The organism is Chitinophaga polysaccharea (genome assembly GCF_902150045.1).
GTDB lineage: Bacteria > Bacteroidota > Bacteroidia > Chitinophagales > Chitinophagaceae > Chitinophaga > Chitinophaga polysaccharea_A.
The window spans coordinates 57,672-288,357 of record NZ_CABFVU010000005.1; the positions used below are offsets into that span (position 1 = coordinate 57,672).

The 230,686-nt window shown below is 47.6% G+C and carries 190 protein-coding genes, 1 tRNA gene and 1 riboswitch (2 of these 192 only partly in view); of the genes, 126 read left to right on the forward strand and 65 right to left on the reverse strand.

Annotated features, from left to right (window positions below; translation table 11 throughout):
- The 4 genes in view from FN124_RS28290 to FN124_RS28305 are tightly spaced (at most 17 nt apart) and all read left to right on the forward strand, a layout consistent with a single transcriptional unit that may run on beyond the window.
- Nucleotides 1–1,653 carry the 3' portion of a SusC/RagA family TonB-linked outer membrane protein gene (locus FN124_RS28290; protein ID WP_142688164.1) on the forward strand. It extends 1,683 nt beyond the left edge of the window, so only the last 1,653 of its 3,336 coding nucleotides appear in the window; its start codon lies off the left edge, out of view; the stop codon is at nucleotides 1,651–1,653.
- An 11-nt stretch (nucleotides 1,654–1,664) separates the two neighbouring features.
- Nucleotides 1,665–3,053 carry a RagB/SusD family nutrient uptake outer membrane protein gene (locus FN124_RS28295; RefSeq protein WP_142688165.1) on the forward strand — a complete coding sequence of 463 codons (1,389 nt, stop codon included), beginning with the start codon at nucleotides 1,665–1,667 and terminating at the stop codon, nucleotides 3,051–3,053.
- Between the two features lie 17 nt (nucleotides 3,054–3,070).
- Entirely contained in the window at nucleotides 3,071–5,224 is a 2,154-nt protein-coding gene (locus FN124_RS28300; protein WP_185937431.1) for a T9SS type A sorting domain-containing protein, read from the forward strand.
- A 3-nt stretch (nucleotides 5,225–5,227) separates the two neighbouring features.
- Nucleotides 5,228–8,761 carry a DOMON domain-containing protein gene (locus FN124_RS28305; RefSeq protein ID WP_142688166.1) on the forward strand — a complete coding sequence of 1,178 codons (3,534 nt, stop codon included), beginning with the start codon at nucleotides 5,228–5,230 and terminating at the stop codon, nucleotides 8,759–8,761.
- A gap of 4 nt (nucleotides 8,762–8,765) precedes the next feature.
- On the opposite strand, the gene FN124_RS28310 is transcribed toward FN124_RS28305, so the two are convergent.
- Entirely contained in the window at nucleotides 8,766–9,617 is an 852-nt protein-coding gene (locus FN124_RS28310) for a hypothetical protein (protein ID WP_142688167.1), read from the reverse strand.
- Nucleotides 9,618–9,758: 141 nt separating this feature from the next.
- On the opposite strand from FN124_RS28310, the gene FN124_RS28315 reads away from it, so the two are divergent.
- The 7 genes from FN124_RS28315 to FN124_RS28345 all read left to right on the forward strand — a co-directional run bounded on the left by FN124_RS28315 (nucleotide 9,759) and on the right by FN124_RS28345 (nucleotide 14,611).
- A complete protein-coding gene (locus FN124_RS28315; RefSeq protein ID WP_142688168.1) occupies nucleotides 9,759–10,118 on the forward strand; it encodes a hypothetical protein in 360 nt (119 codons plus the stop codon).
- A gap of 255 nt (nucleotides 10,119–10,373) precedes the next feature.
- A complete protein-coding gene (locus tag FN124_RS28320) occupies nucleotides 10,374–10,562 on the forward strand; it encodes a hypothetical protein (protein WP_142688169.1) in 189 nt (62 codons plus the stop codon).
- Between the two features lie 10 nt (nucleotides 10,563–10,572).
- Nucleotides 10,573–11,580: a bestrophin family protein gene (locus FN124_RS28325; RefSeq protein ID WP_142688170.1), complete on the forward strand. Its 1,008-nt coding sequence runs from the start codon at nucleotides 10,573–10,575 to the stop codon at nucleotides 11,578–11,580.
- A 92-nt stretch (nucleotides 11,581–11,672) separates the two neighbouring features.
- Nucleotides 11,673–12,131 (forward strand): carboxymuconolactone decarboxylase family protein, encoded by a 459-nt coding sequence (locus tag FN124_RS28330; RefSeq protein ID WP_142688171.1) that lies wholly within the window; start codon nucleotides 11,673–11,675, stop codon nucleotides 12,129–12,131.
- A gap of 33 nt (nucleotides 12,132–12,164) precedes the next feature.
- Entirely contained in the window at nucleotides 12,165–12,506 is a 342-nt protein-coding gene (locus tag FN124_RS28335; protein ID WP_142688172.1) for a YciI family protein, read from the forward strand.
- Between the two features lie 57 nt (nucleotides 12,507–12,563).
- Entirely contained in the window at nucleotides 12,564–13,814 is a 1,251-nt protein-coding gene (locus tag FN124_RS28340) for an RNA polymerase sigma factor (protein WP_142688173.1), read from the forward strand.
- 17 nt (nucleotides 13,815–13,831) lie between these two features.
- The gene (locus tag FN124_RS28345; RefSeq protein WP_142688174.1) at nucleotides 13,832–14,611 is read left to right on the forward strand and encodes a succinate dehydrogenase cytochrome b subunit; all 780 of its coding nucleotides are present in this window, start codon (nucleotides 13,832–13,834) and stop codon (nucleotides 14,609–14,611) included.
- A gap of 69 nt (nucleotides 14,612–14,680) precedes the next feature.
- Here FN124_RS28345 and FN124_RS28350 read toward each other — a convergent pair whose 3' ends face one another.
- From FN124_RS28350 to FN124_RS31585, 3 genes are all read right to left on the reverse strand, one after another.
- On the reverse strand, nucleotides 14,681–15,037 hold the full coding sequence (locus FN124_RS28350; RefSeq protein WP_142688175.1) for a YciI family protein: 357 nt from the start codon (nucleotides 15,035–15,037) through the stop codon (nucleotides 14,681–14,683).
- Between the two features lie 61 nt (nucleotides 15,038–15,098).
- Nucleotides 15,099–15,854, reverse strand: a complete 756-nt coding sequence (locus FN124_RS28355; protein WP_142688176.1) for an SDR family oxidoreductase — start codon at nucleotides 15,852–15,854, stop codon at nucleotides 15,099–15,101.
- Between the two features lie 272 nt (nucleotides 15,855–16,126).
- The gene (locus FN124_RS31585) at nucleotides 16,127–19,333 is read right to left on the reverse strand and encodes a sigma-54-dependent Fis family transcriptional regulator (protein ID WP_260607605.1); all 3,207 of its coding nucleotides are present in this window, start codon (nucleotides 19,331–19,333) and stop codon (nucleotides 16,127–16,129) included.
- A 617-nt stretch (nucleotides 19,334–19,950) separates the two neighbouring features.
- Here FN124_RS31585 and FN124_RS28365 point away from each other — a divergent pair.
- Genes FN124_RS28365 through FN124_RS31590 form a run of 3 tightly spaced genes read left to right on the forward strand, consistent with a single transcriptional unit; the run spans nucleotide 19,951 to nucleotide 21,107 of the window.
- Entirely contained in the window at nucleotides 19,951–20,361 is a 411-nt protein-coding gene (locus FN124_RS28365) for an SMI1/KNR4 family protein (protein ID WP_142688177.1), read from the forward strand.
- A 33-nt stretch (nucleotides 20,362–20,394) separates the two neighbouring features.
- Entirely contained in the window at nucleotides 20,395–20,961 is a 567-nt protein-coding gene (locus tag FN124_RS28370) for an EcsC family protein (RefSeq protein WP_260607606.1), read from the forward strand.
- A 20-nt stretch (nucleotides 20,962–20,981) separates the two neighbouring features.
- A complete protein-coding gene (locus FN124_RS31590; protein ID WP_260607622.1) occupies nucleotides 20,982–21,107 on the forward strand; it encodes an EcsC family protein in 126 nt (41 codons plus the stop codon).
- An 8-nt stretch (nucleotides 21,108–21,115) separates the two neighbouring features.
- Here the strand turns inward: FN124_RS31590 and FN124_RS28375 are convergent, their stop codons facing one another.
- Nucleotides 21,116–21,925 carry a class I SAM-dependent methyltransferase gene (locus tag FN124_RS28375; protein ID WP_142688178.1) on the reverse strand — a complete coding sequence of 270 codons (810 nt, stop codon included), beginning with the start codon at nucleotides 21,923–21,925 and terminating at the stop codon, nucleotides 21,116–21,118.
- Nucleotides 21,926–22,505: 580 nt separating this feature from the next.
- On the opposite strand from FN124_RS28375, the gene FN124_RS28385 reads away from it, so the two are divergent.
- Nucleotides 22,506–23,054: a hypothetical protein gene (locus FN124_RS28385; protein ID WP_142688179.1), complete on the forward strand. Its 549-nt coding sequence runs from the start codon at nucleotides 22,506–22,508 to the stop codon at nucleotides 23,052–23,054.
- Nucleotides 23,055–23,127: 73 nt separating this feature from the next.
- Here FN124_RS28385 and FN124_RS28390 read toward each other — a convergent pair whose 3' ends face one another.
- Nucleotides 23,128–24,129: an aldo/keto reductase gene (locus FN124_RS28390; protein WP_142688180.1), complete on the reverse strand. Its 1,002-nt coding sequence runs from the start codon at nucleotides 24,127–24,129 to the stop codon at nucleotides 23,128–23,130.
- Between the two features lie 113 nt (nucleotides 24,130–24,242).
- On the opposite strand from FN124_RS28390, the gene FN124_RS28395 reads away from it, so the two are divergent.
- From FN124_RS28395 to FN124_RS28440, 11 genes are all read left to right on the forward strand, one after another.
- Nucleotides 24,243–24,587: a winged helix-turn-helix transcriptional regulator gene (locus FN124_RS28395; protein ID WP_142688181.1), complete on the forward strand. Its 345-nt coding sequence runs from the start codon at nucleotides 24,243–24,245 to the stop codon at nucleotides 24,585–24,587.
- A gap of 18 nt (nucleotides 24,588–24,605) precedes the next feature.
- On the forward strand, nucleotides 24,606–25,235 hold the full coding sequence (locus FN124_RS28400; RefSeq protein ID WP_142688182.1) for a hypothetical protein: 630 nt from the start codon (nucleotides 24,606–24,608) through the stop codon (nucleotides 25,233–25,235).
- Nucleotides 25,236–25,421: 186 nt separating this feature from the next.
- Nucleotides 25,422–27,770 carry a TonB-dependent receptor gene (locus FN124_RS28405; protein WP_142688183.1) on the forward strand — a complete coding sequence of 783 codons (2,349 nt, stop codon included), beginning with the start codon at nucleotides 25,422–25,424 and terminating at the stop codon, nucleotides 27,768–27,770.
- Nucleotides 27,771–29,050: 1,280 nt separating this feature from the next.
- The gene (locus tag FN124_RS28410; RefSeq protein WP_142688184.1) at nucleotides 29,051–32,212 is read left to right on the forward strand and encodes a TonB-dependent receptor; all 3,162 of its coding nucleotides are present in this window, start codon (nucleotides 29,051–29,053) and stop codon (nucleotides 32,210–32,212) included.
- A gap of 317 nt (nucleotides 32,213–32,529) precedes the next feature.
- Complete coding sequence (locus tag FN124_RS28415; RefSeq protein ID WP_142688185.1) at nucleotides 32,530–33,657, forward strand: thiol-activated cytolysin family protein; 1,128 nt, start codon at nucleotides 32,530–32,532, stop codon at nucleotides 33,655–33,657.
- A 5-nt stretch (nucleotides 33,658–33,662) separates the two neighbouring features.
- Nucleotides 33,663–35,282 carry a thiol-activated cytolysin family protein gene (locus tag FN124_RS28420; protein WP_142688186.1) on the forward strand — a complete coding sequence of 540 codons (1,620 nt, stop codon included), beginning with the start codon at nucleotides 33,663–33,665 and terminating at the stop codon, nucleotides 35,280–35,282.
- A gap of 10 nt (nucleotides 35,283–35,292) precedes the next feature.
- A complete protein-coding gene (locus FN124_RS28425; protein WP_142688187.1) occupies nucleotides 35,293–36,873 on the forward strand; it encodes a S41 family peptidase in 1,581 nt (526 codons plus the stop codon).
- A gap of 195 nt (nucleotides 36,874–37,068) precedes the next feature.
- Complete coding sequence (locus tag FN124_RS28430; RefSeq protein ID WP_142688188.1) at nucleotides 37,069–37,917, forward strand: isocitrate lyase/PEP mutase family protein; 849 nt, start codon at nucleotides 37,069–37,071, stop codon at nucleotides 37,915–37,917.
- Nucleotides 37,918–38,023: 106 nt separating this feature from the next.
- Nucleotides 38,024–39,109, forward strand: coding sequence for an NADH:flavin oxidoreductase (locus FN124_RS28435; protein WP_142688189.1), 1,086 nt, complete (start codon nucleotides 38,024–38,026; stop codon nucleotides 39,107–39,109).
- A 135-nt stretch (nucleotides 39,110–39,244) separates the two neighbouring features.
- The gene (locus FN124_RS31275) at nucleotides 39,245–39,385 is read left to right on the forward strand and encodes a hypothetical protein (protein WP_221887947.1); all 141 of its coding nucleotides are present in this window, start codon (nucleotides 39,245–39,247) and stop codon (nucleotides 39,383–39,385) included.
- A 116-nt stretch (nucleotides 39,386–39,501) separates the two neighbouring features.
- Nucleotides 39,502–42,300 carry a M16 family metallopeptidase gene (locus FN124_RS28440; RefSeq protein WP_142688190.1) on the forward strand — a complete coding sequence of 933 codons (2,799 nt, stop codon included), beginning with the start codon at nucleotides 39,502–39,504 and terminating at the stop codon, nucleotides 42,298–42,300.
- Between the two features lie 42 nt (nucleotides 42,301–42,342).
- Here FN124_RS28440 and FN124_RS28445 read toward each other — a convergent pair whose 3' ends face one another.
- The 3 genes from FN124_RS28445 to FN124_RS28455 all read right to left on the reverse strand — a co-directional run bounded on the left by FN124_RS28445 (nucleotide 42,343) and on the right by FN124_RS28455 (nucleotide 48,348).
- Complete coding sequence (locus FN124_RS28445) at nucleotides 42,343–43,143, reverse strand: nuclear transport factor 2 family protein (RefSeq protein ID WP_185937432.1); 801 nt, start codon at nucleotides 43,141–43,143, stop codon at nucleotides 42,343–42,345.
- Between the two features lie 124 nt (nucleotides 43,144–43,267).
- Nucleotides 43,268–47,047: a glycosyltransferase gene (locus FN124_RS28450; RefSeq protein ID WP_260607607.1), complete on the reverse strand. Its 3,780-nt coding sequence runs from the start codon at nucleotides 47,045–47,047 to the stop codon at nucleotides 43,268–43,270.
- Nucleotides 47,044–48,348 carry a glycoside hydrolase family 2 TIM barrel-domain containing protein gene (locus FN124_RS28455; RefSeq protein WP_142688192.1) on the reverse strand — a complete coding sequence of 435 codons (1,305 nt, stop codon included), beginning with the start codon at nucleotides 48,346–48,348 and terminating at the stop codon, nucleotides 47,044–47,046. Before FN124_RS28455 ends, FN124_RS28450 begins: the two co-directional genes overlap by 4 nt.
- Nucleotides 48,349–48,599: 251 nt before the next feature.
- Between FN124_RS28455 and FN124_RS28460 the strand changes: the two genes are divergently transcribed.
- Entirely contained in the window at nucleotides 48,600–49,193 is a 594-nt protein-coding gene (locus FN124_RS28460; RefSeq protein WP_142688193.1) for a hypothetical protein, read from the forward strand.
- 3 nt (nucleotides 49,194–49,196) lie between these two features.
- On the opposite strand, the gene FN124_RS28465 is transcribed toward FN124_RS28460, so the two are convergent.
- A complete protein-coding gene (locus tag FN124_RS28465; RefSeq protein WP_142688194.1) occupies nucleotides 49,197–49,799 on the reverse strand; it encodes a DNA-3-methyladenine glycosylase in 603 nt (200 codons plus the stop codon).
- A 64-nt stretch (nucleotides 49,800–49,863) separates the two neighbouring features.
- Here FN124_RS28465 and FN124_RS28470 point away from each other — a divergent pair, with 64 nt between their 5' ends.
- From FN124_RS28470 to FN124_RS28510, 10 genes are all read left to right on the forward strand, one after another.
- Nucleotides 49,864–50,664, forward strand: a complete 801-nt coding sequence (locus FN124_RS28470) for a Gfo/Idh/MocA family protein (protein ID WP_221887948.1) — start codon at nucleotides 49,864–49,866, stop codon at nucleotides 50,662–50,664.
- Nucleotides 50,665–50,984: 320 nt separating this feature from the next.
- Nucleotides 50,985–51,542: an RNA polymerase sigma-70 factor gene (locus FN124_RS28475; protein WP_142688195.1), complete on the forward strand. Its 558-nt coding sequence runs from the start codon at nucleotides 50,985–50,987 to the stop codon at nucleotides 51,540–51,542.
- A gap of 81 nt (nucleotides 51,543–51,623) precedes the next feature.
- Nucleotides 51,624–52,757 (forward strand): FecR family protein, encoded by a 1,134-nt coding sequence (locus FN124_RS28480; RefSeq protein ID WP_185937433.1) that lies wholly within the window; start codon nucleotides 51,624–51,626, stop codon nucleotides 52,755–52,757.
- A 237-nt stretch (nucleotides 52,758–52,994) separates the two neighbouring features.
- Nucleotides 52,995–56,426, forward strand: coding sequence for a TonB-dependent receptor (locus FN124_RS28485; protein ID WP_185937434.1), 3,432 nt, complete (start codon nucleotides 52,995–52,997; stop codon nucleotides 56,424–56,426).
- A gap of 17 nt (nucleotides 56,427–56,443) precedes the next feature.
- Nucleotides 56,444–58,222 (forward strand): RagB/SusD family nutrient uptake outer membrane protein, encoded by a 1,779-nt coding sequence (locus FN124_RS28490; RefSeq protein ID WP_142688198.1) that lies wholly within the window; start codon nucleotides 56,444–56,446, stop codon nucleotides 58,220–58,222.
- A 20-nt stretch (nucleotides 58,223–58,242) separates the two neighbouring features.
- Nucleotides 58,243–59,700, forward strand: coding sequence for an arylsulfatase (locus FN124_RS28495; protein WP_142688199.1), 1,458 nt, complete (start codon nucleotides 58,243–58,245; stop codon nucleotides 59,698–59,700).
- Nucleotides 59,701–59,768: 68 nt separating this feature from the next.
- Nucleotides 59,769–60,374 carry a class I SAM-dependent methyltransferase gene (locus FN124_RS28500; protein ID WP_142688200.1) on the forward strand — a complete coding sequence of 202 codons (606 nt, stop codon included), beginning with the start codon at nucleotides 59,769–59,771 and terminating at the stop codon, nucleotides 60,372–60,374.
- A gap of 130 nt (nucleotides 60,375–60,504) precedes the next feature.
- On the forward strand, nucleotides 60,505–60,774 hold the full coding sequence (locus tag FN124_RS31060) for a hypothetical protein (protein WP_185937435.1): 270 nt from the start codon (nucleotides 60,505–60,507) through the stop codon (nucleotides 60,772–60,774).
- A gap of 31 nt (nucleotides 60,775–60,805) precedes the next feature.
- Nucleotides 60,806–60,982, forward strand: coding sequence for a hypothetical protein (locus tag FN124_RS31065; protein ID WP_185937436.1), 177 nt, complete (start codon nucleotides 60,806–60,808; stop codon nucleotides 60,980–60,982).
- A 140-nt stretch (nucleotides 60,983–61,122) separates the two neighbouring features.
- Nucleotides 61,123–61,881, forward strand: coding sequence for a MerR family transcriptional regulator (locus FN124_RS28510; protein WP_142688483.1), 759 nt, complete (start codon nucleotides 61,123–61,125; stop codon nucleotides 61,879–61,881).
- A gap of 59 nt (nucleotides 61,882–61,940) precedes the next feature.
- On the opposite strand, the gene FN124_RS28515 is transcribed toward FN124_RS28510, so the two are convergent.
- Nucleotides 61,941–63,506: a discoidin domain-containing protein gene (locus FN124_RS28515; RefSeq protein WP_142688201.1), complete on the reverse strand. Its 1,566-nt coding sequence runs from the start codon at nucleotides 63,504–63,506 to the stop codon at nucleotides 61,941–61,943.
- Between the two features lie 165 nt (nucleotides 63,507–63,671).
- Here FN124_RS28515 and FN124_RS28520 point away from each other — a divergent pair, with 165 nt between their 5' ends.
- The 3 genes from FN124_RS28520 to FN124_RS31860 all read left to right on the forward strand — a co-directional run bounded on the left by FN124_RS28520 (nucleotide 63,672) and on the right by FN124_RS31860 (nucleotide 65,364).
- Complete coding sequence (locus tag FN124_RS28520) at nucleotides 63,672–64,409, forward strand: DUF2167 domain-containing protein (RefSeq protein ID WP_260607623.1); 738 nt, start codon at nucleotides 63,672–63,674, stop codon at nucleotides 64,407–64,409.
- Nucleotides 64,410–64,590: 181 nt separating this feature from the next.
- The gene (locus FN124_RS28525; RefSeq protein ID WP_142688203.1) at nucleotides 64,591–65,103 is read left to right on the forward strand and encodes a YybH family protein; all 513 of its coding nucleotides are present in this window, start codon (nucleotides 64,591–64,593) and stop codon (nucleotides 65,101–65,103) included.
- A gap of 117 nt (nucleotides 65,104–65,220) precedes the next feature.
- Nucleotides 65,221–65,364, forward strand: a complete 144-nt coding sequence (locus FN124_RS31860) for a DUF4287 domain-containing protein (RefSeq protein WP_376765857.1) — start codon at nucleotides 65,221–65,223, stop codon at nucleotides 65,362–65,364.
- On the opposite strand, the gene FN124_RS28535 is transcribed toward FN124_RS31860, so the two are convergent.
- Nucleotides 65,361–65,804 carry a DoxX family protein gene (locus tag FN124_RS28535; protein ID WP_142688204.1) on the reverse strand — a complete coding sequence of 148 codons (444 nt, stop codon included), beginning with the start codon at nucleotides 65,802–65,804 and terminating at the stop codon, nucleotides 65,361–65,363. The genes FN124_RS31860 and FN124_RS28535 overlap by 4 nt on opposite strands.
- A gap of 142 nt (nucleotides 65,805–65,946) precedes the next feature.
- Between FN124_RS28535 and FN124_RS28540 the strand changes: the two genes are divergently transcribed.
- The 10 genes from FN124_RS28540 to FN124_RS28585 all read left to right on the forward strand — a co-directional run bounded on the left by FN124_RS28540 (nucleotide 65,947) and on the right by FN124_RS28585 (nucleotide 74,725).
- The gene (locus FN124_RS28540; RefSeq protein WP_142688205.1) at nucleotides 65,947–66,453 is read left to right on the forward strand and encodes an SGNH/GDSL hydrolase family protein; all 507 of its coding nucleotides are present in this window, start codon (nucleotides 65,947–65,949) and stop codon (nucleotides 66,451–66,453) included.
- A gap of 137 nt (nucleotides 66,454–66,590) precedes the next feature.
- Nucleotides 66,591–67,166: a TerD family protein gene (locus FN124_RS28545; protein WP_142688206.1), complete on the forward strand. Its 576-nt coding sequence runs from the start codon at nucleotides 66,591–66,593 to the stop codon at nucleotides 67,164–67,166.
- Between the two features lie 21 nt (nucleotides 67,167–67,187).
- Nucleotides 67,188–67,874, forward strand: a complete 687-nt coding sequence (locus FN124_RS28550; RefSeq protein ID WP_142688207.1) for a TerD family protein — start codon at nucleotides 67,188–67,190, stop codon at nucleotides 67,872–67,874.
- Nucleotides 67,875–67,984: 110 nt separating this feature from the next.
- Complete coding sequence (locus FN124_RS28555) at nucleotides 67,985–68,623, forward strand: vWA domain-containing protein (protein WP_142688208.1); 639 nt, start codon at nucleotides 67,985–67,987, stop codon at nucleotides 68,621–68,623.
- A gap of 17 nt (nucleotides 68,624–68,640) precedes the next feature.
- Nucleotides 68,641–69,276, forward strand: coding sequence for a vWA domain-containing protein (locus FN124_RS28560; RefSeq protein ID WP_142688209.1), 636 nt, complete (start codon nucleotides 68,641–68,643; stop codon nucleotides 69,274–69,276).
- 11 nt (nucleotides 69,277–69,287) lie between these two features.
- A complete protein-coding gene (locus tag FN124_RS28565) occupies nucleotides 69,288–69,917 on the forward strand; it encodes an AIM24 family protein (RefSeq protein ID WP_142688210.1) in 630 nt (209 codons plus the stop codon).
- A complete protein-coding gene (locus FN124_RS28570; protein ID WP_142688211.1) occupies nucleotides 69,917–70,972 on the forward strand; it encodes a TerY-C metal binding domain-containing protein in 1,056 nt (351 codons plus the stop codon). Before FN124_RS28565 ends, FN124_RS28570 begins: the two co-directional genes overlap by 1 nt.
- Before the next feature lie 16 nt (nucleotides 70,973–70,988).
- Nucleotides 70,989–72,392 carry a PP2C family serine/threonine-protein phosphatase gene (locus tag FN124_RS28575; RefSeq protein ID WP_221887950.1) on the forward strand — a complete coding sequence of 468 codons (1,404 nt, stop codon included), beginning with the start codon at nucleotides 70,989–70,991 and terminating at the stop codon, nucleotides 72,390–72,392.
- Nucleotides 72,393–72,405: 13 nt separating this feature from the next.
- Nucleotides 72,406–73,914: a helix-hairpin-helix domain-containing protein gene (locus FN124_RS28580; RefSeq protein ID WP_142688213.1), complete on the forward strand. Its 1,509-nt coding sequence runs from the start codon at nucleotides 72,406–72,408 to the stop codon at nucleotides 73,912–73,914.
- 25 nt (nucleotides 73,915–73,939) lie between these two features.
- Complete coding sequence (locus FN124_RS28585; RefSeq protein WP_142688214.1) at nucleotides 73,940–74,725, forward strand: MeeY/MeeF family manganese export membrane protein; 786 nt, start codon at nucleotides 73,940–73,942, stop codon at nucleotides 74,723–74,725.
- A gap of 80 nt (nucleotides 74,726–74,805) precedes the next feature.
- Here FN124_RS28585 and FN124_RS28590 read toward each other — a convergent pair whose 3' ends face one another.
- Genes FN124_RS28590 through FN124_RS28615 form a run of 6 tightly spaced genes read right to left on the reverse strand, consistent with a single transcriptional unit; the run spans nucleotide 74,806 to nucleotide 79,671 of the window.
- On the reverse strand, nucleotides 74,806–75,768 hold the full coding sequence (locus FN124_RS28590) for a hypothetical protein (RefSeq protein ID WP_142688215.1): 963 nt from the start codon (nucleotides 75,766–75,768) through the stop codon (nucleotides 74,806–74,808).
- A gap of 13 nt (nucleotides 75,769–75,781) precedes the next feature.
- Nucleotides 75,782–76,882, reverse strand: coding sequence for a toxic anion resistance protein (locus tag FN124_RS28595; RefSeq protein WP_142688216.1), 1,101 nt, complete (start codon nucleotides 76,880–76,882; stop codon nucleotides 75,782–75,784).
- 55 nt (nucleotides 76,883–76,937) lie between these two features.
- Nucleotides 76,938–77,552 carry a TerD family protein gene (locus FN124_RS28600; protein ID WP_142688217.1) on the reverse strand — a complete coding sequence of 205 codons (615 nt, stop codon included), beginning with the start codon at nucleotides 77,550–77,552 and terminating at the stop codon, nucleotides 76,938–76,940.
- A 34-nt stretch (nucleotides 77,553–77,586) separates the two neighbouring features.
- Nucleotides 77,587–78,141 carry a TerD family protein gene (locus tag FN124_RS28605; protein ID WP_142688218.1) on the reverse strand — a complete coding sequence of 185 codons (555 nt, stop codon included), beginning with the start codon at nucleotides 78,139–78,141 and terminating at the stop codon, nucleotides 77,587–77,589.
- The gene (locus FN124_RS28610; protein WP_142688219.1) at nucleotides 78,131–78,973 is read right to left on the reverse strand and encodes a phosphoribosyltransferase family protein; all 843 of its coding nucleotides are present in this window, start codon (nucleotides 78,971–78,973) and stop codon (nucleotides 78,131–78,133) included. The genes FN124_RS28605 and FN124_RS28610 overlap by 11 nt, the downstream gene beginning before the upstream one ends.
- Nucleotides 78,973–79,671: an HAD family hydrolase gene (locus tag FN124_RS28615; protein WP_142688220.1), complete on the reverse strand. Its 699-nt coding sequence runs from the start codon at nucleotides 79,669–79,671 to the stop codon at nucleotides 78,973–78,975. Before FN124_RS28615 ends, FN124_RS28610 begins: the two co-directional genes overlap by 1 nt.
- A gap of 604 nt (nucleotides 79,672–80,275) precedes the next feature.
- On the opposite strand from FN124_RS28615, the gene FN124_RS28620 reads away from it, so the two are divergent.
- Both FN124_RS28620 and FN124_RS28625 read left to right on the forward strand, forming a co-directional pair.
- A complete protein-coding gene (locus tag FN124_RS28620; RefSeq protein WP_185937437.1) occupies nucleotides 80,276–81,109 on the forward strand; it encodes an ester cyclase in 834 nt (277 codons plus the stop codon).
- Nucleotides 81,110–81,421: 312 nt separating this feature from the next.
- Nucleotides 81,422–82,822: a hypothetical protein gene (locus FN124_RS28625; RefSeq protein WP_185937438.1), complete on the forward strand. Its 1,401-nt coding sequence runs from the start codon at nucleotides 81,422–81,424 to the stop codon at nucleotides 82,820–82,822.
- Nucleotides 82,823–82,888: 66 nt separating this feature from the next.
- On the opposite strand, the gene FN124_RS28630 is transcribed toward FN124_RS28625, so the two are convergent.
- Nucleotides 82,889–83,542 (reverse strand): Crp/Fnr family transcriptional regulator, encoded by a 654-nt coding sequence (locus tag FN124_RS28630; protein ID WP_142688222.1) that lies wholly within the window; start codon nucleotides 83,540–83,542, stop codon nucleotides 82,889–82,891.
- Nucleotides 83,543–83,624: 82 nt separating this feature from the next.
- Between FN124_RS28630 and FN124_RS28635 the strand changes: the two genes are divergently transcribed.
- From FN124_RS28635 to FN124_RS28650, 4 genes are all read left to right on the forward strand, one after another.
- Nucleotides 83,625–84,320 (forward strand): HAD family hydrolase, encoded by a 696-nt coding sequence (locus tag FN124_RS28635; RefSeq protein ID WP_142688223.1) that lies wholly within the window; start codon nucleotides 83,625–83,627, stop codon nucleotides 84,318–84,320.
- Nucleotides 84,317–84,949 carry a chloramphenicol acetyltransferase gene (locus tag FN124_RS28640; RefSeq protein ID WP_142688224.1) on the forward strand — a complete coding sequence of 211 codons (633 nt, stop codon included), beginning with the start codon at nucleotides 84,317–84,319 and terminating at the stop codon, nucleotides 84,947–84,949. The genes FN124_RS28635 and FN124_RS28640 overlap by 4 nt, the downstream gene beginning before the upstream one ends.
- A gap of 304 nt (nucleotides 84,950–85,253) precedes the next feature.
- A complete protein-coding gene (locus FN124_RS28645) occupies nucleotides 85,254–85,808 on the forward strand; it encodes a lipocalin family protein (protein WP_142688225.1) in 555 nt (184 codons plus the stop codon).
- Nucleotides 85,809–86,015: 207 nt separating this feature from the next.
- Nucleotides 86,016–86,468 carry a hypothetical protein gene (locus FN124_RS28650; protein ID WP_142688226.1) on the forward strand — a complete coding sequence of 151 codons (453 nt, stop codon included), beginning with the start codon at nucleotides 86,016–86,018 and terminating at the stop codon, nucleotides 86,466–86,468.
- A gap of 73 nt (nucleotides 86,469–86,541) precedes the next feature.
- On the opposite strand, the gene FN124_RS31070 is transcribed toward FN124_RS28650, so the two are convergent.
- Both FN124_RS31070 and FN124_RS28655 read right to left on the reverse strand, forming a co-directional pair.
- On the reverse strand, nucleotides 86,542–86,682 hold the full coding sequence (locus FN124_RS31070) for a hypothetical protein (protein ID WP_185937439.1): 141 nt from the start codon (nucleotides 86,680–86,682) through the stop codon (nucleotides 86,542–86,544).
- A gap of 12 nt (nucleotides 86,683–86,694) precedes the next feature.
- Nucleotides 86,695–89,820 (reverse strand): lantibiotic dehydratase, encoded by a 3,126-nt coding sequence (locus FN124_RS28655; RefSeq protein ID WP_142688227.1) that lies wholly within the window; start codon nucleotides 89,818–89,820, stop codon nucleotides 86,695–86,697.
- Nucleotides 89,821–90,069: 249 nt separating this feature from the next.
- Here FN124_RS28655 and FN124_RS31075 point away from each other — a divergent pair, with 249 nt between their 5' ends.
- The 5 genes from FN124_RS31075 (at nucleotide 90,070) to FN124_RS28675 (ending at nucleotide 92,678) form a co-directional block, all read left to right on the forward strand.
- Nucleotides 90,070–90,228, forward strand: a complete 159-nt coding sequence (locus FN124_RS31075; protein ID WP_185937440.1) for a hypothetical protein — start codon at nucleotides 90,070–90,072, stop codon at nucleotides 90,226–90,228.
- Nucleotides 90,229–90,239: 11 nt separating this feature from the next.
- Nucleotides 90,240–90,422, forward strand: coding sequence for a hypothetical protein (locus FN124_RS28660; protein WP_142688228.1), 183 nt, complete (start codon nucleotides 90,240–90,242; stop codon nucleotides 90,420–90,422).
- Between the two features lie 32 nt (nucleotides 90,423–90,454).
- A complete protein-coding gene (locus FN124_RS28665; RefSeq protein ID WP_142688229.1) occupies nucleotides 90,455–90,643 on the forward strand; it encodes a hypothetical protein in 189 nt (62 codons plus the stop codon).
- Nucleotides 90,644–90,741: 98 nt separating this feature from the next.
- Entirely contained in the window at nucleotides 90,742–91,956 is a 1,215-nt protein-coding gene (locus FN124_RS28670; RefSeq protein ID WP_142688230.1) for a lanthionine synthetase C family protein, read from the forward strand.
- A gap of 110 nt (nucleotides 91,957–92,066) precedes the next feature.
- Nucleotides 92,067–92,678, forward strand: a complete 612-nt coding sequence (locus tag FN124_RS28675) for a response regulator (RefSeq protein ID WP_142688231.1) — start codon at nucleotides 92,067–92,069, stop codon at nucleotides 92,676–92,678.
- A 137-nt stretch (nucleotides 92,679–92,815) separates the two neighbouring features.
- A riboswitch (TPP riboswitch) is annotated at nucleotides 92,816–92,912 on the forward strand.
- Nucleotides 92,913–92,936: 24 nt separating this feature from the next.
- Here FN124_RS28675 and FN124_RS28680 read toward each other — a convergent pair.
- Nucleotides 92,937–93,779 carry a universal stress protein gene (locus tag FN124_RS28680; RefSeq protein ID WP_142688232.1) on the reverse strand — a complete coding sequence of 281 codons (843 nt, stop codon included), beginning with the start codon at nucleotides 93,777–93,779 and terminating at the stop codon, nucleotides 92,937–92,939.
- A gap of 134 nt (nucleotides 93,780–93,913) precedes the next feature.
- Here FN124_RS28680 and FN124_RS28685 point away from each other — a divergent pair, with 134 nt between their 5' ends.
- Nucleotides 93,914–96,436, forward strand: coding sequence for an ABC transporter permease (locus FN124_RS28685; RefSeq protein WP_260607608.1), 2,523 nt, complete (start codon nucleotides 93,914–93,916; stop codon nucleotides 96,434–96,436).
- 154 nt (nucleotides 96,437–96,590) lie between these two features.
- Here FN124_RS28685 and FN124_RS28690 read toward each other — a convergent pair whose 3' ends face one another.
- Nucleotides 96,591–97,001: a hypothetical protein gene (locus FN124_RS28690; RefSeq protein ID WP_142688233.1), complete on the reverse strand. Its 411-nt coding sequence runs from the start codon at nucleotides 96,999–97,001 to the stop codon at nucleotides 96,591–96,593.
- Between the two features lie 8 nt (nucleotides 97,002–97,009).
- Nucleotides 97,010–98,359, reverse strand: coding sequence for a hypothetical protein (locus FN124_RS28695; RefSeq protein ID WP_142688234.1), 1,350 nt, complete (start codon nucleotides 98,357–98,359; stop codon nucleotides 97,010–97,012).
- Nucleotides 98,360–98,498: 139 nt separating this feature from the next.
- Between FN124_RS28695 and FN124_RS28700 the strand changes: the two genes are divergently transcribed.
- The 3 genes from FN124_RS28700 (at nucleotide 98,499) to FN124_RS28715 (ending at nucleotide 101,243) form a co-directional block, all read left to right on the forward strand.
- Entirely contained in the window at nucleotides 98,499–99,062 is a 564-nt protein-coding gene (locus FN124_RS28700; protein ID WP_142688235.1) for a Crp/Fnr family transcriptional regulator, read from the forward strand.
- A 442-nt stretch (nucleotides 99,063–99,504) separates the two neighbouring features.
- Nucleotides 99,505–100,380, forward strand: coding sequence for an oxidoreductase (locus tag FN124_RS28710; RefSeq protein WP_142688237.1), 876 nt, complete (start codon nucleotides 99,505–99,507; stop codon nucleotides 100,378–100,380).
- A gap of 77 nt (nucleotides 100,381–100,457) precedes the next feature.
- Nucleotides 100,458–101,243 (forward strand): helix-turn-helix domain-containing protein, encoded by a 786-nt coding sequence (locus FN124_RS28715; protein WP_260607609.1) that lies wholly within the window; start codon nucleotides 100,458–100,460, stop codon nucleotides 101,241–101,243.
- Between the two features lie 49 nt (nucleotides 101,244–101,292).
- On the opposite strand, the gene FN124_RS28720 is transcribed toward FN124_RS28715, so the two are convergent.
- Together FN124_RS28720 and FN124_RS28725 are read right to left on the reverse strand one after the other, a co-directional pair.
- The gene (locus FN124_RS28720; RefSeq protein ID WP_142688239.1) at nucleotides 101,293–102,078 is read right to left on the reverse strand and encodes an SDR family NAD(P)-dependent oxidoreductase; all 786 of its coding nucleotides are present in this window, start codon (nucleotides 102,076–102,078) and stop codon (nucleotides 101,293–101,295) included.
- Nucleotides 102,079–102,146: 68 nt separating this feature from the next.
- Nucleotides 102,147–103,049: a helix-turn-helix domain-containing protein gene (locus FN124_RS28725; protein WP_142688240.1), complete on the reverse strand. Its 903-nt coding sequence runs from the start codon at nucleotides 103,047–103,049 to the stop codon at nucleotides 102,147–102,149.
- 164 nt (nucleotides 103,050–103,213) lie between these two features.
- On the opposite strand from FN124_RS28725, the gene FN124_RS28730 reads away from it, so the two are divergent.
- The 17 genes from FN124_RS28730 (at nucleotide 103,214) to FN124_RS28810 (ending at nucleotide 133,044) form a co-directional block, all read left to right on the forward strand.
- Nucleotides 103,214–103,819 (forward strand): sterol desaturase family protein, encoded by a 606-nt coding sequence (locus FN124_RS28730; RefSeq protein WP_142688241.1) that lies wholly within the window; start codon nucleotides 103,214–103,216, stop codon nucleotides 103,817–103,819.
- A gap of 58 nt (nucleotides 103,820–103,877) precedes the next feature.
- On the forward strand, nucleotides 103,878–105,044 hold the full coding sequence (locus tag FN124_RS28735; RefSeq protein ID WP_142688242.1) for a DUF5005 domain-containing protein: 1,167 nt from the start codon (nucleotides 103,878–103,880) through the stop codon (nucleotides 105,042–105,044).
- 97 nt (nucleotides 105,045–105,141) lie between these two features.
- Nucleotides 105,142–108,372, forward strand: coding sequence for a S41 family peptidase (locus FN124_RS28740; protein WP_142688243.1), 3,231 nt, complete (start codon nucleotides 105,142–105,144; stop codon nucleotides 108,370–108,372).
- A gap of 245 nt (nucleotides 108,373–108,617) precedes the next feature.
- Nucleotides 108,618–109,169, forward strand: a complete 552-nt coding sequence (locus FN124_RS28745; RefSeq protein ID WP_185937441.1) for a sigma-70 family RNA polymerase sigma factor — start codon at nucleotides 108,618–108,620, stop codon at nucleotides 109,167–109,169.
- Between the two features lie 74 nt (nucleotides 109,170–109,243).
- Nucleotides 109,244–110,383: a FecR family protein gene (locus FN124_RS28750; protein ID WP_142688245.1), complete on the forward strand. Its 1,140-nt coding sequence runs from the start codon at nucleotides 109,244–109,246 to the stop codon at nucleotides 110,381–110,383.
- Nucleotides 110,384–110,661: 278 nt separating this feature from the next.
- On the forward strand, nucleotides 110,662–114,210 hold the full coding sequence (locus FN124_RS28755) for a TonB-dependent receptor (protein ID WP_260607610.1): 3,549 nt from the start codon (nucleotides 110,662–110,664) through the stop codon (nucleotides 114,208–114,210).
- An 18-nt stretch (nucleotides 114,211–114,228) separates the two neighbouring features.
- Nucleotides 114,229–115,650 carry a RagB/SusD family nutrient uptake outer membrane protein gene (locus FN124_RS28760; protein ID WP_142688246.1) on the forward strand — a complete coding sequence of 474 codons (1,422 nt, stop codon included), beginning with the start codon at nucleotides 114,229–114,231 and terminating at the stop codon, nucleotides 115,648–115,650.
- A gap of 19 nt (nucleotides 115,651–115,669) precedes the next feature.
- Nucleotides 115,670–116,752: a TlpA disulfide reductase family protein gene (locus FN124_RS28765; protein ID WP_142688247.1), complete on the forward strand. Its 1,083-nt coding sequence runs from the start codon at nucleotides 115,670–115,672 to the stop codon at nucleotides 116,750–116,752.
- A gap of 11 nt (nucleotides 116,753–116,763) precedes the next feature.
- Nucleotides 116,764–117,888, forward strand: coding sequence for a TlpA disulfide reductase family protein (locus tag FN124_RS28770; protein WP_142688248.1), 1,125 nt, complete (start codon nucleotides 116,764–116,766; stop codon nucleotides 117,886–117,888).
- Between the two features lie 25 nt (nucleotides 117,889–117,913).
- Nucleotides 117,914–119,122 (forward strand): TlpA disulfide reductase family protein, encoded by a 1,209-nt coding sequence (locus tag FN124_RS28775; protein ID WP_185937442.1) that lies wholly within the window; start codon nucleotides 117,914–117,916, stop codon nucleotides 119,120–119,122.
- A gap of 793 nt (nucleotides 119,123–119,915) precedes the next feature.
- Nucleotides 119,916–120,599 (forward strand): response regulator transcription factor, encoded by a 684-nt coding sequence (locus FN124_RS28780; RefSeq protein WP_142688250.1) that lies wholly within the window; start codon nucleotides 119,916–119,918, stop codon nucleotides 120,597–120,599.
- Nucleotides 120,596–121,906 carry a sensor histidine kinase gene (locus tag FN124_RS28785; protein WP_142688251.1) on the forward strand — a complete coding sequence of 437 codons (1,311 nt, stop codon included), beginning with the start codon at nucleotides 120,596–120,598 and terminating at the stop codon, nucleotides 121,904–121,906. The genes FN124_RS28780 and FN124_RS28785 overlap by 4 nt, the downstream gene beginning before the upstream one ends.
- Before the next feature lie 121 nt (nucleotides 121,907–122,027).
- Nucleotides 122,028–123,410: a TolC family protein gene (locus tag FN124_RS28790; RefSeq protein WP_142688252.1), complete on the forward strand. Its 1,383-nt coding sequence runs from the start codon at nucleotides 122,028–122,030 to the stop codon at nucleotides 123,408–123,410.
- A 53-nt stretch (nucleotides 123,411–123,463) separates the two neighbouring features.
- A complete protein-coding gene (locus tag FN124_RS28795; RefSeq protein WP_142688253.1) occupies nucleotides 123,464–126,736 on the forward strand; it encodes an efflux RND transporter permease subunit in 3,273 nt (1,090 codons plus the stop codon).
- Nucleotides 126,737–126,766: 30 nt separating this feature from the next.
- Nucleotides 126,767–127,888 carry an efflux RND transporter periplasmic adaptor subunit gene (locus tag FN124_RS28800; RefSeq protein ID WP_142688254.1) on the forward strand — a complete coding sequence of 374 codons (1,122 nt, stop codon included), beginning with the start codon at nucleotides 126,767–126,769 and terminating at the stop codon, nucleotides 127,886–127,888.
- Nucleotides 127,889–128,077: 189 nt separating this feature from the next.
- Nucleotides 128,078–130,504 (forward strand): TonB-dependent receptor, encoded by a 2,427-nt coding sequence (locus FN124_RS28805; protein WP_142688255.1) that lies wholly within the window; start codon nucleotides 128,078–128,080, stop codon nucleotides 130,502–130,504.
- Between the two features lie 197 nt (nucleotides 130,505–130,701).
- A complete protein-coding gene (locus tag FN124_RS28810) occupies nucleotides 130,702–133,044 on the forward strand; it encodes a TonB-dependent receptor (protein WP_142688256.1) in 2,343 nt (780 codons plus the stop codon).
- A 101-nt stretch (nucleotides 133,045–133,145) separates the two neighbouring features.
- Here FN124_RS28810 and FN124_RS28815 read toward each other — a convergent pair whose 3' ends face one another.
- Nucleotides 133,146–134,087 (reverse strand): alpha/beta fold hydrolase, encoded by a 942-nt coding sequence (locus tag FN124_RS28815; protein ID WP_142688257.1) that lies wholly within the window; start codon nucleotides 134,085–134,087, stop codon nucleotides 133,146–133,148.
- A gap of 239 nt (nucleotides 134,088–134,326) precedes the next feature.
- Between FN124_RS28815 and FN124_RS28820 the strand changes: the two genes are divergently transcribed.
- Nucleotides 134,327–134,620 (forward strand): helix-turn-helix transcriptional regulator, encoded by a 294-nt coding sequence (locus FN124_RS28820; RefSeq protein ID WP_142688258.1) that lies wholly within the window; start codon nucleotides 134,327–134,329, stop codon nucleotides 134,618–134,620.
- Nucleotides 134,621–134,626: 6 nt separating this feature from the next.
- Here the strand turns inward: FN124_RS28820 and FN124_RS28825 are convergent, their stop codons facing one another.
- Together FN124_RS28825 and FN124_RS28830 are read right to left on the reverse strand one after the other, a co-directional pair.
- Nucleotides 134,627–135,466, reverse strand: coding sequence for a sugar phosphate isomerase/epimerase family protein (locus FN124_RS28825; protein ID WP_142688259.1), 840 nt, complete (start codon nucleotides 135,464–135,466; stop codon nucleotides 134,627–134,629).
- Nucleotides 135,467–135,550: 84 nt separating this feature from the next.
- Nucleotides 135,551–136,003 (reverse strand): hypothetical protein, encoded by a 453-nt coding sequence (locus FN124_RS28830; RefSeq protein ID WP_142688260.1) that lies wholly within the window; start codon nucleotides 136,001–136,003, stop codon nucleotides 135,551–135,553.
- A gap of 99 nt (nucleotides 136,004–136,102) precedes the next feature.
- On the opposite strand from FN124_RS28830, the gene FN124_RS28835 reads away from it, so the two are divergent.
- The 3 genes from FN124_RS28835 (at nucleotide 136,103) to FN124_RS28845 (ending at nucleotide 139,260) form a co-directional block, all read left to right on the forward strand.
- A complete protein-coding gene (locus tag FN124_RS28835) occupies nucleotides 136,103–136,834 on the forward strand; it encodes a DUF481 domain-containing protein (protein ID WP_142688261.1) in 732 nt (243 codons plus the stop codon).
- A 47-nt stretch (nucleotides 136,835–136,881) separates the two neighbouring features.
- The gene (locus FN124_RS28840) at nucleotides 136,882–138,000 is read left to right on the forward strand and encodes a helix-turn-helix domain-containing protein (protein WP_142688262.1); all 1,119 of its coding nucleotides are present in this window, start codon (nucleotides 136,882–136,884) and stop codon (nucleotides 137,998–138,000) included.
- A 90-nt stretch (nucleotides 138,001–138,090) separates the two neighbouring features.
- Nucleotides 138,091–139,260, forward strand: coding sequence for a serine hydrolase domain-containing protein (locus FN124_RS28845; RefSeq protein ID WP_142688263.1), 1,170 nt, complete (start codon nucleotides 138,091–138,093; stop codon nucleotides 139,258–139,260).
- 16 nt (nucleotides 139,261–139,276) lie between these two features.
- On the opposite strand, the gene msrB is transcribed toward FN124_RS28845, so the two are convergent.
- The 3 genes from msrB to FN124_RS28860 all read right to left on the reverse strand — a co-directional run bounded on the left by msrB (nucleotide 139,277) and on the right by FN124_RS28860 (nucleotide 141,078).
- On the reverse strand, nucleotides 139,277–139,795 hold the full coding sequence (gene msrB, locus FN124_RS28850; protein ID WP_142688264.1) for a peptide-methionine (R)-S-oxide reductase MsrB: 519 nt from the start codon (nucleotides 139,793–139,795) through the stop codon (nucleotides 139,277–139,279).
- A 101-nt stretch (nucleotides 139,796–139,896) separates the two neighbouring features.
- Nucleotides 139,897–140,442 (reverse strand): carboxymuconolactone decarboxylase family protein, encoded by a 546-nt coding sequence (locus FN124_RS28855; RefSeq protein WP_142688265.1) that lies wholly within the window; start codon nucleotides 140,440–140,442, stop codon nucleotides 139,897–139,899.
- A gap of 78 nt (nucleotides 140,443–140,520) precedes the next feature.
- Complete coding sequence (locus FN124_RS28860) at nucleotides 140,521–141,078, reverse strand: TetR/AcrR family transcriptional regulator (protein ID WP_142688266.1); 558 nt, start codon at nucleotides 141,076–141,078, stop codon at nucleotides 140,521–140,523.
- 131 nt (nucleotides 141,079–141,209) lie between these two features.
- Between FN124_RS28860 and FN124_RS28865 the strand changes: the two genes are divergently transcribed.
- From FN124_RS28865 to FN124_RS28875, 3 genes are all read left to right on the forward strand, one after another.
- Nucleotides 141,210–142,340, forward strand: a complete 1,131-nt coding sequence (locus FN124_RS28865) for a lactonase family protein (protein ID WP_221887951.1) — start codon at nucleotides 141,210–141,212, stop codon at nucleotides 142,338–142,340.
- A gap of 177 nt (nucleotides 142,341–142,517) precedes the next feature.
- Nucleotides 142,518–143,585: a glycosyltransferase gene (locus FN124_RS28870; protein WP_142688267.1), complete on the forward strand. Its 1,068-nt coding sequence runs from the start codon at nucleotides 142,518–142,520 to the stop codon at nucleotides 143,583–143,585.
- Between the two features lie 13 nt (nucleotides 143,586–143,598).
- The gene (locus FN124_RS28875; RefSeq protein WP_142688268.1) at nucleotides 143,599–144,696 is read left to right on the forward strand and encodes a glycosyltransferase family 4 protein; all 1,098 of its coding nucleotides are present in this window, start codon (nucleotides 143,599–143,601) and stop codon (nucleotides 144,694–144,696) included.
- Here FN124_RS28875 and FN124_RS28880 read toward each other — a convergent pair.
- From FN124_RS28880 to FN124_RS28890, 3 genes are all read right to left on the reverse strand, one after another.
- The gene (locus tag FN124_RS28880) at nucleotides 144,662–145,723 is read right to left on the reverse strand and encodes a glycosyltransferase family 2 protein (protein WP_142688269.1); all 1,062 of its coding nucleotides are present in this window, start codon (nucleotides 145,721–145,723) and stop codon (nucleotides 144,662–144,664) included. The genes FN124_RS28875 and FN124_RS28880 overlap by 35 nt on opposite strands.
- Before the next feature lie 81 nt (nucleotides 145,724–145,804).
- A complete protein-coding gene (locus tag FN124_RS28885) occupies nucleotides 145,805–147,466 on the reverse strand; it encodes a lectin (RefSeq protein ID WP_142688270.1) in 1,662 nt (553 codons plus the stop codon).
- A 207-nt stretch (nucleotides 147,467–147,673) separates the two neighbouring features.
- Nucleotides 147,674–148,318 carry an HAD family hydrolase gene (locus FN124_RS28890; RefSeq protein WP_142688271.1) on the reverse strand — a complete coding sequence of 215 codons (645 nt, stop codon included), beginning with the start codon at nucleotides 148,316–148,318 and terminating at the stop codon, nucleotides 147,674–147,676.
- Between the two features lie 80 nt (nucleotides 148,319–148,398).
- Between FN124_RS28890 and FN124_RS28895 the strand changes: the two genes are divergently transcribed.
- From FN124_RS28895 to FN124_RS28905, 3 genes are all read left to right on the forward strand, one after another.
- On the forward strand, nucleotides 148,399–149,454 hold the full coding sequence (locus tag FN124_RS28895; protein ID WP_142688272.1) for a serine hydrolase domain-containing protein: 1,056 nt from the start codon (nucleotides 148,399–148,401) through the stop codon (nucleotides 149,452–149,454).
- Nucleotides 149,455–149,794: 340 nt separating this feature from the next.
- Nucleotides 149,795–152,140, forward strand: a complete 2,346-nt coding sequence (locus tag FN124_RS28900) for a glycoside hydrolase family 95 protein (RefSeq protein ID WP_142688273.1) — start codon at nucleotides 149,795–149,797, stop codon at nucleotides 152,138–152,140.
- Entirely contained in the window at nucleotides 152,137–153,294 is a 1,158-nt protein-coding gene (locus tag FN124_RS28905) for an SGNH/GDSL hydrolase family protein (protein WP_142688274.1), read from the forward strand. The genes FN124_RS28900 and FN124_RS28905 overlap by 4 nt, the downstream gene beginning before the upstream one ends.
- Before the next feature lie 2 nt (nucleotides 153,295–153,296).
- On the opposite strand, the gene FN124_RS28910 is transcribed toward FN124_RS28905, so the two are convergent.
- Nucleotides 153,297–154,175: an AraC family transcriptional regulator gene (locus FN124_RS28910; protein WP_142688275.1), complete on the reverse strand. Its 879-nt coding sequence runs from the start codon at nucleotides 154,173–154,175 to the stop codon at nucleotides 153,297–153,299.
- A gap of 124 nt (nucleotides 154,176–154,299) precedes the next feature.
- On the opposite strand from FN124_RS28910, the gene FN124_RS28915 reads away from it, so the two are divergent.
- The 5 genes from FN124_RS28915 to FN124_RS28935 are packed head-to-tail and all read left to right on the forward strand — an operon-like array spanning nucleotide 154,300 to nucleotide 159,661.
- Nucleotides 154,300–155,067 carry an SDR family NAD(P)-dependent oxidoreductase gene (locus FN124_RS28915; protein ID WP_260607611.1) on the forward strand — a complete coding sequence of 256 codons (768 nt, stop codon included), beginning with the start codon at nucleotides 154,300–154,302 and terminating at the stop codon, nucleotides 155,065–155,067.
- Between the two features lie 14 nt (nucleotides 155,068–155,081).
- Nucleotides 155,082–156,422 (forward strand): alpha-L-fucosidase, encoded by a 1,341-nt coding sequence (locus FN124_RS28920; protein WP_142688277.1) that lies wholly within the window; start codon nucleotides 155,082–155,084, stop codon nucleotides 156,420–156,422.
- A gap of 1 nt (nucleotide 156,423) precedes the next feature.
- Nucleotides 156,424–157,665, forward strand: coding sequence for an enolase C-terminal domain-like protein (locus FN124_RS28925; RefSeq protein WP_142688278.1), 1,242 nt, complete (start codon nucleotides 156,424–156,426; stop codon nucleotides 157,663–157,665).
- On the forward strand, nucleotides 157,662–159,284 hold the full coding sequence (locus FN124_RS28930; RefSeq protein ID WP_142688279.1) for a sodium:solute symporter: 1,623 nt from the start codon (nucleotides 157,662–157,664) through the stop codon (nucleotides 159,282–159,284). Before FN124_RS28925 ends, FN124_RS28930 begins: the two co-directional genes overlap by 4 nt.
- A 29-nt stretch (nucleotides 159,285–159,313) precedes the next feature.
- Nucleotides 159,314–159,661: a HopJ type III effector protein gene (locus FN124_RS28935; RefSeq protein ID WP_142688280.1), complete on the forward strand. Its 348-nt coding sequence runs from the start codon at nucleotides 159,314–159,316 to the stop codon at nucleotides 159,659–159,661.
- A 57-nt stretch (nucleotides 159,662–159,718) separates the two neighbouring features.
- On the opposite strand, the gene FN124_RS28940 is transcribed toward FN124_RS28935, so the two are convergent.
- From FN124_RS28940 to FN124_RS28960, 5 genes are all read right to left on the reverse strand, one after another.
- A complete protein-coding gene (locus FN124_RS28940) occupies nucleotides 159,719–160,396 on the reverse strand; it encodes a DUF2625 domain-containing protein (RefSeq protein ID WP_142688281.1) in 678 nt (225 codons plus the stop codon).
- A 75-nt stretch (nucleotides 160,397–160,471) separates the two neighbouring features.
- The gene (locus tag FN124_RS28945; protein WP_142688282.1) at nucleotides 160,472–161,545 is read right to left on the reverse strand and encodes a hypothetical protein; all 1,074 of its coding nucleotides are present in this window, start codon (nucleotides 161,543–161,545) and stop codon (nucleotides 160,472–160,474) included.
- 221 nt (nucleotides 161,546–161,766) lie between these two features.
- The gene (locus FN124_RS28950; RefSeq protein WP_142688283.1) at nucleotides 161,767–163,476 is read right to left on the reverse strand and encodes a GMC oxidoreductase; all 1,710 of its coding nucleotides are present in this window, start codon (nucleotides 163,474–163,476) and stop codon (nucleotides 161,767–161,769) included.
- 12 nt (nucleotides 163,477–163,488) lie between these two features.
- Nucleotides 163,489–164,040, reverse strand: coding sequence for a gluconate 2-dehydrogenase subunit 3 family protein (locus FN124_RS28955; protein WP_142688284.1), 552 nt, complete (start codon nucleotides 164,038–164,040; stop codon nucleotides 163,489–163,491).
- Between the two features lie 215 nt (nucleotides 164,041–164,255).
- Nucleotides 164,256–164,777 carry a DinB family protein gene (locus FN124_RS28960; RefSeq protein WP_142688285.1) on the reverse strand — a complete coding sequence of 174 codons (522 nt, stop codon included), beginning with the start codon at nucleotides 164,775–164,777 and terminating at the stop codon, nucleotides 164,256–164,258.
- A gap of 248 nt (nucleotides 164,778–165,025) precedes the next feature.
- Between FN124_RS28960 and FN124_RS28965 the strand changes: the two genes are divergently transcribed.
- From FN124_RS28965 to FN124_RS28975, 3 genes are all read left to right on the forward strand, one after another.
- Nucleotides 165,026–166,351, forward strand: a complete 1,326-nt coding sequence (locus FN124_RS28965; protein ID WP_142688286.1) for a sugar MFS transporter — start codon at nucleotides 165,026–165,028, stop codon at nucleotides 166,349–166,351.
- A gap of 66 nt (nucleotides 166,352–166,417) precedes the next feature.
- Nucleotides 166,418–167,605 carry a M20 metallopeptidase family protein gene (locus tag FN124_RS28970; protein ID WP_142688287.1) on the forward strand — a complete coding sequence of 396 codons (1,188 nt, stop codon included), beginning with the start codon at nucleotides 166,418–166,420 and terminating at the stop codon, nucleotides 167,603–167,605.
- 245 nt (nucleotides 167,606–167,850) lie between these two features.
- Nucleotides 167,851–168,951: a glycosyltransferase family 2 protein gene (locus FN124_RS28975; RefSeq protein ID WP_142688288.1), complete on the forward strand. Its 1,101-nt coding sequence runs from the start codon at nucleotides 167,851–167,853 to the stop codon at nucleotides 168,949–168,951.
- 43 nt (nucleotides 168,952–168,994) lie between these two features.
- On the opposite strand, the gene FN124_RS28980 is transcribed toward FN124_RS28975, so the two are convergent.
- Together FN124_RS28980 and FN124_RS28985 are read right to left on the reverse strand one after the other, a co-directional pair.
- Complete coding sequence (locus FN124_RS28980; RefSeq protein ID WP_142688289.1) at nucleotides 168,995–169,384, reverse strand: RidA family protein; 390 nt, start codon at nucleotides 169,382–169,384, stop codon at nucleotides 168,995–168,997.
- 99 nt (nucleotides 169,385–169,483) lie between these two features.
- Nucleotides 169,484–170,059 carry a Crp/Fnr family transcriptional regulator gene (locus FN124_RS28985; protein ID WP_142688290.1) on the reverse strand — a complete coding sequence of 192 codons (576 nt, stop codon included), beginning with the start codon at nucleotides 170,057–170,059 and terminating at the stop codon, nucleotides 169,484–169,486.
- A gap of 187 nt (nucleotides 170,060–170,246) precedes the next feature.
- Between FN124_RS28985 and FN124_RS28990 the strand changes: the two genes are divergently transcribed.
- The 3 genes from FN124_RS28990 (at nucleotide 170,247) to FN124_RS29000 (ending at nucleotide 173,314) form a co-directional block, all read left to right on the forward strand.
- The gene (locus tag FN124_RS28990; protein WP_142688291.1) at nucleotides 170,247–171,002 is read left to right on the forward strand and encodes a type 1 glutamine amidotransferase domain-containing protein; all 756 of its coding nucleotides are present in this window, start codon (nucleotides 170,247–170,249) and stop codon (nucleotides 171,000–171,002) included.
- A 61-nt stretch (nucleotides 171,003–171,063) separates the two neighbouring features.
- Complete coding sequence (locus FN124_RS28995) at nucleotides 171,064–172,071, forward strand: LLM class flavin-dependent oxidoreductase (protein ID WP_142688292.1); 1,008 nt, start codon at nucleotides 171,064–171,066, stop codon at nucleotides 172,069–172,071.
- A gap of 172 nt (nucleotides 172,072–172,243) precedes the next feature.
- Nucleotides 172,244–173,314: a 3-oxoacyl-ACP synthase III family protein gene (locus tag FN124_RS29000; protein ID WP_142688293.1), complete on the forward strand. Its 1,071-nt coding sequence runs from the start codon at nucleotides 172,244–172,246 to the stop codon at nucleotides 173,312–173,314.
- A 39-nt stretch (nucleotides 173,315–173,353) separates the two neighbouring features.
- Here FN124_RS29000 and FN124_RS29005 read toward each other — a convergent pair whose 3' ends face one another.
- Complete coding sequence (locus tag FN124_RS29005; protein WP_221887952.1) at nucleotides 173,354–175,339, reverse strand: lectin-like domain-containing protein; 1,986 nt, start codon at nucleotides 175,337–175,339, stop codon at nucleotides 173,354–173,356.
- Between the two features lie 72 nt (nucleotides 175,340–175,411).
- Between FN124_RS29005 and rluF the strand changes: the two genes are divergently transcribed.
- Nucleotides 175,412–176,161 (forward strand): 23S rRNA pseudouridine(2604) synthase RluF, encoded by a 750-nt coding sequence (rluF, locus tag FN124_RS29010; RefSeq protein ID WP_142688295.1) that lies wholly within the window; start codon nucleotides 175,412–175,414, stop codon nucleotides 176,159–176,161.
- 57 nt (nucleotides 176,162–176,218) lie between these two features.
- Here the strand turns inward: rluF and FN124_RS29015 are convergent, their stop codons facing one another.
- Complete coding sequence (locus FN124_RS29015) at nucleotides 176,219–176,701, reverse strand: hypothetical protein (RefSeq protein ID WP_142688296.1); 483 nt, start codon at nucleotides 176,699–176,701, stop codon at nucleotides 176,219–176,221.
- Between the two features lie 88 nt (nucleotides 176,702–176,789).
- Between FN124_RS29015 and FN124_RS29020 the strand changes: the two genes are divergently transcribed.
- A tRNA-Lys gene (locus FN124_RS29020) sits at nucleotides 176,790–176,862 on the forward strand.
- Between the two features lie 256 nt (nucleotides 176,863–177,118).
- Here the strand turns inward: FN124_RS29020 and FN124_RS29025 are convergent.
- From FN124_RS29025 to FN124_RS29035, 3 genes are all read right to left on the reverse strand, one after another.
- On the reverse strand, nucleotides 177,119–178,207 hold the full coding sequence (locus tag FN124_RS29025; RefSeq protein WP_221887953.1) for an MFS transporter: 1,089 nt from the start codon (nucleotides 178,205–178,207) through the stop codon (nucleotides 177,119–177,121).
- 9 nt (nucleotides 178,208–178,216) lie between these two features.
- The gene (locus FN124_RS29030; RefSeq protein ID WP_142688297.1) at nucleotides 178,217–178,723 is read right to left on the reverse strand and encodes an N-acetyltransferase; all 507 of its coding nucleotides are present in this window, start codon (nucleotides 178,721–178,723) and stop codon (nucleotides 178,217–178,219) included.
- 86 nt (nucleotides 178,724–178,809) lie between these two features.
- Nucleotides 178,810–180,216 carry an aminotransferase-like domain-containing protein gene (locus FN124_RS29035; RefSeq protein WP_142688298.1) on the reverse strand — a complete coding sequence of 469 codons (1,407 nt, stop codon included), beginning with the start codon at nucleotides 180,214–180,216 and terminating at the stop codon, nucleotides 178,810–178,812.
- A 79-nt stretch (nucleotides 180,217–180,295) separates the two neighbouring features.
- Between FN124_RS29035 and dxs the strand changes: the two genes are divergently transcribed.
- Entirely contained in the window at nucleotides 180,296–182,230 is a 1,935-nt protein-coding gene (dxs, locus tag FN124_RS29040) for a 1-deoxy-D-xylulose-5-phosphate synthase (RefSeq protein ID WP_142688299.1), read from the forward strand.
- Nucleotides 182,231–182,448: 218 nt separating this feature from the next.
- Here the strand turns inward: dxs and FN124_RS29045 are convergent, their stop codons facing one another.
- Together FN124_RS29045 and FN124_RS29050 are read right to left on the reverse strand one after the other, a co-directional pair.
- A complete protein-coding gene (locus tag FN124_RS29045) occupies nucleotides 182,449–183,186 on the reverse strand; it encodes an SDR family oxidoreductase (protein ID WP_142688300.1) in 738 nt (245 codons plus the stop codon).
- 65 nt (nucleotides 183,187–183,251) lie between these two features.
- The gene (locus tag FN124_RS29050) at nucleotides 183,252–184,124 is read right to left on the reverse strand and encodes an AraC family transcriptional regulator (RefSeq protein ID WP_142688301.1); all 873 of its coding nucleotides are present in this window, start codon (nucleotides 184,122–184,124) and stop codon (nucleotides 183,252–183,254) included.
- Between the two features lie 372 nt (nucleotides 184,125–184,496).
- On the opposite strand from FN124_RS29050, the gene rsgA reads away from it, so the two are divergent.
- Complete coding sequence (rsgA, locus tag FN124_RS29055) at nucleotides 184,497–185,537, forward strand: ribosome small subunit-dependent GTPase A (protein ID WP_142688302.1); 1,041 nt, start codon at nucleotides 184,497–184,499, stop codon at nucleotides 185,535–185,537.
- A gap of 235 nt (nucleotides 185,538–185,772) precedes the next feature.
- On the opposite strand, the gene FN124_RS29060 is transcribed toward rsgA, so the two are convergent.
- The 3 genes from FN124_RS29060 to FN124_RS29070 form a co-directional block, all read right to left on the reverse strand.
- Entirely contained in the window at nucleotides 185,773–186,342 is a 570-nt protein-coding gene (locus tag FN124_RS29060; protein WP_142688303.1) for a DapH/DapD/GlmU-related protein, read from the reverse strand.
- Nucleotides 186,343–186,424: 82 nt separating this feature from the next.
- Entirely contained in the window at nucleotides 186,425–186,802 is a 378-nt protein-coding gene (locus FN124_RS29065; RefSeq protein ID WP_260607612.1) for a putative quinol monooxygenase, read from the reverse strand.
- 92 nt (nucleotides 186,803–186,894) lie between these two features.
- Nucleotides 186,895–187,566 (reverse strand): carboxymuconolactone decarboxylase family protein, encoded by a 672-nt coding sequence (locus FN124_RS29070; RefSeq protein ID WP_221887954.1) that lies wholly within the window; start codon nucleotides 187,564–187,566, stop codon nucleotides 186,895–186,897.
- Between the two features lie 242 nt (nucleotides 187,567–187,808).
- On the opposite strand from FN124_RS29070, the gene FN124_RS29075 reads away from it, so the two are divergent.
- Nucleotides 187,809–188,705, forward strand: coding sequence for a helix-turn-helix domain-containing protein (locus tag FN124_RS29075; RefSeq protein ID WP_142688306.1), 897 nt, complete (start codon nucleotides 187,809–187,811; stop codon nucleotides 188,703–188,705).
- Nucleotides 188,706–188,754: 49 nt separating this feature from the next.
- Here the strand turns inward: FN124_RS29075 and FN124_RS29080 are convergent, their stop codons facing one another.
- Nucleotides 188,755–189,783, reverse strand: a complete 1,029-nt coding sequence (locus tag FN124_RS29080) for a glycosyltransferase family 2 protein (protein ID WP_142688307.1) — start codon at nucleotides 189,781–189,783, stop codon at nucleotides 188,755–188,757.
- Between the two features lie 243 nt (nucleotides 189,784–190,026).
- On the opposite strand from FN124_RS29080, the gene FN124_RS31865 reads away from it, so the two are divergent.
- Nucleotides 190,027–190,311, forward strand: a complete 285-nt coding sequence (locus FN124_RS31865; RefSeq protein WP_221887967.1) for a PDDEXK nuclease domain-containing protein — start codon at nucleotides 190,027–190,029, stop codon at nucleotides 190,309–190,311.
- Here FN124_RS31865 and FN124_RS29090 read toward each other — a convergent pair.
- Both FN124_RS29090 and FN124_RS29095 read right to left on the reverse strand, forming a co-directional pair.
- Nucleotides 190,261–190,833: an RNA polymerase sigma factor gene (locus tag FN124_RS29090; RefSeq protein WP_185937444.1), complete on the reverse strand. Its 573-nt coding sequence runs from the start codon at nucleotides 190,831–190,833 to the stop codon at nucleotides 190,261–190,263. The genes FN124_RS31865 and FN124_RS29090 overlap by 51 nt on opposite strands.
- Before the next feature lie 138 nt (nucleotides 190,834–190,971).
- Nucleotides 190,972–193,827, reverse strand: coding sequence for a ligand-binding sensor domain-containing protein (locus FN124_RS29095; protein WP_185937445.1), 2,856 nt, complete (start codon nucleotides 193,825–193,827; stop codon nucleotides 190,972–190,974).
- Between the two features lie 226 nt (nucleotides 193,828–194,053).
- Here FN124_RS29095 and FN124_RS29100 point away from each other — a divergent pair, with 226 nt between their 5' ends.
- The 8 genes from FN124_RS29100 (at nucleotide 194,054) to FN124_RS29135 (ending at nucleotide 205,623) form a co-directional block, all read left to right on the forward strand.
- Nucleotides 194,054–197,131, forward strand: coding sequence for a SusC/RagA family TonB-linked outer membrane protein (locus tag FN124_RS29100; protein WP_142688310.1), 3,078 nt, complete (start codon nucleotides 194,054–194,056; stop codon nucleotides 197,129–197,131).
- 72 nt (nucleotides 197,132–197,203) lie between these two features.
- Complete coding sequence (locus tag FN124_RS29105) at nucleotides 197,204–198,739, forward strand: RagB/SusD family nutrient uptake outer membrane protein (RefSeq protein WP_142688311.1); 1,536 nt, start codon at nucleotides 197,204–197,206, stop codon at nucleotides 198,737–198,739.
- Nucleotides 198,740–199,582 (forward strand): glycoside hydrolase family 16 protein, encoded by an 843-nt coding sequence (locus FN124_RS29110; RefSeq protein WP_221887955.1) that lies wholly within the window; start codon nucleotides 198,740–198,742, stop codon nucleotides 199,580–199,582.
- Nucleotides 199,583–199,638: 56 nt separating this feature from the next.
- Nucleotides 199,639–200,736: a Gfo/Idh/MocA family protein gene (locus FN124_RS29115; RefSeq protein ID WP_142688312.1), complete on the forward strand. Its 1,098-nt coding sequence runs from the start codon at nucleotides 199,639–199,641 to the stop codon at nucleotides 200,734–200,736.
- 7 nt (nucleotides 200,737–200,743) lie between these two features.
- Nucleotides 200,744–201,502: a glucosamine-6-phosphate deaminase gene (locus FN124_RS29120; protein WP_142688313.1), complete on the forward strand. Its 759-nt coding sequence runs from the start codon at nucleotides 200,744–200,746 to the stop codon at nucleotides 201,500–201,502.
- A 38-nt stretch (nucleotides 201,503–201,540) separates the two neighbouring features.
- Nucleotides 201,541–203,241 carry a GMC oxidoreductase gene (locus FN124_RS29125; RefSeq protein WP_142688314.1) on the forward strand — a complete coding sequence of 567 codons (1,701 nt, stop codon included), beginning with the start codon at nucleotides 201,541–201,543 and terminating at the stop codon, nucleotides 203,239–203,241.
- The gene (locus FN124_RS29130; protein ID WP_142688315.1) at nucleotides 203,242–203,775 is read left to right on the forward strand and encodes a gluconate 2-dehydrogenase subunit 3 family protein; all 534 of its coding nucleotides are present in this window, start codon (nucleotides 203,242–203,244) and stop codon (nucleotides 203,773–203,775) included.
- Nucleotides 203,776–203,820: 45 nt separating this feature from the next.
- The gene (locus FN124_RS29135; protein WP_221887956.1) at nucleotides 203,821–205,623 is read left to right on the forward strand and encodes a DUF4091 domain-containing protein; all 1,803 of its coding nucleotides are present in this window, start codon (nucleotides 203,821–203,823) and stop codon (nucleotides 205,621–205,623) included.
- Nucleotides 205,624–205,742: 119 nt separating this feature from the next.
- Here FN124_RS29135 and arr read toward each other — a convergent pair whose 3' ends face one another.
- The 3 genes from arr to FN124_RS29150 form a co-directional block, all read right to left on the reverse strand.
- On the reverse strand, nucleotides 205,743–206,168 hold the full coding sequence (arr, locus tag FN124_RS29140) for an NAD(+)--rifampin ADP-ribosyltransferase (protein ID WP_142688316.1): 426 nt from the start codon (nucleotides 206,166–206,168) through the stop codon (nucleotides 205,743–205,745).
- Between the two features lie 4 nt (nucleotides 206,169–206,172).
- On the reverse strand, nucleotides 206,173–206,634 hold the full coding sequence (locus FN124_RS29145) for a MarR family winged helix-turn-helix transcriptional regulator (protein WP_142688317.1): 462 nt from the start codon (nucleotides 206,632–206,634) through the stop codon (nucleotides 206,173–206,175).
- Nucleotides 206,635–206,793: 159 nt separating this feature from the next.
- Nucleotides 206,794–207,864 carry an alpha/beta hydrolase gene (locus tag FN124_RS29150; RefSeq protein WP_142688318.1) on the reverse strand — a complete coding sequence of 357 codons (1,071 nt, stop codon included), beginning with the start codon at nucleotides 207,862–207,864 and terminating at the stop codon, nucleotides 206,794–206,796.
- Nucleotides 207,865–208,012: 148 nt separating this feature from the next.
- Here FN124_RS29150 and FN124_RS29155 point away from each other — a divergent pair, with 148 nt between their 5' ends.
- The 4 genes from FN124_RS29155 (at nucleotide 208,013) to FN124_RS29170 (ending at nucleotide 211,615) form a co-directional block, all read left to right on the forward strand.
- Nucleotides 208,013–208,903, forward strand: a complete 891-nt coding sequence (locus FN124_RS29155) for an aminoglycoside 6-adenylyltransferase (RefSeq protein WP_142688319.1) — start codon at nucleotides 208,013–208,015, stop codon at nucleotides 208,901–208,903.
- Nucleotides 208,904–208,986: 83 nt separating this feature from the next.
- On the forward strand, nucleotides 208,987–209,925 hold the full coding sequence (locus FN124_RS29160) for a GlxA family transcriptional regulator (RefSeq protein ID WP_142688320.1): 939 nt from the start codon (nucleotides 208,987–208,989) through the stop codon (nucleotides 209,923–209,925).
- Nucleotides 209,926–209,991: 66 nt separating this feature from the next.
- Nucleotides 209,992–210,762 (forward strand): DJ-1/PfpI family protein, encoded by a 771-nt coding sequence (locus FN124_RS29165; RefSeq protein ID WP_142688321.1) that lies wholly within the window; start codon nucleotides 209,992–209,994, stop codon nucleotides 210,760–210,762.
- Between the two features lie 130 nt (nucleotides 210,763–210,892).
- Nucleotides 210,893–211,615: an SDR family NAD(P)-dependent oxidoreductase gene (locus tag FN124_RS29170; protein WP_142688322.1), complete on the forward strand. Its 723-nt coding sequence runs from the start codon at nucleotides 210,893–210,895 to the stop codon at nucleotides 211,613–211,615.
- Between the two features lie 128 nt (nucleotides 211,616–211,743).
- Here FN124_RS29170 and FN124_RS29175 read toward each other — a convergent pair whose 3' ends face one another.
- Nucleotides 211,744–213,366, reverse strand: a complete 1,623-nt coding sequence (locus tag FN124_RS29175) for an NADP-dependent glyceraldehyde-3-phosphate dehydrogenase (protein ID WP_142688323.1) — start codon at nucleotides 213,364–213,366, stop codon at nucleotides 211,744–211,746.
- A gap of 192 nt (nucleotides 213,367–213,558) precedes the next feature.
- On the opposite strand from FN124_RS29175, the gene FN124_RS29180 reads away from it, so the two are divergent.
- Nucleotides 213,559–214,395: a DUF8758 domain-containing protein gene (locus tag FN124_RS29180; RefSeq protein WP_142688324.1), complete on the forward strand. Its 837-nt coding sequence runs from the start codon at nucleotides 213,559–213,561 to the stop codon at nucleotides 214,393–214,395.
- Here FN124_RS29180 and FN124_RS29185 read toward each other — a convergent pair.
- From FN124_RS29185 to FN124_RS29195, 3 genes are all read right to left on the reverse strand, one after another.
- Nucleotides 214,392–214,862: a hypothetical protein gene (locus tag FN124_RS29185; protein WP_142688325.1), complete on the reverse strand. Its 471-nt coding sequence runs from the start codon at nucleotides 214,860–214,862 to the stop codon at nucleotides 214,392–214,394. The two genes, FN124_RS29180 and FN124_RS29185, sit on opposite strands and share 4 nt — an antisense overlap.
- Nucleotides 214,863–214,935: 73 nt before the next feature.
- Nucleotides 214,936–215,850 (reverse strand): helix-turn-helix domain-containing protein, encoded by a 915-nt coding sequence (locus FN124_RS29190; RefSeq protein ID WP_142688326.1) that lies wholly within the window; start codon nucleotides 215,848–215,850, stop codon nucleotides 214,936–214,938.
- Between the two features lie 28 nt (nucleotides 215,851–215,878).
- Entirely contained in the window at nucleotides 215,879–216,766 is an 888-nt protein-coding gene (locus tag FN124_RS29195) for an NmrA family NAD(P)-binding protein (protein ID WP_142688327.1), read from the reverse strand.
- Nucleotides 216,767–216,945: 179 nt separating this feature from the next.
- Between FN124_RS29195 and FN124_RS29200 the strand changes: the two genes are divergently transcribed.
- Nucleotides 216,946–217,350, forward strand: coding sequence for a SpoIIAA family protein (locus tag FN124_RS29200; RefSeq protein ID WP_142688328.1), 405 nt, complete (start codon nucleotides 216,946–216,948; stop codon nucleotides 217,348–217,350).
- Nucleotides 217,351–217,419: 69 nt separating this feature from the next.
- On the opposite strand, the gene FN124_RS29205 is transcribed toward FN124_RS29200, so the two are convergent.
- On the reverse strand, nucleotides 217,420–220,314 hold the full coding sequence (locus FN124_RS29205) for a polysaccharide lyase family 8 super-sandwich domain-containing protein (protein WP_142688329.1): 2,895 nt from the start codon (nucleotides 220,312–220,314) through the stop codon (nucleotides 217,420–217,422).
- Nucleotides 220,315–220,392: 78 nt separating this feature from the next.
- Complete coding sequence (locus FN124_RS29210) at nucleotides 220,393–224,364, reverse strand: two-component regulator propeller domain-containing protein (RefSeq protein WP_142688330.1); 3,972 nt, start codon at nucleotides 224,362–224,364, stop codon at nucleotides 220,393–220,395.
- A gap of 270 nt (nucleotides 224,365–224,634) precedes the next feature.
- Between FN124_RS29210 and FN124_RS29215 the strand changes: the two genes are divergently transcribed.
- The 3 genes in view from FN124_RS29215 to FN124_RS29225 are tightly spaced (at most 17 nt apart) and all read left to right on the forward strand, a layout consistent with a single transcriptional unit that may run on beyond the window.
- Entirely contained in the window at nucleotides 224,635–227,766 is a 3,132-nt protein-coding gene (locus tag FN124_RS29215) for a SusC/RagA family TonB-linked outer membrane protein (RefSeq protein WP_185937446.1), read from the forward strand.
- A 10-nt stretch (nucleotides 227,767–227,776) separates the two neighbouring features.
- Nucleotides 227,777–229,810: a RagB/SusD family nutrient uptake outer membrane protein gene (locus FN124_RS29220; protein ID WP_185937447.1), complete on the forward strand. Its 2,034-nt coding sequence runs from the start codon at nucleotides 227,777–227,779 to the stop codon at nucleotides 229,808–229,810.
- A 17-nt stretch (nucleotides 229,811–229,827) separates the two neighbouring features.
- Nucleotides 229,828–230,686: the 5' portion of a DUF5017 domain-containing protein gene (locus tag FN124_RS29225; protein ID WP_142688332.1), read on the forward strand. The gene runs 53 nt beyond the window's last position; 859 of the gene's 912 nt are visible here — the first part of the coding sequence; the start codon lies at nucleotides 229,828–229,830; its stop codon lies off the right edge, out of view.

Sequence of the window (230,686 nt, forward strand, 5' to 3'; positions counted from 1 at the left end):
AACCAGCAGGTAACAGACGACCGATACCAGTCGAAACTGGTGAACAACGGCTCTGCGGCCAGCGGTTTTGTATCAGTGTTCACACAATTCTTATGGGTGAATGAAAATACCTTATCCTATACACCCATGCTGAAAGGCCGGCACAAGTTAACCGCTTTGCTCGGGCAGAGCGCACAGGAAGCGAATGTAAGAAGGATCAGCGTTTCGGGTAACACCAATTCAACCGATATCATACAGTCGGTAACCGGTTTTACCTCGCTCTCGGCGCCGCTGGACTACCGCTCGCAATGGGGGCTGGTATCTTATTTCGGCCGGGTGAGCTATAACTACGACGACCGTTACCTGCTGGAAGGCGTAGTACGCACAGATGGTTCTTCCCGTTTCGGTAAAAACAGGCGCTATGGTTTCTTTCCTTCCGTGGCTGCAGGCTGGCGGGTTACCAACGAAGCTTTTATGAAACAACAGCGTTTTATTAATGAGCTGAAACTTCGTGTAAGCATCGGCGTTACAGGTAACAATGAAGGGCTGGGGAGCGACTTCCCCGCACTCGCTACCTATTCTACCGGTTACAACTATGGCGCCGAAGCCGGCATTGCTGCCACCTCTTTATCCAATGTGGATTTAAGCTGGGAAGCGACCACCGCTACCAACCTCGGGCTGGACCTGAGTTTCTGGAATAACAGGATCAGCGTTACGGTAGATGCCTACCGTAAACTGACCAACCGTTTGATCTTTAAACTGGATCTTCCCTATACCTCCGGCTTTGCACGTACCAATGGCGCCAACATCGGGCAGATGGTAAATAAAGGACTGGAGATAGGAATCAACACCGATAATATCCGCGGTAAGTTCACCTGGAACACCAACTTCAATCTGTATTTCAACAGGAATAAAATTACCAGCCTGCCTGAAACCGTGGCCGGCGACCCTTCCAGCTCCGACTTCACAGAAAGCCTGCCAGGATCATTCGGCACCACATTGCCTACCAGTATTTTTCGTGTAGGCGAATCCGTTGGCTCTTTCTTTGGCTACCGTAGCAAAGGAGTAGATCCGAAAACCGGGAACATGGTGTATGATGATATTAATAACGATGGCAGGATAACGGCAGCCGACCGCGTGATCCTGGGCAATGCGTTGCCGGATTACACCGGTGGCATCACCAATACCTTTGGCTATAAGGGAATAGACCTGAGCTTTTTCCTGTACTGGTCGTATGGCAACGAGGTATATAACCAAACACGCAGCATGCTGGAGCGTATGAGCGGCTATAATAACGGCGACGCACGTACGCTGAACCGATGGACCCCGCAAAATCCCAACACGGATGTACCCAAGGCCGTATTCAATGATCCTGTTACGCCCAACAGTTTGACCAATGGAGAGGTATCGCACCGTTTCGTGGAAGACGGCTCCTTTATCAGGTTGAAGAATATTACGCTGGGATACACTTTTAAGCCCGACCTGCTGAAGAAGGTAAGGATCAGCAGCGCCAGGGTATACGCCAGCGCGCAGAACCTTTTCATTATCACCGGCTATTCCGGCCTGGACCCTGAATCGCAGAACCAGTCGGTGAAGAACTCACAGCTGGGGATCGATTGGGCGGTACAGCCGCAGGCGCGTACCTTCCTGCTTGGATTAAATGTGAACTTTTAAAAGCAGCCACTATGAAAAAATTACGACTCATATATCTTCTCATTGTATTGGCTTCCTGTACAAAAGTGCTGGACCAGGTACCTGAGTACACTATTGCAGATGAAAATTTCTGGCAAACCGCCAACGATGCGGAAAGCGCTGCAGTAGGCATTTACCCCGCCATACAAAGTATGGCCATGCAGTTCCCCGTAGCTTTCGACGCTGCGTCTGATGCTACTACGGCCTTACTGATCAATTACAGTCCTTTTACTAATCACGGTATCCCGGTAGATAACCCTCTTGTGGCCAGCTACTGGCAGAATAATTACACGGGTATTGGTCGCGCTAACGATTTGCTGAAACATGTGCCCGGTATGAAAGACAGCCTGTTTGTAGCCGGAAGGAAACAGCAGCTGCTGGGAGAAGCCTACTTCCTGCGGGCATATTTTTATTTTAACCTGGTAAAGGCATACGGTCCTGTACCGCTGGTGCTGGAACCTTATACTTCTTTCAATGCTGATTTTACGGTGCCGCGCTCATCGGTTGACAGTGTTTTCGGGCAGATCATTTCGGATCTGAAACAGGCCGAAGCCATGTTGCCGGCTACCTTCGCGGCTGCTTCATCCACCCGTGGAAGGGCCAGCCAGGGTGGGGCCAAAGCGTTACTGGCAAAGGCTTACCTGAGTATAAAGAATTATGACTCTGCAGCCGCCAAAGCCCTTGAGGTAATGAACAGCCCCGTATACACACTGGTAAGCGGTAGCACCGCCTACAGTAATATGTTTTCTCCCAGTGGTAAAAACGGCACCGAAGCGATATTTGAAATACAGTTCATCAGCTCCTCTTCGCAGGCCAATGGACTGTTTAGTTTATACGTGCCCGTGAATGGTATTCCCGCAGGTATACAACCGGGTAGTTACCAGATAACGCCCACCGCAAAGATCATTAACGCCTATGAAACCGGCGATATCCGGAAGAATGCCGCCCTGGGGCTCACCACTTCTGATCCTGCGCTGCCCTATGTAAATAAATATACCCGCTTAACCAGCGGCACAGAGCCTGATATTATTGCGTTGCGGCTGGCAGATATTATCCTCGTAAGAGCAGAAGCGCTGAACAACCTGGGGAAAACAGCCGGGGCTATTGAAGCGTTGAACATCATACGCCGCAGGGCTTTCGCGGAGCCATTGACCACACCGGGCATGCACGATTTTCCTTATGGCGGTGAAACAGATCTTGCCCTGGCAATAGAAAATGAACGCTTCAAGGAACTGGCTTTTGAAGGGCACCGCTTTTATGACCTGGTGCGCACCGGCAGGGCAGAAGCCGTATTAGGCATTACGGCCAACCAAACGTTGTGGCCCGTTCCTTTGAGGGAAATAGGCCGTAACCCTCGACTGGTACAGAATAACGGATACTAACATCTAAATTGATAAAGATGAAACATATTATCTCCACGTTATGGCTGTTGTTAACAGCCGGTTTCAGCTATGCACAGTATACCACTACCTGGGTGGGTAATACTTTTTCTGATGTTACCCACTATGTAGGCAATTGCGCCCGCTCTATGTGGGTATCGCCGGAGGAAGTAGTATATACAGCGTCGTTATGGGATGAAAAAGGCCGCAATATAGGTATCTATCAGAACGGAGCTACCATTGGAGGCATGGGCGGTACCAAAGAATCGCAGGGCAGCGCTATAGGCGGCAATGCCACCTATATATTCACCGCACAGCAGGCCCCTAACAGTGGTAAAATAGGCCGTTACAACCGCAGCACCAAACTGCGCGACCTGTTGTTTACCGCCAGTACAGGCACGGGCGATGCCATTACAGGCATTGCTGTTTCGGCGGGCCGCGTGTTTGTAAGCGACTCCAGCGGCAACCGGGTGGCAGTATTCACCACCGGCGGCGTTCTGATAAGGCAATGGGCGGTTACCTCGCCCGGCCCCATTGCCATCGATAGCTCCGGCGCGGTATGGGTAGTGCAGCTGGGCAGTGGCAACATCCGCCGGTTCGACTCCACCGGCGTAGCCGGCATCGTGTTGAATGTGGGCACAACATCCCGCCTTTCTGCGTTGTATGCCGACAGCGCCCGGGGACAACTACTGGTGGGCGACCAGGGACCGGATATGAATATCAAAATTTATACAAACCTAACGGGAACGCCTGTACTGAGCAGCACCTTCGGCGCGTCAGGCGGTTATCTCAATGAAACCGGCGGTATCCGCGGCGCCACGGGCGACAAGCGTTTCACAAGGGTGGTAGGTATTGGACGCGACGCTTCCGGAAAACTATATGTACTGAATAATCCATGGGGAGGTACCTGGGACCTGGGCCGCAACGGCGCTACCGATATTCATTGCTACAGCACCGGCGGCGCCCTGATGTGGACCCTGCAGGCGCTTAACTTTGAAGGCTGCGCCGCCGCAGATGCCGGCACAGATGGCGAATTACTTTACAGCGGCAATATCATTTACTCCTATACCGGTACCGATGGAGGCGCTTATGTGGCCAACACCGTTGACCCATACCGTTACCCCTGGGATGCGCGCATCCAGATGAGCGACCGCGCGCGGGGCCAACATTTCGGGCACCTCGCCAATGTAGGAGGGCACCGTATCCTGGTAGCCAATAACCAGAACGCAGATGTTTTCTATACCTACTATTTCAATCCTGCTACAGACGGATATATTGCTATTCCCGGCGATACGATCACGAAAGTAAGGAACGGGTTTTGCCTGGATTCCCTGGGAGATATCTGGATCTCACAGGATAAAACAAATGCCATCCAGCATTACCCGCTTACAGGATTTGCGGCAAACGGAAAACCCATCTGGGGACCAGTGATCTCAACACCTACGCCTGCTTCCATTGCGCGGCTGAACCAGCTGCAATACATCCCTGCCAGTGATGTAATGGTACTGGCCGGCGGCAGCACCGACTGGACGCTGATCGGTAACCGCATAGAAGTATATCATGGCTGGCTGGCCGGAAATCGTACCCCCGATACCGTTATTACGCTCAGCAGGGCCCAGGCAAAGTCGATGTCGGCTGCGGGCAATTATCTTTTTGTGGGTTATTATGCTATTCCTGATATCGATGTATTTGACCTTAGCACCGGCGCACTGGTACTTACCATGAACAGCAGCAATCCTAATGTATACGTGGGCAATGACGTGGACTCGCAGTATGGGATCAAAGCCTATCACCGGTCCACCGGCGAATACATGATCACCAAAGACGATTACAACGCCAACAAGATAGTATTGTACCTGTGGACACCGCCAGCCGCAGCAGCAGATTCAGGCGGCTTTGCGGCCGGAAAACTGTTGGCCGCTACGTCCGGGTTAAGCGTATATCCGAACCCGGTAGTGAGCACTTTGAACATCAACATCAAACTGGCAAAGCCCACAGCATGTATGATCACCATTTATGACCTCTCCGGGAAAGTAGTGAAAACGACCGCAGCAAAAAGCAACGGGCCATGGAACATAGATGTGAGCAGCCTGCCGCAAAGCGCCTATATACTGGCGATCACAGATGCGGGTAATGGCCGGATGATAGGCCAGCGTAAGTTTATAAAACAATAACAGATGAAATATTTATGGATTACAGCGCTGATGATGATCAGTGCAGGGAGTGGTATGGCCCAGATGAAAGCACCGGAAGACTGGGTGAACTATGAAACGGTAATGGGCGTACGAAATAACCAGCGGCATTATGATTATGATGTGGTATTGGCAGGTGCATCCAATCCTGCCAACGTGCTGTGGCCCGGTGAGCAGCCTTCCTACACCATACAGGTGGTGAACCGGCTGGATAAACCAATGGTTGCCGAAGGAAAAATAGAACTGATCAGCCATGGTACCAAAGGCCGCCCGGGCGATATATGGCTGCCGGAAATGGTAAAGTTTGCCACTATCAGCACTACCCCCGTGAAAGTGAATATCTCTCCAAAAGGATATATCAATATCGATCATCTTCCCATTATACCACCCCGCTTTGGCGGTTATGCGCTGGTGATGGACCTCGGTAAATACGGCCGTCGTTTTATTACCAGCCTGGTGCGCACCTTCGCTGCCAATCCGCAACGTATCCAGTATCCCAAACAATCGCTGGATGATATGGGCGCTGATTTCCTGCAAAGAGTGGGTGTGCAGGCCATCCGTATGGGAGTGGATTATACGCCTGCTAACGCGGAAGACTATACGGCAAAAATGAAAGAGATAGACCGTAAGTTAAAAGCATATAAAGAGAAGAATATTACCGTATTGCTGATGTTTGGCGCAGGCACCGCCCCTCAGCCTTTTGGAAGGCCACGTTCTTTTCTCGACTCCGCTGGCGTGATGAAGAAAACCAAGCAGGACATGGTATGGATGCCTTCGTCTGATAATGATTTCAGGGAATTTGTGCATCACCTCTGTGTGCAGTATGGCTGGCCCAAAGGACCGGTTACGGCTGTTTCCCTGTGGAATGAGCCCTGGGAAGGATTGTCTATTTCCGGGTGGCAATCGGATATCCTGCGTTACCGCGAAATATATACTGTAATGGCGGATGCCGTGCTGGACGCCCGTAAAAAAGGGGCCGATGTGCTGGTAGGCGGGGGCGATTCCAATTCCAATGCCTGGGATAAACTTTTTGCAGATGGAAAAATGACGTTCCTGCCCATCTTCGATTTCTGTTCCATTCACTACCAGGGGATGGAGTCGCCCGCTCTTTATCCCGAATGGGTGAACCGCAAATCGCCTCATGGCCGGGTAAAGATCTGGGATACAGAAAGCTGGGTAGGCAATACTGACGATCGTATAGGCCTTACCGTAGCCACTAACCGCTCCGCAGGATACGACCGTTCCATGGGCATTTACGCGGGATACATGTATACCGGCGGCAGGGGAAGCGAACATTTTACCCGTAAAATACATACGCCTTCCGGCGTGAAAGAGATTACACGTATTCCTGATACCTGGTCGCAGGCCGCTGCCCTGGGCGCAGTGCAGCACCTGATAGGGGAGCGGGATTTTAAAAAGCTACTGTTTACCAAAGGCTTGCCCTGGGTAATGGTGTTCGACGGCCTGCAAAAGAATGCGGATGATGGCACCGTAGTGATATGTGGCGACATAGGCGAGGCATTCGGCCAGGAACAGGTGCTGTTCAGGGAAGTGCGCGGACTTGCACAAACGGCTGCGGCTGAAAAGCTACGTGCCGCCGGCCAGCCAACGCCTTATGAGCCATTGTCGGGCGGGAAGATGATCCTGCCAGCCAATTTCCGGTTGTTTGATTTTTATGGCAATCCTGTTTTACCGGTGGCGGGTAAGCTGGAAATACCGCTGAACAGCCAGGGATATTATCTTCGCACCAATGGCACCAAAGGTTCCTTTGCCGCTATGCTTGCTGAGCTGAAAACGGCGCGCATAGAAGGATATGAGCCGGTGGAGATCATCCCGGAAGATATGACCGCCCGTATTGAGCAACAACCGGTGATGTGGCTGCAACTGACCAATATCCTGAACCGCCCGGTACAGGGCCGTTTACAGGTAAGCCTGGGCAACCTGCGTGTTGAAGCGCCGGCTACCGTGAAACTGGCGCCGCATGAAACCATTACTATTCCTGTAAAGATAAAAAGCGGGGCTGCTTCGGTAAATAATACCTACCCCTTGTCCGTTCACTTTGATGCAGGAGCTGATGGTACCGCAGTGCATTATGAAGATATGCACGTAAACCTTATCTCACGGTTAAGTATACACGTAGATGGGCAGCTGGACGACTGGAAAACGGCATTGCCCCAAACAGTGAGCAGCCAGGGCAATGCAGCCGTTACTTTAACGGAAGCTGCCTGGTACCCTTTCGCAAATTTCGATACCCGGGCCAATGGTTATGCCAACGGCTATTTTGCTTACGATGACCACTATTTTTATTTTGCCGCTAAAGCGGCCGACAGTACGCCGCATCCGGGCACTTACCGTTTTGAGCATCGCCCGGACGACGAGTTCTTTTATCCCGATACCGCTTATGCTATGGACATGCAGGAGGCGCTGATCAGCAAAGAAGGCAGCGCGCCGGCAGAAGGGGCTTCCGCATTGCAGCTGCCCAACGGAGATGGCCGCATCATGCATTACCTGGAAAGCAGCGATAATACCAATTCTTTTGGTGTGGATCTTCAGCTGGATGCGCCCACGCAGGTGGCATTATACCTGCCGGCGCTACGGGTGCCTAACCTGGTGCTGGAAGTGTATAGTAACAACCGCCGCCTGTTGCAACGTAACATTACCAACCTCTGGAGCGGCGCCTGGGAGGTATTGCAGCTGCAGGGCAAAGTAAGGATTGTACTGCACAGCAACGGCTGGTGGTATACCCCCAAACTGGCTGCACTGATGTTTGATGCGCCGACTGCCACCAGGGATATTTTTGTGAAAGAAGACCTTGACACCCGGGGCAACTGGAAAGGTATATATGGCAGGGCAGGGCATTATATAGTGGGTGCTCCGCCGCAATTACCGGATGGAGTAACGTTATCACTGGTAGATAGACCGGTTAAATTTCCGCTGATATGGCCCTCCGGCGTACGGCATTATACTTACCGTAAAAATCCTGTAACGCCTGATAATTCCGGCCTGGGATACGCTTATGATAATGTGTTGCTGGCCTTTAATGTGTTGCCCGAAGGAAAGGATGGTATGCTGGCATACCCGCCCGGCACCATGCCGCGTTATACCGGGTACAAATGTACCGATTATGAATATGCGCTTAACCAGGTAGCGCCGGAATATGGCGGCGGAACTGAGATCTGGCGGTTGCTGTCCCCGGGCCTGAACCGGAAACACTTTTTCCCGAGGCAGCCTGAGTCGGACGGCGAGGGACCGGTGAAAAATGGCCGCCTTGCAGTGCGGAGAGAAGGCAATACCCTGATCACGGAATGTGCTATTCCCTGGTCTGAGCTGCCGGATGTAAAAGCCGCCATTGACAAGGGACAGCCGGTGAAGTTATCGTTCCGGGTGAATGATAACGGTGCGCCGGGTAGCTGCATGGAACTGGCGAAGGAGCGTAGCGTTTCAAAACGGAATGCAAGAGCCTTTCATCCCGATTGGAAAGCGCATTGGGCCAATGAAGTGAAATTTGGTGTGGAGTAAGGAATTATTTTCTGTCCATTATTTGTTGCAATGCAGGTTTCAGCGCCAGGGCGTGCCCATGCCCGAAGGTAACCATTACGCGGTTGTATTTATCCAGTGCATGGTCTATTTTGTCGAGCAGTATACTGTCCCTCACCATTTTCGAGGTACGGCCTATGGCGCAGAACCTGCAGTCGCCCCCGTTGATGTAATCAAATTTTTCTATCTCCGGTGTGAGTTTAGCCTCAAACGGCACTCCGGTGTATTGCTGGTATAACTGTTTAAAACCCCCGAATGATTTTTGCTGGGCGGTTACCGGGAAGCCTTCTTTTACAAACCAGTCCTCAATGGCTTTATTGTAAACTGTTTCAAAAGGCTCATTGCCGTAGGCGCCATACAGGTAAGGGATTACCAGGCGTTCCATTATATAGTAAAGCAACAGCTGGTCCTGCGGGTATCTTTTCAGGGTGATGGAAAATTCAACACTATCCTCTGTATCACCGTTCATCATCCGGATGCCTGCTTTATCGCTCAGGTATTTCAGGCAGCCCGGTTCCCCTCTCCGCGAAGCCGCGTCATTCAATGATGAAAAGTGTGTGCTGTCCGGCATCTGTCCTCCTTCATTAAAGGTGATCCCGGGTTTCAGGTCATTAAAGTATTGTTCTATCGCCTTAAATTGCGGATGGGTAGAATCCCTGTTGTGGTCACAGCCAATAAATACCAGCCGTTTATCTTTATTAGCCAGGTCAATAATGTAAGGCGGCTTGATAGTATCCATCATTTTACCTACTGTAACATAATCTATCGTGTGGAGCTTTTCTTTAGCGGGAGTATGGCAGGCAATAATGCCCGCTGCCAGTACCAGGTATTTTTTCATTAAACTTTAAGTGTTAAATTATCATGAATAACTGTCTGTTATTTATCTTTTAAAGATAAAATATCCGGACATATATCATGAATAAAATTGTTACCTTCCTCTTATGTTATTTTTAAACAGAAACAATTAAACGTAACCAATATGAGCTACGATATACAATTATACAGCACCGAAACCAAAGCGAAGGAACAACAGTCCGGCGACAAGAATTTCTTCGACAATAAAGATAACCTTGTGCCCTTCAGTAAGGAACAGGTTCAACAGCTAAAAGAGAGGTTAATAAATTATGATTATATATTGGAGAGAGAAGATAAGAACGGGCTAACGTTCAGGCATGCGGAATATGGCATCAGTGCATTGCTCACCGGCAGGGGATTATATTTCACCGCAGGCTGGGGCGAAGAGAATATTTTTGAAGCAGGGATGGCCGCCTCTGAATTTACAGATAGCGGGGAATTTGAAAAATATGATCCGCAGAATGGCGGCTGGGAAGAGTTTTGAGGATAGCATTATCATAAATTAATAACGTACACGCCGTGCCGCAGGTTCTGCAACACAGCGTGTACTTTTAGTAACCCCGCCCACATAAACCTCACTAAATACCGCGTAAAATCCGTTTACTGGCGATATATCGTGATACGATATACCGGCGCTTTTTATTAAATGATTGATTTGAAATGTGTTAACCTGGTGGCACAAGGGTTGTAAATCCCATGGTGCAATAATAGTGTTGCGTTATCACAAAAAACAAACAACATGAAAGCTCTTCCTCAGATCCTGCAGCGGTTCTTTTCTCGCGACGATGTAAAGGCGCCGGTTATCACGGTGCAAACAGCCCTGGAACCCACTCATGAAAAGGATACCTACCAGGGGGGCGAGTTCCTGGATGATCTTATCAGGGAAGATGACCCGGAAGAAGGAGAAGTAAATCCACAGGTTTCTTAATGAAAGGTACATGCATATAGGTAAATCATATAAGCTGGTTGATTTTCTCTTCTGGACAAGGAGAAGGATTTATACACTGATCATACTGGACACCATACCGGTGGTACTTTACCAGCTCGTGGGAATAAAGTGGCTGGTGGTTCCCTGGGTAGTGGTGGCGCTGTTGGGCACGGCTACCGCCTTTATAGTAGGGTTTAAAAACACACAAACGTATAACCGTACCGGTAATGGCCATGATGTATGGACCAACATCCGTAACCTCAGTATCAGCTGGGGAATGTTGTGCCGTGATTACTTTAAGGACGGGGAATTTGTCCGCCTGCTGGTGTATCGCCATTTGGCGTGGCTTACGGTATTGCGTTACCAGATGCGCGAAGGCCGCGTATGGGAAGTGGCGGATGCCCGTTACAATGCGGAGTACCAGCGTTATTACACCATCCCGGAGCGGAAGCATGCTTCCAAAGACGAGATCCTGAAATATATAACGGCAGAAGAGTGGTCTTACATTGCAGGAACACGCAGCCAGGGAATCCAGTTACTGGCCCTGCAAAGCCAGGCGCTTAAAGCAGTATATGAAAAGCAGGAGATAGTAGTGGCTCAATATGCGGAGCTGCAACGTACTATTAATGGCTTCATTACGCAGCAGGGACTATGTGAATCGCTCAAAGATACGCCCTACCCGCGGCAGTACTCGATCGTCAATACCATTTTTGTGAGTATGTTCTGTTTCCTGCTGCCATATGGTTTGCTGCAGGAGTTTGACCAACTGAATGCCGCGGTAACAGGGCTGATGAAAGGACATATGATCTGGCTGCTGATCCCTTTTTGCGTGATCGTATCCTGGATGTATACCTCCCTGGAGCAGGTAGGGGAAAGCACGGAATACCCGTTTGAAGGGAGCGCCAATGATGTGCCTATATCGCAGATCTGCAGGGCCATTGAAATAGATCTCCGGGAGATGCTGGGCGAAACTGAGCTGCCGGTTCCTGTAGCTCCGCAGAATGATATCCTTGTTTAATATTCATCTCTGAAAAAAGATCCTGGAATTTGTCTAATCCGGGAAAGTCAGTTGTTATTAAGGTAATAAACCAATAAATCAAATAAAGTAAAATGGAACAAAGAATTAACTTTCAGGAAAAAGGACCGGGAGCGGTGAAAACACTTTTTCATACCGGTGCGTATCTGAAAAAATCCTCTATAGAGGAGAAATTACAGGAACTGGTTTCCTTCCGGGTATCGCAGATCAATGGCTGCGCTTATTGTCTTGACATGCATGGAAAAGACGCCCGCGCCCATGGTGAAACAGAGCAGCGTTTATATGCTTTAAGCGCATGGAGGGAAACGCCGTTTTTTACCACCAGGGAAAGAGCCGCGCTGGCGTGGGCGGAGGCGGTAACCAGCTGCCATGTACCGGATGAAGTGTATACCAGGGTAAAAGAGCAATTCACTGATGAGGAACTGGTAGACCTGACGCTGGCTGTTACCACCATCAATACCTGGAACCGTTTTAACATTGCTTTCACCACGCCTGCCTTTGTTGGTACTTACCAGGTAGGACAGTTCGGGTGAAGCATCGCCAAGGCACATTAAAACCCATGATATATGAATGATTTCTTATTGGTATTCCGCAGAGACTACAAAACAAAGGAAGTGCAGCCATCACCGGAAGAACTGCAGGCGCATCTGAGCAGGTGGAGGGAATGGTTTGATGATCTGAAGGCGCGCGACGTGCTTGCAAGGCCGCTCCAGCCGTGGGAAGGAGCAGGAAAGGTAGTGAAGCACGACAAGAGCGTAACGGATGGCCCTTATGCGGAGATCAAGGAATCTATCGGAGGGTTTATTGTGATCAGGGCAGAGAGCTATGACGAAGCGGTGAAAATAGCCGGTGAAGCGCCCATCCTGGAACTTGGAGGAACGGTAGAGATACGTATGGCAGTAGGATAACACAGCAACAAATAAGAATGCCTTTCTTACTTTTGTAACAGCATTATTATTTGTAGCATGGATGGGAAAGAATTATTACCGCACTTATTCAGAACGGAGTATCAGAAAATGGTGTCGGTGTTAGGCTCCCTTTTTGGCATCGAGCATATAGAACAGGCGGAAGATATTGTAAGCGATACTTTCCTGGCTGCCACTGAATCGTGGAGCGCGAAAGGATTGCCCGAAAATCCAACCGCCTGGCTATATGCGGTGGCCAAGAATAAAACGAAGAACTGGTTGAAGAGAAACACCTTCTTTCAGCAGAAATTATTGTCGGACCTCCGGTATAATCTCCCGGAGGGAGAAGAAATAGAAATAGAAATAGATCTTTCCGCCCGCAATATTACAGACAGCCAGCTGGCCATGATCTTTGCGGTATGTCATCCGGTCATTCCTGCTGAATCGCAGGTGGCCCTTGCACTGAACCTGCTCTGCGGGTTTGGTACACAGGAAATAGCGGATGCCTATCTCACTACAAAAACAGTTATTTATAAACGGCTCAGCAGGGCAAAAGAGAAACTGAAAGAAGCAGGTATAAAAATCCGGCAGCTCACATTTACAGAGATAAACGACCGGCTGGAGACCGTACTGAAAACTTTATATCTTCTTTTTTCCGAAGGCTATTACTCCACTTCCCATAATACTGTATTGCGTAAAGACTTGTGCGTGGAAGCTATGCGGCTCAACTACCTGCTGATAGAGCAGCCGCAAACCAACCAGCCGGCTGTGAACGCATTACTGGCCCTGATGTGTTTTCATGCTTCCCGTTTTGATGCGCGGGTAAATGACACAGGGGAAATGATCCTTTACCAGGAACAGGACGAAACACGCTGGAACCGGGAGCTGATCGAAAGGGGAGAATATTATCTGAACCAGGCCGGCAACAGTTCCGCGTTAACGAGGTATCACCTGGAAGCGGCTATCGCCTGGTGGCATACGCACAAGGAAGATTCCAGCGAAAAGTGGAATAATATCCTGGACCTGTATAACCAGCTACTGATATTGGAGTATTCACCCATTGCCGCATTGAACCGGACCTATGCCATTGCCAAAGCAAGAAGCAAACAGGAGGCTATCACCGCGGCGGAAAGACTGCAACTGACAGATAACTATTTTTATTACGCATTGTTAGGTAATCTTTATACAGATATTGACGACAAGAAGGCGGTGCAGCACTATGAAACCGCATTGAAGATGGCTACTACTCCCGCAGACATCGCCCTGATAGAAAAAAACATCGGGCAAATAAAACACAGGCTGAATAATTAATCAAAAGAATTACTATCATGCTTAACTTCAAACAATTTTTCCGCTCCTCAGTGGGCAGAAAACTCATCATGTCTATGACTGGTCTGTTCCTCTGCCTGTTCCTTATTGTACACCTGGGCGGCAACCTCACGTTGTTTGCCGGGGATGAGGGTTACACATTTAATATTTATGCGCACTTTATGACGCATTTCCCACCGGTGGAAATAGCCGCCTATACGCTGTACATTTCTATACTTGTACACGCGTTTTACGCATTAACATTAACATTGAAAAACCGGAAAGCACGACCGGTGAAATATGCGGTGGCGCCCAGAACGCCGGTGCGTTGGGCATCCCTGAACATGGGCCTGCTGGGCAGTATTATTTTCCTGTTCCTTGTGATCCATATGAGTAATTTCTGGGGAAGATATAAATTTACAGAAGGCACTTACCGCGAGTACCGGAAAGAGCTGCTAACCGGTAAACTAACGTCTTCTGTATATGTGCCGGCTTCACCTGATTTTGAGTACGCGGTAACAACAGAAGGCAATACCGAAATAGTAAGGGTAAAAGACCTGTATGTGATAGTGACGCACAGCTTTAGCCTGCTCTGGTATGTACTGCTTTACCTGGTGGCTATGGTGGCAGTTTCCTATCACCTGTACCACGGCTTTCAAAGCGCCTTCCGGACCGCAGGACTGGTACATCAAAGATATACGCCCGTCATACGATCTACCGGTATATGGCTTTTTGCGGTGATTATCCCGCTGGCCTTTGCATCGATGCCGGTTGTATTCTATATCAAAAGTCTTTTGTAATTAATTACCGGAGATATTAAAGCCCTTGCGATATCGCAAGGGCTTTAACGTGCAGTTTCATTTCTGTATTTAGGCTACAGGTACGGCCATACGTACTTCAACTATGGCGCCATACCGGATAATAGGGCAGCCTTTTGCCACCTCTACAGCATCATCATAATCTTTTGCGCGGATCAGGAACAGGCCGCCTATAGATGCTTTGCCTTCCGCATAGGGGCCATTGTGTACCTGCTCCTTCGTTTTTTCAAACCTGATCACCCTGCCATCGGCATCCCAGCGTTTGGGAGGCGCCACCAGCCTGTTTTCGGCAGCAATTCCCGCTACCCATTCCTGGTAAGGTTTAAGCGCCTCTTTCATTTGTTCGGGCGTAGGCACCGGGTTATCACTGGTAAGATCCCTGTGGATCACTAAAAGGAATTCTTGCATATTGTTTTTATTTTTTGAAAGATGATCATATTGCTGCCGGGACGCTCCCTGGCTTGCCGCCTTATGCTTTTACAGACTGAGCGGCAAACCATGTTTTGAAATTGATGGAACCTAAACGTGCATTGGCGCCGGGTACCAGCGACTGTTCATTAAGCATCGCGCCGAAGTACCTGGCTTCGGGATCAGTAATTACGGTGCGTGGATCGTTGGTTGCTTTTAAATAATCTGTTACAAGGGCGGAGAGGGGGAACTTTTCAGGGCCGGCAATTTCAACTATTCCATTCACCGGCGTTCCAAGTGCAACGTCTGCAACAGCTGCCGCCACATCGTCCGATGCGATAGGCTGTATTGGCGCGGGTGATAAATGAATGGCTTCCTGCTGCGCTGCCGATTTTACAATACCGCCCAGGAACTCAAAGAACTGCGTGGAATGAACAATAGAATAAGGGATGCCTGATTTCCTGATCAGCTCTTCCTGTGCTGCTTTGGCGCGGAAATAACCGCTTTCCTGCAGGCGGTCGGTTCCTACTACTGATAAGGCAACATGGTGTTTAACACCGGCGTTGGCAGCTGCTGTAAGCAGGTTGTGGCCGGAAGTCCGGAAAAATTCCATCACGGCTTTGTCTTCAAAAGAAGGGGAATTGGCTACGTCTATCACAATGTGGGCGCCTGTTAAAACTTCGGCCAATCCTTCACCGGTGATAGTGTTTACACCGGATGCAGGGGAAGCGGCAATCACTTCATGGCCCAGGAGGCGTAGCTTTTCTACTGTTTTGGACCCGATAAGGCCGGTCCCGCCGATAACTACAATTTTCATGGTCTTGCATGTTATAGTGCCTGCGTGCAGGCGGTGGTTAAATAAGTTTTTAATCGCTTTACTGGTCTTCTTCTTTGCAGGTTAACAGGCAAGTGAAGTGCCATCCGTGTAATTGTATGCTAATCACTTTGTTAAGATGAATTCATGTTTTTTTATTTCACGTAATACAGCGGATTGGCCCGGGTTTCACGAAATACCGTGTATTATTGGCGGATGCATAAAAAAGGCCGGAACAGCGAAATGTGCTCCGGCCTTTTTTTATTTATCCCTGCTTAACTGATAAAGTAATCTGCTTTTGAGATCTTCAGTTTTTTCATTTTGGAATGTAAGGTGGTGCCGGGGATCTCAAGTATTTCGGCGGCGCCTCCCACGCCGGAGATTTTCCCGCTGCACCGTTTCAGTACTTCTATAATATGGGTTCGTTCTATCTGTTCCAGTGTTCTTGCTGAAACGGGTGGGGCCTGTCCGTCCTGCCCGTTGTGCCCCCGCTGGGGCAGATGTATTTCTTTGAGTGTATCGTCTTCACTGAGCAGTATACCTCTTTCGATCTGGTGTTCCAGTTCACGCACATTACCGGGCCAGTCGTAGCTTTTTAACTGTTTTAGTACTTTGGCCGATATACCTGTTACTTTTTTCCCGATGTTCTTACTGAACTTGGCAATAAATGCATTGGCGAGCGGTTCAATATCTTCCAGCCTGTCGCGGAGCGGAGGCAGGTGAATAGGGAATACATTTAAGCGGTAGTAAAGATCGGATCTGAAGCGCCCTGCCTGTACCTCTGCTTCCAGGTTACGGTTGGTGGCTGCAATAATGCGCACATCTATCTTGATTGTATTTTTTCCGCCCACTCTTTCCAGCTCGCGTTCCTGGAGCACGCGTAATAATTTTACCTGTAGCTCCGGTGGCATCTCGCCAATTTCATCCAGGAAAAGGGTACTGTTATTGGCCAGTTCAAATTTGCCTATGCGCCTGTCAATAGCACCGGTGAACGCGCCTTTTTCATGCCCGAACAATTCGCTTTCGATGAGATGCGGAGGCAGGGCGGCGCAGTTTACTTTTACCATTAACTTGCTTTTACGGGGAGAGGCGTTGTGTATGGCGCGTGCAATCAGTTCCTTACCTGTGCCGGTTTCGCCAAGCAGGAGCACAGTGGAGGAAGATGCTGCCACCTGGGTTATCAGCCGGTATACTTTCTGCATTTCAGTACCATTGCCTACTATCTCGGAAAAATTATAGATGGTTTTGATCTGCTCTCTCAGGTAGTCGTTTTCATTTTCCAGTTTTTGTTTGTAAGCCAGTATTTTTTCACTTGCGCGGATGTTGGAGATAGCAATGGAGATCTGTGCGCAGATACCTTTCAGGATGGTAAGGTTTACTTCATCCATCAGCAGCCAGAGTGTGCCGAGGTTGGTATTGCCCGCGCGCAATGGCGCTCCGAAAGCGCTTTTCAGCCCTGTGTTTTTCCAGAATACCACTACGGGGTTATTATTACCGTTTGCTATTTCTTCTTCCACATTAAAAATAACAGGTCCGTCGTTTTTAAGTACCCGGGCGTTTAATACATCATGTATGTCTATATTCCGCGAGGCCACTTCCCTGAACCCGGTGTTCCCGTTTTCAAACATGCTTTCATCTACCATGTAGGGACTGAGAGTAACACCGTCGTCTTCTATCACCCGGATGATGGCAAGTTTAATGTTCAATACGTTCTTCAGCACATTTGATATAGCGTGTTGCAGGTCTTCTTTTGAGCGCAGTGCGGCAATGTCGCGGCTGAATTCCAGGAGAAAGGTTTGTTCCCTTTCGCGGCGCAGTATTTCCTCGTTAGCAATGATGTTATACATGGCGATAGAGATCTGGGCGCATATGCCCTGTAACAGCGGCATATTTATTTCTTCGAGGCCAAGCCACAAAATGCCGAGGGTTACATCTCCGGTACGGAGGGGAGTGCCGATAACGGTTTTAAATCCTGTTTTTTTCCAGAGCGCGAGGTAAGGCGCCGTTTGGTTGCCGCGGCTGATCTCAGTATTCACGCTGAAGAACAGGGGAATGCTGCTGTTCAGTACCCTGTTCTGAAGCCCGTCGTTGACAGGCAACTTTGCGGTAAGCATCTCCTGTACCAGTTCATCTTCCACCGTTACCATACTTTCATCATAAATATAAGTAGTAGAGGTAAGCTGGTCTTCATTGATCCTGCGGATCACATAACCCTTCAGTGTATCCAGTTTTTTAAGGCTTTTGCGTACGGCTCCGGCCAGGTCGTTCTTGCTTCTTACCGCAGCTATATCATTGCTGAAATCCAGCAGGAATGATTTTTCATTTTCCCTTTTCAGGATCTCCTCATTGGCGGAAATATTGCTCACGGCGGCAAACAGCTGGCTGGAAATACGGTTCACGATATTAACGGCTTCCGTGTTAAAGGTACCTGCCTGGTTGGCGAACAGCATCAGGCTGTATTGTGAAGGACCGTTGGTGCCCAGGATCTTTACTATCATCTCACGGGCGCCGGCTTCATAATGCAGCCTGAACCAAAGCGGGGTATTTCCCGGTTCAAATGATTGCATGTCAAAAACCAGGGGCTTGTAGTACAGGGAGGCTACGTCGTAGATCCCGTCTTCGGCGGGGGAGCTCAGGCGGAGGGCGTTACCGGTATCTGTAAGTTCTCTCAGCTTCAATTCTGTATCGATCAGGCAGGCTTTATAATATTCTTCCTTTTCATTCATGATGGTGATCATACTGCCGGAAAAAGGAACGATGTCCCTGAGCCCTGAACTGATCACTTTGAGGAGCTGCTGCCGGTCTCTCGCCTTCACCATTTCGTTACTCAGCGCCAGCAGCACTTCGTTGATGGATTCGGCATGGCTCATCGCTTCGTTATTCCTGATATTTGCCACGGCGCTGGAGATCTGCGGAGCGATGCTGGCAATGATATTTATAAATTCTGCGGTGAACCCGGCAGGATCTTTTGTGTAGATGTGCAGGAAGCCGATCACCTGGTCATTGTCTTTCAGCGGCGTCATTAAAAGTACCCTGATACCCGCTTCATAATTCACTTTCAGGAATACCGGGCTTCCGGGAGCATCTACAATGTCTTCCATTTTATAAAGGGTAGGTTCCCCGTTTGTCAGCACTTTCTGGATAAAGGGCTCATACAGGGGGAACCGGGCTTCCACCAGCGTGGGGTATAGCTCGTGGCCCTGGATGGGAGATGATTCGGGGTCCAGCAGGAAGGGGGTGTAGGTGCCTGCTTCATGGTCTATAAGCGTAACGATGGTATGGGAAAACGGGAACATTTCCCTGATCTTGGAGGAAAAGATAGTGATCAGGTCGTTTTTTTTCCGGGCCTTGGTAATTTCGTTTCCCAGTTCCAGGAGTATACGGCGTTCTGCTTCCAGTAAGCTGATACGGTTATTCATTTCTCCGGCGCTGGTATCAGCGGGAATGGTAGCCGCGGCAGTTGTATTATTTGTTTTTTTCATACTGAGATGTGAGTATGTTGTATATAATATAACAATCGATAACCGGTATTTGGACAAATTGTTGCCAAATATTTTTACTGTCGGCCAGGAAACCGTCGTGGAATGGGTACGTTTTGATAATCAGTTAAATTGTGTGAGAAATAAAAGCCGCTGGAAAGCGGCTTTATGATTTTATCTTCTCTCATCACCTCATTCGTTTTACTGGGGCAGCCAGTAATTAAATCCTTTCCTTTCACTACCTCTTGCCCCGCTTTGGGGGGCCGGCCCGCCGCTCCGGACCACATCGTAAATGGTAGTCGTTTATTAGAAGGAGTGGTAAAACTACCGGTTACCTTAAAGGCACACAGTTCTTCCGGGGATCGGGCTACTTCCAGGCGGAAATTGCTGGAATAGAAGCCTTGCTTCGGTTCCTCCTTTCATAACGATTGGGCTGATGTGTGCTGTTTATTTTGTCATTGTCACTTTTAATAGCCGCCAGTTACAGGTCTATCTGAAATTAAATTAAGCAGGTGTCCCTGATTTACTAAGCTTCAGGCAAAATCCGGTGAGCAAAAGTCAAAATAACATTAGTGAAAATATCCGGGTTGAGGGAATGAGGTTCACATTATATTAGCAGTATGGAAAACAGCATTATTGAAATATGCAGGCAATGGAAGCATGAAAAGATCCGGTTGAACCCCGGTGCCTCTCCTGATTTGATTTCAGCCGTGGAAGCCAGTATAGGCTTTGGATTTCCCGCAGGATTCAGAAAATTATATATGGAGATAAATGGTTTTGCTGATTGCGACTGGAGAGAAAATATGTTTTCAATCTGGCCGCTTGAAAGAATACTTGAAGAGTATATCAGTTCTGATGATAGCAGCTTTATCGGGTTTTCTGATTTTTTAATCCATAGCCATACCATTGGATTTGTTAAGAGCCAGCCCGGTGTTTTTAAAAAATATGGTGGTGGAGAATATTTTTTTATTGCGGTATCTTTCCTGGACGCTGTTAAGCTGATAAATGCCAATTCCGATCTGATCTATTGATAGAAGCCCCTTAATTTTGTGTAATTTCCCGTCATGTTATATGAACAGCGAATGAAGGTGGAACTGGAGCTGTGGCAGCATAAACTGCTTGCCCGGCCATCGGTATTCGACCGGGTGTCGAAATCAGTGCAATCACGTATCAACCGCATTATTCCGCAGAAGGTGCATGACGTGGTTACGGTTACCATCAAGCAAATGGTAAGGGGGGTGTTGTTTGGCGCTGCTTATACAGTACCAGAGCAGCCTGTTTTTGCGTCTTTGTATGATATGGAAGAAGCGGTGCTTCGCCGCGTAGATGTGTACCGGAAAACCGCAGCTGCCGAGGGTGGTATCACCGGTGCAGGCGGCATCCTGTTGGGCCTGGCGGATTTCCCGATATTGCTGGCGATGAAACTGAAACTGCTTTTTGATATCGCCGCCTTTTATGGCTTTGATGTAAATGATTACAGGGAACGCTTATATATTCTTCATATCTTCCAGCTGGCCTTCAGCAGCCAGGAACACCGCCGGAATGTATTTGAGCAGATTGTTGACTGGAAAGAAAAAGCAGCCAGCTGCCGGAAGATATCCACCGCTTCGACTGGCAGCAATTCCAGATAGAGTACCGCGATCATATAGACCTGGCGAAAATGGGGCAGTTGCTGCCAGTAGTAGGAGCGGTAGTGGGAGTGGTAGTGAATTACCGTTTGGTAACGAAGTTGGGGAACACGGCGATGAATGCGTATAGGATGAGGATATTGGAGTGAAAATATATCTACCTCCTTCCAATCCCCGCCAGCGCCCTCAGCTCAAACTCAAACGCCCCCGCGCCAAATTCCTTAGTAAGCCGCTGCTCCAGCTCTTTTGCTACCTTATCAAATGCCCACGGCGCCTTTTCTTTTACCTGCCTGCCTAGCGGATGTTGCAGGAAGTAACTGTTTACAATATGTTTGGGCGAATCAGCACGCCCGTTAAACTTCAGGAACACTACCTTGTGATTCCTGAAACCTGCCTGCTCCAGGTAAGTGTTTAACAGCTGAGGATCGTGTAAGGCAAATGGAGTGTGAAAGCGTGTTGTATCTTCATCTTTAAACAAGGGCAGGATCATATCTTCAATCAGCAGTTTAAACAACGGCATACTGGGGATCTTATCCCAGGTGGTGAACACAAAGTGCCCGCCGGGTTTTAATACACGCGCCGCTTCTTTCAAACCGGCTTCTTTATCCGGAAGGAACATCAACCCGAACTGGTTTACCACCAGGTCAAACAACTGATCACCGAAAGGCAATTGCTGCGCATCGGCCAGCTGGAAGGTAATGGACGGATCATTCAATTGCTGCTGCGCTATTTCCAGCATATCAGGGTTGATGTCTGTGGCAACAAGACTTTCTGCTGCCGGAAAGCTTCTCCGGAGATGTTTGGTGAGCCTGCCGGTCCCGGAGGCTGTTTCCAGGATAGTATGCACCGGGAATGCGGTGATGTGAGACAGTAACGCCTGTGCCGCAGGTTCAAAAACGAGAGGGCCCAGGTGTTCCTCATAGTTGGCCGCATCGTTGCCGGCTATTTTATATACTTCTTCACTCATAATGTTTATTTATAGTAAAATAACATTTTATTTCCTGGTGAACTAATGATAAATAATACTAACCCGTGTCTGATAGACAATAAAAACCCATAATACTGAAATTTACGTATAGGTGCATGGCGGAGTATTCCTTCAGATATTGCTGTGCTGGTGATCGCTGATCCCGGAATGCCTTATCTACCGGAACAACTGGCGCAGGCGAATACGTTTATTAATAACGGAGGTAATGTACTTATTGCCGGGGAGCCTTCCAGGAGGAAGTACATCAACCGCTGCTGGCCGGCCTGGGCCTGAGCATTGAACCGGGTACTATTTTACAGAGAACGGTAACCGATAAGAACTGCGTATTAGTGCAACTGGTGTGAATTATTTGAAAATAGGGCTCGCAGGGTTGCTCCCCGGATTGATTGTAGCCGGCGTAACACTGATGCTGGTGAGAAGGAAGAGAAGATAACAGATTTTTATTTGTATTCCCTGTTTCCAGGTATGCCGGTCATCCGTAAACCAGTATTTTTAACAGCAGGCGTGAACAAGGTATATTCTTTGACTATTTTTATCCCAACGAATAAAAATGAATAGAATGAAAAAAACACTTACGTTCATCACTCTGCTATCTTTTTCCGTGATGTTGTTTTCCTGTGGAGGTAAGAACGATGATCCAACGCCTGAACCACCTGCCGGTGAATCCACCTGGAAGCTGGGCAACTATACCTACACGCGGGGAGCCTCTGCCCAGAATGTTGCTGGCAGCACTGTAGGGATAGCAGTTACCACTTCAGGTAATGGAGGTAATCATGGGGCCTATTCCGGCAGCGCCTTAACTGCTGTTTTTAATAAGGCTTTAGGAGCAGGAACATATACGTTAACTTCAACTGAAGTGTTGGCCGCCCATCCAACCGCCCGCTATATGATGCTTTCCTGTACAGTGGGCACCGCGGTGGCCACCGGCGCTGTAGATTATTCAGCAACCGCCACTTCTGGTGGTACTGCTGATGTAACAATAGACGCCAACGGTCAATACCATATCAATATCAGCAACCCGGTAACGTTGGTTAAATCAACGGTGGTCGGCGGTGGTATTCCAGGGGCGCCGGGCACCTACACTTTAACGGTTAAAAATGCTTATTAACAAACAGGATTAAATAAAGAAAAGGCTGTCTCATTGTATGAGGCGGCCTTTTCTCATTTTAAGAAAATACGTTTTATTGCATTAAGTGCTGCATCATTAATTCACGCTGCGTTTTGGTAAGGTCATGTGGGTACTCCAGAGGAATTTCACTTGCCTGGTCCAGCAACGCTATTTGTTCTTTTGTGAGATGAAGCTGTTGCGAAGCAAGATACTCATCGAGCTGCGCTTTTGTTCTGGGGCCAATCACCGGAAAGATACCTTTGGAGCAAATCCATGCCACGGCTACATTGGCAGGAGTGCTGCCGGTTTCATTGGCAATGGTAATGATGGTGTCCAGTATGGCATTGTTGCGTTGATTTTGTATCAGCGTATCATTTTTCGTAAGCGTGATCCGGCCGGCTTCATTATTCCGGTATTTACCGGTTAACAGTCCGCCGGCCAGGGGCGAGTAAGCCATCACACCAAGCCCAAAGTTATTTGCCATAGGCAGCAATTCTTTTTCTGGTACGCGCTGCACAAGACTGTATTCTGTTTGCAATGCTATTACCGGCGCTTTTAAGTGGGTGTTGGCAATGGTAACAGCAGTAGCCACTTTCCATGCAGGGAAGTTAGACAGTCCGGCATACAGGATCTTGCCGGCCCGCAGCAGATCGTCGAACCCGCGCACCAGTTCTTCTGCAGGTGTAATATTGTCGTCGAAATGTGCGATGTAAATATCGATCCTGTCCGTTTTCAGCCGCCTCAGGCTATCTTCCGCCGACCGGATCATGGCCTTTCGGTTATTGCCCAGTGCAGTAATGGCAGGCGCCGCACTTGCGCTCCTGGTAAATTTTGAGGAGATGATAAAGTCGTTCCGGTTAGCGGCGATAAATTCACCAATTACCTCTTCAGATGCGCCGTATTTGTACACATCTGCAGTATCAATAAAATTTCCCCCTGCATCCGCATAGCAAGCCAGGATGCTTTTTGCTTCTTCCTTACCGGCTCCGTAACCGGTAGCGCCAAACATAGCGCCTCCCAGAATGAGCTCACTGGCATACAGCCCGCTGTTGGCGCCAAAGATCTTATATTTCATATCCCGTTTTTTTGTCTGCACAAAATTCAACAGTAACGGGTACATCAACAAGTACGGATAAATTTATCCGTACCTTTCATCCTGGCCTGATCATCTATCTTTGATTTATTTTTATGACATACCAACGAAAAATACCGATACTGGAATGCGGACATGAATATGTCCGGGAAATATTATACGGGCGCTGGAAGATTACCCTGATTTATTATATTGCCAATGGTGTGAGTCGCCCCGGTGAGCTGCAACGGAAAATTCCCCAGGCCGGCAGGAGAGTATTGGATGTACAGCTGAATCAACTTGTGAAGCATGAAATTATCAGCAAAACGGTGTATGATGAAGCCGTGGCCAGAGTGGAATACCGGCTGACAGCATTCGGCTCATCGCTTTTACCGGTAGTAATGACGATAATTGAATGGGGTAATCAAAATATTAAAGAACTGAAAAGAGTAACCCGTTAACATCTTCCGGAAAAAATTATGAAACAGGAAATATTAAACAGAATAAAGCAATTGGGAGGAAATACTGACCAGGTGACCGGTCGTTCGCTGGCGGAAGATCTGCAGGCAATCACATTTGATACCGTTTTGTATCCTGCTCCCAAAGACACGCCATGGCAAACAGCGGAGGATGCGGAGCCTGTTTATGGCATCGACGATTTTATAAACCAGCATGAAGAACTGTTTAAAACCGATAAACCAGCCTTCTTCAATAAAATAACCGATCATTATTTCCGCATGACCAGGGAAGGACTTGGCCAGATGTTTTTTACCGGGCAACTTTTTACGCCTTTTAAAGAAGGAACCGCAGATTATAAAGAATGGTATCCAGATTTTACCGATAGCGAAATGGTAAACCTGGAAGAAATAATAGCTATAACCAAGGACCCTTCGCCGGACTTTGTACATGTTTTTGAAAGCTATGGATTCCCCGACAACTACTATATCTGTTTATCTGATCCCAACCCCCAGAACCCAACCCTGTTTGGTACAGATCACGAAGTTTTTTTCAGGGAGATCACCAATGAAGGCCCCCTGGAAGATTTCCTGCAGAAATTTCTTACCAAAGAAGAGCTGATTGATATTATAAAGAGAAGGCTTGAATCATAACTTTACAGGAAATCTTTTTATTTTTTCGGATCTGAGTATTGGCGACCGCCTTGTAACCGACATACAACACAGTAGCAGTAACAGTTGGCTGGAATTCCAGCCCCGGACTACCCTACAGGAAAAATTCCCGATCCCGTAAACATCCTGGCTGCATATGTATTCATTTTGCACTACAAAATTTTGCATATGAAACAACACTACCAACCTTATATCATTTCTTACATTTCAATTGCCCTTTTATTCCTGTTGCCGCTGTTTCTATTCGCGGCAAATGCGGATACCGGCTTAAAAGGAAAGGTGTTGTCGGCCGATGGTAAACCAGCGCCCGGCGTAACCGTAGGGTTAAAGCATACCAGGTATTACACCGTTACCAATGAAAAAGGTGTTTTTGAAATAAAGGCTCCCGCAGGCAATTACACCCTGACAATATCTTTTATTGGCGCCAAAAGCCTGGAACAGGCAGTGGTGATCACGGACGCTGCATTTACCGATCTTCCTGCCATAAAACTGGAAGAAACAGCTTCTTCCCTGGGCGAAGTGGTTGTAGTGGGAAACCAGTACCGTGTAGCCGATAAGGAAAGTGAATATGTGTCCAAAATGCAGTTGCGCAACCTGGAGAATCCACAGGTATATTCTGTGGCTTCCAGGGCGCTATTGCAGGAGCAGGCCATTGTAGATTATGTATCAGCACTGAAAGCCATTCCCGGCGTAAGCGGCGCGCTGATAAGGCCTGGATATAACAGCTGGGTGTACCTCCGCGGATTTGTAGCCAGCGATAATTTCAGGGACGGCATGTATGTGGATCAGGGCGTGAACGCCGACCCGGTGAACACGGAAAGGATAGAAGTGATCAAAGGCCCTTCCGGCACATTGTTTGGCTCCAATGGAGTTTCGTATGGAGGATTGATTAACCGGGTTACAAAAAAGCCGTTCGACAGAAGGGCTGGTGAAATAGATGCCAACCTCGGCAGCTTTGGTTACAGCCGTTTAACGGTAGATGCCAATACCCCGCTGAATGATGATAAAACAGCGCTGTTCCGCATCAATGCCGCGGGTAGCTGGGACAATGGGTTCCAGGACTACGGGTATAAAAAATCGTACACCATTGCGCCTTCGTTTTCCTATAAACTGGACGATCGTACAGATGTGCTTTTCAGCACTGAGTTCCTTAACATGAAAGCCAATTCACCGGTACGTGTGAGTGGTATCAAAGTACCCGGCGTTAGCAGCTTTGATGAACTGCAACGGGATTATTTTAAATCATACGGGGCCAATAAACTGAATGGTGTATTTAATATCCGCAGCTTTTATACAAGGGTCACCCACCGGTTTTCAGATGCCTGGAAGCTGGACGTGAATGTCAATTACTCCGATTATAATTACGAGATCGGTAATATCTTCCTTAACTTTCAGAAAGACAGTCTATGGCGGTACTACGGCGCATTTTCCAATGCTACTAAATCACTGGCCATACAACCCAATCTTACAGGCGATTTCAAGATCGGTAAACTGCGTAACCGCTTACTGGTGGGCCTGGATTACCTGCACCGCGATACCCGTTATTCGCCATTGGGCAATACCGTGCTGATAGATGGATTCGATTACACGAAATCCTTTGTGCCGCCCATCAATGCGGCTAAAGTACTGGCAGATGGAGAAGCGGCAGCGGTAACTACCCTCAGCAAACCGGTGAACTATGCCGCTTATGTAACGGATGTTATTTCCCTCAACGAACGGTTAAACGTAATGCTAAGTTTGCGTCTTAATTATTTTGATAATAAAAAAGGCACCGAAATACTGGAAACCGGTGAGATATCGGGCAACTATGATCAAACGTCGCTCTCGCCCAAGTTCGGCGCCACCTATGAGATCGTAAAAAATAAAGTATCGTTGTTTGCCAACTACCAGAGCGGGTTTAACAATGTATACGGACAGGATGCCTTTGGTATCAGTTTCAAACCGGAAACAGCGCGGCAGGCAGAGGGAGGCGTGAAAATGGAATTGCTGAACGGTAAACTCAGCAGCACCGTTAACTACTACAATATCCATGTAGACAATGTAGTGCGCCAGGATCCGGGCAACCCTTCGCTGAGTATCCAGGATGGTACACAAAAAAGCGAAGGAGTAGAGGCAGAGGTAACCGGTACCGTGTTGCCCGGCTTAAATGTAGTGGCAGGATATGCCTATAACGATATCCATTTTGTAAAAACTGATAAGGGATTTGAAGGAAAAAGACCAGGTGGGCCACCGGCGCATGCAGCTAACCTGTGGGTGAGCTATAGTTTTGTGAAAGGCCGGTTAAACGGGCTGGGAGCAGGCTTTGGCGGTAATTATGCCAGCAGCGCTTTCTGGGATGATCTTAACACCATACGTGTGCCGGGCTATACGATCCTGAATGCCGTGGTATTTTATAATACAAAACGCTACCGTTTTTCTGTGAAGGCAGATAACCTTTCTGATCAGCGCTACTGGGATGCCAGCGGCAACCCGCAGATGCCGCGGCGTTTGATATTGGGCATCGCCTTCAAGTTTTAAACGGGTGGCAGAAAGCGATTGATTTAGTACCTTAGTTGTATTAAAACAGATCCGGGGCTGACCAAAAAGCAAAAAGGGCTTTTGGGTCAGCCTCATTTTTTTTTCGACTGGTTCTATAGTTTTTCTTTGGCATAAATAACTGTAAAGCGATTCAAAAGAAGTAAACAGCGTTTTTGTGGTCAATTTTGCCTTTCAGGCAACTGTATGGATGTTTTTGAGATGGATTTGCGCAAGTACCCCTTGCAATCCCTGGCAAAAGGGCAATCCTGACAATTTTCACACTCATATAACCGGCTAAAGCTGTTTACTACGATCTGTTTTGACATAGCGGGAACGAAGTATTTTACTGTTAGGGCAGATGTAACTATCGCTAATCTGGTCATAGACAAAGTTCTCTTTACGGAATGGGTTTTCACCATATTTACGACTTCGTTCTCTATGATACAGCGGAAATTTTACATACGCGGCAATCTCCTTATCATCCATTAGCTCATAGTTCTCCCGGGTGTCAAATATGCTATCAGCTATGATAGCTGCCGGCTCATATTGTCCATGTTGTTCAAATTGTTTAACATGGTCTTTGAAACATGCACCATCATTATTCTTTTGATGAACACTATAGCCAGTAATAAACTGATCTTCACTTCCGATAAGTACATTATATCCTGGTAATCAGCCACCTGAAGGCAACATCTTGCCGTAATGCCCTGGCAATACGTCCAAATCAGGAGGCAATAATAAGTTTTGCTGTGGCGAGTATTGTTTGAATACTTGTTTAGTCTTCGCTTTACCCATAGTATTTTTGAAGTGGTATTTAAAAATACTAATCGGCCCTTTTTCTGCAAGGAAAAGGGCCGGCCTTTTTGGTCAGCCCCAATTTTCAATAGTTTTTCGAGGGTTTCTTGTTCGTTGTAACAGCGCTACCATGTCTGTAAGCATGTTTAGTCGGGCTTTGGTTTAAAAATCTCTTGTCATAAGTTTAAAGTATACAAATCCACTTAAAATTAGGATAGCAGCAGAGAAGTAAAACAGCAGGCGGTCATCATCTCCCTATATTTTTAAAAAAAGTTTTAAATGATCAAGTTGTTTCAGTTTGTTTCAGTTTGTTTTATTTGTTTTCTTTTTTAGTTTTTATTTCTTATTTTTCTAACCGTATTCGACCAAAATTGAAAAGCCGAAGAAAGGGACGAAATGTGAACTTTACGTTATGAATAGACGTAAGCATATGATTTTCATTATACCAGCTATATTTTCGTCCACTTGAAAAAGTTTAAAACCATATGAAACCTATCTGTTACTTTCTTTTTCTATTGTCTTTACTGACAAGCTGCCTTTTTCTGCAACCATTGGTCGCCCAAACCACACAAGCATCCATACAGGGCACGATTACCGATGAGCGAAAGCAACCGGTGCCCGGTGCTTCGGTGATGATCCGCAACGAATCCACAGGGTTTACCAGCCGGACAGTCTCCAATGCCAAAGGCGCCTTTGTGTTCAAGGAGCTTCCCCTGGGAGGGCCTTATGCTATTGTTGCGCGCTATATGGGCTATGAGGAACAGAAAAAGACCGGTTATAACCTCAACCAGGGCGATGTGATCAGTGTCAACTTTGCGCTGGGCTCCAGCGTGCAACAGATAACAGGTATCACGGTGACCGGTAATGCCAATGCCAAAGGAAAGGTAGAGAACCTTGGCGCCGCCACGGCCGTGTCTCCCAAGCTGATGAACAAGATGCCGGTGAACGGCAGGAATTTCGCCAACCTGATGGACCTCTCCCCGCTGAGCAGAGGCGGCAATATTTCCGGCCAGCTGGGTTCTTCTACCAACTTCTCTATCGATGGCATGACGGCCAAGAATCCCACATCCGCCGGCGCCACCACGAGCCGCAGCGGCGCGCCTTATTCCATTTCCATCGAAGCGGTGCGTGAGTTCAAAGTAGTGACCAACCAGTACGATGTCACTTACGGCCGCAGTGGCGGCGGCACCGTAAGCGCCGTGACCAAGTCCGGTACCAATACGCTCACCGGTTCCGTCTTCGGCTTCGGCAGGGCCAACTGGCTGACCAGCAAATACGATATCAAAGGCAACAAACGCGCTAACGATTACTCCACCTATCAGTTTGGTTTCTCACTGGGCGGGCCGCTTATCAAAGACAAGCTGCATTTCTTCGTTACCTGGGACCGCCAGGTGGACAAGCGCTCCCTGGTAATTGCCGACATACAGACCGCGGCCGATGAAGACTTTTTCAAAATCACCCGAGCGAAACTTGATTCCGTCGTGCAGATAGGGCGCGAAAAGTATGGTATATCACCCACACAGGCACAGTACGGCTCTTTCGATAAAAAACGTACATCCGATGCCGTATTTCTGCGCCTCGACTGGCAGATCAACAAAAATAACCTGCTGACGATCCGTAACAACCTCACCAACGATAACAACAAGCTGGGGCTCGTGGATAACACCCCCATCAATCTTTATGAGTCGACCGGAAATGATTTTAACTTCGACAACAGCTTCCTGGTAACGCTTCGTTCCTCCATTAATTCTAAAGTAACGAATGAACTGAAGGTACAGCACCTGTATACCTACCAGAGCAGCGAGCCCGGTAGTCAATTGCCTGCGTCCAATATTCCCAGGGCTATCGTGGAAAATATCCCGTCCGTTACCACCACCGGCAACCGTTCCACGAATGTGGAGTTCGGAGGGCATCGCTTCGCGCAGGAGTTCTTCCGAAACAATGTTTTTCAGCTGGTGAACAACCTCTATTACAATACTAACAGCATCCGCTATACGTTTGGGGTGGACTTCATGTACACACATGCGAGGTCCCTCTACGGCAGTGAAGTGAATGGCCGTTTCCACTATAATACCATTTCGGGACTATTGGCCAACAAACCTTACAACTTCTACCGCGAAGTGCCGCTGATGGATGATCCCAGCGTGGTGTCCAATATCTTCAATATCGGCTTTTACGGGCAACTGCAAACGAAAATCGCTACAGGCGTGGAAATTACAGCCGGCCTCCGCGGAGATTACGCACATTATCCTACCTCACCGTTTAACCAGCAGGTGTTTGATGAACTGGGCGTCCGTACAGATCATAAACTACGCTCCTTTATTATCCAGCCCCGCTTCCAGCTAACCTGGGACGTGCAGGAAAATCACCGCGATTATATTCGTGTAGGCGCAGGCGTATTTGCTTCAGACATCAACAACTATGTGGTGATCAACAACCTCACTTTCGATGGCAAACATTTTGGCACCGTGGATGTAAGAGGCGCCGACGTTCCGCCGGCAGACTTCATCGGCTTCCGCGATAACCCCGCTTCAAAGCCCACACTGACGCAATTCCAGTTGCCGACCATCAATACCAACGGCCCTGACGCAAAAGTGCCGGTGGTATATAAAGCCAACATATCCTATACCCGCTTTATTACCGAAAGGCTGAGAGCTGGCATCACCGGGTATCTCACACTGGCAAGGAACAACTATTTTTATGTAGACCGTAATATGGCGCAAACACCTTTCTTTACGCTGAAAGATGAAGATAACCGCGGCGTATTCGTTCCCATCAGTACGATGACCAAAGATGGTATCCCCAACTGGAAAGACGGTCGTATCAGCAAGAACCTGGGCCGTGTACTGGAACTCAACAGCGACGGAAAGGTGAACCAGATGGCAGTGGTAGTGGACGTGTCGTATAACTATCATAAAGACGGTGAGCTGTCCCTTAGTTACACCTGGAATGATACGAAGGACAATACTTCCTTCAATGGTAACGTGGCCAACTCCGCAACGCTTTCCCTGCCTGTGAAAGACGATCCGCGGAACCTGAGCAATGTCACCTATTCCGATAACCAGTTTAGGCACAAAGTGGTGTTCTACGCGGTGTCGCCCACCTGGAAAGGGTTTAACCTGGGCATCCGTTATTCCGGTATAGGCGGTACCCGTTACAGCCTGTTGTCCGGCGTGAACAGCAACGGTGATTTTGTAAACGGCACCAACGACCTGGCGTACATCTTCGATCCTAACAACAGCGCTGTGCCCAAGAATGTGCGTGACGGCCTGCAGGCGATACTGAATAATCCCAAAGCCAGTCCCAGTATCAAGGACTATATCCGCAGGTATGCCGGCAGAATGGTCGAAAGAAACGGAGGTATCAACGGTTTCTATGGTACGTTCGATCTGCGGGCAAGTAAGAAGTTCTCTTTCGGAAAAACGAAAAAGCAGGGCTTTGAAGTTTCAGCTGATCTGTTTAACGTGGCCAACGTCTTCAATAAAAAATGGGGCACATATAAAAACCTGGGTAACCAGGGCCTTTATAAAAGAGAAGGCTTTGACGTGGTTAACCAGCGATTTAACTACGGCGTAAATACCGATGGCTCGGTGGAACCTACCGGTAATCCCTTCCAGTTCCAGATCGGCTGCAGATACAGCTTCTAGTCTGATAAAAATATTGTTGAATTAAAGGGTTGTTCGGAGACCTTACCGATGCCCGCGAAGATCCTGGTTAAATTGTCTTGATGCGCATTTTGGATGCAATCTGGCTGTTTGACCAGGATCTTAACATTAAGTTAATATTGAACGGACGCGGTGGATGTACTTATGGTCTATCTTTATTCCCGTTGATTTATGGCTATCGAGAGTCCTGCACCCATGATCAATACTGTGCCGTAGCCCCCTGAGACATAGCCCTGTTTTTTATTTCAAAATGACCAAAATTCTGATAGCCACGCGTTTATTAACCTAATATATACAGTATGAAAAAAAATCAATTATTGTTAGCGGCGGCTATCCTGACCTTTATTGTTAGCTCCTGTAAGAAAGATGTTCAACCCGACGTTGAAAGCCCTCAGATCGTTACCAGTTTCAAAGATGTACCAAAAGTTCCCAATGCCGTAGTCAACATTAAAGCAGGCAATATCAACCTGCAGGAAGTGTTGAAAAACAACAAACAGAGCATTCTGTCTTTCCTTAGAGACAGCGCCTGGGCCAATGGAACAGGAAAAACCATGATTTTTTCTTCTGATGAGCAAATCGCCCCGGAGAACCAGTTGAGGCTGGTGTATCCCGGATCTGTACTGCAATCTTCCGGTATTGCCAACCTGCAGTATGTGCCGCTTGCACAGCTTCAGGGTAAAGTGAAGCCGATCACAGTTTCTGTGTCTGCGCCAGGTAAGTACATCACAGCTGATATTCAAAAGCCCAGCCTTTCTGCAACAAGGTCCTTTATCAGCAACGTTTTTGGCAGCCAGGTGGGTAATGAGCTGGTAGGTTTTCAGTTTGACATGAGCCAGTTTACCTATTATGAAGAGCTGAAACTGGCTATCGGCGCCAATGTCAGCATTGGCTCCATGTTCTCTGTAGGCGCTTCTTTTGGTAAAGAGAAAGTGGAAAAAAATACCGGTCTCATCGCAAAATTTATCCAGAAGAACTTTACGCTGGACATGGACCTGCCATCAGAAGGCAAGCTGTTCGACTCTACTGTTACGCCTGCGATGCTGGCACCTTATTCCCCGGTGTATGTAAGCTCTATCACCTACGGAAGAATGGGTATCATTAAAGTAGAATCCAACTATTCCTACGACGCAGTGAAAGTCGCTTTTAACCTCGCGTTTAAAGTGTCTACCGTGGGTGGCGGCGTTACCGTCGACGCACAAACGAAGAAGATCATCGACGAATCCAGCATCATGGTAAGGACTATTGGTGGCGAAGGCAGCGAGGTGACCAAGACCATCGTTGGTTATGACGAATTCAGAAAATACATTGAGTCCGGCGGAAATTATACCGCAGAGGCGCCTGGTTTCCCGCTGTATTTCACGTTGAGCCATGTGAGCGACCACTCTGTGTTCAGCACCATCTTCAATGTAAACATCCCCAATCAATAATCTCTATGACCTATATTAAAAGGATAACCGGCGCAGCCGCGTTATTTTTACTTATGCTGTCGGGATGCAAAAAACATAACGACGTCGCGGGCAACAACAGGATGGAAGGGCTTTCCAAAGTATCCCTGCCTGTCATTGAGCTGAAAGCCCATAATTATCTTCCCGGTGGGATTGGCGTGGTGAGGTTCGGGGAAATGGACCCTAATAACGCTGCCAATGAAGTAAAGACCAATACGGTGGAGCTTCGCGACAGCATCTGGACCGATGGCTTCGGCAAGACGGTGATCGGCGTTTCAGATGAGATCAGTATTTCCCAGACCACACATTTACAGCGCGCTTTTGCAGGGTCACTGATACAGGGCAATTCGATCAATGACCTGAGCCTTCTCCCGATAGCGGCTTATCAAAGCAAGGTAAAGCCTTTGAATGTATCCGTTTCGTTCCCCGCAAAAAGGGTGAGCGGCGTGATCAGCAACGTTAGTCTATCCGGCACCCGATCGTTCATCTCTGATATCATGTACAACAACCAGCTCGGCAACCAGTATGCCTCCTATGGCTACAGCATGGAGCGGTTTACATCGTATGATGAGATCAAGACGGCCTTTGGTTCCAACGTAAATACAAGGGCGCTGTTCTATAAAAGCTCCAGTTCATCTTCCGGCGGAGAGCATCGTATCTCCAAAAGGTCCGGCATATATGTACGCTTTGTGCAACGGAACTTCACCATCGACGTGGACCTGCCGGCTGGCGGCAACCTGATGGACCCCTCTGTAAATCCGGCTGACCTGTCCGGGATGAACCCGACCTATGTTAGTTCCATCACCTACGGAAGAATGGGGGTTATGTCCATTGAATCAGATTCTTCTTATGAAGCAACGTACGAGGCATTCAATAAAGCTTACAAAGCACTGTTTGTGAGCGGTTCGAGCTATCTTACTGAAAACGAGAAAAGAATTATTGATCATGCAGACATGCGTTTGTTCCTGGTAGGTACAGACGGAGAAACGACGGTGAAGTCCGTGCAGGGGTTTGACGCTTTTCTGAAAGTGGCGCAGGAAGGACAGCAGTTTTCTGCAGACAAGCCCGGTGTGCCTATCTATTTCTCGCTGAGCAACCTGTCTGATCACAGCCTGGTGAAACAGACGTTCAGGGTAAGCGTATACACCGACCCGGTATTTGCCAGGATAGAAACGGAAGGAGTAAAGATTGAAACTGCCCGTAACTGGTATGGTGATCAGTGGGAAGACCTGACGAAAACGAAAGGACGCGTATTTGTCCGTTTTTACTCGGACGTACAGGCTACGAAGCCCACCAATCCGCCGTTATTCGTGAGATTCAACTACAAAGTAGTGAAGAGAAACGTCTTTGCTGTATACGGAGCGCCGGGGGGCAGCTTCCCGTACGAAGAAAAGACGACGGAAGAAAAGGGCTATTGTTACAACGTATTCCGGATCACACAGTATCCGCTGGCTGATCCGGCATTGCTGGAAGACAGGGTGGAACGTAACAGGACTTACCAGGATGATACCATGACGCTTACAGAGACCACCTCCACTTCGGATGAGTATACACATGTATTGTTGCCGGGTGATTTTTATAAGGTGTTAACGCCTGTCAGACGATAAATAAGTGATCATGAAGTTTATAAACCATCAATACGGGAAGAAATTGTTTCTTCCCGTATTGTTTATTTGCGGCATTTTTACCGCCTGTAAAAAGAATGACGACCTTCCCAAAGCACCTGAGACGGAAGCCAGAGCGCCACTTTGGGCAGATTCTATCTTTCTGTACGCCAGTCAGGTCTACCTGTGGAATGATCAGCTGCCGGCGGTGAGAGATTTTAATCCGCGCAGATATGTTCCGTCCGAAGGGCAGTTAAACTACCAGAAAGAATTGTTCGATATCAGCCAGATGGCCATTAACAGCCATACAGGTAAACCTTACGAGTTTAACCGGCTGATACCCTCCATACCGAAGTACAGCGCTATTTTCGGCGCATCTGACAAGGAACCGGTGATAGAAGCTGCTGATGTATCCGACAGGTTCGGCATCAGCATCGTGATGGTAAAAGAGCAGGCGTTGTATATAAAGTATGTCATAAAGGGAAGCGATGCGGAAAGGGCCGGCATAAAGAGAGGGATGCGTATCGTGAGCATCAACGGGCATCCTGTTAAAATAACGGCAGCCTACTTGGGTATGATACAGAAAACTTTCAATGAAGGAACACAACTGGACCTGGTGTGCAGCGGCCAGAACATGGACCGTCAATACAGTCTTGTCTATAAAAGAAATAATTACTTTGAGCCCATACTGAAAGATACAATCCTGTCGCTGCCGGATGGCCGCAAGACTGGTTATTTTGCCTATCTGCGGTTTATTGATGTCAGGCATGTCTATAAAGATCTTGATCGTGTAACAGGCGGCTTTGCTACTGATAGGGTATCTGATGTGATTGTTGACCTTCGTTACAATGGCGGTGGCAATCTGACGGAACTGGACCGCCTTGCGAACCTGCTGGCGCCGTTTGCTGCCGACGGAAAGGTGATGCGGAAAGAACAGTACAATGACTTGGTGAAGTCGGGAAAAGCCACGCTGCTCTCAAAACAGCCGATTATCGGCGCTGACGGCCTGCCCATTTATTACAACGGCAAGGTAATCACCTACGGGGATGTAGATTATACCGAAGAAAAAAATACGGTCTATTTTAACAAAGCAGGTGGAATAGGTACGCTCAAAGACCTGTACGTTATCGTGAGCGAACATACCGCTTCGGCAGCTGAACTATTGGTCAGTTGTCTTCAGCCTTATCTGAAGATAAAAATCATAGGGATGAGCGCAGATGCCGGGAACCAGGCGGCTGTGAGGACATATGGGAAACCGGTAGGCTTCTTTCCGCTGGTGATCGGCAACATGAGCGTTTACTATTCCCTCTTCAGGAACGTGAACGCCAGCGGGAAGGGCGATTACTACGATGGGCTGCAGGCCGATGTAAGTGTTTATGATGATCCGCAGTTTGATTTGGGCAGCAGGGGAGAAGCGGGCCTGGAAGCAGCGCTGAGCCTTATTTCCGGGCAACGTGCCAAGCATCGTGCAACGGAACTCATGCGCAGCGCCTCAGCTTTCTGGAGAGATTTGAAGGTGAATGAACATCAACCGGGCGTGCTGAAGTCGACCGTTACGTTGAAAGATGGCACTAATATCCGTCTTGACCGATAAGTGCCTCAAAGGCTGTAAAAATGTATGCAGGATCGTTACCGGTAGTTCCGGCTAAATGACTAAACTTGTAACGGACCAATACATGCAGCTTTGGAAACGACAGATGAACGATTACTGGACAATCCCGGTACGCCGTTGCCGGGCACCTATTACGGTATCCGGCAGGGAGAACAGTTACCTGTAAAATGATCCGCTATGAAACCATCCGGAGAAAACTCATTTCAAGCCAGGGCCGAAGCATTCCACGCATTGCACCAGCAGGCAGGTATATTTGTAGCGCCCAATCCCTGGGATGCAGGTTCAGCAAAAGTGCTGGAAACGCTGGGCTTTAAAGCACTGGCTACTACCAGCGCAGGACTTGCTTTTGCGTTGGGCAAACCTGATGGCCATGCCGCAGTAGGCCGTGAGGAAACCCTACAGAATGCCCGGCAGATCATCAACGCCACCACTTTGCCCGTGGCGGCCGACCTGGAAAATGGATTTGGCGACGCCCCATCTGCCTGCGCAGAAACGATATTGCTTGCGGCGACAGCCGGGCTGGCAGGTGGCTCCATAGAAGACGCCACGGGTCAGCCCAACGACCCGATATACCCCTTTGAGCTGGCTGTGGAACGGGTGAAAGCCGCTGTGGCAGCAGCGCGTAGTCTGCCATATCCTTTTGTGCTCACCGCGCGCGCAGAAAACCTCATCTATGGCCGCCCCGATCTGAGAGACACTATCAAACGGCTGGAAGCTTTTGCTGATGCCGGCGCCGATGTGCTGTTCGCCCCGGGGTTAAAAACGCCGGAAGAAATAACCGTGGTGGTAAAAGCAGTGGCGCCCCGCCCGGTGAATGTGATCATGGGACTTTCAGGCGGTCACTTTTCATTGCAGCAGCTGGAAGATCTCGGCGTAAAAAGGGTAAGCATCGGCTCTTCACTGGTGAGAGCCGCCTACGGCGCTATTTTCCGGGCAGCAGAAGAGATACTGCAGCAGGGTACATTTACTTATACAGATACTGCAAAGCCCTACGGGGATATGAATAAACTTTTTGAGAAGTATTAATAGCAAAGATGACCGAAGCATTGCATAAATAACCGCTGTAAGAAGATAAGATATTTTGTCCCCCTGCGGCGATTTCAATCGTCATCAGGACATAAACAACAGCAGTATGAATACCACAAGTTTATTCAGGCCATTTGCCCTGAAATCATTGCTTACAAGAAATCGTTTTGTGATGTCGCCCATGACCCGGTCCTGTTCGCCCGGCGGCGTTCCCACCAGCGAGGTGGCTGCTTATTATCAGCGGCGCGCAGCAGGAGAAGTGGGCCTGATCATATCAGAAGGTACGGCGATCGACCGGCCTTCCTCTGCCAATGATGGCAATGTTCCCAGGTTTTACGGAGAAGCATCACTGGCCGGATGGCAGCAGGTGATTAACGCAGTACTGGCGGCCGGTGGGCAGATGGCGCCACAGTTATGGCATTGCGGTATCCAGGAAAATCATGCATCCGGTTGGTTGCCGCCTGCCCCGTTTGAAGGGCCTTCCGGCATCGGCAACGGCGTAGCCATGACCGATGCAGATATAGCCGATACCATTGCTGCCTTTGGGCGCGCAGCCGCCCATGCAAAACGGCTGGGGTTTAACAGCGTGGAAGTGCAGGGTGGGCATGGTTACCTGGTGGACCAGTTTTTCCGGGAGGATACCAATACGCGGACCGGTTTCTTTGGCGGCAAAACGCTGGCGGAACGGAGCCGGTTTGCCGTGGAAATAACCAGGGAAATACGCAAACAGGCAGGAGATGATTTTGCTGTAATGATGCGGGTATCGCAATGGCAACTCAAAAACCTGCATTGCAAGCTCGTTCATACGCCGGAGGAACTGGCAGCATGGCTAACGCCACTGGCAGATGCAGGGATAGATATTTTCCATTGCTCTACCCGCCGTTTCTGGGAACCGGAGTTTGAAGGATCGGATCTGAACCTTGCTGGATGGACAAAGAAGCTCACCGGGAAAGCCACGGTCACAGTAGGTTCCGTGGGGTTGGACAAAGATATTATCTCCCTGCACAGGGGTGAAAATTCATCGCCTGCTTCTATAGAAGAACTGGTGCGCAGGATGGACAATAATGAGTTTGACCTCGTGGCAGTAGGGCGCTCTGTTTTAGCAGATCCATACTGGGTACAGAAGGTGAAGGAAAACAGGTTGGATGAGCTGCAGGGCTTTAACAGGGAAGCCTTATACCAGCTTGTATAAGGCGTTAACAATAGATAACAGTTCTCACAATGGTCTGGCATAGTTTTATCATTTATACAGGTGAACAAGAAGATTAAACCGCCTGCAGTCGCTTAAACTTCCGTCTATTCATCACAACATTAAAATTATGCGATCATGAAAACTTTAAAATATCTGATTGTTGTTATTGTACTTATTTCAGGGTTAAGCAGTTGCCTGGTGGTGCGGGACAGGCCAGGGTATTATCATCCCCGCCCGTATCATCATCATCACTGGCATGGTGGATATCATTGGTAAACAGTGCCTGCCACCGGGTTATTCTGACCCGGTGGCTTTTTTTAACAGGGAAAAATGTTGAACGGTTGCTGAGATATTATATGCAATAGTATCTTTAGTGCTACAACAAAATCAACATGTTATTAAAAAACCAACCATTATTAATGATTGTCCTTTCATTGGGCATAGGGTTACCTGTGGTCAGTAAAGCACAAACCCTGCCGCTTGATCCTGCGGTACGGACAGGAAAACTCTCCAACGGGTTCACCTATTACATTCGCCGCAACACACAACCTGAGAAAAGGGTAGTGATGTACCTGGCCACCAAGGCAGGTTCTATCCTGGAAACAGACGAACAGCAGGGGCTCGCCCATTTCATGGAGCACATGAGCTTTAACGGTACCACGCATTTTCCGAAAAATGAACTGGTGGATTACCTGCAACGGTCGGGCGTACGTTTTGGCGCCGACATCAACGCCTATACGAATTTCGACGAAACCGTTTACCAGTTGCCATTGCCCAGCGATAACCCCGAGCTGCTGAAAAATGGTTTGCAGATCATGCGCGACTGGGCACAGGAAGCCACCCTGGATCCCGCTGAAATTGACAAGGAACGTGGTGTGATCATCGAAGAAAAACGTTTACGCAAGGGCGTGTCTGAACGTATCCAGCAGCAAACCCTCCCTGTGCTGTTAAACCATTCCCGCTATGCTTCCCGCCTGCCTATTGGTACGGAAGAAGTGCTGCTTCATTTTAAGCCGGAAACGATCCGTTCTTTTTATAAAGACTGGTACCGCCCGGACCTTCAGGCACTGATAGTAGTAGGGGATATTGACCCTGTGCAGATAGAACAGGCTATCCGGTCGAAATTTTCCGACCTGAAAAATCCTGTAACGGAAAAGCCACGCGTTAAATACACGGTGCCGCTTACCGGTAAAAACCAGTTCCTGCAGGTAACCGATAAGGAAATCACCAACACATCTGTAGAGGTGATCATAAAACAACTTTCGCCGGAATTAAAAACGGTGGCTGATTACCGGGCAACTATTGTAAGAGGCTTATTCGGACAGCTGTTAAGCGGCCGCTATACAGAACTGGCCCGCCAGGCCGATCCGCCCTTCCTGAGCGGAGGCGCGGGTTACGGCGATCTGCTCGGCGGATTGGATGCGTTCACCATTACTGCTACTACCAAACCCGGCGGATTGGAAAAAGGATTTAAAGCCGCCTATCGTGAAGTACGCCGCGTACAGCAATACGGCTTTACCCAAACAGAACTGGACCGGGCAAAGAGAAGCTATCTGCGCAGCATGGAATCTGCTCTTAAAGAAAAAGACAAAGTACAGTCAGACAACTATGTAAAAGAATACCTGCAGTATTTCCTTGACGGTACAGCCGCTCCCGGTATAGTAAAAGAAAACGAACTGGTAAAAAGTCAGCTGGGCGGTATTTCCTTACAGGAGGTAAACAAACAGGTATCCATCTACCTGAAAAATACCAACCGCGATATCCTTATCACCGCGCCGGAAAAAGAGAAAGCCGGTTTGCCAAACGAGGCCACTGTACTGGGTTGGATGAGCAGCGTTGATAAAGAAGCCATCACCCCGTTTAAAGATGACATGGAGAACCTGCCGCTGCTGAAAACACAGCCCATCGCAGGAAAGATCATTAAAGAAGAAAAAGATGAACAGCTGGGCATCAACACACTTACGCTAAGCAACGGTATTAAAGTAGTGCTGAAGAAAACCAATTTCCAGGATAACCAGATCCTGTTCAACGGCTTCTCCGAAGGAGGTACTTCCCTTTACAGCGACGCCGATTATCAAAGCGCGGCAAATGCAGCAGGGCTCATTGCTTCCGGTGGTATCGGCAACTATGGCGCTGTGCAGCTGGGCAAATTCCTTACAGGGAAACAGGTGAGCCTGAATCCTTTCATTACCGACAGAAGCCAGGGTATTAGCGGTGGCACAGCCCCGCAGGACCTCGCGCTGGCGCTGGAATTACTGTATGGCTGCCTCACTGAGCCGCGTAAAGATTCCGTTTTTTTTGAAGGACAGATAGCTAAGGCAAAAGCCGGTCTTGCCAATAAGGGCGTAGATCCAAACCAGGTATTCGGAGATACCGTGAAAGCAGTGCTGGGCAACTATAACATCCGCCGCACTGCCGTTACCATGGAAAAGCTGGACCAGATCAACCTGGACAGGGCCTTTGATATTTATAAGGAAAGATTTGCAGATGCTTCCGGTTTTACTTTTGTTTTTGTAGGAAATATTGATGAAGAAAAGATAAAACCCCTGCTTGAAAAATACATTGCTTCCCTGCCATCCAGAAATAGCCATGAACAGGCAAAGGATCTTGGTATCCATATTCCCGCAGGTAAAATTTCCCGTACCGTTTACAAAGGCAGCGAGCAAAAGGCCAGCGTATTACTGGTATTTTCAGGGCCTTTTGAATACAACTATGAGAATACCCTGAAAATGGCCGCTTTGAAAGAAGTGCTGGAGATCAGGCTGCTGGAGCGTTTGAGAGAAGAGGAAAGCGGTGTTTACACGCCGGATGCAGAGATCAATGTGACTAAATTGCCGGAGCAGCGTTTCAGTCTGTCTGTTTCATTTGGTTGCGCACCAGCCAACGCGGAACGGCTTATTGCTTCTGCTGTTGATGAAATCAACCAGTTGAAAATTGCGGGCCCTGCACAGGTGAATATCGATAAGTTCAAGGCAGAAACCAAAGTAAGCAGGCAAACAATTTTAAAGACCAACCAGTTCTGGCTGGGATACCTGGGTGCACAGTTTGCCAACAAAGAGCCTTTGAACCAGTTGTATGATTTTGATAAAGCAATGGATAAGGTGACGGTGGAAAGTGTGAAGGCGCTGGCGGCAAAAACCATCAGCAACGATAATTATATCAGGCTGGTATTAATGCCCGAAACAAAATAACAGGTACGCCACTGATGCCTCCTGGCATCAGTGGCGTATCCACTATGGCTTATCGTTAACCCGTTGTAGTTCCTCCGCTACTTCATCGCGCTCACGCACCAGCATTTTTATCACCTTATTGCCTTCTTTTACAAACTCAAAAGTGAGGTCGCGTTCTTTGGAAAAGAAAAGATTTTCTTTCTCTGCATAAAGCGGGAATTTTTTATCTCCTATTTGCAGCAGGAGAGAGCCGGCATCTGCTTTTATATAAGCGGTTGTAGTTTGAGTGCCCTTATATTCACCGGCGTAGGTTTGCAATACATCAGCCGGTAAGGTAAGGGGCTTTCTTTTATTGATATAGGGTGCGGGACCGTGATCATAGCTCAGTACCCGTGTCATTTTCCAGCTGCCGTTTTTCAGCAGCCAGAGATGGGTAAATTTTGCGAGGCCTTCTGCCCGTTCTTTCTTTCCTTTTTCCTGTACATAGAAAAGGTGCGCGCCACTAAGAACTGCGCCGTATATCACGCCGTTTTTCCTCAGCGGGAATACTTTGATGCTGCTGTCGATGGCTTCCCTTCTCAATGTAAAGCTATCCCTGTTGTTGCAAACGCCTTTTTCAAAAGATTGGGCCAAAGCCGGCTTGCCATTGGTAATGCCGCCTTTATCGTGGTAAAATTCGATGTCGTCCGAAAAGTATTCCATCATATTTGTCACATCGCATTTGTTATATGCCTGCCAGAAGAGCCTGTCGTTATGCAGTATCACCGCTGCCAGTTGCCGGTCGTTGTCCTGGGCTACCAATGTGCCGTGAAAGGAAAGGATACCTGTAAATACCAATATGATGCCCGTAAAATATTTTTTCATGAGATAAATTATGAATGTAATAGAATGGTGGCTTATCTGTAGCAAAGGTAGATTATTACATGGTACTATCCAATACATAGTACTATGTTATTTATAATAAACTTTACTAGTAGGCTTTTTTGTTTTACAATGGGGTATTAAGCTTTGATTGCACAGTAGCCACATGATCATCTTTTACAGCTTCCAGGTACAGCCGGTAGCGATCTGGATTTTCAGGTATGGTGATATTGATGGAGGCGCCTGTGCCCAGCTTCTTTAAGAAGATGCCGTTGCCGTAATGATCGGTTTTTACCAGGTACCATTCAAATTGCAGGGGACTATTATTATCGGCAATTTTCCATTCGTTATTGTTGTAAACAAGCGCATGATAGGTAAGCCGGTTGTTTGGATAAGTGGTTCTTGCCGGTCGTAGTATATGTATACGTGCGGTATCGGGTGTTTTAAAATTTTTATTCCAGAGATGACCGAGCCGGTAGAAAGATGATTTATATCTTCCCTGGTGATCAATTAGACCATCGAATGTAACGAAGTCGCGTGTTTCGAGGTCCTGCCAGGTGGTGATGAAAGCGGATTGGCGCTGGTTGGGTAAATCTGCGCAGACGCTGACCGGTACCTGGCTGATATACCAGGGTAGGGTAAGGGCAGGCAATTGCGCCAAACCGGTGGTGTCGTTGCCTATCACAATGCCAAAGGCATCTGCCTGTGGCAGCTGCAGGTGAAGCTGTGCAAGGGTGCTGCTGATGTTGCCATTAAGGGCTACGTCTATTGTCAGTGGCCTTGTGCTGTCTATGCCTTTAATGGCTGCTATCAGGCTGTTTAGCCAGGTAACAAGGCTTTGTTGCCGGTAAAGCAACTCAGGTTTGTAGTATTGTTTATCCAGTTGCTGCCATACCGTGTTACCAATGTTCCATGCTACTATATTCCGGTTTTGTTTCAGGGTGCTTACCTGTTTCAGGATGGTTGTTCTGAGTGAGGAAAGCATGTTTGCCTGTTCCTGCATATCTGTTATCCCCGGAATCCAGAAGCCGTAATGAATATTCATATCCATTTCCTTTGCTACATGGAGTATATTCCGGTCGTATATACCAGGTCCATATCTCCGGATGGTATTTACGCCGAGTGCTTTCATATTGGCAAAATCCTTTGCAATTTCCCGGCGGGTGGGTGCGTGTAAATTCCTGAACCAGTTTTCACCTTTCTGGTAATTCAGGCCCCTGATATCGCCTGGCAATGGCACACTGGCGGGAACTCGTTGGGGTACAGGATCCGGTGCAATTGCCCCATAGGAAGATACATTATTGCTGCTGCGGATACGGGCGTATTGGTTGGCGGCTGCAAATATCTTTCCCGGTTCTTCCAATTGCCAGTTGAGCATATTCCCGGCAACAGGGCGCAGGATATTTTTATCTTCACGGCTGTTGAACAACACGAAGGCATGTATTTCACTGAACTGGCCGTTAATGGATGTAAAGGCATCTTCCATCCATCGCTGCTGGTTACCGGCGGCGCGGAGGGAGCCCATTTCAGCCACCATTACCGGCAGGCCGGAACGGAATAACGGCAGCCGGTGGAAGGGCGCGTACAGCTCACTGAAAGTATATGATTGCCCGTTCTCATTTTGCGGGCCATAGTTCAGACCTGTTACCCCGATCCAGTCAACATACGACATGCCTGGGAAGTAATCCATTGCAGCCGTGGCGCGCCAGGGATTCCATACCCATATAACATTGCTAACCCTGTTGCGGCTGAACAGTTGGCAGATATACTGCCATGCAGCCTTGAATTCTTCCGGGGTATTGTTGCCGGTGGGCGACCACGGATAGGCAGGATTATCTGCCTCATGCGCGAAACGGATAAACACCGGGCGGTTCAGCGATTTTATCCGGGCTGCAAACCTGAGCAGGTACTGATCAAAGAAGCCGGCGCTGATATGCGCAAAAACCTTCTGCCCATTACCAAGCTCTTTATTCGTGGCCGTGTTATCAAACAGGTTGGTCCAGGGCTCCCAGGTGATCATAGGGAGGGAGCCATTGTTATAAATGGCTGTTACAAGGGAATCGGGCACATTACATTGCGGTGCATCTCCCCAGGGGATATACAATGATATGATGTTGAAGCGGGCATTGAACTGTTGCTGGTAATCCTTTACCTGTGTAAGGGAGCTAAGGCCGTTTGTACCAGCCGGGCTGAATATCCCGGTATAGAAGGTGGTTTGCTGATGTGTGGGCGCAGGCTTCTCCGCTACAGGTTCCCGGTTGCTGGTGGTGATATAACCGGTCAGCAAAACAACTGCCAGTAGCAGTGGTAGCCCTAGTTTGCGGAAGGCGGCATATAAATGAAGATGCCGGAAAAGCCATAGTTTCTCTTTTAACAGTAACGGGTATACGAGAATGGCTTTTAGCCAATGGTATTTTTCAGATAAACGGCGCAGGCGCAGACTGGCCATAATATTGAAAGCCATGATCAGGCAATTGACCCCCGCTATCCCTGCCATTACAAGGGAATACGGGTTCCAGTCGTACCACAACCCGTATACAATAGCTGCCAGCGATGCCAGTAGCACAAAGATGTTGGGAATATTCAGCTGCCAGTGATCAGGCCCGCTGTCATCCTTAGGCGTGGGGATATACGGTACTTTTTTCCGGATCAGGGTATAAACAAGTCCGAGGATATAAATCCACCAGGTGCCTATCAGCAGTAGCCCGCCTACTACATGAAATCCTCTTTCTTTCTCTTCCATTACCCAGCGCTGAACAAAATGACGGATCAGGATAATAGCAGTAACAGCCGGTAGCCCCAGCAGGGCAAAATCGATGAAGTCGACCCGGAAAGGTATCCGGCCTGTAATCAGCGACAGGACCGGGATAAGGAAGTTGATAAAGAAAACAATACCCGATAAATAATGCAGGGGAATAGTACCATAGTGCAACCGTTGCCTCCAGGTAAAAGACCGGAACAGTTTAGGGTAGGAGGTAACCAGCAGTTCCAGGGTACCGCGCGCCCATTTGAGCTGTTGCGCGTAATAGGCCGACATGGTAGAAGGAACCAGGCCCCTGGTTAGCACCGTGGGCACATACACCGATTTCCAGCCTTTGGCGTGCAGCTGCATGGCAGTGTGCATGTCTTCCGCAAGACCCGCGGCATGCCCGCCTATACTGTCCAGCGCAGTTCTTCTGAAGGTGCAGTTGGCGCCTATGGCCAATACAGTGCCGTAACTATTCATAGTGGCCATAATAGGGCCATAGAACTGGAATGTTTGCTGGGCCGCTCCTTTAGCCACCAGGTTATCGCCCAGGTTGCTGTAAGCCTGAACAATCTGCACAAACCCCACTTCCGGATCATTGAAATGTGATACAATCGGATCGAGAAAATCCGGTGAAGGTACATGGTCAGGGTCCATTACCACGCAAAGCTCTCCGGTAGCCTGTTTCAGGGCATTATTGATATTCCCTGCTTTGGCATTTTCCCTTGTATTCCTTGTTACATGTTTTACCCCCAGCTGCTTACATACCTCTACCAGGTAGGGATCATTCGCTTCATCGCAGAGGTAGGTGGTATGTGGATACGTGATCGCCTGCATAGCTGTGAGGGTTTCCACGATCATGGCATAGGGCTCACCGGGACAGAAGGTGGTAAGGATATCAACGGTAAATGGATGTTGTTTGGGTGGAGTTGCCGGTACTGAAATGGAAAAATAATGATACCATTCGTGGAGAATGGTGAGACAGTTAAAAATAAAGCCACCCATCAGCACCCAGTAAAAAGGTGCATACCCTATCTGCGCCTTGTTCAGCAAGCAATACAGCATATAGCCCATGCTGCAGGCTCCCAGCAGGATCATGAGCCTTAGCGTTAACCGTTCACGGCGTGAGGGTGGCAGAATGGGTGATGGTTTCTCTATCATTGACTGACTACGTAAAATGGTGTATTGGCGGTAGCGAAATGTCCTTTGTTATCTGAAACAGTTGCAAAGATCCTGTAAGGTCCTTCTTTCCCCGGAGAGCGGAAAGTAATTTTGTTGCCTGTTGCTTTCAGCAGCAGGTTGTTATAAGCCACAGGTTTTTGTGTATTGGGCTCATTCCTGTTTTTGGTGTGCCAGTCTTCCGCCAGCAATTCCCATGTAATTTGCAGGGAACCGGCGGAAGTATCGGCCAGTAATACCTCGGCAGTTTGCAGGCTGTTGGGATTTAACAGGATGTTGTTACTACCGGTTTTCCCGTTCAGCAGCAGCGTATTTAAGACGGGCGCCCTGTTGGCCGGCCATTTACCGGTCCATAGATATTGCATAACATTCACCGTTTCGGAGGCCTGGCCTTCCTTTGTAAACAAACTGAACCAGGTATGTGTTACTTCCTGTTTATTGCCCCAGTAAAAAACACAGGCCCCAAGGAACCGCGGATCTTTTACCGGCATATATTGTTCATACATCTGCAGGTACTGCTGTGCTTTACGCGTGCTGGTATTTTCAACGGGAGAGCCCCATGTGGTTAACTCCCATTCCCAGGGCCCGTTGATGCCCCATTCGGAGATAAGGAAGGGCCCGTCCCAGAACCAGGAAAACTTCTCCAGGTTACGCTGCAAATGTTGCAGGTCACCAAAAATATTCATCGAGATCAGGTCCAGGCCAGTTACCTTAAACCGGATATTGTAAAGGCAACGTTTGTTGAAATTGATCAATGCAGTGGTCACAGGATGATCGGGATCTTCCTTGTGGATCATTTCCAGCAAATGATTATAGGCTTTGTAAAAGCTGTTGTATTGGGGCTTATAGGGAAAGTCGATTTCATTGCCCAGGCACCACATCAGCAATGCCGGATGCGATTTATACCGGGTTACCACATTCCTGAAGGCGGTATATTGTGCCGCTACTTTGGCCGTATCGTTGTAAAAAGGAGAAAAGCTGCTAACCGGCATGGGAAAGCCTGCTATTACTGCAATATGATTGTCGTAGGCATCATCCAGGAGCTGGCCAAGACCTAAGGTATCCCAGGTGCGTATGGTATTGCCGCCGGCGGCCTGCAGTGCTGCGAAATTTTCCGTACCTGCGGCTCCCTTTATCCGGAAGGGCTGGCCATCCCGGTACAGCACATACTGTTTCCCTTCTTTGCCAACATACACCTTGCCCTTACGCAATGGCGCCGGGGATGATATGCAACCGGTAAGAACGGCACACAGCGCGGCATAAAAACTGATCTTCTTAAACATTCACCAGGTATATAATATCACAACAGCTGGCCCAATATAGGATAAAATCATTTATGATAAAGAGAAACTTAGGGGAAGCATAGTGCCTGGTTTGCCTGTTTTTCTATAATTTTAATTACCCGGTATCATACCCGGCTGATCATCTTCCAATAAAAGAAATCAAAAATATAAACGTATGAAAACTGCAGATTTTCCCTGCACCTAATAATAATTGCTTATTTTCCATGAAACCATAATAAAAGAAACTAAAGATGACATTGCGTAAAATATTCACCGGGGCGACGCTCTGCAGCATGTTGTTCTTCGCTGCCAATGTATCCGGGCAATCAGAAAAGCCAGGCGTTACAGATATAACTTTCCACCTGCTCACCTGGGTAAAACACCTGGATAGCGGTATCGACAAATATTTCAAAAAAGAAAAAGGAGAGCTGCTGAACCAGCAGCTGGAATACCTGAAGCAGGGGTTGAATGATTATAAGAAAGCAAGAAAAACGCTATCGGATAGTTTGTTCCGTAACAATATAGCTCCCGGTAAAAAAGATGAGCGCAACCTGGAAGCGCTGAAAGAGAAGATGAGCATTGTGATGGAGAAGCTGCGCGGGGTAACAGACCTGGTGAACCCCGAATTACAGGCGGAAGGCGATAAGCTGAACGAAGAAATCTATAATGCTTTATATAGCGATCAGCCCAAATACCTGTCTTACCTGGAAGCCTTCCTGGGCGGCCTGCAGGTCACCAAAAAAGACCTGGCGCTTGATGGCAGCACGGCTTACACACGGCTGGAAGAATCTGTAAATATCATTTCAACACTGGAAGGTAAGATCAACAGGAAGATGGGGCAATGATCCTCACAATCCTTTGCCTTTGCTTACCCAGTCATTATTTTTAATGCTGAAACGGTAGGGAAGATAAGCGTCTTCCCCGGCGTATTGCACCCCTACACGCGTTGAAACCGTGATGTCATCCTCTTCAATGTCCTGCCCTGTTTCAATCCATACTTTTTTCCCGGTAAGGCTTTCCCCGTTCAATGCGGCGTCTATGCCCATTGCCTTGCAAAGACTCCCCGGGCCTGCGGTAAGTTTGGCGGAAGGCTTGTTGTTATAACGGCGCTGCATCATGTCAATACCATCTACCGGCTGTAATGCCCTGATCAAAACGGCATGGGGCGTATCTTCCATATTGGTAACTACATTAAAAAGATAGTGAATGCCATAGCAAAGGTATACATAGGCAAATCCACCGGGCCGGTACATTACCTCGGTGCGTTTGGTGCGCCGGTTGTTCCAGGCGTGTGAAGCCCTGTCGCCAATACCGGCATAGGCCTCCGTTTCCACGATCACCCCGGCGGTGCGGACCCCGTTGATATCCGTTACCAGTATTTTGCCCAGTAATTGTTTCGCAATAACAGTTACATCATGTTGCCGGTAAAATGCTGCTTTTAGTTTCGCCATGCTGAAAATAAATATCCCTCGTTTTGATAAATGAAATTATGTTATTTGCATTATAATCACCATTATGAAAGAAATAAAATGGGGGATCATAGGTTGTGGAGATGTGACAGAAGTCAAAAGCGGCCCGGCTTTTAACAAAGTGCCGCATTCCTCCCTGGTAGCAGTCATGCGCAGGGATGGCGCAAAGGCAAAGGATTACGCATTGCGGCATGGCGTGCCCAAATGGTACGACAGTGCGGAGCAACTCATCAACGACCCGGAAGTGAATGCCATCTATATTGCCACACCACCGCTGCAGCATGAAGCATACACTATACAGGCGTTGGCGGCAGGCAAACCGGTATACGTGGAAAAGCCAATGACCCTGAATACGGCATCCGCCCTGCGGATGAAAGCAGCAGCAGATCAGTACCGGGTAAAGTTGAGCGTAGCGCATTACCGTCGTGAACAACCGGTATTCCTGAAAATTAAATCACTCCTGGAAGAAAAAGCTATCGGCGATATCCGTTTTGTATCCCTGCAAATGCTGCAGCCACCGGCTTCTGATATCATTGCGGGCCCGGCGGTTAACTGGAGGGTGGATCCGGCCGTTTCCGGCGGTGGATTGTTTCACGACCTGGCCCCGCATCAACTGGACCTGATGGTGTATTTTTTCGGGAAAGCAAAGCATGCCGCGGGGATAGCCGTTAACCAGGCAGGCGCCCACGAGGCGGACGACCTGGTAACAGGGCATATCCTGTTTGAGAATGGGGTGGTATTTAATGGCATGTGGTGTTTTACGGTGTCTGAAGCAGGTAAACAGGACTGTTGCGAAATAACCGGGTCTGCCGGCAGCATCAGTTTTCCCGTGTTTGGCAGTAAATAACGCTGCGGAAAAACGGGCGCACCGAAGAATTTGTTTTTGAACCGCTGCAACATGTACAGCAACCCATGATAGAAAAGGTAACCAATTATTTCCTCGGGCAAGGCTCCAATCCTTGTTCTGCGGAACAGGCCATTTTATCAATGGAGCTGATGGACCGGTTCACGGCGATGATAATTTAATTATATTCTTATATCCGCAATTCCCGCCAGGGAATGCGGATATAAAAGATATCTCCCGGAAACAGGTTGTTCTTTTTATTTTTTTAGTTTAGTTTGGCAGCTTCATACATTTTGTTCAGGAACATTTTCAGTGATCAGTTTATGTCAGCAATCCATCTATATAAGGACAGTGAACTGCTTGATTTGATGAAATCAGGTGATGGTGCTGCGTTTGATGAAATCTATCAACGGTATTGGAATATCCTTTTTAAATCTGCCTGGTGTCTTTTGCAGGACAAAGCCGCCTGTATGGATGTAGTGCAGGATGTATTTGTATGGCTGTGGGAACACCGCGATCATGTGGTGCTTACCACGTTGCGGGGTTACCTCGTAATGGCCGTGCGTTACAAGGCGGCCAACTATTTACGGAACAGTAAGGTACGCGCCGCCTTTGTTGCAGAAAGCAGCGCCACCGGAACAGATGGCGCCAGCGAAGAATGGGTGCTCGAGCTCAAAGAGCTGAAAGCAATTATTGCAGGCTTTACAGACGCTCTTCCATCCCGGTGCAGGGAAGTGTTTTACCTGAGCCGGCATGAGCATCTCTCTAATCGCGAAATAGCCTCCCGGTTAGGCATCTCTGAAAAAACAGTAGAAAACCAGATCACTGCCGCACTAAAAAAGCTACGGGTAAGACTGGGCAGTATGTCGCTGCTGATGTAACCGGGGAACCCTCCAAAAAATTTTTTTCCATCACATAGGGGATGTGTTTTGTTGAAGTGCCATATGGGTATAAGCACCGGTATGGACCAGGAAAAACTACGTCAGATATCAGCGAAAATAAGTGATGGTACTGCATCCGAGGAGGAAATTGCATGGTACCACCGCTATTGCGTAGCCGCTGAACAGGCCGCAATGGCATCAGGAACAAACATCCCGGATGATGAAGATACCCGTGCGGAAATGTACCGGCAGATCCGGCGCCGTATTGACAGGAAAAAAACAGGGCTCTCCGTAAAATACCGGTATGCGGCTGCAGCAGCCCTCACCGGGATATTGGCCGCCACTGTGTTCTTGTACCGGCCGGCCACCCATAAAGATCAGCCGGCCGCCGTTGCAGCTGTTTCAAAAAATATACCCGCAGGTGGTAATAAGGCCGTGCTCACGCTGGCCAATGGCAAAGAAATAATGCTCAGCGATGCAGGCGCCGGCGATATCGTGAAACAGGCAGGTCTCCGTATTTATAGAACGGCCACCGGAGAAATCGTATATGAGGCCACCGCTACAGGGAACGCATCAGATACCGGTATCAACCGCATTGCTACTCCCAGGGGAGGGCAGTACAGCGTTGTGCTCCAGGACGGCAGTAAAGTATGGCTGAATGCAGCCTCCACACTCAGCTATCCCGTTAATTTCTCCGCCGGGGAACGCAGGGTGACCCTGCAGGGCGAAGCCTATTTTGAAATCGCCAAAAATGCAGGCCGGGCTTTTAAGGTAATCACCGCTACCCAAACGGTGGAAGTATTGGGCACACATTTTAACGTAGACGCCTACAGCGATAATGCATTGGTACGTACCACACTTCTTGAAGGAAGTGTGAAGGTAGTTGCCGCGCCGGGTACACAATTAATGCTGAAGCCCGGAGAGCAGGCCCGCCTCAACAACCAAACAGGCGCACTGCAGAAAAGTAATGTCAGTGAAGAGGATGTGATTGCCTGGAAGAATGGCTATTTTATTTTTAACGATACCTGGCTTTCAGATGTATTATTACAGCTGTCGCGCTGGTACGATGTGCAGGTAGACCTGTCCACCGTTCCCCGGATCCGCTACAGCGGCACCATTCCACGCCGGAAAACTTTACAGGAAGTATTGGCTATGCTTGAATTTACAGGCAACCGGCATTTTGAAATAGCGAACAGAACAATCATAGTAAAATAATAAAACCTAAATCAGGAGGATTTATCAGTAATTATCACCACCAAAAAGAAACCGGTTATGCGTCCAACATAACCGGTGGTAAATCAGGTAAAATCAGTTACCAAACGAGTATTTAGAAACTATTCATTCACCTAATTAAGCAAATGTATGTATTTCAGAAATTCATACAAGGGAATGTTTTGCCCTATGCCTGGCAGTATTCCCTTTATTCCACGTCTAACCAAATTACTGATCGTCATGAAACTGACTTTCTTTTTATTCATCACCGCCTTACAGGTGTCGGCCACGGCATACTCGCAGCAGGTGTCCCTGAAGCTGGACCATGGCTCGCTGAAAGCGGTGTTTTCAGAAATCAGGAGGCAAACGGGATACCATGTGTTATTCAGTACCGAGCTGCTGGAAAAAGCTTCGCCGGTAACCATGAACGTAAAAGATGCATCTATTGAAGAAGTGCTGGCAGCAGCGCTTTACGGGCAACCTTTATCATACAAGATTGAAGACCGGCAGATCCTGATCGGCAATAAACAGATGCGCGCCCCCGGTGAGCAGTTGCCGGTAAAGGTTCCCGTTAAAGGAACGGTGACCGACGATAAGGGGCACCCGGTTCCCGGCGCCAGTATCCTGGAAAAAGGTACTTCCAATGGTACCATCACCAATGAACAGGGAGAATTTTTACTGAATGTGCAAAGCAGCGATGCGGTCCTCATTATACGGTCTATCGGTTATGTGCACCAGGAAGTAAAAGCAGCCGGCGCCCTGAAAATTGTACTGCAGGAAGACCTTTCCGCCATGAGTGAAGTAGTGGTGGTAGGATATGGCGCACAGAAGAAAGCCAATCTCACCGGCGCGGTAAGCACCGTGAAAATGGATGAAGTGCTGGGCGACAGGCCCGTGAGCTCCGCCTCACAGGCGCTGCAGGGCGCCGTTCCGGGCTTGCAGGTAACATCTGGCACCGGTCAGCCAGGCTCCTCTACAACCCTTAATATCCGCGGCTTCACTTCCATCAATGGCGGATCCCCGCTGGTGCTGGTCGACAATGTGCCGATGGATATTGATGATGTAAATCCAAAAGACATCGATAATGTAACTGTGCTGAAAGATGCGGCTGCGGCTTCTATTTACGGCGCCAGAGCCGCTTTTGGCGTGATCCTCGTTACAACTAAGAAAGGGAAGAAGAACCAACCCATAAAATTCAACTATTCCGCCAACTTCACCTCCAATACGCCTACCACCTTGCCTAAAAAGGCAACGCCCATGGAACTGGTGAGCGCATTGAAAGACTTTGGAACCAATTCCTACTGGACAGGCCAAAATGTAAATACCTGGCTGGATCTGCTGAACGATTACCAGCAGAACCCCGGCAAATATCCTGATGGCAGTACTACCGTTAACGGGTTGAAATATCCCCTCGCACAAACAGATCTTTATGGCGATCTTTTTACACGCGGCTTTGAACAGATGCATAATTTTTCCTTCGGGGGCGGCTCCGAGAAAACAACCTTCCGCGTTTCCGGAGGGTATACCGGAGAGGATGGCATACTCATTACCAACAAGGATAAATACACCCGCTATAACCTCAATACATTTGTTAGCTCCGATCTCACCAAAAATCTTAACGCAAGTGTAAATATTTTCTACAAAAACGGAAAGCGTACCATGCCCGCTAATTTCGACGGTCTCTTTTATAATGCCATCACTTACAATTCCTATATGCCCACAGGTTATGGCACGGCGCCCAACGGGGACGTATTGCCCTATAACACGCCCAACAACGTAGTGAAGGTAGAACCGGTGAATACCACCACCGGCGATGATCTTCGCCTGTTTGGAAAATTGGAATACAACCCGCTTAATGGTTTGAAGGTGACCGCAGAATATACTTTTAATAAAAACAACAGCGACGACCGCAATATCCAGGATAAAAATGAGTACATCAACGCCGCTACATACGACCGGCAGTTCCTCAACAACAATACCCGCTATACCCGTGCCAATGAGCAAACCACTTATCAGGCGCTGAACGTGTATGCCAGCTATACCAAAGCATTTGATAAACATCACCTGAACTTCCTGCTGGGCACCAACCAGGAAAGCAGCAAACAGGAAAAATTTTCTGTTAACCGCCTCGATATCCTGAGCCCACAGGTACCGTCGTTATCTACCAGCACCGGTACTATTGCGGGAGATGACGGCTTTGGAGAGTACGCTATTTCCGGGTACTTTGGCAGGATCAACTACGACTATAAAAATAAATATATGCTGGAAGTGAACGGCCGCTTTGATGGCTCCAGCCGTTTTGCCCCGGGCCAGCGCTTTGGGTTCTTTCCTTCTGTTTCCGCCGGATGGAATGTAAGTGAAGAATCTTTCATGAAATCATTGTCCAATACTGTTTCTCTTTTTAAACTCCGGGGATCTTTCGGAGAGATAGGCAACCAGGTAGTGTTTATGAAGAATAAAGACGGCCTAAGCGTGCCTAACTACTATCCGTATGTACCAGGCATGGAGCCTTACAACGCTGCCTGGACAGACCCCGCCACCAATATCAGGTACGTATCCCTTACCACCCCTGCACTGGTGAGCGCCGGTTTTACCTGGGAAACAGTACGCACGCTTAATTTCGGTACGGATATCAGTTTGCTGAAAGGCCGGCTCAATACCACGTTCGACTGGTTCCGGCGAAGCACGCTTAATATGTTGGCTCCAGGCGCGGAATTGCCTGCTATTCTTGGCGCAGTAGCGCCGCTGCAGAATGTGGCGGATCTTCAGTCAAAAGGATGGGAACTGGAAATGTCGTGGAAAGACAGGATAAAAGATGTGAGCTATTCCATTGGCTTCAACCTGTCTGACAGCCGCGCTTATATCATCCGGTATAACAATCCTGCAGGATTGCTTAACATCAACGGTTCCGGGCAGCTGGACAATTACTACGTAGGTCAGGAAATAGGGGAGATATGGGGTTATGTTACCAAAGGATATTTTACGGCAGATGATTTTGAAAAAGGCTCTCTTGATGCCAATCTGCAAAAAGGCACCTTACTTCCAGGCGTAGCAGGGTTTAAGGGCGTACAGCAGAATCCCGGCGATATCCGTTATGAAGATCTGAACGGCGATAATGTCATCTTCACAGGAAATAATACCTTATCTGATCCCGGCGACCGTAAAGTGATCGGTAATGCAAGACGCAGGTTCCAGTTTGGCGTATTTGGCAATGCTTCCTATAAGAACTTTGACCTTTCTTTTTTCCTGCAGGGAGTAGGTAAAAGAGATATGTGGATCAGCAACCAGCTCTACTGGCCTTACCTGAACCAGTTTGGCACGCTATATAAGCATAACCTCGATTACTGGACGCCTTCCAATCCCAATGGCTTTTACCCGAGAAGCTATCCCGACGCTGCCGGCAGCACCGGCACCAGCAGGAATGTGCAAACCAAATATATGTCGGACGGCGCTTATCTCCGTGTAAAGAACATCACCCTTGGATATGCCGTACCAAAGCAATGGCTGAAGCGCATCTTCATCAACAATATCCGCTTATTCGTTTCCGGTGAAAATCTTTTCACCTTCAATCATCTGCCCGATGGCATGGATGCAGAATCGGATATTATAAGCGATGGCGGTATTTATCCGTTCATGAAGAAATACAGTTTTGGTGTTAACGTAAACTTCTAACCGGGAAAAAAATGATTATGAAACGTTTTACATATATCTTCCTTGTAACCGCAGCAGCATTGCTGGCGCAGGGTTGCAGCAGCAAACTGGATCTGCAGCCAAAGGATCAGCTCACAGAAAAAACAACCTTTACAAAATACGATAACATCAAAGCATACGCGTGGCAGTTCTATGAAGTGTTCCCGGGGTATTCACCAGAATATGTAAACAAGGAGTATGATGCAGACCTGTTCCTGAACGCCAATCCAAACGGTGAATCCAACTGGATCTGGCAAAGGATAGTGATCCCTTCCAGCTCCAATGATTATACCGATCCTTACAACAGGATCAGGGCGGTGAACATTATGCTCGACAACCTCGGCGCCTCTTCTATTTCCGACGCCGATAAAGACCACTGGCGCAGTGTGGGTTATTTCTTCCGTGCATACAGTTATGCCAACCTGGTGAATAAGTATGGTGATGTAACCTGGGTGGAAACCGCGCTTACCGATGCCGATGCAGATATCCTTTACGGTCCCAGAACGCCCCGGGTAGAGGTGACACAGAAAATACTGGAGCAGCTGCAATGGGCAGAAGCACATATCAAACCCGCAGGCGACGGGCCCAATACTGTGAATGTAAATGTAGTGCGGGCCCTCATAGCGCGGTTCGGGCTTATTGAAGGCACCTGGCGCAAGTACCATCAGCTGGGCGACCCTACGCCATACCTGCGTGCCAGCGCAGATGCAGGGGCTAAGCTGGTTGCCGCTTTCCCCGTGCTGCATCCTAATTACGATGAGGAATTCAACAGCGAATCGCTGGCAAATATTCCCGGTATATTGCTGTATAAGCAGTACGACCAGACACAGCTAGTGCATACCCTCGCTTCACTGGGAAGGAACTCCTCCGGCAGGTGGGACCTCACAAAAAAAGCAGCCGATATGTACCTGATGACCGATGGGCAAACCCGGTGGACAAGCCCCCTGTTTGCCGGCGACAAATCGCCCTTTACCGAATTCAGGAACCGCGATAAGCGTTTATATTATACCGTGCCGCCGCCGTTTAAAGTAAAAGTGAATCATCCCAGCGAGGACTGGCAGCTCAGCGATGACCCGGCAGATATGGAGTACTTCCCTATAATGGACGCGATTTCCGGCCCAAAGAATAAAACATTGCCCACTATGAACTGGCAGGGATTAATAGTGCGCCAGGAACCGCATTATGTGGATTATAACAATGGGCAGCCCTTCAACGTTACATATACCGGTTACCGTTTTTATAAATTCAGTAATAAAATACAGCGCATCCAGAATCAGGATGTGAATGATGCGCCTGTTTTCCGTATGGGAGAAGTAATGGTGAACTATGCAGAAGCCAAATATGAACTGGGAGAATTCAGCCAGGCCATTGCGGATCAGACCATCAATAAGCTCCGTGCACGGGGCGGGGTGGCGCCCCTGCAGGTAGCCGCCATTCCCAATGATCCTACACGCGACCCGGGCGTAACGCCGCTGCTATGGGAAATCCGCCGGGAACGGGCTGTTGAGCTGATGGGTGAATCGTTCAGGTTTGATGATCTGCGCCGCTGGAAAAAGATGGAGTATGTAACTGCGCGCAAGCTGGGCCGGTGGCTCAAAAAAGGAACCGATGTACCGGCCAACAGCATCATTCCCATTCTCGACGGCGCAACCGAAGGGTATATCGCCTACGAAAAAATTCCGCCCTCACCATTTCCGGATTATTATTATTATTACCCGGTTCCATCTAACCAGATCGTATTGAATCCGAAACTGACACAAAACCCGCAATGGAAATAAGTAACAAAAAATAATTAATAATGATCCTGAAGGGAATAACAACACTGGCGCTTACCGGCATGATGCTCGCGTCCTATGCCGGTAAGGCACAGGTGCGGCCCAACATCGTTTTCATCCTTGCCGATGATCTTGGCTATGGCGACCTGGGCGCATACGGGCAAACAAAGATCAAAACGCCTAACATCGACCGGCTGGCAAAACAGGGCATGCTATTCACCCGGTTTTATGCAGGCACCTCTGTTTGCGCGCCATCCCGCTCTGCCTTGCTTACCGGCCAGCACAGTGGCCACACCTACATCCGGGGCAATAAGGAAATAGCACCGGAAGGGCAGGAGCCCCTGCCCGATACCGCGCAAAGCTATGCACAGCTGCTGCAGAAAGCAGGTTATACCACCGGCGCTTTTGGTAAATGGGGACTGGGCATGGTAGGCACCACCGGCGCCCCGGATAAGAAAGGATTCGATGTATTTTTCGGGTACAATTGCCAGCGCCAGTCGCACCGCTATTACCCTACCCACCTATGGAGCAACAATGAAAAGGTAACGCTTACAGGTAATGATCTTACCGCAAAGAAAATATATGCCCCTGCACTGATCCAGGAAAAAACACTGGCCTTTATTGAAGGCAGCAAAAATAAGCCCTTCTTCCTTTTTGTGCCTACCACTTTGCCCCATGCGGAATTACAGGGGCCTGATGATGAGTACTACAAACAATATGAAAACAGCTTTGAGGAGCATCCTTATAAAGGCGCTGATTATGGCCCCGGGGCACAGCCGGGCGGTTATGCCTCCGTGGCAAAGCCACGCGCTACCTATGCTGCCATGGTAAGCCGCATGGATGCCTATGTGGGGCAGATATTGGATAAGCTGGATGCACTGGGGCTTACAGACAATACCATCGTAATTTTCAGCAGCGATAATGGCGCACACCGTGAAGGCGGCGCTGACCCGGAATTTTTTAACAGCTCCGGCGGACTGCGTGGCTACAAACGCGATTTATATGAAGGAGGTATTAAAACATCCTTTATTGTGAAGTGGCCGGGTAAGGTAAAGCCCAACAGTAAAAGCGATTTTATCGGCGCCTTCTGGGACCTGATGCCTACACTGACCGATATTGCTGGCGCGCCCAGACCTGCTTATACTGATGGTATCTCTTTCCTGCCAACTTTACTGGGTAAAGGAAACCAGCCACAGCATAAGTACCTGTACTGGGAGTTTCATGAAAGCGGCGGCCGGCAGGCCCTGCGCATGGGCAAGTGGAAGGGTGTGAAGCTGAATGTGATAAAGGATAAAAACGCCCCGCTTGAATTATATGATCTTAGCAATGATCCTGCGGAACAACATAACATAGCCGCAGCGCATAAGGATATTGTGCAACAGATGAACAGTTACATTAAATCGGAACATATAGAAAGCGAGGTGTTCCCGCTAACAGGAAAACAAAAACGCAGGAAAACAAGGCAGCCGCTCCATCGTTGAATGGAGCGGCTGCCTTGTTTTTTATATCATTCATTAAATACTACTTTTGATGAAGAAAAAATGAAGTAATGGAAAGAAAGGAGCATTGGGAGAATATTTACAGCAATAAGCAACCGGAAGAAATGAGCTGGACACAAGAAGTTCCAGCTACTTCTCTGGCATTGATAAACAGCTTTAATGTACCAAAAGATGCTCCCGTTATTGATATTGGAGGAGGGGAAAGTAAACTGGTAGATCACCTGCTGGCCGCCGGTTATACAGACATCACCGTACTGGATATTTCAGCGCATGCCCTGGAACGGGCAAAGGCACGGTTGGGAGAGCAGGCCCAAAAGGTGAACTGGCTGGTACAGGATATCACTACGTTTGCGCCTACACGTACTTATGCGGTGTGGCACGACAGGGCCACCTTTCATTTTCTTACCGCTCCCGAACAAATAGCCGCTTACCTGCAGGCAGCCGCTAAAGCAGTAAATGGTTATATGGCTATTGGGACCTTTTCTGATAAAGGCCCCGAAAAATGCAGCGGCCTCACCATAAAACAATATTCAGAGAAAGAATTGACCGAACAGCTGACCCCGTTGTTCGAAAAACTGCATTGCGTCACAGAAGATCATATTACCCCTTTTAATACCCTGCAGCATTTTTTATTCTGTAGCTTTAAATCACGCTGATGTATAAATAACCACCTATTTTTCCGTATCTTAATGATCACAAATCAGTAGCACAGCCATATCGTATTCAGAAGAACAGTTCAACCATATCCACATTATTGAAGAACTACTCACGCGAGTAGTGTGATGCATGCATATCCCAGCTACCTTATCGCTGATGGTGAAGGATGATCCGCGTAACCTGAGCACTATGAGCTATTCTGATAACCAGTTCCGTCATAAGGTGGTAGTATATGGTACGCTGCCTACTTTCTGGGGCATCAATGTAGGGGTGCGTTATTCCGGTATAGGCGGTATGCGTTATTCGCTGGCTGTAGGCGGTAACGTGAATGGCGACTTTGTGAATTCAAACGACCTGGCCTATGATCTGTTTTGGCAGCAGCAGGAAACAGTATCTTGAGCCATCCTGTGATATTTTCAACGTCGCCAATATGTTTAACAAGGAATGGGCTACCAGTAAGCTCCCGGGCAAACAGAATATCTATTCTTTGGGTGGCTTTGATCGCGCTACGTCTACCTACAGGTATAATGTGAACGTGAATTCCGGTGTGGTAGTGCCTGGCGGTAACCCCTGGCAGATCCAGCTGGGGCTTCGTTACGGGTTTTAATTAAAGATATATAAAGAAGATAAAAAGCAGCCGGCCATTGTGCCGGTTGTTTTTATTTTAAAAAAAAATTGGAAGAAAGACTTGACTCTAACGTTACGTCATAGCCTACCTTTGTTTTCAACCAAACAGTTACTAAAGTGATGAAGCACTATGCGGTAAATAAACTGGCAAAACTGGCAGGTGTGAGTGTGCGCACGCTCCACTATTACGACCAGATCGGTTTGCTTACGCCCTCTGTGCGTACCGCCGCGGGGTACAGGCTATATGGCGAAACAGAATTGCTCCGGTTACAGCAGATCCTTTTTTACAGGGAGCTGGATGTGGAACTGAAAGACATCGGTAATATACTGGATGATCCGGAATTTGACCTGGTGCATGCGTTGGAGTCGCACCGGCAAATGCTGTTATCGAAGAAAAGCCGTATAGAAACTTTAGTAGCTACTGTGGAGAAAACCATCTTTCACTTAAAAAACAAAGTAAACATGAACGTAGAAGATTTATATGCAGGGCTACCAAAGGAACAGGCTGAAGCCTGGCGCCGTGAGGCGAAGGAAAAGTGGCCGGACCAGGTAGCGCATGCAGAAAAGCAATTGCTAACTATGGATATGGACAGCTACCAGCAACTGCAGGAAGGTTTTAAAGCCAATTGGGAAAAACTGGCTTTACTATCGGGCCAGGACCCCGCGACGGAGCAGGTGCAACGGGAAATTGATGTTCACTATCATTATATCCTGAAGTTCTGGGGTAAGGCCGGCAACCAGGCGGAAGCCTACAAGGGCCTGGGCGACCTGCTGGCCAATGATGAAAGGTATACGCAGGTAAATGGCGTAACCAAGCCGGCTTTTGGCAAATTTATGCAGCAGGCTATTCACATTTATGTGGAGCGCAGATTGCGGTAGATACAGTCAGGGTACGGTGATAATACCGTACCCTGTTTTTTTATTTTTGAGAGATGTGATTACCAGGCCCCCAACTCTGAAAGGACCGCATAATGCGAGTCCGCGTAATTGGAAGCGGTCACGATTTTGATATACCTGGCGGAAACAGTCGCCCCAAATGAGATATACTGTTTACCGTTTACATTCGCCAGCGTATAGTTACCCCTCGGTGTGTAGGTGATATTATCGGTGCTGGTGAATACTGAAATGTCTTTTAAGGATCCGTTCAGGTTGAAGCGTTGCTGGAATGCCAGTCCCTGTATAGACTGTATGGCGCCCATGTTTACAATCACCGTATGCGGATGCGCCGGTTGTACGGATTTCCATTGTGTATGCCATATCGTTTCCTGGTCATTGTCCAGCAGGTTGATGGCAGGGCCATCGTCTTCCTGGCTGCTTACATAGGCAATGCTCCAGGAAGATTTATTCAGTTCATCTTTGCTGATATCCAGTACAGGTTCGTTGTTTACAAAAGTATACGGGTAAGAGATCTCCGTAGAAGAGCCGTTGGTATACAGGAAGAGGATACGCAGGGTGTAATTGCCTGTTTTTTTATGGAATTCGCTGATGGGCATGCTCAGCTGTATACTGTCGCCCGAAGGCGCGGCTACCCATGGAACGGCGTCGTAGTTGCTTCCTCCTTCGGGATCGTTATATACGTTTACATTATTCACCGTTTGCGTGGAGGAGAATTTCACTTTCAGCACAATATTACCACCGGTATAACTGGCTTTGATAATATTGATGGTGGTGTTTCCTTCTTCATAAATACCTGTGGCGGTACTGGTGCGGAATACCTGTGAGTTGTTGAGAATAGCGGCGCTGGCAGCAGTAAGGAAGGTGGGGCTTTTTCCGTAGGTATAATTACCGCTTCCCATGAGAGCCGTGCCCTTCGCCGGATCCGCGGCTTCAGATACTTTTTCTTTATTATGCCGCAGGTTAAGGCCATGACCCAATTCATGCATAAGGCCGCCTATCCATTTGGTAGCGCGGTTGCCCAGCGTGGTATTTTGCCCGAGGTAGCTGGTGTCCATTTCTGCATAGTCCAGTGCAAAGCACCAGCGGCCCACACCGTAGAAGGGTACGCCGCCGGGATCGCCGTCGAAGGCATAGGTACTGGCAGGCATGATCACCAGTGTGTGCTCACTGTGCTTATCTGCCGGGTGTGCGGCAAACCAGGTGTTCAGTTCATCGATGACAATATAGCCGCCTCCATCATAAAGGTAGCTTGTTTTGGGTAGTGCGCCTTTTACTACGCTGATCTTCACCTTACCGGCGGAATCCAGCCGCAGCCCGAAGGAGCGGTTGCCATAGCCGTAATAGTTCATCCACTTGCTGTAGAAACGTTGCCCTTGCAGCAGGATACCGTTTAGCCGTTCCCGGTAGTGCGCGATAGTATCGCCATCGGAAGGTACAAAGTAAACCACATTCAGATCATACGCGCTGGGCGTAAAGTTTTGCAAACCTGATTTGTTTTTGTCGGGTGCAGGCTGGAATTCCCCGCCGGGGGTTCGTTTACAGGCCATAAAAAGGGTAGGCAATAATAGCATGCCTGCTAACATGGAACGAAGGTTTTTCCTTTTCATTGTTCAGATTTATTGATTAACAAAAAACGGCAAGAATCGATAAGTTTGGTTTAAGACTTTCTGGGTTACGCGGTGATACGTTTCACAGATTCAGGTAAACTAAATTAAGGAATTGTTTCAGAAAGAAAAAAAATAATAAGGGGTAGAAAGTCATGGCGTACTTTAATCTCCCCGCCGGGCTATGCCTTTATTATCGAATTTGAAGATATTGGCTATGTAAAAGACGATGACGCGGAAAAGATTGATTATAGTGAAATGATGAAGAACATGCAGGAAGGAGAGAAGGAAACCAATGAAGCACGCGCTAAAGAGGGTTACCCGGGTATCCACCTGATTGGATGGGCGCAGCAGCCTTTCTACGATAAGCAAAATAAAGTACTGCATTGGGCAAAGGAGATCCGTTTCGACGACCAGGAAGGTGGGCACACATTGAACTATGAAATCCGTATCCTGGGCCGCCATGGCGTATTATCGCTCAACGCCGTTTGTAAAATGAGCGAGCTCCCGCTGGTGAAAGCAGATATCAATAAGGTATTGCACATGGCTACCTTCACGCAGGGAAATACTTATTTTGATTTTGATCCTAAAATGGATAACGTGGCGGCTTGGTCTATCGGCGGGTTAGTGGCAGGTAAGGTACTGGCGAAGGTAGGTTTCTTTGCTATTTTGCTGAAGTATCTCGCTGCCGGGTGGAAATTTATAGCACTCGGATTTATAGCGCTGCTCGGATCTTTTAAACGTCTTTTCAGCCGGAAGAAAGCGGAAAAGGAAAGCGTTGCTTTTACAACAGGGGCAGGCGAGCCGGATGAAGCCAATGGTAATGGTGAACCGGGTAGTTCCAATGAAATAACAGATGCTCCTGCTTTGCCTCCGTCGGAAAATAATCCCGGAGAAAAGCCCTGATTAAAACAGGACAATATATAAACAAAGAAGCTGCCTCAAAATTACTTTTGAGACAGCTTCTTTTTGTTTCTACCGGTAAAAAACTTGCTTTTACCGGCATGATGCTGCCATTAACCCATTTGTACTAGGCGGTGGTAAGGCAACCACCTATTTTCGTATCCATATTCAAAACCATTATCGTATGAATGAAGCATATGAATTGAATGCGATCAAAGCGGCCAACAATGCCCTCTATCACGCTTTCCGGACGCTGGATTTCCGGGGCGCTTCGGTACATCTCACAGAAGATTGCGACTATATTACATTTAATGGCATGCACTTAAAGGGACGGGAGGAATATATTACAACGCACGAGCAGCTGATGAACAATTTTATATTCAAGGGAGCCAGGCTGCATGGCCATATCCGACAGGTGCGTTTCCTCGATGAAAATGTGGCGTTGGTAATAGCTACCGGCGCTATCCGTTTCCGCTGGCAGAAGAAGGTACCTGAAAGCCGCCAGTCGGTGAACACTACAGTATGGTTGAAAAACCCGGAAGGCCAGTGGCAGATGTCTGCTTTTCACAATTGCCGCATTAAGAAAATGAACTGGCTGGCCAGGTGGATCATGGGGGCAACAAAAAAAACAACCCTGGAAAAGAAGCCGCAAATCACCCCGGTATTGTCGCCCCTGTATGTTTACCTGAATGAGTAATTTTGTTTTAAGAGATACTTCTCACAGGATCATTAAAAAAACAAACATTATGTCATTCCAGGCTTATTTAGACAATATCAAAACAAAGACGGGCAAAACCGCAGCCGATTTAAAAAGCTGGCAGAGAAGAAAAAATTTCTCCGGAACGGCGAACTGGCGGTAAAAGCAGGCGAAATTGTAACCTGGCTGAAAGAAGAATACGAACTGGGGCACGGCCATGCCATGGCAATATTTGCTTACTTCAAAGGGAAACGTGACTAAGCGCTTTTCCTTATCCCGTCTATACTCCAGCGGTATGCCGGTAAGGTGGACAATAAAAAACTACCGGCGCTGGCAGTGAGCACAGAATAATTCAACGGTGCAGCTATTCCCAGCGCTATGGTCATAGCCAGTGCAAAACCAAGCAGTAATACACCGCTGCCAATAGCGGCCCATCGCGTCCGGAAACCGGTGATCAGAAGAATAGCAAAAATTATTTCTGCCCCGGAAGCTATCCCCGCAAAAATTTCCGCTACTGAATAGGGGAGAAAGAACATCAGCTGAGCAGCATATTGCATAAAATGCTGCCAGTCGCCCCAACTCACATGTGATGCGCCCGGAGGCCCCCATGCACCCAACCTGTCGAGCCCCGCACACAGATAACTGGCGCCTAACCCTACGCGTAAAAAGAGTTGGGATATATCCTGCTTGATAGTCATCATGTAATAATTTTTGATACGCAAAAATAACGCAGACCCCGTTGAACAGGATAGTCCAGTTTATAATCGGGTAGTAGTCCAGCTATAAATTTCCCCGGCTTTTAACGAATATGATTAATTTCAGTCCCTGAAAAAATATACCCGCATGAAGAAATGGCTGACAGGCTTTCTTATCGCAATAACAATAGCAATAACAGTTACCGCTTTTCCACCCCGGAAAATAACCTGGGTGGCTATCGGCGATTCCATCACCTATCTCAATGAGCACCGCGATGAAACCGGGAACCGGATCACCAAAGGATACATGACAAGGGTAACCGAAAAGCTGCCGCATATACACTATATCAATAAAGGTTACAACGGCTGGACCTCCGGCGGTATAGCTGATGCCATAGAAAAACTGGACCTGTATCATAACAGCGGCATCACCCTGGGAAATATGGTAAAGTATAAACGCCTGAAAGACCCCGCCACGGGGAAATACAGGGATTATCAGTGGCCGGATTATAAGGATATTCCTTTTCATCCCGGTACAGATGAATATCCGTACCCGGTATCTGCCATCGATATGACCTACGACGGGTTGCATCTTTCAGATAAAGGATTTGCTGTTATTGCAGATATGCTCGTGAAAATAATGAAACGTTATTAAACGTGCCATAGCCTGTTCTATTACTGAAAATCAAACAACATTGTTAACTTGAAAAGTTGGTTAATCCCAGGGAAGGCTGTTGCTATACATACTATGCAATAAATATGCTATATTACCCCAGGTTTAAATCTTAAATAATGGCGATTAACTTACAAAAAGGACAACGGATCGATATCGGCCTTTCCAAAATCAGTATTGGTTTGGGCTGGCATCCTAATGAAGGCACAGGTTCAGATTTTGACCTGGACGCTTCCGCATTTATGATCGATGAAACCCGGCACATTATCCAGGAAGAATTTTTTATTTTCTATGGAAATACCGATTCCCCGGATGGGGCTTTACATCATACCGGTGATGATCCTACCGGTGGAAACAGTGCAGACGGCGATGATGAAACCATCCAGGTAGATCTTACCAAAATAGATCCCCGTGTAAGGGAAATCTTATTCGTGGTAACCATCCATGAAGCCATCAGCAGGCGACAGAACTTCGGACAGGTAAGGGATTCATATATCCGTATAGTAGATGATTCCAACGGCAATGAAATTGCAAAATATGAACTGGGAGAAGATTTCTCTATTGAAACAGGTGTGGAGTTCGGACGGTTGTACCTGAAAGATGGCAAGTGGAAATTTGAAGCATCCGGTATCGGCTACAGGGAAGATCTGGCTTACTTCTTATCCAAATATTTTAAAGGTCAGATTATTAAATAACCCCCTGATAAACCATCACCTATGGCTATTAACCTGGTAAAAGGTCAGACGATTGACCTGCGTAAAAACGATAAAGGAGAAGAATTTGACTTGTCGACAGTCACCATCGGATTAGGCTGGGATGTAAGACAAACCAAAGCCAAAGAAGGCGGCTTCCTCGGGAAACTTTTCGGCACCGAAAAAAAGGAAGAAGAATACGACCTGGATGCAGTGGCTATGCTGCTCGACAGCAATGGGAAAGTAGCCAACCTCGGCAGAACCGTGCAAACAAGGGATGGCAGATCCGTGGGTTTGTATGAGGGAGATGTGATCTTCTTCAATTCTATGCGCCACCCCTCCGGTAATATCTGGTTAACCGGCGATAACCGCACCGGCGCAGGCGACGGCGATGATGAACAGATCATCATTAAACTGGATCAGATGGAAAGCAAATACGACAAGATCCTGTTTATGGTAACCATCTATAACGGGCGCGCCAATAACCAGCACTTTGGAATGATCGGGAACGCATTTATCCGCGCAGTAGATAAAAAAGGAAAGGAAATAGCGAAGTTCAGCCTGTCGGGCGACAGTACCTACAACGGTATGTGCTCTATGACATTTGCTGAGATCTATCGTAAAGACGGCGCCTGGAAATTCAGGGCCATCGGTAATCCGCATCCGTCCGACAGCTTCGTGGATGAATTAAAGAAGTTAACCTACTCCTGATAACAAAAACACCTATATTCAGCATAAATCCATCCTGCGGAACAATATGTGCCGCAGGATGGAATGTTACCCTTTTCAACACGCCATCATTGGTATTAAATTAATGCAGTATGAGAAGATTACCCGTGTATCTTTTGTTAGATACTTCCGGTTCTATGAATGGAGAACCTATTGAGGCAGTGAAAAACGGGGTACAGATAATGATCAATTCATTACGTCAGAACCCACAGGCCATTGAAACCGCATTTATCAGTATCATCACTTTTGATAGCGCTGCAAGACAGATAGTGCCACTCACAGATCTCGCCTCTTTCCAGGTGGCAGATATAAAGGCAGGCGGCACTACCGCCCTGGGAGAAGCATTGCAACTGGTAAGTAGCTGTATCGACCGGGAAGTGGCTAAAACCACCACCGAGCAGAAAGGCGACTGGAAACCCCTCGTATTCATTATGACCGACGGCATTCCTACTGATAACTGGCAAAGCGGCCTGGCTGCATTCAAACAACGCAAAGTTGCCTACACCGTTGCCTGCGCAGCCGGCTCCGGTGCAGATACCACCGTGCTGAAACAGATAACGGAAAATGTACTGAGCCTCGATACTACAGACAGCCAGAGCATTGCCCGCTTCTTTACATGGGTAACTGCCTCCATCGGCGTTACTTCTACAAGAGTGGAAGACACCGGCAAGGAAGTGATAGGGCTTAACGAGCTCCCGCCACCACCAGCGGAACTGAATATTGTGGTTTAAGAAACTAATATTTTGACATGCGACGACTACCGGTATTTTTTTTATTGGATACCTCCGGATCAATGTACGGCGAGCCCATACAGGCGCTTAACAACGCATTGAGCGGCATGGTAAATACCCTGCGGATGGATCCTCAGGCAATGGATTCCCTGTGGCTCAGCATCATCACTTTCGACCGCGAGGTAAAAGAACTGATGCCGCTCACAGAACTGGCCAGTTTCCAACTGCCGGAAATCACCTGCCCGCAAAGCGGTCCAACACACACAGGATATGCCCTGGAATTTCTCTATGCAAAAGTAAACAGCGAAGTGCGCAAAGGTACCCCAACGCAAAAAGGCGACTGGCGCCCTTTACTGTTCCTCTTTACCGATGGTAAACCCTCGGATCTGCAGCTGTACCGCAAAATGGTGCCGCTGGTGAAAAGCCTGAACTTCGCCACCATTGTGGGGTGCGCCGCAGGAAAGGCTGCAGACGATGGTATGCTGAAAGAACTGACCGATACCGTTGTTCATCTCGACACGGCCGACAGCGCCACACTTAAACAATTCTTTAAGTGGGTATCAGATACCATAGAGCAGGGAAATAAAAGCATGGGCACCTCGGAACAGGTAACACTGCCGCCGCCCCCGGGCGAAGTGAATTTAGTCATCTGATAATAAAAAGAATGAATGTAAAATTGATCGGGCATGATTTTAAATGTCTCGAAGTGGAGTTATCCCAGCAGGAAAAATTTTTTTGTGAAAAAGGCGCACTGATCTATTATGAAGAAGGAATTACTTCAAAGGTCAATGTATTCGATAAAGGTGTAGCCGGGCTGATTAAAAGAAAATTAACCGGTGAAAGCATCTTCCAGGTAGAGTTGTGCAATACCAACCTGGATCCGCGGAAACTGGTGGTGGCAGGTAAAGTAGGGCTGTTGCCGGTTAACCTGAAACAGATCACTACCGGCATTGTTTGTAAAGCAGGCGCTTACGTGGCCTCCTCCGATAAAATTGATATTGATGTAAAAATGAACCTTACTTCCCTGATCGGCGGAACAGGCCTCATTATGCAGAAAGTAACAGGGTTCTGTACTGTTTTTTTAGATGTGGTGGGCACGCCCATTACACTGGATCTCGCACCGGGACAAACCGTTTTTGTAGATGAAAAAAGTTTCATCTGCATGAATGCCGATATGGTAAACCGGATGTCGTCCCATTTCTCGGGAAATAACCTCCTGGGCGGAGAAGGGTTAAGTATGCTCAAGATTAGCGGTCCGGGTACAGTTTATATCACTTCTGTAAATTTTGGATAATGAGAAGACTTCCAGTTTATTTCCTGATAGACGTCTCCGAATCAATGGTAGGAGAGCCCATCCAGCAGGTGGAAGAGGGCCTGGGACAAATCATCCAGGCACTGAAAACAGATCCCTATGCCATAGAAACAGCCTGGGTATCTATCATCGTTTTTGCCGGCCAGGCGAAAACACTGGTGCCCCTACAGGAAATCATCAACTTTTACCCGCCGCGTTTCCCCATTGGCGGCGGCACCTCTTTAAGTAAGGGCCTGGGACACCTGATGTATGAATTGAGGAAGAACCAGGTGAAAACCACTTACGAAGTGAAAGGCGACTGGAAGCCGATCATTTTCCTGTTCACCGATGGAGTGCCTACGGATGATACCAGCGCCGCTATCGCGGAATGGAAACAGAACTGGCAGCGCAGCGCCAATATGGTGGCCGTTTCTTTTGGCGATGAGGCAGATACCAATGTGCTGAAAGAGCTTACGGAAAATGTGGTGCATTTTAAAAACAGTTCCCCCGCCGCTTACAAACAATTCTTCAAATGGATCACCGATTCCATTAAAACCAGCAGCGAAAGCGTGGAGAAAAATGCATCGGGATTTGAGTTATCGAAAATACACGACACAGATACACTGTCGAAAATAGATCTCTCAAAACCTGTGCCCCCACGTGGTTATACAGACAGCAACTTCGTGGTAATGGTAGGGAAATGCCAGCATATGCAGCGCGATTATCTCATCAAGTACCGCCGTGCGGAACAGGACGCGGAATTATACGGGCTGAATCTTAGCCGGCTGTATTATAAGCTGGTAGGCGCTTTCCAGGTAGATAAAAACTACCGGGAACTGTCTGATGATAATGTAAAGCCTGCCAGCATCAACAGCGAGGAACTGATCGGTAACCCCACCTGTCCCTGCTGCGGCAACCAATGGGGATTTGCCCTTTGCTCCTGTGGCCAGATCCACTGCATAGGTGATGAAAAAATGAGTACCTGTCCCACCTGCGGCACTACCGCCTCTTATGGTATCAGTGAAGGTGGGTTTGATGTAAACCGTGCCCAGGGCTAATCTATAACATATAAACATGGGACGGTCTTTTATCCAGGAATTGTTTAAGGCAAATAATATTACGGTAGACAGTCGCCGGCAGCACCTTTTCGACGCATTTGTAAATGACGAAAAGAACCTGCTGGCAGTGAAACTGATCATGGAAAACAAAAAACTACTAATGGATACCTGGCAGTTTAAAAACAGGTTGGCCGATATTCAGCAACAGCCCGTAAGCATTCCCAATGCTACGGCAGGAAAGCCTTACCTGGCGCAACTGGACTTCGGGCAACTGAAATGGAACGACTTTACCTATTTCCATATCGACGGCCTGGAAGGTTCCGGCCTGCAATATGATGCAGATAAGAAACAGATCAGCGGTACTCCCGTGAAAAGCGGCGATTTTAAACTGGTGCTGAAATACCGCATAGAAGGGGAAACCGATACCACGGCGCTCAATGAAAAAACAGTGCCGCTGGTGATCAATCCCAACCCCAGGTCGCTCTGGAAAAATATAGAAAGCGATAGCACCGATCCTTACTGGAAAGAAGACAACGTGACCGCCACAGCCTCATTAGGCGATAAACAGCTGGTAGTAGCCTCCAAAAGAGGCCGCTCGCATGCCAATACCGGTGCATTCCGTGAAGACGACTTTGCTTTCAGACATTTTGCAGATACAGGCTGGAGCATACTGGCCATGTCCGACGGAGCCGGCAGCGCCAGGCTGTCCCGCGCAGGATCGCGTGTTGCCTGTAACTCCGTGGTGGAATATTTTGAACATCTTCTCACTCCTGAGCTAAACGCCACATTTGACGCGCTGATTGCAGATCATGCTTCCGCTACAGACGATAAAACACAGAAAGAGCTCACCCGTTTTGTATACGATAATCTCGGCAAAGCGGCGTTCACCGTGCATAAAAAGCTGGAAGAATTTGCCGGAAACTGCGCGGCGCCGTTGAAAGATCTGCATTCCACGCTTATATTTGTACTTTTAAAAAAATACGCATCCGGTTATGTGATCATGAGCTTTGGCGTGGGCGACTGCCCCATAGCCCTGATAAACACGGAGTTTTCAGAGGTGACATTGCTGAATAAGCTCGATGTAGGGGAATTCAGCGGGGGAACCCGGTTTATTACCATGCAGGAGATCTTTAAAAGTGATACATTTGCTACCCGCTTCGGATTCAGGCTGGTGCCCGATTTCTCTTACCTGATGTTAATGACTGACGGTATTTATGATCCCAAGTTTGAAGTAGAAGCCAACCTGGAGAAACCGGCTGCCTGGAAAGCACTGCTGGAAGACCTCGGCGGCCGGAATGATGACCATGTAAAAGTTGACCTGGCGCCCCATACACCGGAAACCGCCGGCCAGCTTTCTGCCTGGATGGACTTCTGGAGCCCGGGCAATCACGACGACAGAACCTTAATGATCATCAGCTAAGTATGCGGATTATATGAGCACAAAAACGGTAAATTCAGTCATCAACGCAGGGAAAAGTTACCAGTACGTGGATAACGGGGAACCTATGCGGGGTGGCATGAAAGACGTTTACTTCAGCCCGGATAGATCTTACGTGGTGGCATTTTACCGTGATGCACAGGATTTCGCCTCCAGGGAACGGCTGCGGAAAATTGTGACAGATTATTATAACAGCTTCTTTAACAGGGAAGGGGGCGACTACTACCGGGAGCTTTATTGCTGGCCAACAGACATGGTGGAAGCAGATAAAAAAGTAGGCCTTGTAGTACCTTGCTATCATGCTAACTTTTTCTTTAAGAAAGGTTATGCATCAAACGACCTGATTAAAGGAAAGGAAAAAGAAGGAAAATGGTTCGCTTCCCCCAAGTTCAGGAATAAACAATTTACGCTGCGGCTGGATGAGGCTGAACTGGGCAACTGGCTTAGTTATTTCCAGATCTGCGTGAATATTTCCAGGGGTGTGAAACGCCTGCATGCCGCGGGCCTGGCTCATTCGGACCTATCGTATAAAAACGTACTGGTAGACCCGGTGAGCAAATCGGCTGCCATCATTGATATCGATGGCCTGGTGGTGCCTGGCCTGTTTCCGCCTGATGTGATCGGCACCGCCGATTTTATTGCGCCGGAAGTGCTGGCCACCAAGCACCTGGACGGGAAAGATCCGGGCAGGAAACTGCCCAGCCGCCTTACTGACCTGCATGCGTTGGCAGTGATGATCTATATGTACCTGCTGTACCGTCATCCCTTGAAAGGAGGGAAGATCCATGATCTTGACACAGAGAAAGACGACCTGCTGTCGATGGGAGAGAAGGCCCTGTTCATAGAACATCCACAGGATGCTTCCAACCGGCCTAAACTGAACCAGGTAAACCCGAAGGAATTGCCCTGGGCAGACGTAACAAAGCTGCCATACACCATTACAGGCCCTTACCTGAAGGAACTGTTCTACCAGGCGTTTGTAACCGGTTTGCATACCCCCACAGAGCGCCCGCCGGCAGAAATGTGGGAACAGGCGCTGTTGAAAACAACGGACCTGATGCAACCCTGCAGCAATGCCGCCTGTGAACAGAAATGGTACGTTTTTGATAACACCCATTCGCCCAAATGCCCTTTCTGCGGCACACCGCATAAAGGCACGCTGCCGGTGCTGGACCTGTATTACGAGTTTAAACCAACTGTTTGGAAACCGGAAAATCACCGGCTCATGGTATATAATAACCAGTACCTTTTCCAATGGCATGTAAACAGGAACATCATCCGCAATGAACGGCTTACCGCTGCACAAAAAGTACCGGTAGGGTATTTTGTTTTTCACCAGGGAAAATGGGTGCTGGTAAACCAGCAGCTTACTTCTTTAAAAGACCTGACGGATGACAAAGAAATTCCCATCGGTTCAATGGTGGAGCTGACAGATGGAAAAAGACTCCTGCTGTCGAGAGAAGAAGGAGGAAGAGTTGTGATAATAACTATTGCCAACAAGTAGAAACCTATATAAAAAATAAAGTGAAATGAATGAATTAATCCAACAAATTATTGACAACCCAATACCTTCAGCTATTGTTGTCGGGAACCTCGTTATTATTGAAAGCTTACTGTCGGTAGACAATGCCGCTGTACTGGCTACAATGGTAATGGACCTGCCCGAAAAACAGCGCGACCGTGCACTTAAATACGGTATCCTGGGCGCTTATGTGTTCCGCGGCCTGGCTATGTTGTTTGCGTCCTTCCTGATCAAGATCTGGTGGTTGAAACCATTGGGCGGTCTATATCTCCTTTACCTGGTATTCAGCTGGTGGAAAGATAAAAAGGCAGAAGGCGAAAAAGAAGAAGAGAACATCGACAAAGGACAAAACTGGCTATATAAGGCAACAGTAGGTGCGATCGGTCCTTTCTGGGCCACGGTGGCGCTTGTGGAACTGATGGACATGGCCTTCTCCATAGATAATATTTTCGCAGCGGTAGCATTTACCGATAATATATTACTGGTATGCCTCGGGGTATTTATCGGTATCCTGGCCATGCGTTTTGTAGCACAGGCTTTCGTAAAGCTGATGACGAAATTTACCTTCCTGGAAGGAGCGGCGTATATCGTTATCGGTATCCTCGGTCTTAAACTGAGCCTCTCTATCTATGAGCACTTCTTCCCGGAATCAGGCTTAACCCATTTCCTGGAAAGCTCACAGGCAGACGTTATCACGTCTATCCTAACCGTGGGGATCTTTATTGTTCCGATCATTACTTCGGCACTGTTAAACTTCCCTAAAAAGACCCCTTCTGCAAAGTTGGAAAAATAAGATTACCGGTAAGCACCGGGTCAGTTTAATAAAGGTTTCTGAAGCGCCAGTCTGCGGACTGGTGCTTTTTGTTTACCTGCTTAAATTACATTGGTGTTCAGCATGGTTTTCAGGATATTGGTCTGTACATCAAACCGGCCGATCTGTTGGAGGAAATCAACATCGGAGATCTTCTCATAGTATTCCTTCAGCAGAGCCTGTACATTATCTGGGATCACTGTTTTCAGTACATTGGCCCGGCTCATCAGGTTATCGTTCTTATCCGTTAATTCCTGTATAAGCCTTGCTTTTTTGGAAAGGGTATTGGTCCAGTCAACGCCTGGAATAGTAGACAGGTCGCAGAACAGGAAGAGATTTTTTGCGGGGAAGAAGAGAAAATAGCGGTCCATATTCAGGAACCGGTATACTTCAAGTACTAAATTGCCGGCAGCAAGCCCGCAATAGAATTCGGTTTTGAAATCCATTTTGCACAACAATCCCATCAGCTTTCGCTGTATGATGGCAGAGTTGTTACGGTATACTTCAGAAGGGTTGAATTTAATCAGCTCATTGAGCGCGTCGGGGGAAATATCAAAATAGAAATCCTGCGAGAAACGCGCACTGAAGGCATTGATATTTTTGGAGAAAGGGTAGTCGTCGGAGTTGTCTGACAATACCTGGAACAGCTTGCGCAAAGATAAATTGATTTTCAGGGACTGCTTCTGTTTATCCAGATGGTAATTCTTTTCTGAAAAAACACTGTCGCTCATACTGGCAATCAGGTCCTTGTTGATCTGTATCTCATCATATAAAATACTCACGTTCCTTTCATTGCTGGCCTTTATTTTTCTCAGCAGGTCAATTACCGTGGCGGTATATTGCAGGTGAAAAAGCTCCAGCTTATTAATATCCAGTTCAGGATTGGTTTCAAATAATTTATGGACAACCTGGCTTCGGAGATAGATCTTGTATATTATCTCCTCTTCAAAAAAAGTGGACAGCAACTGTAATTTGCTGATGGTTTTATTTGAGTCATTTAATATTATTGCCAGGTTATCCTCCATTATTTATCCCCCGTTAGCTAACGTTTGTTACATTTTTCTTCAGCTCTGTTTCCAGCGTCTTCAATTCACCGTTCAGCACTTTCCTGCTTTCGGTGCCCTGTTCGTGGATCTTCTTCACTTCATGCAGCGTTTCAATCAGCGATTGGGTGGTTCTTTTCAGCGTTTCAATAGATACTACTGTTTTCTCATTCTCCTTTGCTACTTCTATGCTGTTTTGTTTCAGCAGGTCGGCATTCTTCTGGAGAATGGTGTTGGTGGTTTCAGACACCTTCCGCTGCATTTCCACGTTGGCTTTCTGTCTTTGCAGCGCTACCGCAATGGTAAGCTGGTTTTTCCAGACAGGGATGGTAGTGGAAACGATGGACTGCGCTTTTTCCGCAATGGAAGTATTGTTGTTCTGCACCAGCCTGATCTGTGCCAGTGATTGCAGCATAATAAAGCGTACAATCTTCATATCGGCCAGCCGCTTGTCCAGGCGGGTAATAAAATCCCGCAGGTCCGCAATCTCATAATCATTGTAATTGGCGGCGTTCACTTCCATCTCTGCCAGTTGCTGGCTGAGCTCATTGTATTTCAGCTGACCTGAAATAATGAGATCTTCCATTTGTTTGATGTAAGATACGTTACTGTCAAACATGGTTTGCAGGGAACTGTTGTCTTTCAGCGAGTTGATCCGGCCGGCCTTGATCTTGTTGGTGATTTTATCAACATTGCTGATCACCGTATCGTATTTCTGGAAAAGCTTTTTGGCATCAAATACAAGCTTCTTCAGAAAAGGGATCTTCGAGATAAAGCTCTGTAAAGCGCCCTGGTTCAGCTCATCCACATCAATATAATTCAGCTCCGTAAGCAGATCGTTGATCAATCCGCCTACTTCACCGGAATTATAGGTACGCACGGAGCTCAGGAACTCGTTACTGTATTTTTCCATTGAATTCTGTACTTCCGTACCATAATTCAGGATGGAGTTGACGTCGGTGGTAACCAGCGATTTACTTATTTCCCCGTATTTCTTCGCATCGTCCGGCGTAATGACAGACAGATCCACGTTGCCATCTTTGTCGAGACGCACCGGGGGAAGTGTTTGGTCGGTAGTATTTGGATTTGCTTCCATAAGGTATCTGATTATAAATTGATATTTTCTTTATACCAGGTATCAAAAGTAAGGGTTACAGGTAATTCTGCGCAACGGTATTCACGGTTTCCTGCAATTTTTTATCTTTTGTAGGCTCGCCGATCGCGTTGAATTTCCATTCCCCGTTCTTCTTGTAAAACACGCCCATCACCATGGATACATGTCCTGCAAAGCCGGGGCCGCTGGCAATATCGTAGGTGGCAAATATTTCATTCACACGGGAAGGCGTGCCCTCGTAAATGCGGATGGAAGCAAAGGGAATGGTACCGAAATCGTGCCCGCGGAAGCTGTTCAGTACAAACGCCACGTAGTTGGTGTTCGGATCCAGGCGGGAGAAATCGAGTGTGATCACTTCATTATCCAGGCCGTCGTTACCGTTCAGGTCGCCGGTAAGGTCGTCGCCGCTGTGTTTTACGGCGTTGTCTTTGGATCTCAGGTTACCGAAGTACACCACTTCCTGCAGTTGTTTCTGCTCTGTGAACATAGCGCAGCTGCCGTCCAGGTCTACCGCTTCCTTGGTTTTAGACAAGCCGAAGAGGCCTTTCTTTTCAATAGCGCCCCAGTTGATACCTACACAGATATTCTGGAGTTTGGCGCCATTGCTTTTTTCGAGATTTATACGCTGACCTTTTTGAAGATTGATTGCCATATTGATCTTATATTTTTAGATATAGTAGTAAGGATTAGTTGTATTTGTTCAGGTAGTCCTGCAGGCCGCCCTTCATGCCAACGCCTACTGCTTCAAATTTCCATTCGTCGTTACGTTTGTAGATCCTGCCGAATTCTACCGCTGTTTCAATAGAGAAGTCTTCTTCCAGTTCATATTTCAGCAGCACTTCGTTGGTAACGGGGTCGAATATACGTATAAAGGAATTCCTTACCTGTCCGAAGTTCTGCCTGCGTGTTTCCGCTTCATGGATGGTAACCACTATGCATATTTCAGTGATCTTCGGATCTGCTTTAGCCAGGTCAATTTTGATCTGTTCATCATCGCCGGTGCCTTCGCCGGTAAGGTTATCGCCGGTATGCTCTACGCTGCCATCTGGTGTTACCAGGTTATTGTAAAAAATAAAGTGCTGATCAGATAATATCTTTTTATTTTCTCCCATTACAAACAGGGAGGCATCCAGATCGAAGCTGGTGCCGGTAGAAGAAGCATTTGCGTCCCATCCCAGGCCAATTACGAATTTGGGCGCATTGATCGTTTGCCGCTGACCTTTTTGCAAATTAATTGCCATGTTGTAAGCTTTTATGTTTTCTGTTAAATAAGTAATTTTTGATGAAATTCAGATTTTTCTGGTAAACTTCTATCGTATGATAGCCATTTCCCAGGGCCATATTATACAAAAGATTTACGAATTTATCCGTTTGATTTTGCAGGAAAATACAAAATGAATCGAAATCATAATTCAGGATATACTTTACAATCCTTGTATTAATGAAGAAATGTTCGCCCTGGATGATCTTTTCCAGGTGGAAAATAGACTTCACGTAATGATAGTTCAGGTAATTTTCAATGTTGGGATGAATGCTTTTATTCTGCAGCTCTGCATAATACAGCAGGTATATATCATTGGAGAGGTCGTACGCATCCACCATTTTCAGGATCATCCTTTCATGGCCCCCGGTGATCCGGATATCATCCAGGAAGATCACTTTTTTCCCCATCAGGAAATGCCGGTCTATATGAAAGCTGTCGTTGCCGATCAGCTTTAACCGTTGTTCTGCATCCAGTTCACCGTAATCCTCCTTGTAGGTGATGGTGCGGTGTACTTTGGTTTCCTGTAGAACCGGGTGCCCATGCGCCGCCAGCCACCTGTTCAGCTGGAAAACGAAATAGTTTTTCATGGCAAAGGTGGCCGTTGGTATAAAAGAGTAGGGGCTGGATACCACCACAAACTGCGGCACTTCCTTTCCTTTCAGGTGATGCTCAATAAAACCGTCTGCCAGGCCGGTACCAAATTTTTCAGCAACCGCATCGTCCCCGAATTTAAAACGGCTGTAGTCATCGGGCGAAAACCCAAAAAATTCCGCGTTGGTGATCTTATGAAGTGAATAGGTTGTCGTCATCAGTTAACTAAGCTTGAGATACATTGATTATTGGAGTTGACCAGTAAAGTATGAATGCCTGCCACCTGTGCGCCATCGATATCTGCCTTTATATTATCGCCAATATGTATGATGTTACTTAGCGGGAGGGCCGGGTCTTTTCTTACCTCAGCCACATTGTCGAGCATAAGCCGGAACATTTTTTCATTGGGCTTCGACATACCTGTTTCATCTGAATACAGCTGGAAATCGAAATACTGTTCCAGTTCCAGCTCCTGCAGCACCCTTCTCAAAGTACTGCCCTTTATAAAGGCGGTATTACTGAGCAAACTAACGGTGCGGTCGGGCGATTCTTTTATCCTGCGTAATGTTCTTACGGTTTCTGAACAATAAATAACCGGGAGGTATTTAAGCACCAATGCGTCCATTTCCTGGTAAAGGGCCGCCAGGTCGATGTTCCCGAAGGCGTTGCTGTAATCATTCATTTCACTGATCACCATGAGGTACATTTCTTCCGCATCAATATTACCGCCCGTTTTTTCATTGATGGCATTGCATAGCAAGTCTACCCTGCGGAATATGCGGCCTACCTCTTCCTGCGTTTTTTGGTGTTGATTGAAATGGTCGTAAAAAAACCGGGTCCTTTCCTGTTTAAATAAAGGATTCGATTTTATTAAAGTTAACCATAGATCAAAAGAATAATGTTGGTATGTGTTCATGTACTTTTTTAGCTTTTACGTCACAGCGGCATTTTGCCGTTTCCCTTTAGCAGCATACTGTCCGGCTAATAACATTAATATAAGTAATATTCAGGTGCTCCCGTTTAATCTTTTTGTTATTTATTAAGGGTTAATATAAAAAGCCTGCACACGGCCTTTTTCAAGCTTCTAATATAGGATTTTATCTTTCACGAAGCCGGAAATTTCAATTTTAAGGTGTTGGTAATAAGTTAATTTAGATTTTAACTTATCTAGTTTGTAGTGGATTGTCCTGTTTAGTATTGCCATTGTTATCATGTATTCCTGATCTTTTCAGTGCGTCATTTTCCCCTGTATTCATAATAAAGCCCGGGCGTCCTGTTCTTTCCCCCGGATTTCTCCTGGTATACCCTGTTCCTGTCACGCGCCTGTATACGCGGCTTTTCAACGGCTAAACTACCAAAAAGCAACTATTCTTCACCTGCGGAAATTCCCAGGTAGCAGCTGTTGTTTTTGGCATGTTCTGTGATCCGGGCGCCGGCGCACCCTTGAACCGGCGGGCAGATCAATGATTTTTTACAATCCCCGGGCTGGCAGGAGCAATACTTTTGTGAAAAGAAAAACAATGAGATCAGTTCATAGAGCGATATACCTGGCCATGGCACTGCTGCTGCCGGTACTATCATTTTCACAGGAAAAAAGTATTCATCAGCAAAAAGAAATTATGGAAAAGAACAAAGCCATTATACAGGATCTGTATGAAAATGTAATGAATAAGAAAGATATGAGCTTACTGCCGGTGATCGTATCAGAAGAATATACCGGGCCGGAAGGAAGTAAAGGAGTAGCGGGTTTTACCGCACCCATAGCGCCGCTCATTGCGGCCTTTCCCGACATACAATGGAAAATATCCTCACTGGTGTGCGACGGCGATAAGGTAGTGGCAAAATGGACCTGGTACGGCACTCAAACCGGTACCTACAGAAATATTCCCGCTACCGGGAAAGCCATTCATATCAATGGTATAGCCATTTATGAATTAAAGAACGGGAAGATCATCGCGGGCGAAGTACAAACAGACCGCCTGGGATTTTTAACTGCATTGGGCGTATTGCCGGCGGACATCGCCACTGCACCGGTAAACGAGCAGGTACAGTTCATTGATAAATTCCTGGTGCCACCTGCCGGTATTGCAGCGTTCAAACAAAGGGTGGCGGTGAACCGTCAGTTTATAAGAACATTACCGGGGTTTATTTCCGACGTTGCCTATGAGCACTTCGATGAACAGGGGAACCTTGTTTTTATAACCATTGCACAATGGGAAAACAAGGCAGCTGTAGCCAGCGCCAGGGAACAGGTGCAGGCGGAGTATAAGCGGTCGGGGTTTGATATGCCTGCTATGATGAAACGCCTGGGCATTAGCATGGACGGGGGATTATATACCCGTGCAACAGAATAACGGTCGCCCATACCCGCGTAAAGAAATGTATATCCACACAGCAGGATAACGGTCATCCATATCCGCGATACCCACACAGCGAAATAACGGTCACCTATACCCGCGCCAAAGGAGTGCAGCCCGTTGCACTCCTTTGGCTGTTTAAGATCTGTTTACAATTGTTTAAATTCTGTTGACAGGTTACGGTGAAAAGATGTGTTAACTTATATACCTGAACAACCAAAACTGAACGGTAACATCATCACCTGGTGCTGTTACGTATAAATTGAAAACCCGAAACCCCCTTTTATTATTCATCTAAAAAAACACAGTATGAAAACTTTATTGTTTGCTGCAGCATGCATCACGCTGGGCATACTGACCGGATGCGGAAAGAAAAGCGCTCCCGGCAACGACCTTCAACCCGTTACCCAAAAAAAAGAGCTGCAGGTACTGGCAACGCCGCCTGCCACCTGGCAGGAGCACTGGTTTGAGCACCAGCAGCTGCTGAACCGCGTTTTTTATGATACCAGTGTAGCGGTATATTTTGATAATGATGTAAACAGCAGCATCACCTGGCCCAACACCTATCTTGCGCAGGTATGGAACTACACTAAAAGCAGGTACGGCGCCTTTGGCGACGACTCCCGCCTTTTTGCGATCTTTCACTCCGGCAAGTATTCCGGAGGGCATCCTTCCACGTACATGGATGGAGGTCATGATTACCGCAACGTAATAGATGTGGGATCTTCCGATCCCAATGCATGGATTTCAGGCGTTGGCAACGATATCGATCTTACCACGCACGAGGTAGGCCATATTGTAGAGGGCGCTTCCAAGGGCGTGCACGGCTCCCCGGCCTTTGGTATATGGCACGACAGTAAATGGATGGAGATCTACCAGTATGACGTGTACCTGGCCCTGGGCCGCAGCAGCGACGCAACCCGCTGGTATAATATGAAGATCACGCAAACAGATGCTTTTCCCCGCGCAGGCACCTACTGGTTCAGGGACTGGTTTTATCCTGTCTACACCAATTATGGCGGCGCTGCTACGCTGAATAAATTCTTTTCACTGCTGGCACAGCACTTCCCAAAACAAACATTCAACAACGGCATCACTACCTATCCTGAATACAGCCGCGGGCTTAACTTCGGCGAGTTTGTGCATTACTGGAGCGGCGCTGCCAATAAAGACCTGAAGCAGCTGGCGCTTACTGCCTTCGGTAATAAAGATGAACAGGGCAACGACTGGACCGCCCAGCTGAAACAGGCCAAATCAACCTTCTTCGGCATTACCTATCCATCGGATGATATTACGGGCGCCGGTACTATCACGGTGAGCAAGGAGAACGGGGGCGGGGCTTCCGCTGCGGAGGGCTCGCTGAAACTGACCGACAATGTTTACAGCACCAAACTGTTCGTAAATTCAGTGCCCGCCGATTTTAAAATGCAGCTGCAATTCACCACGGAGCAAACCGTAAAATCATATACCCTTACTTCCGGTGATGATGCCATTGACCGCGATCCGAAGAACTGGCAGCTGAAGGGCTCGGATAATGGTACTACCTGGACTGTACTGGATACGCAAACCAACCAGGTGTTCAGCGCCAGGAATCAAACCCGGCAATTCGCTATTGCCAATACCACTGCATATAAATATTACGCCGTGTATGTAACAGGCACCAATGGCAGCGTGGATTTCCAGCTGAGCGAATGGAGGCTGTTTAAATAACTGAAAGGGGCCGTTGCGTAAAAAAGTAATGGCCCTTATTTTCGTATACGGGTAAGCGTTATATCATTATCGCATCTCCTCAAACCTGCGTAATGTTTTTTCAAGCTGTTTCCTGCTCAGGTCAATATTTAACCCCTTGGGGTCCAGGATATTTTTAGCCCTTAGTTCCTTTAATGTCCTGTTAAAGGTCCGGATGGTAATACCCAGGTAAGATGCCATATCTTTTTTAGGGATAACAATATCCTGCGCAGCTTCCAGTGCCAGTAAACGGAGCAACGCATATTCCACGGGATATAATTGCTGGTAAGAGGTGCGGATACAGGTTTGCCGGATACGAACGGCCAGTTCCTCCAGCAACAGCCGGTTGAATGTTGTATTGTTTACCAGCAGCCAGGCAAACAAGGTATGTGGAATGGCATAGGCGGTAACTGAAGTAATGGCTTCGATATTACACAAGCATTTTTCTTTCCTGATCCCTTCCAGGTCCCCGGTAATTTCTCCCTTGCCCAGGAATTCGAAAATATACTCCTTCCCGTTTTCTTCCTCGATATAACATTTGGTAATACCCTCCCTGATAATATACACATGGCTGATAGTATCTCCCTGGATGATAAGCCGTGTGCCGGGAGCAAAAGTTTTTATCGCTACCGTTTCCCCTTCCGGGGCGCCGGCAGTGAATTGTTCCATGAAATGAAGAAAAGCAGGATTGGTCCGTAACATACTAAAAAAAGGGTGAGACAAATGTCCCGTTTTATAACCTGCCGGGCTTTATTTTTGTACCCGGAAAAACATAAAAATAACAATGATCTCTGATATTAGCGTTATCGCATTCGATGCCGATGATACCCTTTGGGTGAACGAACCCTACTTCCAGGAAACAGAAACCCTCTTTTGTAACCTGCTGGAAGATTACCTGCCGCATCATACTGTGTCGCAGGAACTGTTTAAAACAGAAATGGCCAACCTGGAGCTGTATGGCTACGGTATAAAGTCCTTTATGCTTTGCATGATAGAAACGGTACTACGTGTAACTGAAAATACCGCCAGTCCTGAGATATTACATAAAGTGATCCGATATGGCCAGGAAATGCTGAACAAGCCCATTGAGTTGCTGGATGGGGTGGAAGAAGTGCTGCAGGCGCTTTCAGGTAAATACAGGCTGGTAGTGGCCACCAAAGGTGATCTGCTGGACCAGGAACGCAAGCTGGGAAAATCAGGGCTGGAGCACTATTTCCATCATATTGAAATTATGAGCGATAAAAAGGAAAGTGACTACCGCAAATTAATAAAGCATCTCGACTGCCGCCCGGAAGAATTCCTGATGATAGGCAACTCCCTGAAATCAGACGTTTTACCGGTGCTGGCGCTGGGTGGGCATGCTATCCACATTCCTTATCATACCACCTGGCAGCACGAGCGCATAGAACATACCATTGAAGATCCCCGATTTTATGAGTTTAATACAATGGCAGATATCCTGCCGCACCTGGTATTATGAAACAATTATTAAACCTGGATACATGGGCGAGAAAAGAACATTTTAATTTCTTCCGCCAGTTTGAAGAGCCATTTTTTGGCATTACCGCTGAAGTCGACTGTACTGTTGATTTTAACAGGGTTAAAGCAAACGGTGGCTCCTTTTTTCTGAGCTACCTGCATAAATCGCTCGCCGCCGCTAATGAAGTAACGCCTTTCCGCTACCGTATTAACGATGGGGAAGTATGGGAATATGACCGGGTACACGCATCGCCCACCATTAACCGGCCCGATGGTACTTTTGGTTTTGCCTATATGGATTTTTATGAAGATGCTGCCACCTTTGAAGCTAACAGCAAAACAGAGATCGAAAGAGTGCGGCAAAGTACAGGACTGGTGCCTGCCGTGTCCGGGGAAAATGTGATCCATTATTCTTCGCTGCCATGGATTAACTTTACGGCCATATCGCATGCACGGAGCTTCTCGTTTAAAGACAGCTGCCCCAAGATCAGCTTCGGAAAAGTGCGGGAGGCAGGTGACCGGAAAGTAATGCCTGTATCAGTACATGTGCACCATGCCCTGATGGATGGGTTTCATGTAGGACAGTTCCTGGAAGGGTTCCAGCAGAGAATGGATGCGGAGGTTGTCTGACTCAGGATTAAACTGATTACGCTGATTACACTGATTTTATCTTTTTTGATTTTAAAGGATTTTGGGAGATATAAGCGATATCCGTTTATATCTATCAAAATCTTTTTAATCATTATAAAATCCAAAAAATAAAATCAGTGTAATCAGCGTAATCAGTTTAATCCTGAGTCAGACAAAATCCGCTATTTGTAGCAATTCCGCAACATCCCCATTCCAGTAACCCCTTGCTGGCAGGCACTTCCGGTCAGGCAGCCTTTTTGTAGTATCCCGGCTGATTGAGAAACCTTTTTAATAATCATACTTTATGAATAACAAAAAACTGCTGGTCCTGGGAGCAGCTGCTTCTGCTGCCGCCGCCTATCTGCTATATAATAATACCAAAGTGTCCATCCCCAAAGGGGCCAAGGCTGTTTCGCCATTTGATGTACAAAAGTTTATGGGAACCTGGTATGAAATTGCGCGCCTTGATTACCGGTTTGAGCATTATCTTAGTAATGTATCGGCTACTTATTCATTCAGTGAAGATGGAAAAATAAAGGTGGATAACAGGGGATACGATACCAGGAAATACCGGTGGAAAGAGAGCGTGGGCAAAGCCGCACTCGTAAACGGCGGGGATGAAGGCCGTTTGAAAATATCTTTCGCCGGCCCGTTCTATGCAGGCTACAACGTAATTGACATCGACGAAAAATACCAATACGCACTGGTGGCCGGTAATAATCTTAACTATATCTGGATCCTGTCCCGCACCCGCAGCATTCCCGAAGATATTAAAAACCGGTTCCTGGCACTGGCTGCCGGGCTTGGGTATGATACCGGCGCCCTTATCTGGACTAAACATGATAGTCATATTGCCTGAGCCGAAAAATAAATTAGGATTTACTAAAAATATTAGTATTTTTGTTTCAGAAAGCAACATGAATAATGTAAAAAAGCCTTGAGAACCATGCTGTAGTGGCCATCAGGGCTTTTTTATTTTTATGTGTGCTAATAATGTTAGTATCTTCGGTCCGTATAAATAAAGCACATGCACAATCCTTTGGCGCTTCTATCAATTGAGTTGATCATGTCGTTAACGAAGCATCATTTTACTGCTTTCGTCAGGCAAAGCTACCCGCGGGGGAAGGATCACCTGGATACGGACACAATAGAAACCTTTTTGATCACGCCTTACAAAGACCTGGCATCTGCAAACGATCACATGCAGCATATTGCAGCAGATCACAGAAAGCATTTGTATTATATGGGTATCCCGGAAGAAATGGAGAAGCTGCTGATCGCCGCTTCACAACCCAAAGGATACAAAGTGTATGTGGCCCTGCTGAATGACAGGAAATGGAAGGGTGGTGCACAGCTAGAGCCGAAACTCAAACGCTATTTACAGGCCAATACAAAATGGAAAGGAAAGGATGGGGAAATGGTGGCCGATCTTTACTTGCATTACGGGGAACTGATGTTGAAAGTAGTAAACCCTTTCGGGGAAATCAGTTTTCCTTTAAGCGAAATAGAAAGACTTTAACCGGGAGCGGATAATACCGGTTGCCGGGCTGCTTTCTATGACGCGAAACAACCCGGCAGCGCGGTCGGAACAGTTAGCAGTCAAAAGTCCTGATGACCGTAGTGGTAGGATGAGTGATCTTTTTCTGCTGTTGATCCATCTGTGAGATGCCGGCATTTAACCTGGCCACTTTAATAGCGCCCAGCTTCATTTTTTGCGCATTCTTCTTTTTCATACGAATATGTATTTAGTGAACAATTAAATTGATTTGTTTTTTGGAGATGGCCAACATGGATTCATAATACCTGCTGAGAAAATGATAGATCACCAGCTCATGTTTACGCTGGTTGGATAAAAGGATCCTGTTGAGGAACATATGGATGTAGCTGCAAAGCAGGTCGTCGGGGTTGGAAAGATGAACGGCTTTGAGTTGTTCCCTTATACCGGTGGAGCGGGTTTGAAAACACGCCACAGCGGCTTCAATGCCATGATCGGCATCCTGCGCCGGATCAAGGATACCGCTTACTTTCCGCATTTCTTCCCGGTATTTATCGTTCAGTTGAACAAGTAAGGATTTCTCTCCTCCAAATTCTTCAAAGAAACTTTTCTGCAGCATTTTTAATAACGCCGATTTTGCCGGCAGGGTATACCCGAAATCATCCAGCAGCATATTTACACCTCTTAATGCCAGCATCCAGCGGTAGTTTTCCCCTTCTTCCTCTTCCAGCAGGTCCAGGATGCTCACCACGCATTCACTGTCGTAATGAAATATGGCTTCGCTAAGCAGCATGGTATCCGCACCGTAGCGCTCTATTTCCCTTTCGTAGGTATCTGTTTGCACGCGGTATACCTGATCCTGGCTGGCGTTTCCGGCCAGTGCGGCATGCAGCCGTTCCAGCACTGTGCTCCAGAACTGCCTGTTTTCATGATGATGGAACCTGATCCGCAGGTGATGTTCCGGATCTGTATAACGGATAAAGAACCATTGATCGATGATACCTTCCTGCATCAGTTCCTGTGTTAGCGGCAGTATCTTTTCCTTCAGGATAGTTTCCGCGCTCCTTGTGCCGGCGTATAGTTTTACGTACAGCCATTCGCTGCCGGTAGTAAATTTTCGTGTGGGCGTAGCCGTAAGTGATGCAACAGTTGCTGTTGTTTGTTTTTTTTCCTTTCCGGAAGATATATTCCTGAGGGGAATAATAAACTCATTGGTGTGCGGGCCATCAGGCCCGTTTATCCAGCAGTTGCCGGGCGTGTGGAGGTATTCCTGTAAAGTGACCTGTTCTTTTTTTAACAGGGTAGTTACCAGCAGATGTACAGCTACTTCATTATCAAGATCGGCAGGCAGTTCATTGTCGCCTTCCTTTACTACTACATAGCGGGGGAGCTTAAGCCTGGTCCTTATCTCTCCAAAGATCTCCATATAGTTATCCGGCGAAGCCTTGGCCAGTGCCGGGTATGTTTTTTTATGGAGCATCCAGGTGCTTTTGCTGAGGATGATATTACCATACTGCACACGGGGATAAAAGGTAATATCGCCGGGTATCTGCCAATGCCAGCCAATGCCGGTATGATAGTCCTGGAACTGGAGGTCGCACAGGAATTTATATACCGGTAGGCCCTGGCGGTAGTTGTGCGCAGTGCTGAGCCTTGGTACAATGATCTTATTCAGCCGCCGGGAACGCAGCACTACTTTGTTACGCTGTACGCTTACCATGAGGTCGGAGAGGTGCAGCTGGTACTCTTTCGGAGCAAGACTGTTAGCCAGGTACACAATTTCATATTCCCGTAACCGTGGTCGCATCAGGATATTGCCGGTCCGGGATTCGGGGAGGTGAATCACCTCTGCATAGATCTTCCCCGGATCACTGGCTTCCTCGGCCTGTAAACAGGCTTTTACATGGGTAGCCAGCTGTTCATCGCCATGACAGAACCTTCCCAGCAAGTTGGCGGCCGATGGGCCGCTGCAGCCATTCATATCAAAGAGGTAATCACCGTTATCGACAGCGGCGGCGCTGCTGCTTAAAATGCTTCCCATCAGGTACATGCTGTGGGGGAGTGCCGGTGTTTCCTTCTCCCGGAAGCCGTCCAGCTGCTCCCGCGTAAGCGTGATCACTGACCTGTTCTCCTGCAGGCATTGCTGTAACTGTTGCAGCTGGAAGTCCTGCATTTTACTGCGGGTACCGGTAGCTACGGTATTGTTCGGGGGAATATGGATATTGTCTACCAGCGGCGTGTGGTCTGTATTACGCTGACTGTGTGCTCCGTAGCCAATACCGGCTTCCGTGTCCAACGCCAGGCTGAGAGAGATCTCCTGTTCTTCATAACGTTGCCTGAAGGCGTCGCAAAACTGCCGCAGGTCACTATTGTTATCGTTGCTGGCCAGTTTCCACAGTTGCGCTACCTGTGCGGAAAGCTCATTGATAACGGTATGGCTCAGGCTATTTTTCTGCGTAGAAAGGAACAGGTCTGTTTGTACCAGGTCTTTGTTACTGGTTTCCGTTAACAGCGATTGCACCAGTTCATGCGTGGCAGTATACTTTTGAACACCTGTTTGCTGCAGCTGCAGCAAGCTTTGTATAGCTTCCAGTGCGGCCACCGTTTCTGTTGTGTGTAGTAATTTCTTTAACCTGTTTACCAGGTGCACAAAAAACTCCTCCCCGGTAACCGTGGGTTCCAGTTCGCTCACCAGCAGCTGGTGCTGTAAGAGCTCCTCTGTAAACGCAGCAGCTTCCTCAGCAGAGATATCATCTGCCTCACTTACAATGCTGTTGCGTATATCCGTTAGCGTTGCACCGCGGGCAGCCGTTTCCAGCATTTTCTCCAGATAGCTGCTATAGTTGACGGCGGTGAGGTAATAGTTGCGGATCTTATTTTTAACGCTGTAGGCGGCATAGCGGTATTGGGCGCCTGCAGGGTATAAAGAGTTGTTGGGGAAATAAAGTAATTGCTCCCTGATAGCCGGTATAGCGGTAATGGCGGCGGTAAGTTCTGCCACATAGTTCATATCCAGGCGGCAATGTTTTTTATGCAGCTGTTTATCGTTCAGCCGGATGGCAGTATGATCAGACACACTGCCGGTGGCGCAGCCAGCAAAAAGACCGTAGGGAGTGCACCGGCTGCTCATCCTCAGCAGGTAACGGTACAGCGCCGACGCCAGTTTGGGGTTCTCATTGCCGGTGGCCAGCCATTTCTGCAATTCCTGGTACAATTCCGGGGAAGCAATATAAATGGCTTCCTGCAGGAACTCGTCCCGGAAAATAGCTTTGATAACTGGTGCAAGGGAGGCATTGCTGATATGGTGTAACTGAGTGACAATATTCACTGGTAACAGCGGTGTTCTTACCACATAGAAGTTTTCAGCTCTGATCATGGCGCTAGGTCAACGTTAAAAACTGAAGGTAATTTTTTCTCTCATAAAAGGGCATCACGTAAAACCGGTAAAAAGCATGTTTAAACATCGTTAGCGAAAAAATCACGTTTTTCCGTGATCTCCGGTTTCTTACTTTCTCCCTACATTTATCATCCTGTAATCTTGTAAAACCTGTATTTCAAATGGCCCTATTATACTGAACCTGCCAATTCTTATGTCTATTATTTTTCAACCATAAACATTTGCGAAATGAGAAAAACACCTGTAAAAAAACTGGCCCTGGGTAAATTAAAAGTGGCTAAGCTCAGTATCAGCCAGGAACAAGCCGATGCAAAAGCGCCCACATACACCGGCTGCAGCCTGATGATGAAATGTACACCTCCTATTTCCAAAGATCCTTGCTTTTAAATTGAGAAACCATGAAAAAAAACGGTAAAAAATTGAGCCTCGGCAAAATTAAAGTAGCTGACCTCAGCAAAGTAAATATTGAGAACAGGGAAGTAGCCCAGCTGATCCAGTCGCTCGCCTGTGTGCCCAGTATTAAGATCACCTGCTTAAGCCAGGGCGCACCCGTATGCAGCGAAGATTCCTGTATATTTTAACTCATCACTTTATTGCTAAAAAATCTTGTGCTATGAAAAAATCAACAGGCAAAAAACTCAGTCTGGGTAAAATAAAAGTAGCCAGTCTTTCCAACGCAGCAGGACCGCAACAGATGGCCGCCACCGTGGGCACCTGTTCAGTTCTTTGCTCTCTCCGGATCTGTACAGACAATATCAGCCAGGGCGCGCCTATCTGCAGCCTCGACTCCTGTCGCTACTGATCCGTCAATATTCACAGCAACCTGACTGTATGGCAAAACACGTATGGCATTATGCCTGCGTGTTTTGCCATTATATATTTTATCACGGAATTTAACTTATGGATCAACAGCAAGAGGCTACCGCAGTATTGCAAAGGATTTGCGCTGCACTGGACCCATTTATCCTGGAAGATACCAACAGCAGCCTGCTGGGAGGATACACCGGCGTAGCTTTGTTTTATGCCTATTATTATCAGCTCACAGGCAAAGAAGAACACCTGGACAATGTTCATTACATCATTGAAAAGTGCCTGCGGGCATTATCTGAGGAGCCCATGAATGGCTCGCATTGCAGCGGTATTGCCGGCGTGGCATGGTGCATCCGGCACCTGGTGGCAACGGGTTTCATTGAAGCGGACGATACAGAAGATATTTTTGCAGATATTGATCCGCTGGTAGCGGATTTTATGACATCAGAACTGGCAGAGGAACGGAATGATTTCCTGCATCATGGACTGGGTACGGCCCTTTATTTTTTGGAGCGTTTGCCTGCGCCCATTGCAGTTGCACAACTGGAAAACCTGGTAGCCCGCCTGGAGGAAAGCGCCATCGCCTTACCCGGCGGTATTGCCTGGAAAGATCATTTCTCCAGTAAAAGCCAGCAACACCCTGATGAAAACCTGTTTAATCTTGGCCTCGCGCATGGCGTGCCCGCTATTATTTCCGTGCTGGCGCGCTGTTATGAAAAGGGCATTGCAAAAGAACGTACCCGCAGGCTTATCGACAGCAGCATCCAATGGTTGCTGCGCACCAGGAATACTACGGCAGCAGACACGCATTCACGTTTTCCTACTATTGTAAATGCCTCCAATGAAGCGATGGGCGATGCCCACAGCCGGTTGGGATGGTGTTATGGTGATCTTGGTATTGCCGTTATGCTGCAAGGCGCGGGAAAACGCCTGGATAACAGTACTTACCGGGAAGAAGCCCAACATCTTTTTAAACATATTATCAGTCACAGGAACCTGAAAAACGGCGCAGTGCACGATGGTTGCTTATGTCATGGCAGCGCAGGTATTGCCCATATCCTTCAGCAGGCCGGGCTGGCCGCAGCGGATCCTGCATTGATAAATGCTTCCGGTTACTGGTGGCAGCATACCCTGCAAATGAACACCTGGGACGATGGCCCTGCAGGTTATAAATTTTATCATCACCCGGAGTATATCAGCAGCCATAATGTATTGGAAGGGATTGCCGGTATCGGGCTGTCGCTGATCAGCTTCGTGGATAACGCTATTAGACCTGCATGGGGAGAATGTATGCTGATAGATTAAACTTGTCTTGATTTTTTCACTATATTACATGCATAGTAAATGAGCATTTCAGTTGTTCGCCCGATTTTATTTTATGCCATCGCATAGACGTTACAGCAAACCGAAAAACCATGATCCGTTTATATTTTGTTGATGATCATCCATTGATACTTGAAGGATTGCGATCTTTACTAAGAATGGAAAAAGATATCCAGCTGGCAGGTGAAACCAGGAACGGTGTTTCCTGTCTTCATTTTTTGGATCAGCACACGGCTGATGTTGTTTTACTGGATACCCTGCTGCCCGATATCAGTGGCGCAGAACTTTGTGCCTGCATTAAAAAACGCTATCCCGGTATTGCCGTACTGGGACTAAGTTATCATAAAAACGACAGCGGTATTGCCGGTATGCTCGATAGCGGCGCCAGCGGCTGCCTGATGAAAAATGCCGATAAGGAAGAGCTGCTGCGGGCCATACATGATGTATATTCCGGGCGCACCTATCTCTCGGCAGAATTAAAACAGGAGCTCAGTAAAGACCTGCTGCCGTTGCATATTACCAAAAGGGAAAAGGAAGTGTTGTGCCTCATTGCCAATGGGCACACCAATCTTGAAATTGCAGAGAAATTATTTATCAGTTCAGATACGGTAGATAGTCACCGCCGGAACCTGCTTGGCAAATTCAATGCGCGGAATACCGCCATGCTTATAAAATGTGCGGTGGATAATAAAGTGCTGATCTAGCCAGCCCGTGCATATAACCAGGGATTTTTTTCACAGCAGTGAAGATCATTTTTTACATCCTGTGGAGATTTTTGCCGGGAAATTGCTGAAAAACCGCCTTTTTTCGCTGGCATGATTTTTCGATAATTATTATCAGATGTTTCAGAATGGGGTGGTCTGGTAAAACAGATCTGAGATCATACCCAAGCACCTGATCTGGGTAATGCCAGCGTAGGAAAACAGAAACAACTAACAGCTCCGGCCACAACCGGAGCTTTTTTATGCCTTTACTGCAGGCAACGACAGCAACGGGATATTGGAATCATATGCCAGTTTTTTTGAAATACTGTTATGGAAGAAAGATGCCAGGAATCCCAGCTTTTTGGGAACCACAATAATGATGGAAGCGTGATGATGATTGGCATACGACAGGATACCCTCTACTGTATTATCTTCATTGATATAATCAAAAACAGCGGTATACTTATCAAAAATTTTATGCAGGCTGGCAATGGATTCTTTTGTTTCCACCGTATAACTTTCACCGGCAGTTTTATCCACATTCACCACTTGTACTTTTACATCCGGGAAAGCATCCAGGAATTCATACAGCTGATGCGCCGGTATGGAAGCATGATCTTTCAGGTCGGTAGTAAAAACCATGGAGCTGACAGGCTTTCCTATTACCGTGTTGTTAGGAACAATAAGCACCGGTACCGTACTTTCCTGGATCATCATGGAAGTGGTGCTGCCAAGTAATAATTTCTCCAGTCCTGAGCGCCCCGAAACGCCCATTACTATTATGTCTATTTCTTCACTTTTACATAAGCCCGCGATGTGCACGGGAAGGGAAACGTCTTCCGCCATCAGGTCTATTCTTACATTTTTTGTGAGTGCGGATAAGCGGTCCTGTTGCAGGCCCAGGCTTTCCATACTTTCAAGATATACCTGCTGGTCGTTAGCCGTATTGGCTACGGGTAAATCGGTACCTATAACAGAGCTTTGGTAAGCATGATACAATACGATCCGGCTGATCTGCAAAGGATTCACCAGTTGAGCTGCATATTCTGTTGCCCGGAAGGCATTTTCTGAAAAATCCGTCAGGATAAGCATTGTTTTCATATGCGTAAATTTTGGTGCAAACAAGTTAGTACGAAATTACTGCCAATAACTGAATGAACAACTTAAATGGCCTTATGTTCGTGGAAAATTAACACCCTGGCAATGTCCGTTTTTGTACAGAAAAGTGTTCATATTTGAACAGGAAAGACCAGCTCCTTCATATGGAACCCACTATGGTATTGGTCCTGTTATATGGCATTGGTTTTGGCCGGCGGTCATATATCTCTAATGATATATTATCTCAAACTATGATCGGCAACTACTTTAAAATCGCCCGGCGCAGCCTTGCAAGGAGCAAAATGTACTCTTTGATCAATATTGTAGGCTTAACCGTTGGCATTGCCTGTTGTATCCTGATTGTGCTATATGTAAAAGATGAGTTGTCGTACGACAAATACCATCAAAACTACAACGAAATTTACCGGGTATTGCATGCCTACAGGGAAGCGTCTGACAAGCCGTTGCCTGCTCCGGCTCCGGGCGAATACCAGGTATGGGGGAATGCTCCTGTAGCGCCGGCATTGAAGGCAGATTTCCCGGAAATCAGGGAAACCACCAGGTTTACCAGTCCTGTTATCCTTTTGCTGCAATATAAGGATAAACGTTTCCAGGAAAACAGCCTTGTTTTTGCCGACTCCACTATGTTTGACCTTTTCAGCTGGAAGATGCTGTACGGTAACCCAAAAACAGCATTGACAGCGCCTTACAGTATTGTGCTTACGGAAAGCCTGGCCAGGAAATATTTCGGGAACAGCAACCCGGTAGGGCAGGCGTTTAAAACGGATGATAATAATGTGCTTACCGTTACCGGTGTAATGGAAGATGTACCATCTAACTCACATTTTACTTTTACAGGATTGATATCGATGAGCACCTTTTACCGCGTGCGGCCGGAAATCTTTAATATATGGGGATATGTTGACTTTTATACTTACTTCCTGCTAAATAAAAATGCCGATATCAACACGCTGCAGGCGAAGATACCGGAGTTCCTGGAAAGACATAAACCAGATGAGCCCAATTATACCATTGCATTTGAGCCGTTAAAAAATGCATACCTGCATTCAGAGGCAAAGCGGCAACCCGGTGCTACCGGCAGCCTGGCCAACGTGTATATTTTTTCACTGGTAGCTGCCTTTATCCTGTTCATTGCAGGTATCAATTTTATAAATCTTGCTACCGCCCGTTCCATGGAGAGGGCAAAGGAGATAGGTGTTCGCAAGGCAGTGGGCGCCCATCAGCGAAGCCTGATACTTCAATATCTCGTGGAAGCTGTTGTTATTTCCATACTGGCTACCATACTGGCATTTGCATTGGTATTTGTTTTATTGCCGATGGTGCGCAATATGTCCGGGAAGCCATTACCATATGTTGATCTTCTGTCGTGGAAGATGATAACGGTGTTAATAGCGACCCCGTTTTTAGTAGGCATTCCTGCCGGTATTTATCCTGCGCTGGTGTTATCTCGCTTCAAACCCGCACTGGTACTAAAAGGTAAGTTTCATTCATCGGATAAAGGCATACAGTTAAGAAAGGGCCTGGTAGTATTCCAGTTCAGCTTATCTATTGCGCTGATTGCGTGTACGGCTATCGTGTTCTCCCAATTAGATCATCTGAGGACCCGCAACCTGGGCTTCCGGCAGGACCAGATGCTGGTAATTGATTATGGGGGCGATGGCCAGGTAAACAAGAATATAGAAGCGGTAAAAGCTACGCTGGCCAGCAATCCTGCGGTATTGGCTATTGCGGCTTCCCGCGCAGTTCCCGGCGAGTTCTTCCCAAATGCAGGTACCTCTATCGCATTGCGTAGCGGGGGGATGCAGGTTTTTTCTCCGGGGTTGTATGAAATAGATGTTGATTTTTTACCTGCATATGAAATGAAGATGGCTGCCGGCAGGGCGTATTCCCGCGATTTTCCGGCAGACCTGGAGCAGTCGCTGGTGATTAATGAAGCAGCTGCAAAACAGTGGGGCTATGCTGATCCGAAGGAGATCATCGGGAAAAATTTTGAGCAATGGGGTCGTAAGGGCACTGTGATTGGCGTGGTAAAAGATTTTAACTACCAGTCGCTCCATAAAAAAGTAGAGCCGCTGGCGCTGCGGATGGCGCCATCTGAGATGCTGAGCAGACTGTCACTGCGGATCAAAACAACACAGCTAAGCAAAACAATTTCGGAGCTGGAACATACCTGGAACGCACTGGAACCGCAACGGCCATTTAAATACAGCTTCCTTGACCAGGCGTTTAACGAACAATACCAGAAAGACGTACGCTTCGGAGAAATTTTTGCCGCATTTGGTACGCTTACAATATTTATTGCCTGCCTTGGCTTATTCGGCCTGGCTACCTTCTCCACAGAAAAACGTTTAAAAGAGATCGGTATCCGGAAAGTGCTTGGCGCTTCCGTTGCCAGTATTGTTGGTTTATTATCCGGCGACTTCATCAAGCTGGTGTTGATAGCTATCCTGATAGCTACGCCGCTTGGCTGGTGGGGCATGCATCGCTGGCTGAACGGCTTTGCTTACCGGGTAGATATACACTGGTGGACTTTCGGTATGGCTGGTCTGGCCGCAGTGCTGATTGCGTTGCTCACAGTGGGTTTCCTGGCCTTGAAGGCTGCGAGGATGAACCCGGTGAAATCGCTGAAAGCGGAGTGAAATTGTTGATTGATTAGTTTAGTTAGAAGCGGCGGAGGTGACTCCGCCGTTTCTAGCAAATTACAAGAGAGGCTTTATTGTTGTGTAATACTCAGAGTCTGACGAATGTTTTGGCACAGGCGAACGCGGTGAAGAGTTTGCCGGCGGAGTTGTATCAGTCTTCATTGTTTTGGGCTTTTATCGATTGAATAATAGACTGCCAATCATTTTTATCTTTTTCCAGGACAAAGTAAAATTTTCGTCCCGGATCATATAAAAAACCTCCGTAGCCACTAACTTTAAACTTTCTTTTTTTCCCGTCGTTGAATTCAACAACTAATAGATATTCATCTTTCCAGATTGTGGCCCTTTGCTCTTTGCATTCTGAATTGCTCAGAATACCCATAGCTTTGTTAATTTTAATAGGCTTTAATTTTGCAATATCCTCCCATTTAATTCTTTCTGTGGTACTACCCCGAGGAAGATTGTAAAAGTAAAAGTTATGGGCGTTGTTCCAGTTGACACATTGTTCTTCATGTGTATTAAAATAAAATGAAAATAGAAGAAATAAGATCATGGTATTCATGGTAATAATTATTTACATTGAATAGTGTTAGAGGGCGATGTGCCACCAGTAAGATTCTTTTGCTTAATAGAAGGAGAATTGAAACGCCTTAGATCTTCTCCTAGATCAGCTGGATTGGCTCCTTGTCCCAATGGCCAGCTCCCAATTGTCTTGGGCACATTTAGTCCTACAATGTTCAAAGCAGAAATACAGACGTCTGTACAATTATTCCAGTTTAGATTATAATTACCTTTTGTGGCTGCTGAAAATTGATCCATGGCAGTTTTAAATTGTGCTCCCGACACCGTGAATGTAACAGAGACGTCATAGGAGGTGTTGGAATTGTCAGCTATTACGCCTGAAGTTTCAGGTAGAAAAGGTGAAACCATTGTTGATGGATAAAAGCCAACATACCTGTTAACCGGTGTTGAGGATCCACCAGATTGGGAGAATCCTAAAAATGTATGTCCTACGGTTAAGGAGTTGAGATCTAGTGAGCTTGGTAGTTTATTCCCATAACCATCAGAAACAACAATACGGGAATTGGGAATGGGTTGTTTTACATACAGTGTAATGTTATAAGTAGACGTACTATTTATATTGAAACACCCGAAGTACTTCTGAAGATCGGCAATCAGCTTATCTGGAGGAGGAGCCACTGTCCACCGTGTAAATCTGATAGCAGGTATAGAATTATAATCAAAATTGCTGCCACCTGAAGGATCCGAGGGATTGCCTATTGGAGAATTTCCACCATTGTCCGGCATATCCACACATTGACGCGTACTGTAATTATAAGTACAGCCATAACTGATCCCCCTAAATGAAAGGCACGTGTACCAATCGGTTTCAATACACAAAGCACCTCCCAGTATTCTTGCCAGCTGGTTGTTTGAATGGACAATTTCTAAATTGGTATTATGTAACTTGATTCCATCAGAAACAAAGCTGCGTATCATTTTGCCTGAGTTGTCGAAAATCAAAATGGAGAGGCCATTATTTTCATCATTGTTAGCGAAAAAAGTTACAAGCTCAAAATTTATACGTCCAGTCTTATCTTTCCGGAACAAAAGATATCTTTCAATATTAGAGGAATATTTATTATTTCCCTTATTGATCTGTTTTTTAATTGATGGATTGATATTTACGATCAAACAAGGTTCTCCACTGATCTTTCTTTCATAGCTAGTTTCCCATTCTATATTCTGGGGTAAACTATCGTTCAAACCAAGAGAATTTTCAAGGTTAAACGTTGTATTTACATTATTATAGATTTGTTTTGCTTCAGAAATAGTAACTTTAGTTGATAGATAAGAGTCACTTTTATTACAGCCATGAACAACCAGAAGAAGAGCTAAACAATAATAAAAAGGTTTCATTAGGATTACGATTTTGGTTTCATCAATTTAAATGATTTCTCCTATTCATAAAATTGATATATGTCACATATATGTATTTCTCTAATTTTCACTATATTTAAAGGACTTATTTTCCACTTCTCAAAAATAACCACCCACTATGGACGCCTTATTCACCTTACTATCTCAGTTAGGCCCCATTTCTGAGGACCTCAAATCACAAATCGCTGCCCGGCTCCAGTTTGTTAGTATTAAAAGAAGACAAACCGTATTAACACAAGGCAAGATTTGCGATCATCTCTTCTTTGTATCCAAAGGCTTACTAAGAGCATATTATGAGAAAGATACAGAAGAAATCACCAGCTGGTTTATGATGGAAAATGATTTCTTTATATCAGTTTTATCTTTTTTCAGAAGGATGAAAAGCTATGAAACCATTGTGGCAATGGAAGATTGTGAACTGATATACATAAGTTATGATGATCTGATGGACCTGTATGCAACTTCTCTCGAATTCAATATCATCGGAAGAAAACTCACTGAATATTACTATTGCAAAAGCGAAGAACGCTTGCTGGCTATAAGAAAACAAACTGCTGTAGAAAGAGTGGAATTCCTTATGCAAAACAGCCCGGGTCTGATTGATAGAGTGCCCCTGAAATACATCGCTTCTTACCTGGGAGTTACACGCGAAACCTTCTCAAGAATAAGGGCGCTATACTAAATTTATCAATTCATTTAAGTGATAAATGTCAATTTTATTTATTGACATTTATCACTTAAATGAATAATCAATTCTCCTAACTTTGATCCCGAACACTATCAGAATAACATCGAGAGTAAAAGCGAAAATCCCGTAGTCGCTGTAATCATTTCAGTTTAAAAAAGACAGGTCATTGATTCAATATCACCTATTGAAAGAGGCATTCGCATGGCGTAAGATTCATCATTCATCCATTAAAAACAACCCGATTTTAAAAGGTGGTGTGCGCTTCCCCTTTCCCCATTCGCTCAGGGTGGGGAAAGTAAGGAAGCTATCAGGCCATCTCCACGGCCCACCCTGGAAAGAATTAAGCCATGAGCCACCAGACAAACCAACTTTGAGCTGTGCAACAAAATACATCAACCATATCCGGCCGACCTTTGTCTTAACAAAAACAATAATCATGACAAAAGTTTGGTTTATTACAGGAAGCTCCAGAGGCCTTGGCCTCAATCTCACACAGGCAGTATTGGCAAGCGGCGATAAAGTAGCTGCCACCGCACGTACCCCTGAGCATTTAAACGGCCTCGTTGCACAATACCCCGGCCAGATCCTCCCCATACAACTTGACGTAACAAACACCCCGCAGATCCAACAGGCAGTGGATACAGCCATTGCGCAATTTGGAAGAATTGATGTACTGGTGAACAACGCCGGATTCGGCATCACCGGCGCAGCGGAAGCTTTCACCGAAGAGCAGGTACGCAGCCAGCTGGAAACAAACCTCTATGCGCCCATCGCGGTTACCAGGGCGGTACTGCCGTATATGCGTAAACAACGCGCCGGTCGTATCCTCCAGATCAGCTCTGTAGGAGGCCGTGTAGGCAACCCCGGCCTTTCTATGTACCAGGCGGCCAAATTTGGGGTCAGTGGATTTACGGAAGTACTGGCGAAAGAAGTGGCCCCACTTGGTATCTTTGTTACTTCAATAGAGCCAGGTGGCTTCCGGACCGACTGGGCCGGTGCATCTATGAGCTACGCACCTGCAATTGAAGGTTACGAATCTACGGTTGGCTGGAGAGTGGATTTTCTTCAAAACGGCTTTGTACCGGTAGGCGATCCTGAAAAAGCAGCGAAAGTTATGGTAGATTTGGCGAATCATCCGGCGCCTCCTGTACACCTGGTCCTGGGCAGCGAAGCGGTAAAGATCCTGCAACAGGCGGATGCAGCGCGACAGGAAGAATTTGAAAAGTGGTTACCCGTTAGCAGGTCCACCGATCACGATGATGCTGGAGATTTCTTCGCAGGCGCAGGCGAAAAGTTCGCGGTGAAGGATTAAAGAAATCAGTGAAAGGAGCCCCTGCGGTATCTTTCACTGATGATACCATCTGATGCAAAACAATTATGCCAGAGCATATGTCAAAGGATATCGTTTATTCCTGTTATGCTGCCAGGAGCAGGGAAGGGGAACAGTTTGTAGAAGAACATGTTTTTAGTTACCAGATCTCAGGTTCTGTCACTTTTTACGACGGGCAGCAAACACAGATCTTTAACGAAGGAGAATTCCGCTTTTGCCGGCGCAACAAGCTGCTCAAATTTTTTAAGCAGCCGCCGGACAACGGGGAGTTTAAAACCGTTGCAGTTTATCTTGATGAAACAACATTGCGCAACTTTGCCATGGAGTTTGGCTACACGGTAGATAAGCCGGTGGATACATCGGCAGTAATAGCATTGAAACCCGACCCGCTGCTGCAAAGTTATATCACCTCGCTGCAACCCTACGAAAAGCTGAACGGGCCTGGCAACGAAAACCTGATCACATTGAAAAGGAAGGAGGCCATCTTCCTTCTCCTGAAAGTAAATCCCGCGCTAAAAGATGTATTGTTCGATTTTACTGCTCCTGGTAAAATTGACCTGGAAGCATTCATGCAGCAAAATTATCACTTCAATGTGGAGATGAAACGCTTCGCTTATTTAACCGGCAGAAGCCTGGCTACTTTCAAACGCGATTTCGAAAAGATCTTTCATACTTCTCCCAGCCGCTGGCTGCAACAGAAAAGGCTGCAGGAAGCCTATTATCTTATCAAGGAAAAAGGAAGAAAAACCTCCGATGTATACCTGGAAGTGGGCTTCGAAGACCTCTCGCATTTTTCTTTTGCCTTTAAAAAAGCATTTGGCATAGCGCCGTCAATGCTGGTATAAATAATGTTTGGCAGAGATGTAACTGATACATCCCTGCTAAACATCATTTTTATAACCGCTGGCCTCCAATGGCCAGGCCCCCGTCTACCAGGATACTTTCTCCTGTAACAAATGATGCCGCCGGGCTGCTCAGCCACAATACCAGCTCAGCTACTTCCTCCGGTTTCGCAAAACGGCCAACAGGCGCATGTTTCTTAAATGGTTCCTGTAGGGCTTCTGCATTCTCCGCCGGGAAAAAACGGTCGAACATAGGCGTATGAATATACCCGGGCTGGATGTTGTTCACCCTGATCCCTGCTGCTGCCGTTTCAAGCGCCAGTGCCCTGATCAAACCATCGGTGCCCGCCTTACTGGCGGAATATACGCCGGAACCGGCGGCAGCGCCGCGGGCCAGCCAGGAGGAAGTATTTACAATAGCCCCGCCGGTGCCCTGTTCCTTAAACTGCTCAATCTCGTATTTACACGATAACCACACGCCCTTGAGGTTGATGCCGATCACTTTGTCAAATTCTTCTTCCGGTGTTTCTTCTATCAATGCAAAATGCCCTTCAATGCCGGCATTGTTAAAGGAAATGTCCAGCTGCCCGAAACGGTCCACGGTAGCAGCTACCAGGCCCTTCACCGCAGCGCCTTCCGATACGTCGGCAGCTATAAAATGTACATCTGAACTGATCTGTTGTAAATGTTGCAATGCCTTTTGCCCCTCTGTTTCCCGGCGGCCGGCAATTACTACTTTTGCGCCATTGCGCAGAAATAATTCCGCTGTTGCCAAACCTATACCGGTAGTGCCTCCTGTGATCAGGGCTACTTTGTCTTTTAATGTTTCCTGTGCCATATGTTTTTATTTATGACACAAAGATAGCGGGCAGGGTATCCCTGGAATTATGAGGATCAAACAGGTAGTTATGAAATAGAAACAACCGCCTTCCGGAATTGATTGGGTGTTTGCCCTGTTTGTTTTTTAAAGAAGATGTTGAAATTGGAAGCATGCTCAAAGCCCAGGCAATAGCCAATTTCCGCGATATCACAGTTGCTGTGCAGGAGCAAGGCCTTAGCCTCCGCGGTTATTTTCTCCGAAATCCATTCAGTGGTGGTTTTCCCGGTGGTTTCCTTTAATGCGCGGTTCAGGTGATTGGTATGAACAGCCAAATGCTCAGCAAATTCATTGGCGTTCTTCAGCCGGATGACCTGATGAGGCGGATCGAGCGGGAACTGCCGTTCCAGCAGCTCTGCAAATAATTTACTGATCCGTTGCGAAGCATTGTCGGCCTGGTAATAAGTGTCGGGCGGCTGCATTTTGAGCGCTTCATGCATAATGATCTGCACATAGCTTTTCAGCAGCTCCTGCTTATTAATATAGCCGGAATTCATTTCCCGCAGCATGTTTTCAAATATCTGCCGGAGGAAGTCCAGCTGCCCTTTACCAGGAAAGAAGATATGATTGCCACCGGTTTTAAACAGGGGCGATTGCGCCAGGCTCCCGTTCTTTAAATGTGCGTCTATAAAGTCTTCCCGGAACAGGCAAAAATACCCCGCTTGCTGACCGGTAAGCGGTTCCCAGGAATAAGGGATCATCGGGTTCATGAAAGATAAGCAGGCGCCTTCTATCCGGATGCTCTTATCTGAGTAAGATAAAATACCGCCACCCTGTGTAATGAGCGAGATCTTGTAAAAATCCCTCCTGTTAGACGGCAGGTTAGTGGTATTGCAGCCAAATTCCTCCAGCCGGTTCACACTGAATTGCCCGCTTGGATACTCCTGTCCATGCAACGCGAAAAAGGACGCTGCGCTTTCTTTTGCTTTCATACCGGGTAAAGTTATGAAATTCAAACGGAACGATCACAGCTCCGGGTAAGCTCCTTTTTTCAACAGCTCAACGGGCCAATCCCACAGTTCATGAAAAATTGAATGGCCATTGTTCATGGCTGTTGCATTTTTACGACGAATGCTTCGCACAAAAACAGCCGCATATGAAATTCGAAAAAGTGCATAACAAAGGACAGGCGCAAATTTTCAGCAACAGGTACCTGGAGCTGCTCACCAAAACGAATCCCCTCGTCATTTTTGGGATATACCTGCCGGTGATAGGCTATATGCTCTATCACACCCGCACGGCCTTGCACTATTCCTGGTTAAAGATTGGCCTGATCTACATAGCAGCAGTATTCGGGTGGACGCTTTTTGAATACCTCGCTCACCGGTTCATTTTCCACTGGGTAAGCGGGCATCCGCTGGCAAAGAAGATCACTTATACTATGCATGGTAATCACCACGAATACCCGCGCGACCGCCAGCGGTTGTTTATGCCGCCGGTGCCCAGCTTGATCGTCTCTTCTTTTCTTTTTGCTGTCTTTTATTTACTGATGCAACATGCGGCCTGGGTGTTTTTCCCGGGCTTCATTTCCGGTTACCTGGCCTATGGAAGTATGCACTACGCTATCCACGCATGGGCGCCGCCGTTTAAATGGCTGAAACCCTTATGGCGCAATCATCACCTGCATCACTATAAAAATGAGGAACTGGGTTTTGGTGTAAGCTCCACCCTGTGGGACCGCGTGTTTGGCACCATGTTCTGATCACCGGAATAACCGCCTCCGTTTCTTATCTCCCGGAATAAATATTATTTTACGGGAGATGATAACGCTGCTAACCATACTGATCAGCAACTGCTGCGCGGAGATCCGCCCGGATAGCCTGTCGCCCCGCAGCACAGACACCATCCATCTCTCGTACACTGTAGCGCCTGCGAACGACTGGAACGCGCTTTTCATCCGCGAATCCGGCTGGTTTGGCGGCGACGGTATCTTCAGCATTCCCCTGAACGGAGTAGACACCGCCGGTGCGGCCGACAGTACCCTGTTATTGTTCAGCGACAGCATGACGGGTACCATCCGCGATGGCAAGCTGCAGCCGGATATAGCGATGATCCATAACTCTGCCGCGGTGCTGAAAGGAAATGAGCCGCTGAAAAAGAATATCAGTTTCTGGTGGAATGCCGGTCCCGCTGCCCTGTTTGAACCGCATACCCCCGCTGCTATAAAAGACGATTATTACTGGCTGGGCGACGGCTTTGTGAATCCAGCCAAAGGGAACGATATTTATATCACCGCCTACCGTATCCGCAACATCAGCAATAGAGATTTTGGCTTCGCGGAAACAGGCAACGCCTTTATTGTATTGCCCGCCGGCAGCAAGCCGCCTTTTACCAGGCATCGCCAGCTGGATACGCCCTTGTTCCTGCCGGGCGCCAACAATGAAAACAGCTCTTTTGGCGCCGGTATTTTTGTGAATACCCGGGAGTCCGGCGCGCCTGCGCCGGACGGCTACGTGTATGTATATGGCATCAAAGGGCAACAGAAGGAAGTGCTGGTAGCCCGCGTATTAGCGGCGGATATAGAACATTTTGAAAGATGGCGCTACTGGAACGGGCAGCAATGGGTCACGGATATTCAACAGGCGGCTGCCATTACAGCGCATGCCTCCAATGAGCTGAGCGTAACCCCGCTGAAAGATGGCCGTTATGCCCTCATTTGCCAGGTAGACGGTATGAGCCCTGTAGTAGGCCTGCGGCTGGGGCTCAGCCCTGCAGGTCCTTTCGGACCGGTCATCAACATATGGGAATGCCCCGAGGTAAAGGAAAACAAACATTTTTTTGTATATAACGCCAAGGCACATCCGAATTTATCAAGGCCCGGAGAATTGCTCATCAGCTATAATGTGAACACATTCGATTTTTTCAATGAGCTCGCCATACAGCCACAACTGTACCGTCCGCGCTTTATAAGGCTTATCTTCCAATAACCACTGGTCACTATCCTGCTTGATTAAAAGCGGTTATTTTTATACATTGGCGCACCAGCTCGCTACGGCTGCCTAACAACAAATCTGAACAGCGTTTATGAAGAGATTACTATTCGGGTGCGCTGCCATTCTTATGGCCGCCACCACCTATGCCCAGGAAAATGCCCTATGGCTGAGGAATCCGTCTATCTCCCCGGATGGCAGTACGATCGCCTTCGGTTATAAAGGAGATATTTACCGGGTAGATGCGAAAGGAGGAGTGGCCGTTCCGCTCACCATCCATGAAGCCCACGACATGCTCCCGGTATGGAGCCACGATGGCAGATACATCGCTTTTGCAAGTGACCGTTATGGTAACTTCGACGTGTTTGTAATGCCCGCTGAAGGCGGCGCACCACTGCGTCTCACCAGCAACAGTGCCGGCGATTTCCCGTACGATTTCACTGCAGATAACAAACAGGTGCTCTTCGGAAGCGCCCGCAATGCACCTGCAGCTAGTGTAAGATTTCCATACCGCCTTTTCAGGAATATGTACACCGTTCCTGTAACCGGCGGCCGCGCAACGCTGCTCAGTGCAGCCGGCGCAGATGTGGCGCATTACAACAAGGCAGGTAATAAACTGATCTTCCAGGATAGAAAAGGATATGAAGACCCGATGCGTAAACACCATGTGTCTTCCGTAACCCGCGATATATGGGTAATGGACATCGCTAAAGGCAGCTACGAAAAAGTATCGGAATATAATGGGGAAGACAGGGAACCGGTTTTTGGTAATGGTAACGATATCTATTATCTCAGCGAAAAAGGCGGCATCTCCCAGAACCTCTTCAAGGGATCTGTTACTGACAAAGCCAGTATGCAGCAGCTTACCAACTTTACCAAACACCCCGTACGCCATCTTTCAAAAGCAGATAACAACACCCTTTGCTTTACCTATAACGGTGAAATATATACGCTGAAAGAAGGGGAGCAGCCACGCAAACTGGAAGTACGCATCTTCAACGACGGTAGGGCCGGTATCGTGAAAAATGTTCCGGTAAACGGCAACACCACAGAATTTGCCATGAGCCCCGATGGAAAACAAATGGCATTCGTGGCAAGGGGAGAAGTGTTTGTTACCAGCGTGGAAGGCAACCTTACCAAACGTATCACCAACACGCCCCAGCAGGAAAGAATGGTGCAGTGGTCGCCCGATGGGAAACGCCTCATCTATGCCGCAGAGCGCAACGGCAACTGGGACATCTATCAAACTACGAAAGTACGCGGCGAGGAGCCCTATTTCTTTACTGCTACGTTGCTGAAGGAAGAACCAGTGATTGCAACTGCTGCGGAAGAGTTCCAGCCGGTTTTTTCCCCGGATGGAAAAGAAATTGCTTACGTGGAAAACCGTAACATCCTCAAAGTATTTAACATCGCTTCCGGTAAAAGCCGCACACTGCTGCCCCCAGGCCGCAACCATTCCTACTCGGATGGCGATTGGAGCTTTGAGTGGAGCCCCGACGGTAAATGGATCGTTACAGATGATCAGCAGGGTTACTTCAGCATAAAAAACGCTACGCTCATCCCCGCCGATGGTAAAGGCGCCTCTATCTATCCCGTGAACAGCGGCTTCGGTGAAGGTAATACCAAATGGGCTGCCGGCGGAAAAATGCTCACCTGGGCCAGCAGCCGGGAAGGTCGTAAATCCCTCGCCAAACAAGGCAGCCGGGAAGTAGATATCTACGCGGTTTTCTTCGACCAGGAAGCATACGACAACTACAAACTCTCCAAAGATGAATTCAATCTCCTGAAAGAAAAGGAAGCCACTGGTGGTAAAGCGGCGAAAGACTCAGCACTGAAAGCCAAAGATTCTGCCGATGCGAAAAAAGGATTCCATCCCGATTTCAATAACCTCGAAAACAGGAAAGTAAAGCTCACTATCAACAGCGCTTCCATCAGCGATTATGTGCTCAGCAAAGATGCCGGTAAACTGTATTACATGGCCTCTTTTGAAAAAGGATATGATCTCTGGGTAACAGAACCAAGAACCGGTGAAACAAAGATCCTCGCTAAATTAGGCGGCACGCCCGGTGGCATTGAGCTTAGCAAGGATGGCAATACGCTTTTCGTGAGCAACCGGGGCAGCGTGGTAAAAGTAGATGTGGGCAGCGGCAAAATTACGCCGGTATCCATCAGTACCGAACTGTCGCTTAACCAGGACGAAGAACGCAAATACATTTTCTGGCACGCATGGAAACAGGTGAAAGAGAAATTTTATGATCCTGCTATCCGTAACATCGACTGGAAAATGTATGGCGATAACTACGCCCGCTTCCTCCCGCATATCAGCAACAACTACGACTTCGAAGAATTGCTCAGCGAACTGCTGGGAGAACTGAACGGTTCCCATACCGGCGGCCGCTATTCCCCTCAGCAAATGAATGGCGACGCTACGGCATCGTTAGGTTTACTGTATGATGAAACCTCTGCTGCGGATGGTTTGAAAGTAGATGATATCATTGCCGGTGGCCCATTCGATAAGGCTGGCAGCAAATTGAAAAAAGGTAATATCATTGAAAAAATAGATGGAGAAAGCATCACTGCTAAATCCGACTGGGCATCTTTACTGAACCGTAAAGCCGGTAACAATGTGCTGGTAACCATCTACAATCCTGATACCAAAGCCCGCTGGGAAGAAACCGTGAAACCCATTTCCTCCGCAGAAGAAAATACGCTCATGTATAAACGTTGGGTGGAACATACGCGTGAAATGGTGGATAAGCTCAGTAACGGGAAAGTGGGTTATGTACATGTACAAAGCATGAACGATGCCAGCTATCGTTCCGTATACGATGAAGTAATGGGCCGCAACCGCGATAAAAAAGCCCTCATCGTGGATACCCGCTTCAATGGCGGCGGATGGCTGCATGATGATCTCTACAATTTCCTCAGTGGTAAAAAGTATCTGGATTTTGCACCACAGGGCGAACGGCTTAAAGGCGGCGAGCCCACCGGTCAGTGGCAGGCGCCGAGTTGCGTGATCATGAGTGAAGGCAATTACAGCGATGCATTCATCTTCCCTTACATTTACAAACAAGGGAATATCGGTAAGCTCATTGGTATGCCCGTACCAGGTACAGGCACCGCAGTTTGGTGGGAAACACAGATAGATCCTACAATGGTGTTCGGTATACCAATGGTAGGCACTATTGGCAAGGAAAACCGCCCCACTGAAAACCTGCAGCTGGAGCCGGATATCCGGGTGCCGCTTCCTTATGAAGAATTCCTGGCCGGCAAGGATGCCCAGCTGGAAGCTGCCGTAAAAGAGATGTTGCTGGAAATTAAATAAAATGGGTTATGAATAAACGAGCCCCTGTAGCGTTTTGCTGCAGGGGCTTTTTAATGAGGTTAACTAATGTCATCTGTCATTTTTCGGATATAAATGCCTTTATGATCTACTAAGTCGCCTGATCCCCCTTTTTTCCCACCCCTTGTTTCTCTTACCCATAAACCTTAGCTTTGAGTGAACAATAATCTCTGAATATCAACCAATCATTAATTATTGCAGCCAGTTTTTAGATTTAAAAAGAGATGATGACCGATTACGCGTACTATGCTGATGAAGAGCTGGTTCAGCTGATGGGTAAAGATGATCACAACGCCTTTACAGAAATCTACAACCGTTACTGGAAACGCTTGTATGTGCTGGCTTATGACCGTCTGCGTTCCCGGGAGATGGCGGAAGATGTGGTGCAGGACGTGCTTACCGGTTTATGGCAGCGCAGAACGCAAACCATTATCCGGTCCCTGCCTGCTTACCTGGCCACTGCCGGCAGGTACGCGGTATTTACCCAACTGTCAAAAATGATCCCCGTAACCGCCGTAGATGCTCTCCCCGAAGCAGTGCAGGCGGTAACAGACGATACCGCCCAGGTGAATTTCCTGCAGCAATCCATGCAGGAACAGCTAAAACAATTGCCCGAAAAATGCAGGATCGTATTCGACTACAGCCGGAATATGGGTCTCTCCAATAAAGAAATAGCCACGGAACTGAAGATCTCCGAAAAAGCCGTGGAAAAGCACATTACCAAAGCCCTGCAACGCCTGCGCCTCCAGTTCCGGAATTACTTTCACGCCTTCTTTTAAATTTTTTTTACCGGAGGTAGGGGAGCGCCCTTATTTCCAGACATACTATAAAGGACCCTGTAAATTACACACGGATGGAAAGGAATGAACTGGCCATACTATCAAAGAAGTACCTTGCCGGAGCGGCCAGTGATGAGGAGAAAGATTGTTTGCTGCAATGGTACAACGCTTATGATGAGGAGGCTTTAACGGCATACCTGGCTGGTCCGGAAACGGAAGCAGACCTGGAACAACGGATGCGCCACCGCCTGATGGCAGCCACAGCTCCGGAGGTGCGGGTAGTGCCCATACGCCGTAGTGGATGGAAGGCAGCAGCTGCGGTGTTAGTGCTGGTAACTGCCGGTGCAGGTTTCTACATGTGGCAGTCAGGCAAAAAACAGGTGCTCGCGGAAAAAGCGGTTACCATCATGCCGGGAGCCGATAAAGCCACGCTCACACTGGCGGATGGAACAGTGGTAAACCTGGACAGTGCAGGCACGGGAGTGCTCACCGTACAGGGTAACAGTAAAGTGGAAAAAACCATGCACGGGCAAATCGTATATAAAAGCAGCAACGCTGATGCATCAGTTGTCAGTTACAACGTATTGCGCACACCCCGCGGCGGACAGTATAAGATCACGCTGCCGGATGGTACGGATGTTTGGCTCAATGCCAACTCATCTGTAAGCTATCCTACCGCGTTCAACGGTAAAGAAAGGGAAGTGGGGATCACCGGTGAAGTTTATTTTGAGGTAGCAGCAGATGTGGAGCAGCCTTTCAGGGTAAAGGTCAATAATAACATGGATGTAATGGTGCTGGGCACGCATTTCAATATCAATGCGTACCCGGATGAAAGTACCATCAACACCACCCTGCTGGAAGGAGCCGTGCTGGTAAAAACTACCGGCGCTATGCGCCACCTGAGCCCGGGGCAACAGGCTAAGGCTACACCAGCCGGTGATGGGATCGTTAAGGTGGGCAGGGTAGATGTGAACAGCGCCATCGCCTGGAAAAACGGCTATTTTTCTTTTGAAGATGCTGATATTCCCACCGTAATGAGGCAATTATCCAGGTGGTATAATATAGAAGTAAAATACAGTGATAAAATACCGGAAGAAACATTTACCGGGGAAATAGGAAGAAGTCTTACACAGGAGCAGCTATTGAAAGTGCTGTCACAGGCAAAGATCAACTTTAAAGTAGAAGAGGGGAGACGGATCATTATTTATCCATAAGTAAACCAATAACCAACCATAGCTGATACCACCAATGTCGGCAAATAACCAGTGCTGCGGGATCTGAGCCCGCGCAGATAGCTATCCAGTAATATCATGTTATGAATTGATGAGGTCCAACGGACGCGGGGGACCTATGTTCATCCATAAAAAAACCTGGTGTCAAGATTGGCGTCCGCACCAGGTTTTTGATCAATGGTTAATCCGATTCAGGAAAGCTTTTCACTGCCTGCAAAGGCGGGTGAAGAACATTTGTCAACCAAAAACCAATCTAAGGTATGAAAATTAATGTTGTTCGCAACAGGCAGGGACATTTCCTGCCACTGGTCCGTTCACTTGATAACAGCAGGTTCCCCGGACCAGGAACCAATTATGTAACCAAAATCTGGCGAGTAATGAGAATGACCGCGGTTCTATTAACGGTACTGGCTTTACACGTTTGTGCCAGTGGAGTTTCACAAACGGTCACTGTTTCCTGCAAGGAAATGCCGCTACAGCAGGTGTTCAGTGTAATTAAACAACAAACCGGCTACGTATTTTTTTACCGGAGTAGAGATTTGTCTGATGTAAGCCCTGTTTCAGCAGAGATCCGTGAAATGCCGCTAAAGGTGGCCCTCACAAAACTGCTGCAGGATAAGCCGCTCAGCTTCGACATTGAAGGCAACACCATCGTAATTTCCAGGAAAACCATCTCCCAGCCGGAACGTAATGCCGGCGGTGAAATGCTTCCACCGGAAGATGTGCGCGGACGGGTAACGGATGGCAAAGGCAATCCCATCCCCGGCGCAACTATCCGTATGAAAGGCAGTAACATCGCCACCGTTACCGATCAGGGAGGGTTTTTTATACTCCGTAATGCCAGCTATCGCGCAGTACTGGTGATTTCCTGTGTAGGCTTTGAATCCAAAACATTCAGCGTAGGCGGCAAAGCTACCATTGAAGTAGAGCTCAGCGCTAAGGTAGACGACCTGAATCAATATGTGGTAGTGGGTTATGGCAGCACCAAAAGAAAAGACCTCACCGGCTCAGTAGCTTCCGTAAATGTAGAAGAAGTAAAAAATGTCTCTTTCGTAAGCATCGACCAGGCCCTTGCCGGTAAAGCTGCCGGCGTACAGGTAACACAGGCCGACGGCTCCCCCGGAGGCGTTGCCAAGATCCGTATCCGCGGCGGTACCTCCCTGCTCGGTGGCAACGATCCCCTCTATATTATCGATGGTGTACAGGTAACCATACAGAACAGGTATCTCCAGAACCAGGCGGAAGTGGTAAACCCGATAGAAAGAGCCGGCAGCGATGATCCCAATAACGGGGTAGGCGGTTCCTTTACCCGTGGGCTCAACAGCCTGGCAGGTCTTAATATCAGCGATATTGAAAGCATCGATATTTTGAAAGATGCTTCTGCCACCGCTATTTATGGTTCCAAAGCAGCCAACGGTGTTATTATCATCACCACCAAAAAAGGTAAGCTGAACCAGAAACCGGTACTGGAAGCCAACTACTATGCCGGCATGAGCTCGCCCATCAGAGAAAAACTGCTCAACGCAAAAGATTATCTTTCCCTGCTCACGGAAGCAGCTGTAAACCTCAACGCCGCACGCGCGGAGGCAGGCCAGGCGTCCAGTACAAAGGCAGATAATATCATTAATGATCCTTCCAGTCTTGGTACTGCCAACACCGACTGGCTGGGCCTCGTGCTGCGCAACGCGGTTTTGCAGAATGCTGATATCTCCGTTCGGGGCGGTGGCTCCGGCTCCCGTTACTACACCTCCCTGGGCTATAACAAACAACAGGGCGTAGTACTGGGAACAGATTTCTCCCGTATCTCCGGTAAGATCAGCCTGGATAACGAAATCACCAGCCGGTTGCGCATCATCACCAACCTGGATTACGGGTTCACAAAAAATAATATTACCAACGGTATTTATCCCGCGGCATTCTTTGCACCGCCTACATTGCCTGAACGTAATCCCGATGGCAGCTATTACCGCTTCCTCGGCTCGCAGATAGGCGGGTACGACTACCAGGGTAATCAAAACCCTATGATCCTGCTGGATGGTATCAACGAAGCCAAAACATCTTCCCTGCTGGGATCCCTTTCCGGGGATTATGATGTGCTGAAAGATCTGAAGTTCAGATCTACCCTTTCTGTTAACTATAACAACTACCACCAGCTGAACTATGTACCCAGTTCCGCCGTGATATCTTCTCCCAGCGGTGTGGATGATTCCAACGGCGGCACAGGCTCACAGGGCCAAACAGAAGATGTAAACCTCTTTTTTGAAAACACCCTTACCTGGGATAAACAGTTTAATAAAAATAACCGCTTAAACCTGCTGGGCGGCACCTCCTGGCAGAAATACCGCTATAACTCCTTTTCCGCCAGCGGACAAGGTTTTCCGGACGATAAATACCTGAACAATCTTTCTTCAGCAGCAGTCACCTTACCATCTACCGGTACTTCGGGGCAGAACTCACTGCTCAGCTTTTATATGCGCGCTAACTATGCACTGAAGGAAAAGTACCTGTTCACATTCACCGGCCGTTCAGATGCCTCCTCTAAATTTCCGAAAGACAACCGCGTGGGTTACTTCCCCTCCGGTGGTGTGGCATGGCGTATTTCCGAAGAGCCGTTCATGAAAAAAGCCACCTGGATCAATGAGCTGAAACTGAGGGCCAGCGGCGGTTACACCGGTACGCAGAATTTTGGCGATAATCTCTACTATACTTTATACACGCCTGGCTCCTACGGCGGTACAAATGCACTGGTACCAACACAACTGGGTAACGAAAAAATTAAATGGGAATCAACCCTGCAGAAAGACCTGGGCCTCGATTTCGAAATGTTTGGCTCCCGCCTCCGCGGTGTGCTCGGCTACTACGAAAAAAGTACCACCGGCCTGTTAATGGCTACACAACTGGCGCCAAGCAGCTCTTACAACAGCGTGATCTCCAATTTTGCCACTATCGATAATAAAGGGCTGGAACTGGACCTGCGTATGGATTTCATTAAACGTAAACAGTTCCAGTGGACAGGCGCCATCAATGTTTCGCGCAACAGGAGCAAGGTAACAGATATCAACGGCGACTTTACAAACGCCGGCAGCGTTGAGTCCTATATCCAGGGCAATACCATTGTAAGAAAAGGAGAGCCCCTGGGCCTCTTCTACGGCTATGTAATGAAAGGCATTATCCAGGATCAGAAACAACTGGAAGACTATAAAAAAGAATTTACACTGGCCCGGTATTTTGCACCTTATCTCGGTATAGGCGACCCAATGTATGAAATAGGGGACAACGGGTTCTTTAAAAGTGATGTGATAGGAAAATCACAACCGGATTTCTTCGGAGGCTTTACCAATACCTTTACGTTTAAAAATTTCAGTCTTATCACCCTGCTTACATTCTCCTATGGCGGAGATCTGCTTTATCTCACAGATATCCAGAATAAATATTTCGACAGCTATGCCAACAGGGGCGTAAGCATCAAAGGCCGCTGGACGCCGGAGCATCCCAGCAGTACCCGCCCGCGCCTGATGCTGGGGGAAAACGCCACCCCAACTTCCAGCAACGATGTATACGACGGCTCCTATATTAAGCTGAAATCCATTACGCTTACCTACCAGCTGCCGGCAAGAGCAGCTTCCTCCATGCACATCAGGGAAGCTTCCATGTACGCATCTGCTACCAATTTGTTTACTATCTCAAAGTACCCGGGGCCTGATCCGGAAGTGAGTAACAATCCCTATAGCCTGATCAATGGCGCCTCGGATGTAAGCACTTTCCCCACCACAAAGCAGTTTAACATCGGTCTCCGTTTTGGATTTTAAAACAACAAAAAAGATTTTATGAAAAGGATCATATATACTTTGCTGGGCCTGGCATTAATGGCCGGAACCGCCTGCAAAAAGGAGCTGGGTAAATTGCCGGAGAATGCAAAGGTAGATGGTAATACCATCATCGACCAGCGCACCTCTGAAATTGCCCTCAACGGCGTGTATTACCGCTTTGCCAATGTGGATGCCGCTAACAACGTAACAGATTGGTTTGAGCATGAAGTGCCACCTGCCATGTTTGCAGGGTACATGGGATATGGTTACGGAGAGCTCGATGAAGAGAATAATAACTACGCCAGTTACTCTTCCGGCGGCATATACTGGACTTCCTCTTTCCAACTGGTAAACGCCGCCAATGGCGTAATAAAAGGCGTATCCCTGCTGGAGGATAAGGCTTTTACCGGTAACCGGAAAAAAGAAATACTGGCGGAAGCACGGTTTCTCCGCGCTTATGGGCATTTTAAAATACTCAGTTACTTCGGCCAGTGGTTCGATCTCAGCAGCCCTTACGGCGCCCTGCTGCGCGATGAATTTGTAACGGTAGCTGCTACCGCAAAAGCACGCAGCTCGGTGAAAGACAGCTACGATGCCATCCTTGCAGATATAGACGACGCCATCGCGAATGCGCCGTCGGAAAATAAAGCCTTCTATGCTACCCGCTGGGCAGCCATGGCCCTCAAAATGAGAGTACTGATGAGCCACGGTCAAACGGCCGATTACCCGGTGGTCACCGCATTGGCCGACAGCATCATCCTCCGCAGCAAATATGCACTGGAACCGCAAATGAAAGATCTCTTTTACACAAAAGGTCTTTCCAGCTCAGAAGTAATTCTTGGTGTCAGGTCACAGCAGAACCAGGAGAGCTATTACTATGTGCTCAGCCGCCAATACTGGCCGGGCGCCTCGTCGCTCTACACCGCCAAAAAAGCGCTGAAAGATCTCCTGGCAAATGATCCCCGGGGCGCGTGGATGGTAGGAGAGGCCAACCCATATACAGACAATACTTTTTATTTCCTGAAATATATCAAACAGGGAAATACCCCCACTGCCTTATCAGAAACAGGCTATGCTTTCCGTTTAACAGAAGTATACCTGCTGAAAGCGGAAGCCATTGTGCGCGCCGGTGGCAGCATTGCCGATGCCCGTGCTATTCTCAAAAATATTATGGGTCATGCCGGTGTTACAGATTTTTCTGCAGCAGATAATACCACTACGGTGAATGAAATGCTGAAGCAATTATATCTTGAAACTTCCCGCAACCTGGTGGGTGAGGACGGCCAGGAATGGATGTCGCTGTTAAGGCTCCCTTCTTCCCTCATCCAGGAACTACGGCCAACCGCAAACGATAAAGTAAAATATATTCTGCCCATCCCACATGCCGAATTCCTGAACAACCCGGCCATTGGTGAGCAGAACCCCGGTTATCAGCAATAATCACTATTAAATAACTAATATGAAACTCCACACACCCATCATGTTTGCCACACTGCTGGCGGCAGCCTGCAGCCAGCCCAAAGTCCCCTCCGCCAGCATTACGGCGGAACTGCGGGGACTAAAAGATTCTGTCGTTTTCATCTCCATACCCATCGCCGATTCGGCTAAAACAGACACGGTGCCGGTAAAGGACGGCCGCTTTACCTGGACAGGCAACATCACGGAACCACAGAAAATATTCATCGGTACTTCCTCCCGTTATCTGGAACTGTTCATGGAAAATGCGGCTGTACAAATAAACGGCAACATCGATTCCACCGACCAGGTAAAGGTCACGGGGTCGGCCACACAAGACGCATATGAAGCCTACAGGAAATCGATCGCCGATATCACCAGCCAGGAAGACGCCCTCTATCCAAAGTTTGAAGAGGTGAAAGATAACGACTCGGCGAAAGCCGCACTGGAAGCCAGCCTGGAGGCCCTGCGTGAACAGAGGCGTGATCGTGCCAAAGCATATATCAAAGCGCACCCGGAAAGCGCTGTGAGTGTGAACATGGTGGCCGATATGGCGGTAATGGGAGAATATGCATCGGTAGATAGCCTGTACCGTGTACTCACACCGGAAGCGCAGCAAACGGCTACGGGCGTGCGACTGGCAAAGCGTATTGCCGTGTTGAAGAAAAGCGCCCTGGGTCAGCCTATCATCGATTTCACCCAGGGCGATGTAGATGGTAAACCCGTTCGCCTGTCCGACTTCAAAGGTAAATATGTACTGCTCGATTTCTGGGCCAGCTGGTGCGGTCCCTGTCGCGCTGAAAACCCTAACGTGCTGAAGGCTTACAACAAATTCAAAGACAAAAACTTCACCGTTCTCGGCGTATCCCTCGATGATAAAGCCGACAAATGGAAAGAAGCCATAAAACAGGACGGTATGCCCTGGATGCAGGTATCGGACCTGAAAGGCTGGCGTAATGAAGTGGCGCAGGAATACGGTATCCAGGCGATTCCTTTTTCATTCCTGATAGATCCGCAGGGCATCATTATCGCTAAAGAATTAAGAGGCGCCGCCCTGCATGCGAAACTGGCTGAAATACTGAAATAAAACAAAATATCATGAAGCATTATAAATATGCCCTTGTTGCTTTATTGCTGCCGGCAGCACTCACTACTGCTGAGGCACAGGCACAGCAGAATACCACCATCACCGCCACTATCAAAGGCCTCCCGGCAGGCGAGTGGGTGTACTGGCGCTCCCAGGGTGGCCAGGATCGCTACGACTCGGTACAAACTACCGCCGGCGGTTTCACCATTAAAACAAATATTGCCCCGGGGAAGGGAGATTTTTACACCATCAAAATAGGGAAACCATATGGTGAGCATAACTCGATCTTCTATTACCTGGATAAAGGTAATATCACCATTAAAGGGGATGGCCCGGAATTTAAAGACGCTGTATTCGGAGGACCGCAGTTTGTAAAAGATAACAACGAATATGCCGCTATGCTGAAACAGGCGCCAGGCTTGCAGGGGCGGGCAGACCTTTACAAAAAAGCGAATAAACTATACGCAGAGAAAGATTCCGCCGGCCTCGCTGCATTGCAACCGGAACTGGAACGTATGCAGAAAGTAAGCGACAGTCTCACCAAACAATGGATCCTGCAACATCCCAAATCCGGGATCAGCGCAGTGTTGCTGTCGCACCTGTTTGTTATGCCGCTGGAGGAAAAAGAAAGCGTCTTCAATAAGCTGTCGGCCTCCGCAAAGAACAACGGCCCGGGAAAACGCCTGGCGCATAGCATCCGCGTAAATAAGCTCACCGGCATCGGCAATATGGCGCTTGATTTCACGCAGAACGACACTCTCGGGAAACCCGTTTCCCTGAAGGATTTCCGCGGCAAATATGTGCTCATCGATTTCTGGGCCAGCTGGTGCGTTCCCTGCAGGGCCGAAAATCCCAATGTAGTGGCAGCCTTCAACAAATACACCAGTAAAAACTTCACAGTGCTCAGCGTATCGTTGGACCAGCCTAACGGCAAAGAGAAATGGCTGAACGCTATCCACCAGGATCATCTCACCTGGACGCATGTATCAGACCTGAAATTCTGGGACAATGCCGTGGCCAAACAGTATGATATCCACAGCATCCCCAGCAACCTGCTGATAGATCCTTCCGGTAAGATCATCGCCAAAGACCTGCACGGCGATGAACTGGAGAAGAAACTGGCAGAAGTATTATAATCATCTCATCAAAAAAAACATTTGTATGAAATACACGCTTATCGCGCTTCCCTTTATCGCTTTGCAATTCGGGGCCAGGGCGCAGGAAAAATTACCATTTACCCTTTCGGGAGATATTAAAGGGCTGCCCAATCGTTACGTGTACCTCAGTTACAGGGAAAGCGCCGCGAGATACCAGACCGACAGCGTCCTGTCTCAAAACGGCCGCTTTACCTTTAAAGGCAATCTCGTGCAACCAGTGGAAGCACGCCTTTATACAGACAAAAAAGCCGCTATGTATGGTGAAGGCGATATGGCCTCCTTTTTTATGGAAGCTGCTACCATGAAACTCAGTTCCGCCACCGGTCATCTGAAAGACGCAAAGCTCACCGGCTCCAAATCCCAGCTGGACCAGGACCTGCTTACCGCTCAGCGCGCACCTGTACAAAAAAAGCTAAAGCCCTTATCGGATGCTTATAATAAAATGAACCTGGAATACATTGCCGCCATGAAAGCGAAAAAAAGCGATGCGGAGCTGGAATCCTTTAAAACCAAACTGGAGAAGCTGAAAGACCAGATGGAGCCTTACTATGAGCAAATGGAGAAAACGGATAAAGCCTTCATTGCAGCGCATCCCAATTCTTATGTATCCGCACAGCTGCTCCGTTTCCGGGTAAGCAACATGCCGCTACAGGAAGGCGAAGCCTTTTATGCAAAAATGTCGCCGGCCATGCAGCAAAGCGCCGACGGCCTTGAAATAAAAAAAGAACTGGATGGCCTTCGTGGCGGCTCCCCCGGTAGTACTGCCCATGAGTTCACCAAAACGGATATCAACGGTAAAACTATCAGTCTGGCTGATTTTAAGGGCAAATACGTCATGCTCGACTTCTGGGCCAGCTGGTGTGGTCCCTGCCGCAAAGGTAATCCTCACCTGAAGGAATTGTACGGTAAATACAGCGCCAAAGGTTTTGAGATCATCGGCATTTCCGACGACGATTCCAAACCTGAGGCCTGGAAAAAAGCCGTGGACCAGGACGGTATCGGCATCTGGCGCCATGTGCTCCGCGGACTGGATTGGACCAAACGGGAGAAGAACCTGCCCAACCCTGAGGATGTAAGCGATTATTACGGCATCCATTCCCTCCCCACCAAGATCCTCATCGATCCCAACGGCGTAATCATTGGCCGTTACGGCGGCGGCGGTGAAGACGATGAAGCTATGAACCGGAAGCTGGCGGAGATTTTCGGCGCATAACGCGGATTTTGTCTGACTCAGGATTAAACTGATTACGCTGATTACGCTGATTTGATTACTTTGGATTTAAACTGATTTGGGGAGATTTAAGCGGAGTTTTTCTCTTGGTTTTTTGAAGGATTGGGAAAGATATAAGCGGATGGAGGGGATCGCCTTCGGCGATGCGGGTTTTGTCCTGGAACAATGATTATGATGATTTTCCTGAGTTTTTTGGATTTTGGAAGATTTTTTAATTCCGGCAGATAATTAGTATAGCCATTAAAATGTAGCCGTTTGACGAGGTATGCACTGCACCTGGTCAAACGGTTTTTTATGCCCGCTTATCCAGGATCCTGGCCAGGAAATTAGGCGGTTCTAAAGGGCTTTTTGTCCTTGAATACTGATTTTATTTTGAGATTTTTGGGTTAGGACTGTACATCTGTAAGGCATATTGTAGGATGCCTCCTGTTATATTTACACTTCACGGGAAAGTAAAACGCCGGTACGCCATATCTTATAGATACGGGGTATATATGGCTTAAATATGGTGTAAATATGGGGTAAATATGGTGTATATCCGGCGGAAACAGGGAGTATCCATAACCGAAGCCAGGGAGTGTCCATAATCTCCCCAACACTTCAAAAAACCAGTAGAAAAACTCCGCTTAAATCTCCCCAAATCCTTTATCAATCCAAAATTATCAAATCAGCGTAATCAGCGTAATCAGTTTAATCCTGAGTCAGACAAAATCCGCGCTAAAAACTTCAAATTTGCTATAAATTTACCCTGCACCTTGCACCCAGGTATGTTTTTATGAAAGTATTGATTGTAGAAGATAACAAGGAACTGGCCAGCGGTATTTCCGATTACCTCAACGGGGAAAAGTATATCAGTGAGCTGGCTTATGATATGGAAACAGCCAGGGAAAAGCTTTCCCTTTTCACGTACGACTGTATCCTGCTGGATATTATGCTACCTGACGGCAACGGGCTGGAGCTGCTTAATTTCATCCGGCAGGAAAACATCAGTAGCGGCATACTGATCATCTCCGCCAAAGATGCGCTGGATGATAAAGTGAACGGCCTCGAGCGGGGAGCAGACGATTACGTAACAAAGCCTTTTCACCTGCCGGAGCTGCATGCCCGGCTAAGGGCCATTTACCGCCGTAAGAAGCTGGATGGGAATAGCCTCATTGTTTTTAACGAGATAGAGCTTAATACAGATACCATGGAGGCCATGATCAATAATACCCTCCTGGATGTAACCCGGAAGGAATTCGACCTGTTGTTGTATTTTGTGGTCAATAAGAACCGGGTATTGTCGCGGCAGGCGATCGCTGCCCACCTCTGGGGCGATTACACCGACAACCTGGCTAATTTCGACTTTGTATACCAGCACGTAAAGAACCTGAGAAAGAAGATCAGCGCCGCAGAAGGAGTGGATTATATAGAAACGGTGTATGGATTAGGGTACAAGTTTAATACCTCCAAAACATGAAGCTGCTTAATAAAATAACGTTATGGTTTATCGGGATCGTATTCCTGATCACGCCCATCACGATGTACATCTCCCGGAACAACATCAAAAAACACCTGGATGATGCGGAAATAGCGCGTATGACCGCCGTGAACGACCGGGTGGCCCAGCAAATGATGGCCGGCGAAAAACCGGACCGCTATACCCATGGACGGCCCATACAGATCAGCACCATCACAGGCCCGCTCCCGGAAAAGAAAGTGGCGGTAACAAAAGATAATTTCATCGCGGAAGACCTTGGTCAGAAGGAATGCCGCATCACGGTAGATTCCTGGTATATGATCGGCAACCAGCCATATAAAATATCTTCATTTAATTATGTGATCAAGTCGGAAGAAATATTCCGCGGCATGCTTAGCACCGTAGTATGGAAAATGCTGCTCATGATCTTCGCGGTGTCTGTAACGGCGCGATTGCTTTCCAGGAAGATCTTTTCCCCGCTGCGCCGTACCATGAAAGCCATTCACCGCTTCGACCTGAAACAGAAAAATAAACTGCAGCTGCCGGAAACCACTACTACGGAGTTCAAAGAGCTGAATGTTTTTCTCAGCAAAATGACCGATAAGGCTATGGAAGATTACGCCGCCGTAAAAGAGTTCAGCGAAAATGCCTCGCATGAACTGCAAACACCACTGGCCGTGATCCGCAGCAAAATAGAACTGCTGTCTGAAACCAATATCGATGGCGTACAAGCCGCACTGATAGGAGATATGCAGAACGCGATCGAAAAATTGTCGCATATCAACCGCTCCCTTATCCTGCTTACCAAACTGGAGAACCAGGAATTCAAAGTGTCTGAAAGCATTAAGTTTTGCCGCGTGGTGAAAGATGTGATCGCCACTTATGAAGACTGGATCACTATGCGCGAAATTGCACTCACCACCAACCTCGATAAAAATATCCCGCTCAGTATTCATCCCGCACTGGCGGAAATGCTTATCAGCAACCTGCTGAGCAATGCGATCCGGCATAACCGCGACGGCGGACAAATAAAAATGGTGCTCACCCACCGCGATCTCTGCATCAGCAACACTGGTATACCTCCACAGATCCCTACCTGTGAACTGTTCCAGCGGTTTAAGAAAAGCAACCAGAGCAACGACAGTATCGGGCTTGGGCTTGCCATCGTTAAACAGATCTGCGAAGTGAACGGCTATGAAGTGGAATACGATTACGCCGATGGCTGGCATAAGATCCGGGTAGCATTTTACAAAAAACAGACAGTAAACAGCGAAACCCAGTCTGCAGCGGCCGCAGTAGCTGTTTAACTGTCCATCTCACAAAAAAAAATCCCGGATTTCCGTTTCCTTCAAGTTTACTTCAAAATGATACAGAAATTTTGCGGTTGAATATCCTTCAGGACATTTCAACCGTAAAATCTATCTATTCATGTGGAGCAAGAAATATTGGCTGTTGGCGGTTGTATCCCTGTTTCCGGGCTACAACTTGTATGCACAACAGGTATTTACACTTAAGCAGGCTATTGATACGGCTATTGCCAATTATGGGACCATCCGCGCCAAAGCCAGCTACACTGCAGCTTCCCGGGAACAGGTATCCCAGGCCCGCCGCGATTACCTGCCTAATTTGAATGTGGCAGCACAGCAGGATTATGGTACCGTAAACGGCCAGAATGGCCCGCTGTATGGCTTCGGAGGCTTAAGCGTGGCTTCCTCCGGCCTGCCCCTCGATCATCAGAACTGGAACGCCTCCTTCGGCGCTTTATACCTTACTAATATCAACTGGGATTTCTTCGCTTTTGGCAGGGCTAAGGAAAAAGTTAAAACAGCATTAGCGGCCGCCGCTCAGAACGACAAAGACTGGCAACAGGAGATTTTTAAGCACAAAATAAAAGTGGCGGCCACTTATTTAAACCTCGTTGCTGCACAACAGCTCACCCGATCCTACAGGGAAAATCTGGAACGTGCAGACACTATCAGAACAGTAGTGGTTACCCGCGTGAAGAACGGGCTGATAGCAGGCGTGGACTCCTCCCAGGCCAACGCGGAATACTCCAATGCAAAAATTGCCCTTACTAAAGCAAGGGATTTTGAACAAACACAAAGCAATGAACTGGCGCAGCTGCTGGGTATTGCACCCCGGCAGTTTATTCTGGATACTTCTTACGTAGCCCGCATCCCTGCACTGCCACAGCAAGCCCTTTCCCCGGAAAACCACCCGCTGCTGCAATGGTATAAAAGCAGGATCGCACTGAGCGATGAACAGGCGAAGTATGCCAAAACCTTTTACTACCCCGCGTTTACACTGGTAGGCGTATTGCAGACAAGGGGCTCCGGGTTTGGCAATGGCTATGCAGCTGATCAAACGGACTTTACGCACAACTACTGGGATGGCGTAAAACCTACCCGCACCAATTACCTGTTTGGCATAGGCGTTACCTGGAATATCACACAGCCCTTCCGTATTTCAAGGCAGGTGAAGGCGCAACAGCTCACCAGCCAGGGCCTGCAGGAAGAATATAATCTTGCTGATCAGCAGATCCGTGCACAGCTGGATCTCTCCGATATAAAAATTAAAAACGCGCTGGATAACTACCTGGAATCGCCCGTACAGGTGAAAGCCGCTTCAGATGCCTATCTCCAGAAATCAGTATTGTATAAGAACGGACTGACCAACCTGGTGGATGTAACACAGGCACTGTATGCGCTCATCAGGGCGGAAACAGACAAGGATATTGCCTATAGTAATGTATGGCAGGCACTATTGCTGAAAGCCGCCGCAGTGGGCGACTTCAGCATCTTTGAAAATTAGCTTTTCGTTAAACGGACGCCATTGACGGCTTTATTTATCAACATTTCAGTACCATGAACCTAATCAGTTTTGCTTTAAAGAAACCCATCACCATCCTGGTGCTGGTTGCCGGCCTGTTCTTCTTCGGGATAAAAGCAGTCAATACTATCAAGATTGATATCTTCCCGAAGCTGGATATGCCGGTAATTTACGTGTCGCATCCTTTTGGTGGGTACACGCCAAAGCAGATGGAATCCTTCTTTGCCAAACAATATATCAACATATTCCTTTTTGTAAATGGTGTTAAAAGCATAGAAACAAAAAATATCCAGGGGCTTACGCTGATGAAGATCAACTTTTATCCTGGTACCAATATGGCGCAGGCGGCAGCGGAAGTGAGCGCCTTCTCCAACAGGATACAGGCCATCTTTCCACCTGGTTCCAACCCGCCGTTTATTATACGTTTTGATGCCTCCACTTTGCCGGTAGGCCAGCTGGTACTGAGCAGCGATAAACGCAGTAACAACGAACTGCTGGATATGGCCAACGTATACGTGCGCTCTTCCTTTACATCTATCCCCGGGCTGATAGGTTCCACTCCATTCGGAGGGAACATGCGTACCGTGGTGATCAAGGCAGATCCTGAGCTGCTCCGCCAGCATAACATGACGCCGGATCAGCTGGTGGAAGCCATGCGTTTAAATAACCAAACGGCGCCTTCCGGTAACGTGCGTATCGGGGATAACAACTATATCACACCTGCCAATACTACTATCCGTACAGTAAAGGATTTTGAAAATATACCTTTGTTTAAGGGAGATGTACAAAACCTTTACCTGAGAGATGTAGCCACCGTAGAAGACGGGGCGGATGTTACCGCGGGCTATGCCCTGGTAAATGGACGCCGCTCTGTATATCTCAGTATTGCAAAAGGTGCAGACGCCTCTACCTGGGAAGTGGTGCAGAACCTGAAAAAGTCGTTGCCCAAAATGCAGGCGCAGCTGCCGGAAGACGTGAAACTGAGCTATGAGTTTGACCAGTCCACCTACGTGATCAATTCCGTAAAAAGCCTGCTCACAGAAGGTATCATCGGCGCCATCCTTACCGGCTTAATGGTACTGTTATTCCTTGGTGATCCGCGCGGTGCGATGATCGTGATCCTTACTATTCCCACCTCGGTTATTTCCGCTGTACTTTTCCTCAGCCTCTTCGGGCAAACCATCAATATTATGACGCTGAGCGGACTGGCGCTGGCTATCGGTATCCTGGTAGATGAGAGTACGGTAACGATAGAAAATATACACCAGCACCTGGATATGGGCAAACCCAAAGCACTGGCCATCTGGGATGCCTGCCAGGAAATTGCTTTCCCAAAACTGCTGATCCTGTTCTGTATCCTCGCGGTGTTTGCACCGGCATTTACCATGGGGGGCATCCCTGGTTCCCTGTTCCTGCCGCTGGCCCTGGCCATAGGTTTCAGCATGATCATCTCTTATTTCCTGGCACAAACATTTGTGCCTATCATGGCCAACTGGGTCATGAAAGTAAAGCATCATAAAAAAGCAGATGGTAAGGAGATGACCGATGCGGAAGAGTTTGCGGCTGCCGGTCTTGCAGGGGAGAAAGATACCTGGGAGCAAAAGAAATTGCTGGTGGAGCGCCACGACTTTAACAACAACGGCAAAGTTGGTGGCTTTGAACGCCTGAGAAACCGCTACCTGCGCTTTATCCAGCGGATGATGCCTTACCGTAAACCGATTGTGATCGTTTACCTGGTAGCCGTTTGCGGTATCGTGGCATTGCTGCTGAACAGCATTGGCCGTGATGTATTACCGAAAGTAAATGGCAGCCAGTTCCAGGTGAGAATGCGGGTGCCTGATGGTACACGTATTGAGCGTACGGAAGAACAAACCATCAAGCTGCTGGATGGTATTAACCAGGTAGTAGGAAAGGAGAACGTTTCTATCACCTCCGCGTATATTGGAATGCACCCCCAGCTGTTTTCCACGGCGCCCATCTTCCTGTGGATGGCAGGCCCGCATGAATCTGTAATACAGGTATCGCTCAGCGAGCATTACAAAACCAACCTCGATGAATTAAAAGATAAGATCAGGGAGAAAGCAAAAGCGATTGATCCGAAGATCAGTCTTTCCTTTGAGCCTATAGAACTAACGGATAAGATCCTCAGCCAGGGCTCACCCACACCGGTGGAAGTAAGGTTTGCAGGCCGGGACCGGAAGCTGAGCGAGCAGTATGCGCAGAAGCTGATCACCCAGTTAAAGAAACTGCCTTATCTCCGTGATGTGCAGCTGGGGCAATCCATAAAATATCCTGCTATCAATGTAAATATAGACCGTATCAGGGCCGCGCAGCTGGGAGTGGATATGAATGATATATCCCGTTCCCTGGTGGCTTCTACTTCTTCGTCGAGGCTTACGGAAAAGAATATTTGGGTAGATGAAAAAGCGGGTTTGAGTTACAACGTGCAGGTACAGGTGCCGGAAAGTAAGATGAACAGCCAGGCGCAGATCGGGGAAATCCCTTTATTAAGAAATGCTTCCCGCCCGGTGCTGAGTGATGTGGCTACCATGTCGGTAGATACTACTTATGGTGAAGTGGATAACCTGGGCGCCATGCCTACACTAACGGTAACGGCTAACCTGAATAATACAGATCTTGGCTCGGCTTCGGCAGATGTAAAGAAAGCCATTGCTGCATTAGGAGAGCTGCCCCGGGGATTGAACGTGGAACTGATCGGGTTAAGCAGTACGCTCACCGATACGCTGGATAGCCTGCAGGGCGGATTGATTGTAGCCATCGTGGTGATCTTCCTGATGCTGGCGGCCAATTTCCAGTCGTTCAAAGTATCGGCGGTGGTACTGGCTACAGTGCCGGCAGTATTGCTAGGCTCCCTTGCATTGCTGATGCTGTGCGGCTCTACGCTGAACCTGCAATCGTACATGGGGATGATCATGTCGGTAGGGGTGTCTATTTCCAACGCAGTGCTGCTCATCACCAATGCGGAACAGCTCCGCAAGCATAACGGCGATGCGCTGTTATCCGCATCAGAAGCGGCTGCCCTGCGTATCCGTCCTATCCTGATGACAGCCCTGGCTATGGTGGTGGGAATGATCCCTATGGCCAGCGGTCTTGGTGAAGCAGGCGACCAGTCGTCGCCGCTGGGAAGGGCCGTGATCGGCGGCCTGGTGGCATCCACCTTTGCGGCCTTGTTTATATTGCCTCTGGCGTTTGCATGGGGACAGGGAAAAGCGGGCACGCAAAGCGTATCGCTGCACCCCAGGGATGAAGAAAGTATTCACTATATCCCATCGGACGAAAAAGCATAACCATTATCTAATTCTTTTAAAATATACTTTATGAACAGCGGTACCCGTATTACATTTCCTTTATTGTCAGCGATGGTGATCACCGCAGGACTGTACAGTTGCAGTACTTCCGGCGCCAAAGAAGGAAAAGACACATCCGCCATTGAAGCAGCAGCCCCTCTTGAAGTTTTCTCCCTGGAAAAGGGCAGCCTGTCTTCTTCCATCCAGATCCCCGGTGAGCTGATCGCTTTCCAGCAGGTGGATCTTTATGCCAAGGTGAGCAGCTTTATTAAAAAGATGAATGTAGATGTAGGAAGCGAAGTATCCACCGGTCAGCTGCTGGCTACCATGGAAGCGCCGGAGATCAACTCACAGCTGTCGGGCGCCGAATCCCGCCTGAAATCGCAGGAGGCCATTTATTTGTCCAGTAAGGCTACTTACGATCGCCTGCTGGAAACGAGTAAAACGCCGGGTACTGTTTCACAGAACGACCTGGACCTGGCCTTTGCCCGGCAGAAATCCGACCTGGCCCAGCTGGATGCAGCCAAAGCTGCGCACCGCGAAGTAGGCGACAACCGTAATTACCTGGAAATACGTGCGCCTTTCAGCGGTGTGATCACCGCGCGTAATGTAAGCGCCGGCGCCTATGTGGGCCCTTCAGGAAAGGGCTCTGAAATGCCTATTTTTACCCTGCAGGAACAGAAGAAACTGAGGCTGGTGGTGAGCGTACCGGAAGCCTACACCAGTTACCTGACTAACCAGAGCGAAGTAGCTTTCAAGGTAAGATCTCTGAACAACAAAGAATTCAAAGGAAAAGTGATCCGCCTGGCCGGCGCACTGGACCGCAAGCTCAGGGCGCAGCATATTGAAATTGATGTAGCCAATAACGATAAATCATTGTTGCCCGGTATGGTGGCGGAAGTAGCCATTCCCCTCACCGGCAACGCCAGCAATTTCCTGGTGCCCTCGTCTGCAGTCCTTAATTCTACCAAAGGCGTATTTGTGCTGAAGATCCGGGACAAACATTCGAAATGGGTACCGGTAACTACTGGTCGCAGTGAAAACGGTAAAACCGAAGTGTTCGGAGAGCTCACTGCCGGCGATACCCTGGTAACCACCGCCAGCGAGGAAATAAGGGATAATGCTCCCGTACCCAATGTAAAAGTTAAGTAGATAGATAGTGGATGAAGAAGAAGTGGTCGCACCAGAAATGGTGCGGCCCTTTTTTATTCCCGGGGAATTTCCGGTTTGCCCCTTACACAACAACTTTTTCCGCTTTGCGTAAATCAAATTCCGTATCTGTCTGCAGAGATATAGCATATGCCCCGAACTTTGCGCCTGCAAATTTTAAGGAATCAGACAATGGAGAAATCAATAAGGAAATCTTTAGAGAGAACAGGCTGGTGTTTATTGTTACTCAGTGTAGTGTTATTCAACACCGTATCTGCCGAAGAAATAGACAATGGCGGCAGCATTAAAGGGCTGGTAACTACTTCAGACAACAAGCCGGCGCCGGGCGTGGTAGTGGTATTGAAAGGCACCAAAAAAACAACCCTCACAGACGATAACGGTATTTACTTACTCCGCAACATCAACCCGGGAAATTATACGATCCAGGTATCGCTTACCGGATATGAAACCACCAGCAGGGAGGTGACCGTGGAAAAAGATAAAACCATTACCATAGATCTTCAGCTTAATATCTCTGAAAAGAACCTGAATGAAGTAGAGATAACTGCCTCCCGGAATAAATACACCAAAAGAAGCAGCGAGTATGTAGCCAAACTGCCATTGAAAAATATTGAGAACCCGCAGGTATACAGCGTTATTTCCAGCGAGCTCATAAAAGACCAGGTGGTAACCAGCTACGACAATGCCCTCAACAATGCTCCCGGTATCAGCAAATTATGGTCTTCTACCGGCCGTGATGGCGACGGCGCCAGTTATTACTCCCTCCGTGGTTTCGCGGTACAGCCTACACTGGTAAACGGCCTGCCCGGTTTAACCAACGGAGGCCTGGATGTAGCGAACATAGACAGGATTGAAGTAGTGAAAGGCCCCTCCGGTACGCTCTTTGGCAGCTCCGTTGTTTCCTACGGCGGTCTGATCAATACCGTTACAAAGAAACCTTATGACCACTTCGGTGGTGAAATCAGTTATACCGGTGGCAGCTATGGTCTCAATCGCGTTACCGCTGATATCAATACTCCCCTGGATAAAGACAATAAAGTGCTGCTGCGCGTAACCGGCGCTTACCACGATGAGAACAGCTTCCAGGATGCAGGCTTCGTAAAGAAACGCTTCATCGCGCCGTCGCTTACCTATCATGTCAGCGACCGCCTCACCCTCATGCTGAACACGGAATTCCTTTCTTCGGAAAGTACCAATCTTACCATGTTGTTCCTGGACCGTGGTACCGCGCTGTTCGCAAAGAACCTGCAGGAGCTGGGATACGATAACAAACGTTCTTATACCAGCAACAACCTCAGCATCAAAACGCCTACTTCCAGCGTACAGGCCCAGGCCATCTATAAATTATCCGATACCTGGACCTCGCAAACCATTGTATCAAGAGGAACCGCTAAATCAGAAGGATATTATTCCTATCTCTACGAGGCTTCTTCCGCCATGCCTGGTTTTCCCAATATTTCACCCACTTTTGCAAGATATATCAGCTACCAGAACGGGAGCACCAATACTACTGATATCCAGCAGAACTTCACCGGCGATTTTAAGATCGGGCAGTTCCGCAACAGGGTAGTGGCCGGCCTGGATTATTTCAACCGCCACACACAGGGCAACAGCACCGGCTATGCCTTGAATGGCTTGGTGGATATGGCTGGTAACGACAACGGTATCCTGTCAAGGCAACATACCGATTCCTTGCTGAATGCTTTACGGGTCGACAATTCCAACCTCACACAGGAAACATACAGCGCTTATGTGTCTGATGTATTCAATATCCTGCCCAGCTTATCCGTAATGGCCAGTTTGCGTGTAGACCATTTTAAGAATGGCGGTCTTACTGTAAGCGAAAACAATAAATACTCTCAAACCGCGCTGTCGCCTAAATTTGGTATCATGTACCAGCCTATCCTGAATACGCTGTCTGTTTTTGTGAACTATATGAATGGTTTCACCAACAGCGCACCACGGCAGCGTGGCGACAATGTGTGGGTAAGCTTCGATCCTGAGCAGGCCAACCAGATGGAAGGCGGTGTGAAAGTAAACCTACTGGGTGGTATGATCACCGGTTCCGTAAGCTACTACGATATTAAAGTAAAGAACATCATCCTGCAAACAGGTGGCGGCACAACAACAGGCTATACCCAGGGTGGCGAAAGAACCAGTCGCGGCGTAGAAGCGGAGATCGTAGCTAACCCGGTGGCTGGTTTGAACATCAGTGGTGGCTACAGCTACAACGACAGTAAATTCACTGAAACAAACGATAAGGAATACCTGGGCAGACGCCCTGAAGAAGCAGGCCCTAAAAACCTCGCTAACCTCTGGATCACTTACAAATTCCAGAACGGCCCGGTGAAAGGTTTTGGTATCGGCTTCGGCGGCAATTATACCAGCGAAAACATGATCCTCAACAGGCTCACTACCGGCGTGTTCACTTTACCATCTTACACGGTATTAAATGGCTCCCTGTTTTACAACACCAACAAGTTTAATGTAGCGTTCAAACTCGATAACATCGGTAACAAAGAATACTACAAAGGCTGGAGCACCATTGAACCGCAAATGCCACGGCGCTTTTCAGGAAACGTAACGTTTAAGTTCTAAAGCCATACAAATAAAAAGAAGAGCGTCTCAGGAAACAACCGGGGCGCTTTTTTTTGCCGGTCTGCCGGCAGATATTCAGAAGCACCTTACATCCCCGTAGTTAACAATATTTCCCTTTTCAATAAATACTTTTCCGGAATATTAAAACAAGGCAGTTTCTCCTGCGATATCTTGCAGAAAATTTTTTACGCCTAACCATGAAGAAATTACTGTACTGCCTGATCTTATTACTGCCGCTGTATGCCTTCTCCGATACGGAAACTGATTTTGGTACTATTAAAGGAATAATAACTACCAGTGATAATCAAACCGCTGCGGCTGTAACAGTGACGATAAAAGGGACTTCAAGAACTGCCATTACGGGGGACGATGGCGCCTTTACTATTCACCGGGTGCCAGCCGGCGACCACCAGTTAGAGATCTCACTGATCGGATACCAGACGCTCAGGCAAAATGTGCGCGTGGAAAAGGGCCAGACAACCAATGTATCGCTCCGGCTGGAATTATCTGATACACAACTGCGGGAAATTGTTGTTAACAGCAACCGTAATAAATTTACGGATAAAAATACAGACCAGGTAGCAAGGCTTCCCCTGAAGAACCTTGAAAACCCACAGGTATACCAGACCGTAGGCAAAGCCCTGATGCAGGAGCAACTGATCACCGAACGTACGGATATTTACAGGAATATTCCCGGTGCAGTGCCCAATTTCGCGGTAGGCGGCTCCCAGGGTATGAGCATACGCGGTTTTGCCAATGCCACGGGTATGCGAAACGGTATGGTCACCAGCGCAATTGTGCCCTTGAACCCGGTTATCCTTGAGCGTATAGAAGTAATAAAAGGGCCTTCGGGCACTTTGTTTGGCAGCAACCGGAACATCACTTTCGGCGGGCTTTATAACTATGTGACCAAGAAGCCGTACGATCATTTCGGCGGAAATATAAGCTTCACCGGCGGCAGCTTTGAATTTGCACGCTTTACCGCAGATGTCAATGCCCCGCTGAATGATGATCATACCCTGCTGTTCCGGCTCAATGCCGCCGGGCAAACGGAAGGCTCTTTCCAGGACCAGGGATATGCGAAGAATTATACCATTGCTCCCAGCTTCTCTTACCAGGTGAACGACCGGCTGAATTTCCTGGTAGACGTGGATATTACCAGGGGCAACTTCGCTACCGGTACTTATGCAGTGAGCGATTTTAAAAATGTGAAAGCGAGAAGCTTTAAAGATCTTAACATCGGGTACAAGCGTTCGTACATTAATAACGGGGCCGATATCAGCAATGGTATCAATAACATACAGGGCAAGATCACCTATAAAATATCAGACGCCTGGACCTCCGAAACGAATTACCTGTTTTCCGAAGGCTTCTATAAACATTTTTACTGGACCAACATGACCCTGCTCACAGATTCCACCATGTCGCGCAGTGTGAGGAATCAGAAACCCGAAACGTTTGGTAATATTCAGTTGCAGCAGAATTTTATAGGCGATTTCAGGATCGCATCGTTGAGAAACCGGTTGGTGATAGGTATCGATTATAACCACAACTATAATAGCCTGAACCGCGTTACTGTTGGCTATGATGAAGTGAATATCAATCAACCGGTAAAAGAACTGAATGCTGACCTGATTGATGCGCTATCCTATCAGAAAGGATTTTCAGCTACCCGTACCAGGTCCAACAGTTACAGTGTGTATGCTTCCGATGTGCTGAACATAACCCCGGCACTGATGACCATGTTGAGCCTGCGCGCCGACCGCTTTACCACTGAAGGCACCTACACGGTGGCCACCGGTAAATATGCCGGTGATTATTCCCAGAATTCATTATCGCCCAAACTGGGTATTGTATACCAGGTATTGAAAGACAAGGTGTCTTTGTTTGCCAACTATATGAATGGTTTTGTAAACCTTGCCCCGCTTGTACAGCCGGATAATACCATCCTGAACCTGAAGCCCCAGCAGGGCAACCAGTGGGAAGGCGGTGTGAAGGTAGAGCTGCTCAATAACAGGTTAAGCGGTTCTGCCAGTTATTACAACATCGATGTGACCAATGTTACCCGGACGGAGATTGTAGACGGGAAAACCTTTATGTTCCAGGATGGTACGCAGCGCAGCAAGGGATACGAGGTGGAACTGACCGCTAACCCGGTAACCGGCCTGAATATCGTTGCCGGCTATGCCCATAACGAGAACAGGTATACGAAAGCATCTCCCGCATTGCAGGGTAAGCTGATTGTGGGTAGCCCGAAAGATATAGCTAATATCTGGGTAAGTTATCATCTGCTGCAGGGAAAGGCAAGGGGCCTGGGCTTTGGTGCAGGCGGAAACTATGTTGGCGACTCCTGGTTCGAATCCAGCAATACTTTCCTTTTGCCGGCATATACCCTGTTGAGCGCTTCGGTATTTTATGATCAGCCGAAATACCGCCTGGCATTGAAAGGTAATAATCTCTTAAATGAAAAATACTGGGATACCAACGGTATACCACAGAAGCCTGTCAATTTCCTGGCAAGCGTAACCTTTAAGTTCTAAAAAGGATGCGGGCAGGCTATCAGGCCTGCCCGCATCCCTGTATATGTTATAACCCCGAAGGATTAAGCTATATTATTTTGAAACGCTCGAAAGCCAATTGTTTAAAAAGTAGGCGGCGCTGCACCTGGCTTAGCATCAAGAAAGTCGTTGATCATCGGTATCAGCCAGTCTGTACGCTGCATCATGCCTATATGCGTAGTGCCTGGCAGGATGGCTAAGCGCGACTGGGCCAGGCCGTGAATATCTCCCATTTTCCCTCCGCCTTTGGCACGAAACAGCTCAAGTGCGTGCTCATATCTTATACCATCGGCATCACCAATAGCCATGAAGATGGGCGCCTTTATATTTTTAACCTCTTTCGACCAATCATATGGTTTCAGGTCTATACTGATCACTCTTTTTACAAAGTCAGGGAAATGGGCAGGGTCATTACCAAGACTATCATACTGCTTTTCCAGGGGAGATCCCTTGAACATATCGGCGTTGATGGTGCTATACATGGCTTCCACATCGGGCCACCATCCATCATGCTTATAGGAACCGGACAACACGATCAGTTTACGCACCTGTTCAGGATGGCGAATGGCCATCTGGAAAGCTATCCCGCCTCCCATACTGTAGCCCAGTATATCGGCGCTGTCTATTTTCAGGTGCTTCAATAAACCGGATACATCATCTGCCATCCCTTCATAACTAAATTCCCTGGCTATATCCCTGGTACGGCCATGGCCCTGCATTTCCGCTACTATTACTTTCCTGTTTCCGGCCAGCAGGGGGATGAAACCCGACCAGTTCAGCGGAATGGTCATGTAGGAACCATGTAATAATACGATCGGCTCACCTTTACCATATACTTCATAGTACATCTTTAAGCCATTTACATCGGCATAGCCCGTTTCATTGGCTTTGATGTTTTGAGGCCGGGTAGTATCTGCAGATCCGGCTGTTTTTTCCGGGGCTTTTTCCTGGTTCGGCTGGCAGGCCATCGCGGTTATAATGATGGCAAGTAGAAGCCCCGCTTGGGTGATGAAACGCTTATTCATACAGTACAGTTTTATTACCTTACAAAGATTCAAAACAATATTTTGTCAGGGGCTGTACGTATGCGACAATTACAGGGCTAAAAACGACAACGCATTACCTGCATAAAAAAGAGGCTGTTTTAAATAGCCTCTACCTGCAATCAAAATGTATAGAGCTGCTTACCCTGCGGGTGGCATCGTTTGAAAAGCAGGCCCGCGCCAAAAGCGCGCTTACCTCAGCGTATGATAAAGACTGCATCATGTACGCGAAGGAGTATCTCCTGCAACATATTACTGCGCCACCTACACTCACAGAACTGGCTGCTATTGCAGGCACCAATACCTTTAAGCTGAAGAATGGTTTTAAGGAATTGTTTAATAATACGGTGTTTGGTTACCTCAGTGATACGAGGCTGGAAAAGGCACAGGGCTTACTGTTGGCGGGGATGCCTGTGAAAGAAGTGGCAGACAGGCTGGGATATTCTTCTGTACAGCATTTCAGTACAACCTTCCGGAAAAAGTTCAGTGTTCCTCCCGGAAAGCTGTACCGGTAATGATTATCAGCTGTTAACTGTATTGATCACACCTCTGAAAAAACCGGCCGACTCGGCGATGCCCGGCAAAGGATCATTCATATCTTTTTCAAATTCCAGGCTGCATACCCCGGCATAATTGATCTTTTCCAGTGCCGTTACCAGTTTTTTAAAATCAATGGCGCCCCTGCCAAGTTCAATGGCTTTTCCATCTTTCTGTGCAGCGGAAATATCCTTGATGTGCAGGTCAAATATCCTGTGCTTATAGGCCAGCACCGCTTTGGATGGCTCTTCCCCGGCACGGGCGGCATGGCCGATGTCCAGGCACAGGCCCAGGCGCTCATCCCTGTTCTTAATAAGGTCGTACGCATTTTTCGGACCGGGATAGAGCTTGTCTTCCGGACCATGGTTATGCACCGCCAGGCGTATATTAAATTCTTTGATCTTCTTTTCCGTATAATCCAGCAGCTCCGGGTTAGGCACACCTACAATTAACGGCACGCCTACACGTTTTGCATAATCAAATGCTTCATCCACTGCTTTTTCCGTTTTCATGTATATAACGCCTACCGCATACACGTGAATGCCTGCTGCGGAAAATTTGCCCAGCACTTCTTTTATTTTTTCCGGAGAGCTGTTTATAGGGAGATGAATATCTTTTACAGAGATATTTTTGATATTCACCCGGTTCATCATGGCGATGGCCTGGTCGAGATCAAATTTGGCAAAGGTATAGCCCGCCATACCAATGGGCAGCGCTGTTTTCCTTGCCAGCCTGCCGGCAGCTGCTGCCGTGGTGAAAGGCGCCATGGTAGTGGCAGCCATGCCCAGCGCGGTTTGCAGCAGAAAGTTTCTTCTTGATGACATATTGTATCGTGTTTCGTGGTTTCAGCAAAAAGTACGGCACTGAAGGCAGTACAACGGGCTAATATCTCTAAAAAACTTTAGTTTTTATCGTTTTTTTATAATGTACCTGGCGATACCCCAAAAAAGGTGACCGGCAAAAATCAGTTGTGCGCCCAGCAAAAATAATATCAGCCAGCGATAGGCAACCTCAGACGTGTTTATGTAGTAGTAGGTTTTTTGCCTGGCGCCAGTGTTATAATAGTCTGCAAAAAACACCACTAAAAACAATATCAGCAGCGTTAGCAGAATATGTGCCCATGTTAGCGCCCGGCTGGGAAGGAAGTGCTTTAAACCGGCATACAACCCTGCAGCAGCTATAAAGCAAAAGGAAACCAGCCAACAGATATGGCTGGTGGGTATCACCAGCATAGTATCGTATATATGGATATCCGTTGTTTGATGAAGGGTAAAAAAGGGGTAAACGATCAACGCCAGAGCGATGAACAGGAATAACAGGTAAGGGCGGCGTTTAACAGATAGTAAAGCTCTTTGCAGCATGAGATTCAGATTATTAATAAAGATACTGATTCTTTCAGAATGTTCAGGCACGTTAATTGCGGCGCCCGAATCGCATTGTAAACACCTAAGCACCTGGTCATGAAGAGATTAGTTTTACTATGGATGATATTATTATATGGTTTGAGCACCCAGGCCCAGTTCAGCGACTCGGTGCATTATTACATCAAGTACGCGTCTACCGGTTCTGTGAACATGACCAACGATGGAAATTCCTTCCTGCTTAATAACAACCTGGGCTTCAAGATCAGCAAGAAAAGAATGACGCTGAATATGGGCGCCAGTTATGTATACGGGAAACAGGACCACAGCGTTACCAACAACGATGTATCTACCGCTTTGGATTTTAATATTTACCGGGGAGAAAGGAAGATATATTTCTGGGGTCTTGCCAACTACGATAAAAGTTATTCCCTGAAGATCAACGATCGCTTCCAGGGTGGCGGGGGCGCTGCTTACGATGTCATTAAGCGGGAAAATGCCACCCTGAACCTCAGCGATGGGATATTGTTTGAAAACAGCGATCTTTTTCTTCACGATACCATCCCGGATGTGTACCAGACCTTCAGAAATTCCTTCCGGGTATATTATAAGTGGGTGATCAAAGACATTATAGTGCTGGAAGGTTCCAATTACCTCCAGAACTCTTTTTCTCACAGTAACGACTATATTATAAAATGCAATAACACCCTTGCTGTAAAGTTGCGTTCCTGGCTTGCCATCACCGCCGCCATGACCTACAACAAATTAAACCGTACCGAGCGTGAAAACCTGCTGATGACTTATGGGCTCACGGTGGAGAAATTTTTCTAGCAATACCTGGTTGCCGGCGGAAAAAGATTTTATCTTATTTTGGTACCATGGAACGGTTATTCCAGACTATTATTTTACTGGGCGTTATCCAGGGCTTTATTGTAAGCGGGTTGCTGTTTTTTTCTGTTAAAAAACGCAGGGCTAACCGTTTCCTGGCAGTGCTGATCTTCCTGCTCAGTATGGCCAGCTTTTGTTTAAGCGGCGAATACCACCAGTGGTTTGGTTCTCCCTGGCTGCGTTTCTTCAGCCAGCTGGTGCCGCTTATTGTTGCAATGCCCTTAGGACCGCTGATGTATTTCTATATACAATCTTTCACCGATCCTGAATTTAAGCTCACCCCCCAACGGCGCAGGCATTTCTGGCCGGTGGTCATTGATCTTGTATCACCGGTGGCCGCTATTATATTTGTGGTGGGCGTGCTCCTGGGTGTATTGAAGAATCATCCCCAGCCATGGATCATCTTTATAGATACCTACAATGTATATTCAGATATTCCCCGTTGGATATCGCTGGCTACTTATACAGGATTATCTGTCAGGTTCCTGGCGGCGTATAAACGAAGCAATCCTCCTGGTGCAGGCCTGCGCTGGTTGCAGCAGTTAACCTGGTTGTTTGCCGGCTTCTCCGCCATATGGCTGGTGTACCTGGTGCCATATGTGATTCCCCGTTATACGGATGTGATGCTTGATAAATTCGACTGGTACCCGGTTTATGTGCCCGTCACCATCCTGATCTACTGGCTGGGAATTAAGGGGTATATTATTTCCTACCAGGAACTGGTGACTGCAAAGAAAACGGAAACAATATTGCCCGAATCCACCACGGCGCCTGCCGTAATGCTGCTGAAAAAAGCCATGGAGGAAGACCAGCTGTTCCTGAACGCGGCGCTTACCCTGCAAATGGTGGCGCAACATACCGGCCTGCCGTCTAAAACTATTTCCGCGGTATTGAACCAGCACCTGCATAAAAATTTTAATGAGTATGTAAACGGCTACCGCGTTAACCTGTTTAAAGAAAAACTGTTGCAGGAGGAGGCTGATCAACTCACCTTCACAGGTATGGCATACGACTGCGGCTTTTCATCATCCGCTACTTTCCAGCGGGTATTCAAACAGCTCACGGGCATGTCGCCTTCCGAATTCAGGAAAAGCGCTTTGCAAACGTAGAAATCCACGCTTTAATATGCCTCAAATCCGGATATGAGTAGGTAACCACAAGGTAAACAGGGAGTTTTGCCATCAAAACAAATAACCCGGATGACACATCGCTTTACTTCCACTTCTTTCACTTTTTTGGGGATCGCCTTGTTTTTATTTGCCTGTGGCAGCAGCCGGCAGGCCACCAACAGGATACCGGTAACTTCCCGCGACGCTGTATGGAGCGCGGAGAGAATAGATCAGTTTGAAAAGAAACTGGAACATCTCCGTGAAAAATATCATATTCCCGGTATTTCGGCGGGCGTGGTAAATGAAAAACAACTGGCCTGGAAAAAGGGTTTCGGCTATGCAGACCTGGAAAACAGGACCATACCGGATGAAAACACGGTTTACCAGGTGGCTTCTGTGACCAAAACTTTTGGCTCCATCATTCTCATGCAGCAGGTACAGGCCGGAAAGGTGAGCCTTGACGATCCTATCGGCAAATACGGCATCAACCTGGGTGCCCGCTGGGGCAGCGATCCGAGGATTAAGGTAAAGCATCTGTTCACCCATACGGCCATGGGCAATATGTTCAACAGTTACAAACCCGGTTATGTATTCCGGTATAACGGCGGATGGTATAATGAGCTGGGAAAAGTAATTGAAAAATCTTCCGGGCAAACCTTCGGTGAGTTGCTGATGGAACAGATCATCAGGCCGTTGTCGCTCAAAAATACGGCGCCCAGTACAGACGACAGCCTCAATTTTGCGTTAACCGGTTATAATAAAGATGCTTTTATGCGGCGGGTAGCCAAACCGTACGATTGGAAAAGCAAGCAGCTGCAACCTGTTACTTTTAAATATGGTTTTGGTCCGGCTGCGGGTATTATGAGCAGCGTAGCGGATCTGGTGCTGTATTCCAATGCCATTGACGACCGGAAATTTCTCGCAGACAGCACCTGGGAGAAAGTGTTTACGCCTTATGTTACTCCTAAAGGGAAAACCATCCAGTATGGGCTTGGCTGGTTCGTAACCTATTACAAAGGCATAAAGGTGATGTGGCATACCGGCTGGTGGACCGGCTATTCTGCCTTGTTTGTAAAGATCCCGCAACGCGACCTAACGTTTATCATCCTGGCCAATTCACAGGATCTGAGCCGGCCTTTCTATCATATTGTACAGCCTTTGCCCGGCATAGGGATGTCCAATCCTTTCCGGCGCAACCTGAAAAAGAAACTGGCAGCTTCCGCATTCGGCGCCGCTTTCCTGGATCATTTCCTGGAATGAGGCGCCGGTTTTTGTATCAATGAGCACCCGGATCCGGTTCAAAATCCAGTGACACGGAGTTCATGCAATACCGTTTATGCGTAGGAGGAGGGCCATCATCAAAAATATGCCCCAGGTGGGAGCCGCAGCGTTCACAGATCACTTCTGTTCTTTGCATGCCCAGGGAATTGTCTTCCTTGTAAATAACGCTGTTGGCTTTCAGTGGTTCAAAAAAACTGGGCCATCCGCAGCTGCTGGCAAACTTGGCGTCGGACCTGAACAAGGGATTGCCGCAAACTGCACAGTAATAGCTGCCTTTTACATCGGAATCCCAGTACTTACCCGTAAAAGGCCGTTCAGTGGCATTTTCCCGGGCTACAGCATAAAGATCCGGTGGCAGTATTCTTTTCCATTCAGCATTGGTAATATGCAGTTTCCGCGTATCCGTTCTGGAATAGTAAGGATTTTTCACTGGCGCTTGTTTATTGTTACTGTTCTGGCTGTGGCAGGCTATCTGCGTAGCCAGGATCAGTGTTAAAAGGAATATTATTCTCATCTCACAAAAAAATACTGGTGAATAATACGGTCATACAAAATTACCGCTTTAAATCCGTAATAAAGATTAGACGGGCAGACCATTGTTTCCTTACAAAGTTTTTAAAAAATGTTAGCCAGTACCACTACTGGCCAGTCAACCTCCGTACCCGCTACCACGTTGAGATAGTTGGTGAAAATATTTCTCACTACGTTGGCAATGATTTCCAATATGGCCCCATCGGTATAGCCCGCTGCACGGAGGGTATGTACATCCGCTTCTGAGAGGCTTTGCGGCGATGTAAGCAGCTGCCTGGTAAACTGCATGGCGGCGGCTGTTTTCTCATCGCCGGCCTGCATTGCCCTGGCTTCCAGGATGTCTGCCGGTGTTAACCCGCTTTTCGCGCCAAGATGGCTGTGGGCCGACAGGCAATAGCTGCAGCCGTTGTATTCCGCGGAGGCAAGCGCGATCCTTTCCGCCATAGCGCTGCCAATGCTGCCTTTCCGGAGCGAGTTGCTGAATTGTACATAGGCCTCCAGTACTGCCGGGGATTGGGCCATAACGCCATACATATTGGGAACACGGCCAAGTGTGCGGGCTACCTGTTCCAGTACCGGTTTTGCCGCTGGTGCAGCTTCTGCTGCTGATAATGCAGGAATTGTATTCATAAGTGTGTTTGCTTCTAGTTATAGACAATTTTGTCTATAACCAGGTAAAAAAATAACCCTTTACAGGGTGGTAATAAATTATGGCTGACCAATTAACATCCTGGCTGTTTTCTTGGCCGTTTTAACCGGCCACAGGTCCCTGTACACTTTGCTTTCCACGATGGCGCCTTCAAAAAGAAGATAGATCGTATCTGCCAGTGCAGGCGTTTGCCCCGGAACAGCGCTTAACAGCTGTTGCAGGTATTTCCGCAGTTTGCGTTTGTGTTCCAGCACCTGTTGGTACATTTCCGGCTGGCTATCACCGATTTCCGCCAGCATATTGATAAACCGGCAGCCTTTGAAATCCTGTTGAGGCAGTTGCTGCTCCAGGAAATCGAATACTGCCAGCAGCTTTTCCGCCGGCAATTTCTTTTTCCCCACGGCAGCGGTAATGCCGGCAAACCAGGTGGTTCTGGCTTCTTTCAGATAAGCCAGTCCCAGTTCTTCCTTGGAGCCAAAATGGCTGTACAGGCTGGCTTTGGCCACCCCGGCTTCTTCCAGCACCTGGTTGATGCCGGTGGAATTATATCCCTGGTCATAAAACAACCGCGATGCGGTGGCCAGTATTTTTTCTTTAGGATTGCCTGGTCTTGCCATGACATAAAGGTAGTAAATGTTTTTGGTAATAGACAAATTTGTCTATAATTATCCGGTGATCATCATTTTGCTGTTTTTTTTCAGGAGATAATTATCTTACAGTATATCTTCATGCTTAAATCATCAGCACATTGGTACGTAAGTTGTTTTTCGCCATCATTATGATGGTTTTTAGCGATCTGGTTGCACATGCACAGCAGTATTATCTTTTTGTGGGCAGTTATAACCATGATAAAGAAAAAGAGGGGGTATACCTGTACCGGTTTAACTACCAGACGGGCGCACTGCAGCAGGTATCCGCCACCAAAGGGATACTCAACCCTTCTTTTCTTACTTTGTCGCCGGATGGAAAATATATTTATGCCTGCTCGGAAGCGCAAACGCCTAACGTAGGCGGTGTAAGTAGTTTTGCTTTCGACCGTGCGAAGGAAACGGTTACGCTGCTTGGCAGGCAGGACAGCGGCGGCGATAACCCCGCCTACGTAGGAGTGGACCCCACCGGCAAATGGCTTATCTGCGCCAATTACAGCGGCGGCAGTTTGTCTGTTTTCCCGCTCAGTGGCAACGGTCATATTGCGCCCGCCAAACAAACTATTTCATTCAAAGACAGCAGCATTGTACGAAGCCGGCAGCTCAGCCCGCACATCCATGCGGCGGTATTTTCTCCTGATGGACAATACGCTTTTTTCCCCGATCTGGGCGCAGATAAGATCCGTATTTACCGCCTGGCGCCCGATGCAGCGGAACCTTTGCAGCCGGGCAACCCGCCCTTTACAGCTACTGTTCCCGGCAGTGGTCCCCGGCATATCACCTTTCATCCGCAACTGCCAATGGCTTATTGCATAGAAGAGATCAGCGGTACCGTTACAGCTTACAAGTACCACAACGGCAAACTGGAAAGGATACAGCGGGTAGATGCCCACCTGGCAAAGCCCCAGGCCGATTACGGCGCCGCCGATATACATATCTCTCCGGATGGCCGCTTTCTTTACGCGTCTACCAGGGAAACATCCAACAGTATTTTTATTTATGCCATTAACCAGCAGAACGGGCAGCTGAAACAAATTGGTGTTGAATCTACACAGGGTGTTCATCCGCGGAATTTTGTGATTGATCCAACAGGTAAGTTCCTGCTGGTAGCCAACCAGAAAACCGGGAATATCGTGGTGTTTAAAAGAGATCAGCAAAGCGGGCTGCTGAAGGAAACAGGGGTGCAGGTAACATTGCCTAACCCGTCGTCCCTGCAAATCAGGGCCTATTAAGGGCTCTGAATATTGTTTGCCCTAAAAAAGCATTAGTTTTACAGCCTTATTTTAAACCAACAGCAACAATTGAAAAGAATACTTTATTTTTTTCCGTTAAATCCGGTTGAAAAAAACAGCGGAAGCCGAACGCGCGCGCTAAGCCTATTGAAATATTTTAAAACGCGTGGATTTAAGGTGGATTTCATTACCAAACTTGTTTGGGGACAGTATACGCCTGAAAGTATTAAAGCCTTCGAGAATGCCGGATTAGCGGAGAATATCTGGATTATGGAGCGTAAGCCGGTAAAGAAGAATCCTTTAAAGTACTTTTTTTCCTATAAGTTGTGGCATATCTTATTTGAACGTAGGCTGAAACTGGTAAAAGGATCTATTCCCAATCACACTACCTGGAACCTGCGCAAACAATTTGACGGGTTTCTCCGGCAGCAGCAATACGATTATATTATTATCAGTTATGCCTACTGGGCAGATCTCATCCGGGATAATCCCAATATAGGTAAGGCTGTAACTATTATTGACACCCACGATCTGCTGGCCTCACAACACCAGAATGATAAAGGATTTGATAAGGGCCAGGCTTTGGGAGATGAATTGAGAAGACTGGCGCTTTTTGACCAGGTATGGGCCATTTCTACCGAAGAAACCTATTTTTTTGGCCAGTTTCTCAGGGAGAAGGTCCGGCACATACCTATGATGATGGACGCTCCTCCAGTAGTACAGACCGAAGGTGATAAAGAATTTGACCTGGTGTACGTGGCTACCGACAACCCGCATAACCTGATTTCAGCCGCATGGTTTTTTAAGGAGGTTTATCCATTGTTATCAACGGAACTTAAGATTTGCGTGATAGGCCCTATCACCAAACACGTGCCGGAAGGATTGAAAAATGTTACCTGTATTTCGTTTGTGGATGACCTGAATGAATATTACCTGAAATCAAAAATTTCGCTTTGTCCGATGCTTACAGGCACCGGTGTAAAAGTAAAGGTTGTGGAAGCTATGTCTCACGGCTTACCTGTTGTATGCACAGAGCGCGGACTGGACGGCCTGCCTGATAAAGCCAATAACGGTTGCCTGGCAACCAATGATCCACGGGAGTTTGCGGGTCATATTCACCACCTTCTTAATAATAAACCGCTCTTCGCACAGATGAGCGCACAAAGCCTGGCATCTTTCCACAGACATTTTTCCAGGGAAGAAGGATATAAAAAGCTGGATAGTGCAATGGGTATTGATAAATAAAAAAAGGAAAGGTATGGTAGCCAGGGAAGCTATTCTTATATCATTTAATGGTAAATCAAATGCCGGTGGGGTAGAAAGGGTTGTCTATTACCTTGATGAGTATTTTCATAGCAGGGGAATTGCTACAAAAATTATTGATGAGCCTTATCTGGTTAATCACACCTGGTTTGGAAGGCTTTTTCAACAATTGTTCCGTTTCCGGCATTTCAGAAAGAGAAAAACAATTTACCTGGCGCGTTATACTTCTGCATTTATCTGGTTAACCAGGCGCTCACATAATGTGGTCATATCGCAGGGAGAATCACTGCCTTTTTATCCGGCCCACTTTGTTTTTATTCATGGAAGTTACCATTGCATGGAACTGGCCTATGGGCGGAAAGATCCTCGTCTCAGCAGAATAGCTGCGCTGCAGCAACGCAGCTGTATGATGGCCAGGCAGATAATTGCGGTATCGGCTAAAGTTAAACAGGATCTGATTACATATTATCACGTTCCTGCAGAAAAGATAATAATACAGAATAACTGTGTAGATACCGCCCGGTTCTATCCATCGGGGAAGAAAACGGCGCAACGCAGGACCTTACTTTATGTAGGCCGGCTGGTAAAGGAAAAGGGTTTGGGCGCCTTACAGCAGTTGGCTCCTGTTATAGAGCAGTCGGATGACTGGCAGCTTTTGATTGCCTGTAATGATACTCCTGATATTGCCTTCTTTGCTGATTTTCGCCATACCAGCGTTAAAACAGGGCTGGATATCAGTAATATCGGAACTGAGGCGTATGCATTTGCTGATTTGCTGATCGTCCCTTCTATGTTTGAAGGGTTTGAACTGGTAACCCTGGAGGCGTTATCTGCAGGCATTCCTGTAACCGGAACGCGGGTAGGGGCTATCAGTGAACTGCTTGACCGGGGATTTCCAGGCGTTTATCTTTTGCCGGAAATTGCTTATGATAATCCGGAGATCTTGTCCCACTTCGATAATGTATTGGCAGCATTCCACTCTTCAACAAATCCTCATACCCTGCATCAGCAGGTAGCAGAGGCGTTTGGTATTGAAGAGTACATGAAAAAAATGGATATTATTGTGGGGCCATCGTTTTTTCATACCAGGTAAAAAAAAGATGTGCGGCTTTCAGGCTGAAGCGACTTATCATTGCGCCGGCATAGAGGGCTACTGTTCTTTTCCTGTAAGCCCGATATAATCCTTTTCTCTGTAGTGTAATAGTATGCCAGTGCCCGCGGAGGGCAGAAATAAATAACGGCCAGGAAGATGAAGCTTTGCTTTGCTGTCTGGAATATACCTCAAAGTATCCGCCATACATCAGCACCCGGCTATTATGAAAGGCGTAGTAGAGGCTATCATATTTGTCAAATACTTTTTTCGATACCAGGAAATCTTTTATCATCTCGTCTGATGTATAAAAACCTGATATTTTAGCAGCGGAAAGGATCCCCGAGGTAATGGATTGTTCTGTAGTGCTGCTTTCGCGGATGAAATAGTTGTACAGGGCATCTTTTACACATCTGATACGGGACGCATGAAAAACCGCCTCAAGCGTAAAGGGCGAATCCTCAAATATCGCCTGCCGGAAGCGTATCTGATGATTGTTCAACAGCGATAAACTATAAAGTTTGCCCCATACGGCGGTGTTCAGTTTAGCCCTGTTATGTGAATTTTCGGACAAAGCTCCTGCAACGTAATCGCTATCTAAATAACAGGCCGGCTCATATTCAAAACGCTGTAATTCAAATTCCCGGCCATCACGTTTAGTTACTTTTCTGAATCCAAAACAAACAATATCTGCCAACTCGCCGATGGCAGTTTCTATGCAGATGGCAACTGTATCTGCTGCTATCCAGTCGTCCCCATCTACAAACAGTACGTATTCTCCACTGGCTTCATCAAGACCGGTATTCCTGGCAGGTCCGGGACCGCTGTTGGGCTGTGTAATTATTTTAAAATGGGGGTATTGCCGCTGGTATTCCTTCAATATCTCCAGGGACGAATCGGTGGAACTATCATTTATGAAAATAATTTCAAGCGGTGCGTAAGTTTGTTCTAACAGCGAGTTTATACAGGCCGGCAGGTAAGGCGCCAGGTTGTATACAGGAACAATAATACTAACTAATGGATTAGGCATACCTGATATCTTCTGAAAAACTAAAGGCAGCGTTATCGCTGCCTTTAAGCAAATCCGTAGTAAAGATAGAAAAATTTATCATTACTGGTTCACCCTGAACTTCTCGGTAGCCCCGATGGTAGTACGGTTGCAGGTCATAGGCTGTGTGCCGCCTTCGCTGGAAACATACTTACCATTGCTGCCTCTCAGGGAAATGGTGCCATCACTGTTGCTGATCCAGTCGAACTGCTCCCAGGGGCCAATAGCTGTTCTGTTACAGTTCATGGCCTGTGTGCCATCCTCAGAACATACATAATAGCCGCCGTTTACCAGGGCCACTTTACCACTGCCGGCGCTTACCACTGCAAACTGTTCCCAGCCCTGGGCTGTAGTACGGTTGGCATTCATGGCCTGTGTACCGTTTTCGCTGCATACATACAGGTTGTTGGAGCTTTTCAGGGTAATGGTTTGCCCTATGGGTGCGCCTGTGCCGCCGCCCACTACAGGCGGGGTTGGGCGGGTAGCAGTTAAGCCGATCTGTCCTTTCAGCATTTTACCGCCATCGCCGGTAAGGCGCAGGTAATAATCTGCCGAACATGCCACGCCATCTTCATCCAGGGTTACAAAGTTGGAACCTGCAGGAATGAAGGAGGCATTTTCCGCTGTTTTCGCGATCTGGTTACCTTCGTTGTATTCATCGAACATAGAGATGTAAATACCCTGTGCGCCAACCCTTACCATGTTGTAAAACTGCCGCCACATGAAATCGCCGTGCGCGCGCTGGTGTTCCTGCAGGTCGCCGGGAAGCACGCAGGGCTGGTAATCGATCCCGTTGTTGTTGCAATACGCCTGGTCGGGTGTGTTTACATTAGTGAAGAAATTATCTGCGTCAGATACATTACCGATCCTGCCTACCATCCATGGGGAAATCATATTCAGTGCGCTGTAGGTGGCAAGGAAGCCCGGCCTGGAGTCGCTGGTTTCTGTGCGCCAGTGTGTAGGCACACCACCAATTACATAGCAGCCCTGGTTCTTGAACCAGTTGATCACATCCAGGCATACGGCGGCAGACCAGGGGTGGTTGTTATCGTTGAAGCCAAAGCCCCAGATACATACCACCGGTTTGCCATTCTGTTTGGCGTAGGCGGAAGAGGAAGTGTAGGCCGACATCTTGGTGGTCCAATCGGTTTTAATTTCCGATTGCATGTTGGTCCATCCGCTTACATCGTACATGATGTAAAATTTGCGGCCATAGTTTTCAGCAGCAGTTTTCACTTTTGCGGTGATGGCATCGCGTATGGGGCCTTCGATGCCGTTAGGGTTAAAACGCTGCAGCGCTGCGGCGTCTATACCGTTTTGCTGCATCCACAGGAAGTGGGTGTTTACGGTCTGGTCGTTGAAAGAGGAGAACAGCTTTGCAGGCTGGCCATTTCCCAGGTTGGCCCAGGCGGTTTGATAGGTGCTGCTGTAATCCCTTACATCCGGCCACGACTTGATACCATTATTCGTGGAAGATGGCGATGCGCCCCAGTTCTGTGTCCAGTGCCACCAGGCATTGATGGGGGAGCCATCGCCGTTGGCGGCAAACCAGCCCTGGTAGCCTACCGTAATTTTGCCGACCACATCGCCAACAGGGGAGCCAAACGCATTGATCCCTGATTTTTTACCGTCGAGCGACTGGAGCGAATTGGCGGCCTCTTTTTTTGAGCAGCCAACAGACAATGCAACAAGGGTTGCGACAAGAAGATGCAACTTGATTTTCATGTGTGGAATAATTGATAATGATTAGGAATTACTATCGGGTTTGCTTTTTTGGTTTTCTTAGAACAATGCCGGGCTATAGATAATAAAACGTGGAAGTTTTCAAGTGCAAGTAAGGAGAGAGGCACTAATCAGGGCATTAATAAAGGGCTAATAAACAAATTAAGGCTCACTTTTTTTTCACCCGGAGCCACAGGCGCCTGAAAAGGATCAGGGAAATCCCGCGTGTAATTCACTAACAGTATTAAAAATATAATCGGGCAATGCCTGTTCCAGTTCCTGCGTACTGCCGTAACCGTAGCCTACAGCAATAGCCGGCAGGCCGTTTTTCTGCGCGCCGATAATATCGTGTTTACGGTCGCCCACCATAATAGTATCAGTTGTGCTCAATTGCTGTTCCTCCACCAGGTAACGGATCAGTTCTGCCTTGTCGGTTCTTGTACCATCCAGTTCACTGCCATATACGGCAGTAAAATATGGGTCCAGCTCAAAATGCCGGATCACGATATCCGCAAATACTTTTGGCTTGGAGGTGGCCACAAACAGTCGCCGGCCCTGTGAAAGCAGCGCAGTAAGCAGTTCCGGGATGCCCGTATACCGCTCATTTTCATAGATTCCCGTTACCCTGAAATATTCCCGGTAAGCATTTACGGCCTCCCATGCCCGGGACTCGGTGAAGCCGTAGAAATCCATGAACGACTGGTGCAGGGGCGGGCCAATAAACGGTACCAGTTTCTGAAGGTCGGGCTCGGAAATGCCCGCCTTTGCCAGCGCATACTGAACAGATTTTGTAATACCGGTTTTAGGATCGGTTAAGGTACCATCCAGGTCAAATAAAATATTGCTGTATTTCATAAGGGCCGCAATATAATTTAAAAAGAGGACGTTGAATAGTTTACCTTATTTCTTAGCTTACAACTGAATACAACTGTCACATGAACGATTTCCTCCGGAACGTCTTGTCCGCTGTTATCTTTATTTCCCTGCTCGCAGGTTGCACAAAAAGCGAATCCACCACTGTTGTTGCCACCGGCTACAGCGATGTGGACCAGGTATTGAGCGATTCCGTGCCCACTGCTTTTAATGGAAAATGTTATGCAGTTATTCATGAAGATGGTAAACCGGTATATGCCAGGGGATTTGGCGGATATACCGGCAGTACCCGCCAGTTGATCGCTTCCTGCTCCAAATGGTTATCAGCTGCGGTAGTCATGAGCCTGGTAGATGAAGGGAAAATAAAGCTCAGCGATACGGTTGGAAAATACCTGCCTGTTTTTACTACTTATCATAAGGGAGATATTACCATTGCACAACTCTTCTCCCATACATCCGGTTTCCCGGGGAATTCTACCCAGGGATATGAATCCAATGTGCTGATCACGCTTTCACAGGCAGCAGAGGGCATCGCCAGGAATGTGGCGCTGCTGAACCCGCCGGGCACCACCTTTTATTATGGCGGCGTAAGTATGCAGGTGGCAGGCCGTATCTGTGAAGTAGCATCCGGTAAAAGCTGGAAGGAACTGGCAGCGGATAAAATATTTACACCCTGTAGCATGACCGGCACCGACTATGGCCTCACTGCCAACCCCCAGATCGCAGGCGGCGCCCGGAGCACACCGGACGATTATATACGTTTCCTGGATATGCTCATGAACAAAGGCGTGGCCCCCAATGGTACCCGCGTGCTCAGCGAAGCCGCCGTTGCAGCCATGGAAGAAAGCCAGACCGCGCACACCGCCATCGCCTATACGCCTTATCCTGCCGCCCTGCTCAATACAAAGGACTTTTATGGTATCGGCAACTGGAGGGATGTAACCGCTCCCGGTGGCGTGCTGATTGAAAACAGCAGCCCCGGCGCCTTTGGCAGCCATCCCTGGATCAACAGGGGAAAAAAGCGCACCGGCTTTATCTTCACCTTTATTGCAAACAATGGCTACCTGGCCACTATGCCCACCTGCCTCAAGATCCGTGCACTGGTAAGGAATAAGTAACGCGGATGTTTCTGACCTACCGCTAAATTACCATCCTGGCAGTAAGCGGTAAAATCAATCCGCCGGCTTTGCCGCTTATTGCCGGGTTACGTATCAGGAAATCGGGGTAAGTATAAGGACTGTATAGTAAGTACTACACATAAACGACTCCTGAGTATCTGAGAAGTATCTGTACTCCCATTCATGCCTTAACCGGACGATACTGCTTTTAAGGTTTTATTTCTTTTATCGTTTTTTTACCAAACAAAGTCAAGATAGTGTAGGTAATAGTCAATTTTCAGGGAGCCAGGTTACCCTGCTGTCTTTAATTTTGGCTGCATACAAATTCCACGGAAAACACATGAATCAGCAATTCTTTCCTTCCCGGTACATCAGGCTTGGTATCCTGGTGATAACAGGCATCTGGCCGTTGACAGTTACCGCACAGCAGCAGCAGCCTTTGCGCCTCTGGTATAACAGGCCCGCCAAAGTGTGGGAAGAAACCGTGCCGCTGGGCAATGGCCGCCTGGGTATGACGCCGGATGGCGGCGTAAACCAGGAGAAGATTGTATTAAATGATATCACCCTCTGGTCCGGCGCACCGCAGGACGCCAATAACTACGAAGCATATAAACAACTGCCTGCCATCCGGCAGCTGCTGGCAGAAGGAAAGAATAATGAGGCCCAGGAGCTCATGGACAAATCATTTGTATGCACCGGGAAAGGCTCTGCCGACGTGCCCTTTGGCTGCTTCCAGATGCTGGGTGAATTGTATTTGCAGTTCAGCTATCCAACAACGGATAGCCCTTCCCGTTATATCAGGACCTTGTCTTTAAACGAGGCAGTAGCCACCACTGTTTATGAAGCTAACGGCGTAGCCTATACGAGGGAATACTTTACGGATTTCAACGGGGATGTATGCGTGATCCGCTTAACTGCCGCCAAGCCCGGGCAGTTGAATATGAGAGTGGCTGTTGGTCGCCCGGAACGGGCCAGCACCCGCATGGAAGGGCAGGAGCTGCAGATGTTTGGAGAACTGAAAAGCGGCACCGCCAATCCCGGTATGAAATACCTGACAAGGGTACAGGCAAAACTGAAGGGAGGACAATTACTAACGGATAAGGATACTCTGGTTATTAAAGATGCCACGGAAGTGATCCTGTATGTATCTGCCGCCACCGACTTCAGGAACCCGCGTTACCGGGAACAAACAAAACAGCTGCTGGATGCTGCCTTACGTAAAAATTATGCACAGCAGAAACAACAGCATATTGCCGCCTTTCAGCGTTTATTCAACCGCGTTAGTATGGAACTGGGCGGCAACAACAGTGCAGACCAGACGCCTACTGATCAGCGGATCAGCGATTTTCACAAAATCCCCGCAGCAGATAACGGCATGCCGGTATTGTTCTACCAGTATGGCCGCTATTTAACCATCAGCAGTACCCGCGTGGGCCTGCTGCCGCCCAATTTGCAGGGCCTGTGGGCCAACCAGATCCAGACGCCCTGGAACGGGGATTACCACCTCGATGTAAATGTACAGATGAACCACTGGCCGGTGGAAGTGAGCAACCTGCCGGAGCTTAACCTGCCGCTGGCTGAGCTGGTGCACGGACTGGTAAAGCCCGGTGAAAGAACCGCCAAAGCCTATTACAATGCAGAAGGCTGGGTAGCGCATGTGATCACCAATATATGGGGCTTTACAGAACCCGGTGAAAGCGCGTCCTGGGGAGTTACCAAATCAGGCTCGGGATGGTTGTGCAATAACCTGTGGGAACATTATGCATTTACCAATGATAAAAAATACCTGGCAGATATATATCCTGTGTTAAAAGGCTCTGCAGAATTTTACAGCAGCATGCTCATAAAAGATGATAAAACAGGATGGTTGGTAACATCACCATCTTCTTCCCCTGAGAATTCTTTTTATCTGCCCAATGGTAAAACCGCCAGCATCTGCAATGGGCCTACTATTGATAACCAGATCATCCGGGAGCTTTTTATAAATGTGATCACTGCCGCTAAAACACTTGGTAAAGATGCTGCGTTCAGCGCCACCCTGGCGGCTAAATTAAAACAGCTGCCGCCTGCAGGCAGAGTAGCTAAAGACGGGCGCCTGATGGAATGGCTGGAAGAATATAAGGAGACAGAGCTTACACACCGGCACATTTCACACTTATATGGTTTGTACCCAGCTTCGCTGATCACGCCGGAAGCTACGCCGGAACTGGCCGAAGCCTGTAAGAAAACACTGGATGTAAGAGGAGATGACGGCCCCAGCTGGTCTATCGCCTATAAGCAATTATTCTGGGCGCGACTGCACGATGGCAACCGCGCATTTAAATTATTCTCCCAGCTGATCAGGCCCACTTATAATACGGATATCAACTACGGCGCCGGTGGCGGCGTTTATGCCAACCTGTTTTCTGCAGGTCCCCCGTTCCAGATCGATGGCAACTTCGGTGGTGCAGCCGGACTGGCGGAGATGCTGATCCAGAGCCATGCAGGCTTCATTGATCTGCTCCCCGCATTGCCGGATGCCTGGAAAGCTTCAGGCAGCGTGAAAGGAATGAAAGCAAGAGGTAATTATACGGTAGATATGACCTGGAAGAACGGTATCGTAACCAACTATAAGATACGCGGCGCCGGTAAGGTAAAAGTAAGGGTTAACGGCCAGATGAAAGAGATCCAGGCAACAAAGATATGAGCAGGAAATTTACAGTACTGATATTCAGTATAGTCATTACCGTTAGTACCATGGCGCAGGAAAAATTTGTGACGCGGTACGGCCGGCTGGACAATATAAGGTATCATATTAAAACCGGTAAAAAGGCCACCATTACATTTATGGGAGGCTCTATTACCAATATGGAAGGCTGGCGTGGCAAGGTGTGCGATTATCTCACGACAACTTATCCGGGCACCGCTTTCCGTTTTATCAATGCAGGCATACCTTCTCTGGGCAGTTTGCCGCATGCATTCCGCTTTGCGCATGATGTATTAAGCAAAGGGAAAACCGATCTGTTATTCCTGGAAGCAGCGGTGAACGACCGTGTGAACGGCACCAACGAAGTAACGCAGCGCCGCGCCATGGAAGGGATTATCCGTCATGCGCTGAAAGCCAATCCCCGCGTGAATATTGTGCTGATGGCTTTTGCAGATGAAGATAAAATGGCCGATTACCATGCCGGCAAAGTGCCGGTAGAAGTACAGGTACATGAAGATCTTGCCAAAAAATACCACCTGCCTTTCATCAATCTCGCCAAAGAAATTACAACCCGCATTGATGCCGGTGAATTTACCTGGAAAGATGATTTCAAAGACCTGCACCCGTCGCCCTTCGGACAGCAGTTGTATTTTAATGCTATCAAACGGTTGCTGGATGAGGACTTCAGCGCCTTGTCGCCAAAGCATTTGGCATCGGTGAAACTGCCCCGTGCAGCAGACCCGCTTAATTATGAAAACGGCGCTTATGGCGATATTCATGATGCGCTTAACAGGAGTGGTTTTGATATAATTGTATCATGGGAACCATCTGATAAGGTTGGTACCCGCGAGGGATTTGTAAAAGTGCCTATGCTGGTGTCGGATACTGCAGAAGCCAGCGTGGAGTATCCTTTTACCGGGCGTACCATCGGTATTGGTATAGTTTCCGGCCCCGATGCCGGTGTGATCAGTTATCGTATTGATGATGGCGCTGTGCAGCAGAAAGACCTGCGCACGCAGTGGAGTAAAAGTTTGTACCTGCCCTGGTATCTTATCCTGGGAGATGACCTGGCGCCCGGCAAACATACGCTGCGCCTGCAAAAGAAGGGGGATGGCTCCGTTTGCCGCGTAGTGTATTTCCTGGTGAATTCCTGAGTTTAATCAAGAGAGGCAACTTCCTTTTTATATTCTCTCGGAGTTTTCCCTTTTATTTTTTTGAAGAAACGGTTAAAGTGCGTGGTATTTCTGTAACCGCACTTATTGGATAATTCTGTTATCGGCATTTCCTTTTCCTGCAACAATCTGCAGGCGTACCCTATCCTTAATTCATTGACGAAATGGGTGAATGATTTTTGTGTCCGGCTTTTAAAGAACCGGCAAAAGGAATGCACATTGATACCCGCCACAGCCGATATTTCCGACAGGGGTATGTCTCTTCTGAAATGCCGGAAAATATATTTGAATATATCATCCATCCTCGACTGATCTTTATCATTATACAGGTTTACATAGTTGGTGCCGGCCAGGAGCTTATATTCTTTAGTGGCCATCATTGTTTGCAGCAGTGTAAGAAAGGAAATGGTTTGCGGAAGATCCTGCTGTTGCAGCATCTGCTGCATCAGCGCCAGTATTTCGGCTTTGGCCTTTCCATGGAACTGGATGCCCCGCTGCGCCTTTTTTAACCATGTTTTCAGTGCGCTGGTATTGGTGAAGGAGCTAAGATGCTCTACCAGCAGATCCGGAGAAATATATAACGCCAGTGATCTTGCCTGCAGCTTGTTCTTCCCTTCAAAATATTTTTGTTCATTATGCCATACATGCGGGGTACCCGATCCTACAAATATCAGTTCCCCGCTTTCAAAATAGCTGATATTATCGCCAATGATGCGGCGCCCGGCGCTTTCCACCACATATACCAGCTGGCATTCATGGTGAAAATGAAACTCCGTGGAAAAATACGGTTGTGTAATTTCCTTTACCAGGTATACACTTTGTTCAAGGGCTTTATCGCCCGGTATTGCAAAAAGAGGCTTCATATTGTCTGCCTAAAATAGGTAAATTAGGTAAATAAGTCAAAATAGTGTTGATTTAAGTCAATTTCACCGGGATGACCTACCTTATCCCTGCTTACTTTTGATTATCCACGGAAAATGAAAAATGATGATACTGCAAAATAGAATAGTGCTGATCACCGGCGGCGCATCCGGCATTGGCCAGGCCTGCGCACAAACCTACGCAAGGCAGGGCGCTACTGTGGCAGTAGTAGATAAAGACAAGCCCGCATTGCAACGTTTGAAACAGCAGATGGGCGCCCCACATATATTCCTGGAAGCAGATCTTAACAGCGGCCCCGCCATAGAACAGGCCATTGACACCATACTCCAAAAATACGGACGGCTGAATGCTATCCATAACAATGCAGGCGTTGCAAGTCCTTCGAAACCTTTACATGATACCACCGAAGAAGAATGGGAGCTGGTAATGAATGTAAATGTACGTGGCATCTATTACACCACCCGTTATGGTATTGCAGCGCTGAAGGCTTCCCGCGGCTGTATCCTCAACACCAGCAGTATGGTGGGGGAAATAGGGCAGGATAACCATGCCGCCTATGCAGGCAGCAAAGGAGCCGTAAATGCGCTCACCAAAGCCATGGCGCTGGATTATGCGGCAGATGGTATCCGGGTAAATGCAGTAGCTCCCGCCGGCGTATGGACGCCCATGCTGCGGCAGTGGAGTAAGGAACAACCGGAACCTGCACGCATCATCCAATACCTGGATAATATTCATGCTTTGGGATATTGCCCTGAAGCAGATGAAATTGCCAACGTATGTGCGTTCCTGTTATCAGAACAGGCCCGCTTTGTTACCGGCTGTATTATGCCGGTAAGCGGGGGAGCAGAACTTGGATATAAACATACCCTGTAAAATAAAAGTGAACGATGAAGAAATTAGCTACTTTCTGTTTGTTGTTACTGGCGCTCCGAAGTGGGGCGCAAACCAATACACAGCTGGATCCGGGGATCCTTACCAGTAAAAATGTAATGGACCGGTTTATGGATCTGCGGTTTGGCATGTTCATCCACTGGGGGCCTGTTACGCTGAGAGGCACGGAAATAGGCTGGTCGCGCCACGTACAGGTGCCGGCTGCCGATTACGATACGCTGTACCGCCAGTTTAATCCCGTAAAATTCGATGCAGATGAATGGGTGAAAACAGCCAGCGATGCCGGTATGAAATACCTGACCATCACGGCGAAGCATCATGATGGATTCTGCCTATGGCCATCTGCCTATACAGATTATAATATTATGGCTACTCCCTTTAAGAAAGATGTAGTGGGACTGCTGGCAAAGGCCTGCAAAAAGTATCACATAAAGTTCTGTATCTATTACTCGGTGCTCGACTGGCATTACCCTGAATACCCGATAGATAATCCGAATGATACAACGGAAAGGGGAATACGAAAAGACGCGCACATGGAGAAGTATGTGACATACATGAAAAACCAGCTGAAAGAACTGGTGAAAAATTATGATCCTTATATGCTGTGGTTTGATGGCCCCTGGGAAAAGCCCTGGACACCGGAAATGGCGCTGGATATGTATGTGTATCTCAAAACGCTGAAGAAAGACCTGATCATCAACAATCGCCTGGGCAAAGCATTTTCCGGCACCGGGGCTTCCGGTACCGCCTCCTTCCTGGGTGATTACGATACGCCGGAACAGCGTATAGGCGACCTGGATATGAACACACCCTGGGAAACCTGTATGACCATCTGCGAGCAATGGGCCTGGAAACCTAATGATAAAATGAAATCGCTGCAAACATGTATTCAAACGCTGGCAAAGGCCGCCGGGGGTAACGGCAACCTGTTGTTCAATGTAGGCCCCCGCCCGGATGGTATGATAGCACCTGAACAGGCAGCGCGTTTAAGGGAAATGGGCGACTGGCTCCGTAAATACGGCGCTGCCATTTACAATACGCATAGCGGTCCTTATTATCCCAACAGCCAATATGCAGCTACGCGCAATGGCAACAAAATATACCTGCATGTTTTTGATCCTGCACAGCAAAGCATTGAGCTTCCTGCTATGCCGGGCGTAAAAGTAACCAGGGCATACCTGCTGAAAGGCGCTGCAGTGAAGCTGACTGCAACGGCTGATCAGCTGACTATAACATTGCCGGCAGCATTACCGGATGCCAACGATACCGTAATAGTATTGGAAACGGATAAACCGGCCATGAGTGTGGCTCCCATAAAAAATGACAAGTTAAAATAAGATGATCAGTAAGATAGTTGTAAAAGATGCCCGGTTCCCTTTAACAGGAGGCGCCGGTAGTGATGCCGTGCATCAGAACCCCGTATATTCATACACGGTAGCCTGCCTCTATGATGACAAAGGCAACTGCGGCACTGGCCTGGCCTTCACTTTAGGGGCAGGTAATGAACTGGTATGTGCTGCCGCCAGGTTTTATGGCGAACAGCTTATAGGCAGGGAGCTGACGGAAGTAATGGCTTCTTTCGGCGACTGGTTTAAACAACGCTCAGATGAGCAGCAGTTCCGCTGGCTGGGACCTCACAAGGGAGTGGTGCACCTGGCGCTGGCAGCAGTTACCAACGCCTGCTACGATCTGTGGGCCAAACAGCAACAGGTGCCTTTATGGAAACTGTTGCTTGATCTCACACCAGAACAGGTAGTGAGCACACTGGACCTGTCGTACCTGGAAGAGGTGCTGCCGCGGGAAGAAGCCATCCGTATGTTAACGGAGATGCAGGATTCAAGGGCTGCGCGGGAAGGCGTGCTGCGCACCGGTTACCCGGCATATGATACCTCGGCCGGCTGGTTCAATTACCCCGATGAGCAACTGGAAGCCAATTGTAAACGTGCATTGGATAATGGCTTCCGGGCACTGAAATTAAAAGTGGGCGCAAAAGACCCGGAAACGGATATACGAAGAGCGCACATTGTAAGAAATGCAGTTGGCGATGAGATCAAAGTAATGGTAGATGCCAACCAGCAATGGAATCTGCCGCAGGCAATTGCTATCGGTAAAAGACTTGCAGCTATCAATCCTTACTGGATAGAAGAGCCCACGCACCCCGACGATGTGCTGGCGCATAAAACACTGGCCGATGCGCTGAACCCGGTGAAACTGGCGCTGGGCGAACATGTACCCAACAAAGTGATCTTTAAGAATTACCTGCAAACCGCCTGCGCGGGCTTTATACAGGTAGATGCCGTTAGGGTGGGAGGCGTAAGTGAGTTTATTACCGTAAGCCTGCTGTGTAAAAAGTTTGGCGTACCGGTGGTTCCGCATGTGGGCGATATGGGGCAGCTGCATCAGCACCTGGTGTTGTTCAATCATATTGGAATGGGACATGAAGCATTGTTCCTGGAGCATATTCCGCACCTGCGTAAACACTTTGTTCACCCCGCATCGATCACCAGCGGTTTTTATCAGACACCTCAAACACCGGGCAGCAGTTGTGATCTGCTTGCCCTTAATACTTTCCCGGGATGATAGCTACTACAGATATTATCATCAGCATTGGCTACGTGGCCCTGATAGTGGGACTGGGCTTCTGGGCAGGACTATCCGGCAGGAAGAATGATTCGGCGGCGGGAGAGTATTTCCTGGCCGGTAAATCGCTTCGATGGCCCATGATAGGCATGGCATTGTTTGCTACCAATATTTCCTGTTTGCACCTGGTGAGCCTTGCCCAGAGCGGTTTTGATACGGGGCTGCTGGCAGGCAACTTTGAATGGATGGCTGCCTTCACACTGATATTGCTGGCGCTTTTCTTTGTGCCGTTTTATATCCGTTCCGGCGTGGCTACGCTGCCTGATTTCCTGGAGCGGCGTTACAACCGGGCTTGCCGCGACTGGCTGGCGGTGGTGTCTGTGGTATCGGCGGTGGTGATCCATATTGCATTTTCTTTCCTGGCCGGTGGCATAGTGTTGGAAACCTTGTTTGGTATCAATATGTTTACCAGCATTATTCTTATTGCAGTGGTAACCGGGGCTTATACGATAGTAGGTGGGCTCAGGGCAGTAGTGGTAACGGAAGCCGTGCAAACAGTAGTACTGCTTACGGGTGCGGTGATCATCACGGTATTGTCGTGGTGGAAAGTGGGGGGCTGGCAACCGGTGATGCAGGTATTACAGGAAGGACAGCAGCTGGATAAGCTTTCCATGCTGCATCCGGCTGGCGATCCCAATGGCCTGCCCTGGTACGCGGTGTTCCTGGGTTATCCTGTGATTGGTATCTGGTACTGGTGCGCGGATCAGACCATTGTACAGCGCGTGCTGGGTGCAAAAGATGAAAATCATGCACGTACCGGGGCTTTGTTCTGTGGCTTTATAAAAGTATTGCCTGTTTTTATTTTTATTCTCCCCGGGTTGCTGGCGTATGTGCTATACAAACAGGGCCACCTGGACCTGGAAGTATTGCGGCAGGCCAACGGGCAGCTGCATACAAAAGGGATCTATTCAGTGATGATCACGCGGTTGGTGCCAACGGGGCTGGTGGGCGTGCTGGTAGCTGCATTGTTGTCCGGTCTCATGAGCCAGATCTCCGGGGCGCTGAACTCTATTGCCACCCTGGTAAGCTACGACCTCTATAAACGGAACCGCCCGGAGGCAACAGATAAACAGCTGGTGAAAACGGGCCGTATAGCGGCTGGTTTGGCGCTGGTGTTGTCGATAGGGCTCTTACCCTTACTGAACAGGTATGAAAGCCTTTTTAATGGCATTAATGATGTTATATCACATATTGCGCCGCCTATCACCTGCGTATTTTTATTAGGCGTGTTCTGGAAAAAGGCATCCTCCCTTGCGGCGCAGTATACTTTATGGATAGGTTCTGCATTGGGGGCAGCCGTATATCTTACCGGTAAACTTTACCCGGTTAATATCCCGCCGCTGATGGTGGCATTTTACCTGTTCATGATTTGCGTGGTATTACAGGTGGTATTGTCGTTTGTATTCCCGGTACAGCATACGGCTGAAAGCAAAGGCCTTTACTGGGAAAGCCCGCTGGCGCCGTTGCGGGTAAAAGGATGGCCGGGCCTGGCTAATTATAAAGTATTGTCTGCCGCTTTACTATTGGTGATGGCAGTGCTTTATTGGTGTTTCAGGTAAATGCAGCATTAAATTTCTATTTTTGCGGAATGAAAGAACAACTGACTACTTTGCTTAACGGATTAAAGAATAATTCACGCCCGTTCAAAGAGGTATTGGAGTTTATAGATACTTACTATCAACATCAACCAACCGCTTTTAAAAATGGGGAAACGTATAATGAGGCTACTCAAAACCAGGGAAGCGCCAGGGTTTTTGCTTTTGCACAGCTGAATAACCTGGAGAAGGAAGACACGCTTCAATTATTTGCCGAACATTATCAATCTGTATTAAATAATCCAGGGGGAACTGATCATCAGAATATCAGGCAGTTTATGATCCATGGCTGGCCTGGAATAAGTTTTGAAGGGCAGGCCCTGCTGGAGAAACAGGCGTAAAAATAAAAAGGCAAGGCCATTCATTTTGAGATGGCCTTGTCTTTTTATTTTTACCGCTTAATGTCCTAATTGCTCCCGCAGGTCCATTTGCAGGGACCATACTTCTTCCACCGGCACTGCTTTTTTGCTTACGTTGTTAATGTCTTTTCCTTCTTTGGAAAAAAGAAATGGCACAAAGCTGAATGCCTGGTTACCGTTTATTGCGGCTACATCTTCACGCCAGCCTTTCCAGCGGAATGCGCTATAAAATCCTTCGATATCGCCGGAGCAGCAGAAGGAAATAAAATCGCTGTAGCTGATCTCCATGTTTTCCCATTCCAGTGTATCCGGCGCAAAGTAAAACACGCTGCCAATGCCTTCCTGTGCGGCAATGCCGCCGGCATTGATGGCGAAGAAACCACCGGTCACATCATCTGCAATTAGTAAAAAGCCGGGCTGCTCACCTGTTTGGCTATACGATTTTCCCTCATTCCAGCCGGGCAGGGTACGGTCCAGTTTTTCATGGCCTGAGCCCAGTACCCGGATCCATCCATGGTCTACCAGCAGGCCGCCGCTTTCATAAATAATGGCGCCCATAGGGGAGCGGGTGGTTACCTGGGTTTGATACAAAGCCTGCTCTGCACGGGCGCTGTCTTTCGGAAGGATTTCTATCTGATTCTTACCATCTTTGATCCATTCCTTTACCAGGTTCCAGCCTGGTTCTTTGGTGTTGATCAGTTCATTAACAGGTTTCATCTTTGCAAATTAAATAAAAAACGCGGGTGAACAGTAGGTGTGTTCATCCGCGTTTTTTATTTAAAGGGAAGATGATTATTTTATTTTACGCTTTAGTTCTTCAATTTCTTTTTGCTGTTGAATGAGATACAAGGTGAGCTCTTCTACTTTTTGTAACAGGAGCTTGTTCATTTCTCCGATATCCACTCCATTTTCTTTTACTTCTGCTGCGGTGGGGATTTCGGGAAGATGACCATTTTTTGTGATGAAGCTTTCCACTTCCTGTAACAGAGGAAGTTTGTATTCCGGGTGGAAAACAAAGTCGGCCCAGTTGGCTTGTTGTGTAACTTTTATACGGCGTGCGCCGATAGTGCCTTCTACAGCCAGTTTGTAGTTATTCGGTGTTGTTGTGCCAATGCCTATGTTGCCACTATTGGTGATTACCATGTGATATCTTGCTGGGCGTGCCGTGGTGTCTGCCTTTCCCCAGCCATTCGCAGTCCATGCCGGCGCTCCGGCTATTTCCAGTTTTGCGGTGGGAGCAGTTGTGCCGATACCTACATTACCAAAAAAGTAGTTAAGTCCACCAAGAGAATAAGTATTACCACTGTACGTACTTCCATTGGTGTTTACATAGTTGTCGATGGAAGTTTTGAAAGTATTGGATATATTGGTAAGAGGCTCTGTATATGGGAGCGGGCCGGAAGCGGTACCATCATATACCGCTACTTTGTCACTATAACGTGAGCTATAGGTATAGCTTGTCTGTCCCCGGAGCCAGATAATCATAATCTTTGAATTATTTCCAGAGGTAGCATCTTTCCAACCCGCCACTAATTTATTAAAAGGCATTGCCGGATTTGAGTATTGCCTGATGTCCGCATCGATAAAATGCGAGCCATGTCCCCAATTGGTGGTGTGGTACCTGAATGTGGCGATAATACTGCCTCTCCAGCTACCATCAGGACCGTCCCTGTGTACATTGGAGCGCCCTATCTGAAGCTCTGAAGCTTCGTCATAATTCCACGCCGTGTCAGTAAATACCACCGGGTAATATTTGTCAATGTCGCCATTCACTACAAAAGTGCCACGAACCTGGGCCTGGGAATGAAAGCTGCACAAGGTTAATAAACAGGCCAATAACAGGCCGGGTAACAGGATGAATTTCATATGTATAGGTTTTAAAAAGAAAAACAAAAACACAGGGTTTAAACGATTGTCAAAATAACATTTTAATTTGATCCGGCATAAAAAAAAGGAGGCTGTATCATAAGTAATTTTTACTCGATTTTATTCGGGTACCTGATGGAGAGAATTTTCGTTTACGCAATTCTCAGGACCTTCAGATTACTTTTGATACAGCCTCCTTCATGAAAAGTTTATTGATTTGTTTATATCTCTCCCTTTTTCAATTGCTGTACCGCATAATCCACTGCTCTTGCCGTGAGCGCCATATACGTAAGCGATGGGTTTTGCGTGGAAGTAGACGTCATACATGCGCCATCGGTTACAAACACGTTGTTACATGCGTGCATCTGGTTCCATTTATTCAGCATGGATGTTTTAGGATCCTTGCCCATACGCACACCGCCCATCTCGTGGATATCCAGTCCGGGCGCCTGTTTGGAATCGCTGGTTCGTATATTGGTAAATCCTGCTTTGGTATACATTTCGGTCATCTGCTCAAAGAAATCCTTCAGCATCTTTTCATCATTATCATCATAATCTACGTTGATATTGATCTGCGGAATACCCCATTCATCTTTCTTTTGTGTATCCAGTGTAACGGTGCTGATCTCTTTAGGGATCGTTTCGCCCATCATGTGGGAGCCAACGTACCAGGGACCTGTTTCGCTGTTAAACAGCTGGTCTTTCAGCGTTTTGCCAAACCCGTTGGTATTGGTATGAGAGCCCCTGCCGGAAGAAAATCCTGCTGCGTAGCCACGGAGGAAATCGGTTTCCTGTTTGTGTACGTTGCGGAATCGTGGAAGGTAAGCGCTGGTAGGACGACGTCCGTCTGTAGTGGAATCTTTGAATCCTTCATACTGCCCGCCGATATGACCGCGGTAATTATGAAAGGCAAAGTATTTACCCAGTACGCCGCTATCGTTGCCCAGGCCGTTGGGAAAACGATGGGAGGTAGAGTTTAGCAGCAGTGCATTCGTATTTACTGCGGCAGCGTTTACGAAAATCACTTTCGCATAATACTCCATCATTTCTTTTGTATTGGTATCTATTACGCGTACGCCGGTAGCTTTTCCTTTTTGTTCATCATAAATAATGGAATGTACTACGGAAAAAGGACGCAGGGTAAGGTTGCCGGTTTTTTCCGCCCAGGGAATGGTAGAGGAGTTGCTGCTGAAATAGCCGCCAAACGGGCATCCACGCTGACAAAGATCTCTTTTCTGGCATTGCCCGCGGCCCTGGTCCAGGTGGATCTGCTGCGGCTGCGTTAAATGGGCGCAACGGGCGTAGATCACCTGCCGGTCTTTATAATTATCTTTTACAAAATCCTTGAAATAGTTTTCTACGCAGGAAAGCTCCATAGGGGGCAGGAATTCTCCATCGGGAAGGTGTGGTAAACCGTCTTTGTTTCCGGAGATACCCACAAATTTTTCTACGTAGCTATACCATGGGGCGATGTCTTTATAACGGATGGGCCAGTCGGTGGCGAAGCCGTCGCGGGCGGGACCTTCAAAATCGAAGTCGCTCCAGCGTTGTGTTTGCCGGGCCCACATCAGTGATTTACCGCCTACCTGGTATCCCCTGATCCAATCGAATGGTTTGGGCTGACCATAAGGATGCTCGGTATCTTTCACAAAGAAGTGCATGGTATCTTCCTTATAGGCATAGCAGCGGCTAACCACCGGGTTGGCAGCCTTAATGACTTGCGGTACCTGGCCGCGGTGCGGGAATTCCCAGGGGAAACTGTTGGTGGTGGGATAGTCTTTCAGGTGTTTTACATCACGGCCTCTTTCCAGCACCAGTGTTTTCAATCCTTTTTCAGTGAATTCTTTTGCTGCCCATCCGCCGCTGATGCCGGAGCCGATAACAATGGCGTCGAACGTACGGTTTTGCAGGCTGGTATTATCTTTACTCATACAATTAAATAGTTAGGCAAGCTTCCGGGTAATGGGTTTCAGTGGTACGCAACCATGGTAACGTGCAGGTACCAGTTCATAAACATTTACTTTGGTAAGGAAATATTTGGAGCTGGTATACGCCTGGATGGTGAGGCGTTTGGTAGTGCGATAGAAAAAAGCGGCATCGTCCTTATCGTCTTTAGCGGCCTCAAAGCTTTTAAGCAGCTCCTCCCGTTGCGCCGGCGTGCTGTCAAGGAAGCTATGCCCGTTTAGTTTCTTACTGGCCTGTTCAAATGCTTTCATGCCGCTGAGCCATTTCTGCTGGTCTTCCTTTTTGTAGCAATCATCCATCATAATGAGCGTGAACAGGTGGGCGGACAGCTCTTTGGCGCCTGGTGTGGTAGTAGCGGGAATAATCGTTTCCACGAGTTCTGCCAGCATTTTTTCCTGGTCGCCGTCTACCGCAATATTCTTTAATGTTAGGGATGTTCTGCTGGTGTGTTGCAAACAGGCTGGCAATATGGCCATGCCGGCTGAAACATACAGCAGTTGCTTGAGCGCAGCTCTTCTTGTCACAGTCATTGATCGGAATTTTTTGTAATAAAACGGGAATTTATCGCCATTATTTTAGTCTTATAAACTGCAAAATCCTTATTTCCGGGCTTTCCGTGCCGGAAATAAAGACTAAATATAAACGAATCCGGGAGTTTTCACAATGTTTTTGTGGTGGCCGGTGAGGAGATCAGGTTCTCCCGCGGGTGTTGATGATCTGGCAGGTATTAAAGCGGGAACCGGTTTTATTTCACCCCTTTTTCAGGATTCCAGTTGCCACGCATTTTACGGATATAAAGGATCTGGCCAATATGATAGGCATTGTGCGTATTAATATTGGCAATAGTGGTGTATTGGGAAGACAGCTTCTTCTCATCCGTCTGTTCAATTGTTGTTTCCCAGGCGGTAAGTACGCTGTCGATCCGCTTAACCGAAGCTTCCCACTGCGCTGCTGTGGCCGGGGAGAAGGTGTCGTCGTTATTACCGTTGAACGCCGACTTTTCTTTCCCTTTAAACTTTTCCAGCTGGTCGAGGTTCCAGAAAGTAAGATGAGTCACCAATTGTGCAATAGAGTGGTTGCCGGAACTGTCTTTCCAGTTGGCCTGTTCCGGCGTAAGCCCTTCTATGGCTGTATTGACCGGTACAAACCATTCGGCCTTATTGTGGGTAGTGCGTAGCTGGTTTAGCAGTATGGATCTGATGGTAGCGGTTTGACTGTAACCTGAAAAAGCCATTAACAGGAACGGGAGTACGAAAATAATTCTCATAGCAGATGTTTGATGTGATTGGAGTTATTATTGGTTGAGGAACCAAATGTAATATTTATTTGATTCCGGGCATGGGAATCACGATGATGTCATCTCACCGGCAAATGAAAAAAAAACACCGGTAACGTTCTCAATGAAAAAAAATAACCGGATAGGTCAAAATATTATCTTTATTGGCATGGCCAAATACTACACACTACCCGCGCACTGGCAATAGCAAAGCGACCGGAGTAATTAAATAACCAAGCATGAAACAACATACAGCTACTGTAGCAGCAGGATCCCTTAGCCGGCGCGATACCGTGATATCGATACTCATTGTGGGTTTATTGTTTTTTGTATTCGGGTTTGTGACCTGGGTGAACGCTATACTGATACCGTATTTCAAGATTGCCTGTGAACTGAGCAATTTCCAGTCGTACCTGGTGGCCTTTGCGTTCTATATCTCTTACTTTTTTATGTCCGTGCCGGCCTCCTACCTGCTGAAGGCGGTGGGTTTCAAGAAGGGAATGATGATAGGGTTCTGGGTAATGTCGATGGGCGCGCTGATCTTTATACCGGCAGCATATACGCGTACTTACGAGATCTTCCTGGCGGGACTGTTTATCATAGGGCTGGGGCTGGCCGTGCTGCAAACGGCGGCAAACCCGTACATCACCATCCTTGGACCCAAAGAGAGTGCGGCTGCGCGTATCAGCATTATGGGCATCTGTAACAAGGGTGCGGGCATTGTGGCGCCGCTGATCTTTGCAGCGGTGATACTGAAAGCCACGGACGGCGACCTGTTCAAAGAGCTGGCCCATATGAGCGGCGATGCGCGCAACGAGGTGCTGGATGCCCTGATAAGAAGGGTAATAGTGCCTTATGCGGTGGTATCGGTGGTATTGTTTGGACTGGGATGTTTGGTTCGCTTATCTCCCTTGCCGGAAATTGATACAGAGCATGAAGATGCCGCCGTGGCCAGCGCCAATGCGGGCAAAACCAGCATTTTCCAGTTTCCCCACCTGATCCTCGGGGCGCTGGCAATATTTTTACATGTAGGCACGCAGGTAGTGGCTATAGATACCATAATCGGTTATGCCGGCTCTATGCATATTCCATTGCTGGAAGCAAAAACGTTCCCGTCCTATACATTATTTGTTACCATTTGCGGCTACCTGCTGGGCATATCGCTGATCCCGCGGGTGATCAGCCAGGCCAATGCCCTGAGGATATGTACTGTTCTCGGTGCATTATTTACGCTGGGCATCATTTACCTGCACGGCGAAGTGCGGTTCCTGGGCCATGTAACGGATATTTCCATCTGGTTCGTGGTATTGCTGGGATTTGCCAATTCGCTGGTGTGGGCGGGTATCTGGCCGCTGGCCCTGGATGGGCTGGGGAGATTTACCAAACTGGGCGCATCTGTAATGATCATGGGCTTATGCGGCAATGCCATGCTGCCGGTAGTGTACGGGCTGGTAGCAGACATATACAATGTACGGCTGGCTTACTGGGTATTGTTTCCCTGTTATCTCTACCTGGTATTCTACGCGTTTTATGGTTATAAACTGAGAAGCTGGAGCAAACAGTGATATGCTTTCATGCGGTTTGACCGGATAAAAAATTGTATACTTGAAGTTTATAAAAACTTCTGCCACATGCTTAAAGAGAGAATCCGGCAATTAGCCAGCGAGCTGCTGGAGGAGGCAACGGCCAACCGTCGCCATCTGCATACCCATCCAGAGCTTTCATACCAGGAATACCAGACGGCGGTTTTTATTGAGAACCGGTTGCATTCTCTTGGGATCCCTTATGAAAGGATGGCTGATACAGGTATTGTTGCTTTATTGCAGGGAGGGCGGGAGCCGTCGGATAAAGTGGTGGCCCTGCGGGCCGATATTGACGCCCTGCCTATCGTGGAGCTGAACGAAGTGCCCTATCGTTCCAGGAACCAGGGCGTTATGCATGCCTGCGGGCATGATGTGCATACGGCGTCTTTACTGGGCGTGGCGGGCATCCTGAGCCGGATGAAGGAAGAGTTTTCCGGGACGGTGAAGTTTATTTTCCAGCCGGCGGAAGAAGTGATCCCCGGCGGGGCCAGCCTGATGATCAAGGCCGGGGTACTGGAAAACCCGCGGCCACATCATATCCTGGGGCAGCATGTAATGCCGGAGCTGCCTGTAGGCAAGGTAGGCTTCCGTTCCGGGCGCTATATGGCCAGCAACGACGAGATCTCCATTACGGTGAGAGGAAAAGGGGGGCATGGGGCTATGCCGCACCTGGGCATCGACCCGGTGGTGATTGCCTGCCATATGGTGATAGCGTTGCAGCAGATTGTAAGTCGCCGGGCCAACCCGTTGCTGCCATCTGTACTGAGCTTCGGAAAAATGCATGCCAACGGGGCCAGTAATGTGATCCCCGATGAAGTGAAGCTGGAAGGGACTTTCCGCTCGCTGGACGAAACCTGGCGCAGTGCGGCGCATGAGAAAATTAAAAAAATGGCCATCTCCATAGCAGAAAGTATGGAAGGCTCCTGTGATATTAAAATAGAAAGAGGATATCCTGTGCTGATCAACGAGGATAAGCTGACGGCAGCAAGCAGGGGGCATGCGGTGGATTACCTGGGGGAAGAACTGGTGGAAGACCTGGACATCTGGATGGCGGCGGAAGATTTTGCCTCCTATTCCCAGGTGGCCGATGCCTGCTTTTACCGCCTGGGCGTTCGCAATGAAAACAGGGGAATTGTTTCCGGTTTACATACCGCTACTTTTGATGCCGATGAAAAAGCGCTGGAAACCGGCGCTGGCCTGATGTCTTATCTCGCTCTGAAAACATTGGGTAATTAATGGAAGCGTTGGCGCCACTCTTATTATTTTGTTAACTACCGGTTAAGGCCTGCTGATTTCATGCATTCACGGGGAATAATAATGCGTTCACGAAATAAGGAGGGCAACTAACGGCCATGAATATATCTTTGTACCAGGTTTTTCATAGGATATGGTTAAAATATTAAGGGGGAGGTAGTCTTGCCACCCCCTTTATTTATGTATACTACAGAGAAGAAATAAAATCTTATTTATCTTCGCGCCCTATGTCAGGGATTACAAATTCTATTGATATTATTATTCCCACTTTCCGGCTGGATGAGCAATATTTGCTTCCACTGATCCATTTGCCCAAACCCGGCGGATGGAAATTCAATTATTATATTATTGCAGACAACCCGGATGTGAAGCCTGGCGCGGAGTTGCAGAGGTTGGCGCGGGAAGGCGTGATACAGTTATTTATAAATCCTGAAAACAGGGGTCCTGGCGAAACCCGCAATACCGGGATTGAAGCGGGAAGCGGAAGCTGGATCTTATTCCTGGATGATGATATTGTGGCAGATGATGATCTGCTGTTCCGGTACGCAGATGCCATCGAAGCGCAACAGGTTGCAATTGGTTTTATAGGGTTAACAGATTTCCCGGCTCCCCTAAATGCCTTTACACGTGCGCTGGATGCTGCCGGGCTTACCAGTATTTTTACTATTGCCCGGAAAAAGGAACAGTTCAAATGGGGCGTGACTGCCAATATCATGTATAATCGCAACGCCTTGCAGGACCTGCGTTTTTCGCCGGAGCTGTCGGCTATTGGCGGGGGAGAGGATATTGACCTGGGAGCAAGGATAAGTATGCTGCATAATACGCAGTTCACCTGTGTGAAAGAGGCGCGTGTTACCCATCCGTGGTGGAATAACGGGCAGCCGCATTACGACCGTTTTACCCGTTATGGCGCGGGCATGGCCATGTTGTTGCCCCGGTTTAAAGCATTTAACTGGTATGCTTTCCCCAATCCTGTAGAGGGACTGCTGTTGGCTTTACTATGTGCGCCTTTGTTCTTTATATTTCTCAGCTGGCAGAAATGGCTGATCCTTTTGGCCGCTATTCCTTTTATTGATATGGGGACTAATTATATAAGGGCTGCAGGTATGGGTTACCGTGATCCCAAAGTGGCTTACTATATGACCATGCTGCGGTGCAGCAATGAATGGGGAATGCTTAAAACCCTTATAGGGCGGGGGGATGCAGGTTATTTTATGCGGCGTATCAATGTTGATTTTACGCGGCCCCGTCATTTCCGTACCAACCGCTGGAGGATCATCAAACTGGTGATCTATCTTATTTTATTATCGTTACTCATCTTCATATAACTAATTATAAAAACAAAGGCCCGGCATATACCGGGCCTTCGCTTTATTTTACTGCGGTAGCTTCAAATTCAATTTTCAATGTTTCAAAGAGGGTTTTCACCTCAAATAAAGTAGTGGCCTGTTTAATGCCATGCTTTGCAATCCAGGCCTGGAATATATCAAAGCAGCTGAAAAATTCTGCAAACGAAGTGGTGTAAACGTTTAACCGCACGATGTTCCCGCATTGATAACCGGCTTCGCTGATCACGCGTTCCAGGTTTTGAAGCGCCAGTATTATCTGGGTTTTCATATCAGCGGTGCTTGATTTTCCATCGGCTTCCACGGCCGCCTGGCCTGCACAATAAAGCGTACTTTCCACGTTCTTTACTTCAACGCCCTGCACATAGCTCCGCTGATCCTGCCATTGCCAGGGATTAATGATCCTTTTTTCCATGTTATTGATTTTTTGTTCGTAGCGCTGCAGGCACGGTTTGATTAAAAAATTGTACACTGCAAAGATGAGCACAATGCGCTGCTTTTTGTGTGACAAACATCACTTTTCCGAAGAGCGGTAAAGCCTGCTGAGCGTTTCGCGCGATACGCCAAGATAGGCTGCCAGCAATGTTTTGGGCACTCTCTGGTACAGCGATGGATAATGTTTGAGCAGTTGTTCGTACCGCTCTTTTGCGTTGGAAGTTAGGAAAGATAAGATGCGGCGCTGGGCGCCGATATGACCTGCATTTGATTTTTCCAGGAAGAAGTGCTCCATCTTCCGGATACCCGCGCACAGTGCTTTATAATGTTCCAGCGAAAGGCAATATACTGTCGTATCCTCCATGCATTGCAACGACATGGAGGCTTTTGTTTGCGTGAACCAGGCCAGGGAATCCGTTTCCCACCAGTCTTCCATGGCGAAGGAAACAATGTGCTGTTTCCCCTGGTCATCGCTATAAGATAACATTAACAACCCCGAGATCACGAAATAAATATACTTTACGCTTTCGCCCTTCTGGATAATGAGCTCCCGTTTTTTATAATTTTTTACCGTGAAATGTTCAGACACAAATTCAAATTCCTGGTCGCTAAGCGGTACTATTTTTTCTATATGTGCGCGTAATTTTTCTTCCATTTGCGGTTTTTATTGCCCCTTGCTATCACACCAGCGGCGGACCGTTTTTATAAGGATATCAAGGCCGCTTTTGGCCGGTTCCGGCTGGGATTCAAACCAAATATCAATATCAGGGGCATAACAAGATTATGAGGGCCTGAAATTAAGTAATTTTGTTATCTTCCTTTCCTGCGTTAAAATTTCCTGCATGAAGAAGGTGCTGTTGCCACTGCCCGATTATGGTTTTGATCCTGCTGAAACTGCTATACCCTGGTTGCTGCTGACCGCAAAAGGGTACGAGGTGCAATTTGCCACACCGGGCGGTTACAGTGCCATGGCCGACCTGCGGGTATTGAGGGGAGAGGGATTGGGTATATGGAAATGGTTGCTGCAGGCCAGGGAAGATGCTGTAATGGCTTATCAACGTATGTCGAACAGTGAGTCTTTTTGCACGCCTTTAAAATATACGGAGATCCGGGCGGAGGATTATGATGCGTTGCTGTTGCCCGGGGGGCACGACAAAGGCATGATTCCCTATCTTGAATCAGCTTTATTACAACAGGTGGTTGCCAGTTTTTTTACAGATGGGAAGCCGGTGGCGGCTATCTGTCATGGTACAGTGCTGGCTGCACGAAGCAGGCACCTGCAAACAGGGAAATCTGTGTTGCATTCCTATAAAACCACCGCCCTGCTGGCCATCCAGGAACGGATGGCCTATCAGCTTACCCGTTGGTGGCTTAAAGACTATTATCTCACTTACCCGGTAACAGTACAGTTGGAAGTAACGGCTGCGCTGGCAACTCCCCGGCAGTTTATCCGCGGTCCGCTGCCACTGCGGAGGGATGATGCCCGGCATCCGGGGCGGGGCTTCATTGTACGTGACCGGAACTATCTTTCTGCCCGCTGGCCGGGCGATGCATATCGCTTTTCCGCCGCATTCATTGATATGCTGGAGCATGCTTAGAGTGCTTACCTAAAGTATATCGCCTCATATCCGTCGGCCGCATTGTAGTAAATTTGTGCCCATGAATAAGCAAGGATTAAGACGGCCGTTGTCAGTATTAGACCTGGCGCCGGTAACAGAAGGAAGTACGCCCGCAGATGCTTTCCGGAACAGCCTGCGGTTGGCACAACATGTTGAAAAGCTGGGATATAAACGTTTCTGGATGGCAGAGCACCATAATATGGTGAGTGTGGCGAGTTCCGCCACAGCCGTATTGCTTGGTTATATTGCCGGCGGCACCAATGCCATCCGGGTAGGCTCGGGCGGTATTATGCTCCCGAATCATGCGCCGTTGGTGGTGGCGGAGCAGTTTGGCACCCTGGCCTCATTGTACCCCGACCGGATAGACCTGGGGCTTGGCCGGGCGCCGGGCACCGACCAGGTAACGGCAAGGGCCTTGCGCCGCGACAGGCTGGGGGCAGGCCACGATTTCCCTGAACAGGTACAGGAGCTACAGCAATACTTATCGTACGATAATCACACCAGTGCCGTGAGGGCCATACCCGGTGAAGGGCTGGATATTCCCATCTGGATATTAGGCTCCAGTACCGACAGCGCCTACCTGGCCGCTGCTATGGGCTTACCCTATGCATTTGCCAGTCATTTTGCACCTGCACAACTGCATGCTGCACTGAAAATATACCGGCAGCATTTCAAGCCTTCTGAATTTTTATCGGCTCCCCATACCATGACCTGCGTAAATGTAATTGCCGCAGATACTGATGCGGAAGCGAACCGGCTGGCTACATCTTTCTACCAGCTGTTCCTGGGAATTATCCGCGGGAAGCTCCGTCGCCTGGGTCCTCCGATCGACAGTATGGAAGGTGTATGGAATGAATATGAAGCCGCACATGCACAACAGATGCTGGCTTGTTCGTTTATAGGCAGTACTGCCACTGTTAAAACAGGGTTGCAGCGTTTCATAGAAGAAACACAGGTAGATGAGCTGATGGCGACTGCACATATTTACGACCAGGACATACGGTTACGGTCGTACGAATTACTGAAGGGTGTAGCAGATAGTTTGTGATATAAACAGAGATGAATATAAATGATGGCGTTGTTATTAATAACAGCGCCATTTTTTTCCTGGAGATGAAGACAGGGGCCTGTGACTGGAAAGGCACGCTTTTTATTGTATCTTTACGGGATAAGTTGTCAGGTGGCAACTTTAAAAACAAAGGCACTCTATGGTTAATGCAATGAGGACGATTATAACCGGTACCGGTAGTTTTATTCCTGCCAATAAAATAAAGAACAGTGATTTTTTGCAGCAGGATTTCTACAGTGACCGGGGAGAAAAGATCCCATATGAGGCGGCAGTCATTATCCGCAAATTCGGAGAGGTGACAGGAATCTGTGAGCGCAGGTATGCCGACCTTGATATGAATGCTACAGAAATGGCCGTAGCTGCAGCGGCAGCCGCCATCAAAGATGCGGGCCTGGACCCCGAAACACTGGACCAGATCATCGTAGCCCATAATTTTGGTAATGTACTTACAGATACGATACAGTCGGATGCCGTGCCCTCACTTGCTTCCAGGGTGAAGCAGGCATTGGGAATACGGAACCCTGCCTGTATTCCATACGATATTTTATTTGGCTGCCCCGGCTGGATCCAGGGCTTTATCCAGGCAGATGCGTTCTTTAAAGCGGGACTGGCAAAGAAGTGCCTGGTACTCGGTACAGAAACGCTGAGCCGGGTGATTGACCGTTACGACCGCGATAGCATGATTTTCAGTGACGGCGCCGGCGCTGTGGTTGTAGAAGCCGTTAATGATAAAGAAAGCAGTGCGGGTGTGATCAGTACCAGTGCCCAGTCGTATGCCATGGAAGAGCTAAACTATATCTACATGGGTAAATCCTTTGCACCGGAAGCAGATGCGCGTATCCGTTATATCAAGATGCAGGGCCGCAAGGTATATGAGTTTGCCTTGAAACATGTGCCGGAGGCAATGAAGGCCTGCCTGGAAGCGGGCGGGGTTCCCATTGCGGATGTAAAGAAGATCTTTATTCACCAGGCTAATGAGAAGATGGATATTGCCATCATCAAGGCTTTCTATGCACTTTATGGTATAAAAGAAGCGCCTGCTGATATTATGCCTATGAATATCCACGAACTGGGCAACAGCTCTGTAGCCACAGTGCCTACTTTATATGACATGGTACGGAAAGGGCATATTGCCAACCAGGAAATACATGCAGGGGATGTGATCCTGTTTGCCTCTGTAGGAGCCGGGATGAATATCAATGCTATTTGTTACCGCGTGTAGTCGTTATCGTTACTACTTATTTTTTTACCGGGATGGCAGTTAACGTATAAGCGTTACCGTGCCTTTCCTGCTGAAGCGGCGTCCTGTATAATCCACACCCTGTACCATCCATACATAGGTGGCTGCAGGAGCGGGCTGTCCGTTCCAGGTGCCGTCCCATCCACCGGGAAGGCTGGCGCTGCGGAAAATTTCCTGTCCCCAGCGATTCCATATACAGAAGAAATCCAGTTTAGGCACACCGGCGGCAATAACCCTGAAAATATCGTTACGCCCGTCGTTGTTGGGCGTGAATGCATTGGGAACATAAAATTCAGGTCCTTCGTATACTTTGATGCTTACATCGTCGTGGTCCTCGCAACCTTCGGGGGAAGTGACCGTAAGGCGGAAGGTCTGGTCTTTTTGCAGTATGGCAGCGGGACTGGCAATGTAGGGATCATTGAGGCCGGTTACCGGCGACCAGGTATAACGGACGCGGGGATTCAGCCATTCCGCCTGCAACTGGAGTGGCTGGCCGCCGGCCACAATGGTATCTTTGCCGGCGCGGGCGAACACAGAAGTAACCCTTACCGGGACTTCCACTTTGGGCGATACACAGCCATCGCTGCTGATAGCGTATAGGCTTACCCGGTAGTACCCGGTATCCGCGAAGCGGAAGCCGCCCTGTTGTTGCAGTAGTGTGTTTCCATCGCTAAGATCCCAGTGCCACTGATTTACGGGAGTAGCTGGTGTAAGGTTGAAACCTTCAAATGCAGTGGTGGCACCCAGGCATACATCTTCACCGCTGCCGCTTACCTGCGGTGTATTGCCTACCAGCACCGTTTTGGTGGCGGCGCCGGCACAGCCCTGTGCGGAGGTGACCGAGAGCTGAATTTGTTTGGCGCCCGGCGTGGTGTAGGGCGCGGTAGGTTGCCGATCGGTAGCGGTAGTGCCGTTGCCCCAGTTCCATTCCCATTTTTCAGCAGCTCCTACGGCAATGGTTGTACGATCTTCCATCTGCATTTTCCCGGTAATGCATAACGGATCGGGGCCGAAGTCCACCACCGGGTATGCCCCTACGGTAAAGGGCGCCTTTAAAGTATCCGACATGCAGCCGCTGTTATCTTCAATCACCAGTTTTACTTCATATTGTCCCGCTGAAGGGTATACATGGGCGGGTGGTAATGGTGCGGTGGACTGGGTTCCATCTCCCAGGTCCCACCACCACCGGGTGATAGATCCAAAAGAGCTGGAATTGTCCCTGAAGCGGATGGGGGTACCATCGCAGAAGATCTGCCCGGGATTGAAATTAAATTCCGGGCGCAGGGCCGCGCAGAATTCCTGTTTGTTGGAGCTGCCACCGGTAGACCCGGCAAAGCCCCAGAATACATTGGGATCGCCGCTGAAAATATCGTTTACAATATCCTTATCAAGTGTAAGCCGCAGTTCATTATCCACGCTTACTTCCATGTGCTGTGTGCCTGCGTCCCAACGGATGCGGAAAAGGTGCCAGTTACAGTCTTCTATATTGTCGCTGCCGGCCAGCGCCGTTACCGGCGCGGTAAGATTGCCCGCAGGATCGTTGTGATCCGTGATACCGTTCATCTGGATGGCGATATGATCATAAGGCGGGTCGTTTTCATCGTTGTTCTGCCAGGTGTCTATAATAATACCCAGCGAAGGCGAGATGCCCTTAAAACCGATGCCCTGCCCGGTAGCGCCGAGATTGGTGCCTTTGGTTTGCAGGATGAAGCCAATGCCATCTGCACCGTTGGCATCTTTACAACCAAGGTTCACATCAAATACGTAATTAAAAGACTGGTGGAGATTGATCTTATTTTTATTCCATACTGTTCCGCTGGTAGTTTGCTGATCGGGTGTGAGCACATAGCAGTTACATGTACGCTGGGTAGCAGCCCCGTTGAGGATATAAGGCAACAACGATTGGCCCGTCAGGCGAGAATAGCTGAGCAATAACAGGCCGGTGATGAGGCATAGTAGTATTTTCATATCAGGGACCGGGGCAGCGTGACAAATTGCCTGTAACAAGTTACATTCTTCGTTTTTAACATCAAAGCATAAATGTTGGCGGCATCCGGTTTTTAAGTAATTTGCAGCCATATGGATATCAGCGTTAACAAATATATCAGTGAAACAGGCTTCTGCAGCAGGAGGGAAGCGGACAAATATATTGAGCAGGGCCGCGTTACCATCAACGACAATATTGCCTCCAAAGGCAACCGCGTAAAAGACGGCGATGTGGTAGAGATAGACGGGGAGCCGCTGAAGAAGAAGAAATCGACCGTGTATATAGCGCTCAATAAACCTAAAGGCATTACCTGCACCACTGATCTGAAAGATAAAACGAACATCATTGACTATGTGAACTTCCCATCCCGCATATTTCCTATTGGCCGGCTGGATAAGCGTTCCGAAGGGCTGATATTCCTTACCAACGATGGGGATATTGTAAACAAGATCCTGCGGGCCGGTAACCAGCATGAGAAAGAATACATTGTAACCGTTGATAAACCGATAGACCTGGAATTTGTTAAAAGTATGCGCAGCGGTGTTCGTATCCTTGGTGTAATGACGCAGAAATGCTTTGTTCAACAGGAGGGGCCGAACCGTTTCCGTATTATATTAACCCAGGGGCTTAACCGGCAGATCCGCCGTATGTGCGAGGCATTGGGGTATGAAGTAACAACCCTGAAACGCACACGGATCATGAATATGACGCTGAAGGACCTGGCGCCGGGCAGCTGGCGGTATTTTACAAAGGAAGAGATCAGCAATATCAATGCACTTGTTGCCAACAGCAGCAAAACAGAGAAAGGCAATAATAACTACCAGGACGGCATGGATGAATAACCCATGTTAAGAGATAACAAATAAGCCGTCATGCTGTAAAGCAGGCGGCTTATTTATTTAATCCAGTTTCTTTACATAGAGAAAGGAAGAGTCTTTGACATTGTAGGTAAAAATAAATTTCCCGTATACATCCGACCCGGAAAGAAGGCTGTTTTTATTTGCCAGCGTATATACCGGTTTATGTACAAAGGCGACTACAAAAGAATCAAGATATACATACTGCAATTGCAGATCGGTGAATCCTGTTTCTTTCATGTCTTTAAACGCATTGCGGCTTTTGTCGTTCATATTTTGCAGGTTCCATAAGTCCTGTGGAAAATGATGAAAAGTGCGGCGGTATTCTTTAACGGCTTCCACAAAAGTGATAGTAGGCTGAATTGCCCGTTTCTTCTTTTTGATATTGAGAGGTAAGCCAGATCCGGTTTCAGTGTGCTCCTGAACTTTGAGCTGCCCATCGGCTCCACGGTAGTAAGTATAGGAAGTTGCTGGCGGGGTACAGGCAGCATAGGCCAGCAATATAATTGCCAGGTATTTTTTCATATAGTATCTGAAGTTATTTTATTTTCCTGTGAAAAAAAATTTGGCGGTTAATTTGGGATTATTATCTTTGCAGCCCTTAATAGGAAAGGATTCCCTAGCTCAGTTGGTAGAGCAATACACTTTTAATGTATGGGTCTTGGGTTCGAGTCCCAAGGGGATCACTGGAAATAAAAAAGGCTTCAGAACTTGTTAGTTTTGAAGCCTTTTTTGAGTTCCTCATCATCACGTAAACAATGTTTTGAGTGAGCGACAGCGGCCACAGGTTTTACATCCTGTTTTAATACGATCATCTCTCTTTTCTGAAAACGAATACCGCCGCTGCGCTTGCAATAAGTGCGCACATACCGTATAGCTGGAAAGCTTTTTCCAGTCCTATGTTAACGATCAGGCTCAACACTAAACTGCCAAGTCCATAGCTCAGGAACAGGAAAAAGGCAAAGAGCCCCGTTGCCGCCCCTTATTGGTACTATATGTTGTAATGATCGCTGCAAACAGCGGATGCGAAAGATCAAAGCCCAGGGATAAAAGAGTAACGAGCATACATGAAGCCGCCAGGCAGAATTGCCGGCTAAGCAGCAGTACCGCTAACGACCCTACGAAAATACCCAGTGGTATGATCTTACTCCGACCATAGCGATCTGCCAGTTTTCCCAGAAAAGGGCCCAGCAATAGCCCGGGAATACCATAACCGAGCAAAGTCAGGCCGATCTGCATTTCATTTGACCCATAGTTTTTATAAAAAAAATATCCCAGCCATGCGAAGATCCCGCTGTGAAACATACCATTGAACATGACATAACTATAACCCCACCTGGCCCGTTTCTGTGAGAGGATGGTGTGGAAGGATGACAGAATATTTTTCTGACTGCCGATAACCTCCTTAGATGCATCAAATAACCAGTTTCTCAACACGATGATCAGGATCGAAATGGCCAAACCGGCTGCTGCAACACCCACAAATAGCCATTTCCAGCCAATCAGTGAAGAAAATAGTGCGCCCACGCTGGAGCCAAAGGCAGTACCGCCTGCCATACCGCCAAAGAAAATGCCGAGTGCATACCCTCTTCGTTCGTATGGAAAGGTGTCGCTGATCCAGCTAATGGTAGTAGGCGCCACACCGGCAGCACCCATTCCTGTCAGTAACCGTAAGAGGATCATCTGGTTGATGTCCTTAACTATAGTGGTGGCCAGCGTAAGAATCGTAAACAACAGCAGGGATAAAATGATGACCTTAAATCTTCCCAGCCTGTCACTTAACGGAGCATAAAATAATGTAAAAAGACCGTAACCCAGCAGGTATGATGGTTCTATAAAGCTTACGTGTCTGACCGATGTGTTGAAATATGCTGAAAGCATAGGCAACAAAGGGGCTACCATTAATCCCTGGAAGAATATAATAAAAGTAGCGAGTGAAATAATCAGTACGGGCAGCATGGTGGCCTTACTGTGTATATCGTTCCCCGTGCCGGCAACGATGATCTTTTTGCGCAATTCCATTTGTCTCATTGATAGGGTTTACGCGATCAGACACACGGTAGCCAATGATAACTCGTGCGGCTGTCCGGCAGACTGCTGCCTGGTGAATCCTTTGTTTTCAAAAAGGGGAAGAAGAGGATTTGCAGCATATTCAGTTAGCCAAACATTTTCATATGGTTTGCAAACAGCGAGGCATTTTTCAAGCAGCGCATCTCTGACAGCAGGCGCCGGGTATTTTTGCAGCACGCCGAAGTCCGCGATACGGACAGCCCGCTTGCCTTCCAGCGACTCCGGTCGTTTACCCTTGGAGGTGATACACGCATATCCTGCGGGTTGATCATCCACATACACTACCAGCCACTGGTTAGATATATTGTTGATCTCAGCGATCAACGCGCGTTCATTAAAATTTTCGGAGATGTATTTATCTAATACTTTTTGTTGGAGAAGACCAGAATACTTCTCCCCGGCCAGTTCTTTGGTCAGCATCAAAAGCGCATCCATGCCCTGCTTTGTAACTACTGTAAATTTCGTGATGATGTTCATAGTCTGTCGTAATTATACAGGCAAATCTATCACGGTGCGCTGGATAATACACAGTACACAATTTGAAATTATTGGTAGTACAGATGTTATCTCGCCAGCTTTCCGGCCAGCTGCAGCGCCTCGATCCTTTTGGGAGAGAATTTATCCGCAAACACAATCCTGAAATGCTTATCGAAAACGCCTGAAAAAGAGAAAGTATAACCTGGCGTAAACCTTACCCCGATTTTTTCGCATTGATCATAGAAGCGCGCCATATCAGTGTTATCGGGCATCTTTACCCAGATATTATATCCGCCCGCAGGTGTAAGGATCGAAGTCTTTTTCGGAAAATGAGCTGATAACAAGTTAATCGCAACATGCGCATTCTTTGCCAGCTGCATTCTGAATGAACGGACATGCCGGTCATAGCTGTTGCCGGCTAACAGGCGGTTCACGGTTTCCTGGTACAATGGCGAAACAGTACTGCCCAATGCAAACTTGATTTGTTCTGCACGTTGCATAAATTTTCCCGCTGATAACCAACCGACCCGTATTCCCGGCGCCAACGTTTTCGCATACGATGAGTAAGATAATACCAACCCGCTGTCATCAAATCTTTTTATTGTGGAAGGCCGCTGACCGTGAAAGTATAGATCTCCATAAATATCATTCTCAATAAGCGCAATATTATATTGAAGTGCAACGGATAACAGCACCAGCTTTTGTTCATTGGTGAGTAAAATGCCGGTAGGATTATGGAAATTGGGGGTTATCACAACTGCTTTAATAGCATTGGTACGACAGGCTTTTTTGAGAAAATCAATATCAAATCCGGTGTATGGGTCAACGGGGATTTCGATCACTCTCAGTTGCAGTACCCTTATCACTTCCAGTACAGAAAAAACACAGGGACTCTCCACGGCAATCACATCCCCCACATTACACACCGCGGCTAAAGCAATATACAGCGCCTGTAATGCGCCATCAGTAACCAGTAGCTCATCGGGATTGATAATGGTTTGATGAACTGCCGCCTTTTTTAAGATATTCTCTTTTAATGCAGTTGATCCGTTGGAAGGGTAATAGCGCAGCAAACCGGCGCCCTGTTCCCTGATCACCTGCTGCATGGTACGGAGCAATAGTTTTTGCGGCATCAGCAGGTCACCGGGGGCCGCTACATTAAACTCCGAAAATCTGCGTCCCGCTTTCAGCGAAGTCGTAAGCCCAAGATGATGCTTGAAAGTGGCGTCCCTGGCTACCAGCCGATGTTTGGTCTTCACCGGTTGATTGGACAGGTCCGGCCTGTTACTGACATAATAGCCCGATTTAGGCACGCTCTCCACCAATCCGCTGGCGACCAGATACTCATATCCCTGCTGTATAGTGCTCATGCTTGTTTGATATTGCGCCTTCAGATCCCGGACAGACGGCAGTTTATGTCCGGGTTTGAAAACGCCCTTGCGTATGTTTTTTTCAATGTCGCTGGTAAAAGCTTCGAATTTATACACCCTCATATCTGTATTGGTAATTTATACATATTCTGTATCTGTACTGTAAATGTAAACGATTTAATTTTGCCGGAAAGAATGCTGAATGACCGAAAATTTTAATATTGATACACCGGATGATTTGCGAAACCTGCCTGTTTCGTCTCTGCAAGGTCTCTGCGAAGAGCTGAGGTCTTTTTTAATTGATCATGTTGCCTCGAATGGAGGTCATTTCAGTTCGAGTCTTGGTGTTGTGGAACTTACGGTTGCATTGCATTATGTATTTAATACACCGGAAGACAAACTGGTTTGGGATGTTGGCCACCAGGCGTATCCGCATAAATTGTTGACAGGAAGGAAGGACCGCTTTTATACCAACAGGTTACTGGGTGGGATCAGTGGTTTTCCAAGCAGGGAGGAGAGTGTATTCGATGCCTTCGGAACCGGACATTCTTCCACCTCTGTTTCGGCCATATTGGGCATGGCCTGTGCCGCCAAATACCGTGGTGAAAATACACGCCAGCATATTGCGGTGATCGGTGACGGGGCCATGACTGCAGGGCAGGCATTTGAAGCGTTAAATAATGCCGGGTATGAACAGCCCAACATGCTGGTGATACTGAACGACAATAATATGTCGATCGATGCCAATACAGGTGCTTTACAGAACTATCTTACGGAGCTCACTGCCGGCAAGTATTATAATGCGTTAAAGCAGCATATCAGTAAGCTGTTGTCACATCCCGGGCAGCCAGACAAGTGGCCGGTGGATGTGGTACGGAAGCTCCAGAAAATGGTGAAAGGAGGACTGTTGCGCTACAGCAATCTTTTCGAAGCGCTGAACATCCGGTATTTTGGTCCCGTTGATGGGCATGATCTTAAAAAGCTGATCCATGTATTGGAAAAACTGACGCATATACCCGGACCCAAATTATTACATTGTGTAACGACCAAAGGGAAAGGTTTTGCCCCGGCGATGACCGATAAAGCGAAATGGCATGCACCAAAAAAATTCGACAGATTTACCGGTGCTACGTTAGATGAAGGAACGGTTGCCAACCAGGCTGTCACCTTCCAGTCAGTATTTGGTGATACCTTAATTGAACTGGCCGGCAGCAATCCAAAGATCATGGCGGTAACACCTGCGATGTTATCGGGAAGCGCACTAACCAAAATGAAAAAGGAAATGCCGGAACGTGTTTTTGATGTAGGCATCACTGAACAACATGCCGTTACTTTTTCGGCCGGCCTCGCCGTTGATGGCATGATCCCTTTTTGTACGATATACTCTACTTTCCTGCAGCGTGCCTATGACCAGGTTATCCACGACGTGGCCCTGCAAAAGCTGGACGTTATATTTTGTATCGACCGGGCGGGTGTTGTAGGGCCGGATGGGCCAACACATCATGGTGCATTTGACATTGCTTTTCTAAGATGTGTACCTGACATCATTGGTGCGTCCCCCATGGACCTGGAAGACTTCAGAAATCTACTCTTTACGGCGCAGGCCAGCAAAGGGAGCGGACCATTTGCCATTCGTTATCCAAGGGGAGCGGGAATATCTGCGTCTGTCTCCTTCGGTTTCAAAAGACTGAAAATAGGAAAAGGAAGAAAGATCAGGTCTGGTAAGGATATCGCCATTCTTTCCCTTGGCCCGGTGGGACAATACGCAAAAGAAGCCTGTGGGGAGCTGGAAGAGGATCAATTGAACGTAGCGCACTATGATCTCCGGTTCTTTAAGCCGCTGGATGAGGCACTGTTACACGAGGTATTCCGCCGGTTTTCCACGGTGATCACTATCGAAGATGGTTGTACCTCAGGAGGTGTAGGCAGTGCTGTGATGGAGTTTATGGTGGAGCATGATTACCATGTTACCTTAAAGCGGCTGGGGCTGCCGGACACATTCGCAGTACAGGGTACGCAACAACAACTGCATGAATTATATGGTTATGATAAAAAAGCGATCATCAGCCTGGTCAGACGACTTGCTATGTATTCCCCAAACCTTGAAAAGGTTCCAGGCAACAATATTTCATGCTGACAGTTCACTTAGTGTGTCGCCATTTGCCCTCATTTCACCAGAAATTAATTGGCTATAGTATTTCAGCTGATTTACGTGAACCGAATATGAAAAGGTTCGGGTTTTGTACCAGAAGGTTCACTGGAGGAGACTTGAAACCTGCGAGCGGCGCAGGTTTCAAGTCTATTTGTTAGCCTTTATCAAAGTGCGAAATTACTTTTCTGGTTACTCAATCTTCTTCACCAGGGTATTTCTCCTGTTTCAGGATTATTTTCCTCGCTAAAAAATTTCCCCGTTGGGCCATCATTGTCAATCAGCGCATATTTTACTACCCGTTTTCCTGCATCTTTAACAGTTCCTGGCCCACGATGTCCATTGAAGTCTGTTTTTGTATATCCCGGGCAAACGGCATTTATTTTGAAGTTGGTATTTTTAAGTTCGTAAGCCAAAACAACAGTATACATATTCAGGGCTGATTTTGAAGAAAGATATACAGCCCCTTTGTAGTCGTAGTATTTGTAGTTTGGATCACTGTGAAACGTAATTGAGCCCTGGCTTGAGCTTACATTTACAATACGGGGTGCTGACGAGTTCCTCAATAGATCAATAAATGCCTGTGTAACCCGCACCGCGCCGTAAACATTTGCATCATATGTTGCTTTAAACTGATCAATAGTTGAGTCGAGTGCCGTTTGGGGATAACCACCGTAAATGCCCGCATTATTAATCAATATGTCCAGGGCTTTTGTTTTTTTACCTATTTCTTTACGGGCTTTAATTACTGATCCGTCATCTGTAATATCAAGCTGAATAGCCTCTACATTGTTTAATCCCTTCTCTTTTAATTTACCAACGGCTTCAATACCGTTCTCCATATTACGGCTGCCGAGATAAACGTAAACTCCTTTTTGAGCCAGTTGCTGCGCAACTTCAAAACCAATGCTTTTGTTAGCGCCTGTTACTAATGCAAATTTCATTTCCTGTATGAATTTTATGAAGCAAAAGTAAAGGGCCGGAAAATAGCGGGAATGGACAATTCACTTTATTTCCCCGACAAATCCTGCCTGGGCAAAAATTCACTTGCGCTTTTTCCTGTACTTTTTTTGAAGAGCCTGGAGAAATAATCAGGGTCGTTAAAGCCCAGTTCATAGGCCAATTCCTTGATGGAAGTATTGGAATAGCGTAACTTTCTCTGAGCTTCCGCCATTAAGCGGTTAATAAAATAATCTTTGGGCGATGTACCGGCATATTCTTTTACAATCCGATACAAACTGTTTGTAGTTAAGGCTAATTTTTCCGCAATTGCGTTGATGGAAGGTTGCTCCGCAAGGTGCGTTTCCACCACTAATTTGAATTCGATAAACTTTGAAAGGTTAGCGTTTAAGATATTGGCGGATTCCTTGTTTTTGAAATAAGCGCTGTTTAATTCTGATAGCAATGAGTTAAGATAAGCTAATATTATCTCGGTGTCGGTCTCATGTCTATCTACGTAAAGTATCTGGTTTAGAATGCCAAAAACCTTTATCACTCTTTCTTTTGCAGCATTGTCAAGTGCTATGGTTTGTGCGTTTAAGGGGTTGACCAGAAAGGGATATTGTTGTGGCAACAATGCCAGTGTATTCTCATCAAACAGTACCTTGAAATATTTAAGATCATCTGTTTTAGCAGGTAGCGTGAAAAATTGATTGGGCATTGCAAAAAGTAAATGCCCATCAGTAAGGGTAAAGTCCTGTGAGTCTATATTGTAGGTAATTGAACCGCTTTCAATTAATACAATAAAATAAGAAGATAATCTGCGTGGTTGCAGCAGTTTTTTTTGAATGTCAGCCGGAAGATAAGGATTATCGTTTGAGCGGATCTTTATCCCCAGCTCATCATGTTGTGAGTCCTCATTTTTCCCTTTTTGTTCCTGCATATTATTTCACCGGGAATACGTCTGTTTAATATTATACTATTTCAGCTAATTTACGTAAATCGGCCATAAAAATGTCCGGCTTTTGCACCATAGGGAAATCAAAGGAAATTAAAACCGCTTGAATAACAGGATGTATGCGGCTTTTCTGTATTTGAGCCTGAATTATTTTTTTGTATCTTTGTATCTTATGCAAAAACAAGTATTCACATATTATAGTTTAGCAGTTGAAATGATTGCCTGATTCCGGGTGTCTTGTTTCTGAAAATTGCCGGCTTGGTAGTTCCCGTATTACCAAAGGTGATTTGTATGCAGCAAACCATTCGGATAATAGAGAATTAGGCAATTTTATTTCATCATTTTAAATTATAAGTAGTGAATAACTTATCATTATATGGTTGGAACGATAGCCTGTTCCAACCTAAACAAGCCTCACAATACAAACATCTTTTCCATGGCCGTGTTTCTGCGGTGAACAAAACCAATTATGAAGTTATCACGGAGAGCGGATTGCTGTTGTGCGAACTGACCGGGAATCTGCTTTATGGAAAGTCATTGTTTGAGCTTCCGTGTGTGGGCGATTGGATAATCTTTCAACCTTTTGACGATAACAAGGGAATAATCCTTGATATTTTACCGCGTAAGCATACGCTGTACCGGAGAAAGAGCGGTACAATATCCGGGAGGCAGGCTATTGCCTCCCATATTGATAAGGCGTTTATCGTACAAGGTCTTGATGCCAATTTCAGTGTTCGCCGGACGGAGCGTTTTATGGTTCAGGTATTGGAAGAAAATATTCAGCCGATATTGATACTCACTAAAGCTGATCTGGAATTTGATCGCCGCCAGGCAGATGAATCGCTGAAACATATTACCCGCCAGATACCCGTGTTTTTCACAAGCATTCTTTCTCCTGAAACAATACTTCCTGTGCGGGAATTTATCAGGCCGGGAGAGTCGATCGTATTTGTAGGATCATCAGGGGTTGGGAAAAGCTCTTTAATCAATGCATTATGCGAACGGACCGTATTTGTCACATCTGAAATAAGCAAATCCTCAGGCAAAGGGCGGCATACATCAACCCGAAGGGAAATGGCGCTGATGGATGATGGTGGTATCTTAATAGATACACCCGGCGTAAGAGAATTTGGTTTAGCCCTGGACAATCCTGAGTCATTGGCAGAAATATTCGATGTTGCCGATTTTGCTGAATCCTGTCGCTTTAAGGATTGTACGCATGTTAATGAACCTGGCTGTGCGGTTGTGGAAGCTGTAAACAGCGGTCTTTTGGAACAGGAGGTGTACAATAGTTATCTCAAGTTGCGAAAAGAATCCTGGTATTTTTCTACTTCTGAACAGGAAAAACGAAAAGAGATAAGTCTTTTGCCAGAATTTCAGAAGAGGCTAAGAAGATAAAAAAACGTTGATTTCCCTATTATTCAATACAGGCGTTTCATCGGGGCAGCTACCGTCGTGGAATATGGATGTTTTTATAGTAGCTGCTACTGATCGTTGCTCTCTGAGTTGGATTTGAGGGTATATTGACGTAACTGAACCTTGTAGAAGCTTATTCTACAAGGTTTTTTTGTTTTTGTGATAAAGTTGTGAAAAGATAAATGCCTCCGTCATACGGATTGTATCTTTACGGATCCTATTCTATTGTTTTAATGATCTTTGCAGGGATACCACCAACAATAGTATTATCGGGAACGTCTTTTGAAACGACAGCCCCGGCGGCGACTATCGAATTTTCTCCGATCGTTACACCGGGAAGAATGGTAACGTTCGCGCCTATCCAGGCATTTTTTTTAATGAGGATACGTCCTACCATCAGGGAGTGCCTGTTTTCCGGCGATACAGGATGGCCTTCCGACAGCAAACTGACTTTGGGAGCCAGCATTACGTTATCCTCAATGGTAATACCTCCCAGGCCAAGAAAAGTACAATCAAAATTGATGAAGACATTTTTCCCGATCTTGATATCTTTTCCATAATTGATATATAAGGGAGTAAATACTGTCGTACTCTCGTCAATTTCTGAACCCGTAATCTGCTCCAGGAAATTCCTGATTTGTACCGGGTCACCTGAGCTATTCATCTGATTAAGCAATTTTATCGTGGCATAGGATGCTTCACGCATTCTATATGCCTGCGGGTCGCCTGCTGTAATGGTTTCCCCGTTTCTCAATCTTTCAAAAATATCCATGGTGTTATTGTTCATTTTAGGTATGATTTTATGATTGTTTTTTGCCGCTTGTTAATCGTGGAACAGCTGCTTCATTTTTTTCTGTATGCTGCCCTGATCATCTGTGCGGAACAGTGATATGTTTTAATTTTATGAAGATATCCGTTGCCGCTTCCAGATCCAGAGCGTCCATATCCACCAATTTCAATGATCTGACCATTTGCAGTGTGGTGGTTTTGTATTTCAGAAAATGCCCGGTTTTCAGATGTGACTGATACGCCTGCTGGTCTCTGTATATTTCCAATATCCTTACCTGTGTTGGAGTGCTCTTTTGGAACATAGGAAAGATAGTAATAACTCCATCTTCAAGTTTTACCGACGCTGCTGCTTCGTGCTTTAGTATTGTTTTGTACTCCTCCAGGTATTGTGGATATATCTCTATTTCTGAAATGCGCACCATCACTTCCTGTTGTTGCGCATGGGCGGTGTTATTCATACAAAGAAGCATTATTATAGCCAGTATGGCCCGCAAGGGGTGTTTAGTGTAAATGCGGTATTGAAATATGGGCCTTTTCATATTACTGGTTGTCAATTTACTTGTTTTTTCATGTTTGAGAGAACTGCTCTTGCTTTGCTGGCTTGTTCCTTGCTTACCGATTTTTCAATAATGTCGAATACAGCTTTCACCTGTTCGGCGGTAATCCCGGTATTCATGCCCATTCCAATATGTGCCTGTAATTGTCCTTCTGTCCCTTGCATGGCAGCCAGAGCGGCATTTGTTACTAGTTCCCTCTGCTGGTAGTTCAGTACATCGCTGTCAAAAATGTTGGCAAAAAGATGTTCTTTCAGGAACGCATCGATACGGGGTGCAAACTCACCGAACCCTGGCGCTGGTCTCGGCTGTGGCGTTTGGGTCAGGATTTCAAGCGTTTTTCTTCCACGTTCATAAGTGTCCGTGCTGTCTTTTAAGGGCGTTGATTCTTTACCTGCCACGTCGGTAATGCCGTTCTTTTTCCGTTCTTCCAATATCTGCATGAAGCTGCTGATACCGTTGAGGCTTCTCGGGAAACCGCAATAGGCATATAACTGCACCAATTCTTCTTTTATTTCATTTATGGTAAGCCCCGCATCGAGCCCGGTATTGAATTGTATTTTCAGGCTTTCAATGTTGCCTGTTGCCACCAGCGCAGAAATAACGGCAAGGCTTTGCTGACGGGCATCCAGGGGTTGCTCTTTTTCTATATTATTTCGTGCGCTCATATTTATTGTATTTAAGATTAAACCCAATGATAAAATACAAATTATAAATCTGTATTGCTGAATGCGATTTTTTAAGACGGATTGCCACATATACTGATTATCTGGTATTGCAAAATTATTCACTATCCGTTGTAAGGTTTTTATACAAAGCACAGATTTATTTACCACTTTCACTGTTATTGCTTTAATTCAATCTGAAACGTGCAGAGTTTACTAAATTTGTATAAACAAAATTCCAGGTCATGGAGCAGGTGGAAAGAATTGATACTGTTAAGCAATACAATGATACCCTGGGAGTTGACACCTTACATCCGCTTGTGAGCGTTGTTGATTTCGATGGCATGCCAACTTATCAGTATTTTAGGAGATACATGGGCATCTATGCCATCTTCCTAAAGTATATCAGATGTGGTGATATGAAGTATGGTTGCCAGCCATATGATTATGAAGATGGTACATTGGTGTTTATTTCACCAGGTCAGGTTTATGGAATTGATAGCAAGGGAGAAATGATCAAGCCCCAGGGTAAGGCACTTGTGTTTCACCCGGACCTGATAGCAGGTACAGATCTTGGCAGAAAAATTAAGAACTACACTTTCTTTTCCTATGAAGTGAATGAAGCCCTGCACTTATCAAAAAAAGAAAGGGCAATTGTAAATGATTGTTTTGAAAAAATTGAATATGAAATAGGCCAGAATATAGATAAGCATAGTAAAACGCTTATTGTTTCCAACATCGAATTATTCCTGAACTATTGTATGCGTTTTTATGACCGCCAGTTTATTACCCGGGGCCATGCCAACAGAGATATTCTGGTAAGATTTGAAAGCTTGCTGAACGAATATTTTCAGTCCGATAAATGTCAGGTATCAGGCCTGCCAACCGTAACCTGGTGTGCCGGGCAGTTGCATCTTTCAACCAATTATTTTGGGGACCTTATCAAAAAAGAAACAGGTAGTACGGCGTTAGACTATATACAATCCAAAGTGATTGACACAGCAAAGTCCATGATATTTGACAGCGATAAATCTATCAGTGATATAGCTTTTCATTTAGGTTTTAAGTACCAACAACATTTCACCCGGTTGTTTAAACAGAAAACCGGGAAAACACCCACTGAATACAGGTTGTTAAATTAAAATATTGCTGATGTTTTCTTCAGTGCTGCTCTTCATTGCAGGTATCATATTACTGACGTTTTAAGGGAAGGTTACGAAAAAAAGCCTGCTTGAATACTTTGCGTAATTCCTTGGGAGTAACAAATTGCCATTCAAATAATCTGCTTTTAAAATATAAAGGAAGAATTCTTTTTTCTTTTTTATGTCTTAAAAGTATAAACCATTTTTTGAAGAGCATTTCATTGAATATATGAACGGAATAGTTCCTGGATTTGGAATTACCCAGTTTCAGGGCCTCAAAAACCTGCAGGAACTCTTTTGAGCTTCTGGATGAAAACCGATAACTGGAGTAGTCATGATGAATCCGAATTAAATTTTCATCCTTGGGAATGCCCAGGTTTGTATGGATGTTCTCGATGATACGGAGCTCTGCACGAACTATTTTTTCATTCTGCACTTTTGAAATGTTATTTCCGTGAAGGCGGTATGCGACAAGGACCTCGTTCAGGTTTGCTACGGGATGATGTATGGAGATCCTGTAAGAAAGATCATAGTCTTCCGCGGGAGAATAATCCCGGTATCCACCTGCCTCCACCATGGCAGATCTTTTGATCATTAAGGTCGAATTGATAAAGATATTATGAAATACCAATTCAGGAGATATATCCTTGTCTCCTGCAATCACATTCAGGTTTCCGGTCTGTTCGCCGGATTCATCAATAGTTATGGCTTGCCCGCCACACATTGCGATTTCAGGATTCGAATTTAAGAAACCGGTTTGTACTTTAAGACGATCAGGCATGGCTAAATCGTCACAATCCAGAATTGCTATATATTGTCCTTTAGCCTCTTCAATCCCACGGTTACGGGTAAAAGTAAGGCCCCTGTTGCTATCATTGTGAATAAAACGGATTCGGGGATCAGTAAATTTATGAACGATGTCGGGTGTACGATCTGTGGAGCCATCATTAATAATTAACAGCTCAAAATCAGTAAAGCTTTGATCGAGGACACTTTGTACGGCCTTTTCAATATAGGCTTCACCGTTAAAGGCAGCCATAAAAACAGTAACTAAAGGGGGATTTACATTTTTATCCATGCAGATCGGTTATTGAATTGGATAGATCATTATGTTCATAAAATATTTTCTTTTCACGGCTATTTATCCTGCTGCTGCCGGTTTTGAGCTCGAAGATAATTTTCATTTTTGATTCCTGTGCATTTTTTTCTTATCAATTGCAAAACAGCAGGAACAGGTTTTACTCTAAAATCAATTATTGTCGTTTAACGAAAACGATCTGCAAAAAAGGATGGATAAACAGATGAAGAATTTCATTCCTGGATCAGCAAAGGATTTTTTATTGTCGCAGAAGAATATAAGGTCCATGCCGGGAACTGCGATTTTTACATTGATCTGTTATTTTATCATAGAACATTGCAGTGTTTAAGCGCAATTGAGTTGAAGGCTGCACATGTCGCCAATGCTTATGGCGGAACATCAGACCTGCAATCATTGGTATCCCGGAGCAGGGCTGATATGGCAGGAAATACCGGGTATTCCCATGGAAAAGAAAAATTAAAGATCACCCCAGAAAAGAATGAAAAGTGCCAGCAGTCCTTGTTTTAATAACGCAGCTCTCAGCAATTTAACGGCTGTTTGTTTCTGGTTAAGCACTGTTTTAGTACTGATGTGAAGTATCTTCACCACTTCTGCAGTATCTCTCCCTTCAAAGTAGATCATTCTAAAAACTTCGGCACAGCCTTTTGGAAGTAAGTTAATCTGTTCGTGCGCGGCAGCAGCCACCCTGGCACGGACCTGCTCAACCTCCGACTGCCAATCATAATCGTCTCCTACAAGCTGGAGCTCATTCAAGGAAAGCTGTTCTTTTTTGAGCTGCCCCAGCCAGCGGAAGCTGGCATGGCGTGTGACAAGAAAAAGATAATTTTTCAGATGCAGGAAACTATCAAAATGCTTTGGCTGTTCAGCGGTTTTTACAAGAATACCGGAAACGATATCTTTTGCTGCTTCTGCATCATTGACTAACTTAAAGGCATAATAACTGAGCTGCCCGAAAAATTTCAGGTAGATATGTTCCAATGCTTTCGGGTCTCCATCTTCAATAAGCGTAAGGAGCTCCTGTTCTTCCAAAAGTTTATCTGCGTGCAATTTTCTGCTTGATTTTCCTTCCGCGCAAACTAAAATAAAAATTTGATAATCTATAGTTTTGGCGCAGGGGAAAAAATGAGAGGGAATAATATGCCCCTGACTTCAGGCTTACAGCTGTTTTTATATCTGGTTAAAAAAAGTGCTTAACGACTGCTCCGTTGGCAGGCCAATTTTTTTTCTTATCCGGTACCGGCTTACTTCTACGCCACGTACGGTTATGTTCAGCAGCTGCGATATTTCTTTTGTGGTCAGATTCAATTTAATGTAAGCGCATACTTTTAAATCGGAGGTAGTCAGCTGAGGGTATTGTTTTTTTAGTTTATTCAGGAAATCATCATTCAACTCGTCAAAATGAGCGGCAAACACTTCCCAGTTGGCATTGATCTTTTCTGCATCCTTAATGAGATCCGTGATACTTTTAATATCATTTGTTTCACTGTTGAGGCGCGACACTCTTTCCTTTATTTTGGTCAAGGTATCCGATTTTTCCATCAGGTGCATACTGGTGTTTGCAAGCTCTTTTTTCTTCAGCAGCACCTCCTGTTCCAGTTTTTCCTTTTGAAGCCTGATGATTTCCTTTTCATTTTTCTCCAGCTCCAGGTGATGAATGTATCTGAGTTTCTTCTGTTCTTCCTCAAATTTTTGCTGTTGCAGCAGCAGCTTATGTTTCAGGTACCTGCGTATCATAAATACCAGGCCGGCTAAAATAGCCATATAGCCAAGTATCGCCCAGGTGGTTTTATACCAGGGAGCCTTTATTATAAAGGTATATGACATCACCGGGGATTCGTTATGCTGGTAGTCCCGGGCTTTTACTTTAAAGGTGTATTCCCCGTTCGACAGGTTAGTGTAGTCTTTTTCTGTTTTACTATCCCAGGATGACCAGTCGTTATCGTAACCTTCCAGTTGATAGCTATACGTAATATTTTGCTGGAAATCATATACCGGGGAGCTGTACTCAAAATGAAAAGCGTTGAATGCCGATGGTAACTGCAGAATTTCCCTGTTGCTGCCGGAAGCGGCGGCTGCAGGATCTGTGTCCTGGTAACCGCCATAGATGGTGCTGTCGGTTCTACCGGTGATCTTCACCATTCCCAGTCGCACGGTAATGCGTTGCTGGGAGGAAGTATATCTTTGATAGTCGAGATGGATCAATCCTTTTTCTGAGCCAATAAATACATTTTCCCTGTTATAGGGATAAATGTTCTCAAACTTCGGAAGGAGCTGCCCGGCCAGCTCCGGGAAATAAGTGACCTTGGGCAAACCACCGGTATCAGCCGAAAAATGCACTACACCTGTCCCTTTCTCGTTGCAGAACCAGATGTTACCTTCCTTGTCTTCCGTCAGGTACCGTACTTTCATCCTGCCAAAAACAGCGGAAAGAAACCCCGAGGGGGAGAATTTTTGGGAGGAGGGGTTAAACTCGTAAAGTCCTCCCGAAGTAGCAAAGAGGATTTGATTTTTTATTTTAAAAACAAAGTTATTTAAGGTAGATGGGAGGCCATCGCTGACGGTGTATAAATGAAAGGAGTATTTTTTCCTGTTGTCCGATAAACTCACCCGGTAAACGCCCCGGTAAGGATGAGAAGCCCAGATATCTCCATTGGCGTCTAATGCCATAAAGCGATAAGAGTCGGGAGTGCCTTCTATTTTGCCTTCATCGTGAAAACTATTGCCCTCATACCGTAGCCGCTTCAGTCCATAATAGGTGCCTACTATGATATCCTGTACAGGATAAACAGAAGATAGCGGAAGGAAATACCAGGTGCCTGCATCCCCGGAAAGCTGCCTGGCTTCAGTGCCCTGTACCTCGTAGCTCCCGTTGTCACTGCCAAGCAATAAATGCCCGTTTATCCCGGCAAGATTCCAGGCTTCACGGTTCTCTGTATTTTTTACCAGGGAAAAATCATCCCTCGTAATGTGTATATCATTACTGTTAGCCACGGGAGCGCTGTACAGGCCGCTGGATGTGGCCACATACAGCCTGTTATTGAATATGGAGGTGGAATAACCGGGAAGGTTGCTGGCCTTGCCCACCTGCAGGTACCTGATGGCGGAGTTGTAGTTGATATAACTGATGCCGCTGTTCAGCCCTGTCCATAAATTATTGCTGGCATCTTTAAATACACTCAGGGCATTGTTGTTCTGAAGGCCCTGGTCATTGGAATAGCTTTGCCATACATTACTTCTTATATTAAGTACCTGGCATCCGCCGGAAGAGGTGGCAAGCATCAGTTCCTCTTCATTTATCTTCGCAGCAGCATTGATGTAGAGATGATCGGGGGTATTATTAAGCACTGTACTTATCGAGTCGTTGTGCAGCAGGAAAATACCATTGGTCCGGCTAACGATGTAAATACTGTCCTTACCCATTTGAAGAATGCCGGCAATGAGTATCCCCGTAAGTTTCTTCCCCCTGGCAACAGGCGCCCATTGATTTTTATCGAACTGTAATAATCCCGCCATGCGGTCTGAAGCATAAATATGCTCACCGGCACGCCCCATGAAAAGCCATTGTGAATTGGAAGGATATACCCTGATCGATTTACCGTTGTATTCAAAGATGCGGCCATCAGCCTGGAAAAAGATCCTGCTCCCCATAATGGCAATATGCCATATATCCGCAAACTTTTTGTGTTGCTCCGGGATATTATCTTTTAAAGATGTATATGTTAGTATACCATTGACATCGGGGGAGAAGTAGCCTATCTCATCCTGCCCGCCCACATAAATTTTCCCGTCGTCGCTAACCGCGAGCGACCATATAACAGTGCTGTTGGGTAATGGATAGAGCTTCCAGTGGCTTCCATCAAAACTCAGCAGTCCTTCATTATTGGCAAAATACATGACTCCCTGCTTATCTTGTCCCATGTCCCAGTTCTGACTGCCACCCTGATAATCAAATTTGGTGTAGTTGACCACTGCAGGAAGCCCGCACCCGTTTTGTGCCTGAACGGCATCACAGTATGCTGACAACAGTAAGGAAAAAAACAGTATATTAAGTAAGGTCTTATTCATATCGCATTCCCCGATCCACCGATGTAGTAGTATTGTAGTAGTGTCTTTTGTTATAAAAATAGGCATTTACGGGATAAGACGTAGTATTGTTGGGGTAGTTTCGACACATTTAATGATAAGCCCGCCTACATTTGTTATACCACGGATCCACTTTATCAGGAACAACCAAAAATAAATTTTACGTATGAAAAAAAAGTTCTTCAGAATTTTTATCCTCCTTGTACTTTCTATTACCGGCCATTTTACAACCAACGCTCAAAACAGAACTGTAAAGGGTACTGTAACTGACGACAAAAACGCCCCTGTCATCGGAGCCTCTATAGGTGTAAAAGGTACGGTTATAGGTACTCTGACAAATGAAAGCGGAACATTTACGCTTTCCGTGCCTCCCGGTGCAGATTCGATTGCGGTGTCGGCAATTGGTTTTGTAAACAAGGTGGTTGCCATCTCCGGCAGCGTATTGAATATTCAGCTGGAGACTTCCAGGACCAGCCTGGATGAAGTAATAGTGGTTGGTTATGGCACACAAAAGAAAGGAGACCTCACCGCCCCGATCACCACTGTTAACACGGAAAATATGCTTAAACGCACTACTGCCAGCCCGATGGAGGCATTACAGGGAAGCGTTCCCGGTGTACAGGTGGTTACCAGCGGGGCGCCCGGCAGTTCCCCGAATGTACGCATCAGGGGGGTAGGGTCATTTAACAATGAAAATCCATTGTATGTGGTGGATGGAATGTTTGTAAATGACATCAGTTTTCTGAATCCCAATGATATTGCCGACATGTCTATCCTGAAAGATGCATCCGGTGCCGCCATCTACGGGGTACGTGCAGCCAATGGCGTAGTGCTGATCACCACGAAGAAAGGAAAAGCCAATATGAAAACCCGCGTAACCTATAATGGCTATGTAGGCGTTCAGAAGCCAACGAATGTCCTTAAAATGGCTAACGGAAAGCAATATACTGAGTTTTCCCTTCAACGGGGATCTGTGGCAGATAGTGGCACCGTGTTACTGTCGTCCGAAAGGTTCGGCGGCAGCGGGCTTAATCCCACTACCAGCACCGATTGGTATGATGTTATATTGAGAAAGAGCGCAATGCTGACCAACCACGGCATTGATGTGCAGGGGGGAAGCGACAAGATAACTTACTCAATGGGTTTGAACTACACCTATCAGAATGGTATCCTGAATGCACTGAACAACTTTAAAAGATATAACGGCCGCTTACAACTGGAAGCTAAGGCGTTTAGCTGGTTGAAATTAGGGTTCTCTGCCATCTTTAATAATTCGGTTACTTTTAGTCCCAATAACGGCGCTTTCCTGGATGCTTACACGGCCTCCCCGTTGTACCCCGTGTATGACGACGCCAACGTAAATGCGTTCCCGGTGAAGTTTACCGCCGCTTCTGTGATTGGAAGGTCTGATGACAAAAACCCTATGGCATCTGCCTATTATAATTACGACAGGTCCAAGGCTTTCCAGATATTGCCTACATTATATGGCGAGGCCGGTTTCTGGGAGAACAAGCTTACATTCAGATCCCAGTTGAGCCAGATCTATGGTTCCCTGCTGGGCACAAACTACCTGCCTCAGCGGAACCTGGGCCCGGGCGCCGGCTCTACCGTATCGCACCTCAAATCCATCCAGGAAAGAACTACCAATTATATCCTGGATAACCTGCTTACCTATAAAGATGGTAAGGGCCTGCATCACTGGAGCTTGTTACTGGGGCAATCAACCAGGGAAGAGCGCTGGCGCCAGACGCGGACAGAAGCCGATAACATACCCAATGTGGAAGAATCCTGGTATGCCGGACAGGGAACATCCAATGCGGCTTACTACGGAGAAGACGGTACCCGTAACGCCGGTATTTCCTACTTTACACGCGGTACCTATGATTATGATAATAAATACCTGCTTACTGCCACATTCCGTGCAGACGGAAGCTCAAAGTACCAGACCAAATGGGGCTATTTCCCTTCCGTGGGCCTGGGATGGGTGCTGAGCAAGGAAGCTTTCATGAAGAACCAGAAAGTATTTGATTTCCTGAAACTGAGAGGTAGCTGGGGTAAGCTTGGAAACGACGGGGTAAATGCCAACGCAGGTTACGCCGTTGTAAAAACAGGCAACAGCGCTTCTGCTGTTTTTGGCAGCACTGCCAACGCCAACGGGGAATATATACCAGGGTATTCCGTAAACAGGTTCTATACAGATATTACCTGGGAAGTAGTAACAGAGTGGGATGGGGGTGTTGATTTTGAAATGCTGAAGGGAAGATTAAACGGCTCTGTTGATTACTACAACAGGAAAACTTCCCAGGCTGCTTTCTCCCGGCCATTCCCTTTCACTTACACTACCATATATGGTAACTGGGCAGATATGGAGAACAGCGGCTGGGATATCGCATTGAGCTGGAACGACAAAATCGGTAACCTCGGATACCAGATAAGCGCGAATATGTCGACCCTGAAAAATAAAGTCACCAACTTAGGTACGCTTCCCAGTTCAACCAGCGGTTTCCCTGAATGGACTGCGGAATTTCCGAACCGTATCGTAGTAGGGCAACCCATCAACTACTTCTATGGGTATGAATTTACAGGCATATACCAAACCCCTGAGGAAGTGAGTGGCGACCCGGTGGCGGCACATTATAACCAAACAGCTACTTCACCTATCCTGCCCGGGTTTCCCAAGTATAAAGACCAGAATGGTGACGGCGTGCTGGATGATAAAGACCGTATCAACATGGGAAGCTATTTGCCCAAAGTTACCTATGGCTTTAATATAGCGCTTAACTATAAAAAATTTGATTTCAGCGTGGCGTTCCAGGGCGTGTCCGGAAATAAAATATTCAACCTTAACCGCGGACGGCTTTACAAAGCTTCCACTTCCCTGAACCTGGACGAGAAATTTGCATCCAGCCTGTGGACCGGCCCCGGATCAACGAATGCCTATCCTTCTGCCTATGCGCTGGGACAGGGCTGGTTTAAAGTAAGCAACTCCTTCTTTGTGGAAAGCGGCGCTTACCTGCGCATACAGAACATTCAGCTGGGCTATAACTTTAATATAGGTAAAGAATCGCCTGTTGCCATGAGGGTATTTGCTACTGCCGACAGGCCCTTTCTGTTTACCCGGTACAATGGCTTTACACCTGAGGTAGGTACAAATAACTCTTTTGGCTACAAGGTGTCCGGTTATGATGCGAACGTTTACCCGGTTTCTTCTACCTACAGCTTAGGTGTAAGAGCTACCTTCTAAAAAAGGCTTTCGTTTAAGGATATACGAAAATGTTGCTGTAATACCAGTTATAGAAATTTAAAAAAAGAAAATATGAGAATCTATATATCAATTTTGCTCATCGCAACGGTTTTATTTTCCGGCTGCTCCAAGTTCCTGGATCGCCCGTTGGAAAATCAGCCCCAGGCAACTACCATCGATTATACTGATCTGTCTTTAATGTACCAGCCGGTGTCTGGTGTGTACAGAACCGCTGCCAGCGGCACTTTCGGAAAATGGATCAGTGTTGCTATCCGGTCGTCACGCAGTGATGATATCGAACCGGGAAATGATGATGCCGGACAGGTAGGCATCCACAATTTTCAAACCGATGTAACCGTAAAAAGTTACTGGGGTATCAACGATATGTGGATCAGCATGTATTCCGTGGTGCTGGGCGCCAACAGCGCATTGGCTGAACTGGACAAATTTGGGAAAAATATCCCTGCGGGCGATGCCGACAAAACCAAGCTGCTGGCAAGGTACCAGGCGGAAGTCCGCTTTTACAGGGCGCTTGCGCAGTTCTGGCTTTGCAGAAGCTATGGCGCAGTACCTATCCTGGGCATAGAAAGCAACGACCCGGCTAACCTGGGCGGAGTTGGCAAAAGCAGCGTTGAGGACGTAAATAAGTATGTGATCTCCGAAATGGATTTCTGTATTGCCAACCTGGAAGATGCCCGTCCCAATGCAGCTGCGCATGTTGGAGGTGTTACGAAGTATACGGCGCTGATGCTGAAAGCCAAAGCAGCTATGGACCTGGCAGGGAATAATAATGGCAGCACTTACTGGGATGTAGTACTGGACTGTACTAACCAGATTGTGAATAGCGGTAAGTTCTCCCTGTTCAGTGATTACTACCAGCTGTTTAAAAAGCCGGGTAAGTTATGTGATGAATCTATTCTGGAACTGCAATATTCGGATTTTGGAAAATCTACCGGCGATATCGTAATTTCCGGTGGCCCGGGCGAAGAATGGGGTAACTTCTTTTTCTTCCAGGGGCCCGAAAATACCTACAGCCCTGTTATCACAGGCCCTGGATGGATGGTGCCCACACAAAAAGCGGTTGATTTCCTGAAATCACGTAATGATAGTGTACGTTTAAAAACAGCCATCCAGTATTGCGGTATTAATGGCGCTCCCGGTACCTATTCCGTTACGCCTGATGGGGATACTATCTCCGGAAACGCGTCCAGGAAGAAATACTTTAATGGTAAATCATATACTCCCCGTTCGCAAATGACGGCAGACAGGATTGACTATTATGGCGCAAATAATAATATCCGGATCATGCGTTATGCAGAAGCGCTGCTGATGAATGCGGAAGCAAAAATCCGTAAAGGACAAAGCGGGGATGCCCAGGTGAATTTAGTCAGGAACCGGGTAAAGCTGGCTTCAATCAGCAATGTAACGCTGCAGCAGTTGCTGGATGAACGCCATGCGGAACTGATCTGTGAATGGTGGGGAGAAAGATTCAACGACCTGCTGAGAACCGAACAGGCCGCCACCGTGCTCCCTGGTTTTATAAAAGGAAGAAGTGAATATATTCCCATTCCGCAGGCGCAGGAAGATGTAAATCCAAAGCTTAAATAAATGATAGTAAAGAAAGCACTTAACCTGATGAAAAGAAGTATTTATTGTCTCGTTTTAACATGGGTGGGATGTTGCTGCATAACAGCCTCCCAGGCCCAGTCCATCAAACGGCATACGAAATGGAAGCTGACCTGGAGCGATGAGTTTAACTACAACGGATTACCGGACAGCACCAAATGGGGATATCAGACCGGCAGATCCGGCTGGGGAAATAATGAGCTGCAGTTTTACACCGGCGCAGATATCAATAATGCGAAAGTGGCAAATGGCACCCTGTCTGTAATTGCCAGGAATGGCGGCAGCGGGGATCATCAATACACGTCGGCCAGGATGATCACCAAAAACAAAGGCGACTGGAAATACGGAAAGCTGGAAGTAAGGGCCAAACTTCCAGAAGGCAGGGGCCTTTGGCCTGCTATCTGGATGCTGTCAACAGACAATGAATACGGAGGCTGGCCTGAAAGCGGGGAGATTGATGTGATGGAGCATGTTGGATATATGAAAGACAGCATCTTCGGAAGCCTGCACAGCAAATCCTATAATCATGTTATCGGAACACAGAAAACAAAAGGGGTGTACATTAAAAATCCTTATAAGAAATTTCATGTGTATGCAATAGAATGGACCCCTGATAATATCACCTTCCTGCTCGACGGGAAGGTGTATTACCAGGTGGCTAATGAGCACAAAGGCCATGAAGGCTGGCCTTTCGACAGGAAATTCTATTTGCTGCTGAACGTGGCTGTAGGCGGCAACTGGGGCGGTAAGGAAGGTATAGATGAAACAGTGTTCCCGGCCGCCATGCAGGTGGATTATGTAAGGATGTACGAATGGGTGCAGTAACACCCCGGTAAAGATCTCAAAGTATAATTTTTAATGAATCTCATTAAGGTAAAAGTATGAAACGAGTGAAAGTTGCCATATTAGGAGCCGGGTTTATTGCCGATATCCATTTGGAAAGTTATACAAGGTTTGTTCCGGAAGCAGAAATAGCAGCAGTGTATGCAAGAAATGCAGACAGGGCAAAAGCCTTCGCAGATAAGCATCGTATTGCCCGGCACTTTTCTTCTGTTGACGAGTTGCTGCAAAGCACGGATGTTGATGTGGTGGATATTTGTCTTCCGAATTTTATGCACCGGGAAGTAACGCTCAAAGCTGCAGCAGCCGGCAAGCATATTATTATCGAAAAACCCCTGGCCGTTACATTGGAGGAAGCAGATGAAATGATTGCAGCCTGCGAAGCAGCCGGGGTAAAACTGATGTATGCAGAGGAGCTTTGTTTTGCTCCCAAATATGAGCGCGCCAGGAAGCTGGTGGAAGAAGGAGCGGTGGGCCAGGTGTATATGCTAAAACAGTCGGAGAAACATTCCGGCCCTCATTCAGACTGGTTCTATGATATTAACCAATCCGGCGGCGGGGTATTGATGGATATGGGCTGCCATGGCATCGCCTGGTTCAGATGGATGTTGAAGAACAGCAGGGCGGTGAGCGTTACGGCATCTATGAAAACAGTGCTTCATAAACACAGGACCAGGGGAGAAGATAATTCAATCGTGATCATAGAGTTTGAAAATGGCGTAACAGGCGTGGTAGAAAACTCATGGGCAAAACAGGGCGGTATGGACGACCGCAGTGAAATTCACGGATTAGACGGCGTGGCTTATGCTGACCTGTTTACCGGCAACTCTGTGCTGGCCTATAGCAAAAATGGCTATGGTTATGCCATGGAGAAAACAGATACTACCATAGGATGGAGCTTTTGCATATTCGAGGAAGCCTTTAATCAGGGCTATCCCCAGGAATTAAAACACTTTATAGAATGTGTACAGCATAACCGGGAACCATTGGTAACGGGGAAAGACGGAAGGGATGTGCTGGAAATTATCTATGCCGCCTACGCATCTGCAGGGCAGGGTAAAAAGATAATGCTTCCTTTTAATGAGAAAGTAGAAAAGCCTGTTGATCTGTGGCTGCATCCAACCTCCATCACTAAATAGTAGATGCGTGAGAATAGTTATTTATCCAACATATGAAGCGCTTTCAGCACAGGTGGCAGCCTGTGTAATGCAGCTGATGCCGGCGTATGACCAGCCACTGCTATGCCCCGCATCCGGCGATACGCCGGCGGGTTTATACAGGGCCATGGCCAACACCTATCAGCAAACGCAGTACGCCAACTGGAACTTTGTGGGACTGGACGAGTGGGTAGGGCTAAACGGCAACGATGAAGGAAGCTGCCGGTATTCTATCAACAGGGAGCTGTTTCAGCCACTGGGCATTCCCGGAAATAACATCTGCTTTTTTGATGGGCGTTCAACCGATCTTCAGGGAGAATGCCGGAGAACGGAGCAGTTTATCAGTGAGAAGAACGGGATTGATGTAGCTATCCTGGGAGTGGGAATGAATGGACATATTGCCATGAATGAGCCGGGAACTGCAAAAGACAGCAGGACGCAGGTAGTAACATTGCATCCGGTAACAAAGAAGGTGGGACAAAAATATTTTACCCGGCCCCAGGCACTGGACAAAGGGATCACTTTGGGAATGGGCACGCTCCTGGAAAGCAGGCATATTATTTTGATGGCGAGCGGTAAGCACAAAGCAGTGATCGTGCAAAAAATGCTGGAGCGGCCACCCACGAATGAACTGCCGGCCAGCCTGTTGCTACAGCATCCGTCGGTAACTGTTTTTTTAGATGCAGATGCAGCAGCTTGTTTATCAAACAGGGATTTATATGAAGAAGACGAAGATAATAGGGGTTGACCCGGGAGGGTGAATAACAATCAGTAAATTTTTTATGTATGGCAGATAGTAAAGATGTTGCTACGGAGTTTGATGCCATTGTAATTGGCAGTGGTATCAGCGGTGGCTGGGCTGCAAAGGAGTTATGTGAAAAGGGATTGAAAACGCTGGTGCTGGAGCGGGGAAGAAATGTGGAGCATATCAGGGATTATCCAACCGCCAATACGCCGGTCTGGGAATTCCCATACAGGGGCGCAGTGCCAGAAAAGGAGCTGAGCGCGAACCCTTATATCAGCAGGGCCGCAGGATATGACGACAGTACGAAACATTTCTTTATAAAGGATGCCGATCATCCTTATATCCAGGAAAAACCTTTTGAATGGATACGCGGGTACCAGGTGGGTGGAAAATCACTGATATGGGGACGGGCCTGTGCCCGCTGGAGTGAAATGGATTTTACCGCTCCGCACCGCTATGGGTATGGGATTGAATGGCCCATAGGATACGGGGATATTGCTCCCTGGTACAGCCATGTAGAAAAATTTATTGGCGTCTGTGGAAATAAGGAAGGCATAGATACTATGCCGGACGGAGAATTTCTGCCTGCATTTGAACTGAATTGTGTAGAGCAGCACTTAAAGGACGTACTGGCCACTAAATTCAACCGTCATTATGTATCCGGCAGGTGGGCCCAGGTAACCCGGCCCACCAGTATTCACAAGGAACAGCATAGGCAGTGTTTAAGCCGGAATCTTTGTATGCGTGGTTGCCCGTTTGGCGGGTACTTCAGCTCAAATGCCTCTACACTTCCCTGGGCGGAAAAGACGGGGAACCTGACCTTACGCCCGTTTTCTGTAGTGCACTCTGTTATTTATGACGAACAATCCGGTAAGGCAACAGGCGTTAAAGTGATTGATGCCAAAACAAAAGAAGCGACGGTGTTCCATGCAAAGATCATTTTCCTCAATGCATCGGCCTTAAACACCAATCTCATTTTGCTGAACTCTACTTCCAAACGGTTTCCAAATGGATTGGGGAATGATAATGGCCTGCTGGGAAAATATATTTGCTTCCATAATTACAGGGCGGGCATGAGCGGCGAGTTTGATGGTTTTGAAGATAAGTATTACAAGGTATCGAAGCCGGCAGAATGTATTATTCCCAACTTCAGGAATGTATATGAGAAAGATACAGATTTTGTAGGAGGATACGTGGTTTTTAGCGCCGCGTACCGGGAAAAGTTAAGCGATAAGAACATGCCCGCTGCATTGGGAGCCAGCTTTAAAGAAGCGATCAGCAAGCCCGGGAAATGGGGCGCGTATATGTATATGCAGGGAGAAACCATTCCGAAGGAAAGCAATCATGTAAGACTGAGCAAAGATAAAAAAGATGAATGGGGAATTCCTTTGCTGATCACATCTGTAGATTATGACGATAACGATGAGCGGATGGTAAAGGATTTTATTGAACAGGGAAAAGCCATGCTTACTGCAGCCGGTGCAAAGAATATCGTGGTAACTGATAATCATCAGCCGCCGGGACTGGATATACATGAAATGGGAGGAGTGCGTATGGGTAATGATCCCGCCACTTCCTTACTGAATGAATGGAACCAGTTACATCACTGTAAAAATGTGTTTGTTACGGATGGCGCCTGTATGACAAGCACAGGCAACCAGAGCCCGTCCATTCTTTATATGTCATTAACCGCAAGAGCTGCTAACTACGCAGTGGAGCAGCTAAAAAAAGGAGCGTTGTAAATGGACCGCAGAGAATTGATCAGAACAATTGCCGTTCTTACCGGGGCCGCATTTGTTGGCGGGGAATTATTTCTTTCGGGCTGCAAAGAAACTAATGGGCCACTTTTCAGCGCAGGCGATATCGCCTTCCTGGATGAAGTGGCGGAAACCATCATTCCCCGCACCAATACGCCGGGGGCAAAGGATACAGCGGTCGGTAAATTCATTGGCTTTTATGCGTCCGGCTGCTACGATAACGGACAACAGCAAATATTGAAGCAAGGCATTACGCAGCTAAACGATGCTTCAAAGAAAAAATTTAAGACAAGTTTTATACAACTTTCCACAGCACAAAAAGAATCCCTGCTTACCGGTATCGATGAAGAGGCCAGGAGCCAGAAAGCATCACCGCATTATTTTACATTGATGAAACAACTGACCTTACTTGGCTTCTTTACTTCTGAAGCCGGGGCCACACAGGTACTACGTTTCCTGCCGGTACCCGGAACCTATGAGGGATGTATTGATTATAACGGGGAAACAGCATGGTCCTGAGCACTGGAGCCGGCTTCACAATGATAACTTCTTAAACCAAACGGCGTGAAGGGAATAGCAATTATATGCTGCCTCATTTCGGCAACAGCTTTCGCACAGCACAAAGGGCAAATGGATGCTGCCCGATTACCTGTACTGGCGCCACATTACCAACCGGAGTATACGTTTGATGAGCCCACAGCTCCCGCTGCCTGGAAAGAACTGCGCGGTGGCCTGCATGCGGCTTTCGGATCAACGGATCAGGCCTATTTCAGAACGGAGGCGCCTTCGCAAAACATCAGGGCCACATGGGAAGCAACAGGGTGGAAGAACGAACGGCTGAATGCACAACTGCTGGTCTGGTCGCCCGATAGCCTGCGCCAGGTACGGTTTACCGTGAGCAACCTGGTGAACACGGAGGGAAAAGTGATCAGTAGTAAACATGCTAAACTGCAGCTGGTGCGTTATGTGCTGTCCAACTATCCTTATGGCGCAAAAGACGCTGTATGTGAAGGCTCGCCATATCAGCAGGGCTTCCTGATGCCCGACAGGTTGGAGGAGTTTGACAGGTTTGACCTGGCGGGGAAAACCACCAGGCCGGTTTGGATATCGCTGGACGTTCCCGTGGATGCAGCACCGGGACAGTACACAGGTACTGTATTGGTACATACGGAACGCTATACAGACACCTTACATATGAAGATCAGGGTGCAACAGCAACTGTTGCCACCACCGCAGGAATGGCAATACCGGCTGGATCTCTGGCAGAACCCATGGGCAGTGGCATGGTACAATCATGTGGAGCCATGGTCTGATGAGCACAGGGCCTTGCTGAAAAAACACCTGCAGCTGTATGCCGGCGCCGGTGGAAAATATATTACCACCTATGCGGTACATTCTCCCTGGTCGGATAATTCCTATATGATAGAAGGAGGCATGATCAATTGGATCAAACAAAAAGACGGCACCTGGAAATATGATTACACGATATTCGACGATTACGTGGAAATGGCTATGGCGCTGGGCATTAACAAGGCCATCACTATTTATACGCCTGTTCCCTGGGGTAACCGTTTCCGTTATACCGATGCAGCCAGCGGTAATTATGTATATGCACAATGGGCGCCGGGAACAGCAGAATACCGCGCACGCTGGCACGATTTCCTGGACGATCTCAGGGCTCACCTGGAGAAGAAAGGATGGTTTGGAAAAACATACCTGGGCATCAATGAAAATGAGCTGCCCCAAACCCTGGCAGCTATTAAAGTAATAAAAGAGCATTCGCCCCAATGGCGTATCACCTATGCGGGCAACTGGCACCAGGAGCTGGATACCCTGCTGGATGATTACTGTTACCTGTATGGTAATGAGCCTGTGGATAGCCAGCAGCGGCAACGCAGCGCAAGAGGCGCTACCACTACTTTTTATGTTTGCTGTAATCCGCCGGTACCTAACAACTTTGTATTTTCTCCTCCCATTGAAGGGCGCTGGATCAGCTGGTACTCCTTTGCGCGTGGCTATGATGGCTTCCTGCGCTGGGCTTACGACGGGTGGCCGGAAGACCCGGTGCGGGATGCCCGCCACGGTTCATGGCCCGCAGGAGATTGTTACCTGGTATATCCCGGCGGCAACAGCAGCATCCGTTTGGAGAAGCTGAGGGAAGGGATCGTGGACTATGAAAAATTACGTATCCTGAAAACACAGGCGGCGGCATCAGGCAATAAAACGGTGAAACGCAGCTGGCAGGCTATAGAGCAGCATTTGAACGTATTTACTGCTGAACGTGGTTTTAAAGAGGAAAAGATCACTGCAGATGTAGAGAAGGGTAGAGCATTGATGATAACATTAAGCAATGAACTGGCGCGTTGAAAAGCAGCGTTTCAATAAACAGTCACCTTCGTTATATGTTATAGCCTTAAGAAGAAAAATCCGTTGAACAGGATACATCTTTCCAGGTATCCATTTCTGCCTGCAATTCTGCTACTAACTTACTCCTCTATCACGAGCGCGCCTTGCTGTTTTAGCTGTTCCAACGCATCTTTCATTGCTTTGATCTGTTCCGGCGAATGTTTTTGCCACACAGTGACCTCGCCCACAACTTTAAACGGATGGATAGAGCGGTAAGACATAGTAGGATTACCCGGGAATTTTTTATCGGTTACGTTAGGGTCATCTTCCAGGGCCCCGGTTGCTTCTACCAGGTATATCCGTTCACGGCCTTCCCCCGAAGCAAGCTCAGCTCCCCATACAGCAGCGTTCAGGGTAGCGGAGAGGTAAATATGTTTTAATTTCCTGTCTACAAAATTGGAGTTATAACCGGTTGCTATAAGATCCCCGATCTTTAAATCCGCTTTGGTGCCATGAAAGAAGGTCTGGGCAAAAGCATTCTGAATAGGTGTCTGGGTTTCGCTCATAATATTATTGTTTTTGATTGATCGTATCTATTTTATGGTTCATCATTTCCATGGCATTTATAAAATACCGCTCCAAAACCTTTAATTCTTCTGATGAAAATGCAGCAAACTGTTTTTCAGTGCCGCTTTGAAAATCCTCATACAGGGGCTTGAACAGCTTTGTTATTTTTTCTGTATCCGGTACGATGATCACTTTTCTGCGATCAGCTTTATCAGGCTGCCGTTTTACCAGTTTTTTCTTTTCAAAGCGGTCTATTAAGCTGGTAACAGCGCCGGTGGTGAGACCTGTTATAACGGAAAACTCCCCGGCTGTCATTTCTCCCTGCTGAAGTAAGAACCCTAAATATTTATGGTCTGTGCCAGACATACCCGCCTTTCTGCCAATGGCTTCGTGCATCTGGATAGAGGTATATGCAAATTGCTGGCTTAGCTTCCTAAGCTTCCTGATTTCTTCTTTAGAAGGCATATATCTTGATTATTAATTATCTTGATTGTAAAGATAAATAATAAATAGATTGTCTCCCAAAAAAAATGGGATTATTTGGAGACAGGGATCACAGACCATCCCAGGTTGAGATAGTTAGAGGGAGTAGCCTGGAAGAAGCAGGCCCCGCATTAATATATATTACTGTTTTGTGTGCTGCCCAAACAATAAATTCTTACCAAAAAAATCCAGCATCTTATCTTCAATTCTTTTACTGACACGGTTAATATGATCCCCTTCATAAATTTCGAAGGAATGGCTGATATGATATTTATTAAGCTCCCTGTCCAGTATCCTGATGCTCTCCGCAATACCCGCATCCCGGTCGCCGGCATCAAAGCCAATAGCCTTCAGTTTCCTGATATTGTAGATATATTGGTCTAAATTATTCAGCGGGCGGTTGGCATCCCATTTTTGCATGATCAATGGCTGAATATTCCCATCCTTTACGGGGAGGTCGATATAAAAAGGAGGGTTTTCCGGGTTGGGCGACCATGCCGCTGCTGATGCAAAAAGTGCCTTGGTGAGGAAATCTGCTTTCTGCAGTTCTTCCACCGTTTTAATGCTTTCCGCACGTGAAAAGCCGGGTGGCATAGCTCCGGCCGATACCGGGGTGGAGTTTAAACAACAAGGGCTCAGCAGGTACACCGTTGAAAAAACATCAGGGTTCTTTTCTCCTATCCGCAATGCGCCATAACCACCCATGGAGTGGCCGCATAAGCCCCGGCTTTCTTTTTGCGCCAGCGTGCGATAGTGGCTGTCCATATAACCCACCAGTTCTTTGGCAACAAAATCTTCCCAGTTGCCGGTGGTGATGGAATTAGAATACATGCTACCCTGGAAAAGCGTATAGGCGTCGGGGGTAACAACAATCATTTCATGAGCCGGGTCCCTGGCAAATACCGAATCCAGTATGGGAGGAAGCGTCATCCAATGCTGCTGGAAGCCATAAAATTTTGCGTCATTATCTGTATAGCCATGCAGGAAGTAAACCACCGGGTAGTGTTTCTTCTTAACTGAATTATAACTGGCAGGTAAATAAACAGAGACATGGCGGCTGGGATCATCGCCACTCAGATTACCTTCCAGCAACTTGCTATGAATGGATATCCGCTGAACAGTGCCTTTCGCAATCTGCTGCTGCGCAAAGCTTCTTGCAGGCAAGGCCAACACCAGGAAAGCAATAATGAAACGGAACATATATTTTATCATATGGCTGCAATTAAGAGTGATTACGGGCATTAATATACGAATTTGAACTTAAAGATCTCACCACTAAAGAACACACCTTGTGCCTCCCTGAATGCCTGTAAAACAGATGTGTAAGCTTTGTATTAAATTTGGACAAACAGCAGCACATATGATAAGCAGAAATGAATCCCGGATGATGGAACTGATATTACGTGTGGCCCGTAACAACGACCGTATACTGGCCGTATTGCAGGATGGATCAAGGTCGAACCCGAATGTAACACCTGATATTTTCCAGGATTATGACATCATTTATGTGGTGGAGAGCCTGGAACCGTTTCTGCAGGATCATAGCTGGGTGGATGTTTTTGGCGAGAGAATGATCATGCAGCTGCCGGAGGATATGGAGCTCTATCCGCCTTCGCCCGAGTTGGAAGGAGCTTTCTCCTATCTTATGCAGTTTACCGATGGCAATCGTATAGACCTGGTGATGGTGCCTTTGGATAAGCTCGATCATTTTACCAGCGATAGCCTTTGCAAAGTGTTGTGGGACAGGAATGGCCTGTTTAATACGCGGCCCCTGCCGCCTGCCGGCGACACCGGCTATTGGGTACAGCAACCTTCCTCCCGCTCCTTTACTGATTGCTGTAATGAATTCTGGTATACCAACTCCGGCCTGGCAAAAGGACTTTGGCGGGGGAGGATGATCCAGGTACAGGAATTGTTCAACCAGGTGATCCGCGGCGCACTACTGCAAATGATGGATTGGTATATCGGTTGCCGTTATGGATTTAAGGTAAACCCGGGTAAGATGGGAAGCTTTTACCAGCGCCTCCTTGAGCCGGAAGTATATGAAAAGTTGCTGGCTACCTATGCTCCCGCCAGTCTGCCGGAAATATGGAAGGCCGTATATGCGGCTATGGATCTTTTCAGAACCGTAGCAAAATTTGTTGCAGCAGCATTGGGCTATACATACCCGGAAACCTGGGATGCCAATGTAACCGCTTATATGCAGCACGTAGAACAGCTCCCTCAGCATGCGGAGACTATTTATGGTTAAGGTGGAAATGAGGACCTGTTTGTATTGATGTGAGATGAGTACCATTAGCCAATATAAACGATGCCCTTTACTATCTTAGCATAATGGAAAGAAAACGTGTCATATTTTTTCTGTTTGATCATGTGCACCTGATGGACCTGGCGGGCGCCGTCACTGTTTTTTATGAAGCAGGATGTTGCGGGCATCCGTATGAACTGAGATACGTATCGCCCTATGCGGCGCCGGGTACTTCTTCAGGATTGGGATTCACCCGTGTGGAACCGCCCGATGCCATCACTATTCAACGGGATGATATTGTGATCGTAGCTGGAATGGACCTGGCGAAATGGGATCATTCAGCCGATGACACGTGGATGCTATGGTTGCAGCAGGCAGCGGCGGTGGGGGCTACCTTATGCTCTGTGTGTACCGCCGCATTTGCGCTCGCAGCGGCAGGACTGCTTGATGGGCGCAGCTGTACCACGCATTGGGGGTATACCGCCGCCTTACAGCAACGCTTCCCGAAGTTGCAGGTGATAGAGAACAGGCTGTTTGTAAAGAGTGATAATATTTATACCAGCGCAGGTATCTCCACGGGAATAGACCTGGCGCTGTTCCTGGTAGAGGAACACTATGGCCCTACTTTCGCTTATACCGTAGCTAAAGACATGGTGGTATACATCCGCCGCGACGGAGCGGCTTCCCAGCACAGCATCCATCTGCAATACCGGCAACATATCAATCACCAGGTACACGAAATACAGGATCATATCACCCATCATCTGCACACAAAACTAACCATCACCGAACTGGCTGCAATGGTATATATGTCGCCGCGGAATCTTACCCGTCTCTTTAAATCTACCACAGGTATTACCATTGGTGATTATATCCGTAACCTGCGCGAAGAAAAGGCCATGCAATTATTGAAGGACGGCCAGAAGCTGGCATGGGTAGCCAAAACCTGCGGGATTGGCAGTACCCGGCAACTGGGACAGTTGGCAAAAAAGGCGGGCATTGCAGCCAGCATGAAAATGGCCTGATCGGCAAGTGGATTGTCCTTCTTTGCAGGTTGGCGTCTGCGTAATTTGCGTGGACAATAATCACATATGAAACATCTGTTTATTCTACTGCTGTGTATCCCATTATGGGGAATTGCACAACAAAAAGGGAGCGATTATGTTTGCCCGCCTTGTGGTCCATGCGACACTATTGTATATCATAGGCCAGGCGTATGCCCGCATTGTGGTATGACATTGGTGCTCCGTGATAGCACCGCAGCATCACAACAGTCGCCCTTAAGCATCTGCTTCTACCTGTATAATGGGACAGAGGTACTCGATTTCGCGGGACCACTGGAAGTATTTTCCTATGCCGGGTTTAAAATATTTACTGTAGGTAAAACCAAGGCGCCCGTTACGGTACAGGGTGTGTTAAAGGTGAACCCCGACTACAGCATACAGGACGCCCCGCCTGCAGATATCTTTGCCATATTTGGCGGGGATGACGACGTAGCCGCCGATGATCCGGAAGTGATCAGCTGGATCAAAAGCCGGGATGCCGGCACAAAAACGTACTTCTCCGTATGTACCGGGGCATTTGTGCTGGGCCGCGCCGGTTTGCTGGACAACCTCACTGTAACGACCTTTCACAACAGCATCCGGTCGTTACAAAAGGCTGTGCCTTCCGCCAAAGTGATGGCCAATGTACGGTATGTGGATAACGGACGTGTTATTACCACTGCCGGCATCTCCGCCGGCATAGACGGCGCGCTGCACCTGGTGGCAAAGCTGAAGGGAGAAGCAGAAGCGCTGCGCATTGCCAGGCATATGGAATACGACAAGTACATGCCGGGGCAGGGGCTGGTGGTGAAACACTGAACCTGACATTTGGCTACAGAATAAGGTAATTGGGCTACAGCCGCCTTCTTGTGCCTGGTTAAATTTGCAGGGGAGATATAGTAATAGCTGCATATCATCCAGGCATTTTTAATCTTAATATTTGATTTTTATGAGAACCGTTTTAATAACAGGCGCAAACAAAGGCCTGGGCTTTGAAACAGCGCGGCAACTGGCACAGGCAGGCAATTTCGTATACCTGGGCAGCAGGAACATTATCAACGGGCAAAGCGCCGCCGGAAAGCTGAAGGCCGCAGGTATCACTAATGTGGCCGCCATCCATATCGATGTAACCGATATAGATAGTATCAGGAAAGCCAAGGATGAACTGGACAGCAGCATCGATGCCCTCGACTTACTGATCAATAACGCCGGTATCTCAGGCGAACAGCCGCAATATATTGCTGAATACAGCATGGAAGCCATCCGCGCTTTGTTTGAAACAAATTATTTCGGCGCTGTGCAAACAACACAGGTAATGTTGCCGTTGCTGAGAAGGTCTTCAGCCCCCTCTATCATCAATGTATCCAGCGAAATAGGATCGTTAACCATGCAGATGTCGGCCGAAAGGCCCCCCAACTGGAGTAATTTCTCTACCTACGGGGCTACCAAAACTGCGTTGAATGGTTTTACCGTTATGCTGGCAAATGAATTGCGCGGGGAGCATATTATGGTCAACAGCGTAACCCCGGGCTATACCGCCACTGATCTTAACCAGTTTAAAGGTTTTAAAACAGTGGAAGAGGGGGCAAAGGCCATTGTGCAGCTGGCGATGCTGGAAGACAGGTCCATTACAGGCAGGTTCTTCAAAGACGGCGGAGAAATTCCCTGGTAGGATTTGCCGTTGCTTTAATGCAAAAGCGGGTGTATCAGCTGCTGATACACCCGCTTTTTATCCGGGTACCTGATGGAAGCCGCCTGCCGTTAAGCCGCGCCTTTATTTTTAATACCCCTTTTAGCCGCTTAGAAAATAAAATTGGTACTAAGGAAGTCAGAACTATGTTCATTCACGATATCTTCCAGCAGCTTTTTATTGGTATCATTCATTTTGGTAGCTACGAGCGACCGTATAGAGAATGAGCGCAGCGCATCATGTACTGAAAGCGTGCCTTCTGCACTGTCTTTCCGGCCGGTGAACGGAAATACATCCGGGCCGCGCTGGCACTGGCTGTTGATATTCACCCTGCTTACCTGGTTTACCAATGGATCTATCAGGGTCGCTATTTCATCAGGGTTATTGCTGAAAATACTTACCTGCTGGCCATGTGGCGATTCGATGAGGTAATCGATGGTTTCTTCTATCTCATCGTAAGGCACTACGGGGATTACAGGCCCAAACTGTTCCTCCCGGTAAAGTTTCATTTTATCATTCACGGGATATACTACCGCCGGGAATACAAATGATTCGTAGGTAGCGCCGCCGTTTTCATTCACAACTGCCGCACCATGCGCAATGGCGTCGTCCAGCACTTCGCGGATATAGGCTGGCTTGCCGGGCTCGGCTACGGGAGTAAGCTGTACGCCTTTCTCCCATGGCATACCGAATTTCATTTTGCTGATCGCCTCACTAAGGCGTGCATTGAATTCATCCGCAATAGAACGGTGTACAAACAGTATTTTAATAGCAGTACAACGCTGACCATTATACGATAATGCCCCCAGTATGGATTCATTCACGGCTACCTGTATATCTGCATGCGGAGTGATAATGGCGGCATTCTTGGCATCCAGGCTCAGCACTGCGCGCAGGCGGTTCAGCTTGGGATGGTGCTTGCGGAGGTCATTGGCCACTTTACTGGAACCGATAAAGGCCAGTACATTGATCTTCCCGGTGGCCATGATACCGGGTATCACAGAAGCACCACGGCCATATATGGTGTTCACCACGCCTTTGGGAAACGATTCCATAAAAGCGCGCAGCAGAGGGTAATGCACCAGCGTACCATGTTTGGGTGGTTTGAAGAGGATGGTGTTCCCCATCAGCAGTGCAGGGATCAGCGTGGTAAAGGTTTCATTCAACGGATAGTTAAATGGGCCCATGCAGAGCACCACACCCAGGGGCGAGCGGCGGATCTGCGCAATGGTACCTTCCCTGATCTCGAAGCGCGAAGAGCTGCGGTCTATTTCTTTGAGCGCATCTATCGTGGCATTGATATATTCTATGGTGCGGTCAAATTCCTTGATGGAGTCTGCGTAGGATTTTCCGATCTCCCACATGATCAGCTTTACGATCAGGGCGCGTTGCTCCGTCATTTTACGGGCAAATACAGAAAGGCAGTTAATGCGCTCATCCAGCCGCATGGTTGGCCATTCGCCACGGCCATTGTCGTATGCGGAAAGAGCAGCATCCAGCGCTTCAAAGGCCTCTTTTTCGGTACATAGCGGGTAAGTGCCTATCAGCTTGCGCTTCAGGCCATCCGCAGTAGGAATGTTAATAGGAGAATATACCTCGCTCACCGGTCCATCCCATTGTTTCATCTCCCCGTTTACCAGGTACTCTCTCTGATGAATTTCAGAAATACGGAACTCCCCGGGTATTTCATTTTCTTCAACAAAGATCTTCTTAAGCTCATCTTGAAAACTCATGTGTTAAAATTTTATGCGTACAAATTACACAAATTAGGTTGAAAAGTAAACATAGAATGTTTCGATAGGGGAGTATGAAAAATCTATCAGGTATATTTAAGGGAGATGAAGGAGCGATTGAAAATGTTGCTAACTTTTTTATTTTCAACGATTAACCCTTAGTTTTGCTGGCTGTTTTAAAATATGTTGCGCATGCCCTTGACGAAAGTTTTGATCACAGTTAAAAGTTACCCCACGTTATCTTCCCATTATGAAGAACAGGTGAGCATCGCCGGTTTCAGGGAAGATGGTGTGTTTATCAGGATATACCCGGTTCCCTTTATAAAAAAGAGTTACGAAGAACAATACCAGCTGTACGACTGGATAGAACTGGACCTGGAACGGAATACCAGGGATTTCAGGCTGGAAAGTTTCAGGCCGGTATCAATGGAGGCGCCTGTAAAAAGAACAGGGCATATCGGTACAGAGGATCACTGGAGCGAAAGGAAAGCCATTGTGTTGAAGAACGTATACCGCGACCTGTCGACCGTGCTGATGGAAGCAAAGCACGAAGCCTTTTATACCTCGCTGGCAGTATTCAAACCAGCCCGTATCCTGGGTTTTGTGGCAGAAGAAACGGAAAGGGAATGGGATAGCAGCCTGCTGGAGAAATTACAGGAAGAAAAAGCGCGCGGCCGGGTATCTGAACAACCGGAAGATCCTTTTGCAGTGATGAAAAAGCTGCCTTACCGGTTTTCTTTCCGGTTTACCGACAGCAGGGAGAAGGAAATCACTTTGCCGGTGGAAGACTGGCAGCTGGCCTCCCTTTACTGGAAAAGCCTGAAGAAGCACAGCGGCCCTGATAAGGAACAGAAGGCTGTTAACGACCTGAGAAAAAAATACCTGCAGGAATACGCGCGTAACACCGACCTCTACTTCTTCCTGGGCACCACCCAAAATGTACATGCAAGTTCGAGACAGCCATTTACCATTGTGGGTTTATTTCATCCTACAATGCCGCCGGCAGTGGTACAGGGGAGCTTATTTTAAGCAGCTGGTTTTTTTCGCTTTATCTCTTCAAAAAATAACCGCTCATTTTCTGACAGGTTATTTTTACTGAGAGAGATAAGGAAACGGGGCACTTCATTTGTTACCAACCATATATTGTTTGACGTGATATCAATGTTCCTGATCCAGGTCCATTCTTTTATTTCGGTCGACTGCCTGTTCTTATGCACTACTACAATATGTGCATCGGTGAAGGTGACCTCTGCGTCAAAGTCAATCTTTTTCGCCATCCTCACGGAAGAAAAATGATATAGCGGTACCAGTATCACTATGGTAAAGATGAAAAAATAGATCAGTCCTGAAAGCAGGAATCCTGGCGGGTTTAACGGGAAAATGTACGCGATGGGCAGTATCGCGAATAAATATCTCCATATACTTCTCTTAAAAAAAAAATAAATTTTAGCTTTCAGTACGCTGTTGTAATCTATCGTTATTCTCTTTGTTACCATGATATGTTTTAATAATGATTAACAAACGGTTTTCAACCTGGATTTTGTAGAAACAGGGCCCGGTTGGGCATCGCTAGTTAAAAGCGGCTTTAAATTCCAGGGGCGACAGCCCCGTTTTGGATTTAAAAAAGCGGCTGAAAGACTGGGGATGTTCAAATCCCAGTTCATAGGCAATTTCACTGACCGACAGCGCCGTGGTGGAAATTTTTTCCTTTGCTTTTTCAATCAGGCTGTCGTGGATGTGCTGCTGGGTATTTTTGCCGGTTAATGTACGTAGCAAGGTGCCCAGGTAATTGGGAGATATATTCAGTGCATTGGCCATATACTGTACTGTGGGCAGCCCGTTTTCCAGCAGCTGGCTGCTATCCAGGTAGTGGGAGAGGATTTCCTCGAAGCGGGCCAGGATATGATGATTGGTGATTTTCCGTGTTATAAACTGGCGCTGGTAAAAGCGCTCGGCATAGTTAAGCAGGGATTCTATCTGCGGAATAATAATGCTTTGGGTGAATTTGTCGATGGAAGAATGATATTCCTTCCGGATGATATCTACAATGTTATTCAGTACCGCTTCTTCTTTCGGGGAAAGGAACAGGGCTTCATTAACGGCATAGTCGAAGTACTCATATTTCCTGATGGTTTTAGCCAGGGGGGTATTCCAGAGGAAATCCGGGTGTATGAGTAACACCCAGCCGGAACAGTCTGTCGGTTTCCCGGTTGTATGTTCAATGCTGAATATCTGCCCCGGGGCCACAAAGAACATCACGCCTGCATCGAAATCGTACTGCTGCTGACCGTATTTAAACCTGATGTCCTGGTGCCGTTTGAGGGCAATGGAATAGAAATCAAGCAGCAGCGATTCTGCTTTTCCGGTGTAGCTGATATCTTCTACGTTTACAACGCTGATCAGCGGGTTTTCCGGTTCCGGTAATTCCCTGTAGCGGTGAAACGCTGCAATGCTATGTATCCGTTTCGGCTGGTGGTTACTCATTTTTTATATCTGACCAGGTTTAAGATTATTATTTTTTCCCGTTGTAAATAACAGCAAATTCCCTGGCATAATCTTCCAGTTTTATTTTCCCGTATTCAGGGCGGTGATGAATAAGGTCCTCCGCCAGTTTCCCGTTATGAAGACTACTGTATATCTCTGTCAGATACTGTGCCAGTAAGGGAGGAATGCCGGCCTTTAAATACCTGTTTTTTGCTTCTTCATCTGAAATCAGGCGCCATTCAAGATCCGGCATGCCGATCTCTTTACCTATGGCTGCTGCTATTTCGTTACAGGTCCGTTCATCACTCATTACATAACGGATCTTCCTGGGGCTACCGGGTTGTTCCACTTCCTCTGCTATGGCAGCGGCAATATCATCGGGGTGTACCAGCTGCATCACATCGTTTCCTCCACAGTTGATGGAAATGGATCCCTGGTTCCTGATCATATCTGCAAAGGCAAGCAGGTTGTAATAAAAAGAAGTAGGGCGCATATGGGTGATCTGAACGTTTTCCAGTTTATTCAGGATCTCTTCTACATAATGGGCTCCCAGGATAACGCCTGTGCCTTTGTTGAGATGCGCGCCAAAACTGCTTAGATTAATTACCCGCTGCACCCCCGACTGCCTGATCGCTTCTCCATAATTTTCTCCTACGCTCCTGTAAAATTCGAGGAGGTCAGCCGCGCCAAAAAAGGGTGGCACCATGGTATAAACGATATCTGCCCCGGCGAATGTACCGGTCAGCAAATTTACATCTTCTACAGAACCTGTAACAGCTTTTGCCCCCATATTTTCAATGATGGCTTCGTTGTGTTGTTTACTGGTGATCACAGTTACCTGGTGCCCGTTTGCCACCAGCCAGGGTACGAGTGGTTTGCCGATATTGCCGATTGATCCGGTTACTACAATTTTCATATTGTTTGCTATTTGTTTACACAAATTTCCAAACAATAAGCCCGGCGGAGCTAACCAAACCAGTGGTTGTTGTAACCAAAGCGTGGGTGCAGCTTACATTGTCCGGTTATGCCCCTTGAAATATCATTTTAAATACTTCACAATGTCCTGGGTTTTTATCTTTATAAAAAATTCAGGCAATGAGAGAAAAGCGTTACCCTCCCAACAATCTCCCCCTTATCAAAGGAGAAATAGCTGATTACTACTATGATCAGCATACCGGCATTTTATATTCCTATTCTAAAAGCATCCTGAGAACAGTAGAGAATATTTCAAATAATATCAGGCTGGTAAAGGAAATCACAGGAAATAAAAAAGTGCCCTTGCTGATCTATCTCACAAATTCTCCTGTTCCTGATAAAGCAACAAGAAAATTTTCCACGGAGCAATTACCTCATGTATACACCGCCATGGCCATGGTTTCCAAGCCTGGCCTTGCAAAGCTGATCATGAATATTTTGTTTAAGCTAAAAGCGCCGCCTATTCCCATGAAATCATTCAGTAATGATGAAGAAGCTAAGGTGTGGCTTCAGCAATATGCCTGAGAAGAAAATGAATTTAAAAAGGGAACAGTCATCCAACGCGGATGACTGTCCCTTTTTTTAAAGCAGTTACTACATCTTTACGATCTTTTTCACCAGTTGTTTTCCCTGCCCGCTTAGCACCAGTAAATACATCCCGGGCCTGATATCACCAAGTTGTATTTCAAACTGCTGCCGGCCATCCAGTCGCTCTGCTTTTATTGCCTTACCGGCGCTATCATGTAATGCTGCTTTCATCCAGTGCCCGGTGGTATTTACATAAACGATGGCGCCTGCAGGATTGGGATAAATGCTTACGCCGTCTGTTTTTTCCTCGTTTACATTTGCGCTCATCATTTTCCGCAATGTAGTGCCTGTGCTGCAAATCAGCATTGGTCGCCGCGTGGAGTCGCTGTTTTCGCGGGAAGTAAAGATGGCGTCAGTAGTGGCGCCCGCCAGCCCGGATACCAGCTTTAAAGTAAGCACGCCATCTGCGGCCTGCTGGGAGAGCGCGATATTAGTGACATCCCATTCTGCAAAGTTCCCGGCGGAGCGTCCCATGATAGTATCTACCGCGCTGGTAGCTGCGGGCATATTGTTATAGGTGATGCCGGTTTCTGTCCAGCTGTCGTTGCTCACATACTGCGCAATCCAGGGCACAGTAGCAATACCGGTGTTTGCGTAGTTCACATACATCCGCAGCTTTACCTGGTTGGTACCCGCCGGTAATGTGCCCACATTGAATTTCAGGAATACTTCCCTGGTATAGCTTACGGTAGCATCCTGTTTTAATACCAGCGATTCTGCGCCATAGTTCACGCTGCCGTAAACGGAGCCCCCTCTTACATAGGCATCGGCCACTGCAGTAATTGCAGCTGCGGTGTAAACAGGCGTCTGGTTGTTTACATGATAGATGGCGGAAGCGCCTGCATACGGCCCGGAGGGCAGGCTGGCCAGCAGTTGCCGCGTTTGCGGAATACCGGGCAGGTTCAGCAGGATGGTTACCGGTGAAGATGATTGTGATGGATCGGCAACGGATACTTTTACATCGGAACTGCCTGCATCGCGCAGCATCAGGGTACAGGGGCGATCCACCGTAACTGTCAGCGAATCTTTATGGAAGGTGCCTGCCTGGTAGAATACCATTTGCCAGATATTCAGTCCGCGGTGATGCACTACCTGCATATTGGCGGTATTCTGCTCTATACGGACGGCGGTAGTATCATACGTGGCCATATTCTGCCCGGGTAATATGTAATAGGCATAAGTGCCGTTCGCAGGGGTGTTGCCATGGTTAAACCACAACAGGAACACATTCATATCCTGTACCGCGGTAGTGCCGCCATTGTTGATACTGCTCCAGGTACCGGATTGGGATTGCATGCTGAGCTGCACCTGGCCTCCTGATGGAAAGTAATAGCTGATACCGTTATGCGTGATCCATTTCAGTGTATTGTTATAACTGTAAGTGCCATTGGCAATGGTGCTTACGGTACCGTTTACATTTGCGGATACAGAACCGTTGAGAAGACATTGGTTCACGGTGGTATTGATGGGTTGGGTAGTGGTGGAGCTGATCCCCGCGCCAAGACAAACCACTTCATCATCAAAAAAGAACCAGGCCTTGCGCGCCTGCGTATTGTAATCGGAGAACTGAAGCGCGGAAACGCCGTACAGCGAGTCGGAAACGCCGCCGGCAAAAGTGGTGGTCCCAAAGTTCACGCCCCAGGGCGTACGCAGCGGGATGGAGGTGATATAGGGAACTGTAGTGCCGGGTATCCTGCTCCAGTCCCATACGGGGGGAATATTATAATACTCACTGCCATTTGAGGCGATATGGGTGGAGCCGTCTGACAGGTAGTATCCTTTCAGATTTTCTCCATTGCCGTTTTCCTGTTTCGCTGTACGGGTAGAGGTCATATGCAGGCCGAACAGGTAGCCGGTGCGATGGTGCAGGGTGTAATCGGAGCGCCAGAAATGGGAATGAAGCGCAGGAAGCAGGTATCCTGGCGCCTGTGTGCCATTCAGCCTCGCTATGTTCTCATTGTATTCGGTAACATGGGCAGTATCCAGCGTTTTGAGCTTTTCCAGGTGGGCAGTAACGCCAACGGCTAAATTATTTACACGGCTGATGCTGCGGCCATTTGTGCCATAATCGATATAACGCCCACGCATAGCTTTAAGGAAACCGTTCCGCACAAAATTGCTGAACACAGACAGGCGGGCGCCGGAAAGTGCATACGACGTGCCGCGGAGGTAATAGGCCATCTTGGTTTCCCCCTCTACAAATACGGAACCGTATCCAAAGAAGTATAATTGCGGCCCATGCTGGTGGTACGACAGGTCGTGCTGGATGCCCTCATTGGCAGTAAGCACCAGTGGGTAAAATATCTGGTCCACGCTGTATTGCATGAGTGAATCGTTGGCTGTGAGACAGGCCCTGTACATAAAATGTGTAGCTACGTCCAGTTTGTTGGCCCCGGTCTGACTACCGGGGTTGCCGCGGTTCATTTGCGTGAGCAGCGCATTGCGCAGGCTGCCCAGGCTTTGCGGCGCCGTATCCAGCAGGATCAGGATTTCGCCGATACGTTGGGGGTTGGAGATCTGGTTATGGTACCAGTTCCAGCTTTGCGGATCGGTGGTGTTCCAGTAAGTAAGGCTGTTCACAATGGCAGTGAAGAGGGTACTGCTATGGTAATACGTACTGGCTGATTTCGTATAGGCCTGTGCGAAAGTTTTTACCCGGTTGATGTGCACATCCGCCGTATAGGTGGTGGAACTGTAGGCATAGTTCACATCCGGCCATGAACCGTTGGATTGCAGGGTAGCCAGTGTACTGCTTACATTGTTGTCCAGCGTGGTGGTGTTGCTGGCCTGCGACAGCAGTTCCGACCGGATACGGTCCATAATAGTGGTATAGGTGGTTTGTGCCCACGCAACAGGCGTAAGGCCCAACAACCCGAAAAGGAGTAGCAATCTGATTTTCATAACAGTGGGATTTGTAACAAATCTAATGATCCCCGCTTACCGGGAGGGGTGGTTTTTCCGAGTAAAAGGGGGGATTTTTCACAAATCAGGGGCTTCCGCAAACTCGGAAGGCGTTTTCCCGAATTGTTTTTTGAACTCACGGCTGAAATATTTCCGGTCGTTGTACCCCACCATATACGCCACCTGGTACACGGTATGCTGACGGGTGCGTATGAGGGCGGCTGCTTTTTTCAGTCGCAGCGATTTTACAAAATCGTTCACCGACATATTGGTGACGGCTTTCAGCTTTTTATAAAGCACCGGCTGGCTCATGGCTACCTTACGGGCCAGCATTTCCACACCGAATTCAGGGTCGTCCATATGTTCTTCCACCAGGGCCATCACTTTTTCCAGGAAGGCATTGTCCAGGCTGTTGGGCAAGGCATCGGGCATTACTGCTGCTGTTTGCAGCTGCCGGCTGAAATGTTCCCGCATTTTTTCCCTGGAGGCAATAAGGTTCCTTACATTGAGCGCCAGTACTTTGGTACTGAAAGGTTTGGTGAGATAGAGGTCTGCCCCGGTTTCAAGCCCGCTTACATGGTCTGTTTGCGAGCTTTTGGCGGTAAGCAGTACTACGGGGATATGACTGGTGCGCTCATCTGTTTTAAGCGCCTGGCAAAATTGCAGGCCGTCCATTTCCGGCATCATCACATCGCTGATCACGATGTCGGGGATCTGTGCAGTGGCGGTGGCCAGGCCATCGGCTCCGTTCGCGCTTTCCAGTACCTGGTACTGATCCCTGAAGGTTTGGCTGATGAGGGCGCGCAGCTCGGTATTGTCTTCCACAATATGAATGGTAAAAGGTTGTAGTGTACCCGTTACCGTGATACCCGGTTCTTCCGGCGCAACAGCTGATTTTACCAGTGCGGCAGGAGCCGCAGAGGTTCCGCCTACAGTATGTTGGGAGCCTTCGAAATGTTTGGCGCCGGCAGGGAGCGACACGGTGAAACAGGTACGCCCTTCTTTTTCCGGCGTGGAAGGTTCGCTTTCAACCGTGAGCGTACCTTTATGCTGTTCTACAATATTTTTGGACAGCGCCAGCCCTATACCGTATCCCGTATTCTGTAAGCCATGATCCTGTACCTGGAAGAAGTTGGTGAACAGTTTGTCGAGATATGCAGGGGCAATACCGCGGCCATTGTCGGTAACCGTGATCACGGTATTTTGTTTTGCAGCAGTTACATGCAGCTGGATGCGGCCACCATCGGGCGTGAATTTAAAGGCGTTGCTGAGCAGGTTAAAGAATACTTTCTCCAGCTGTTCACGGTCGAAATACGCCCAGGCATGTTCTACCTCATGCCGGAATACCATGGTAATATTCCGGTCGAGGGATATTTCCCGGAAGCTGGTATAAATATGATCGAGAAAGGGGATGAGGTCCTGCTCCTGTACATGCAGTTTAAGATGATTGGTTTCTGCCTTGCGGAAGTCCATCAGTTCATTCACGAGCTTCAGCAGCCGGTCGGCATTGTTCCGTAATTGCAACAGGGTGGACTGCAGCGGGTCATCTTTCTTCAGCACATCCATCATTTTCTCTACCGGCACCAGCAGGAAGGTAAGGTGGGTGCGTATTTCGTGAGATACATGTGTGAAGAAGTTGAGCTTTACCTGGTGCAGTTCTTCTTCTTTGCGCAGCAGGGCCCAAAGGAAAAAGAACCGGGTAACGAAGAAGAACAACAGGATAAGGCATAACAGGTAAATGGCATAGGCCCACCAGGTTTGCCAGAAAGGCGGCAGGATGGTGATCTCCATCTTAGCAGGCTCACTCCATATACCATCGTTGTTGGCGCCTTTCACCCAAAAAGTGTAATGGCCGGACGACAGGTTCGTGTACGTTACTGCGGGGTTATCTGTTTCTATCCAGTCGCGGTCCGCGCCTTCCAGCCGGTATGCGTACCGGTTTTTGCTGCTTTTCACATAATTGAGCAGCGCAAACTCCAGCGTAAATACTTCCTGATTGTGGTGGAACCGCAGGGCTTTTGTATAGCTGATATCCTGTTCCAGCAACCCGTTGTGCTGCCCGATGCCCACCAGGTTATTGAACAGGCGAAGGCCCGTAAAGCGCATGGGAGCCGGGTGCGTGTTGGTAATGATCCGGCTGGGAAAGAAACTGGTAATGCCATTGTATCCGCCAAAGAGAAATTCGCCGCGACTGTCGCGCAAAAAGGAATTGTAATTGAACACATTCCCGGCAATGCCATCCCTGGTGGTGTAGGTCCGGAAGCTATTGCGGGCGGGATCAAAACGTACCAGGCCATTATAAGTGCTGATCCATAAATAATGCTGGTCATCTTCCAGCAACCCGATGATATTGTCATTCGGCAGGCCGTCTTTTTCGGTATACCGTACCTGTTGTACCAGGTTGGAATTGTATTTGATCAGCCCTCCGAAATACATGCTCACCCAGATGTTATGCTTTGAATCTTCCTGGATGGAATTAACGTATCCGGGTTGAACCACCCGCACGGAATCGCCTTCAAATACATACAGGTAGCTGATGGTGCCTACCAGGATACGGTGTTGTGAATCTTCAAAAATATAACGGACAGACTGATGGGTGGCAATGCCTGTAAGTGCCGAATCGGCCCGCTTTTCCAGCTCATGGCCTTTGCGGTGATAGAGTTGCAGCAGGTTGTTGGTGCCTATCCAGAACCTGCCCTGGCTGTCTTCCAGCAGGGCGGTCACTTCCCGTGAAAAAGTGTTGGCATCTTTGGTATTATAAAAGAAGCGCCGGAAGCCCCCATTCTCCAGGAGGTTCAAGCCTCCGCCATGTGTGGCGGTCCAGATATTATGGTCTTTATCTTCATACACTACCTTCACGAGGTTGGACCCCAGGCTGGAAGGATTATTGGCATCGTGCTTATAACGGGTGAAGCTGCCGGTGGCGCGGTTAAAATACATCAGGCCACCGCCTTCGGTACCAATCCAGTAATTATGAAAGGCATCTTCATGAATGCTGCTGATCACATTATTGCTAATGCCATCCAGCGGGGGATGTTGCTGCCAGTCTGTAAAAGGGGAGCCATAAGGATGCACGATGTTTACACCGCCAAAATAGGTACCCATCCAGATAGAGCCATTGTTATCTTCATAAATACTATGAACAGAATTCTGACTGATACTATTGCTGTTGCCGGATTTTTGCTGGTAATGCCGGCTGCTCATACTGGCCGGGTCAATGATGCTGATACCTTCCTGGGTGCCTACCCACATATTACCGGTTTTATCGCGCAGCACCCGTCTTACAATATTATTGACAATGCCCGGTTGCGACAGCAGTGAAAATTTCCCGGTAGCGGGATCATATATATTGATACCGCCTGTTTGGGTAGCAATCCATAATTTGCCGGAAGGATCTTCCGTGATGGAAGTAATGAAGTTCATAGCAAGACCGGTAGTTTGCCCGTCCTCATGCCGGAAGGTGGTGAAGCTGTTCCCGCTCATCTTCGTGAGCCCGTTGTTGGTACCGATCCAGATATTACCTTTTTTATCTTCATACACGCAACGCACCACATAACCGGCAATCTTTCCCGGGATAAAGAATTCCTGTTTGTTGCCCTGCCGCATATAAAGCCCGTTGTTGGCGCCAAACCAGTGCCGGCCCCTGGTATCTTCATACACACAGTTGATGCTGATGGGAATAGCTGGATCAAGTACTACACGTTCAAAGCGGTCCTGTACCGGGTCATATTTTGCCAGGCCGGCGGTAGTGCCGATCCACAGCACATTTTTCCGGTCGCGGTACAGGCTCATTACCTGGTTGCCCGGCAGGGAGCTGCTGTCGTCCGCCTGGTGGCGGTAAATTTTGAAACGGTGCCCATCGTAGCGGCTAAGACCATAGTTGGTACCAAACCAGAGGAAACCCTGTTGATCCTGGGAAATGGATAAGACGGCATTATGCGATAACCCGTCTTCCACGGTGAGATGATTGAACGTTACATCCTGCCCGCTGCTTTTTGTAAAAACAGCGAGGATCAGCAGGCATAAGAACGGGAAGCACCTCAAAATCATCCTCTAATATAAGCATTGTATTCACCCGAAAGGCTGTTTTTTATAAAAATCATCCTGTTACTATTCTGATAATCAGTTGGTTGAAGGGGGCTTTATAAAATTCACCCCAATCATTTATGATTATCCCCCTGTGGTCCGGATTGGTTATCACATATTTGTGTATCAACCGTATTTCCGCTCAATTCCACAATTATTATGAAAAAGAGATGCCAATCAACCAGTAAGGGAAGAGCGTCCAGCTTTGCCTTTAATTACTTTTTTACGGGAGTCATGTGGATCTTACTTATCCCGCTTTCCCTTTTTGCCCAGCAGAAAAAAACAGTATCAGGTACCGTAAGTGCCAAAGACGGTACGCCGCTGATCGGGGTAACTGTAATGGTAAAGAATGAAAAGACCGGCACCAGTACCGATGGCAGCGGACATTTTACTATTTCCGCGTCTCCCGGCTCCACATTGGTGTTCACGTTTATCGGTTTCGGAAAAGTGGAACAGGTGGTAGATAGCAGAACGGAGTATAATGTGCGGATGAGCGAGCAGGCCGGAACGCTCAACGATGTGGTGGTAGTGGGCTATGCTACCCAGCAGCGTAAAGACCTGACCGGTTCGGTAGGTAGTGTGAACATGAAAGATTTTGAGAAAGCGCCGGTAAAGTCGTTCGATGAAGCGCTGGCAGGCAGGGTAGCAGGGGTAGCAGTAGCAAGTAACGATGGGCAGCCCGGCTCCATTTCCAACATTGTTATCCGCGGTGCAGGTTCCATCACACAGGATAACTCCCCGCTGTATGTAATTGATGGTTTCCCTACCGAAAGCTCCAACGCCAATGCGATCAGTCCTGCTGATATCGAGTCCATCGACGTATTGAAAGACGCCTCCGCCACCGCCATCTACGGCGCCCGTGGTTCCAACGGCGTTATCCTCATCACCACGAAGAAAGGTAAAACAGGCGCGCCACAGGTAACGTATAACGGCTACTATGGCTGGCAGCAGGTGCCCAACAAGATCCCTTTGATGGATGCTTACGAATTTGTGAGGTATGTGGGAGATGTAAATCCCGGTATTTACGATTCCGTGTACCTGGCCGGTGGCGCCAAGCTGGACGATTACCGCAATAAGGAATCCATCGACATGCAGAACTTTGTTTACCAGGTAGGGCAGAACCAGAACCACGATATTGCCGTACGCGGGGGAAACGATAAAACGCGGTATTCCCTCTCCGGTAACTTTAATAACCAGAAGGGGATCATTATTAACGGCGGATTCAAACGCTACCAGGGCCGGTTTTCACTGGACCAGATAGTGAGCAGCAAATTAAAGGTAGGGCTCAATGCCAACTATGCCTATAATGAAACCTATGGTATCCCGGTGTCTGCCACCAATTTCTATGCATCCGCCACTACGCTGTATTCAGTTTGGGGCTTCCGGCCAACCACCAGTATTTATGGCCGCGACAGCGCCGTGAACCTGGTGGATGAGTTTTATGATCCGGGCAATGAGCTGGCCAATAACCAGGACTACCGCGTGAACCCGTTGCAGAATATACAGAACCAGTATACCATGAACAAGGTGAATAACCTTTTCGCCAACGCTTATGCGGAATACGCTATCACAAAAGACCTGACCTTGCGTATTGCAGGCGGTATCAACACCGTGAATACGGAGATCGATATCTTCAATAATTCCAAAACACAATCCGGCAGTAAATGGAATTCCAATGGCGTGAACGGCAGTATAGAATTCCGGCCTACTTCCCTCTGGCGTTCTGAGAACGCGCTTACCTATCGCAAAACCTGGAACAAGTTGCACCACCTTACCGTGCTCGGTGTATTTGAAGCGCAGGGCTATAAAAATTCGCAGCGCAGGCTCTCGGCAAACCAGATCCCGAATGAAGACCTGGGTATGGATGCCATCGACCTGGCAGCGCCGGCCAATACCTCGCTGCTTTCCCTTAGCTCCCGCTGGACCATGGGCTCCGGCGCATTGCGTGTGAACTATGATTTCGATTCAAAATATCTTTTCGCTGCCTCCATCCGTGCAGATGGTTCTTCCAAGTTTGCCGCCGGTAATAAATGGGGGTATTTCCCTGCGGTATCCGCCGCATGGCGTTTCAGCAGCGAAGCGTTTATGAAAGACGTAAAGTTTATCAGCGATGCGAAGATAAGGTTGGGTTACGGCGCATCGGGAAACAACCGGGTGAGCGACTTTGCTTATCTCCCTCAATTACAGCTTACCAATAACCAGTACTGGTATTCCACAGGCAATGGGCCATTAGGTATCGGCGCCGTAATGGTTTCTTCCGGCAATGCAAACCTGCGCTGGGAAACCAACGAACAAACCAATATCGGCTTAGACATGGCCTTCCTGAAGAACAGGCTGACGCTTACTGTAGATGCCTACATACGCACTACAAAAGATCTCCTGCTGGATGCTGCATTGCCGTATGCCCACGGGATCGAGAGCGCGAAGGGATTCAAGAACGTGGGGCAGTTGCAGAACAAAGGACTGGAGATCGCGGTTTCAGGTGTAATTGCGGATAGTAAAAACTTCAGCTGGAACAGCAGCTTTAATATCAGCTTTAACAACAACAAAATACAATCACTGGCAGAAGGACAGCAATCTATCCTTTCCGGTTCCGGTACTTTTTTCAATACTACCTACTCCGGTCTGTTCCCTTATATTTCTGTAATAGGAAGGCCACTGGGAGAGATGTACGGACTGGTGTTTGACGGGGTATACCAGTACAGCGATTTTGATGCAATGCCAAACGGCACCTACCTGCTGAAACCGGATGTGCCTACCAATGGCGCGGCGCGCAATGCCATCCGCCCGGGAGATATCAGGTATAAAGATCTCAACGGGGATCTGCAGGTGAACAACCAGGACTATACTATTATCGGCAGCGGTTTGCCAAAGCATACCGGCGGTTTCAGTAACGATTTCCGCTACCGCAATTTTGATCTGAACATATTACTGCAATGGTCTTATGGCAATGATATCATCAATGCCAACCGGTATGTATTTGAAGGGGGAATTGTAAACAATCCAAACCTTAACCAGTTTGCCACTTATGCTAACCGCTGGACACCGACGAACCCCAGCAACACCTTGTTCCGCGCAGGCGGTATGGGTAATGCGGCTTACTCTTCCCGCGTAATTGAGGATGGCTCTTACCTGAAACTGAGAACGGTTTCCCTGGGATATAATGTGCCGGCTTCCCTGCTGAAGCGGGCGAAGATAAAGAACGTACGCATCTATGGCGCCGCACAGAATATTTATACATGGACGAAGTACTCCGGTATGGACCCTGAAGTGAACGGCAGGCCGGGTAATCTTACCCCGGGCTTTGATTACGCCGTTTACCCGCACTCGTTGTCTTATGTGACCGGTTTAAATGTAACCTTCTAAAATGATGAACATGAAACGTATTTGCATCCTGGCATGTATAGCAATAGCAGGACTCAGTTCCTGCAAAAAATTCCTCGATACAAAACCGACGGATTTTTATACCACCGATAATTATTACGGAATTGAAGCGCAGCTGCAGCAGGCGCTGAATGGCGTGTACGGGGATCTGATGCGGCCTGAACTGTATGCGCAGGTGATGGGCTTCAATTTTGTATCCACCACAGATGAGGTAATGTCGAACCGCACGGCAGATGGTGATGCGCGCGGTCTGCGTTATAATTACGATGCTTCCCTGGTACATATCGCCAACATATGGCGTTATGCTTATGTGGGCATCAACAACCTCAACACCTTGCTGGACAACATCAATAAGCCTGCAATGGATGAAGGGCGCAGGAATATTATCAAAGGACAGGCATTGTTCCTCCGTGGGTTCCTGTACTTTATTCTTACCAGTAATTATGGAGATGTGCCGGTAGTGCTCCACACGCCTGCTATAGACGATGTAAACATTCCTCCCGTAAAGCAGGGAGATGTGTATGCACAGGTGGAAAAGGATATGAAAGAGGCAGAAACACTGCTGAAAGATTACACCGTAACCCAGGCAAAATTCAACGATGTGGTAACACTCACCGCCGTGCAGGCAATGCTGGCGCGCGTGTATCTTTACTGGGCAGGTTATCCGCAGAATAACACCGCCAAATACCAGGATGTGATCACATATACCGACAAAGTGATCACATCTGGTCTTCATGCATTGAATCCCGATTACCGCCAGGTATTTATCAACCTTGCCACCGACCAGTACGATGTAAGGGAAAATATCTGGGAGCTGGGCTCCCTTGGCGCCGCCGCAGGAGTGGTGAACAAATCAGGTAATGATATCGGCAACTTTGTGGGGATACAATCTACGCTTACTGCGTTGGATTCCACTTCCTACAATTCCGCGGCATGGGTATGGGTTACCAAAAAACTGTTCGACTCCTATGAAACGGATCCCAACAGCAGTGCCGGTCCTAACAAGCCTTCGCTGGATATACGCCGCGACTGGAACTGCGCCAACTACATTTACAGTGGTACCAATCCCCGTGTAAAAGCAGCCCGTTCCAATCCCTGGCAGATGTGCGCCGGTAAGTTCAGAAGGGAATATGTGCCGCAGGCTATCCGCAATACCAATGGGGTAGGCGGTACCTATAATATCAACTGGCCCATGATCCGTTATTCAGATGTACTGCTGATGCGCGCAGAAGCTGAGAACTACGTGAACGGGCCTACGAACGCATATACCTACATTAACCAGGTACGGAAAAGAGGGTATGGGCTGATGAATGGCAATGTAGTAAAATCCATTACCATGACGGGCACAGGTAGCGGCTATACTAAAGCCCCTGCAGTGAGCATCACCGGCGGTGGTGGCAATGGCGCTACCGGCACGGCCATCATTGCCGAAGGCAAGGTAACAGGTATTTACCTGAACAGCCCCGGGGCTTTAACAGCAGGTTCCTATTATACTTCCGCACCTGTGGTAGTAATCGGCACTTTCTGGACACCAGGTGTCAGCTATGCCAAGGGAACACAGGTCACCAATAACGGTAACCTGTATACGGTAACAACGGCAGGCACCTCCACCAATACAGCGCCAACAAATACTTCCGGCGCCTCCGATGCCGCAGTGACCGGCGCAGTATTTACCTATGCCGGCATAGCCGCCACTGCAACGGCAGCCATTACCACCGGCAACGAATCCGATCTTACACCCGGCCTTAGCAAAGATGCATTCCAGCTGGCCATCCGCGATGAAAGGATGCGTGAGCTATGTTTTGAAGCCGTAAGGAAAGCAGACCTGATCCGCTGGGGAAATTTTGTGGCAGACATGCAGAACTTCGCTGCCTGGGCCACTTCCAACGGGGCAGGGGTCACTTCTACCGGTAACCCCAACGGTTTACAGGGAATACGCAACGTGAGCAGCAGGCATGTAATGTTGCCCAAGCCTACTTATGAGCTTAATCTTAACCGCTTACTGGTACAAAACGAAGGCTGGTAAATCTAAAAAAAACAAACATGAAAAAATCATTCCTCATACTGCTGTGCTGCTGTGCCGTGGCCTGTTCCAAAAAACTGGAAGTAGATACACCTGATTTTAATGTTTCGCTTGATCCTGCACGACTGGTGGCAGATACCTTCACCTACCGCCTTGGCGATACTACCCGTTTTAAATTCAATGGTACCGTAGGTAATATCACCTTCTATTCCGGGGAGCCCGGCAAGCGTTACGATGGGCGCGCTGCAGCCTATAAACTGGGCCACATCACCCTTAGCTTTTCTTCAAAAGCACAATACGGCTCACAAACTAATACCCTGCAGGTGCTGGCTACCAACAAACTGGCGGGGCTTGATTCTGCTGCTGTAGTGAATGCCGCCTGGACAGATATCAGTAACCGCGGCACGCTGGCGACCGGTACCACTGAAGTGCCTTTTGACACCGCAGACCTGACCGACCTGCTGGCCAATGAAAACGATTCACTCTTCATTGCTTTCAAATACAGCGGCGTAACCGGTTCCACACAACGCACCTGGACGATCACCCAATTTGCAGTGAACAATGTATTGCCTGAGAAAACAGTATCCTTAAGCTCCTTCTCCACAGATGTAGCTTACTGGACCCGTTACGGCAATGTATGGAATCCCGCCAGCGGGCGCTGGACGGCATCTGCCACTGATCTTAAGATCACAGGCGGCGATGCCGCGGCAGCTACCAATACCAGCTGGGTGGTGACCAAACCATTGTATGCAGGCCGGGTTCCGGGAGATGTAAGCACAGGCATCAAAAGTATCAATGAGCCTGATAAAGCGGAATATGCCTACGCATACCCTGCTGCCGGTGTGTACAAGGCCACCTTTGTAGCATTTAACCATACGC

Bases quoted from the DNA above. Each gene is read 5' to 3' on its own strand.
- FN124_RS29030 (WP_142688297.1), bottom strand. From the start codon at position 178,723: ATGAACATCATCACGAAATTTACAGTAGTTACAAAGCAGGGCATGGAT.
- FN124_RS28960 (WP_142688285.1), bottom strand. From the start codon at position 164,777: ATGAGAATTATTTTCGTACTCCCGTTCCTGTTAATGGCTTTTTCAGGT.
- FN124_RS28355 (WP_142688176.1), bottom strand. From the start codon at position 15,854: ATGAAAATTGTAGTTATCGGCGGGACCGGCCTTATCGGGTCCAAAACA.
- FN124_RS28415 (WP_142688185.1), top strand. From the start codon at position 32,530: ATGAAAAAAAATCAATTATTGTTAGCGGCGGCTATCCTGACCTTTATT.
- FN124_RS29165 (WP_142688321.1), top strand. From the start codon at position 209,992: ATGAAACATCTGTTTATTCTACTGCTGTGTATCCCATTATGGGGAATT.
- FN124_RS28455 (WP_142688192.1), bottom strand. From the start codon at position 48,348: ATGTTTAAGAAGATCAGTTTTTATGCCGCGCTGTGTGCCGTTCTTACC.
- FN124_RS28620 (WP_185937437.1), top strand. From the start codon at position 80,276: ATGAGATCAGTTCATAGAGCGATATACCTGGCCATGGCACTGCTGCTG.
- FN124_RS28740 (WP_142688243.1), top strand. From the start codon at position 105,142: ATGAAGAGATTACTATTCGGGTGCGCTGCCATTCTTATGGCCGCCACC.
- FN124_RS28845 (WP_142688263.1), top strand. From the start codon at position 138,091: ATGACACATCGCTTTACTTCCACTTCTTTCACTTTTTTGGGGATCGCC.
- FN124_RS28785 (WP_142688251.1), top strand. From the start codon at position 120,596: ATGAAGCTGCTTAATAAAATAACGTTATGGTTTATCGGGATCGTATTC.
- FN124_RS29080 (WP_142688307.1), bottom strand. From the start codon at position 189,783: ATGGATAAAAATGTAAATCCCCCTTTAGTTACTGTTTTTATGGCTGCC.
- FN124_RS28445 (WP_185937432.1), bottom strand. From the start codon at position 43,143: ATGAAAAAATATTTTACGGGCATCATATTGGTATTTACAGGTATCCTT.
- FN124_RS28510 (WP_142688483.1), top strand. From the start codon at position 61,123: ATGAAGCACTATGCGGTAAATAAACTGGCAAAACTGGCAGGTGTGAGT.
- FN124_RS28600 (WP_142688217.1), bottom strand. From the start codon at position 77,552: ATGGCAATCAATCTTCAAAAAGGTCAGCGTATAAATCTCGAAAAAAGC.
- FN124_RS28765 (WP_142688247.1), top strand. From the start codon at position 115,670: ATGAAACTCCACACACCCATCATGTTTGCCACACTGCTGGCGGCAGCC.
- FN124_RS29105 (WP_142688311.1), top strand. From the start codon at position 197,204: ATGAGAATCTATATATCAATTTTGCTCATCGCAACGGTTTTATTTTCC.
- FN124_RS28350 (WP_142688175.1), bottom strand. From the start codon at position 15,037: ATGCAAGAATTCCTTTTAGTGATCCACAGGGATCTTACCAGTGATAAC.
- FN124_RS28975 (WP_142688288.1), top strand. From the start codon at position 167,851: ATGTCAGGGATTACAAATTCTATTGATATTATTATTCCCACTTTCCGG.
- FN124_RS31070 (WP_185937439.1), bottom strand. From the start codon at position 86,682: ATGAAAAAGAAGAATGCGCAAAAAATGAAGCTGGGCGCTATTAAAGTG.
- FN124_RS28370 (WP_260607606.1), top strand. From the start codon at position 20,395: ATGTTATATGAACAGCGAATGAAGGTGGAACTGGAGCTGTGGCAGCAT.
- FN124_RS28495 (WP_142688199.1), top strand. From the start codon at position 58,243: ATGATCCTGAAGGGAATAACAACACTGGCGCTTACCGGCATGATGCTC.
- FN124_RS28755 (WP_260607610.1), top strand. From the start codon at position 110,662: ATGAAAATTAATGTTGTTCGCAACAGGCAGGGACATTTCCTGCCACTG.
- FN124_RS28480 (WP_185937433.1), top strand. From the start codon at position 51,624: ATGGACCAGGAAAAACTACGTCAGATATCAGCGAAAATAAGTGATGGT.
- FN124_RS29065 (WP_260607612.1), bottom strand. From the start codon at position 186,802: ATGAATAACACCGCCCATGCGCAACAACAGGAAGTGATGGTGCGCATT.
- FN124_RS28320 (WP_142688169.1), top strand. From the start codon at position 10,374: ATGAAAGCTCTTCCTCAGATCCTGCAGCGGTTCTTTTCTCGCGACGAT.
- FN124_RS29100 (WP_142688310.1), top strand. From the start codon at position 194,054: ATGAAAAAAAAGTTCTTCAGAATTTTTATCCTCCTTGTACTTTCTATT.
- FN124_RS29210 (WP_142688330.1), bottom strand. From the start codon at position 224,364: ATGATTTTGAGGTGCTTCCCGTTCTTATGCCTGCTGATCCTCGCTGTT.
- FN124_RS28930 (WP_142688279.1), top strand. From the start codon at position 157,662: ATGATAGCTACTACAGATATTATCATCAGCATTGGCTACGTGGCCCTG.
- FN124_RS28410 (WP_142688184.1), top strand. From the start codon at position 29,051: ATGAAACCTATCTGTTACTTTCTTTTTCTATTGTCTTTACTGACAAGC.
- FN124_RS28935 (WP_142688280.1), top strand. From the start codon at position 159,314: ATGAAAGAACAACTGACTACTTTGCTTAACGGATTAAAGAATAATTCA.
- FN124_RS28385 (WP_142688179.1), top strand. From the start codon at position 22,506: ATGAAAAAAACACTTACGTTCATCACTCTGCTATCTTTTTCCGTGATG.
- FN124_RS28760 (WP_142688246.1), top strand. From the start codon at position 114,229: ATGAAAAGGATCATATATACTTTGCTGGGCCTGGCATTAATGGCCGGA.
- FN124_RS29025 (WP_221887953.1), bottom strand. From the start codon at position 178,207: ATGAGACAAATGGAATTGCGCAAAAAGATCATCGTTGCCGGCACGGGG.
- FN124_RS28310 (WP_142688167.1), bottom strand. From the start codon at position 9,617: ATGAAAAAATACCTGGTACTGGCAGCGGGCATTATTGCCTGCCATACT.
- FN124_RS28725 (WP_142688240.1), bottom strand. From the start codon at position 103,049: ATGAAAGCAAAAGAAAGCGCAGCGTCCTTTTTCGCGTTGCATGGACAG.
- FN124_RS28555 (WP_142688208.1), top strand. From the start codon at position 67,985: ATGAGAAGATTACCCGTGTATCTTTTGTTAGATACTTCCGGTTCTATG.
- FN124_RS28835 (WP_142688261.1), top strand. From the start codon at position 136,103: ATGAAGAGATTAGTTTTACTATGGATGATATTATTATATGGTTTGAGC.
- FN124_RS28735 (WP_142688242.1), top strand. From the start codon at position 103,878: ATGATAACGCTGCTAACCATACTGATCAGCAACTGCTGCGCGGAGATC.
- FN124_RS28475 (WP_142688195.1), top strand. From the start codon at position 50,985: ATGTCAGCAATCCATCTATATAAGGACAGTGAACTGCTTGATTTGATG.
- FN124_RS29130 (WP_142688315.1), top strand. From the start codon at position 203,242: ATGGACCGCAGAGAATTGATCAGAACAATTGCCGTTCTTACCGGGGCC.
- FN124_RS28910 (WP_142688275.1), bottom strand. From the start codon at position 154,175: ATGAAGCCTCTTTTTGCAATACCGGGCGATAAAGCCCTTGAACAAAGT.
- FN124_RS28995 (WP_142688292.1), top strand. From the start codon at position 171,064: ATGAATAAGCAAGGATTAAGACGGCCGTTGTCAGTATTAGACCTGGCG.
- FN124_RS28775 (WP_185937442.1), top strand. From the start codon at position 117,914: ATGAAATACACGCTTATCGCGCTTCCCTTTATCGCTTTGCAATTCGGG.
- FN124_RS28565 (WP_142688210.1), top strand. From the start codon at position 69,288: ATGAATGTAAAATTGATCGGGCATGATTTTAAATGTCTCGAAGTGGAG.
- FN124_RS28570 (WP_142688211.1), top strand. From the start codon at position 69,917: ATGAGAAGACTTCCAGTTTATTTCCTGATAGACGTCTCCGAATCAATG.
- FN124_RS28575 (WP_221887950.1), top strand. From the start codon at position 70,989: ATGGGACGGTCTTTTATCCAGGAATTGTTTAAGGCAAATAATATTACG.
- FN124_RS28625 (WP_185937438.1), top strand. From the start codon at position 81,422: ATGAAAACTTTATTGTTTGCTGCAGCATGCATCACGCTGGGCATACTG.
- FN124_RS28470 (WP_221887948.1), top strand. From the start codon at position 49,864: ATGAAAGAAATAAAATGGGGGATCATAGGTTGTGGAGATGTGACAGAA.
- FN124_RS28720 (WP_142688239.1), bottom strand. From the start codon at position 102,078: ATGGCACAGGAAACATTAAAAGACAAAGTAGCCCTGATCACAGGAGGC.
- FN124_RS28875 (WP_142688268.1), top strand. From the start codon at position 143,599: ATGGTAGCCAGGGAAGCTATTCTTATATCATTTAATGGTAAATCAAAT.
- FN124_RS28365 (WP_142688177.1), top strand. From the start codon at position 19,951: ATGGAAAACAGCATTATTGAAATATGCAGGCAATGGAAGCATGAAAAG.
- FN124_RS29125 (WP_142688314.1), top strand. From the start codon at position 201,541: ATGGCAGATAGTAAAGATGTTGCTACGGAGTTTGATGCCATTGTAATT.
- FN124_RS28605 (WP_142688218.1), bottom strand. From the start codon at position 78,141: ATGGCAATTAATTTGCAAAAAGGTCAGCGGCAAACGATCAATGCGCCC.
- FN124_RS29175 (WP_142688323.1), bottom strand. From the start codon at position 213,366: ATGAGTTTTCAAGATGAGCTTAAGAAGATCTTTGTTGAAGAAAATGAA.
- FN124_RS28750 (WP_142688245.1), top strand. From the start codon at position 109,244: ATGGAAAGGAATGAACTGGCCATACTATCAAAGAAGTACCTTGCCGGA.
- FN124_RS28710 (WP_142688237.1), top strand. From the start codon at position 99,505: ATGACAAAAGTTTGGTTTATTACAGGAAGCTCCAGAGGCCTTGGCCTC.
- FN124_RS28950 (WP_142688283.1), bottom strand. From the start codon at position 163,476: ATGAGTAAAGATAATACCAGCCTGCAAAACCGTACGTTCGACGCCATT.
- FN124_RS28375 (WP_142688178.1), bottom strand. From the start codon at position 21,925: ATGAGTGAAGAAGTATATAAAATAGCCGGCAACGATGCGGCCAACTAT.
- FN124_RS28815 (WP_142688257.1), bottom strand. From the start codon at position 134,087: ATGAATAAGCGTTTCATCACCCAAGCGGGGCTTCTACTTGCCATCATT.
- FN124_RS28895 (WP_142688272.1), top strand. From the start codon at position 148,399: ATGAACGATTTCCTCCGGAACGTCTTGTCCGCTGTTATCTTTATTTCC.
- FN124_RS29050 (WP_142688301.1), bottom strand. From the start codon at position 184,124: ATGCAGGAACAAAAAGGGAAAAATGAGGACTCACAACATGATGAGCTG.
- FN124_RS28485 (WP_185937434.1), top strand. From the start codon at position 52,995: ATGAAACTGACTTTCTTTTTATTCATCACCGCCTTACAGGTGTCGGCC.
- FN124_RS28885 (WP_142688270.1), bottom strand. From the start codon at position 147,466: ATGAAAATCAAGTTGCATCTTCTTGTCGCAACCCTTGTTGCATTGTCT.
- FN124_RS28430 (WP_142688188.1), top strand. From the start codon at position 37,069: ATGAAACCATCCGGAGAAAACTCATTTCAAGCCAGGGCCGAAGCATTC.
- FN124_RS28400 (WP_142688182.1), top strand. From the start codon at position 24,606: ATGAAACAGGAAATATTAAACAGAATAAAGCAATTGGGAGGAAATACT.
- FN124_RS28670 (WP_142688230.1), top strand. From the start codon at position 90,742: ATGGATCAACAGCAAGAGGCTACCGCAGTATTGCAAAGGATTTGCGCT.
- FN124_RS29170 (WP_142688322.1), top strand. From the start codon at position 210,893: ATGAGAACCGTTTTAATAACAGGCGCAAACAAAGGCCTGGGCTTTGAA.
- FN124_RS28855 (WP_142688265.1), bottom strand. From the start codon at position 140,442: ATGAATACAATTCCTGCATTATCAGCAGCAGAAGCTGCACCAGCGGCA.
- FN124_RS29155 (WP_142688319.1), top strand. From the start codon at position 208,013: ATGATAAGCAGAAATGAATCCCGGATGATGGAACTGATATTACGTGTG.
- FN124_RS28920 (WP_142688277.1), top strand. From the start codon at position 155,082: ATGAAGAAATTAGCTACTTTCTGTTTGTTGTTACTGGCGCTCCGAAGT.
- FN124_RS28305 (WP_142688166.1), top strand. From the start codon at position 5,228: ATGAAATATTTATGGATTACAGCGCTGATGATGATCAGTGCAGGGAGT.
- FN124_RS28890 (WP_142688271.1), bottom strand. From the start codon at position 148,318: ATGAAATACAGCAATATTTTATTTGACCTGGATGGTACCTTAACCGAT.
- FN124_RS28795 (WP_142688253.1), top strand. From the start codon at position 123,464: ATGAACCTAATCAGTTTTGCTTTAAAGAAACCCATCACCATCCTGGTG.
- FN124_RS29205 (WP_142688329.1), bottom strand. From the start codon at position 220,314: ATGAAAATCAGATTGCTACTCCTTTTCGGGTTGTTGGGCCTTACGCCT.
- FN124_RS28700 (WP_142688235.1), top strand. From the start codon at position 98,499: ATGGACGCCTTATTCACCTTACTATCTCAGTTAGGCCCCATTTCTGAG.
- FN124_RS28585 (WP_142688214.1), top strand. From the start codon at position 73,940: ATGAATGAATTAATCCAACAAATTATTGACAACCCAATACCTTCAGCT.
- FN124_RS28300 (WP_185937431.1), top strand. From the start codon at position 3,071: ATGAAACATATTATCTCCACGTTATGGCTGTTGTTAACAGCCGGTTTC.
- FN124_RS28945 (WP_142688282.1), bottom strand. From the start codon at position 161,545: ATGAAATTCATCCTGTTACCCGGCCTGTTATTGGCCTGTTTATTAACC.
- FN124_RS28825 (WP_142688259.1), bottom strand. From the start codon at position 135,466: ATGTCATCAAGAAGAAACTTTCTGCTGCAAACCGCGCTGGGCATGGCT.
- FN124_RS28970 (WP_142688287.1), top strand. From the start codon at position 166,418: ATGCTTAAAGAGAGAATCCGGCAATTAGCCAGCGAGCTGCTGGAGGAG.
- FN124_RS28665 (WP_142688229.1), top strand. From the start codon at position 90,455: ATGAAAAAATCAACAGGCAAAAAACTCAGTCTGGGTAAAATAAAAGTA.
- FN124_RS29150 (WP_142688318.1), bottom strand. From the start codon at position 207,864: ATGATAAAATATATGTTCCGTTTCATTATTGCTTTCCTGGTGTTGGCC.
- FN124_RS28715 (WP_260607609.1), top strand. From the start codon at position 100,458: ATGTCAAAGGATATCGTTTATTCCTGTTATGCTGCCAGGAGCAGGGAA.
- FN124_RS28330 (WP_142688171.1), top strand. From the start codon at position 11,673: ATGGAACAAAGAATTAACTTTCAGGAAAAAGGACCGGGAGCGGTGAAA.
- FN124_RS28630 (WP_142688222.1), bottom strand. From the start codon at position 83,542: ATGTTACGGACCAATCCTGCTTTTCTTCATTTCATGGAACAATTCACT.
- FN124_RS28780 (WP_142688250.1), top strand. From the start codon at position 119,916: ATGAAAGTATTGATTGTAGAAGATAACAAGGAACTGGCCAGCGGTATT.
- FN124_RS29075 (WP_142688306.1), top strand. From the start codon at position 187,809: ATGGAGCAGGTGGAAAGAATTGATACTGTTAAGCAATACAATGATACC.
- FN124_RS28425 (WP_142688187.1), top strand. From the start codon at position 35,293: ATGAAGTTTATAAACCATCAATACGGGAAGAAATTGTTTCTTCCCGTA.
- FN124_RS28595 (WP_142688216.1), bottom strand. From the start codon at position 76,882: ATGGAAGCAAATCCAAATACTACCGACCAAACACTTCCCCCGGTGCGT.
- FN124_RS29160 (WP_142688320.1), top strand. From the start codon at position 208,987: ATGGAAAGAAAACGTGTCATATTTTTTCTGTTTGATCATGTGCACCTG.
- FN124_RS28465 (WP_142688194.1), bottom strand. From the start codon at position 49,799: ATGGCGAAACTAAAAGCAGCATTTTACCGGCAACATGATGTAACTGTT.
- FN124_RS28450 (WP_260607607.1), bottom strand. From the start codon at position 47,047: ATGATAGAGAAACCATCACCCATTCTGCCACCCTCACGCCGTGAACGG.
- FN124_RS29000 (WP_142688293.1), top strand. From the start codon at position 172,244: ATGAGGACGATTATAACCGGTACCGGTAGTTTTATTCCTGCCAATAAA.
- FN124_RS28390 (WP_142688180.1), bottom strand. From the start codon at position 24,129: ATGAAATATAAGATCTTTGGCGCCAACAGCGGGCTGTATGCCAGTGAG.
- FN124_RS28345 (WP_142688174.1), top strand. From the start codon at position 13,832: ATGCTTAACTTCAAACAATTTTTCCGCTCCTCAGTGGGCAGAAAACTC.
- FN124_RS29045 (WP_142688300.1), bottom strand. From the start codon at position 183,186: ATGAAATTTGCATTAGTAACAGGCGCTAACAAAAGCATTGGTTTTGAA.
- FN124_RS29215 (WP_185937446.1), top strand. From the start codon at position 224,635: ATGTGGATCTTACTTATCCCGCTTTCCCTTTTTGCCCAGCAGAAAAAA.
- dxs (WP_142688299.1), top strand. From the start codon at position 180,296: ATGACCGAAAATTTTAATATTGATACACCGGATGATTTGCGAAACCTG.
- FN124_RS28810 (WP_142688256.1), top strand. From the start codon at position 130,702: ATGAAGAAATTACTGTACTGCCTGATCTTATTACTGCCGCTGTATGCC.
- FN124_RS29035 (WP_142688298.1), bottom strand. From the start codon at position 180,216: ATGAGGGTGTATAAATTCGAAGCTTTTACCAGCGACATTGAAAAAAAC.
- FN124_RS28805 (WP_142688255.1), top strand. From the start codon at position 128,078: ATGGAGAAATCAATAAGGAAATCTTTAGAGAGAACAGGCTGGTGTTTA.
- FN124_RS29060 (WP_142688303.1), bottom strand. From the start codon at position 186,342: ATGAACAATAACACCATGGATATTTTTGAAAGATTGAGAAACGGGGAA.
- FN124_RS29195 (WP_142688327.1), bottom strand. From the start codon at position 216,766: ATGAAAATTGTAGTAACCGGATCAATCGGCAATATCGGCAAACCACTC.
- FN124_RS31585 (WP_260607605.1), bottom strand. From the start codon at position 19,333: ATGAAAAAAACAAATAATACAACTGCCGCGGCTACCATTCCCGCTGAT.
- FN124_RS28540 (WP_142688205.1), top strand. From the start codon at position 65,947: ATGAAGAAATGGCTGACAGGCTTTCTTATCGCAATAACAATAGCAATA.
- FN124_RS28340 (WP_142688173.1), top strand. From the start codon at position 12,564: ATGGATGGGAAAGAATTATTACCGCACTTATTCAGAACGGAGTATCAG.
- FN124_RS28655 (WP_142688227.1), bottom strand. From the start codon at position 89,820: ATGATCAGAGCTGAAAACTTCTATGTGGTAAGAACACCGCTGTTACCA.
- FN124_RS28745 (WP_185937441.1), top strand. From the start codon at position 108,618: ATGACCGATTACGCGTACTATGCTGATGAAGAGCTGGTTCAGCTGATG.
- msrB (WP_142688264.1), bottom strand. From the start codon at position 139,795: ATGAGAATAATATTCCTTTTAACACTGATCCTGGCTACGCAGATAGCC.
- FN124_RS28770 (WP_142688248.1), top strand. From the start codon at position 116,764: ATGAAGCATTATAAATATGCCCTTGTTGCTTTATTGCTGCCGGCAGCA.
- FN124_RS28940 (WP_142688281.1), bottom strand. From the start codon at position 160,396: ATGAAACCTGTTAATGAACTGATCAACACCAAAGAACCAGGCTGGAAC.
- FN124_RS28840 (WP_142688262.1), top strand. From the start codon at position 136,882: ATGGAACGGTTATTCCAGACTATTATTTTACTGGGCGTTATCCAGGGC.
- FN124_RS29015 (WP_142688296.1), bottom strand. From the start codon at position 176,701: ATGAAAAAATACCTGGCAATTATATTGCTGGCCTATGCTGCCTGTACC.
- FN124_RS28675 (WP_142688231.1), top strand. From the start codon at position 92,067: ATGATCCGTTTATATTTTGTTGATGATCATCCATTGATACTTGAAGGA.
- FN124_RS31275 (WP_221887947.1), top strand. From the start codon at position 39,245: ATGAAAACTTTAAAATATCTGATTGTTGTTATTGTACTTATTTCAGGG.
- FN124_RS28645 (WP_142688225.1), top strand. From the start codon at position 85,254: ATGAATAACAAAAAACTGCTGGTCCTGGGAGCAGCTGCTTCTGCTGCC.
- FN124_RS28660 (WP_142688228.1), top strand. From the start codon at position 90,240: ATGAAAAAAAACGGTAAAAAATTGAGCCTCGGCAAAATTAAAGTAGCT.
- FN124_RS28900 (WP_142688273.1), top strand. From the start codon at position 149,795: ATGAATCAGCAATTCTTTCCTTCCCGGTACATCAGGCTTGGTATCCTG.
- FN124_RS28915 (WP_260607611.1), top strand. From the start codon at position 154,300: ATGATACTGCAAAATAGAATAGTGCTGATCACCGGCGGCGCATCCGGC.
- FN124_RS28615 (WP_142688220.1), bottom strand. From the start codon at position 79,671: ATGAACACATACCAACATTATTCTTTTGATCTATGGTTAACTTTAATA.
- FN124_RS28880 (WP_142688269.1), bottom strand. From the start codon at position 145,723: ATGCCTAATCCATTAGTTAGTATTATTGTTCCTGTATACAACCTGGCG.
- FN124_RS28395 (WP_142688181.1), top strand. From the start codon at position 24,243: ATGACATACCAACGAAAAATACCGATACTGGAATGCGGACATGAATAT.
- FN124_RS29185 (WP_142688325.1), bottom strand. From the start codon at position 214,862: ATGGTAACAAAGAGAATAACGATAGATTACAACAGCGTACTGAAAGCT.
- FN124_RS29110 (WP_221887955.1), top strand. From the start codon at position 198,740: ATGATAGTAAAGAAAGCACTTAACCTGATGAAAAGAAGTATTTATTGT.
- FN124_RS28580 (WP_142688213.1), top strand. From the start codon at position 72,406: ATGAGCACAAAAACGGTAAATTCAGTCATCAACGCAGGGAAAAGTTAC.
- FN124_RS28315 (WP_142688168.1), top strand. From the start codon at position 9,759: ATGAGCTACGATATACAATTATACAGCACCGAAACCAAAGCGAAGGAA.
- FN124_RS28635 (WP_142688223.1), top strand. From the start codon at position 83,625: ATGATCTCTGATATTAGCGTTATCGCATTCGATGCCGATGATACCCTT.
- FN124_RS28545 (WP_142688206.1), top strand. From the start codon at position 66,591: ATGGCGATTAACTTACAAAAAGGACAACGGATCGATATCGGCCTTTCC.
- FN124_RS28535 (WP_142688204.1), bottom strand. From the start codon at position 65,804: ATGATGACTATCAAGCAGGATATATCCCAACTCTTTTTACGCGTAGGG.
- FN124_RS28730 (WP_142688241.1), top strand. From the start codon at position 103,214: ATGAAATTCGAAAAAGTGCATAACAAAGGACAGGCGCAAATTTTCAGC.
- FN124_RS29180 (WP_142688324.1), top strand. From the start codon at position 213,559: ATGCCCTTGACGAAAGTTTTGATCACAGTTAAAAGTTACCCCACGTTA.
- FN124_RS28965 (WP_142688286.1), top strand. From the start codon at position 165,026: ATGAAACAACATACAGCTACTGTAGCAGCAGGATCCCTTAGCCGGCGC.
- FN124_RS28435 (WP_142688189.1), top strand. From the start codon at position 38,024: ATGAATACCACAAGTTTATTCAGGCCATTTGCCCTGAAATCATTGCTT.
- FN124_RS28695 (WP_142688234.1), bottom strand. From the start codon at position 98,359: ATGAAACCTTTTTATTATTGTTTAGCTCTTCTTCTGGTTGTTCATGGC.
- FN124_RS28990 (WP_142688291.1), top strand. From the start codon at position 170,247: ATGAAGAAGGTGCTGTTGCCACTGCCCGATTATGGTTTTGATCCTGCT.
- rluF (WP_142688295.1), top strand. From the start codon at position 175,412: ATGGATATCAGCGTTAACAAATATATCAGTGAAACAGGCTTCTGCAGC.
- FN124_RS29190 (WP_142688326.1), bottom strand. From the start codon at position 215,850: ATGAGTAACCACCAGCCGAAACGGATACATAGCATTGCAGCGTTTCAC.
- FN124_RS29200 (WP_142688328.1), top strand. From the start codon at position 216,946: ATGAGAGAAAAGCGTTACCCTCCCAACAATCTCCCCCTTATCAAAGGA.
- FN124_RS31075 (WP_185937440.1), top strand. From the start codon at position 90,070: ATGAGAAAAACACCTGTAAAAAAACTGGCCCTGGGTAAATTAAAAGTG.
- FN124_RS28420 (WP_142688186.1), top strand. From the start codon at position 33,663: ATGACCTATATTAAAAGGATAACCGGCGCAGCCGCGTTATTTTTACTT.
- FN124_RS28790 (WP_142688252.1), top strand. From the start codon at position 122,028: ATGTGGAGCAAGAAATATTGGCTGTTGGCGGTTGTATCCCTGTTTCCG.
- arr (WP_142688316.1), bottom strand. From the start codon at position 206,168: ATGAGCGAAACCCAGACACCTATTCAGAATGCTTTTGCCCAGACCTTC.
- FN124_RS28550 (WP_142688207.1), top strand. From the start codon at position 67,188: ATGGCTATTAACCTGGTAAAAGGTCAGACGATTGACCTGCGTAAAAAC.
- FN124_RS28980 (WP_142688289.1), bottom strand. From the start codon at position 169,384: ATGGAAAAAAGGATCATTAATCCCTGGCAATGGCAGGATCAGCGGAGC.
- FN124_RS28905 (WP_142688274.1), top strand. From the start codon at position 152,137: ATGAGCAGGAAATTTACAGTACTGATATTCAGTATAGTCATTACCGTT.
- FN124_RS29145 (WP_142688317.1), bottom strand. From the start codon at position 206,634: ATGCCTTCTAAAGAAGAAATCAGGAAGCTTAGGAAGCTAAGCCAGCAA.
- FN124_RS28860 (WP_142688266.1), bottom strand. From the start codon at position 141,078: ATGGCAAGACCAGGCAATCCTAAAGAAAAAATACTGGCCACCGCATCG.
- FN124_RS31060 (WP_185937435.1), top strand. From the start codon at position 60,505: ATGCATATCCCAGCTACCTTATCGCTGATGGTGAAGGATGATCCGCGT.
- FN124_RS28525 (WP_142688203.1), top strand. From the start codon at position 64,591: ATGAATGAAGCATATGAATTGAATGCGATCAAAGCGGCCAACAATGCC.
- FN124_RS31065 (WP_185937436.1), top strand. From the start codon at position 60,806: ATGTTTAACAAGGAATGGGCTACCAGTAAGCTCCCGGGCAAACAGAAT.
- FN124_RS28560 (WP_142688209.1), top strand. From the start codon at position 68,641: ATGCGACGACTACCGGTATTTTTTTTATTGGATACCTCCGGATCAATG.
- FN124_RS28515 (WP_142688201.1), bottom strand. From the start codon at position 63,506: ATGAAAAGGAAAAACCTTCGTTCCATGTTAGCAGGCATGCTATTATTG.
- FN124_RS28640 (WP_142688224.1), top strand. From the start codon at position 84,317: ATGAAACAATTATTAAACCTGGATACATGGGCGAGAAAAGAACATTTT.
- FN124_RS28650 (WP_142688226.1), top strand. From the start codon at position 86,016: ATGTCGTTAACGAAGCATCATTTTACTGCTTTCGTCAGGCAAAGCTAC.
- FN124_RS29070 (WP_221887954.1), bottom strand. From the start codon at position 187,566: ATGAGCGCACGAAATAATATAGAAAAAGAGCAACCCCTGGATGCCCGT.
- FN124_RS28820 (WP_142688258.1), top strand. From the start codon at position 134,327: ATGTACGCGAAGGAGTATCTCCTGCAACATATTACTGCGCCACCTACA.
- FN124_RS28295 (WP_142688165.1), top strand. From the start codon at position 1,665: ATGAAAAAATTACGACTCATATATCTTCTCATTGTATTGGCTTCCTGT.
- FN124_RS28925 (WP_142688278.1), top strand. From the start codon at position 156,424: ATGATCAGTAAGATAGTTGTAAAAGATGCCCGGTTCCCTTTAACAGGA.
- FN124_RS28680 (WP_142688232.1), bottom strand. From the start codon at position 93,779: ATGAAAACAATGCTTATCCTGACGGATTTTTCAGAAAATGCCTTCCGG.
- FN124_RS28610 (WP_142688219.1), bottom strand. From the start codon at position 78,973: ATGACGACAACCTATTCACTTCATAAGATCACCAACGCGGAATTTTTT.
- FN124_RS28460 (WP_142688193.1), top strand. From the start codon at position 48,600: ATGACATTGCGTAAAATATTCACCGGGGCGACGCTCTGCAGCATGTTG.
- FN124_RS28500 (WP_142688200.1), top strand. From the start codon at position 59,769: ATGGAAAGAAAGGAGCATTGGGAGAATATTTACAGCAATAAGCAACCG.
- FN124_RS28335 (WP_142688172.1), top strand. From the start codon at position 12,165: ATGAATGATTTCTTATTGGTATTCCGCAGAGACTACAAAACAAAGGAA.
- FN124_RS28800 (WP_142688254.1), top strand. From the start codon at position 126,767: ATGAACAGCGGTACCCGTATTACATTTCCTTTATTGTCAGCGATGGTG.
- FN124_RS28405 (WP_142688183.1), top strand. From the start codon at position 25,422: ATGAAACAACACTACCAACCTTATATCATTTCTTACATTTCAATTGCC.
- FN124_RS29220 (WP_185937447.1), top strand. From the start codon at position 227,777: ATGAAACGTATTTGCATCCTGGCATGTATAGCAATAGCAGGACTCAGT.
- FN124_RS28440 (WP_142688190.1), top strand. From the start codon at position 39,502: ATGTTATTAAAAAACCAACCATTATTAATGATTGTCCTTTCATTGGGC.
- FN124_RS28830 (WP_142688260.1), bottom strand. From the start codon at position 136,003: ATGCTGCAAAGAGCTTTACTATCTGTTAAACGCCGCCCTTACCTGTTA.
- FN124_RS28325 (WP_142688170.1), top strand. From the start codon at position 10,573: ATGCATATAGGTAAATCATATAAGCTGGTTGATTTTCTCTTCTGGACA.
- FN124_RS28490 (WP_142688198.1), top strand. From the start codon at position 56,444: ATGAAACGTTTTACATATATCTTCCTTGTAACCGCAGCAGCATTGCTG.
- FN124_RS28590 (WP_142688215.1), bottom strand. From the start codon at position 75,768: ATGGAGGATAACCTGGCAATAATATTAAATGACTCAAATAAAACCATC.
- FN124_RS28985 (WP_142688290.1), bottom strand. From the start codon at position 170,059: ATGGAAGAAAAATTACGCGCACATATAGAAAAAATAGTACCGCTTAGC.
- FN124_RS28955 (WP_142688284.1), bottom strand. From the start codon at position 164,040: ATGACTGTGACAAGAAGAGCTGCGCTCAAGCAACTGCTGTATGTTTCA.
- FN124_RS28690 (WP_142688233.1), bottom strand. From the start codon at position 97,001: ATGAATACCATGATCTTATTTCTTCTATTTTCATTTTATTTTAATACA.
- FN124_RS29115 (WP_142688312.1), top strand. From the start codon at position 199,639: ATGAAACGAGTGAAAGTTGCCATATTAGGAGCCGGGTTTATTGCCGAT.